197 protein-coding genes, 1 tRNA gene and 1 pseudogene (2 of these 199 only partly in view) are annotated in these 230,686 nt (G+C 36.0%); 107 read left to right on the top strand and 92 right to left on the bottom strand.

Annotated features, from left to right (window positions below):
* Nucleotides 1–2,164 carry the 5' portion of a PAS domain S-box protein gene (locus YQ22_RS06685; protein ID WP_071340559.1) on the bottom strand. 491 nt of this gene lie to the left of the window's left edge, so only the first 2,164 of its 2,655 coding nucleotides appear in the window; its start codon is at nt 2,162–2,164; its stop codon lies off the left edge, out of view.
* Nucleotides 2,165–2,471: 307 nt separating this feature from the next.
* On the opposite strand from YQ22_RS06685, the gene YQ22_RS06680 reads away from it, so the two are divergent.
* From YQ22_RS06680 to bioD, 3 genes are read left to right on the top strand one after another with little or no spacing between them, the layout of a single operon-like run.
* The gene (locus tag YQ22_RS06680) at nt 2,472–3,629 is read left to right on the top strand and encodes an aminotransferase class I/II-fold pyridoxal phosphate-dependent enzyme (protein ID WP_071340558.1); all 1,158 of its coding nucleotides are present in this window, start codon (nt 2,472–2,474) and stop codon (nt 3,627–3,629) included.
* Between the two features lie 6 nt (nt 3,630–3,635).
* Nucleotides 3,636–4,019: a DUF2007 domain-containing protein gene (locus YQ22_RS06675; RefSeq protein WP_058104861.1), complete on the top strand. Its 384-nt coding sequence runs from the start codon at nt 3,636–3,638 to the stop codon at nt 4,017–4,019.
* A 6-nt stretch (nt 4,020–4,025) separates the two neighbouring features.
* Nucleotides 4,026–4,643, top strand: a complete 618-nt coding sequence (bioD, locus tag YQ22_RS06670; protein ID WP_071340557.1) for a dethiobiotin synthase — start codon at nt 4,026–4,028, stop codon at nt 4,641–4,643.
* Here bioD and YQ22_RS06665 read toward each other — a convergent pair.
* Nucleotides 4,638–6,119: an ArnT family glycosyltransferase gene (locus YQ22_RS06665; RefSeq protein WP_071340556.1), complete on the bottom strand. Its 1,482-nt coding sequence runs from the start codon at nt 6,117–6,119 to the stop codon at nt 4,638–4,640. The genes bioD and YQ22_RS06665 overlap by 6 nt on opposite strands.
* 63 nt (nt 6,120–6,182) lie before the next feature.
* Between YQ22_RS06665 and bioA the strand changes: the two genes are divergently transcribed.
* The 4 genes from bioA (at nt 6,183) to YQ22_RS06645 (ending at nt 10,812) form a co-directional block, all read left to right on the top strand.
* A complete protein-coding gene (bioA, locus tag YQ22_RS06660; protein ID WP_071340555.1) occupies nt 6,183–7,457 on the top strand; it encodes an adenosylmethionine--8-amino-7-oxononanoate transaminase in 1,275 nt (424 codons plus the stop codon).
* 8 nt (nt 7,458–7,465) lie between these two features.
* Nucleotides 7,466–8,677, top strand: coding sequence for a beta-ketoacyl synthase N-terminal-like domain-containing protein (locus tag YQ22_RS06655; RefSeq protein WP_071340554.1), 1,212 nt, complete (start codon nt 7,466–7,468; stop codon nt 8,675–8,677).
* Nucleotides 8,678–8,766: 89 nt separating this feature from the next.
* A complete protein-coding gene (bioB, locus tag YQ22_RS06650) occupies nt 8,767–9,861 on the top strand; it encodes a biotin synthase BioB (RefSeq protein WP_071340553.1) in 1,095 nt (364 codons plus the stop codon).
* Nucleotides 9,862–9,939: 78 nt separating this feature from the next.
* Nucleotides 9,940–10,812, top strand: coding sequence for a cupin-like domain-containing protein (locus tag YQ22_RS06645; RefSeq protein ID WP_071340552.1), 873 nt, complete (start codon nt 9,940–9,942; stop codon nt 10,810–10,812).
* A gap of 6 nt (nt 10,813–10,818) precedes the next feature.
* On the opposite strand, the gene YQ22_RS06640 is transcribed toward YQ22_RS06645, so the two are convergent.
* The 4 genes from YQ22_RS06640 to YQ22_RS06625 form a co-directional block, all read right to left on the bottom strand.
* Nucleotides 10,819–11,295: a regulatory protein RecX gene (locus tag YQ22_RS06640; protein ID WP_071340551.1), complete on the bottom strand. Its 477-nt coding sequence runs from the start codon at nt 11,293–11,295 to the stop codon at nt 10,819–10,821.
* 38 nt (nt 11,296–11,333) lie between these two features.
* Nucleotides 11,334–12,131 (bottom strand): DUF3667 domain-containing protein, encoded by a 798-nt coding sequence (locus tag YQ22_RS06635; protein ID WP_071340550.1) that lies wholly within the window; start codon nt 12,129–12,131, stop codon nt 11,334–11,336.
* 105 nt (nt 12,132–12,236) lie between these two features.
* Nucleotides 12,237–13,784 (bottom strand): Rne/Rng family ribonuclease, encoded by a 1,548-nt coding sequence (locus YQ22_RS06630; protein WP_071340549.1) that lies wholly within the window; start codon nt 13,782–13,784, stop codon nt 12,237–12,239.
* Nucleotides 13,785–14,046: 262 nt separating this feature from the next.
* Entirely contained in the window at nt 14,047–14,337 is a 291-nt protein-coding gene (locus YQ22_RS06625) for an HU family DNA-binding protein (protein ID WP_027065813.1), read from the bottom strand.
* A gap of 127 nt (nt 14,338–14,464) precedes the next feature.
* Between YQ22_RS06625 and mutY the strand changes: the two genes are divergently transcribed.
* The 5 genes from mutY to YQ22_RS06600 are packed head-to-tail and all read left to right on the top strand — an operon-like array spanning nt 14,465 to nt 18,860.
* Complete coding sequence (mutY, locus tag YQ22_RS06620; protein WP_071340548.1) at nt 14,465–15,514, top strand: A/G-specific adenine glycosylase; 1,050 nt, start codon at nt 14,465–14,467, stop codon at nt 15,512–15,514.
* A 27-nt stretch (nt 15,515–15,541) separates the two neighbouring features.
* Nucleotides 15,542–16,006, top strand: coding sequence for a single-stranded DNA-binding protein (locus tag YQ22_RS06615; RefSeq protein WP_058104872.1), 465 nt, complete (start codon nt 15,542–15,544; stop codon nt 16,004–16,006).
* Nucleotides 16,007–16,025: 19 nt separating this feature from the next.
* Nucleotides 16,026–17,354, top strand: a complete 1,329-nt coding sequence (locus YQ22_RS06610) for a gliding motility-associated protein GldE (protein ID WP_058104873.1) — start codon at nt 16,026–16,028, stop codon at nt 17,352–17,354.
* Nucleotides 17,344–17,907: a gliding motility lipoprotein GldD gene (gene gldD / locus YQ22_RS06605; RefSeq protein ID WP_058104874.1), complete on the top strand. Its 564-nt coding sequence runs from the start codon at nt 17,344–17,346 to the stop codon at nt 17,905–17,907. Before YQ22_RS06610 ends, gldD begins: the two co-directional genes overlap by 11 nt.
* A gap of 5 nt (nt 17,908–17,912) precedes the next feature.
* Nucleotides 17,913–18,860 (top strand): pyridoxal-phosphate dependent enzyme, encoded by a 948-nt coding sequence (locus tag YQ22_RS06600; protein ID WP_071340547.1) that lies wholly within the window; start codon nt 17,913–17,915, stop codon nt 18,858–18,860.
* Between the two features lie 9 nt (nt 18,861–18,869).
* On the opposite strand, the gene YQ22_RS06595 is transcribed toward YQ22_RS06600, so the two are convergent.
* Both YQ22_RS06595 and YQ22_RS06590 read right to left on the bottom strand, forming a co-directional pair.
* The gene (locus YQ22_RS06595; protein ID WP_071340546.1) at nt 18,870–19,295 is read right to left on the bottom strand and encodes a hypothetical protein; all 426 of its coding nucleotides are present in this window, start codon (nt 19,293–19,295) and stop codon (nt 18,870–18,872) included.
* Between the two features lies 1 nt (nt 19,296).
* Nucleotides 19,297–19,650 carry a heavy-metal-associated domain-containing protein gene (locus tag YQ22_RS06590; protein ID WP_071340545.1) on the bottom strand — a complete coding sequence of 118 codons (354 nt, stop codon included), beginning with the start codon at nt 19,648–19,650 and terminating at the stop codon, nt 19,297–19,299.
* A gap of 157 nt (nt 19,651–19,807) precedes the next feature.
* Here YQ22_RS06590 and YQ22_RS06585 point away from each other — a divergent pair, with 157 nt between their 5' ends.
* Both YQ22_RS06585 and YQ22_RS06580 read left to right on the top strand, forming a co-directional pair.
* On the top strand, nt 19,808–20,707 hold the full coding sequence (locus tag YQ22_RS06585; RefSeq protein ID WP_071340544.1) for a DMT family transporter: 900 nt from the start codon (nt 19,808–19,810) through the stop codon (nt 20,705–20,707).
* A gap of 60 nt (nt 20,708–20,767) precedes the next feature.
* Nucleotides 20,768–21,511: a head GIN domain-containing protein gene (locus YQ22_RS06580; protein ID WP_071340543.1), complete on the top strand. Its 744-nt coding sequence runs from the start codon at nt 20,768–20,770 to the stop codon at nt 21,509–21,511.
* Between the two features lie 69 nt (nt 21,512–21,580).
* On the opposite strand, the gene YQ22_RS06575 is transcribed toward YQ22_RS06580, so the two are convergent.
* Both YQ22_RS06575 and YQ22_RS06570 read right to left on the bottom strand, forming a co-directional pair.
* Nucleotides 21,581–23,653, bottom strand: coding sequence for a M16 family metallopeptidase (locus YQ22_RS06575; RefSeq protein ID WP_071340542.1), 2,073 nt, complete (start codon nt 23,651–23,653; stop codon nt 21,581–21,583).
* 8 nt (nt 23,654–23,661) lie between these two features.
* Nucleotides 23,662–24,978, bottom strand: a complete 1,317-nt coding sequence (locus YQ22_RS06570; RefSeq protein WP_394332430.1) for a M16 family metallopeptidase — start codon at nt 24,976–24,978, stop codon at nt 23,662–23,664.
* Between the two features lie 187 nt (nt 24,979–25,165).
* On the opposite strand from YQ22_RS06570, the gene YQ22_RS06565 reads away from it, so the two are divergent.
* The 3 genes from YQ22_RS06565 to rpmA all read left to right on the top strand — a co-directional run bounded on the left by YQ22_RS06565 (nt 25,166) and on the right by rpmA (nt 26,696).
* On the top strand, nt 25,166–25,621 hold the full coding sequence (locus YQ22_RS06565; protein WP_071340540.1) for a DUF4199 domain-containing protein: 456 nt from the start codon (nt 25,166–25,168) through the stop codon (nt 25,619–25,621).
* Nucleotides 25,622–25,716: 95 nt separating this feature from the next.
* A complete protein-coding gene (gene rplU / locus YQ22_RS06560) occupies nt 25,717–26,394 on the top strand; it encodes a 50S ribosomal protein L21 (RefSeq protein WP_058104883.1) in 678 nt (225 codons plus the stop codon).
* A 41-nt stretch (nt 26,395–26,435) separates the two neighbouring features.
* The gene (gene rpmA / locus YQ22_RS06555) at nt 26,436–26,696 is read left to right on the top strand and encodes a 50S ribosomal protein L27 (RefSeq protein WP_013992723.1); all 261 of its coding nucleotides are present in this window, start codon (nt 26,436–26,438) and stop codon (nt 26,694–26,696) included.
* Between the two features lie 64 nt (nt 26,697–26,760).
* Here the strand turns inward: rpmA and YQ22_RS06550 are convergent, their stop codons facing one another.
* Both YQ22_RS06550 and YQ22_RS06545 read right to left on the bottom strand, forming a co-directional pair.
* The gene (locus YQ22_RS06550) at nt 26,761–28,101 is read right to left on the bottom strand and encodes a hypothetical protein (protein WP_071340539.1); all 1,341 of its coding nucleotides are present in this window, start codon (nt 28,099–28,101) and stop codon (nt 26,761–26,763) included.
* A 57-nt stretch (nt 28,102–28,158) separates the two neighbouring features.
* Nucleotides 28,159–28,680, bottom strand: coding sequence for a 5' nucleotidase, NT5C type (locus YQ22_RS06545; protein WP_071340538.1), 522 nt, complete (start codon nt 28,678–28,680; stop codon nt 28,159–28,161).
* Between the two features lie 154 nt (nt 28,681–28,834).
* Here YQ22_RS06545 and YQ22_RS06540 point away from each other — a divergent pair, with 154 nt between their 5' ends.
* Together YQ22_RS06540 and YQ22_RS06535 are read left to right on the top strand one after the other, a co-directional pair.
* Nucleotides 28,835–29,170 carry a CCC motif membrane protein gene (locus tag YQ22_RS06540; RefSeq protein WP_071342523.1) on the top strand — a complete coding sequence of 112 codons (336 nt, stop codon included), beginning with the start codon at nt 28,835–28,837 and terminating at the stop codon, nt 29,168–29,170.
* Nucleotides 29,171–29,307: 137 nt separating this feature from the next.
* The gene (locus tag YQ22_RS06535) at nt 29,308–29,892 is read left to right on the top strand and encodes a DUF3332 domain-containing protein (RefSeq protein WP_058104886.1); all 585 of its coding nucleotides are present in this window, start codon (nt 29,308–29,310) and stop codon (nt 29,890–29,892) included.
* Nucleotides 29,893–29,960: 68 nt separating this feature from the next.
* Here YQ22_RS06535 and ahcY read toward each other — a convergent pair whose 3' ends face one another.
* Entirely contained in the window at nt 29,961–31,277 is a 1,317-nt protein-coding gene (gene ahcY / locus YQ22_RS06530; protein ID WP_071340537.1) for an adenosylhomocysteinase, read from the bottom strand.
* A gap of 82 nt (nt 31,278–31,359) precedes the next feature.
* Here ahcY and YQ22_RS06525 point away from each other — a divergent pair, with 82 nt between their 5' ends.
* From YQ22_RS06525 to YQ22_RS06485, 9 genes are all read left to right on the top strand, one after another.
* Nucleotides 31,360–31,998 (top strand): 4'-phosphopantetheinyl transferase family protein, encoded by a 639-nt coding sequence (locus YQ22_RS06525; protein ID WP_058104888.1) that lies wholly within the window; start codon nt 31,360–31,362, stop codon nt 31,996–31,998.
* Nucleotides 31,999–32,015: 17 nt separating this feature from the next.
* Complete coding sequence (locus YQ22_RS06520) at nt 32,016–32,276, top strand: thiamine-binding protein (RefSeq protein WP_071340536.1); 261 nt, start codon at nt 32,016–32,018, stop codon at nt 32,274–32,276.
* Nucleotides 32,260–32,892 carry a nicotinamide riboside transporter PnuC gene (gene pnuC / locus YQ22_RS06515; protein WP_071340535.1) on the top strand — a complete coding sequence of 211 codons (633 nt, stop codon included), beginning with the start codon at nt 32,260–32,262 and terminating at the stop codon, nt 32,890–32,892. The genes YQ22_RS06520 and pnuC overlap by 17 nt, the downstream gene beginning before the upstream one ends.
* Nucleotides 32,853–33,416: an AAA family ATPase gene (locus tag YQ22_RS06510; RefSeq protein WP_071340534.1), complete on the top strand. Its 564-nt coding sequence runs from the start codon at nt 32,853–32,855 to the stop codon at nt 33,414–33,416. Before pnuC ends, YQ22_RS06510 begins: the two co-directional genes overlap by 40 nt.
* Nucleotides 33,413–34,951: a DUF4301 family protein gene (locus tag YQ22_RS06505; protein WP_071340533.1), complete on the top strand. Its 1,539-nt coding sequence runs from the start codon at nt 33,413–33,415 to the stop codon at nt 34,949–34,951. Before YQ22_RS06510 ends, YQ22_RS06505 begins: the two co-directional genes overlap by 4 nt.
* A gap of 197 nt (nt 34,952–35,148) precedes the next feature.
* The gene (locus tag YQ22_RS06500) at nt 35,149–35,451 is read left to right on the top strand and encodes a hypothetical protein (protein ID WP_071340532.1); all 303 of its coding nucleotides are present in this window, start codon (nt 35,149–35,151) and stop codon (nt 35,449–35,451) included.
* Nucleotides 35,452–35,603: 152 nt separating this feature from the next.
* Nucleotides 35,604–35,906, top strand: a complete 303-nt coding sequence (locus tag YQ22_RS06495; protein ID WP_071340531.1) for a hypothetical protein — start codon at nt 35,604–35,606, stop codon at nt 35,904–35,906.
* A gap of 617 nt (nt 35,907–36,523) precedes the next feature.
* Nucleotides 36,524–36,841, top strand: a complete 318-nt coding sequence (locus YQ22_RS06490) for a hypothetical protein (RefSeq protein WP_058104895.1) — start codon at nt 36,524–36,526, stop codon at nt 36,839–36,841.
* A 174-nt stretch (nt 36,842–37,015) separates the two neighbouring features.
* Nucleotides 37,016–38,374, top strand: a complete 1,359-nt coding sequence (locus YQ22_RS06485; protein WP_071340530.1) for a sigma-54-dependent transcriptional regulator — start codon at nt 37,016–37,018, stop codon at nt 38,372–38,374.
* Here the strand turns inward: YQ22_RS06485 and YQ22_RS06480 are convergent.
* Nucleotides 38,349–40,808: a hybrid sensor histidine kinase/response regulator gene (locus YQ22_RS06480; RefSeq protein WP_071340529.1), complete on the bottom strand. Its 2,460-nt coding sequence runs from the start codon at nt 40,806–40,808 to the stop codon at nt 38,349–38,351. The genes YQ22_RS06485 and YQ22_RS06480 overlap by 26 nt on opposite strands.
* A 393-nt stretch (nt 40,809–41,201) precedes the next feature.
* Between YQ22_RS06480 and YQ22_RS06475 the strand changes: the two genes are divergently transcribed.
* Entirely contained in the window at nt 41,202–43,364 is a 2,163-nt protein-coding gene (locus YQ22_RS06475) for a TonB-dependent receptor (RefSeq protein WP_071340528.1), read from the top strand.
* Nucleotides 43,365–43,460: 96 nt separating this feature from the next.
* Nucleotides 43,461–44,132: a hydrolase gene (locus YQ22_RS06470; RefSeq protein WP_071340527.1), complete on the top strand. Its 672-nt coding sequence runs from the start codon at nt 43,461–43,463 to the stop codon at nt 44,130–44,132.
* Here the strand turns inward: YQ22_RS06470 and YQ22_RS06465 are convergent.
* Nucleotides 44,129–44,566 carry a hypothetical protein gene (locus YQ22_RS06465; protein WP_071340526.1) on the bottom strand — a complete coding sequence of 146 codons (438 nt, stop codon included), beginning with the start codon at nt 44,564–44,566 and terminating at the stop codon, nt 44,129–44,131. The genes YQ22_RS06470 and YQ22_RS06465 overlap by 4 nt on opposite strands.
* Before the next feature lie 132 nt (nt 44,567–44,698).
* On the opposite strand from YQ22_RS06465, the gene greA reads away from it, so the two are divergent.
* Nucleotides 44,699–45,175, top strand: coding sequence for a transcription elongation factor GreA (gene greA, locus YQ22_RS06460; RefSeq protein WP_058104901.1), 477 nt, complete (start codon nt 44,699–44,701; stop codon nt 45,173–45,175).
* Nucleotides 45,176–45,253: 78 nt separating this feature from the next.
* Entirely contained in the window at nt 45,254–45,643 is a 390-nt protein-coding gene (locus tag YQ22_RS06455) for an HIT family protein (RefSeq protein WP_058104902.1), read from the top strand.
* Here YQ22_RS06455 and YQ22_RS06450 read toward each other — a convergent pair.
* Nucleotides 45,640–45,990, bottom strand: a complete 351-nt coding sequence (locus YQ22_RS06450) for a hypothetical protein (RefSeq protein ID WP_071340525.1) — start codon at nt 45,988–45,990, stop codon at nt 45,640–45,642. The genes YQ22_RS06455 and YQ22_RS06450 overlap by 4 nt on opposite strands.
* Nucleotides 45,991–45,992: 2 nt before the next feature.
* Nucleotides 45,993–47,141, bottom strand: a complete 1,149-nt coding sequence (locus YQ22_RS06445) for a sensor histidine kinase (RefSeq protein WP_071340524.1) — start codon at nt 47,139–47,141, stop codon at nt 45,993–45,995.
* Between the two features lie 126 nt (nt 47,142–47,267).
* Here YQ22_RS06445 and YQ22_RS06440 point away from each other — a divergent pair, with 126 nt between their 5' ends.
* A complete protein-coding gene (locus YQ22_RS06440; RefSeq protein ID WP_058104905.1) occupies nt 47,268–47,645 on the top strand; it encodes a DUF3127 domain-containing protein in 378 nt (125 codons plus the stop codon).
* A gap of 136 nt (nt 47,646–47,781) precedes the next feature.
* The gene (gene aat, locus YQ22_RS06435; protein ID WP_071340523.1) at nt 47,782–48,414 is read left to right on the top strand and encodes a leucyl/phenylalanyl-tRNA--protein transferase; all 633 of its coding nucleotides are present in this window, start codon (nt 47,782–47,784) and stop codon (nt 48,412–48,414) included.
* Here aat and YQ22_RS06430 read toward each other — a convergent pair.
* The 3 genes from YQ22_RS06430 to YQ22_RS06420 are packed head-to-tail and all read right to left on the bottom strand — an operon-like array spanning nt 48,406 to nt 50,252.
* Nucleotides 48,406–49,095 carry a DUF2490 domain-containing protein gene (locus YQ22_RS06430; protein WP_257786212.1) on the bottom strand — a complete coding sequence of 230 codons (690 nt, stop codon included), beginning with the start codon at nt 49,093–49,095 and terminating at the stop codon, nt 48,406–48,408. The genes aat and YQ22_RS06430 overlap by 9 nt on opposite strands.
* Complete coding sequence (locus tag YQ22_RS06425) at nt 49,082–49,669, bottom strand: hypothetical protein (RefSeq protein WP_232231335.1); 588 nt, start codon at nt 49,667–49,669, stop codon at nt 49,082–49,084. Before YQ22_RS06425 ends, YQ22_RS06430 begins: the two co-directional genes overlap by 14 nt.
* Nucleotides 49,670–49,688: 19 nt before the next feature.
* Nucleotides 49,689–50,252, bottom strand: coding sequence for a DNA-3-methyladenine glycosylase I (locus YQ22_RS06420; protein ID WP_071340521.1), 564 nt, complete (start codon nt 50,250–50,252; stop codon nt 49,689–49,691).
* Nucleotides 50,253–50,439: 187 nt separating this feature from the next.
* Between YQ22_RS06420 and YQ22_RS06415 the strand changes: the two genes are divergently transcribed.
* From YQ22_RS06415 to YQ22_RS06395, 5 genes are read left to right on the top strand one after another with little or no spacing between them, the layout of a single operon-like run.
* Nucleotides 50,440–51,126: a TetR/AcrR family transcriptional regulator gene (locus YQ22_RS06415; protein WP_058104909.1), complete on the top strand. Its 687-nt coding sequence runs from the start codon at nt 50,440–50,442 to the stop codon at nt 51,124–51,126.
* Complete coding sequence (locus tag YQ22_RS06410; protein ID WP_071340520.1) at nt 51,119–52,801, top strand: peptidase domain-containing ABC transporter; 1,683 nt, start codon at nt 51,119–51,121, stop codon at nt 52,799–52,801. The genes YQ22_RS06415 and YQ22_RS06410 overlap by 8 nt, the downstream gene beginning before the upstream one ends.
* Entirely contained in the window at nt 52,794–54,146 is a 1,353-nt protein-coding gene (locus YQ22_RS06405) for an HlyD family secretion protein (RefSeq protein WP_071340519.1), read from the top strand. Before YQ22_RS06410 ends, YQ22_RS06405 begins: the two co-directional genes overlap by 8 nt.
* A complete protein-coding gene (locus YQ22_RS06400) occupies nt 54,146–55,552 on the top strand; it encodes a TolC family protein (protein ID WP_232231334.1) in 1,407 nt (468 codons plus the stop codon). The genes YQ22_RS06405 and YQ22_RS06400 overlap by 1 nt, the downstream gene beginning before the upstream one ends.
* Before the next feature lie 57 nt (nt 55,553–55,609).
* Nucleotides 55,610–56,221 (top strand): thioredoxin family protein, encoded by a 612-nt coding sequence (locus YQ22_RS06395; protein ID WP_071340517.1) that lies wholly within the window; start codon nt 55,610–55,612, stop codon nt 56,219–56,221.
* Here YQ22_RS06395 and YQ22_RS06390 read toward each other — a convergent pair.
* The 6 genes from YQ22_RS06390 to YQ22_RS06365 form a co-directional block, all read right to left on the bottom strand.
* Nucleotides 56,204–56,932 (bottom strand): hypothetical protein, encoded by a 729-nt coding sequence (locus tag YQ22_RS06390; protein WP_071340516.1) that lies wholly within the window; start codon nt 56,930–56,932, stop codon nt 56,204–56,206. The genes YQ22_RS06395 and YQ22_RS06390 overlap by 18 nt on opposite strands.
* 64 nt (nt 56,933–56,996) lie before the next feature.
* Nucleotides 56,997–57,710: a tRNA pseudouridine(55) synthase TruB gene (gene truB / locus YQ22_RS06385; RefSeq protein ID WP_071340515.1), complete on the bottom strand. Its 714-nt coding sequence runs from the start codon at nt 57,708–57,710 to the stop codon at nt 56,997–56,999.
* A gap of 22 nt (nt 57,711–57,732) precedes the next feature.
* Entirely contained in the window at nt 57,733–58,530 is a 798-nt protein-coding gene (locus YQ22_RS06380; protein ID WP_058104916.1) for an undecaprenyl-diphosphate phosphatase, read from the bottom strand.
* A 9-nt stretch (nt 58,531–58,539) separates the two neighbouring features.
* A complete protein-coding gene (locus tag YQ22_RS06375; RefSeq protein ID WP_071340514.1) occupies nt 58,540–58,794 on the bottom strand; it encodes a DUF3098 domain-containing protein in 255 nt (84 codons plus the stop codon).
* Nucleotides 58,795–58,803: 9 nt separating this feature from the next.
* On the bottom strand, nt 58,804–59,682 hold the full coding sequence (locus tag YQ22_RS06370) for a cell division protein FtsX (RefSeq protein WP_071340513.1): 879 nt from the start codon (nt 59,680–59,682) through the stop codon (nt 58,804–58,806).
* 62 nt (nt 59,683–59,744) lie between these two features.
* Entirely contained in the window at nt 59,745–61,559 is a 1,815-nt protein-coding gene (locus YQ22_RS06365; protein WP_198033520.1) for a T9SS type B sorting domain-containing protein, read from the bottom strand.
* A 201-nt stretch (nt 61,560–61,760) separates the two neighbouring features.
* Here YQ22_RS06365 and YQ22_RS06360 point away from each other — a divergent pair, with 201 nt between their 5' ends.
* The 3 genes from YQ22_RS06360 (at nt 61,761) to YQ22_RS06350 (ending at nt 66,967) form a co-directional block, all read left to right on the top strand.
* On the top strand, nt 61,761–64,778 hold the full coding sequence (locus YQ22_RS06360) for a leucine--tRNA ligase (protein WP_071340511.1): 3,018 nt from the start codon (nt 61,761–61,763) through the stop codon (nt 64,776–64,778).
* A gap of 257 nt (nt 64,779–65,035) precedes the next feature.
* The gene (gene ald / locus YQ22_RS06355) at nt 65,036–66,136 is read left to right on the top strand and encodes an alanine dehydrogenase (RefSeq protein ID WP_071340510.1); all 1,101 of its coding nucleotides are present in this window, start codon (nt 65,036–65,038) and stop codon (nt 66,134–66,136) included.
* 135 nt (nt 66,137–66,271) lie between these two features.
* Nucleotides 66,272–66,967 carry a zinc metallopeptidase gene (locus tag YQ22_RS06350; protein ID WP_071340509.1) on the top strand — a complete coding sequence of 232 codons (696 nt, stop codon included), beginning with the start codon at nt 66,272–66,274 and terminating at the stop codon, nt 66,965–66,967.
* Between the two features lie 71 nt (nt 66,968–67,038).
* On the opposite strand, the gene YQ22_RS06345 is transcribed toward YQ22_RS06350, so the two are convergent.
* The 4 genes from YQ22_RS06345 to YQ22_RS06330 all read right to left on the bottom strand — a co-directional run bounded on the left by YQ22_RS06345 (nt 67,039) and on the right by YQ22_RS06330 (nt 70,006).
* The gene (locus YQ22_RS06345) at nt 67,039–67,545 is read right to left on the bottom strand and encodes a ferritin (RefSeq protein WP_071340508.1); all 507 of its coding nucleotides are present in this window, start codon (nt 67,543–67,545) and stop codon (nt 67,039–67,041) included.
* A gap of 110 nt (nt 67,546–67,655) precedes the next feature.
* Complete coding sequence (locus tag YQ22_RS06340; protein ID WP_071340507.1) at nt 67,656–67,970, bottom strand: hypothetical protein; 315 nt, start codon at nt 67,968–67,970, stop codon at nt 67,656–67,658.
* Nucleotides 67,971–68,008: 38 nt separating this feature from the next.
* Nucleotides 68,009–68,479 carry an Lrp/AsnC ligand binding domain-containing protein gene (locus YQ22_RS06335; protein ID WP_071340506.1) on the bottom strand — a complete coding sequence of 157 codons (471 nt, stop codon included), beginning with the start codon at nt 68,477–68,479 and terminating at the stop codon, nt 68,009–68,011.
* Nucleotides 68,480–68,632: 153 nt separating this feature from the next.
* Entirely contained in the window at nt 68,633–70,006 is a 1,374-nt protein-coding gene (locus YQ22_RS06330) for a saccharopine dehydrogenase family protein (RefSeq protein ID WP_071340505.1), read from the bottom strand.
* A gap of 81 nt (nt 70,007–70,087) precedes the next feature.
* Here YQ22_RS06330 and YQ22_RS06325 point away from each other — a divergent pair, with 81 nt between their 5' ends.
* The 4 genes from YQ22_RS06325 to pckA all read left to right on the top strand — a co-directional run bounded on the left by YQ22_RS06325 (nt 70,088) and on the right by pckA (nt 75,000).
* Nucleotides 70,088–70,480, top strand: a complete 393-nt coding sequence (locus YQ22_RS06325) for a DUF423 domain-containing protein (protein ID WP_071342521.1) — start codon at nt 70,088–70,090, stop codon at nt 70,478–70,480.
* Between the two features lie 62 nt (nt 70,481–70,542).
* Nucleotides 70,543–72,009: an SLC13 family permease gene (locus YQ22_RS06320; RefSeq protein ID WP_071340504.1), complete on the top strand. Its 1,467-nt coding sequence runs from the start codon at nt 70,543–70,545 to the stop codon at nt 72,007–72,009.
* Nucleotides 72,010–73,131: a glycerate kinase gene (locus YQ22_RS06315; RefSeq protein WP_071340503.1), complete on the top strand. Its 1,122-nt coding sequence runs from the start codon at nt 72,010–72,012 to the stop codon at nt 73,129–73,131.
* 252 nt (nt 73,132–73,383) lie between these two features.
* Complete coding sequence (pckA, locus tag YQ22_RS06310) at nt 73,384–75,000, top strand: phosphoenolpyruvate carboxykinase (ATP) (RefSeq protein ID WP_071340502.1); 1,617 nt, start codon at nt 73,384–73,386, stop codon at nt 74,998–75,000.
* Nucleotides 75,001–75,051: 51 nt separating this feature from the next.
* Here pckA and YQ22_RS06305 read toward each other — a convergent pair whose 3' ends face one another.
* Genes YQ22_RS06305 through YQ22_RS06295 form a run of 3 tightly spaced genes read right to left on the bottom strand, consistent with a single transcriptional unit; the run spans nt 75,052 to nt 78,130 of the window.
* The gene (locus YQ22_RS06305) at nt 75,052–75,795 is read right to left on the bottom strand and encodes a uroporphyrinogen-III synthase (protein ID WP_058104930.1); all 744 of its coding nucleotides are present in this window, start codon (nt 75,793–75,795) and stop codon (nt 75,052–75,054) included.
* A gap of 8 nt (nt 75,796–75,803) precedes the next feature.
* Nucleotides 75,804–76,403, bottom strand: a complete 600-nt coding sequence (locus YQ22_RS06300) for a DUF4271 domain-containing protein (RefSeq protein ID WP_232231391.1) — start codon at nt 76,401–76,403, stop codon at nt 75,804–75,806.
* Between the two features lie 53 nt (nt 76,404–76,456).
* The gene (locus tag YQ22_RS06295) at nt 76,457–78,130 is read right to left on the bottom strand and encodes an ArnT family glycosyltransferase (RefSeq protein WP_071342520.1); all 1,674 of its coding nucleotides are present in this window, start codon (nt 78,128–78,130) and stop codon (nt 76,457–76,459) included.
* A 135-nt stretch (nt 78,131–78,265) separates the two neighbouring features.
* Here YQ22_RS06295 and YQ22_RS06290 point away from each other — a divergent pair, with 135 nt between their 5' ends.
* Genes YQ22_RS06290 through YQ22_RS06280 form a run of 3 tightly spaced genes read left to right on the top strand, consistent with a single transcriptional unit; the run spans nt 78,266 to nt 80,765 of the window.
* Nucleotides 78,266–78,994 (top strand): polyprenol monophosphomannose synthase, encoded by a 729-nt coding sequence (locus tag YQ22_RS06290; RefSeq protein ID WP_058104932.1) that lies wholly within the window; start codon nt 78,266–78,268, stop codon nt 78,992–78,994.
* A 2-nt stretch (nt 78,995–78,996) separates the two neighbouring features.
* On the top strand, nt 78,997–80,334 hold the full coding sequence (locus YQ22_RS06285; protein ID WP_071340500.1) for a dihydroorotase: 1,338 nt from the start codon (nt 78,997–78,999) through the stop codon (nt 80,332–80,334).
* Nucleotides 80,331–80,765, top strand: coding sequence for a DUF4296 domain-containing protein (locus YQ22_RS06280; RefSeq protein WP_071340499.1), 435 nt, complete (start codon nt 80,331–80,333; stop codon nt 80,763–80,765). Before YQ22_RS06285 ends, YQ22_RS06280 begins: the two co-directional genes overlap by 4 nt.
* Here YQ22_RS06280 and YQ22_RS06275 read toward each other — a convergent pair.
* The gene (locus YQ22_RS06275; RefSeq protein ID WP_071340498.1) at nt 80,746–81,753 is read right to left on the bottom strand and encodes an NAD-dependent epimerase/dehydratase family protein; all 1,008 of its coding nucleotides are present in this window, start codon (nt 81,751–81,753) and stop codon (nt 80,746–80,748) included. The genes YQ22_RS06280 and YQ22_RS06275 overlap by 20 nt on opposite strands.
* Before the next feature lie 104 nt (nt 81,754–81,857).
* Between YQ22_RS06275 and tyrS the strand changes: the two genes are divergently transcribed.
* The 3 genes from tyrS (at nt 81,858) to YQ22_RS06260 (ending at nt 84,305) form a co-directional block, all read left to right on the top strand.
* Nucleotides 81,858–83,153 (top strand): tyrosine--tRNA ligase, encoded by a 1,296-nt coding sequence (tyrS, locus tag YQ22_RS06270; protein WP_071340497.1) that lies wholly within the window; start codon nt 81,858–81,860, stop codon nt 83,151–83,153.
* Between the two features lie 99 nt (nt 83,154–83,252).
* Entirely contained in the window at nt 83,253–83,786 is a 534-nt protein-coding gene (locus tag YQ22_RS06265; RefSeq protein WP_058104937.1) for a hypothetical protein, read from the top strand.
* Nucleotides 83,787–83,858: 72 nt separating this feature from the next.
* Nucleotides 83,859–84,305 carry a hypothetical protein gene (locus YQ22_RS06260; RefSeq protein WP_071340496.1) on the top strand — a complete coding sequence of 149 codons (447 nt, stop codon included), beginning with the start codon at nt 83,859–83,861 and terminating at the stop codon, nt 84,303–84,305.
* A 3-nt stretch (nt 84,306–84,308) separates the two neighbouring features.
* Here YQ22_RS06260 and YQ22_RS06255 read toward each other — a convergent pair whose 3' ends face one another.
* The 6 genes from YQ22_RS06255 to YQ22_RS06230 all read right to left on the bottom strand — a co-directional run bounded on the left by YQ22_RS06255 (nt 84,309) and on the right by YQ22_RS06230 (nt 93,151).
* Nucleotides 84,309–86,834: a DUF3857 domain-containing protein gene (locus YQ22_RS06255; RefSeq protein WP_198033519.1), complete on the bottom strand. Its 2,526-nt coding sequence runs from the start codon at nt 86,832–86,834 to the stop codon at nt 84,309–84,311.
* Nucleotides 86,835–86,913: 79 nt separating this feature from the next.
* Nucleotides 86,914–87,891: a LuxE/PaaK family acyltransferase gene (locus tag YQ22_RS06250; protein WP_071340494.1), complete on the bottom strand. Its 978-nt coding sequence runs from the start codon at nt 87,889–87,891 to the stop codon at nt 86,914–86,916.
* A 73-nt stretch (nt 87,892–87,964) separates the two neighbouring features.
* Nucleotides 87,965–88,288 carry a T9SS type A sorting domain-containing protein gene (locus YQ22_RS06245; RefSeq protein ID WP_058104941.1) on the bottom strand — a complete coding sequence of 108 codons (324 nt, stop codon included), beginning with the start codon at nt 88,286–88,288 and terminating at the stop codon, nt 87,965–87,967.
* Nucleotides 88,289–88,466: 178 nt separating this feature from the next.
* Nucleotides 88,467–88,775: a T9SS type A sorting domain-containing protein gene (locus YQ22_RS06240; RefSeq protein WP_058104942.1), complete on the bottom strand. Its 309-nt coding sequence runs from the start codon at nt 88,773–88,775 to the stop codon at nt 88,467–88,469.
* 147 nt (nt 88,776–88,922) lie between these two features.
* Nucleotides 88,923–91,760, bottom strand: a complete 2,838-nt coding sequence (locus tag YQ22_RS06235) for a TonB-dependent receptor (RefSeq protein WP_071340493.1) — start codon at nt 91,758–91,760, stop codon at nt 88,923–88,925.
* A gap of 98 nt (nt 91,761–91,858) precedes the next feature.
* A complete protein-coding gene (locus YQ22_RS06230) occupies nt 91,859–93,151 on the bottom strand; it encodes a hypothetical protein (RefSeq protein ID WP_071340492.1) in 1,293 nt (430 codons plus the stop codon).
* A gap of 230 nt (nt 93,152–93,381) precedes the next feature.
* Between YQ22_RS06230 and YQ22_RS06225 the strand changes: the two genes are divergently transcribed.
* From YQ22_RS06225 to YQ22_RS06205, 5 genes are all read left to right on the top strand, one after another.
* Entirely contained in the window at nt 93,382–94,068 is a 687-nt protein-coding gene (locus YQ22_RS06225; protein ID WP_071340491.1) for a response regulator transcription factor, read from the top strand.
* A 132-nt stretch (nt 94,069–94,200) separates the two neighbouring features.
* Nucleotides 94,201–95,139 carry a sensor histidine kinase gene (locus tag YQ22_RS06220; protein WP_394332431.1) on the top strand — a complete coding sequence of 313 codons (939 nt, stop codon included), beginning with the start codon at nt 94,201–94,203 and terminating at the stop codon, nt 95,137–95,139.
* 52 nt (nt 95,140–95,191) lie between these two features.
* Nucleotides 95,192–95,860: a tRNA (guanosine(46)-N7)-methyltransferase TrmB gene (gene trmB / locus YQ22_RS06215; protein WP_071340489.1), complete on the top strand. Its 669-nt coding sequence runs from the start codon at nt 95,192–95,194 to the stop codon at nt 95,858–95,860.
* Between the two features lie 4 nt (nt 95,861–95,864).
* Nucleotides 95,865–96,491, top strand: coding sequence for a LysE family transporter (locus YQ22_RS06210; RefSeq protein ID WP_071340488.1), 627 nt, complete (start codon nt 95,865–95,867; stop codon nt 96,489–96,491).
* Between the two features lie 13 nt (nt 96,492–96,504).
* A complete protein-coding gene (locus YQ22_RS06205) occupies nt 96,505–96,849 on the top strand; it encodes an MGMT family protein (RefSeq protein ID WP_058104949.1) in 345 nt (114 codons plus the stop codon).
* A gap of 2 nt (nt 96,850–96,851) precedes the next feature.
* Here YQ22_RS06205 and YQ22_RS06200 read toward each other — a convergent pair whose 3' ends face one another.
* Together YQ22_RS06200 and YQ22_RS06195 are read right to left on the bottom strand one after the other, a co-directional pair.
* Nucleotides 96,852–98,198, bottom strand: coding sequence for a sensor histidine kinase (locus YQ22_RS06200; RefSeq protein ID WP_071340487.1), 1,347 nt, complete (start codon nt 98,196–98,198; stop codon nt 96,852–96,854).
* Complete coding sequence (locus YQ22_RS06195; RefSeq protein WP_071340486.1) at nt 98,198–99,562, bottom strand: sigma-54-dependent transcriptional regulator; 1,365 nt, start codon at nt 99,560–99,562, stop codon at nt 98,198–98,200. Before YQ22_RS06195 ends, YQ22_RS06200 begins: the two co-directional genes overlap by 1 nt.
* Before the next feature lie 202 nt (nt 99,563–99,764).
* Between YQ22_RS06195 and YQ22_RS06190 the strand changes: the two genes are divergently transcribed.
* The 11 genes from YQ22_RS06190 to YQ22_RS06140 all read left to right on the top strand — a co-directional run bounded on the left by YQ22_RS06190 (nt 99,765) and on the right by YQ22_RS06140 (nt 121,501).
* Nucleotides 99,765–101,117, top strand: coding sequence for a TolC family protein (locus YQ22_RS06190; RefSeq protein WP_071340485.1), 1,353 nt, complete (start codon nt 99,765–99,767; stop codon nt 101,115–101,117).
* Nucleotides 101,118–101,175: 58 nt separating this feature from the next.
* Nucleotides 101,176–102,426: an efflux RND transporter periplasmic adaptor subunit gene (locus YQ22_RS06185; RefSeq protein ID WP_058105135.1), complete on the top strand. Its 1,251-nt coding sequence runs from the start codon at nt 101,176–101,178 to the stop codon at nt 102,424–102,426.
* A 147-nt stretch (nt 102,427–102,573) separates the two neighbouring features.
* Nucleotides 102,574–103,269 (top strand): ABC transporter ATP-binding protein, encoded by a 696-nt coding sequence (locus YQ22_RS06180; RefSeq protein ID WP_058104953.1) that lies wholly within the window; start codon nt 102,574–102,576, stop codon nt 103,267–103,269.
* 155 nt (nt 103,270–103,424) lie between these two features.
* Nucleotides 103,425–105,842, top strand: coding sequence for an ABC transporter permease (locus YQ22_RS06175; RefSeq protein WP_071340484.1), 2,418 nt, complete (start codon nt 103,425–103,427; stop codon nt 105,840–105,842).
* A 23-nt stretch (nt 105,843–105,865) separates the two neighbouring features.
* The gene (locus YQ22_RS06170; RefSeq protein WP_071340483.1) at nt 105,866–108,211 is read left to right on the top strand and encodes an ABC transporter permease; all 2,346 of its coding nucleotides are present in this window, start codon (nt 105,866–105,868) and stop codon (nt 108,209–108,211) included.
* A gap of 152 nt (nt 108,212–108,363) precedes the next feature.
* Nucleotides 108,364–110,796 carry an ABC transporter permease gene (locus YQ22_RS06165; RefSeq protein ID WP_071340482.1) on the top strand — a complete coding sequence of 811 codons (2,433 nt, stop codon included), beginning with the start codon at nt 108,364–108,366 and terminating at the stop codon, nt 110,794–110,796.
* A 36-nt stretch (nt 110,797–110,832) separates the two neighbouring features.
* Entirely contained in the window at nt 110,833–113,262 is a 2,430-nt protein-coding gene (locus YQ22_RS06160; protein ID WP_071340481.1) for an ABC transporter permease, read from the top strand.
* 254 nt (nt 113,263–113,516) lie between these two features.
* Complete coding sequence (locus YQ22_RS06155) at nt 113,517–115,916, top strand: ABC transporter permease (RefSeq protein ID WP_071340480.1); 2,400 nt, start codon at nt 113,517–113,519, stop codon at nt 115,914–115,916.
* 10 nt (nt 115,917–115,926) lie between these two features.
* Nucleotides 115,927–118,311 carry an ABC transporter permease gene (locus tag YQ22_RS06150; RefSeq protein ID WP_071340479.1) on the top strand — a complete coding sequence of 795 codons (2,385 nt, stop codon included), beginning with the start codon at nt 115,927–115,929 and terminating at the stop codon, nt 118,309–118,311.
* A gap of 39 nt (nt 118,312–118,350) precedes the next feature.
* On the top strand, nt 118,351–120,768 hold the full coding sequence (locus YQ22_RS06145; protein WP_071340478.1) for an ABC transporter permease: 2,418 nt from the start codon (nt 118,351–118,353) through the stop codon (nt 120,766–120,768).
* Between the two features lie 67 nt (nt 120,769–120,835).
* A complete protein-coding gene (locus YQ22_RS06140; RefSeq protein WP_071340477.1) occupies nt 120,836–121,501 on the top strand; it encodes an ABC transporter ATP-binding protein in 666 nt (221 codons plus the stop codon).
* 232 nt (nt 121,502–121,733) lie between these two features.
* Here the strand turns inward: YQ22_RS06140 and YQ22_RS06135 are convergent, their stop codons facing one another.
* Entirely contained in the window at nt 121,734–123,410 is a 1,677-nt protein-coding gene (locus YQ22_RS06135) for an amidase (protein WP_071340476.1), read from the bottom strand.
* Between the two features lie 215 nt (nt 123,411–123,625).
* On the opposite strand from YQ22_RS06135, the gene YQ22_RS06130 reads away from it, so the two are divergent.
* From YQ22_RS06130 to YQ22_RS06115, 4 genes are all read left to right on the top strand, one after another.
* Nucleotides 123,626–124,768 (top strand): Mrp/NBP35 family ATP-binding protein, encoded by a 1,143-nt coding sequence (locus YQ22_RS06130; protein ID WP_071340475.1) that lies wholly within the window; start codon nt 123,626–123,628, stop codon nt 124,766–124,768.
* A gap of 2 nt (nt 124,769–124,770) precedes the next feature.
* Entirely contained in the window at nt 124,771–125,010 is a 240-nt protein-coding gene (locus tag YQ22_RS06125; RefSeq protein ID WP_058104966.1) for a NifU family protein, read from the top strand.
* Between the two features lie 72 nt (nt 125,011–125,082).
* Entirely contained in the window at nt 125,083–126,141 is a 1,059-nt protein-coding gene (locus tag YQ22_RS06120; protein ID WP_071340474.1) for an NAD(P)/FAD-dependent oxidoreductase, read from the top strand.
* Between the two features lie 261 nt (nt 126,142–126,402).
* Nucleotides 126,403–126,735 (top strand): 2Fe-2S iron-sulfur cluster-binding protein, encoded by a 333-nt coding sequence (locus YQ22_RS06115; protein ID WP_071340473.1) that lies wholly within the window; start codon nt 126,403–126,405, stop codon nt 126,733–126,735.
* A gap of 560 nt (nt 126,736–127,295) precedes the next feature.
* Here YQ22_RS06115 and YQ22_RS06105 read toward each other — a convergent pair.
* Nucleotides 127,296–129,035 carry an ABC transporter ATP-binding protein gene (locus tag YQ22_RS06105; protein WP_071340471.1) on the bottom strand — a complete coding sequence of 580 codons (1,740 nt, stop codon included), beginning with the start codon at nt 129,033–129,035 and terminating at the stop codon, nt 127,296–127,298.
* A 169-nt stretch (nt 129,036–129,204) separates the two neighbouring features.
* Between YQ22_RS06105 and YQ22_RS06100 the strand changes: the two genes are divergently transcribed.
* The 4 genes from YQ22_RS06100 to YQ22_RS06085 are packed head-to-tail and all read left to right on the top strand — an operon-like array spanning nt 129,205 to nt 137,093.
* Entirely contained in the window at nt 129,205–130,248 is a 1,044-nt protein-coding gene (locus tag YQ22_RS06100; protein WP_071340470.1) for a TPM domain-containing protein, read from the top strand.
* 48 nt (nt 130,249–130,296) lie between these two features.
* Nucleotides 130,297–132,477 carry an acylase gene (locus tag YQ22_RS06095; RefSeq protein ID WP_071340469.1) on the top strand — a complete coding sequence of 727 codons (2,181 nt, stop codon included), beginning with the start codon at nt 130,297–130,299 and terminating at the stop codon, nt 132,475–132,477.
* A gap of 57 nt (nt 132,478–132,534) precedes the next feature.
* On the top strand, nt 132,535–133,422 hold the full coding sequence (locus tag YQ22_RS06090; RefSeq protein WP_071340468.1) for an ABC transporter ATP-binding protein: 888 nt from the start codon (nt 132,535–132,537) through the stop codon (nt 133,420–133,422).
* A gap of 32 nt (nt 133,423–133,454) precedes the next feature.
* Complete coding sequence (locus tag YQ22_RS06085; protein WP_071340467.1) at nt 133,455–137,093, top strand: ABC transporter permease/M1 family aminopeptidase; 3,639 nt, start codon at nt 133,455–133,457, stop codon at nt 137,091–137,093.
* A 31-nt stretch (nt 137,094–137,124) separates the two neighbouring features.
* Here YQ22_RS06085 and YQ22_RS06080 read toward each other — a convergent pair whose 3' ends face one another.
* The 9 genes from YQ22_RS06080 to YQ22_RS06040 form a co-directional block, all read right to left on the bottom strand.
* Nucleotides 137,125–137,772 (bottom strand): hypothetical protein, encoded by a 648-nt coding sequence (locus YQ22_RS06080; protein WP_071340466.1) that lies wholly within the window; start codon nt 137,770–137,772, stop codon nt 137,125–137,127.
* 107 nt (nt 137,773–137,879) lie between these two features.
* Entirely contained in the window at nt 137,880–138,944 is a 1,065-nt protein-coding gene (locus YQ22_RS06075) for a dipeptidase (RefSeq protein ID WP_071340465.1), read from the bottom strand.
* A gap of 2 nt (nt 138,945–138,946) precedes the next feature.
* Entirely contained in the window at nt 138,947–140,059 is a 1,113-nt protein-coding gene (locus YQ22_RS06070) for a D-TA family PLP-dependent enzyme (RefSeq protein ID WP_071340464.1), read from the bottom strand.
* 5 nt (nt 140,060–140,064) lie between these two features.
* Nucleotides 140,065–140,532 carry a RidA family protein gene (locus YQ22_RS06065; RefSeq protein ID WP_071340463.1) on the bottom strand — a complete coding sequence of 156 codons (468 nt, stop codon included), beginning with the start codon at nt 140,530–140,532 and terminating at the stop codon, nt 140,065–140,067.
* 10 nt (nt 140,533–140,542) lie between these two features.
* Nucleotides 140,543–141,859, bottom strand: coding sequence for a gluconate:H+ symporter (locus YQ22_RS06060; RefSeq protein ID WP_071340462.1), 1,317 nt, complete (start codon nt 141,857–141,859; stop codon nt 140,543–140,545).
* A gap of 97 nt (nt 141,860–141,956) precedes the next feature.
* On the bottom strand, nt 141,957–142,652 hold the full coding sequence (aqpZ, locus tag YQ22_RS06055; RefSeq protein WP_071340461.1) for an aquaporin Z: 696 nt from the start codon (nt 142,650–142,652) through the stop codon (nt 141,957–141,959).
* A gap of 91 nt (nt 142,653–142,743) precedes the next feature.
* Complete coding sequence (locus YQ22_RS06050; RefSeq protein ID WP_071340460.1) at nt 142,744–143,895, bottom strand: acyltransferase family protein; 1,152 nt, start codon at nt 143,893–143,895, stop codon at nt 142,744–142,746.
* A 75-nt stretch (nt 143,896–143,970) separates the two neighbouring features.
* A complete protein-coding gene (locus YQ22_RS06045; RefSeq protein ID WP_071340459.1) occupies nt 143,971–145,146 on the bottom strand; it encodes a helix-turn-helix domain-containing protein in 1,176 nt (391 codons plus the stop codon).
* A 1-nt stretch (nt 145,147) separates the two neighbouring features.
* A complete protein-coding gene (locus YQ22_RS06040) occupies nt 145,148–146,047 on the bottom strand; it encodes a metallophosphoesterase family protein (protein WP_071340458.1) in 900 nt (299 codons plus the stop codon).
* A 111-nt stretch (nt 146,048–146,158) separates the two neighbouring features.
* Between YQ22_RS06040 and YQ22_RS06035 the strand changes: the two genes are divergently transcribed.
* The gene (locus tag YQ22_RS06035) at nt 146,159–148,531 is read left to right on the top strand and encodes a GAF domain-containing protein (protein WP_071340457.1); all 2,373 of its coding nucleotides are present in this window, start codon (nt 146,159–146,161) and stop codon (nt 148,529–148,531) included.
* Here YQ22_RS06035 and YQ22_RS06030 read toward each other — a convergent pair.
* On the bottom strand, nt 148,520–149,737 hold the full coding sequence (locus tag YQ22_RS06030; protein ID WP_071340456.1) for a Pycsar system effector family protein: 1,218 nt from the start codon (nt 149,735–149,737) through the stop codon (nt 148,520–148,522). The genes YQ22_RS06035 and YQ22_RS06030 overlap by 12 nt on opposite strands.
* A gap of 55 nt (nt 149,738–149,792) precedes the next feature.
* On the opposite strand from YQ22_RS06030, the gene YQ22_RS06025 reads away from it, so the two are divergent.
* Complete coding sequence (locus YQ22_RS06025) at nt 149,793–153,515, top strand: metallophosphoesterase (RefSeq protein ID WP_071340455.1); 3,723 nt, start codon at nt 149,793–149,795, stop codon at nt 153,513–153,515.
* A 9-nt stretch (nt 153,516–153,524) separates the two neighbouring features.
* Here the strand turns inward: YQ22_RS06025 and YQ22_RS06020 are convergent, their stop codons facing one another.
* The 5 genes from YQ22_RS06020 to YQ22_RS06000 are packed head-to-tail and all read right to left on the bottom strand — an operon-like array spanning nt 153,525 to nt 163,231.
* Entirely contained in the window at nt 153,525–154,382 is an 858-nt protein-coding gene (locus YQ22_RS06020) for a hypothetical protein (protein WP_071340454.1), read from the bottom strand.
* Nucleotides 154,375–155,274, bottom strand: a complete 900-nt coding sequence (locus YQ22_RS06015; protein WP_071340453.1) for a transcriptional regulator — start codon at nt 155,272–155,274, stop codon at nt 154,375–154,377. Before YQ22_RS06015 ends, YQ22_RS06020 begins: the two co-directional genes overlap by 8 nt.
* A gap of 5 nt (nt 155,275–155,279) precedes the next feature.
* Complete coding sequence (locus YQ22_RS06010; RefSeq protein ID WP_071340452.1) at nt 155,280–156,629, bottom strand: vanadium-dependent haloperoxidase; 1,350 nt, start codon at nt 156,627–156,629, stop codon at nt 155,280–155,282.
* Between the two features lie 4 nt (nt 156,630–156,633).
* Complete coding sequence (locus YQ22_RS06005) at nt 156,634–159,885, bottom strand: VCBS repeat-containing protein (protein ID WP_071340451.1); 3,252 nt, start codon at nt 159,883–159,885, stop codon at nt 156,634–156,636.
* Entirely contained in the window at nt 159,875–163,231 is a 3,357-nt protein-coding gene (locus YQ22_RS06000) for a VCBS repeat-containing protein (RefSeq protein ID WP_071340450.1), read from the bottom strand. The genes YQ22_RS06005 and YQ22_RS06000 overlap by 11 nt, the downstream gene beginning before the upstream one ends.
* Before the next feature lie 275 nt (nt 163,232–163,506).
* Here YQ22_RS06000 and YQ22_RS05995 point away from each other — a divergent pair, with 275 nt between their 5' ends.
* Nucleotides 163,507–165,159, top strand: coding sequence for a solute:sodium symporter family transporter (locus YQ22_RS05995; protein WP_071340449.1), 1,653 nt, complete (start codon nt 163,507–163,509; stop codon nt 165,157–165,159).
* Between the two features lie 506 nt (nt 165,160–165,665).
* On the opposite strand, the gene YQ22_RS05990 is transcribed toward YQ22_RS05995, so the two are convergent.
* Both YQ22_RS05990 and YQ22_RS05985 read right to left on the bottom strand, forming a co-directional pair.
* Complete coding sequence (locus YQ22_RS05990; RefSeq protein WP_071340448.1) at nt 165,666–167,276, bottom strand: RagB/SusD family nutrient uptake outer membrane protein; 1,611 nt, start codon at nt 167,274–167,276, stop codon at nt 165,666–165,668.
* 19 nt (nt 167,277–167,295) lie between these two features.
* Nucleotides 167,296–170,418, bottom strand: a complete 3,123-nt coding sequence (locus YQ22_RS05985; RefSeq protein WP_071340447.1) for a SusC/RagA family TonB-linked outer membrane protein — start codon at nt 170,416–170,418, stop codon at nt 167,296–167,298.
* Nucleotides 170,419–170,740: 322 nt separating this feature from the next.
* Here YQ22_RS05985 and YQ22_RS05980 point away from each other — a divergent pair, with 322 nt between their 5' ends.
* Genes YQ22_RS05980 through YQ22_RS05950 form a run of 7 tightly spaced genes read left to right on the top strand, consistent with a single transcriptional unit; the run spans nt 170,741 to nt 179,181 of the window.
* Entirely contained in the window at nt 170,741–171,763 is a 1,023-nt protein-coding gene (locus YQ22_RS05980; RefSeq protein WP_071340446.1) for a LacI family DNA-binding transcriptional regulator, read from the top strand.
* A 13-nt stretch (nt 171,764–171,776) separates the two neighbouring features.
* Nucleotides 171,777–172,439 carry a beta-phosphoglucomutase gene (gene pgmB, locus YQ22_RS05975; RefSeq protein ID WP_071340445.1) on the top strand — a complete coding sequence of 221 codons (663 nt, stop codon included), beginning with the start codon at nt 171,777–171,779 and terminating at the stop codon, nt 172,437–172,439.
* A 52-nt stretch (nt 172,440–172,491) separates the two neighbouring features.
* Entirely contained in the window at nt 172,492–174,795 is a 2,304-nt protein-coding gene (locus YQ22_RS05970; protein ID WP_071340444.1) for a glycoside hydrolase family 65 protein, read from the top strand.
* 38 nt (nt 174,796–174,833) lie between these two features.
* Nucleotides 174,834–176,609, top strand: a complete 1,776-nt coding sequence (locus tag YQ22_RS05965; RefSeq protein ID WP_071340443.1) for an alpha-amylase family protein — start codon at nt 174,834–174,836, stop codon at nt 176,607–176,609.
* Between the two features lie 58 nt (nt 176,610–176,667).
* Nucleotides 176,668–177,360 carry a glycerophosphodiester phosphodiesterase gene (locus YQ22_RS05960; protein ID WP_083414204.1) on the top strand — a complete coding sequence of 231 codons (693 nt, stop codon included), beginning with the start codon at nt 176,668–176,670 and terminating at the stop codon, nt 177,358–177,360.
* Entirely contained in the window at nt 177,360–178,640 is a 1,281-nt protein-coding gene (locus YQ22_RS05955) for an NAD(P)/FAD-dependent oxidoreductase (RefSeq protein WP_071340441.1), read from the top strand. Before YQ22_RS05960 ends, YQ22_RS05955 begins: the two co-directional genes overlap by 1 nt.
* Nucleotide 178,641: 1 nt before the next feature.
* Nucleotides 178,642–179,181 (top strand): DUF1697 domain-containing protein, encoded by a 540-nt coding sequence (locus tag YQ22_RS05950; protein ID WP_071340440.1) that lies wholly within the window; start codon nt 178,642–178,644, stop codon nt 179,179–179,181.
* On the opposite strand, the pseudogene YQ22_RS18905 reads toward YQ22_RS05950, so the two are convergent.
* Nucleotides 179,178–179,650, bottom strand: a pseudogene (locus tag YQ22_RS18905) (TspO/MBR family protein). The gene YQ22_RS05950 and the pseudogene YQ22_RS18905 sit on opposite strands and share 4 nt — an antisense overlap.
* A gap of 81 nt (nt 179,651–179,731) precedes the next feature.
* Here YQ22_RS18905 and YQ22_RS05940 point away from each other — a divergent pair.
* From YQ22_RS05940 to YQ22_RS05915, 6 genes are all read left to right on the top strand, one after another.
* Nucleotides 179,732–180,814 carry a diphosphomevalonate/mevalonate 3,5-bisphosphate decarboxylase family protein gene (locus tag YQ22_RS05940; protein WP_071340439.1) on the top strand — a complete coding sequence of 361 codons (1,083 nt, stop codon included), beginning with the start codon at nt 179,732–179,734 and terminating at the stop codon, nt 180,812–180,814.
* Nucleotides 180,815–180,960: 146 nt separating this feature from the next.
* The gene (locus tag YQ22_RS05935) at nt 180,961–181,899 is read left to right on the top strand and encodes a mevalonate kinase family protein (RefSeq protein WP_071340438.1); all 939 of its coding nucleotides are present in this window, start codon (nt 180,961–180,963) and stop codon (nt 181,897–181,899) included.
* Nucleotides 181,900–181,911: 12 nt separating this feature from the next.
* Nucleotides 181,912–182,817 carry a geranylgeranylglycerol-phosphate geranylgeranyltransferase gene (locus tag YQ22_RS05930; RefSeq protein WP_071340437.1) on the top strand — a complete coding sequence of 302 codons (906 nt, stop codon included), beginning with the start codon at nt 181,912–181,914 and terminating at the stop codon, nt 182,815–182,817.
* Nucleotides 182,818–182,892: 75 nt separating this feature from the next.
* Nucleotides 182,893–183,735, top strand: coding sequence for a pseudouridine synthase (locus YQ22_RS05925; RefSeq protein ID WP_071340436.1), 843 nt, complete (start codon nt 182,893–182,895; stop codon nt 183,733–183,735).
* A gap of 34 nt (nt 183,736–183,769) precedes the next feature.
* Nucleotides 183,770–184,834, top strand: coding sequence for a zinc-binding metallopeptidase family protein (locus YQ22_RS05920; RefSeq protein ID WP_071340435.1), 1,065 nt, complete (start codon nt 183,770–183,772; stop codon nt 184,832–184,834).
* Between the two features lie 101 nt (nt 184,835–184,935).
* The gene (locus tag YQ22_RS05915) at nt 184,936–185,823 is read left to right on the top strand and encodes a YihY/virulence factor BrkB family protein (protein ID WP_071340434.1); all 888 of its coding nucleotides are present in this window, start codon (nt 184,936–184,938) and stop codon (nt 185,821–185,823) included.
* Here YQ22_RS05915 and argH read toward each other — a convergent pair.
* From argH to YQ22_RS05835, 16 genes are all read right to left on the bottom strand, one after another.
* The gene (gene argH, locus YQ22_RS05910) at nt 185,816–187,096 is read right to left on the bottom strand and encodes an argininosuccinate lyase (protein ID WP_071340433.1); all 1,281 of its coding nucleotides are present in this window, start codon (nt 187,094–187,096) and stop codon (nt 185,816–185,818) included. The two genes, YQ22_RS05915 and argH, sit on opposite strands and share 8 nt — an antisense overlap.
* A gap of 62 nt (nt 187,097–187,158) precedes the next feature.
* Nucleotides 187,159–188,232 (bottom strand): M20 family metallo-hydrolase, encoded by a 1,074-nt coding sequence (locus YQ22_RS05905; protein ID WP_071340432.1) that lies wholly within the window; start codon nt 188,230–188,232, stop codon nt 187,159–187,161.
* A 1-nt stretch (nt 188,233) separates the two neighbouring features.
* Complete coding sequence (argB, locus tag YQ22_RS05900; RefSeq protein WP_071340431.1) at nt 188,234–189,013, bottom strand: acetylglutamate kinase; 780 nt, start codon at nt 189,011–189,013, stop codon at nt 188,234–188,236.
* Nucleotides 189,003–189,185 carry a hypothetical protein gene (locus YQ22_RS05895; RefSeq protein WP_058105011.1) on the bottom strand — a complete coding sequence of 61 codons (183 nt, stop codon included), beginning with the start codon at nt 189,183–189,185 and terminating at the stop codon, nt 189,003–189,005. Before YQ22_RS05895 ends, argB begins: the two co-directional genes overlap by 11 nt.
* A complete protein-coding gene (locus YQ22_RS05890) occupies nt 189,175–190,116 on the bottom strand; it encodes an acetylornithine carbamoyltransferase (RefSeq protein WP_071340430.1) in 942 nt (313 codons plus the stop codon). Before YQ22_RS05890 ends, YQ22_RS05895 begins: the two co-directional genes overlap by 11 nt.
* Nucleotides 190,113–190,880: a glutamate 5-kinase gene (gene proB, locus YQ22_RS05885; protein ID WP_058105013.1), complete on the bottom strand. Its 768-nt coding sequence runs from the start codon at nt 190,878–190,880 to the stop codon at nt 190,113–190,115. The genes YQ22_RS05890 and proB overlap by 4 nt, the downstream gene beginning before the upstream one ends.
* A 61-nt stretch (nt 190,881–190,941) precedes the next feature.
* Entirely contained in the window at nt 190,942–192,138 is a 1,197-nt protein-coding gene (locus tag YQ22_RS05880; RefSeq protein ID WP_071340429.1) for a glutamate-5-semialdehyde dehydrogenase, read from the bottom strand.
* Nucleotides 192,135–193,259, bottom strand: a complete 1,125-nt coding sequence (locus tag YQ22_RS05875; protein WP_071340428.1) for an aspartate aminotransferase family protein — start codon at nt 193,257–193,259, stop codon at nt 192,135–192,137. The genes YQ22_RS05880 and YQ22_RS05875 overlap by 4 nt, the downstream gene beginning before the upstream one ends.
* Before the next feature lie 48 nt (nt 193,260–193,307).
* A complete protein-coding gene (proC, locus tag YQ22_RS05870; RefSeq protein WP_071340427.1) occupies nt 193,308–194,102 on the bottom strand; it encodes a pyrroline-5-carboxylate reductase in 795 nt (264 codons plus the stop codon).
* A gap of 134 nt (nt 194,103–194,236) precedes the next feature.
* Nucleotides 194,237–195,211, bottom strand: a complete 975-nt coding sequence (gene argC / locus YQ22_RS05865) for an N-acetyl-gamma-glutamyl-phosphate reductase (RefSeq protein WP_071340426.1) — start codon at nt 195,209–195,211, stop codon at nt 194,237–194,239.
* A gap of 110 nt (nt 195,212–195,321) precedes the next feature.
* Nucleotides 195,322–196,509, bottom strand: a complete 1,188-nt coding sequence (locus YQ22_RS05860) for an argininosuccinate synthase (RefSeq protein ID WP_071340425.1) — start codon at nt 196,507–196,509, stop codon at nt 195,322–195,324.
* Nucleotides 196,510–196,657: 148 nt separating this feature from the next.
* Entirely contained in the window at nt 196,658–197,272 is a 615-nt protein-coding gene (locus YQ22_RS05855) for a GNAT family N-acetyltransferase (RefSeq protein ID WP_058105019.1), read from the bottom strand.
* Nucleotides 197,273–197,509: 237 nt separating this feature from the next.
* Nucleotides 197,510–198,829 (bottom strand): mannosyltransferase, encoded by a 1,320-nt coding sequence (locus YQ22_RS05850; protein ID WP_232231330.1) that lies wholly within the window; start codon nt 198,827–198,829, stop codon nt 197,510–197,512.
* A gap of 80 nt (nt 198,830–198,909) precedes the next feature.
* Nucleotides 198,910–199,692, bottom strand: coding sequence for an agmatinase (speB, locus tag YQ22_RS05845; RefSeq protein ID WP_071340423.1), 783 nt, complete (start codon nt 199,690–199,692; stop codon nt 198,910–198,912).
* 19 nt (nt 199,693–199,711) lie between these two features.
* Nucleotides 199,712–200,089 carry a nuclear transport factor 2 family protein gene (locus tag YQ22_RS05840; protein WP_071342518.1) on the bottom strand — a complete coding sequence of 126 codons (378 nt, stop codon included), beginning with the start codon at nt 200,087–200,089 and terminating at the stop codon, nt 199,712–199,714.
* 19 nt (nt 200,090–200,108) lie between these two features.
* Nucleotides 200,109–200,984: a helix-turn-helix domain-containing protein gene (locus YQ22_RS05835; protein ID WP_071340422.1), complete on the bottom strand. Its 876-nt coding sequence runs from the start codon at nt 200,982–200,984 to the stop codon at nt 200,109–200,111.
* Between the two features lie 193 nt (nt 200,985–201,177).
* On the opposite strand from YQ22_RS05835, the gene YQ22_RS05830 reads away from it, so the two are divergent.
* Complete coding sequence (locus YQ22_RS05830) at nt 201,178–201,426, top strand: DUF983 domain-containing protein (protein WP_232231326.1); 249 nt, start codon at nt 201,178–201,180, stop codon at nt 201,424–201,426.
* Between the two features lie 9 nt (nt 201,427–201,435).
* On the opposite strand, the gene YQ22_RS05825 is transcribed toward YQ22_RS05830, so the two are convergent.
* A complete protein-coding gene (locus YQ22_RS05825; RefSeq protein WP_058105023.1) occupies nt 201,436–202,314 on the bottom strand; it encodes a LysR substrate-binding domain-containing protein in 879 nt (292 codons plus the stop codon).
* A 99-nt stretch (nt 202,315–202,413) separates the two neighbouring features.
* Here YQ22_RS05825 and YQ22_RS05820 point away from each other — a divergent pair, with 99 nt between their 5' ends.
* Nucleotides 202,414–203,040: a LysE family translocator gene (locus tag YQ22_RS05820; protein ID WP_071340420.1), complete on the top strand. Its 627-nt coding sequence runs from the start codon at nt 202,414–202,416 to the stop codon at nt 203,038–203,040.
* 166 nt (nt 203,041–203,206) lie between these two features.
* Nucleotides 203,207–203,878: a class I SAM-dependent methyltransferase gene (locus YQ22_RS05815; RefSeq protein ID WP_071340419.1), complete on the top strand. Its 672-nt coding sequence runs from the start codon at nt 203,207–203,209 to the stop codon at nt 203,876–203,878.
* A 31-nt stretch (nt 203,879–203,909) separates the two neighbouring features.
* Here YQ22_RS05815 and YQ22_RS05810 read toward each other — a convergent pair whose 3' ends face one another.
* The 7 genes from YQ22_RS05810 to YQ22_RS05780 form a co-directional block, all read right to left on the bottom strand.
* Nucleotides 203,910–204,371 (bottom strand): RidA family protein, encoded by a 462-nt coding sequence (locus YQ22_RS05810; RefSeq protein ID WP_071340418.1) that lies wholly within the window; start codon nt 204,369–204,371, stop codon nt 203,910–203,912.
* 189 nt (nt 204,372–204,560) lie between these two features.
* Complete coding sequence (locus YQ22_RS05805; RefSeq protein WP_058105027.1) at nt 204,561–206,045, bottom strand: cellulose synthase family protein; 1,485 nt, start codon at nt 206,043–206,045, stop codon at nt 204,561–204,563.
* A gap of 1 nt (nt 206,046) precedes the next feature.
* On the bottom strand, nt 206,047–206,736 hold the full coding sequence (locus YQ22_RS05800; protein ID WP_071340417.1) for a glycosyltransferase family 2 protein: 690 nt from the start codon (nt 206,734–206,736) through the stop codon (nt 206,047–206,049).
* A complete protein-coding gene (locus tag YQ22_RS05795; protein WP_071340416.1) occupies nt 206,736–207,227 on the bottom strand; it encodes a toxin-antitoxin system YwqK family antitoxin in 492 nt (163 codons plus the stop codon). The genes YQ22_RS05800 and YQ22_RS05795 overlap by 1 nt, the downstream gene beginning before the upstream one ends.
* 48 nt (nt 207,228–207,275) lie before the next feature.
* Nucleotides 207,276–209,681 (bottom strand): alpha-L-rhamnosidase-related protein, encoded by a 2,406-nt coding sequence (locus YQ22_RS05790; protein ID WP_083414202.1) that lies wholly within the window; start codon nt 209,679–209,681, stop codon nt 207,276–207,278.
* A gap of 124 nt (nt 209,682–209,805) precedes the next feature.
* Entirely contained in the window at nt 209,806–211,389 is a 1,584-nt protein-coding gene (locus tag YQ22_RS05785; protein WP_071340414.1) for a 4Fe-4S binding protein, read from the bottom strand.
* A 30-nt stretch (nt 211,390–211,419) separates the two neighbouring features.
* Nucleotides 211,420–212,766 (bottom strand): NAD(P)/FAD-dependent oxidoreductase, encoded by a 1,347-nt coding sequence (locus tag YQ22_RS05780; protein ID WP_071340413.1) that lies wholly within the window; start codon nt 212,764–212,766, stop codon nt 211,420–211,422.
* Between the two features lie 278 nt (nt 212,767–213,044).
* Between YQ22_RS05780 and YQ22_RS05775 the strand changes: the two genes are divergently transcribed.
* The 4 genes from YQ22_RS05775 to YQ22_RS05760 all read left to right on the top strand — a co-directional run bounded on the left by YQ22_RS05775 (nt 213,045) and on the right by YQ22_RS05760 (nt 217,200).
* Nucleotides 213,045–213,761 (top strand): DUF547 domain-containing protein, encoded by a 717-nt coding sequence (locus tag YQ22_RS05775; protein WP_071340412.1) that lies wholly within the window; start codon nt 213,045–213,047, stop codon nt 213,759–213,761.
* Nucleotides 213,762–213,790: 29 nt separating this feature from the next.
* On the top strand, nt 213,791–214,666 hold the full coding sequence (locus YQ22_RS05770; protein WP_071340411.1) for a hypothetical protein: 876 nt from the start codon (nt 213,791–213,793) through the stop codon (nt 214,664–214,666).
* A gap of 176 nt (nt 214,667–214,842) precedes the next feature.
* Nucleotides 214,843–216,099 carry an outer membrane protein assembly factor gene (locus YQ22_RS05765; protein ID WP_071342517.1) on the top strand — a complete coding sequence of 419 codons (1,257 nt, stop codon included), beginning with the start codon at nt 214,843–214,845 and terminating at the stop codon, nt 216,097–216,099.
* A gap of 99 nt (nt 216,100–216,198) precedes the next feature.
* On the top strand, nt 216,199–217,200 hold the full coding sequence (locus YQ22_RS05760) for an N-acetylmuramoyl-L-alanine amidase family protein (protein ID WP_232231322.1): 1,002 nt from the start codon (nt 216,199–216,201) through the stop codon (nt 217,198–217,200).
* Nucleotides 217,201–217,303: 103 nt separating this feature from the next.
* On the opposite strand, the gene YQ22_RS05755 is transcribed toward YQ22_RS05760, so the two are convergent.
* The 5 genes from YQ22_RS05755 to YQ22_RS05735 form a co-directional block, all read right to left on the bottom strand.
* The gene (locus YQ22_RS05755) at nt 217,304–218,863 is read right to left on the bottom strand and encodes a Kelch repeat-containing protein (protein WP_071340410.1); all 1,560 of its coding nucleotides are present in this window, start codon (nt 218,861–218,863) and stop codon (nt 217,304–217,306) included.
* Nucleotides 218,864–219,023: 160 nt separating this feature from the next.
* Entirely contained in the window at nt 219,024–219,728 is a 705-nt protein-coding gene (locus tag YQ22_RS05750) for a TIGR04283 family arsenosugar biosynthesis glycosyltransferase (RefSeq protein ID WP_071340409.1), read from the bottom strand.
* A 44-nt stretch (nt 219,729–219,772) separates the two neighbouring features.
* Entirely contained in the window at nt 219,773–220,588 is an 816-nt protein-coding gene (locus tag YQ22_RS05745; protein WP_058105036.1) for a purine-nucleoside phosphorylase, read from the bottom strand.
* The gene (locus tag YQ22_RS05740) at nt 220,585–221,256 is read right to left on the bottom strand and encodes a TIGR04282 family arsenosugar biosynthesis glycosyltransferase (protein ID WP_232231390.1); all 672 of its coding nucleotides are present in this window, start codon (nt 221,254–221,256) and stop codon (nt 220,585–220,587) included. The genes YQ22_RS05745 and YQ22_RS05740 overlap by 4 nt, the downstream gene beginning before the upstream one ends.
* A 57-nt stretch (nt 221,257–221,313) precedes the next feature.
* A complete protein-coding gene (locus tag YQ22_RS05735) occupies nt 221,314–221,784 on the bottom strand; it encodes a rhodanese-like domain-containing protein (RefSeq protein WP_232231321.1) in 471 nt (156 codons plus the stop codon).
* A 91-nt stretch (nt 221,785–221,875) separates the two neighbouring features.
* On the opposite strand from YQ22_RS05735, the gene YQ22_RS05730 reads away from it, so the two are divergent.
* Entirely contained in the window at nt 221,876–223,459 is a 1,584-nt protein-coding gene (locus YQ22_RS05730; RefSeq protein WP_071342514.1) for a glycoside hydrolase family 32 protein, read from the top strand.
* A 325-nt stretch (nt 223,460–223,784) separates the two neighbouring features.
* Here YQ22_RS05730 and YQ22_RS05725 read toward each other — a convergent pair.
* Nucleotides 223,785–223,857: transfer RNA gene (locus YQ22_RS05725), tRNA-Phe, on the bottom strand.
* A gap of 101 nt (nt 223,858–223,958) precedes the next feature.
* On the opposite strand from YQ22_RS05725, the gene YQ22_RS05720 reads away from it, so the two are divergent.
* The 7 genes from YQ22_RS05720 to YQ22_RS05690 all read left to right on the top strand — a co-directional run.
* A complete protein-coding gene (locus tag YQ22_RS05720; RefSeq protein ID WP_071340407.1) occupies nt 223,959–224,687 on the top strand; it encodes a type III pantothenate kinase in 729 nt (242 codons plus the stop codon).
* Complete coding sequence (locus YQ22_RS05715; RefSeq protein WP_071340406.1) at nt 224,688–225,974, top strand: hypothetical protein; 1,287 nt, start codon at nt 224,688–224,690, stop codon at nt 225,972–225,974.
* Nucleotides 225,975–226,013: 39 nt separating this feature from the next.
* Nucleotides 226,014–227,387, top strand: coding sequence for a hypothetical protein (locus YQ22_RS05710; protein WP_071340405.1), 1,374 nt, complete (start codon nt 226,014–226,016; stop codon nt 227,385–227,387).
* Between the two features lie 5 nt (nt 227,388–227,392).
* Nucleotides 227,393–228,007, top strand: coding sequence for an LPS export ABC transporter periplasmic protein LptC (gene lptC, locus YQ22_RS05705; RefSeq protein WP_071340404.1), 615 nt, complete (start codon nt 227,393–227,395; stop codon nt 228,005–228,007).
* A complete protein-coding gene (locus tag YQ22_RS05700; protein ID WP_058105041.1) occupies nt 228,000–228,206 on the top strand; it encodes a hypothetical protein in 207 nt (68 codons plus the stop codon). The genes lptC and YQ22_RS05700 overlap by 8 nt, the downstream gene beginning before the upstream one ends.
* 59 nt (nt 228,207–228,265) lie before the next feature.
* The gene (locus YQ22_RS05695; RefSeq protein WP_058105144.1) at nt 228,266–229,492 is read left to right on the top strand and encodes a hemolysin family protein; all 1,227 of its coding nucleotides are present in this window, start codon (nt 228,266–228,268) and stop codon (nt 229,490–229,492) included.
* Between the two features lie 110 nt (nt 229,493–229,602).
* Nucleotides 229,603–230,686: the 5' portion of a peptidylprolyl isomerase gene (locus YQ22_RS05690; protein WP_071340403.1), read on the top strand. The gene runs 1,034 nt beyond the window's last position; only the first 1,084 of its 2,118 coding nucleotides appear in the window; its start codon is at nt 229,603–229,605; its stop codon lies beyond the right edge, outside the window.

Below are 230,686 nucleotides of genomic sequence, written 5' to 3'. Positions count from 1 at the left end.
GTGTAATATTCAAGATTTTCGAAGAAGTAGGACTTGCATATGTGAAGTTGGCATTTTCATCCATAATACAGATCATATCGCTGCCTTCTTGCACTAAGGTTTTATATCTGCGTTCACTTTGCTCTAGTTGTTCTTTTGCAATTCTGGTTTCATTAATATCTCTAGAGGTTATAATAACCCCTTGAATTGAAGGTTCGTGTATTTGGTTGGATACATTGGCTACAAACCATCGCCATTCACCCAGTTTATTTTTAAATCTAAACGGTTCTATTTTTATAGAATCATTTTGGGTTATTTTGTTGAACTGTGTTTTTACACGCTCTAAATCATCTGGATGTATGTAATCGAAAGCATTTTGTCCTTCAAATTCTTCGGGGCTTATTTGAATGACCTTCATTGAACTTGGGCTTACATATTTAAAATTGGCTTCGGCATCTAGTATAGTTATGATATCACTACTCTCTTGTACCAAAGTCTTAAATCTACGTTCGCTATTTTCTAATTGAAGTTCCGCTTTTTTCTTTTCGGTATTATCTCTGGCTATGCAATAATATACACAATCTTTTTCATCCCAGTTAGAGGACCAAAGCATAGGAACGGCATGACCATCTCTATGAACATATCTATTTTCAAAATTGACTACTTTGTTTCCGGACAATACAAATTCGGCATTTTCTTCTGTTACAATTATATCCTCTTCATAGATCAGTTCAGTATATTTGGTACCAATAATATCTTTTGGTGCATAGCCCCAAATATCGTTTACTGCTCTGTTAATACTTAAAAAGTATCCTTCCTCATCAAGGGTGCATATAATATCTAAAGAAGTGTCCATTATTTTTTGCATCTCCTCTTTTGCACTTAATAAAACTTGCTGAGATAAGATTTCTGAGGTAATGTCTTTTGAGAAACAGGTAATCCCTATTTTTTCCCCCTCCTTGTTATACATTAAATCAAAAGAGGTTAACCCGTATGTGGTCCAAAATTTACTGGGGTCTTGTATTTTCTGTTTGACCGAAAAACTACCGGTTTTAATTGCCTTGGTATAATAAGATTTCCATTTTTCCGTAATACTGCTAGGTACGCTTGTAGAAAAAACAGAGTCTCCTTCATTGAAAGGTTCACCTTGGATTTTTTTAATCAGTTCGTGAAATGCGGTATTGGCCGTAATTAGTTTAAAATCCAAATCTATAGACCACATGAGGTCCCTAGTGCTATTGATCATAGCCTCTTGGTTATTCTTGACCCTATGAAGCTCGGTTGTAAAGCTTTTTTTCTCTGTTATATCTTGTAAAGTACCGTACATAACTAACGGTTCTTTAGCTTCGTTCCATTTTAGTACCTTACCTTTTTCATGTATCCATTTAAATTCCCCATTTTTTTGTAAGAATCTGTATTGTACGCTACAATCTTTAGATGGGTATTGTAAGCATTGAAGCATTTTTTTCTCAACTTCAGCTACATCCTCAGGGTTAATTAGTTTAAACCAGTCATCGGTTGTAAAATTTTTTACTGTATTGGGATCTATGCCTAAAATGTCAATGCCTTGTGGATTTAAAGTAAAGGTATCGTTTGCGAAATTACGTTCCCAAAACCCTATGCCGGTGGCAGAAACAATGTTATCTAAAAGTCGACCCTTTTTCTCAAGTTCAATTTTTTGGTCTTGTTCAATTTTTTTCGCCTTACGTAATTCTAAAAGATGAACAACTTGTTTGGCTAAGGTTTGTAGTCCGTCTATTTGAGTTTCATTAAGTTGCCTTGATTCATAATCGATAACACATAATGTACCAAGTCGGTGTCCATCGGCTGTGGTTAATGAGGCACCGGCATAAAAACCTACATTGGGGTCTTCTGTAACAAGTTTATTGTCTTGAAATCGTTTGTCTGCATGAGTGTCCTCTACTACTAGTACATCTAAATCGTCGGTAATAACATGCTTGCAAAAAGATTCTTTTAAAGGAGTACCATTACCTTCAAATCCGAAGTGCGATTTAAAAAACTGCCTTTTATCATCAACTAATGAAATTAAGCTTACAGGGGTATTACAAATAGAAGCGGCTAAAGATGTAATTTCGTCATAGATAGCTTCTGGATTAGTATCCATAACATCAAAAGAAATCAATGCTTTTAATCTATTAGTATCTAAAATATTTCTCCCTTTCATGGTTATCTTTGTAAGAAGATAGTTACTTATTCTAATATTCTAAAATAATAGTAAGAAATTTCTTTAAAAAAAGAGGCAAAAATAGTATTTAAGTTTGTTTATCAATGCATTTAATTGATTTTTTCTTCAATACACCTAAATTTTATGATCATCTAAGTGGTTATCTATCAGATTGATAAATGAATATTTGCAACGTTTTCAATCAAAACCTTAAAGGATTGTCAGTGATATTGATAAGATGGTAGAAAAATTTCATGAAATTTTCAATTTGGTTATAATCCTTTCATAGAAAAGTTATTTTTGTGCTATGAGCCAATTGCCTAATAGATTAAAGCGAGTTTTAGAAACGCGTAAAAAAGAAGGTACTTTACGTACACTTAATACCACAGAAGGTTTAATTGATTTTTTATCCAATGATTATTTAGGTTTTGCTACTAACGAGACCTTATTTTCTAAAACTTTTCAATTATTATTGACTGAAAGTGTTGCCTCAAATGGTTCTGGAGGGTCAAGATTATTATCTGGAAATCACAAATTATTTACTAGGTTAGAATCTCAATTGGCCACCTTTTACAAATCTAATGCGGCATTGGTTTTTAACTCTGGGTATGATGCCAATATAGGGCTATTTAGTACTCTTCCCCAAAAAGGCGACCTGGTATTTTATGATGAGTATATACACGCTAGTATACGAGAAGGGTTGCGTTTAAGTAACGTCAAATCCTATAGTTTTTCACATAACGACCTTGCTAGTTTAAAGGAAAAAATAGCTTTGAATGTAGCTAGAAATGAACATGAAACATACACGGTTTTTATTGTAACGGAAAGCATTTTTTCCATGGACGGAGATTCTCCTGATTTGAAAGCCTTTGCTAAATATGCTAAATCAAATGAGTATTGTCTAATAGTGGATGAAGCTCATGCGGTTGGGGTATTGGGTAATAATGGAGAAGGAATGGTGCCATTGTTGAAATTGGAAAAAGATGTTTTTGCTAGAACGGTAACTTTTGGGAAAGGATTTGGTTGCCATGGTGCAGCAATACTTGGCTCTGAAGATTTGAAAGATTATCTAGTTAATTTTGCAAAATCATTTATATACACTACTGGCCTAACACCACATTCATTAGCTACAATTATAACTGCTCATGAATTTTTGGATGAACTTGGTAAAGCGCCTAGAAAATTACTATTTGAAAACATTGAGTACTTTAAAAAACAAGTAGCATCACATAAATTAGAAGCTTGTTTTTTGCCAAGTGATTCTGCTATTCAAGGTTGTATTATACCTGGTTCTAAAAACGCAAAAGAAGTAGCTAATAAGATGTTGGATAAAGGTTTTAATTTAAAAGCTGTTCTATCGCCAACGGTGCCAGTAGGACAAGAACGGTTAAGAATTTGTTTACATAGTTATAATTCAAAGGAAGAGATTGGGCTTTTGGTAAAATTATTGGCTAATTATATGTAGTGGTCTATGGAGAATAAATTCTATCAATTGGCATCTTTTGAATATGTTGCCGATGTGCAAATTGTTAAAGGTAAGCTAGAATCTGAGGGTATACCCGTTTTTCTTAGGGATGAGAACACCTTGAACTCAGATCCATTGATCAGTAATGCCATTGGTGGTGTAAAGTTGCAAGTATATTCTAAAGATAAAGAAAGAGCAATTGCTGTCTATAACAGTATTAGAACGTACGCCTTGGATAATAATGGAAAACCCATTGTTTGTCCTAATTGCAAAGCGCGGAGGTCAGAGCCATATTATAACAGTAAGGGTATATTTTATAAACTTTTTCCATTTTTCGAGAAAAGAAAATATAAGTGCCTAAATTGTAACATGATCACTAATTCAAAGTAAGAAAATATGCAAAAGATTTTTGTGACAGGAATTTCTACCGAGGTAGGTAAAACTATTGCATCAGCAATTTTTGTTGAAGCATTGAAAGCCGATTATTGGAAACCGGTACAGGCTGGAGATTTAGATAATACGGATACGGATAAGGTAAAACGTTTAATATCTAATGATAGGTCTAAGTTTCACCCAAGCAGCTATAATCTAAAATTGCCCATGAGTCCGCATGCTGCTGCCGAGATTGAAGGTGTCTCTATAGATAGGTTTCACATTAACGAGCCAGAAACGGAAAATAATTTGATCATAGAAGGGTCTGGTGGTATATTGGTACCGCTTAATGATGAAGATACTATGTTCGACATTATAATGCCAGATTATAAAGTGGTTGTGGTATCTAGAAATTATTTGGGCAGTATCAACCATTCTTTATTGACAATACAATGGTTGTTACATAAAGGATATGAAGTTTCGGTATTGTTCAGTGGAGAAGCAAATCCGCACACGGAGAATATCATACTGCATAAAACCGGTGTGTCGTTAATCGGTAGAATAGACGAAGAAAAAGAATTCACAAAAGAGGTTATTAAAAAATATGCCGACAAATTTCAAGGAATATTACAAACCTTATAATCGCTGTAAAATAATGGCATTATCTACCGTTGCAAATAATGTATAATGTTGGGCAAGGTAGTTATCTATGTACTGGTTTTCCTCAACTTCTTTTTTATCTAAAATACGTTTACCTTTTCTAATGACAACGGTTTTTGGTTGTAGTTCTTCCATGATAAATTTTAATTCTTCAATAGACTTTTTTCTCGGATTTTTGAAAAAGGTAAAAAGTTCATCCCTACAAATATTACTAGGATGTGTAGAGGCGGTAGTTGGTGGTAAGGTGCCTAAGTTCCAATAACCAATATGATATTCAAAGAATAGTACGTTCTTGGTTTCAAGTTGATTTTCTAAAATGAATTGTGGGGCAGAAAAACCTTCACCATTGAAAATAGTACCTTTTTCAATCTTATTATTTATAACATTTGCGTACTCCAGATAACTTTCGGCTGGAATCAATAGACCAATTACGGCTAAGTAAGCCGGTATTTTTGGTTTATGAACTGTAATAAGGTTGCTAACAACAACACCTACTAAAATTAAAAGCATTGGGTGTAGCTGAATTAGGTAATGGCCATTGATTCTTCCTCCTTTTGCAAAAGAAAATAATACACCTATTATGGTAATCAATAACAGCTGTATATTTCTATTCTTAAAGTCTAGATTTTTACTTTTATGGGCATAAAACAAAAATACAGCTGTAATAACGAAGATGGGTGCTAGTTTAAAAACAGAATAACGTCTAGCTTCTGTATATTCTAAAGGAGCAAGAATTACGGACTCCCACCAGGTATACGTTATATCGTTCAAAAAATACGGGGTTACCGTGGACAGAATAATGGTTAGGGCTCCGGTACCAAATAAGACAACCTGTACAAAGCTTGTTTTTCTGTTAGTGAAAATGGACTCATAGCATAAGAAAAGTCCTAAGAACAGAATTGGGAAAGCCATGTTTAGCTTAACCATTACCGTTGCACCCACTAGTATACCAGATAAAAATATGGAAAAGCTAGAATTTTTTGAAAGCAAAAGATAGATAGACGGTACAAAGAAGGCCATACAAATATGTTCTGACATTACCCCTTGTAAGCTGCCAAATAGGCTTAGCAGAACAACGCAGATTATCCCTATGAATACAGACGCTTTTTTAGAGACTAGGGTCAATGCTATTTTATATGTAAAGAATGCGGTTATAGCTACTAAAACTACACCGGCAAAGCGTATGGCAACAAAACTTTTGCCAAATATGGAAATGATAGCCGCAAAAAAAGCAAAAGTTAAAGGTGGTTTTAGGTCCCACAACTGGGTATAAGGTAAAAATCCGTCAACCCAAGATTGACCTAGAAGAATAAAGGTACTTTCGTCACGATCTACATAGTCTCTAAAGAAAAAGGGAAATCGAATAAATAGTGTAATTAATGAGAGTAATAAGAACACCGTAGTATCCTTCATTTGGGAAAAAGCTAAAAGTGCATTTCTGTTTCTTTCTAAGGGCATCTGATTATTGCAGTTTATTTCCCGATCTTTGCAAGATAGATAAAATGGCGAATTATAAATTCTATGACTGTAGAAAATCTATCCAATAGAGATAAAAAACATTTATGGCATCCGCTTACACAGCATAAGTTGGGAAAACCCCAGCTGCCTATTGTAAAGGCTAAAGGAGCTGTCTTGTTCGATGAAGATGGAAATGAATATATAGATGCGATCGCTTCTTGGTATACGGTAATGTACGGCCACGCCAATGAACAGATTGTTTCTGCGATTACACAACAGATGCAAACCTTAGACTTTGTAATGTTTAGCGGATTAACGCATGAACCTGCAATTGAATTATCTGAAAAATTAATGGAAATATTGCCTAACAATCAGGCTAAGATTTTCTTTAACGATAATGGTTCAACGGCCGTAGAGGCAGCAATAAAAATGGCATTTCAATTTTTTCATAATAAAGGAGAGAAAAGAGATACATTAATTGCTTTTGAGGATGGATTTCATGGCGATACGTTTGGTGCAATGAGTGCATCGGGACTATCATCATATAACGGTCCGTTTGAAGATTTTTTATTAAAAGTAGAACGTATTCCCGTTCCAACAGAAGACAATTTAGAAGAGATTAAACAGCTGCTCTCTCAAATACTAAAGAAAAATAAATGCGCCGCTTTCGTATTTGAACCATTGGTACAAGGTGCGGCCGGCATGAAATTCCATTCGGCTAAAGGTTTAAATGAATTAATAGAAATTTGTCAAGAAGAACATATTTTATGTATTGCCGATGAAATAATGACCGGTTTCGGTAAAACGGGTAAAAATTTTGCTTCTGATTATTTGGAAAACAAGCCAGATATCATGTGTTTGAGCAAGGCTTTGACGGCAGGTATGTTCCCGTTAAGTATTACCAGTTGTTCTCAAGCGGTGTATAACGGATTTTTAAGTGATGAGGTGCATAAAGGTTTTTTCCACGCTCATACGTTCAGTGCTCACCCATTAGGTTGTGCAGCAGCTTTGGCAGGTATTAAATTATTGAACTCTCCAGAAATTGTGAAGAAAAGGTCAGCTATTAATATGGCTCACAATACATATGTACAAGAAATTAAATCACACCCAAAAGTTGCTGAAGTAAGGGTTAAGGGCGTAATTTTGGCCATTGACTTAAATATAGAAACAGAACGTTACGGTAATTTAAGAGATAAGCTTTATAGCTTTTTTTTACAAAGAGGCGTTTTATTAAGACCTTTAGGGAATACCGTTTATGTATTGCCTCCCTATGTAGTTAAAAAAGGAGAGCTTCAGAAGGTTTATCAGGCCATAACGGAAGCATTGAACACTTTTTAGAATAGACATTGAAAGAAAAAATATCAATAACGTCCATAGCTTCAATTTCACCTCTGGGGTCTAGTCTAGATGAAATTTGGAAAGCCTATCAAAATAACCAACATTATTTTTCACTTGAGAATATCAATGAAGCTAAAACCTGGGTTGCACCTTTAGCAACATCTGCGAAGGTAATGGTAGCATCATTACGAGGGTCTGATAGTAAATATAAAAAGTTAGATAATAGTGTGTTATTTGCTATGGTAGCCTCTAGGATGGCTTTTGAACAATCTGGTTGGAGTAATACTTCTGATTTTGGAATCAATATGGGTTCATCAAGAGGGGCAACCAAGTTGTTTGAAGAATATCATTCTGAATTTTTAAATACAGGTATTTCATCTACACTCAGCTCACCAACAACCACGCTAGGTAACATATCTTCATGGGTGTCTCATGATTTAGGGGCAAAAGGTCCGGACATTTCACATTCCATTACCTGTTCAACAGGATTACATTCAGTGTTGAACGGGGTAGCTTGGTTAAATAGCGGAATGTCTAGTAGATTTTTGGTAGGAGCTAGTGAAGCACCTTTGACCAATTTTACCATTGCCCAAATGAAAGCGTTAAAAATATACGCAAAAGCACCAACGTTAAACTCGAATTCGGTAGTCGATAAGGCAACAGTAATTGAGCGTAGCCAAAATTATCCTTGCCAAGCGTTAAACTTTGAAAAGGAATACAATAGTATGATTTTAGGCGAAGCGGCATCAGTTGCTTGTTTGGAAACAGGGATTGTTGACAATGCTCTGGCTGTTATTGAAGGAGTGGGGTTTGCAACGGAAATTTTAAAACATAATACATCAATTTCCGCAAATGCCGTTTGCTTTCAAAAATCTATGAAAAAGGCTTTGGATGAGATAAATCCTGCTGAGGTAGATGCCATTGTAATGCACGCACCAGGAACCATTAAAGGAGATTCATCAGAATATAATGCGATCAAAGAAGTATTTGGTGATGATATGCCGCAATTGACTACGAATAAATGGAAAATTGGTCATACGTTTGCCACATCGGGTATGTTAAATTTAGAATTGGCAATACTCATGTTACAGAATAATGAAATGGTCTCAATACCTTATTTGAATCAGAAAACGCATGAAAAAGACCTGAAAAAAGTGCTTGTAAATGCGGTTGGGTTTGGTGGTAATGCAGTAAGTATTTTGGTTTCTAAGAAAGAATAGAAGGTGTAAATCATTAATTTAAAAACCAACAATTATTTTTTCAATTTAAATTCAGTTATTTTTGAACCCTGGTAACAACCTAAGATTATATGAGCGAAGCAAGACATAATTGGTCAAAAGAAGAAATTTTAGAAATTTACAACAAGCCTTTAATGGAGCTACTTTACGAAGCTGCAACGGTGCATAGAAAAAATCACGACCCTAATACGGTACAGGTTTCTACATTACTTTCCATTAAAACTGGTGGTTGTCCAGAAGATTGCGGATATTGCCCTCAGGCGGCGCGTTATCATACAGATATTGAAGGAAATGATTTAATGGCCGTTTCTCAAGTAAAAGCTCAGGCATTACGTGCAAAAGCATCTGGTAGTTCAAGGGTGTGTATGGGTGCCGCATGGAGAAATGTTAAGGATGGTCCTGAATTTGAACAAGTATTAGAAATGGTAAGAACCATCAATAAGCTTGACATGGAGGTTTGCTGTACTTTGGGCATGATCACAGAAAATCAGGCAAAACGTTTGGCAGAAGCTGGTTTGTACGCTTACAATCATAATTTAGATACATCAGAGGATTATTATAAAGATGTAATTTCCACTCGTGCTTTTGAAGATCGTTTAGATACTATAGAAAATGTACGTAAGAGTAATGTAACCGTTTGTAGCGGTGGTATTATAGGAATGGGAGAGGCATTGGAAGATAGAGCAGGCATGTTGGTGGCGTTGACATCATTAAATCCACAGCCAGAATCAGTTCCAATTAATGCATTGGTTGCCATAGAAGGAACGCCAATGGAAGATATTGAGCCCGTATCTATTTGGGATATGATACGTATGGTGGCTACAACCAGAATTGTTATGCCAGAGACTCAGGTTCGTTTATCCGCTGGTAGAACAGAGATGAGTAGAGAAGGGCAGGCAATGTGTTTCTTTGCCGGAGCAAACTCTATTTTTGCGGGAGATAAGTTGTTGACTACTCCTAACCCAGATGTAAACGAGGATATGGAAATGTTCAAAATGTTAGGCTTAAACCCTCAAAAGCCGTTTACAAAAGTATCACAGCCAAAAACTGTTGAAGCAAAGGATTCTCAATTAAAACCAATGGGTGAAAAACCAAAATGGTCAAGACCGGGTCATTCAATTGAGCGTAATGAAAATGCCAAGCAAAAGGCTAAAATTGTTGAATAATACTACATTAATACATTTTTAAGAAGATATTTTCTTAACGTTAATTACCTTTGGCATCCCTAAAAAAACCAAGAGTAATTGAAGTTAGCAGACATTCCTAGGGTAAAAAATATTACTAAGGACGACTTTATAGAAAACTACTTTAAGCCTCAAAAGCCTGTTGTGTTAGAACAGGCTATTGCAGACTGGCCAGCCTTTACCAAATGGAATTTAGATTACATGAAAGAGGTTGCAGGGGATATTACTGTGCCCTTGTATGATAACAGACCGGTTCAGCATAAAGACGGTTTTAACGAGCCACATGCTAAAATGAAAATGGCGGACTATGTTGATCTTTTAAAAAAAGAGCCAACCAAATACAGAATTTTTCTTTGGAATATTTTAAAGGAAGTACCAGCCTTACAGAAAGACTATGCCTTTCCGGATTTTGGATTAAGGCTTTTAAAAGGGCTGCCAATGTTGTTTTTTGGCGGAAGAGATTCATACACCTTTATGCATTATGATATTGATTTAGCCAATATTTTTCATTTTCATTTTGATGGAGAGAAAGAAGTAGTGTTGTTTCCTCAATCTGAAACAAAGAAGCTTTATAAAGTACCACATTCTTTAATAACTCATGAAAGCATTGATTTCTCTAATCCTGATTATCAAAAGTGGCCTGCATTAAGTCATGCTAACGGTTTTAAAACAACATTAAAACATGGAGAAGTACTGTATATGCCAGAAGGGTTTTGGCATTATATGAAGTATATAACCCCGGGTTTTTCTATGAGTTTGCGTGCTTTGGCACGTAATCCCAAAAATTTAGGTAAGGCATTTTACAACATTTTGATAATGCGCCATTATGATGTATTAATGCGAAAACTCAAAGGTCAAGATTGGATAGATGCCAAGAATATCAGGGCGATTACTGACACCAATAAAAATGTTGAGGCATTAGATGAAAACTAAAGGTTCTTAGGGAATTAACTCTTGCAGTTTTTCATAGACCAAGTGACTTTCCCAGCCTCTGTATAGGAGGTAATCTGCTAATTTTTTTCTTCTTTTCTGGGTATTTGTTTCAGTAATTTGATCTAGTCTTTTTTTAGCCAGATGATCTAGGGTGGTTGAGTATGCTTCGGGTTCGATCTCTTTTAAAGCTGTAGTTATATTATATTTAGAAATATCTCTAAACTTGAGTTCACGTACAATTCTACTTTTGCCCCATTTTTTAATGTTGAATTTGCCACGAGCAAAACTTTTGGCAAAGCGCTCTTCATTTAAAAACCTGTCTTCAATAAGTTGGGCTATAATGGTATCTATAGCTATCGGTATCATACCCATATCCTTTAATTTAGAAACCACCTCTTTGTGACAACGATCTTGGTAGGCACAATAGCTTTCTATTTTTTTAGTGGCTTCTTGAACGGTGTAGCTTTTTGATTGTTGGTTCAATGGTGATATTTAAATAAAATTTAAAATTAGGAAGATACTTAGGCAAAGATATAAGCAAAAGCAAAACTGAGTAAAAATATTAAAATGCCAACAGCTATTCCTGCTCCAACTGTTATTAGTAAAAATAAAATAACCTTTAATATTGATTGACCAATGGTAAGTTTGTATAGTCTTCCATAAACATAAGTATAATATAATATCAATAAAGGATATATTAATAGAAACAAGCTAGGGTGAATCCAAATGGCTATAAAAAATATTAGAGAAGTAGTTAAAAAACTAAAACCTTGGATATAGCAATTGGCTACAATATGTTCCGCATAATTGTATGGCTTTCTGTATACTAAAAATGCTATCAATGTGTATATTGGAAGTAAAAGGATAACCATTAAGTTAAAGTACTTAAGTGCAAATTTTGAGCTTTCAGCTGATTTGGCCAACTGTTCTGCCTTAAATTCTGGATCTGCAAATGGTCCGCCCAGTGTTTCTGCATACCAATTAATTTGAGATTCATTAAAATCATTCATTACTGAAATGTATTCTTCATCAAAAGAATTAAATACAAACAAGTTAATAGCCATGCCTATAGTTAGAAATGCAAAAGGATTTAAGAATTTTTTACGTGTGCCGCTATAATATTCCCTAAGAAGCACTCCAGGTCTTAAAATCAAGTATTTAATGGTAACAAGGTACTTATTGTCCCACCCAATATAATTTTGAAAAGCGTCTTCTAGAATACGTTTAATCGTTATTCTTTCAGAGACTATTTTAGCACCACATTGATTACAAAATAAAGAATAGTTTACTAGAGCAGAAGAACAATTTTTGCAGGACATTTACTTTGGTTGGTTAGGAAATTGATGGTTAAAATACATAAAAACCTAAAACAAAAAAAGCGACTCTGTTTAGAGTCGCTTTTAGTTGTATAAAGTCTTATTGGCTTAATATATTGTTTTACCGTCTTTATTTTTAAAACGATATTCTAGATACGTATACGCATCGCGCGGTTGAATTTTAATCCATTTCTTATATTCCAAGAACCATTTTGTTCTCATTGATGGAAAACCTTTAGTGATATAGGCTGCTATAAAAGGGTGTATATTTAAAGTTATACTGCTATCCTTTTTAGGTCCTTTAAGAAGTTTTTCTAGGTCCGCTGTAATTTTATCTATTAAAACAATAGGTGCTTCCACCTGTTTCCCAGAATTATTTGGGTCCTCTTCAGTTGTTTTAATATTCATTTCAGGTCGTACCCTTTGTCGGGTAATCTGAATTAAACCAAATTTACTAGGAGGTAGTATTTTATGTTTGGCACGATCATCTTTCATCTCATCTCTAAGATGTTCAAAAAGCTTTTTTCTATGTTGTGGTTTTACCATATCAATAAAATCCACTACAATAATTCCGCCCATATCACGTAGGCGTAATTGCCTTGCGATTTCTGATGCAGACAAGAGATTTACTTCTAAGGCCGTATCTTCTTGATTTTTAGCTTTGTTTGATCTGTTGCCACTGTTTACGTCTATTACATGAAGTGCTTCGGTATGCTCTATTATTAAATAGGCGCCTTTGCTCATAGCGGCAGTGCGGCCAAAAGACGTTTTGATCTGTCTTTCGATTCCAAATTTTTCAAAAATAGGAACATTGGTGTTATAGTGCTTAACTATGCTTTCCTTTTCAGGAGCAATTTCGGCTACATATTCTTTTATTTCACTGAATAATGTAGCGTCATCAACATGTATTCCTGTGAAACTATCATTAAATACATCTCTTAAAATAGAAGATGCTCTATTAAGTTCAACAAATACTTTTGATGGTGTTTGGGCACGATGTAATTTTTTACACATTGCTGACCATTTGTTCAGCAAGTTTTCTAGATCTTTGTCCAGCTCTGCGACTTTTTGTCCTTCTGCGACCGTTCTTATGATAACACCAAACCCCTTGGGTTTAATGCTTCTAACAAGTCTTTTTAACCTATCTTTCTCTTCTTTGCTACCTATCTTTTGAGATACAGATACACGATCAGAGAAAGGAACCATTACCAAATAACGCCCGGCAATTGAAAGCTCGGAACTAATTCTTGGTCCTTTAGTGGATATAGGCTCTTTTACAATTTGAACCAATAAAGATTGGTTTGCTTTTATGACATCGGTGATAACACCATTTTTGTCAATATCGGTCTCGAACGGAAAATTACCTAAGGAGTAATCTTTTAATTTTCCTGTGCTCACTTGTTTAATGAACTTAAGCATTGAAGATAATTGAGGACCAAGGTCGTGATAATGCAAAAATGCATCTTTCTCATAACCAACGTTTACGAACGCTGCGTTAAGACCGGTCACGGGCTTTCTTATTTTGGCAAGAAATATATCTCCAACAGAGAAATCATTACTGTTTTCCTCTTTGTGCAGTTCAGTGAGTTTTCCGTCCTTTAACAAGGCAAAGTCAACAGATTGCGAACTAGATCTTACGATTAATTCTCTATTCACCTGAATATATTTTTAGTTGTTCCAACTATTGTATAGGGAACAAACTGATTAAACAATACCATAGACAAATACTAGTGTATTTGCCGAAATCCAAATATTGGATCTCTATGTCAATGAACGTTTTTTAAAAAGAAAAAGTAGTTTTTAAAACTACTTTTTCTTGTGTCGGTTAGCTCTTCTACGCTTCTTGCGCTTGTGTGTAGCTACCTTATGTCTCTTTCTTTTCTTACCGCTTGGCATAAAGTTCTTTTTTTAAGATTAATTATTTTACGTGTACGTTGCTCTTAACTCCTTCAACGAAAACCTTTGCAGGCTTAAATGCAGGAATGTTGTGAGCGGGTATTTTAATAGTTGTGTTCTTGGAAATATTTCTACCGGTTTTTTCAGCTCTTGTTTTAATGATAAAACTACCAAAACCTCTTAGGTAAACATTGTCACCACTTTCTAATGATGTTTTTACCTCTTCCATAAAGGATTCAACAGTTGCCTGTACATCTCCTTTTTCAATTCCCAGTTTATCTGAGATCTTCGATACAATTTCCGCTTTCGTCATCTTTCAATATTAGATTTTCTGTATGTTTTTTCGGGTTGCAAATATATAAATTAAATTCAATCTTTCTTTCTAATGGGTTAATTTTAAGTGTATAAACTGCTACTTTTATAACTTAGTATTGAAGAGCATGTCATTTTCGGGTAAAATTTTAGATTGGTATCATAAAAATAAACGTGTTTTACCATGGCGTAAAACCACTGATCCGTACAAAATATGGCTTTCTGAAATCATTCTTCAGCAAACACGAGTAGCTCAGGGAACCCCGTATTACTTAAGGTTTGTGGAAATTTTCCCTACCGTTGGTGATCTTGCCAACGCAAAAGAAGAGCAGGTTCTTAAACTCTGGCAAGGACTTGGGTATTATTCTAGGGCCAGAAACCTACATGCTGCCGCAAAAATGGTTATGGGCGAATATAAAGGTAAGTTTCCAGATAATTATAAGAAACTTTTAACACTGAAAGGGGTAGGTGATTACACTGCCAGTGCTATTTCTTCCATTTGTTTTAATGAACCACATGCAGTTGTAGATGGTAATGTGTACAGAGTATTGTCTCGGTATTATGGTATAGATATCCCTATAAATAGTACAGAGGGCATTAAATATTTTAAGTCTTTGGCCCAAAAGGTTATGGACCCTGAAAATATAAGGGACTACAACCAAGCTATAATGGAGTTTGGTGCAATGCAATGCTCGCCCAAAAAACCTTTGTGTTTACTTTGCCCATTGAGTGAAAGTTGCGTTGCTTTGGAAAAAGGCCTGGTTGATCAATTGCCAGTAAAACTTAAAAAGACAAAAGTTAGTAATAGGTACTTCAATTATCTTATACCTATATATAAGGATGCAAAAAATAATAAGTTTACCATATTGCAACAGAGAAAGGGTAAAGGTATTTGGCAAAATCTTTGGGAGTTTCCTTTAATAGAGTCAAAAGCATCTTTGGAGCTCAATGATGTTATTGCAGGTAGTAATGCTGTTTTTGATGGGGCGGTCGTAAAAGATATACATATATATAATGATATGGATATAGTGCATAAATTGTCCCATCAACATTTACATACCAAATTTTGGATAGTTGATATTGAGGCAGATTTAACCAATAAGATTCCTGTTGAAAAAGTAACTGAATTTCCTGTGCCGGTTTTGATCGCAGATTTTATAAAAGCATTTAAATTTTAGTACTTTTGATTTTTATATCTTTAAGTTATGAGCGGTACATTAAATAAGGTAATGTTAATAGGGCATTTAGGCGACGAAGTTAAAATGCATTATTTTGAAGGAGGCGGTAGTATTGGTAGGTTTCCAATTGCTACGAATGAGACGTATACCAATAAATCTACCGGGGAAAGGGTTACCAATACAGATTGGCACAATATAGTGGTGAGAAATAAAGCTGCTGAAATCTGTGAAAAATATCTAAGTAAAGGTGATAAGGTATATGTTGAAGGAAGGTTGAAAAACCGTCAATGGCAAGGTGAAGATGGTAATACTAGATATTCAACAGAAGTACACGTGCAAGATTTTACGTTTTTGACTACCAAAAAAGAAGGTATGCAAAATAACGGTGGAGCTGCACCTAGTCAGCAAAAACCCGTAAGTACTGAAAATAGAACGCCATCTAAATCTTCAGCACCTGTAAGTCAAGAGGATGATGATGATTTGCCATTCTAACAATATTAAATAGCAGCTATTGGATCCAGACCCCATACCGTTTTTAATGACAACATTGGTTGTAAACGGTGTTTTTGCAATGAATATAATTGTACTATGTGTACTTCTTCTTTGCTCTGCACTAATTTCAGGAGCAGAGGTGGCCATGTTTGGTTTATCCACAACCGAAATTAAAGAATTGCAAGATGAGAAAACGGCAAAAAGTGCTATTCTCATTAAACTATTGGAGCGCCCTAAAAAACTATTGGCGACCATTTTAATAGCTAACAATGCTATTAATATTGGTGTTGTTTTGTTGTTCAGTGTAATTGGTGACACGTTATTTGAAAATGTTAATCAGATATTGTTCGGGGTGGTGTCCGTTCGTTTTTTATTAGAAGTTGTGGTAGCAACATTTTTAATATTGATGTTCGGTGAAATACTGCCAAAGGTGTATGCCAATAGAAATAGAATGAGTTTTTCACACTTAATGGCTTTCCCTTTAAGGATATTGGACTTTATATTTTCACCCTTAAGTTTGCCAATGCGCTCCGGTACCTTGTTCTTATATAATAAGCTAGGTAAACAGAAATCTAATTTAAGTATCGATCATTTATCCCAAGCCCTGGATTTAACTTCACAAGGAGATACTACAAAAGAAGAAAAGAAGATTTTAGAAGGTATTGTAACTTTTGGTAATACGGACACCAAGCAAGTAATGCGTCCCCGTATAGATATTTTCGCTTTAAATGAGCAAATGAAATTTCCTGAAGTTTTGGGAGAAATTAAAAAGCACGGTTATTCTAGAATTCCTGTTTTTGGTGAGAATATAGATACTGTGAAAGGGGTTCTTTACGTAAAAGATTTACTTCCGTACTTAGACAGAAAGACCTTTAATTGGATGACCCTTATAAGAGAGCCATACTTTGTGCCCGAGAATAAGAAATTAGATGATCTCTTATCCGAATTTCAAGAAAAGAAAAATCACTTGGCAATTGTTGTTGACGAGTATGGGGGCACATCAGGTTTAGTGTCCTTAGAAGATATTATTGAGGAAATAGTTGGTGATATTAGTGATGAATTTGATGATGAAGACCTTATTTATTCCAAATTGGATGATTTCAACTATGTTTTTGAAGGAAAAACACCTTTAAAAGATTTTTACAGGGTTATCAAATTAGAGGATACGGATAACTTTGAGGAAAACAAAGGAGAGTCAGAAACCTTGGCCGGATTTGTTTTGGAAAAAGCTGGCAGTTTTCCTAGACGTGGAGAAAAGATATTGTTTGGGTCATACACTTTTGTAGTAGAGGCCATGGATAAAAAACGATTGAAACAAATAAAAGTAACCTTACCACATGAAGAGTAAGTCATTAGTAGGATTTTTTATAGTATTTCTTTTAATGCTCAGTTGTAAAGATGAGCCGGTAATTCCAAAGCCGAAAGCTAAAATGAGATTAGAGTATCCACAAGGTAAATTGGCGGACTTAGAAACCGAGAACTTCAGTTTTAAGTACAATCAGTTGGCAGAAGCAGAACCTAATGGCGATCAGGCATATACCATTTCGTACCCTGAAATGAAAGGAGCCATTTTTTTAAGTTATAAGAAAGTTGATGGTAATTTATCTCAGTTGATTCACGATTCTAAAAGGTTAAGTTATGAACATGCTGCGAAAGCTGACAATATTGTAGAGCAGCCATATGTAAACCCAAATGAGAAAGTGTATGGTGCCTTGTTTGAGGTGCAGGGCAATGCGGCTTCTCAATCCCAGTTTTTTGTAACGGATAGTACTGAACATTTTTTAACGGGCTCTGTATATTTTTATTCACGGCCTAATTATGACTCCATTCTTCCTGCCGCTTCATATCTTCAAAATGATATAAGAAGTATCATTGAGACCTTAAGGTGGAAAAATAAGTAACTGATATGACCAGCCAAGACCTTTTAGATTGCCATAAAAGAATTACTCCGTTTGTTCACAATACATCCGTATTAACATCTAGATTAATTGATAAGGAAGTTAATGCCCAAGTGTTTTTTAAATGTGAAAATTTTCAAAGAGCTGGGGCTTATAAAATGCGAGGCGCTACTAATGCTATTCTACAGTTATCCGAAGAACAAAAGAAAAGCGGAGTGGTAACCCATTCATCAGGTAATTTTGCCCAGGCTTTATCTCTTGCAGCCCAGAGTGTTGGTGTTACTGCCCATATTGTAATGCCCAATACGGCTCCAGAAGTAAAAAAGGTTGGGGTTAGGGAGTATGGTGGTAAAATCTATGAATGTGAGCCCACAGTAGAAGCAAGACAGGCTTTGGCAGATGAAATAGGATTAAAAATGGGAGCAACTTTCGTGCATCCGTCCAACGATAATAATGTTATTTTAGGTCAAGGTACCGCTGCATTGGAGTTACTGGAAAAACAACCCGATTTAGATTATATATTTTGTCCGGTAGGTGGCGGTGGTCTTATTGCGGGTTCTGCTTTGGCGGTAAAACATTTTGGTAATAACTGTAAAGTCTTTGGAGCGGAACCATTTGAGGCAGATGATGCCTACCGTTCATTACAAAGTGGCAAAATTGAGAGTAACGAAACTACCAATACCATTGCGGACGGATTAAAAACGATGTTGGGAGATAAGAATTTCCCGATAATAAAAGAGCTCGTTAGCGGTATTGTTAGAATTACTGAAGATGAAATTGTAACCGCTATGAAATTGGTCTGGGAACGTATGAAAATTATCATAGAACCCTCTAGTGCCGTTACGGTAGCTGCGGTTGTGAAACAATCAATGCAACAACCGGAAATTTTTCAGAACAAGAAAATAGGTATTATCATTTCTGGAGGAAATGTAGATCTTTCTAAATTACCCTTTTAAGCACTAAGTTTATTTTTTACTTAGAATTTTTTCAGCATTTGCAATACTGGAATTGATATTCTCTTTTACTTGCTTTACTTTTTCTTCCTCTTCTAAAAGCCATTTTTTCTTTTCATCGGTTAGATCTTTTCCGTTCAAAATTTCATCGGCATCAAAGCGGTCTCCAAAACCTTGCATCCAATCCATCATAGATCTATTAGCTTCTTGTAAATCTTTCATTGCCTTGAATTCAACTGACTCCACACCTAAGGAATCTGCCATTGGCTTTAGTTGACCAACAAGTTTTCCTAAAGTTCCCATTTTGGGCATCACCTCGTCATGAATGGCCATTACTTCGGACATTTTTGAAGTTTCTGTTTCCGTCTTTTTGGATTCCTTGCAGGAGGTAAAAGATATAAAGATGGCTATGGTAGCTATGTAAAGAATATTTTTCATTTTAGTTTTCTTGTGGGGTAACAGAAGTTATAGTGTATTCATAGTTTTTAACTTTTGTACCGGTAATAATTGATTTTACTTCTTCAATTGATATTAAAGAAGGGTCAAAAACGATATTTCCATTTTTATTGTTAAAACTGATATCAGCGGAAATTACGCCATCTTTCTCTTTAAGGTTAGATGCTATTTTATCTGCACAACCTTCTTGGCAAGCCATACCGTCTATACCAATTTCTACAGACTTAGTTATTCTGTTTTCTAATTTAATAATGCTCGCAGGGTTTTCTTGTGCCAATGAAACTGTTGTGGTCAAGGTGAAAACACTTATGAATAGAGCCAATATTTTTATTCTCATGATGCTAAGATTTAATGAATACTACTGTGAAGTAAATTCAGTTATAGCGTAAAGATACCAATTATGTAAAATCCATTTAAAAATCATTTGTAAAAATAAATAGCTAACCAGATGATTTTTTTGGAAAAAACCTCACTTTTGTTCTAAATCTAAACAATTGAAGAATATAGATCAAAAATGGATTTACCTAATAATTCTGTCATTTATTTGGGGTTCATCCTTTATTCTTATTAAAAGATCATTAGTAGGTTATACGCCATTACAGGTAGGTGGGTTGCGCATTGTTTTTGCATCATTGCTTTTGTTTGTGCTGGGATATAGATCATTGAAAACCTTATCTAAAACAGATTGGAAATGGGTTGTTATAGCAGGGCTCTGTAGTTCGTTTTTTCCACCTTTTTTCTTTGCACTTGCACAAACGGAAATCAGTAGCGGCATCACCTCAATTTTAAACTCGGTAGCACCTTTGTTTACAACAATGGTAGGTATTGCTCTTTTTGGTTTAGCGTTAAAAGGAAGACAGGTGATTGGTGTTCTCATTGGTCTTTTTGGTACTGTGGTATTAATAGCTGCCGGTATGGAAAATAATACGGATCAAAATTATTGGTATGCCTTCTTTATTATATTTTCTGCATTAGGGTACGCATTCAATATTAATATTATTAAGAAATATTTGTCTCATTTGAGTCCGTTGGCGGTTACCACGGCAAGTTTTGGTGTTGCGTTTTTTCCTGCTTTGATCATTCTTATATATTCTGGAGTATTTAGACTGTTTGCCGGTAACGACGGTGCTATGAATGAAGCGGTGTGGTATGTAATGGCACTGGCATTTTTAGGTACCGCTTTGGCAAATATTCTGTTCAATAAATTAATAAAGCTATCTAGTCCGGTATTTGCGGCATCGGTAACCTACTTAATTCCCTTAGTGGCTGTTTTATGGGGTTTTTTGGATGGAGAGAATATTAGTATACTTCAATTGTTGGGAGGTATTATTATCTTATTTGGGGTATGGTTAGTGAATAGAAAAAAAGTTAGTTCGGCAAAAATAACTACGTGAACTGTAACAATATCGTCATATGGTTGTCTTTGAATTGAACTAATCAAAAAACTGAAGATCATGAAAAAAATAGTATTTGTCATATTGGCGGTCACTTTTGCGATCGGTAATATTCATTCTCAAGAAAAAACGTTCAACGTAAAGTCATTTGATAAACTAATTGTAAGTCCGCACATTGAATTGAATCTTGTAGAGGGTGAAGAGGAAAATGTGGTTGTTGATAATGCAAAAGTTCCTTTAGAAAAGATAAATGTTGAAGTGGAAGGAAGAACCTTAAGACTGTATTTGGAAGGAGCTAAAGTGGTTACAAAATCTGAACGTATTTCAAATGATAACTGGCGCGGTAGTAAACCTTTGTACAATGGTACCATGGCTACTATTACCGTCACATATAGAAAATTGGAAAATCTTTCTGTAAGGGGAGAAGAGATCGTAAGGTGTAAAAATCTTTTTAATGCAGATGATTTTAAAATGTCCTTGTATGGTGAGGCAAAAGTTTATTTTGATGAGGTTTCTATAGACGAATTAACCGTGGCAATTTATGGTAGTAGTTATTTGGAAATTGGCGGAGGTAGTGTAGCTCGTCAGGTTTTTAGGGCTTATGGTGAAAGTGAGGTAAATACCGAAAGTATGATTGCCGATGAAACTAAAATTACTGCTTACGGAGAAAGCAATTTTAGAGTGAACGTAGTAGATAGGTTGAAGGTAACTTGCTATGGAGAAACAAATGTAAATTATACCGGTAACCCAGATGTGGACAAGGGCTTAATATTTGGCGAAGCCAGAATTAGAAAGATAGGTTAGAAGAAAGTAATTGTTTAAAACAAAAAACCCGCTTTTTAGCGGGTTTTTTTAGTGATGGTATGCTCTATGTTATTCAAAATCGGATGGAGAAACGCCATCGTTGATCTTGATTTCAGAAACTATGAATTCAAATGACTGAGGACCCACGGTCTGTATAATTTTGAAAGGGAACATAATGCCAGACACCTCTTTATAATCCTCAAAATTAGTGATGCTTGAGATTTGTTGTCCTTGCATTTCATTTGTGGTGATCTCTTGAAGTTTCAATCCAGTTTCCACATCATAGAAAGCAGATTTCTTTTCGTTGATCGTAACTTTATAGGCATTTTTATCGCCTACCATTTCCATTCCTTCTAAAGAAAGTGATTTAGCCTTTAGGTACCGAAGTTCGGATATCGGGGTAGATTCTCCTTTGAAAGTAACAATTTCTTCTTCGCCAAGATCTTTACGTTGACCTTGTACAACCGTATAACCGCTATCACCATTAAGAACTTGCTTGCTAACTGAATTCCCCATCATTTGTACATCTTGCATCAATTGGTAATTAGATGTTTTTTTGATGTTTAGGTTAAGCTTCATGCCCTGCATTTCAGCTTCGGCCATCATGGCGAATGTTTTTACGCTTTCAAGTTTGTCTTTTCCGCCAACAGCTGCTACATACTTTTCAATGATGGATTGTGCAGATACACCTTCCGGTACGGTAACTTCATAGTTGGGTGTTTCAACGCGATCTACAGTTTTTGAATAAGCAAGTACAGGCAATTTTTTACCTTTAAATTGTACCTTCTGAAGGTTGCTTAGAATCTCACTTCCTTTGCCAACAACAATTACACGGGCGTTATCAACATTAAAGTATTTTTTTGCGGCAGCCTCAACTTCTTCTTTGCTGATCTTTTCCAATTTTTCTAAAAAAGTCTTGTAGAAATCTTTTGGTAGATTTTCCTTTTCAACGTTCAGGGCGTATCTGGCAATAGTCTCTGGGTCTTCAAGAGCCATAATAAAACTGCCGGCATATAAAGCTTTGGTGTTTTTTAATTCCTCATCTGTAACAGGTTTAGAAGTTATAAGCTCAAGCTCTTTTAACATTTCAACTACGGAACTATCGGTTACCATATTTCTAACTTCTGCAGATGCCCTAAATCTAGACGGGCCATATTTGTCGTTCCCAATAGAAGAATAGGCACCGTAAGTGTAACCCTTGTCTTCTCTTAAATTAGAATACAACCTGCTATCAGATCCTCCGCCCAATATTTCATTGGCTAAAAGTGCGGCGATATAGTCATCGTCCTTCATTTTAAGATTTACGATATTTTGTACCGTAATTTCAGATTGAACCGCATTGGGCATATCAATAAAATTGATTTGGGTATTTGGTACGTTCTTTGGTTGAGAGTAAGAGAAACTTGGTGGTACCGCTTTGGTCCAAGAGGTAAAGTATGTTTCGGTCAATGTTTTTACTTCATCAAAATTTACGTCACCTATTACAATTAAATAAGCATTGGCGGGAACAAAGTATTCTCGATAAAAATCTTCAACATCGGCTAGGGTAACATTGTTTACGGTTGACTCTGTCGTGAATTCCCCATAAGGATGATTTTTACCATAGGCTAAGGCTCTTTGCGCTCTGCTTGATATAGATGAAACCACTTTCTCTTCAGATTTAAGTCCGGTAATAAGTTTGTCTTTTTCTTTATCAAATTCCTCCTGCGTAAATTTTGGATTAATAGCGGCATCCGCCATAAGTTCCATCATTCTTGCAAAGTATTTTGAAAGCGACTGAGCATATGCCCCTTGTGAGCTAAAATAAAGTCTAGCACCTAAAAAGTCGATTTCTTCGTTAAAGGCTTCTTTTGTTATGGTTTTTGTGCCTTGTCCCAAAAGACTGCCGGTTAAACTGGACATACCGACCTTATTACCTTCTAAAATTGGAGGATTATCAATGGATAATTGAATAGATACCCTTGGAAGTTTATGATTTTCTACCACTAGTACTTTTAAACCGTTATTCAGTTTAAAGGATTGTGGTGTGCCTAAATTTACTTCAGGAGCAGGTCCTGGTGTTGGCATTACTGTACGGTCTACTTGTGCCTGTATGGCAATAAAGGAGAACAATGCTAAGAGTAATATATATGTATTTTTCATGGTCGTGTTTAGTTTGCGGTATTTTGTTCAGGTAAATATTCTAGTACCAATCTTTGGTTGGGTTTCAAATACTTTTGGGCCACTTCTTGGATCTCTTCTCTAGTTATGGATCTATAAACTTCTATTTCTTTGTTGATCAAAGAAGTATCGCCGTAGAGCATATAGTATTCAGCAAGTGAGTTTGCAATGCCCTCAACGCTAGAATTACTGTTTACAAACTGGTTCTCAAACTTATTCTGTAGTTTTTGATAATCGTTTTCGGAAATTAAATCAGTTCTCAATTTCTCTACTTCCTCTTCAATAGAGTTGTTAAGAGTGTTTAAACCTGTTTCACCTACGGGTAGCGCAAAAATGATGTACATACCATAATCTTCTAAAGTAACGGGTATGGCACCAATTTGTAAAGCCTGCTTTTCATCGTCTACCATCTTTTTATATAGTTTGGATGATGGTCCGTCGCTGAGGTAGGTGGAAATCATTTCTAAAACTTGGCTATCTCTATTTCTGAGTCCCGGAGTTCTATACGCAATCATAGAAGCCGGAATCTGAATGTTGGAGTCATAAGCTTTTGCATTGATTTCGGTAGTTATAGGGTCTTCTTTAGGGAAATTTCTGGTGATTTCTGCACCTTTTGGAATATCCTTGAAATAATCGGAAATCAATTTTTTGGCATTGTCTTTCTCAAAATCCCCGGCAATGACCAATACGGCATTGTTTGGAGAGTAAAACTTTTTCTTAAAAGCAATAAATTCGTCTAAAGTAGCGGCATCTAAATCTGCCATTTTGCCAATTACGGTTTCTTTATATGGATGATTTTGAAAAAGGTTTTTCTTGATATTTTCTATAAATTTACCATAGGGAGAATTATCGACACGAAGCCTCTTTTCTTCTTTAACTACTTCATTTTGAGTGTCCACCCCTTTTTGATTGATAACTGGGTGCAGCATTCTCTCAGATTCTAGCCAAAGACCTAATTCTAAATTGTTAGAAGGGAATACTTCGTAGTAGTAGGTTCTGTCCTCATCAGTGGTAGCGTTTCCTGAGCCACCGTTAGAAGAAACAATTTTGTCCCATTCCCCTTTTTTAATATTCTCGGTTCCCTCAAAGAGTAGGTGTTCAAAAAAATGGGCAAAGCCCGTACGTTGTGGATCTTCATCTTTAGATCCTACATGGTATAGCACCGAAATGGAAATTAGCGGTGCGGTGTTGTCTTGGTGTAAGATTACATGTAGGTCATTGTCTAGGTCATACTCTTCAAAAGCGACCTCTTGTGAGATTCCGGCAAAAATGGAAAGGCACATTGCCGAAACCAGTAGTGATTTCATTTTCATTGAAACTGTATTAGGTTAGTGTTTAAATACTTTGTTCCATTGGTATATTTAAATACCATTTTGTTACAATAATTTTTGTTTTGTAGGAACAATCTTCAAATTTAGTATTCTTTAACATATTATTTCAAATTATTTATTGTTTATTCATTATCTTAAAAGAGTAAACAAAAATAAAATTCAGATGAACAATTTCGCCCTTCCTATAAGATTTGGTATCGCCGCCAGTGGTAGTTTAATCGCTTATTTTTTGGTATTGTCTCTGTTTGGTCTTCATGTAAACGTTTTTTATAGCCTGTTCAATGCAGTTATTACAGGGTTTGCCATTTATGAGGCCATAAAATATTATAAACTAAAAAAGGGAGATACGTTTAATTACTCGGGCGGTTTCATGGCCGGCTTGATCACCGGTGGTGTAGCAACCTTGCTATTTACACTTTTCTTTGCCATATATTCCACAGAGCTACAACCCGGTTTTTTAGAACAATTATCAACAAGGTGGGCAAATACCTATAAAAGTTTTGAGGCTATTGTTTTTTTAGTAGTAGCCACTATGGGCTTTACAACAAGCCTGGTTTTAACACTTGCTTTTATGCAACTGTTTAAGACTTCGAATACTACAAAAATAAAGAGTGCATAAAATTCTACAAAAACGCTTGTAAATTCACGATTTAGAACTATATTTGCACCCGCCTATGGAAAAAATCCATCAGGTTTAATAATACATTTAACAATATGTACGCAATTGTAGAGATGGCAGGGCAGCAGTTTAAAGTTGCAAAAGATCAGAAAGTGTACGTTCACCGTTTACAAGTAGAAGAAGGTAAGAAAGTTACTTTTGATAACGTTCTTCTTTTAGATGATGGTTCGAGCGTAACTATCGGCGCCCCGGCTATAGACGGAGCCGCAGTAGAGGCTAAAGTCGTGAAGCACCTAAGAGGTGACAAAGTAATCGTTTTTCATAAGAAAAGACGTAAAGGTTACAAAAAGAAAAATGGACATCGTCAATCTCTTACCGAGATAGTGATCGAGTCTATTATTTCTAAAGGAGCTAAGAAAGCAGAAACTAAGAAAGCAGCACCAAAAGCTAAGAAGGCAGATGGTAAAGCGGCACCAGTTGATGTTTCTGTAGCATCTAAACCAAAAGCAAAGAAAGCTTCTGGTAAAGGTGATGATTTAAAAAAGATTGAAGGTATTGGTCCAAAAATAGCCGAAACCTTAAATAATGCAGGTATTTCTACTTTTGCTGATTTAGCAAAAACAGACGCAGCTAAAATTTCTGAAATTATTGCTGACGTTCGTGGAAATCACGTAACCGATACTTGGCCAAAGCAAGCTGAATTAGCTGCTGACGGTAAATGGGACGAGTTACAGAAATGGCAAGACGAATTAGACGGTGGTGTAGCTAAATAAGCTAGGTCATCAAAGTATAATAATATTTAAAACCTCAGACAATGGCACATAAGAAAGGTGTAGGTAGTTCTAAAAACGGTAGAGAATCAGAATCGAAACGATTAGGAGTTAAGATTTTTGGTGGTCAAGCTGCTATCGCTGGTAACATTATCGTTAGACAGCGTGGAACAAGACATAATCCTGGTGAAAATGTTTATGCAGGAAAAGATCACACATTACACGCACGTGTAGATGGTCTAGTGAAGTTTGAAAAGAAAGCAGGTGGAAAATCATATGTTTCCATTGAGCCTTTTGAAGCTTAAGCTTAAGACAATTTATTTAAAAAACCCTCTTCAATACTGAAGAGGGTTTTTTTATGGTATAATTTTAAATTGAGTCAGCAAACTCTATATTCTTGGAGAGTTGTGGATGTAGAAGTAGGGTATTAATCAATTGGATGTTAGTATTCGGCTCGTTGTTCCGGATTACCTTTATAGAAGCTCCGTAGGTACCACCATATTCCTCGTAATTGTCAATATAAAAATTGTGCTTTTTAATATATAAATCCTTTAATTCTATTTGTTTATTGTCGATTAGTTTAATCAAATTTTTTGAAAGATTGTTGATAATAGTTTTTTGTTTTTTATTTAGACAATACACTGAAGGTATTAGTGCTCGTTGTTTGAATTCTAGCTTTATAAGAATTTTTCCTTTCGGTACGTAATCTCTGGTATGTCTTTTGTGAGCTTTTAAATGCTCCAATAACCTTTTTTTTAAATCGTTTTGATAAGTATTCCGTAGAATTTCTAGTTCTAACTTAATATTATTAGGAATGTCCTTTTCAATAGTTTCTCGCCAATTACATAAAACAGGCAAGTGGTGTTTGATTAGGTAATCTAAATAACTCTCAATTTCTTTTATTTTTTGAATTTTCCCTTTATTCTCATCATCGAAATAAGAGATTCTAAGCTTTTCATTATGCTCTTGCCATTCTAAATATTTCTTAAATTGTTGTTCGTTTAATATAGATTTTTTAAAAGATTTTTCTAATTCCCATTCTTCAAATTCGCCTAAAATTTCTCCTTTAGAATCTTTACTGGTTTTGTTTTCTCTGTAATTATAAATTAACTCGGCTTGCTCGTTTGTTAAATTAAGAGATTCATTGATATTAACTATCAATTCTATTTGACCTTTTTTAATCCAATCTTCATTTAATTGATCTACCCTGTAAAACTCTTTTAATTGTTCTTGGTTTAGGAAAGTTTTTAATTTTTCATGGGCTATTTTTAAATATAAATTACGTCTATGGTTTATTTTATAATCTTCTACTTTGTAACCAGATTTATCACTTGTTTCCCATTGAATTTTTTGCAGTATTTCTTGAAGTTCTACTAATTCATTGTCACTCAATTTTAAAGAAGCGTATTCCTTTTGTTTGATTTCAAATCTTCTTTTTTCAAAATCTTGTTTTTCGTAATTACTTTTTACCTCTTGTTTTATTTCTCTAAATTGACTTCTTTGTTTAACGTTTAATTTTCTGTAAATGGTCTTATAATAACGACAGCGTTCTGTTTTTTCATCATAATCAGGATCAATACTCCATGTATAATCTTTAAGCCACTTATAGGTGAGTTCATCAATTTCAAGAATCTGCCTTTTGGATAAATTTAAATGCTCGCCATACTGATCTGTAAATGTTATTGTATTCTTAATTTTGGGATGGGCCATAGCGTAAGAATGTAATGAACAAGGTAATTCACTTTAAATATAAATATTTTAGAGTAGTTACAATAACTTCTCACCAATCTCAAACCAAGTATTAACACGTTCAAAACCTTTTGTATTTACGTTGTGTGGAGAGGTGAATTGTAGGCTTCTGCCTTCAAAATTCTCTAAATTAAAACTACGGTCGTCTATGAGAACATCTCCTTTAAGAATGTGCTTATGACCACATAAAATGCGATTTTGCCAAGGAATAAAAGGAAAGTGTTCATCTAGCCATTCACTTTTTTCTTCTAATGAATTAGGAAATTGCATAGCTGCAGATGCTATATATACCTCGTGCTTATCGGCTAATCGTGCAAGTATTTCTTGACTGCCGGCAATCGGCTTTAAATTTCTAAAAAAGCCTCTTCTAGTGGCGTGCTTTCTAACACTGTCCTGGTGTGCTTCTGGCACCATATGCCATACCTCTGATCCTTTACATATTTCTGAAGTGAGCTCACCTTTAAACTCTGTATTGTAAATTTCTATATGGGCACCGTAGGTATCGGCTATGACCTCATCCATATCAACAAATATTATCATAGTGCTATATTTTAAACCAAGTACGTGAAAATGTAGGTAAGAGAAAAGAGATAACCCAATTGTATGTGCTTATGACTTTAATCTTAAGGAAAATATAAGATTGATTTAAAACTTAATGAATAACTTTAAGAAAACATTTCAATTAAATATCTCTATGGAAAGTAAAAAATTACCGAATTCTGCATTCATTTATGTGTTGTCCGTTCTTAGTTGTATTATCTGTTGTCTTGGCGGGTTTGGCATTATACCCGCAGTAATTTCTTATTATTTAGCTTCAAAATCTGAAGGAATTTATAAAATGAATCCTGATGGTTATGACAATTATGGTATTATAAAAAGGGGTAAAATAATTGCGATTATAGGGATAATTTTAAATATTATAGTAATTGGTATTACCATTTGGACGTTGAGCACAATTGGATGGGATGCATGGTCTAAGGAGTTCGTAAGAAAATGGAATGAGGGTATGCAAAGTGGTCAAGGTTATTAATATTGTTACGATAGCAGTATGTTATAAAATGCCCGTTTTTCAATATTAATGGATACCGTTAATAATTGATTTTTATCAGATTACAATTTTTGGGGTTAATGATTATTTTGTACAACTAATTCTAAACAATTAAAATCATGAAAAAATCAGTTATCTGTATTGCTATGGCCGGCACATTATTATTTTCTAGTTGCTTGGGCTCTTTTAGCGCTTTCAATAATTTAAAGGACTGGAACCAAGGAGTCTCTGATAGTAAGTTTGTAAATAACCTGGTATTTTGGGGGTTGAACATAATTCCTGTTTACGGACTATTCTTTTTGGGCGATGCCATTATTTTCAATGTTATCGAATTTTGGAGCGGATCTAACCCAATTGCTATGGAAGAAGGAGAGTCTGAAACTCAAATGGTAGAAAGAGACGGTAATACCTTTGAAATGACCGCTACTAAAAATAGGATGCAGGTAACTGTTGTTGATGGACCTAAAAAAGGTAAGAAAATTGATTTGGTATATAAGCCAAGTGAAAAATCATGGAATGCGGTAAGACCTAATGGTGAGATTATAAAACTATCATCTTTTGAAGAAGGTTTTTACATTGTTTACATGCCAAACGGTAAAGAGGTGAAAATTGATCCGTTAAGTTCTAAAGAACAAGGTTTGGCTCAATTAAAGGAGCAAACAGATTGTTATTATTTGGAAGGTATGTTGGCAGAAAACAACTAACTAGAAAAGCATAAAATAAAAAAAGGTCTCGATAACATCGAGACCTTTTTAATTTACAGGATTATAATTTAGTATCTATAGTAATCAGGTTTAAAAGGACCTTCAACCGTAACACCAATATAATCAGCTTGGTCTTTCTTTAATTCGGTCAATTCTGCACCTAAACGAGACAAGTGTAATTTTGCAACCTTTTCATCTAAATGCTTTGGTAACATATATACTTCGTTCTTGTAGTTTTCACTATTCTTCCAAAGTTCAATTTGAGCCAAAGTTTGGTTGGTAAATGAATTACTCATTACAAAACTAGGGTGTCCGGTAGCACAACCTAGGTTTACCAATCTACCTTCAGCCAAAATGATAATATCTTTACCATCAATAGTGTATTTATCTACCTGAGGCTTAATTTCATCTTTAGTGCTTCCGTGGTTTTTGTTCAACCAAGCCATATCAATTTCATTGTCGAAATGACCAATGTTACAAACAATGGCTTTATCCTTTAGAGCTTCAAAATGTTCGGCTCTAATAATATCCTTGTTTCCAGTAGTGGTAATTACGATATCTGCATTACCAATAACGGTTTCCAATTTTTTAACCTCAAACCCGTCCATACAGGCCTGTAGTGCACAAATAGGATCAATTTCCGTAATAGTAACAATAGAACCGGCACCCTTAAAAGAAGCAGCGGTACCTTTACCAACATCACCATAACCGGCTACAACAACGCGCTTGCCTGCAAGCATGGTATCCGTAGCTCTACGTATAGCATCAACAGCACTTTCTCTACAACCGTATTTGTTATCAAATTTAGATTTGGTTACAGAATCGTTTACGTTAATAGCGGGCATAGGTAAAGTACCATTTTTTACGCGCTCATATAAACGGTGTACTCCTGTAGTGGTTTCTTCTGAAAGTCCCTTAACATCAGAGGCCAATTCTGGATACTTATCCAAAACCATGTTGGTAAGATCACCACCATCATCTAAGATCATATTCAATGGTTTTCTGTCCTCGCCAAAGAATAAGGTTTGCTCAATACACCAGTCAAACTCCTCTTCGTTCATACCTTTCCAGGCATAAACAGGTACACCTGCGGCAGCAATAGCGGCAGCGGCTTGATCTTGGGTAGAGAATATATTACATGAGCTCCAAGTAACATCTGCACCCAATGCGGTTAAAGTTTCAATTAAAACGGCAGTTTGTATGGTCATATGAAGACAACCTGCAATACGTGCCCCTTTTAGAGGTTGCTCGTCTTTGTATTCTTCACGAAGGGCCATTAGGCCTGGCATTTCAGCTTCTGCCAATTCAATTTCTTTTCTTCCCCAATCGGCAAGGGAAATATCCTTTACCTTATAAGGCACATACGGAATAGTTTTCGTGCTCATATCTTTATAATTTTATACTTTCGTTAATCTATGTACAGCAATTTTTAATTCGTGCAAAGGTACGAATAACACTAAGAATCCCATGCCGCTTTACAAAACTATAACAGTAAACAAAGAAACCTCTGTAGCTATATGGAAGGTAGAAGAGACAGAAGAACATCTTTGGAAAGGAGTTGAACTTACTGATCATTGCCAAAATAGGTTCAATGGTATGAAGTCTGATCTTCACCGTAAGGCATTTTTAAGCATTAGACATTTATTGGCTTTGTATAATTATGTAGATGCCGATCTGGAGTATGATGATAATGGGAAACCACATTTAAAGGACGGAAATTTTATCTCTATTACGCATTCCCATAATTTCACGGCGATAATAATAAGTGAATCCGAAGAAGTAGGTATAGATATTGAAATGCAGCGCGATAAAATATTGCGAATTGCACACAAATTTACACCGTTTGAAGAGTATAGAACTTTGGCTAATACAGCAGCAATAATCAGAAAACTGACCATAGTGTGGGGCGCCAAAGAATCTTTATATAAAATTTATGGGCATAGAGGCGTAAGTTTCTTACATCACATCAACGTTCAAGATTTTATATTTAACGCTGGGCGGACAACGGCGCAAATAATTTTTAACGGGCAATCTTCGGACTATGGAATCAAGTTTTTGGAATTTGAGGATTTCACCTGTGTTTATGCCATTAGAAATAAAAATTAATATTTAGGCTACATTATATGGACATATCGGTAGAGTTGACTTTTTCTCCCTTACAAGACGATTTTGAGCAACACATTATAGATTTTATTAAAAAACTAAGGGCTAGTGGATTAACCATACTTGAAAATCCTTTAAGTACACAGGTATTCGGCTCTTATGATGAAGTGATGGAAGTGCTGAATACTGAGATAAAAACAGCGTTTGAACTTATGGATCGCGGGCTTTTATTCATGAAAATAGTTAAATCTGATAGAAGCGACTATGAGCCCCATTTTTGATTATCTCTTTGGGCAATATGCCGATTATAGTACATTGGATATTACACTTGAAATTGTAGCCGTTATTTTTGGCTTATTATCTGTAATATGTTCTAAGCAAAACAACATTTTAGTATATCCTACAGGCTTGATAAGTACTTCAATCTTTGTATATCTCCTTTTAAAATGGGGATTGCTGGGTGATATGATGATCAATGCATACTATTTTATAATGAGTTTATACGGTTGGTACATTTGGACAAGAAAGATTGATGCCGACCATTATACACCAATCACTAGAACAACGAGAAAAGAAAATGGAATTTCGGTCATTATATTCATAAGTACACTAGTTTTTGTGTTTACCGTGTATCAGGTTTTTGATAAATGGAATAGCTGGACCGCCTATGTTGATACTATAACAACAGCTATATTTTTTGTGGGTATGTGGTTGATGGCCAAGAGAAAAGTAGAAAATTGGATATATTGGATCATTGGGGATCTTATATCTGTACCATTATATTTTTACAAGGGATTTACGTTTACAAGTTTTCAATATCTCATTTTTACAATATTGGCCGTTTACGGCTATAACGCATGGAAGAAAAATACAGACAAGAGCCTTCAGATGTCTTAAAAGTTGTTCTTTTTGGTCCGGAATCTACGGGTAAAACCACATTGTCAGAACAATTGGCAAGACATTACCATACCGTTTGGGTACCGGAATACGCTAGGGAATATCTACAAGATAAATGGAACAACGAACGTAAAACTTGTGAACCTCACGACTTATTGCCAATTGCCGAAGGGCAAATGCGTTTAGAGAACAAGCTGGCCAAAAAAGCTACAGATATTCTCATTTGCGATACAGATTTATTGGAAACCAAAGTATATTCAGAAGCCTATTACATAGGTAATTGTGATCCTATTTTAGAAAAATATGCATTGCAGAATACATATGATCTTTATTTGTTGACGTATATAGATATCCCATGGGAAGCAGATGACCTAAGGGATAAGCCCAACGAGAGGGAAAAAATGTTCAATTATTTTAAAGATACTTTAGAAAAATACGGTAAAAATTTTATTACCTTGAAAGGAGACAAAAAACAACGTTTAAATAAAGCCATTAACCATATAGATACCTTATTACATCAATGATAGAACTTACAGAAAAAGATCAAAAGCAACTAGAGAGTAAAGGAATTTCTAAAGAAACAATGCTGGGTCATATCCAGACATTTAAAGAAGGTATACCTTTTGTCAATTTAGAGAATGCTGCTGTTATAGGTAACGGCATTCTTAAATTTTCCGATGAAGAAGAAAAAGAACTTATTTCTTTTTACGACTCAAAATTAAAGGATCTAGATATTTTAAAATTTGTACCCGCTTCTGGTGCGGCATCTAGAATGTTTAAGGCTTTGTTCGCATTTTTAAATGCTTACGACCCAAATAATGAAACATTACAGGCATATTTGGAAAGAACAAATGACAAGGATATACTGAAATTTTCCGCTGGTTTAGAACGCTTTCCGTTTTATGATAAAGTAATGGAAAGTATAGGCGCTTCTTTTGAGTCTGAAGGTGAGAAAGTTTACAAGTTCGTTGCTGAACTTTTAGGAGATAACGCACTAAATTATGGCTTTTACCCTAAAGGGCTATTGCCGTTTCATAAATATGCTAATTCTACGGCTACCCCTTTTGAAGAGCATTTAAAAGAAGGTGCCCTTTATGCCGGTTCTAACGGAAAAGCAAAACTACATTTTACGATATCTGAACAACACGAAGAAATGTTTGGCGATGAATTTAAAGCATCTGGACCAAAAGTTTCTGCAGATACAGGAGTTACTTATGATGTGGATTACTCTTTTCAAAAAGCATCAACAGATACTTTGGCAGTAGATATGAACAATGAACCTTTTAGAAATGAAGATGGTTCTGTTTTGTTTAGACCGGGTGGTCATGGTGCTCTGATCCAAAATTTAAATGAGCAAGATGCCGATATTATTTTTATTAAGAATATAGATAACGTAGCCGTAATGAAAGATGCAAAGGCCGTTGCGGATAGCAAAAAGGTATTGGCAGGTGTTTTGTTGAAAGAACAGGAAAAAGCATTTGAATTTGCTGCCTTATTGGATAAGGGAGAAGCGGATGATGCAACTATAGAAGACATCAAAAACTTCTTAAAAACAAATTTAAATGTTCGTTTTTCGGAAGGGTTCGATTCAAAATCAAATTCTGATAAAGTAAATATTTTAAAAGATAATATAAATAGACCTATTCGTGTTTGCGGTATGGTAAAGAATGAAGGTGAACCTGGTGGTGGACCGTTTTGGGTTACTAACAGCAAGGGAGAAGTTTCATTACAGATTATTGAATCTGCTCAAATTGATATGAATAATTCTCAACAAGCGGATATTTTAAAGAATGCAACGCATTTTAATCCAGTAGATTTGGTTTGTGCTGTGCGTAACTATAAAGGTGAGAAATATGACCTGTTGAAGTTCGTAGATGAAAAACAAGGTTTTATAACAGGTAAGACCAAAGACGGTAAAGAATTAAAGGCACTTGAGCTTCCAGGTTTATGGAACGGGGCAATGGCGTTTTGGAACACCATATTTGTAGAAGTTCCATTAGTGACTTTCAATCCGGTAAAAAGTGTAGTAGATCTTTTAAAAGATTCGCATCAGGCATAATTATCTATGCTAAAAAAGTGTGTAGATTCTACACACTTTTTTTGTTTCTGCACAATTTTACACAGGGAAGGAAAGTGTAGTTGAAATCACAATACATTGTAAATCAATAATTTGCATCTGTAAAACTTTAAGTTACATGGTTGGCATAATTATTCTAATATACCTATCAAGAATGTTTAATTTAAAAACGTAGAAAGATGAAAAAATTAGTTTTTGCCACAGCTTTAGCAATAGGTAGTTTAACAATAGGTACTGCAGCTACACCAATTATATTTCACGATGGTATTATGGAAGATGTTTTCATTCAAGATTATACTGAGATAGCAACTTCTGATTTACCGGCACCAATTGTAAATGCCCTAGCATCAGATTATCAAGGTGCAATGCTGAATAAAGCATATGTTGATGATGAAAATAACTATAAATTAGAAATTACTTCTCAAGATGGTTCTTCTGTAGTATTGTATGCAGATGAAGAAGGTAACTGGTTAGAAATGTAGAAATTATAAGTTTGAGTTAGTTGTTTATAAAAAGCTGCCTAGGCAGCTTTTTTCAATTTAGCGCCTTTAAATTATGGCAATGGAAAATCCATATGTCAGATTCTTCCGTAAATAATTATAGAAGTAGAGTTATTAACGATTAAAACATTAGCATGAAGAATTACGCATTATTAGTATTCTTGACTTTAGGAATAACATTGAACAGTACAGCAATGACAGGTTCAAATTTTATAGAAAAAGAAATTGCTATCAATACAGATGAGTACGTAAAAATAAAATCTAGTGAGTTGACACCTCCGGTTATTGAAGAAATATTAAAACAATACCCAACGTCTAAACTTGGTGGAGCTTATAAAAATGATAGAGGAGAATTTAAATTGATTATGGTACTTAAAAGTGGTACCCGAAGAACCGTTTATATAGACCAATACGGTAATTGGATCAATAAAAAATAACCTGAAAAAAGTTTTCAAAATAAAAAAAACTGCAAAAAGCGGTTTTTTTTATTTAAAAATGTGACCTACCAGAAAATGTTGTGTCTAAATAAGTGAAGCAAATTATGAAACAATGGTCACATTAGTATTTATTTCGGTTTTAGGCACAGTTCTACTTTTTTCTTTAGGGATGATATCGAAACTATGTTTAGAGAAGTAAATAGCAATAATATCACTTTCGCGTAAACACTAACCGTTAACTATGAAAGTGCCACCAAATAATTGTATTTAAAATAATCCCCCGGATTAGCATTGCCAGTATTAGTTGTTGTTGAATTGATTAAGGTGTTGATTAAAAATTTTAAAACAAGAGTTTGATAGGTGGTTTGAGGGGGGCTGCGCATTGCAGCTCCTTTTTTTTGTTTTCAAATAAGTTCTGGGTCACAAGAAAATGTGACTATTTATTGGGTAAAAATTATACAGATACTAGTATTGGGTACAATTTTACACAGCTTTAAGATCTGTGCAGTATATGTAACACTCTATGTGTCAGTGTTTTTTGGTTTTTTACAGATAATGGCACTCTTTTTTCTTAGTTAATAGTATTGAAAAGTAGTATTAACTTAAATATTAGAAAGATGAAGACTTTATTTTTATTAGGAGCAATGACATTAGGTGGTTTTACAATGAACGCACAAGATGCATTAATAGCAGAAAACGGAATTCAACATAATCAAGTAAATGAAATGTTGGTCGTGGCCGATGATTTCAAAGAAATTTCGGTAGCAGAAGTTCCTCAAGCAGTATCAGATGCAGTAGCTAAAAATTTCCCGACTGCTAGTCTAGATAAAGCATATACGAACAGTGAGAAACAGTATAAGTTGGTATTGTCTCTTGAAGATGGTACACAAGGAACCGTATATGCCGATGAAAATGGGAATTGGATAGATATGTAATTATAGAGAAACTTGTTTGTTCAAGTTGGTTTGGTCAGGAAAGGATAGCTAAGTGCTATTCTTTCCTTTTTTTTTGCTCTATTGAATTGATTAATTAAGCTTTATGATAATTTTAAAATACAAATAGTCGGCTTATGGTATTTTTACGTAAATACTTAGAATACCAAACTTACTATGTCCAAAATTTTAATTTTAGAAGACGATACTTCTTTTGCCCAAATGCTAAAAAGGTTTTTGGAAAGAAATGGTTTTGACATTGTGGTAAGTCAGACCGGGTTAGATGGTGAAAAGCAACTCAAAGAGCAAAATTTTCAATTAGTAATTACAGATTTGCGATTACCGGATTATGATGGCATTAAACTCGTTTCTCAACTAAAGGACAGTATTCCGGTAATAGTAATGACCGGTTATGCGGAAGTATCTACCGCAGTTAAAGCCATGAAAATGGGTGCGTATGATTATATTTCAAAACCATTTACGCCAGATCAAATGTTAGCCGTAATTGATGGTGCATTACACGCTAAACCAATTATTTCGAAAGAAACGGCTATTACAACAAAAAATGACTCAAAATCAACTGTAGAAAATGATGATAAGCCTTCAACTTCTAATGACTTGGAGTTACTTAGTGAAGCTGCGCAAAAATTAGATGAACATATTGCCTTAGTGGCACCTACAGATATGTCTGTTTTAATTATAGGTGAGAGTGGCACTGGGAAAGAGGTTACGGCTAAAGCAATTCATCAAAAAAGCAATCGTAAAGAAAAACCGTTTATAGCGCTAGATTGTGGGGCAATACCTAAAGAACTTGCCGCTAGTGAATTTTTTGGTCATTTGAAAGGAAGTTTTACTGGGGCTATAGCCGATAAAATAGGAAGTTTTGAAGCGGCAAATGGGGGAACCTTGTTTTTAGATGAAGTAGGTAATCTTTCTTATGAGAATCAAATACAACTATTAAGAGCTTTACAAGAGCGTAAAATTAAAAGGATCGGTAGCAATAGTGAAGTGGAGGTTAATGTCAGAATTTTATCGGCCACCAATGAAGATTTAAAAGCAGCAGTGGAAAAAGGTAATTTTCGAGAAGATTTATATCATAGGTTAAATGAGTTTTCCCTTCAAATACCTGCTTTAAAAGACAGGCAGGGAGATTTAGCTGTACTAGCATCTCATTTTTTGGAAAAGTTCAACCAAAAATTAAACAAGCAGATTCTTGATTTTTCAGATGAGGTGTGGAATGTTTTTAATACATACCACTGGCCAGGTAATATAAGGGAATTGCAGAATGTTATTCAACGTGCAGTGTTATTGACTACCACCAATGAGATACAAGTGAATACTTTGCCAGAAGAGCTTATGGAGTCAAAGCCGGAAAAACTGGACTTAGGTAGTGTCTCTAAAGCAGATTTTGAAAAAGAGCAAATTGTTAATGCTTTAAAACGTACTAATTACAACAAGTCTAAAGCGGCCAAGTTATTACAAGTAACCAGAAAAACGCTGTATAATAGAATTAACTATTATGATTTAGACCTGTAGAGATTTCCTGTGAAATTGCTTCCATAACATCGCTTATTTCTTGCTCCAGCTTCGCGTATATTTCTGATATTGATTTGTGGGTTGAATCATTTTTTTTCAGGGTTTCAAAAGTTTCTAAAGTGGGTACAATTTTGTTCACATGCAATTGCCTGAACATAGGTAGCATTCTATGTGTAGTACTATTTATTTGAGTAATATTGTTTGTGGCTACCGCCAATTTTAATTCATGTAAATTTTTCCCTGTATCATTTTTAAATGTGAGCAAAACCTCGTCAATAGCGGTTTTGTCTTTTCCTAAAAAGAGTTCAATGGTTTCTAAACTGTAAAGGTTTTCGTTGTTATTTCTAGAAATGAAAGGTTTTTCATGAGTATGTTGAAAATCCATTTCAAACATGTTGTTTAGTTTTTGTAAAAGATCGGTTTTTGAAAATGGTTTTCGGATTAGTCCAGTAAATCCTTTTTCGATAAAGTGATCTACCGTAAGATCTCGTCTTCCGGTCATTGCCAAAATGGGTTGATTTTCATAATGTTTAAATGTTCCTGATTTAAGTTGGTCAACAATGTCATAGCCGGAGACCGTAGGCATTTCAATATCGGTCAAAACCATATTGAATTTAAAATCTGAATCGGGTTGAAAAGCATTGAAATCGGTAAAAAGTAAAACTTCTATTCCGACTGACTTTAGCATTTCCCCAATTAGTTTCAAAAACGAAGCATCATCATCAAAAACAATAATTTTTAACCTATCCGGTTTTAAAGCGGTTTTTGTTTCAATAGATGATATTTCACCATAAGCAATAGGTATTTTAAGTGTAAAGGTGCTGCCTTTGTTTAAATTGCTGTCAAGCGAGATTGTACCGCCTAACAATTCGGTAAGTTTTTTGGTAATGGTGAGGCCTAATCCATAGCCGCCGTATTTTTTGTCGGTATCGTTTTCTGCCTGTGTAAATTCTTTAAAGATTAGTTTTTGCTTCTCTTTTGATATCCCTATGCCGGTATCGGAAATTTTCAGGAAAAGTTGTTTTGTTTTTTGTTTTTCAATGATATTGCCCGTTAAGGTGATAGAGCCTTTATCGGTAAACTTATAGGCATTGCCCAGTAAATTTGTAATAATTTGACGTAATCGAAAAGCATCTGAAATAACAGGATGTTCTAAAGACTCATCTAAATGAAGAATTAAATCAACATCCTTAGCCGTATACTGTGCGGCAATACTATTAGCAGTTTCGGAAATTAAGTCATTTACCTTAAAAGTAGATTTTTTGACTACCATTTTACCGGCCTCCAATTGAGAAAAATCCAGCAAATCGTTTACCAGATTGTTCACATATGTGGTAGCGGATTTTATTTGGTCAATATGCTTTTTATTAACGGTTCCATGTTCATTTTCCTCTATAATATTGGTGTAACCGCTTATGGTGTTTAATGGGGTGCGTAAATCATGACTTACCGTTGCAATCAATTGTTCCCTACTTTTTAATAAAGAGTCAGAGTAGGCCTTCTCTTTTTCAAGTTTCTCTCTATATACATTTGCTTTCCAGAAATCTCTATTTATAATAAATGTAAAAATACCAACCACAAGAAAACCGAGTATTGCTGCAATAACGGCAAGGCGAATACTTCTTTTTAACAAGGTTTCCTTTTTAATGGAGTTGTTGATGCTGTTCGTAATAATCTCTTGCTCAAATGAAGAGAGGATGGTACGTAACTGCTGCGAAAGTTCAAGATCGGTTTTATTGATATTGGTCTCTCTAAGGGCCAAGGTGTTTTCGTTTATGGCATTTTCCTGTTTAACATCTTTCAATAGATTTTTAGAGACTTGTAGAACACTGTCCATAGTCTGTGTATTGCTCTGTGAATTGCCGTTTGTGGGGACATTAGCATTAAGATAATCCGCAACCTTTTTTATGGTACTTTGGGCCTTGGGTGAAAGTTCTTCTAAATTAGGAGCTAAGCCTTCCGGTTTTATAATTCCTAAAGATTCCTCTAACTTATCAAATTCCGCTAGTGCAGAATTTATAGCGGTCCCTGTTTGGTCCTTAAGTCTAATGGCTCTTAAGGCATTAATATTTGTCACTTTTTTATCTAAAAGTGCGCTAAGGCTGTCTAAAAGGTTGTGTTGATATTCACTGTCCGTTAGCGTTTTTATTTCTTGAATATTGGTGCGTATGGAGTCTATTTTGTTCTCATAGGCGCTAAAATTAATTCTACTTTTGGTTTGCAAAGCAAGTTTAGAGAGACTTTCAGCTTCATATAACTGGGCTAGGAAGGAGTTTGTTTTAAGTAATTTGTTGTCTTTTTCCGTTGTGTTTTCAGTAGCAATGTATTCTTGAACCTCCGTATAGATATAGTATGATGCAATAATGCCCAGTATGACCAAAAGCAAGTAGCTAATAGTAATTTTAAGGGTGAACTTGTTTTTCTTGGAATCCATGTAATATTTCTAATTGTATAGTAAAGACAGATTGAAATTTTTATTTAAATACGACAAAACAGGGATAATAAGTTCTAAAATGATGTTAATTAAACAAGATGTTGTTTTTTCAGATTTATTTATGAGAGTTAAAATTACTGCATTACATTTGCGGCATCTCAAAGGGGTGCCAAAATCCTGAAATTTTTTAGGACAAAGCTGAGATTATACCCAAAGAACCTGGGCGGGTAATGCTGCCAAGGGACCGAGCGTTAAAAAAATGTCCGGTGGACATTTTTAGCGAGGGGCCAGCCAGCGTAATGGCTGACTTCATTTTGGAAAACAAAGTCTTTAAATAGGCAAAATCAATTTTTACTTAGAATAATAGCCCCTTTTATTCGTAATTATTTACGAATGAAACTTACTATTTTCACAATTGCGTCGTTTTTTGCGTTTAGTCTTGGAGTTAGTGCCCAAGAACAGGTAACTGATTCTCTGGAGGGTCAAAAAGTAGTCTTAGACGAAGTGTTCGTCTCTGCAGTAAGGGTAACCAAGCAATCTCCGGTTACATTTTCAAATCTTACAAAAGAGGAAATTAAACCAAGAAACCTTGGGCAGGACATTCCTGTATTAATGAACTTTTTACCATCAGTGGTAACTACTACAGATGCTGGTGCCGGTGTAGGTTATACTGGGCTTAGAGTAAGAGGTAGTGATGCTACACGTGTAAATGTGACCATTAACGGAATACCTTATAACGATGCGGAGTCTCAAGGTACTTTTTGGGTAAATATGCCCGATTTTGCTTCTTCAACTGAGAGTTTGCAATTACAACGTGGTGTAGGTACATCTACCAATGGTGCCGGTGCTTTTGGGGCAAGTTTAAATTTGTTGACAGACGGTTTTTCACAAGACGCGTATGGTCAAATATCAACTTCTATAGGTAGCTATGGTACATTAAGAAATAATTTAAAATTCAGTACCGGATTATTAAATGATCATGTTGAAATTTCAGGTAGACTATCTAAAATTAAATCAGATGGTTATATAGATAGGGCAAGATCGGATTTGGAATCTTATTTTTTACAAGCGGCTTATAAAGATGACAATACTTTGATCAAGGCATTGATGTTTGGGGGTCATGAAATTACGTACCAAGCTTGGTACGGTATAGATGGTCAAACTTTGAGGGATAATAGAACTTTTAATCCTTCAGGTATTTATACTGATTTAGATGGTAATACCCAGTTTTATGATAATGAAGTGGATAATTACAAGCAAGACCATGCACAATTATTATGGAACGAACAGATTTCTGATTTTTGGAGTACAAACATAGCGTTGCACTATACAAGAGGTAGAGGTTATTTTGAGCAGTATAGAGAAGCCGATGATTTTTCTACCTATGGTTTTGAGCCACTGATTGTAGATGGTGAAGAAGTGAATACTACCGATTTAATTAGAAGACGTTGGTTGGATAATGATTTCTACGGAACCGTTTTTTCTGCAAATTACAAGAAAGAAAAGTTAGATTTAATAATAGGTGGTGGTCTTAATAAATACGAAGGCGATCATTTTGGTGAGGTAATCTGGGCTAGATATGCTAGTAATAGTAGTTACAGAGATCGTTATTATGATGATAGTTCATCTAAAACAGATTTTAATTTATACACAAAGGCAAATTATCAATTAACAGATCAATGGTCATTGTATGGAGATGTTCAGTATAGAACAGTTGGGTATAAAGCAAACGGGGAAGATACCGGTCTTGTTGATGATACGTTCAATTTTTTCAATCCAAAGGCAGGAGTAACCTTTGATCTTAATGCGAATAATAATTTTTACTTGTCGTATGCGGTTGCCAATAGGGAACCCAATAGGAACGATTATGAAAATGGTAATCCAAAACCTGAGAAACTAAATGATTTTGAATTGGGATGGAGGTATGTTTCTCCTTCAGTTCAGGTAAATACCAATGTATATTACATGAACTATAAAGATCAGTTAGTGGTTACTGGCGAATTAAATGACGTTGGTGCACCATTAAGGGAAAATATTGGAGATAGTTACAGGCTAGGTTTAGAAGTTGATGCCAATATAATATTGGGTGAAAAATTCAGCCTAAGGCCTAACATTGCCATCAGTCAAAATAAGAACAAAGATTTCTTTATTGATAGAGATGGTATGCTACAAGGTTTAGGAGATACCAACATTGCTTATTCTCCGGGCTTGGTGGCGGGTAACGTTCTTAGTTATATGCCATGTGATGCTATGAATATTTCGCTGTATTCAAAGTTTGTAGGTGAGCAATATCTAAGCAATACAGATACAGAGGCATCTAAGCTAGACTCTTATTTTACCACAGATTTCAATATTACTTATGAGATTAACATGAATAGCATTGTCAAGTCTATCGTGTTTTCAGGTTTGGTAAATAACATCTTCAATGAAAAGTATGTTTCTAACGGGTATACTTATGTAGATAGTTGGTCTACACCTGGTAGTTCATTTGAAGTACAAGGTTACTATCCGCAAGCAGGAACTAACTTTTTATTAGGTGCAACAGTGAATTTTTAGTTGATAATAGAAAGATATAAAGTTGTCTTAAATATTTGTTGAGAATGTAAGGCGCATAGTGGAATAATCTAAATTAGGAGACTAATTATCAGGGTTATGGAGCGCAACATTCCAGTTTTTGGCAGTAGGTTAAGAAACAATATAGTAACGGTGCCAGAGGTCATTTCTCAATGCTCTGGCATTCGTGTTTTTGGGCAATCTATAAAGTCGTTTTTGTTTAGTACGGACGTAGCTATTATAAGAAATACCAATGCCAATGCAATTATAGCGGTATATCCGTTTACACCGCAACCGGTAATATCAAATGCTTTGATATTGGCTGCCGACAAGCCTATATTTTGTGGGGTCGGTGGCGGTTTAACAACCGGGGTACGGTCTTTAGAATTGGCAATACATGCAGAATTTCAAGGTGCTTTAGGGGTGGTTTTAAATAAGCCTACCCCAAACAGCCTTATTACGATGCTTAAGGAAAAAATTGATATACCGGTAACCATTACGGTGGTTTCGGAAAAAGATGATATTAAAGGTAGAATAGATGCAGGTGTGGATATATTCAATGTATCCGGCGCAGCTAAAACTGCAGATATCATCAAAAAAATTAGGGATTTAAATGATAAGGTTGCCATCATTGCCACGGGTGGAAAATCTGACGATTCTATAGTTGCAGCAATAGATGCCGGGGCAAATGCAATATCGTATACACCACCAAGTACAGGTGAACTGTTCAAGGAAATAATGGAGAAATATCGCGCTGAAGAAAATGCTTAGTTAGAGATGATTACACTACCACCACTAAAGGTAGTACGATATTCAAGCATGTCATAATATCGATTTTCATTATCTGGTCTATTCAATAATTGACCGGTAAATAAGCTGTATTCATAATCTTCGCAAGAACACGTTGCAATTTGTCCATTTAGCTGCATGGTAGAGCAATCGTTAGGTGCATGATTTGGACAACTGGCCTCAAATGCCCTAAACTGATCAAAACCGGCATTGATGACAAAAACACCTCGTGTACCGGCAAGATCACTTTGGATATATACGGCACTACCCGTATTTGTAAGTGGGCTGTAGGAAGGCAAGTTTAAATTAGCTTCAAAACGAAAGCCTATTTCCTGTAAGTACGGATTTCTGTTGGTTCCATCATTGCTACAAGCAGTGATAATCAATAGAATTAGGATACTTAATCTTCTGAACATGCTATAATTTTGTTTTCAATAACTTCAACAAATGTGCGTAAAATTTATGTATATTTGTGTTAAATCCTCTCTTAAAAAGCCGAATTAACAGGCATTTGCAGAGGATTTGTCTATTTATAAAACGAGGAGGTTATGAGTAATATATCATACTATACTGTCGAAGGGTTAAAAAAACTAAAGGCAGAACTAGATCATTTAAGAGATGTTGAGCGCCCAAAGGCGTCTCAAGCAATTGCAGAAGCAAGAGATAAAGGCGATTTGTCAGAAAACGCAGAATATGATGCTGCAAAAGAAGCACAAGGTTTGTTGGAAATGAAAATTTCCAAGATGGAAAATACCGTGGCCAATGCACGTATAATTGATGAGTCGCAATTAGATACCTCTAAGGTATTGGTACTTTCTACCGTAAAGCTAAAAAACCAAAATAATGGTATGGAAATGACCTATAAATTGGTAGCGGAAAGTGAGGCGGATCTTAAAACGGGTAAAATATCTGTAAGCTCACCAATTGGCAAAGGTCTTTTAGGAAAAAAAGTGGGAGATACTGCTGAAATTACTGTTCCTAGCGGAGCAATAAAATTTGAAATTCTTGAAATAACAAGAGCTTAAAATTTTTAAATAACTATATTTAATCCTATCCTTTTGAAAAGGGTAGGATTTTTTATTTCCATTAAATAGTAAACGATTATGCCAACGATTTTTACCAAGATCATAAATGGTGAAATACCATGTTTTAAAGTAGCTGAAGATGAAAATTTCTTAGCATTCTTAGATATCAACCCAAACGCTAAAGGGCACACCTTGTGTATACCTAAAAAAGAGGTAAATAAAATATTGGACTTGGATGAAGAAACGTACTTGGGCCTCATGTCATTTTCAAGAAAAGTGGGCAAGGCTCTGGAAAAAACTGTTGAATGTAAGCGAATTGGTATGTCTGTTATTGGGTTAGAGGTACCGCATGTGCATGTTCATTTAATTCCGTTGAACGAAATGAAAGATGCAACTTTTCAACACAAGGTAAAATTAAGTAATGAGGAACTGGCAGACTTGGCCCAGGAAATTGGAGCTAAGATTTAAATGGCGCCAGAAATAAAAAGGTAAACAGCTCCTGCCACCAAGGCGATCATAACTAACAAAAGCCCATAAAATAATAGTGTTGGTTGAGATGATTTTTTAGCTGGAACAGCCGTTTTTTGATAATAGTTGAACATGCGCTCTATATCATCCGTCCAACTTACTGGGTAGATTGTAGTGTGGCACGTATTGCAAACTAATTTATTGCTGAGGTCTCCAGTAATTTTATGAAAAAAGCTACCGTAGGTGTGTTTTTGATAAAAAGTAAGACTTAAATCCTGATTAAAACACTCCGGACAGTTATTGGTCAGTTGAGCTTCTTTAATAACTTCAAATTTTTCCTTCGCCATAATTAGTGAACCACTTTTAAAGAAATTTGCATTATAGTTCCTTCTTTGCCAGATGATAACACCTTTATTTTTCCATCGTGATACTCTTCCACAATTCGTTTAACCAAAGAAAGTCCTAAGCCCCAACCTCTCTTTTTTGAGGTGAAACCGGGTGTAAAGATACTATTATAGTTGCTTTTTGAAATACCGTGCCCGGTATCGGCAATTAAAATATTCACGAATTTATGATCTGGTACTATTTCAATGGCAATGCTGCCCTTGCCTCGCATGGCATCAATTCCGTTTTTAACCAAGTTTTCAATAGTCCAATTGTATAATGAACTGTTGAGCATAACGGGCAAGTGGTCCACTTTAGAGCTAAATGAAAAGTGAATAAGTTTAGAACTTCTTCTTTTCAAATAATCAAAAGCATCTTGTGTTTCTTTTACAATATCACTTTCAACAAGTTTTGGCAATGACCCAATTTTGGAAAAACGTTCGGTAATGGTCTGTAGCCGGTCAATATCCTTTTCAATTTCTTTGGTAATACTTGGGTTAATGTCTTCAGATTTTAAAAGTTCGTTCCATCCTAAAAGAGAAGATAAGGGAGTGCCAATTTGGTGGGCGGTCTCTTTGGCCATACCTGCCCATAATTTATTCTGTTCGGCAGCCTTATTGGTCTTGAACAGAAAATAGATTACGGCGGCAAAAAGAAAAATAATAAGAAGTAAGGCAATAGGGTAAAACTTCAGCTTGGTTAAAACGTCAGAATTGCCGTAATATAACGTGGCTAAATGTTCGCCTTGCTGATCAATTGAAATAGGGGTATTTTCATTCTTGAATTTTTTTAGTTGACTTTGAATGTAGGCGGAGTCCTCTGCTTTGTTTGGTGGAAAATTATTCACCCTTATAGACTTGTCCTTGTTTATAAGGATCATTGGGGTAGAAGTGTTGTTTTGAAATACCTTTAAATGAAGACTGCCTAAATCTACAGTTTCAGAGGATTGCAAAAATTCTGATTGCGCAGTAGCCCAGATCTCCATTTTTAAACGCTCTTCCTCTTTAAATTGTTTAAAAAAGCTATTGGTATTCCATAAGATTAGACTAACCACAACAAAGGAGCCTACCAATAGAAAAATGTTGGAAATTTTGTTTTTAGGAATAAAGTTCATCCAATAGTTATCTAATACTAAAGATAACCCTAATTGTGAATAATTGTTGTGTTGTAATCAATGTACCGTGTTTTATTACCGCTTCATTTTATGTATTTTTGAAATCTATTGTAAAAAGAGTTCAAGATGGAAATAGAAGGTAAAGTTAAGTTGATAGGTGAAACCCAAACTTTTGGGTCTAATGGGTTTAGAAAAAGAGAGTTGGTCGTTACTACAGACGAGCAATATCCACAGCATATCATGATAGAATTTGTTCAAGATAAATGTGATTTGTTGAACAGTTATGCCGTAGGGCAAGATGTAAAAGTTAGTATTAATCTTAGAGGAAGAGAGTGGACAAATCCTCAAGGTCAGGTAAAATATTTCAACTCAATTCAAGGCTGGAGGATAGAAAATTTATCTCAACAAGCACCGGCACCAGGTATGCCACCAGTACCACCAATGGAGGCATTTGAACCAGCTGATAATTTAAACGAAGAGGATCATGATGATCTTCCGTTTTAATAATTATAGCACAATAAAATAAGGGGTACTGTCCTTTAAATAAAAAAACTTGTTTAGCTTAAAAAGTTGAACAAGTTTTTTTGTTTTCACACCTTTGGTTAATTTGAACAAAAACGAAAAAGCCTCAAAAAGAATCATGTACTTTTTAACTGATGAACTTGTCTTTCCGCCCGTGGAAAATGCCAATGTTGAAGGCTTGTTGGCCGTTGGTGGCGATCTTTCCCCAGAGCGGTTGTTGTTGGCCTACCAAAACGGAATTTTTCCATGGTTTGATAACGATTCTATAATATTATGGTGGAGTCCGGATCCTAGAATGGTGCTATTTCCAAATGAGATCAAGGTCTCTAAAAGCATGAAAAAAGTAATACGAAACAAGCAATTTATGCTTACTAAAAATACTTGTTTTGAAAAGGTTCTAGAATATTGTTCTTCCGTACCAAGAGAAGGGCAAGACGGTACATGGATTACCGAAGCAATGAAAACCGCATATATTAAATTACATAAAAATGGAATTGCCCAATCCTATGAAGTTTGGGAAGAAGATAAACTGGTAGGGGGCTTGTACGGTGTTGATTTAGGTCATGTGTTTTGTGGAGAAAGCATGTTCAGTCTAGCATCTAATGCATCTAAGTTTGCCTTTATTAAACTAGCAGAAGAATTGTCTCTAAATGAGTATAAGGTAATAGACTGCCAATTGCACACCGATCATTTGGCCAGTATGGGAGCCAAAGAAATTGCAAGAAAAGATTTTATGGCAATCTTAAAGTGATATAACCAAACTATTTAAAAAGAGAAAAACGTGTTCAGTTTTTTCAGTGTAATTCTCCATTCTGAACTGTACGCCCAATTGTGCTTTTAAATGGTTTGAAATAGACCAACCTATTTGCGATGTTATACGCTGGTCATACATTGCTTTGGCACTTTTTTCAATGCTTAATAAAGATTCTGTGGTAGCCACTAAGTATGGTTCTCCAATATCTGTTCTTAAACCTTTTAAGGGAATGTCAATGGCAAAACGATATCTAAAACGATGAATAAGTGTAGAAGGTTGTATGCGCTGCTCAATTCTAAACCGGTTACCAAAGCGGACACTATTGGTAATTTTGGTAATGTTGAATTGTTGCGTTAACCGTAGTTCATTTTCCTTGTCATTTTCAAATGCTTCTCTAAATCTATATTGTACTCCTAAGCCTATGCTCTTATAGGGATCTATTATTAAAGAGGAAAAATGGGCTATTTCTATTTGGCGTACAGTTAACTGAGATTTGTTATTGTGATAGGTATAATTTCTATTTGATAAAGAAAAATTTTGTTTAAGCAAAGGGGTTACTTTGTAGTTTAAAGCTACTTCAGGCTCCCAATATGCAACAGTGTTATTTTGAGATTGAACATAACGTACACATAAGAACAGCAATAAGGTAAAAATGAACCGAAATCTAGTACAATACATGGTCATAGTTGGGAGGAAGAGAGGTTCTTATATCCATAAAATTTCCATCGGCATCAAATAGAATCTCATAATCTAAATAGCCTTTTTCTTTTCTTCCAACAACTACCAGTTCGTAATTGTTAGAGGGTAGTATCAAGTTTTGAAATGCGTTTTTAAAAGTGTGGTCAATAGGCTCAGTATTTGAAGGATATTGCTGTTGCAGCCTTTTAATACGATATTTAGTGAAATTATTGTTCAAATACTCTTCTATTTTGGCATAGGTATCATTAGGTATATCGTCTGGTTTAATTAGTATTTCAATATCTTCAAGATTGCCTTTTTTATCAAATTCAATGCTGTACCAAAGCTTATCTTTTTTCAATTTCGCCTCATAACTAACTTTAGTGCTATCCGTCTCCTTATAGAACTTAATACGCCTATAATCTGTAACATTTTCTTCTATGGTAGAGATAGCAACATCAGGAAACTGAGATTTTAAAATACGATGTTCCCTTTCGTATTTATACTGAGCCTGTCCAAATTGACTGTAAAAAAACAGAGTGGTAATTAGTAAGAGCGTTTGAATATTTTTCATGATAACGGTGTTATGTTACTTACACTTCGGTGTATCTAAAACAACCTAGTTGATGATCATTTACCATACCAGTGGCTTGCATAAACGCATAAATAATAGTACTGCCCACAAACTTAAAACCGCGCTTTTTTAGGTCTTTACTAATGGCATCTGATATGGGTGTATTGGCAGGGGCATCTTTGTAATCTACTACTTTGTTCTTAATAGGTTCATTGTTTACAAATTCCCAAATATAACTACTGAAACTACCAAATTCATTCTGAATTTCCATGTAGGCAATGGCATTGGTCACCGTTGCCCTAACTTTTAATTTGTTTCTGATAATGCCCTCATCTTGTAGTAAAGAGAGGATTTTGGTTTCAGGATATTTAGCAATTTTCTTATAATCGAAATGATCGAATGCAACCCTAAAATTTTCTCGTCTTTTTAAAATAGTGATCCAGCTTAAACCAGCTTGAAAGGTTTCCAACACTAAAAACTCGAACAGCAAATCATCGTCTTTAACGGGTACGCCCCATTCTTGGTCATGATATGCTTCATAAAACGTATCGCCCTTGCACCAACCGCATCTTACTGGTTCCATAGAAAGTTTCTTTAATGACAAAAGTATTTAAAAAGATCAGAACTTGCCTTTTCTTTAATTTGGTAGAATTTGTTTAATTTCTTCTGAACCCCATTAAAGAAAGTTTAAATTTAAGTTAATAGTTGTTAAACTATCATTAGTTGATAGTAATACTATTATATTTACATTTTATGTAATTAATAGTTTTATGGATATGCTGTTGCAAGGGGTGCAGATAAAAGTTAACGAGAAACTTTATTTAAAGGACCCTGAATCTTCTGGACTAGGTAAAAAAATCGTTGAGTACAGTATTCAAATGATCAACGAAATTGGTTTTGAAAGGTTTACTTTTAAAAAGCTAGGTCATCAAATAGGTTCTAACGAGAGTTCTATTTATAGGTATTTTGAAAACAAACATAAATTACTTGTTTACCTAACCTCTTGGTACTGGGGGTGGATGGAATATCAATTGGTCTTTGCAACACACAGTATTAAAAATCCAAAAGAAAAATTATTAAAGTCCATTATCATCATAACTAGGGAAATCAAGGAAGATTCCGCATTTTCTCATGTCAATGAAGTCTTTTTAAATCAAATTGTAATCAATGAATATTCTAAAGCCTATTTGACCAAAGAAGTAGACGAAGAGAATAAAGAAGGTTATTACGCTATATATAAAAGATTGGTAGGGCGTTTGTCTACTATGATTTCCGAGGTTGATGCAGATTACGAATATCCTACGAGTTTAGCAAGTACCATTTTGGAAAATGGTTTGCACCAACATTATTTAAGAGAGCACTTTCCGTCACTTACAGACTGTAATAAGAAAGTGACACCAACACAATATTTGACCCACCTTGTATTCAATACATTAAAACAACACTTAAATGAGTAGAAACATACTAACTGCCTGGCAGCGTTTTTTAGGACTTTTAAAACTGGATAAAAAGGATATTTTTCAAGTTTTCTATTATGCCATATTCGCGGGGGTTGTCAATTTGTCGTTACCATTGGGTATACAGGCAATAATAAACTTAATGCAAGGTGCTCAAATTAGTTCATCTTGGATCGTATTGGTCATTTTGGTGACATTGGGTGTTGCTTTTGTTGGGGTGCTGCAGCTTATGCAAATAAGAATAATTGAAAATGTACAGCAAAAGATATTTACTAGGGCATCTTTTGAGTTTGCATATCGTTTTCCTAAAATTAAGATGAGCGAACTGCACAATTACTATCCGCCAGAATTGGCAAATAGATTTTTTGATACCTTGACTATTCAAAAATCATTATCAAAAGTATTGATAGATTTTCCTGCGGCATTACTGCAGATTGTTTTTGGGTTATTACTACTATCGTTTTATCACCCATTTTTTATTGTTTACGGCATGTTGTTGCTGTTGTTGATTTATGTGGTGTTCAAATTTACTGCTCAAAGAGGTCTGGATACGAGTTTAGATGAATCTAAGAGTAAATATAAAATTGCGCACTGGCTTCAAGAGATAGCCAGGTCTATAGTAAGTTTTAAGTTGTCTGGTAAAACATCTCACGCATTGGATAAAAATGATACCCTCGTAGTCAATTACCTCAATGCAAGGGAAAGTCATTTTAGGGTTTTGGTATTGCAGTTTATTCAAATGATCGGGTTCAAGGTTTTGGTCACCGCAGGTCTTTTATTAATCGGTGGGTTATTGGTGCTTAATCAAGAGATGAACATTGGTCAGTTCGTAGCGGCAGAAATTATTATTCTTTTAGTAATCGGTTCGGTTGAAAAATTAATCTTAGGATTGGAAACGTTTTATGATTTATTGACATCTCTAGAAAAGATGGGGCAAGTAGTAGACAAAGAATTAGAGGCTCAAGAAGGAGAAAAACCATTTATGGAGAACCAGGCCTTTACTGTTGAGCTAAGTGAAATATCTTACAGTGTACCACAGCCAAAAAGACAAATAATTAAGGATCTAAGTTTAACCATATCCCCTAGTTGTACTATTCTATTAAGAGGTAATAGTGGTTCTGGTAAAAATACTTTATTGCGCTTAATTGCGGGAATCATTGAGCCAGACAGTGGTGGTGTGTACGTGAACGGAGTTTCGTTAAAAGGTATGAACCTTAATTATTACCGTTCGCACTTAGGTCAATCATTACCGGAGGAATCCCCATTTGAGGGTACGATCTTGAACAACATCACCTTTGGAGATAAAGAGACCACAAATGAGCAAGTGTATTGGGCTTTAGATAAAGTAGGACTTACGGATTTTGTAAAAAAACAACCAGAAGGACTTAATACGGTATTGTACCCTGAAGGTAAACAGATTCCATATACCGTGTCAAAAAAGATAGTGTTGGCTAGAAGTATTGTCCGTAAACCAAAACTGCTCATTCTTAAAGACCCGCTTGATCAGTTCAATGTAGATGAAGCAGACCGTATTTTGAGTTTTTTAAGTGATCCAGCTAGCGGTTGGGCATTACTTGTAGTAAGTGAGAACGATAAGTGGATCAAAAAATGTTCGCGTATCATAACCATGGAAAAAGGACAGATTATTAACGAAATCCAAGGAAAAGATGCTTAATATATCTCATAACAAACTTAACCAGAAAGTCTCTTTAGATAGTTTCAAATCGGTACAGAAGGTAAACCACAAGAGGCACTACAAGCATTTTAATAGGTTTCTTTTGGCATTTGCCGTGGTAGGCGTCATAGTACTGTTTTTGCCTTGGACACAAACCATAACCGCTAGAGGTATTTTAACTACGTTGACCCCGGGGCAAAGACCCCAAACCATTCAATCTCAAATACCGGGTAGAATAGAACAATGGTATGTACAAGAAGGAGATTATGTAGAAAAAGGAGATACCATATTGTTCATTTCTGAAGTGAAATCAGAATATTTTGATCCAGATTTAGTGGAGCGCACAGGGCAACAATTAAAATCTAAGAGTTCATCTGTAACCTCATATGGTGAAAAGGTGAAGTCATTGGATAATCAAGTTGCGGCACTTATCAATGAAAGAAGGTTAAAACTTGAGCAAGCAAAGAACAAGCTGCTTCAGGCCAAATTAAAGGCACAAAGCGATAGTATTGATTTTGAGGCCGCTAAGACAAATATTCAAATTGCTGAAAGACAGTTTGAAAGAACAGTGCAATTAGAGAGCGAAGGTTTAAAAGCGGTAACAGATGTTGAGGCAAAACGGTTGAAATTGCAAGAAACCCAAGCAAAGTTGCTCTCGCAAGAGAATAAATTATTGGCGGCCAAGAACGAAATAATCAATGCGGAAGTAGAGATCAATAGTGTTCAAGCATCATATACAGATAAGATCTCAAAGGCACAGAGCGATAAGTTTACGGCGATGTCCAATCAATTTGATTCTGAGGCTCAGGTCAGTAAGTTGGAGAATGATTATACCAATTATAAAATGAGGAGTGAGCTGCGTTATATTAAGGCACCGCAAAATGGGTATATCAATAAGGTATTAACAGCAGGTATAGGAGAAACATTTAAAGAAGGCACGCCGTTGGTAGGTATTATGCCGGCAGATTATGATATGGCGGTTGAAACTTTTGTGGCACCAATAGACTTGCCTTTGATCCATTTAGGAGAAAGTGTTAGAATACAATTTGATGGTTGGCCGGCTATCGTTTTCAGCGGATGGCCAAATGCATCATATGGTACCTATGCGGGTAAGGTGGTAGCTATAGAAACGTTTATAAACCCTAATGGTAAATATAGGGTGCTGTTATCTCCGGATGAAGAAGATCAAGCATGGCCAGATGCCTTACGTGTTGGTTCAGGGGCAAATACTATTGCCTTATTGGAAGATGTGCCTATTTGGTATGAGCTTTGGCGTCAGTTAAATGGTTTTCCACCTAACTATTACCAACCTGAAGGTGCCCAGGACAAACCCGTAAAAAAATAATGATGAGAAGCATTTTTTTCTTTTTCTGTGTATGTGCCGGTTTTTTTGTGTCGGCCCAAACGGTAGATTCTGTCCAGCTAGGGTTTAAAGAGTATTTAGGATATGTAAAAAAGTACCATCCTATAACTAAACAAGCTGAGATGGTAATGAGCGTTGGGCAAGCAAATCTAATGAAGGCCCGTGGTGGGTTTGATCCCAAAATAGCGGTAGATTATGCAACTAAAGAATTTAAGGGAACGGAATATTATGATCTTTTAAATACTACGTTTAAAATTCCTACCTGGTATGGTATAGAATTAAAAGGCGAGTTTGAGCAGTACTCTGGAGAATACTTGAACGCAGAGCGAAATGTTCCTGATGATGGATTGTACAGTGCCGGGGTTGCCCTTTCTCTAGGACGTGGTTCATGGATCAATGAGCGTATGGCAACCGTAAAGAAGGCAAAGTTTTTTAGGGAGCAGTCTAAAGCCGATAGGGATCTATTGGTCAATCAAATTTTGTTCGATGCTTCATTGGCATATTTCAATTGGTTGCAGGCTTATAGAAATAGTATATTGTTCAATGATTTTTTAGAGAACGCTAAAGTAAGGTTGGAGGGGGTCAATAAAAGTGCCAACGCTGGTGAAATTGCTGCTATTGATACCGTTGAGGCTAAAATTGCCGTACAAAACAGAGCTTTGGAAAGAGAGCAGGCTAATGTAGTTTTACGTAACGCAAGATTGGAGCTTTCCAATTTTCTCTGGATGGGAGAAAATATACCTATGGAATTACAACCAGGTGTGGTGCCAGAACTATCTTTAGATGTAGAGATAGATCAAGCCTTGGAAATTTTAGGTAAACCTTTAGATAGTTTTGACCTTGAAAATCATCCTAAGCTAAAATCCTTAGGGTATAAAATAGATGGTTTACGCGTAGATAAGCGATTAAAAACAAATAAACTATTACCTAAAATTGACGTTGAGTATAAGTTTATTACTGAAACGCCCGAGTATTTAAATTCATTGGAAACCCAAAATTATAAGGGTGGTTTAAATTTTGAGTTGCCTTTATTTTTAAGAAAAGAACGGGGAGATTTGAAATTGGCTAAACTGAAATTAAGGGATGCACAGTTTGAGTTAGATAACGCCGAGGTGCAAATTCAGAATAAGGTATTGGCTATATATAATGAGTTGGCTTCTTTTGAAAATCAGAATAATTTAATAGATGATATCGTTGCCAGTTATGAGGCGTTGCTAGCAGCGGAAGAACGAAAATTCAGTTTTGGGGAGAGCTCGTTGTTTTTGATCAATTCAAGGGAATCAAAGTTAATAGATGCGGTCTTAAAACAGAATCAAGTAGAAAATAAATATTTTACGGCGAAGGCCAAATTATTCAACAGTCTGGCGGTCAATCCTGAAAATTTGTAAGTATTCTATTTGTAACGCTACTAATGTGATCGATCAAGATATTTTAAAGTAAGCATTATGGAGTTATTATTGGAAGATATTAAAGCAAAGGGATTAAATAACGGTTATAGTTATGCCGAGTATAGGGCATTGGTTTCTGACCTTGCTGAAAAAGGAGCGTCTACCGGCCCTGAGCAAACTGAAGCACTTTCACAATATACCCAATTGAATAACAGCCGCATGCGTAGGTGGGATAAAACCTTGAAGTTTACCGATGAGGTTGTTGACAAGATAAAGTCTGTGGATCAAAAAGTTTCATGGGTAGTATTATCAGAGAGCTGGTGTGGCGATGCTTCTCCTGCGCTGCCAGTTATGCATAAATTCACTGAAATCAATCCTAATATATCATTATCTATAATCTTAAGAGATGAGAACTTAAATATTATGGATCAATTTTTGACCAATGGAGGTAGGTCTATACCAAAATTAATTGCCGTTGATGTTAAAGAAAACACGGTTGCGGCTACATGGGGTCCAAGATCTAAAAAGGCAACTAAGTTAGTGGAAGATTATAAGTCGGAGTACGGTAAACTAACGCCTGAATTTAAACAGGATCTTCAAATTTTTTACAATAAGGATAAGGGGCAAAGTATAATTCAAGATCTGCTGGAATTACTTCCCTTGAAATAAATAGGTAATGGTGCCTTTTTGGGAATCTTTTTCAGAACTGTTGAATCTTGCTTTCAAAGCATAATTAATGGCGTTTTCAACAAGACATCCGTTAGATGTTCCAGAACTTTTTGCATTGTAATCTGCTTCGGTTACATAGCCTAGTGCATTTACTTCTATATTGATAACAACTTTTCCTCCTTCAATACAAGTGTATATTGGTGGGGGTAATTTGTAGTTGTTTCTATTAACCAAAGAATAGGATACAGACGTTCGTCTGGCGGCAAGGTTATTGGTAAATTCTTTTTTTTGCGCTTCCTTTTCTCCTAAAAGCTGCTTTTTTTCTTCTCTCTTTTTGGCCAAGGCCTTTACCCTTTCAGAATAACCAGAATCGGAAATCATACTTTCAGTAGGGTCACCGTCACTCATTTCACTACGTTCTTCCATCAGCTCTTCTAAAGTCTGTAATGGTTCTGGGTTACCGTAGCTAGGTTTTGCGGTTTCGTTAAAAGCTAAATGACTTTTTATTGGATCGGCCTTCATTTCTTCATCAACCGGATCTTCTTCTTTGAGAATTTCTTCCAATACCTCTGGGTCCATGATCATTTCAACCACATAGTCTTCGTGAGATTCCTCTTGACCACCGAACTGAATACCAAACAAAACCAGCACTACAATAGACAGGCTAAAGGTAGTGGCAAGTAATGATAATTGTTTTCTGTTCAGATTCATGAATATATAACCTTAATAATACCAAAATATTTTAGAAGATCGATAAATGGCATTTCAAAATCTGCTATTTATTTTCTTCTGGTGCCAATAATAAATCGGCGAAGTCCAAAGGGTCTTGGGCTTTATCTACGTTAAAATCACCTATTTTGGTTCTTCTAAGGGTCGTTAAATGTGCTCCGGAGTTTAATGCTTTTCCAAAATCGTGCGCCATAGACCTTATATATGTTCCTTTGCTGCATGCAATTCTAAAATGCACGTTCAAGTTGTCTATGTCGGTAATTTCAAATGCACTTACATGTACCTTTCTTTTTGGAATATCTACAGTTTTACCTTCTCTTGCCAGTTCGTACAAACGTTTACCATCTTTTTTTAATGCGGAAAAAACAGGCGGGGCTTGTTCTATTTCACCAATAAATTCATGGGTGGCAGCTTTTATAAGCTCTGGCGTTATATGATCGGTCAAAAAAGTCTCATTGATTTCGGTTTCCAAGTCATAAGAAGGTGTTGTACTGCCTAAAGTAATTATACCTGTGTATTCTTTTTCCTGACCTTGGAATTCGGTAATTTTTTTGGTGAACTTACCTGTGCAAATCACCAAAAGACCTGTTGCTAAAGGGTCTAACGTACCTGCGTGACCTATTTTAAATTTCTTTAAGCTGAACTTTTTTCTAATCGCCCATTTCAATTTATTGACCGCTTGAAAAGAGGACCATTCCAGTGGTTTATCGATCAATAATACTTGACCGTTTAAATAGTCATCTTTGGTCAAATCTTTCATGAATTTGGGTGTTTTTGATGTTTTACGGATTAGTAAATCCGTAAATAACGGCGATCAATCCTACAATAAGACAATAGATGGCAAAATAGGATAGCTTACTTTTACGTACCAATTGGATCATCCAAGTACAAGCGGCAAGTCCGGCAACAAAGGCGGCAATGAATCCGGCACCCATAGCAACGTTGTTTTCCCCGTCAAAAGTTAAGTCTCCGCTCATAAGGTCTTTCGCGATCTTACCAAAAATCAATGGAACAACCATTAAGAAAGAGAATCTTGCGGCTTTAGATTTGTCTACGCCTAAAAGAACAGAGGTAGAAATAGTAGCACCACTTCGTGAAATACCGGGTAGCATAGCTATGGCTTGAGAAATGCCAACTATAAATGCATTTCCAAAACTTACTTTTTTATCGGTGTCTTTGGCTTTATCGGCAAAATACAAGAGTACAGCGGTAATGATCAACATAAAGCCTACGAACCTTATATTGCCGCCAAAAAAAGCTTCTAATTGCTCTTCAAAAAACAGGCCTACAAATACTGCAGGTAACATAGAGACAATTATTTTAGCAGAGAATTGGCTTTCTTCGTTCCATTTAAATTGAAACAAACCACTTATAATTTCCCAAATATCTTTTCTAAAGACTACAATGGTACTTAGTGCGGTAGCAAAATGAAGTACAACGGTGAACAATAAACTTTCTTCCTGTACAGAGTTATCACCTAAAATAGCTTTACCCAATTCTAAATGACCACTTGATGAAACAGGTAAAAACTCGGTCAATCCTTGTATGATACCGAGTATAATAGCATCTAAAGTATCCAATTAATTTTTCTATTTGTGTGGGTTTAACAAAATGGCATAAATTTCTATACCTAAGCCAATAAGCACTAAAGTAGGGGCAAGTCTTATTCTTCTAAAATTATAAATTTCAGGGTTAAAAACGTTGGGGTCATCGCTGCCGCCACCGCTCATTAAAATAAATCCTACTGCAATACAGGCAAGTCCAATGAACATGAACATGTAATTCTTCTTTTGAAAAATAAATTCCTGTTTAGGTTGCTGTTCAATTTTGTTCTTTTTACTCATGCCGCAAATTTAATAATATAATTCGTCCGTTCTAAGATTTAAGAAGCGTTGGGTGGCGAAATAGGTGCTAATGAACGAAATAAGTATACCCAGTAGAAAAACGCCTATAAATAAGGTGACTAAAATATAAGGTTCTTCTAGTAACCCTAAGTCTTCAAAATTAGTATTTACATAGTATACGACACCGCCAATGGCCAACAATGCAATAGTAGCACCGATCATACCTAATTTAATATTTTGCCATATAAATGGTCTACGGATAAACGTTTTGGTAGCACCTACCATTTGCATGGTCTTTATGATGAATCTTTTTGAGTAAATAGAAAGGCGTATGGAGCTGTTGATCAGCAATACGGCAATAAAGGTGAAAATGGCGCTAGCTACTAAAATCCAGAAACCTATCTGTTCTACACTTTTTGCTACCATGCTAACCAGCACCCTATCATAACTGACCTCGTCAACAAAACTTTTTTCAGAAAGTGTTGCGGCAATCTCTTCTACTTTTTCTGCGGTAACAAAATCAGCCTTTAGCTTTACGTCTATGGAGTTTTTTAGCGGGTTGTAGCCTAAGTAGTCTACAAAATCTTCTCCAATTTCTTCACTGTGTTGTTTTGCGGCTTCTTCTTTAGAAACATAGGTAGAAGACTTGGTGTATTCTGACATTGCCAAGGTTTTTTGAAGTTGTTCCACTTCAATTTCCTTGGTATTTTCTTTTAGAAATACAGAAATGGTAATCTGCTCTTTAGAGCGATCTGCCATTTTTTTGGTGTTTAAAACCAGTAGTCCTAAAATTCCCAATAGGAATAAGACCAATGCAATACTTAACACCACGGAAAAGTACGAGGAGATAAGTTTGCGTCTTTGATAATTTTCGAAAGAATTAGCCATAGTGCTTAAAAGTGCAGTAAAAATAGCAAAGTAAAGTGAAATGGTACTTAAAAAAATAAGCCTTAACGTTTTAAACTAAAGTGCCCCTTAAATTGAGCCGTGTCTGCTTCAATTAGATACCAATAGTCATCTTCTGGCATATCTTCTCCATTAAAGGTGCCATCCCAAGAGGTGGCGTTTGTGTTCCCAAATTTTATAAGCTTGCCATAACGATCAAAAATAGAAATGGTGATGTTGCTAAAAACCTCTAATCCGTCAGGTTCAAAAAAATCGTTGAACATATCTCCATTTGGGGTAAAGAATTTTTGAATCACCAGATGATAAAAATCTTGGGTTACTACGCCGCAATCTGTATTGTCCCGCACGTAAATAGTATAAAATCCACCTTCAACAGCATCAAAAGTGGGGTTTGGTTGAAATGAAATTCCGTCTAGGGAATATTCAAAATTTCCATCGTTAATAGTAGTTATGCGTATAGATGCTCCATCGGATATAATGTTGTCTATTCTGGGTAGATCTATTTGCTCAACATTAAAATTTCGTATAGTTGAGCAACCATTTGCATTGGTAATGACCACATTGTATTCCCCCGGTGTGGTAACATCAATTTGTTGTGTGGTTTCACCCGTGTTCCATTGATAGGCGACATTTTCAACCTCGGCATTTAAAGTGGTAAAAGAATCTTCACATAAAAATGTGCTCATGTCATCTGGTACTATTGGTAAGGGGTTTACGGTGAGCGTTATTGCTGTTCTTGTAATAGATGCACATACTATTTCAGTTGAGTTTGCTTCGGCATAATACGTGCCGGCGACACCAATTTCTAGATTTTGGCTATTGGATAAAATTAAATTTCCACCGGTAGGGGCGTCATACCAATTAACGGTGTAGTTATTTTGAGTGGCTACTGTTAAAATTCCCAATTCTCCTTCACAGACCATAATGTCCCCGTTACTTGTTGGAGCTGCTGGTATAGGTAAAACGGTAATATCAAAAACATCGGACACCACATTGCAAAGATCGTTATTGACATTGACTACATCTTCGGCAATTTTTGTCCTGAAATAGGTAGTTGTGGTTACTAATGGGGTATCTAAAATGGCACTATTCTCACCAGGAATATCTGTCCAGTTTTGTTGGTCCGTACTTTGCTGCCATTGATAGGCGTGTGTGCTAAAAACAAAAGAATCTGGTGTTGCCGTAAGTGTTCTTGAGACTCCGCCTTGGGTTTCACATACCACTAAACTTACTTCATTAGATGGTGTTGAGACCGTAACGTTGTCTCCGCATGATCTAAATAAAATGTCATCAATGGCTAAATCATTGCCACAACCGCCATTACTATTGTTTCTCATCTTTAAAATGACAGATGTTTGGCCAGGTTCGGTTTTAAATACCAAGGCATATTGGTTCCACTCGGTGGTGCCGGTATTGAAAATATTTCCTGTATCACCTTGAGCTAGAAGATTAGTGTCCGTTTCGTCCCAAATTTGAAAACGAACGTTAACGGGTATACTGTTGCCTTCGCAGCTATTTGCAGGTTGAAGGTTAATGAGCCAAGAAGAAAATTCATAGGTAGTATTCTCACATAATCCCGTAACCTCACGTTGATAGAACTCCCCGGCAGTAAAACTGGCATTGACGATAAATGCTTTTCCATTGGTGTCTCCAGGGGTATGATCTTGTAGGGAAAGCCAATCAAAGTAATTGGTTGTGCTAGAAATAGTATAATCCCCATCATTAGGGGTAAAGGCGGTAAAATTATATGTGGTTGTGCCAGCGGGCAAAGCTGGGCCGTTATTTGTCCCGGCACCAAAATCTTCTGTAAAAATAGGGTCGCCAGAATTGCCACCGCAAAATCCTAATTGGGCTTTCATTTCTATGGAAACCAAACAGAATATGAAAAGTAAAAAGACTAATTTTTTGGGACACATTAATTTCACGATTGTAAGATACCAAATTTAGTCAATTGGCAATAGTTCTATAGTTTGTAGAAGTAAAGCTGTTAATTAGCAATATCTTTTTAACTCTCAACGATTCAACCTATTTTTGCGACTTATTGAAAAGAAGTAACTATCATGCAATACAATTTCAACGAAATTGAGGCCAAATGGCAAAAATACTGGGCAGAAAACCAAACATTTAAAGCAGAGAATAATTCTGAAAAGGAAAAGTTTTATGTGTTGGATATGTTTCCTTATCCTTCAGGTGCGGGACTTCATGTTGGTCATCCGTTAGGGTATATTGCAAGTGATATTTATGCACGTTACAAAAGACATAAAGGTTTTAATGTATTGCATCCGCAAGGGTATGATTCTTTTGGGTTGCCTGCAGAGCAATATGCCATACAAACAGGTCAGCATCCTGCAATAACCACTGCAGCAAATATTAAAACATATAGAAGGCAATTAGATCAATTAGGTTTCTCTTTTGATTGGAGTAGGGAAGTAAGAACTTCTAGTCCCGAGTATTACAAATGGACACAGTGGATATTCATACAAATATTCAATTCTTGGTATAATACCGATACGGACAAGGCGGAAGATATAGAAACTTTGATTTCGGTATTTGAGGCAGAAGGTAATGCCAATGTAAATGCGGTTTGCGATGATGATATTGCTATTTTTTCTGCGGAGGACTGGACCAATTTTTCTGTTGTAGAAAAACAAGAAATTCTTTTAAAATATAGATTAACGTACTTAGCGGATACCGAGGTAAACTGGTGCCCGGCATTGGGTACAGTTTTGGCAAATGACGAAATAGTGAACGGAGTGTCAGAACGTGGAGGTCACCCTGTGGTTCGTAAAAAGATGACCCAGTGGAGCATGCGTATATCTGCCTATGCACAACGTTTGTTAGATGGGTTGGATAAGATAGATTGGCCTCAACCCTTGAAAGATTCGCAAACGAATTGGATAGGTCGTTCACAAGGTGCATCAGCTATTTTTAATGTGAAAGACCATGATGAAAAAATAGAAGTGTTTACTACTCGCCCCGATACTATTTTCGGTGTCTCTTTTATGACTTTGGCGCCAGAGCACGAATTGGTTGGTAAAATAACTACGGCAGAGCAAAAAGCTGAGGTAGAGGCATATATTGAGGCAACGGCAAAACGTAGCGAGCGTGATCGTATGGCAGATGTAAAAACCATTTCCGGTGCATTTACAGGTGCCTATGCAGAGCACCCATTTACAAAAGAGCCTATTCCTATTTGGATCGGTGATTATGTATTAGCGGGTTATGGAACAGGCGCGGTAATGTCCGTGCCATGTGGTGATCAGCGCGATTATGATTTTGCAAAGCATTTTAATATTGATATTCCTAATGTATTCGAAGGTGTAGATATTTCTGAGGAAGCTTTTGCCGATAAGGAAAAAACGGTTATTGCAAATTCTGATTTCTTGAACGGATTACCGTATAAGAAAGCCATGAAATTGGCAATCTATGAGTTAGAGAAAATAGGACATGGTGAAGGAAAAATAAATTATCGTTTGCGCGATGCTGTTTTTAGTCGTCAAAGATATTGGGGAGAACCTTTCCCTGTATATTATGTTGATGGTATGCCGCAGATGATTGCAAAAGAACATTTGCCAATTGAGTTACCAGAAGTGGAAAAGTATTTGCCAACCGAAACCGGCGAACCACCATTAGGTAACGCTGAGGTGTGGGCTTGGGATACCGTTGCTAATAAAGTTGTCAATAATAGCGAGATAAATAATACCACTGTATTTCCACTAGAACTGAATACTATGCCAGGTTGGGCAGGTAGTTCGCAGTATTTTAATAGGTATATGGATCCGCATAATAGCGAAGAAATATTCTCAGAGAAAGCCATTAATTACTGGCAAGATGTAGATTTATATATAGGTGGAAGCGAGCACGCAACAGGGCATTTGTTATATAGCCGTTTCTGGCAAAAATTCATGTTCGATAAAGGTTTGGTGCCTAAAGATGAGTTTGCTAAAAAGCTGATCAATCAAGGAATGATTACGGGAACTAGTGCTTTTGCTTATAGGGTGGATATAACTCCTGGATTTGATTCAAATAATGACCGACTTCTTTCTGATGAAGAAATTATTAACACAAAAATTTTTATATCTAAAAATCTGTATGCTAATATTTTAGCAGATAATGATGTTTTGGCAGATTTTGAAATTGATCTTAAATCAACATTAATTGGAATCTTTGGTTCAAATCTTGTTAAAGTAGATGTTGATAGAAATAGAATTTTACCTATACATGTTGATGTTTCACTTGTGAACAATTCCGATGAACTTGATTTAGAGGGATTTAAGAATTGGTTAAATGAATATAAAAACTCGATTTTCTTTTCAAATTCAGGTAGAGTGATATCTGAAAATAACAACGAGAAATTCACTGTAGGTCGCGAAGTCGAAAAAATGTCCAAATCCAAATACAACGTTGTCAACCCAGATGCTATTTGTGAAGAATATGGGGCAGACAGTTTGCGTTTGTATGAAATGTTCTTAGGTCCGTTAGAGCAATCTAAACCTTGGAACACGGCAGGTATCACCGGAGCACATGGTTTCTTAAAGAAACTGTGGAAATTGTACACGCCATTTTTAGATGAAACCGCGATCGCTGAGCGTAGCCGAAGTGAAGAAGAACCTTCTAAAGAATCTTGGAAAACATTACACAAGACCATTAAAAAAGTAGAAGAGGATATTGAAAACTTCAGTTTCAATACATCGGTATCTACTTTCATGATTTGTGTAAATGAACTTTCAGCTCAAAAATGTGTAAGCAGAAAAGTTTTGGAGCCATTGGCAATATTGGTATCCCCTTATGCGCCACATATTGCGGAAGAATTGTGGAGTAAATTGGGTCATTCAGATTCTATTGCTACGGCATCATTTCCAAAATTTGAAGAAAAGTATATCAAAGAAAGTGATAAAGAATATCCGATATCCTTTAACGGTAAAATGAAATTTACCATGCAGTTGTCTTTAGATTTAAATAAAGACGAAATAGAGGCGGCGGTTATGTCACATGAAAAAACCCAACAACAATTGGCAGGGCGTACTCCTAAAAAGGTGATTGTAGTACCTGGTAAAATTGTAAATATTGTTGGTTAACTCTTAAATAGTATAATTAGGAAAGAGGCAATGGGAATTGCCTCTTTTTTTTGCGTTAAATATTCATCAAGGTAATAGCTAATTTTTGATGTTTAATTGAATAATTCATCATAAAATGAAATATACCCCCTAAAAAATAGGGGTGTGGTGGTTGTAAAATGATAATTATGACATGAGACCCCTGTGTTTTATCGAATTATTGTTTGATATATGACTAATTAGTATCAATTTTGCAGTGTAATATAAAATGATAAATCATGATTGTTGGTATTCCAAAAGAAATTAAGAACAATGAAAGCAGGGTAGGTATGACGCCGGCCGGTGTTTTCGAATTGGTAAAGAACAACCACAAAGTATATGTACAATCAGAGGCTGGTGAAGGCAGTGGTTTTTTCAATCAAGATTATCAACAAGCTGGTGCAATTATTCTTGATACGATCGGGCAGGTATATGCCATGAGCGAAATGATCGTAAAGGTCAAAGAGCCTATAGAAGAAGAGTACGATCTAATTCAAGCAGGGCAAATACTATTTACATATTTTCATTTTGCATCTAGTGAGGCATTGACAAAGGCAATGATCAAACAAAAAGCTATTTGTATAGCGTATGAAACCGTTGAAGATGAAGAGGGTACATTGCCACTTTTAACGCCCATGTCAGAGGTTGCAGGTAGAATGGCCATACAACAAGGTGCAAAATATTTGGAGAAACCTGTAAAAGGACGTGGAGTACTTTTGGGAGGTGTTCCAGGTGTTGCTCCAGGTAAGGTTTTGGTGTTGGGTGCAGGTGTAGTGGGTATACAAGCTGCAAAAATGGCAGCGGGCCTAGGTGCGCATGTTACTATTTTGGATATTAACATGAAGCGTTTACGTTATGTAAATGATGTAATGCCGCCACATGTGGTAACAGAATTTTCAAACGAGTTTAATATTAGAAAATTAATTAAAACGCACGACTTAATTATAGGAGGTGTTTTATTGAAAGGTGCTAAAGCTCCTAATTTGATTACTAGAGACATGTTGAAAGAAATGAGACCCGGAACCGTAATCGTTGATGTTGCCGTAGATCAAGGCGGATGCGTTGAAACTACCAGGCCTACCACGCATGAAGATCCTATTTATATCATTGATGATGTGGTACATTATTCTGTAGCTAATATGCCAGGTGCGGTACCTTATACGTCTACCATGGCATTGACCAATGTAACTTTGCCTTACGCATTAAAGTTGGCTAATTTAGGTTGGGAAGCAGCCTGTGAAAAAGATGCATCTTTACATAAAGGATTAAATATTGTAGAAGGCAAAGTGGTATATCAAGAGATAATGGAAGCTTTTGGTTGGGAAGAGATTGTAGCCTAATCTGTACAAATTGTCAGTAAAATATGCCTCGTCATATCCGAAAGGAATTTGGCGGGGTTTTTGCTTTTATACATGTAGATTCATATTTAAGTATGAATCTTTAGTATATTTAATCGATTTAAAATTAGAAAAGTTATGATGGGATATTATATATTGATTGGGGCTATAGCTTTGGTCAGCTGGTTAGTTAGTAATAAATTAAAGAGTAAGTTCAAGCATTATTCTAAGGTGCATTTGCAAAATGGAATGAGTGGTGCCGAGATTGCTGAAAAGATGTTGGCGGATCATGGCATACGCGATGTAAAAGTGGTATCTACTGCTGGTATGCTTACAGATCACTACAACCCAAAAAATAAAACGGTCAACTTAAGCGAAGGTGTGTATAATCAAAGAAATGCTGCTGCAGCTGCGGTAGCCGCTCACGAAGTAGGGCATGCCGTACAGCATGCACAAGCCTATGAGTGGTTGGGTATGCGATCTAAATTGGTACCTATTGTTAGTGTAACCTCTGGGATGTCTATGTGGGTTGTATTTGGTGGTTTGGCATTGGGTGCTGCTGCCGGTGTTGGTTTTGGTTATTGGGTAGCTGTTGCCGGTCTAATAATGATGGGTATGGCAACACTGTTCAGTTTTGTAACCTTGCCTGTTGAATATGATGCAAGTAATAGGGCATTGGCATGGCTTAAGAATAAGAACGTTGTTACCCCACAAGAGTATGAAGGCTCAGAGGATGCTCTAAAATGGGCGGCACGTACATATTTAGTTGCTGCTATTGGGTCATTGGCAACTTTGGTCTACTGGGGACTTCAAGTATTTGGAGGAAGAGACTAAACGTAAAGTATAAGTATAAAAAAAGGGAGCTTACTTTTGTAAGCTCCCTTTTTTTAAGTTAGATAAGTTATTTATTTAATACGCTCATCAATTAATTTGAGGGCAATTCCTTCTCTACCGATTACTTCAAATAGGTCTAGAATATCTCTCATAGATTTCTCTTCTTCTAATTGTTCTTTTACAAACCACTGTAAGAAATTCTCAACAGCAAAATCTTCGGTCTTTTTCGCCAAAGAAATGATTTTGTTGATCGAATTGGTTACGGCAATTTCTTGCTCTAATGCAGTTTCAAAAATTTCCTCTAATGAAGAGAAGTCATGATTTATATTCGATATTTCCGGTGAAATTGCATTGCCACCACAATCGTTGATGAATTTGAAAATTTTCATCATGTGTTCACGTTCTTCATTTGCTTGTCGGTAGAAAAATTCTGCACTACCGTTATATGAATGCTGATCACACCATGATGCCATTGCTAAATAAGATGAAGAAGCCTTGCCTTCCATCTGTATTTGGTCATTAAGGGCATCTAAAGATGTTACCTTAATACTCATGTTTAATCTCGCTATATCTTTCATTTCTCTTAAAATTTAGTATAAAAGTAACGACTATAATATGAATTATAATATTTGGGTCTTAATTTGAATTTGATTTAAGACCAATTATAAATAAGAAAACTGGGTAAACTTTAAGATGTGGTTACTATGTGGTCTATATCAAGCGATATAAAACTATAGTCTACCAACGTTTTTAAGTCTAAAAGCTCAATGGTATTTAATATGAATAAGTGCTCTTTGTTGCAAAGCATTAATACTTCAAAACCATGTTTGTTAAGGTCAGAATCAAAATGATTTTCTATTGAAATATTTTGCACTTTGTTGCGTAGGGCAAGCAACTGGCAAAAAGATAATTTAATGGTCTTTTGGTTCATGTCAAGGTAATGACATTTCTCTTTATCGGATTGATAAAGCGTATAAAATTTAGATTGAAAAACCACTTTCATAGGGCAAATCTAAAGCTTATTTAGATTAAATCAAAATATTAAATAGTGATTTGTCTATCGATCTGTTGTGCCAATGAAATAAAGGTTTCTGTTCTTGAAACTCCCTCTATTGCTTGAATTTCTTTGTTTAACACTTGCATTAAATGTTCGTTGTCACGACAAAGTACTTTGATAAGAATAGACCAGTTTCCAGTAGTATAATGGCACTCTAGCACTTCGGGTATTTTTTCAAGTTGTTTTACTGCCATTGGGTTGCTCATAGCTTTATCTAAATAGATGCCAATATAAGCCATGGTAGTATAACCCAATGATTTGGGATTGACAATAAATTTAGAGCCGGATAAAAGTCCAGATGCTTCTAGTTTTCTTAGTCGCTGATGTATTGCCGCCCCAGATATGCCAATACTTCTAGCAATTTCTAGTACTGGTTTACGAGCGTCTTCCATTAGAAATCGTAAGATCTTTTTGTCAATTCCGTCAATTTTAGCCAAAGAAGTAGGTGTTTTCATATATCGTTAAATCAATAACCCCAATCCATAGATTGGAGGTGAGCTTATGAATATGTTTATTATTTCAAGGAAAGCCTTAAAGAAATTGCATCCTCAATAAGGAATCAAAACATAAATGTACTTATTTGGTTTCAGAATGACAGTTAAAATAGATTATGTAATTACAGAATTGGGGTTGTACCCTAAATAAGGTACCTCATATTCCTTAAAATTTACACCATAAGTTTCCAGTTCCTTTAATATAGGTTCGTATACCTCTTTAGAAATAGGTATTTGAACTCCCGGTGTTGTTATTTCGCCATTAAGTATTTTTAATGCTGCCATGGCTACGGGTAAACCAACAGTTTTTGCCATGGCGGTAAAGGTTTGATTCTCACCTGTTACCACCAATTTAGAATCAATTTGTTTTTTTTCTCCATCTAATTCATAACCAAATTTATGGTACATAACAATCATATCTTTTTCTTCGGCCTTAAGTGTCCAGCTATCTTCAAGAATTTTTTGAAGTGCTTGAGCTGGGGTGGCGTTTGGTATACCTAGTACTTTAGTTTGATCAAATATGTTGAGTTCAAGTAATTTATCCCATCGAATATCATCTTGGTCAAGTTTTAAGTAATGTCTTAGTTTAAGTTCTACAGAATCTGTAGGAGAATAGGGAAGAAATAGGTTAATGAATTCCCTGTAACTCATGTTTTCTGAGTTCTCAATGGAGTAAGTGTCATCTGTAACCCCTAATTGTATAAACATGTTCCATGCTTTGGAAAAGCCTACACGGCGCATGGTACCTCTATATATGGTTAGGGCGTCTTGTAATTGGTAAGCTTCTCTATAGTTCAGTGAATCACGGTTGGCGTAACCTTCAAATCTTCCGTAACCTTCAATTTCAAAAAATTCTGTTCTTCTAAAAAGTCTGTGGTAGGGTATGTATTTATAGGTGCCTTCCTGTATGAACTTAGCGGTGCCACCTTGTCCTGCGAGCACTACATTTCTTGGGTTCCAAGTAAATTTATAGTTCCATAGGTTGTTATCATGTTCAGGGGCAACAAGTCCGCCACAAAAAGATTCAAACAGTATAATTTTGCCTCCTTTTTCACGAATACGGTCTATAACTTGCATGGCACTCATATGGTCAACCCCTGGATCTAAACCTATTTCGTTCATAAAAACCAATCCGTTTTCCTTTACCTTATCATTTAAGGCCAATAATTGAGGGCTAACGTAAGATGCTGTGACCAAATGCTTCTTCAGTTGAACACAATCTTCTGCAACCTTAATGTGAAAATGGGCAGGTAGCATAGAAATAACCAAGTCAGAAGCTGCAATAGAATCCTTTCGCTCCGTTTCATTAAAAATATCTAAACCAATAACGGTACAATGGCTATGATTAGCAATAGATGTTGGTATGGCAGCGGGATTTATATCGCCAATAGTAATATGTAGATTTTCTGTGGTTGCTTTGCCTAATAGGTAATCTAATAAATAGGAGGTAGATTTACCTGCGCCTATAACAAGAATTTTTCGCATCATACGATTTCAGTATTTTTGATTGGTAAGGAATTACTAAGGTATCAAATTGTTACATTTATAAAAAAAGTTATAGTTAAAGTTATGAAAAAAACAATTTTAACAACTGCATGCGTATTTGGAATGCTGGCGGTGGTGTTTGGAGCTTTTGGTGCACATGGGTTGAAGAAATTGGTAGATACCCAAGCAGTGACGACGTTTGAAACCGGGGTAAGGTATCAAATGTATCATGCTTTTTTCTTATTTGCGCTTGGTCTGTTGCCAAAAGAATTTCTAAAGTCAGAAAAAACAATTTATATATGCACGGTTATAGGAGTGCTATTGTTTTCATTCTCCATATACCTGTTGTCTTTGAATTCGCTATTCAGTATTGACCTCAAGGTAATTGGACCACTAACACCGATCGGAGGACTTTTTTTGATAGCGGCATGGTTGATCTTGGGTTATAATATATTAAGGTCTAAAATTGTGAAATAGCCGGCTAAATAGCTCTAGTTAGTTCTTAAATAACGTATTTTCAACCCGTTAATGGTGCTTTTATGAGTAAAACTAAATTATTGGGTCTGGTTTTGGGTCCTGTTTCCTTTATACTTATTCTGTTCTTTTTTCGTCCCGAAGGTTTGTCCGTACAGGCAAATGCCGTATTGGCATCTACCATTTGGATAGCTATTTGGTGGATAACCGAAGCAATTCCTATTGCGGTAACTGCATTGCTGCCCTTGGTGTTGTTTCCGTTATCAGGTGGCTTGGATCTATCGTCAACATCTGGCGCGTTTGGTCATAAGTATGTCTTTTTATATATGGGGGGCTTTATAATCGCCATTGCAATAGAAAAATGGAATCTACATAGAAGAATAGCGCTGAATATTATCAATTTAATAGGTTCTGATATTAGAAAGATAATTTTAGGTTTTATGATGGCAACTGCATTTTTGTCCATGTGGATCTCCAATACGGCTACGGCAGTGATGATGTTGCCCATTGGCTTGGCTATAATTAAACAATTACAGGACAACCCAGATACCGTAGAAGATGAAAACCAGACCTTTGGTAAGGCATTGATGCTGGCAATAGCCTACAGTGCATCTATTGGTGGTGTTGCAACCTTAATAGGTACTCCGCCCAATTTAGTGTTGGCAGGGGTGATATTGGATACCTATGGTTATGAAATAACGTTTATGCAATGGTTTGCTTTTGGTTTGCCTATTTCCATTATCCTAATTTTTATCTGTTGGAAATACTTGACCAAATATGCCTTTAGCTTTAAACAAAAGTCTTTTCCTGGCGGGAAACAAGAAATACAACGCTTATTGTCAAGTCTTGGCAGTATAACATATGAAGAAAAGATTGTTGCCTTGGTATTTGCCTTGACCGCATTCTGTTGGATTACACGGTCAGTTTTATTACAAAAACTGCTACCAGCGCTTGATGATACCATAATAGCCATATTTTTTGCTATTGTGTTGTTTTTAATTCCTTCAAAGAAAAAAGGTGAGCAATTGATCAACTGGGAAGAGGCGGTAAAAATGCCTTGGGGAATTATTCTACTTTTTGGAGGCGGTATGGCCTTGGCCAAAGGTTTTGAATCTAGTGGACTTGCCGAGTGGATAGGTAGTCAAATGACAACTTTATCGGGTCTACCAATACTTATACTCATATTGGTATTGATAGCTTCGGTCAATTTTTTAACCGAGATAACCTCTAACTTGGCTACGACCGCAATGTTACTGCCGGTATTGGCGTCAATGGCCTTGACCATAGATGTGCACCCTTTTTTATTAATGGTAGGGGCGGCGGTTGCGGCATCATGTGCTTTTATGTTGCCGGTTGCCACACCACCCAATGCCGTAGTCTTTGGTTCTGGTTACCTGCGAATTCCGGATATGGTAGGTAAGGGTTTATTTATGAATATAATTTCTATTTTTATATTGACCTTTTTTGTATATTTTATTCTCCCAGAATTATGGGATATCTCAATAAATAGTTTCCCCCAGAAATTTAAATAAATGAAACTATTACTAATTCCAGATAAATTTGAAGGCTCTCTAACGAGTGAAGCTTTTGCAGATGCATTTGTTTCCGGTATGAAAAAATTAGGGAAGCCTTTTAGTGCCCAATATATTAAGGCAACCGATGGTGGAGAAGGGTTTTTAAATACCGTAGCAAAATATAGGCCATGTATTTCTGTTGATGTAATCAGTGAAAACCCAAAAGGAGAGCCAATACGATCGTACTACCTATATAATAAGCAGAGTAATTCCGCATATATAGAATTGGCAAATACTTCTGGTCTGCAATTGTTGTCCTATGATGAGCGAAACCCAATGCTTACTAGTACTTATGGAACAGGATTACAAATAAAAGATGCTATAGAGAAAGGTATTAAACATATTTATATAGGTCTTGGCGCAAGTGCTACCAATGATGGTGGAATTGGGATAGCCAGTGCTCTTGGATATGATTTTTTAGATGATAAGGGAGAAGTGCTAATGCCTTTGGGGTCAAGTTTGCCATTAATTAAATCCATAGATGAATCTAGAGTTATAGCACAATTGAAAGATGTAGACATTTTTATGGTACATGATGTTGCTAATCCATTATTTGGTAAAGACGGTGCAGCTTTTGTTTATGCAAAATATAAAGGGGCAAGCGAAAATTCTATAATGGAATTGAATAAGGGTTTAATAAGGCTGAACAAAGTAGTTTCAGAAAAATATAAAGTATTTTATAATGATTTGCCGGGTGCAGGGGCTGCGGGTGGAGCAGCTTTTGGGTTGAAAACGTTTTTAGGTGCCAAAGGTTTGGGAGCCATGGACTTTAGTGTTGAATTGTCTGGATTAAAACAACTATTGAATCAAGAAAAATTTGATTATATCATAACTGGCGAAGGTAAAATAGATGAGCAAAACCTGAACAGTAAATTATTACAAGGAGTAATTAAACTTGGTAAAAATTATAAAATTCCGGTAATCACAATTTGTGGAGCACTACAAATATCAAAAGATGCTTTAAAGAATAAAGGTGTTTTTGATGTATTGGAAATACAAGATACCAGTAAGGATCTTGATTACAATATGAAGAATGCCGCCCAACTTTTATCCGCTAAAACTGCAGAATATTTCATCTAAAAATTAGTAAAAAAAAGTCGTTTTTTTATTTATTTCTTAAAATTTTAAGGTGTAAATAACAATAATGCAATTATAATACGTTATTGCTTTATAATGTGTATTGAAAAATATAAAGTGCCTGCGAATAATTTTCCTTTTTACTCAATCTTTAATTGAATTCGTATTTCTTCGTGAAAAGGTGCTAATTGGACTCTGAAAATCAGAGGTTCAGCTTTTATTTTTTTAGTTTTACACGAACAAATTTTCTAAAGCATGAAAAGCTCAATGACAAATGCGAATACCATATCCCTAAAAAATTATGGGATTACACACGCCAATTTTCATTATCAAGAAACCCCTGAACAGCTTCAAAAAGCAACTCTGGAAATGGACATGGGAGTTGAAACCAGTAATGGAACACTTGCGGTCAAAACCGGTGAATTTACAGGTAGGTCTCCTTTGGATAGATTTATAGTTAAAGATGATATCACAAAAGATAAGGTCTGGTGGGGTAATATCAATATTGCATTTGAAAAAGAAAAATTTGATGCACTATATACTAAGGTAATAGACTATTTAAACGAAAAAGAACTTTTTGTTAGAGATAGTTATGCTTGTGCAGATGAAGATTATAAATTGAATATAAGGGTCATTAATGAGTATCCTTGGTCTAATATGTTTGCGTATAATATGTTTTTACGACCAACCGAGACCGAATTGGAAGATTTTACTCCGGAATGGACGGTAATCAATGCACCTGGCTTTATGGCAGATCCTGCTGTTGATGGTACAAGACAACATAACTTTGCTATTTTAAATTTCACCGATAAAATTGCTTTGATCGGTGGTACGGGTTATACGGGTGAGATTAAAAAAGGAATTTTCTCTGCATTGAACTTTATTTTACCGGTATATAAAGAAACATTGCCAATGCATTGCTCGTCAAATGTTGGTGAGGATGGTGATACAGCAATCTTTTTTGGACTATCAGGCACGGGTAAAACAACCTTGTCAACTGATCCCAATAGAAAACTAATAGGTGATGATGAACACGGTTGGACCAGTAGAAATACCGTTTTTAATTTTGAAGGCGGTTGTTATGCCAAGGTCATTAACTTGTCTGAAGAGCAAGAGCCAGAAATTTATGGTGCCATTAAGCCAGGGGCAATTCTGGAAAATGTGGTTTTAGATGATAAGGGTAATGTTGATTTTTCAGATACTTCAATTACTCAAAATACAAGGGTGAGTTATCCAATTCATCATATTGATAATATTCAGCAGCCATCAATTGGTAAGAATGTGAAGAATATTTTCTTTTTGACTGCTGATGCTTTTGGTGTGCTACCTCCAATATCTAAATTAACTCCTAGTCAAGCTGCATACCACTTTATTTCTGGTTATACGGCAAAGGTGGCAGGTACAGAAGCTGGTGTTGTAGAGCCGGTACCATCATTTTCTGCATGTTTTGGAGCTCCGTTTATGCCTTTGCACCCAACTAAGTATGCAGAAATGCTAAGTAAGAAAATGAAAGAGTCTGGTGTAGATGTATGGCTAGTAAATACGGGTTGGACAGGTGGTCCATATGGAGTGGGAACTCGAATGAAATTAAAGTATACAAGAGCAATGATCTCAGCTGCCTTAAGTGGAGAGTTAGGTCTTTATTCTTATGATAAATACCATATACATTCAGTATTCGGTGTTGCGCAGCCAAGGGAGTGTCCTGGGGTACCAACATCGGTTTTGAGTCCTAGAGCTACTTGGAACGATGATGAAAAATATTACACCACTGCGTTTAAGTTAACAAATGCTTTTAGGGAAAACTTTAAAAAGTTTGAAAGTTATGCCAGTGAAGAAATAAGAAGGGGCGGACCACAACGGTACGCGTTTTAGGAGATAAAAAAAAGCCTTGCATTGCAAGGCTTTTTTTATGTATGTAGTTCGTTATTTGTTAACGCTCATAATATATTTCTGTAACGCCATAGTCATAGATGGTGTTTCTGGCGTTGGGGCTTTAATATCTATTCTTAACCCTGCGTCTGTTGCAGCATCTACCGTAGAATTTCCAAATACGGCTATTCTAGTATTTTTCTGGTCAAAATCTGGAAAGTTCTGTAGTAAAGATTCAATACCGGACGGACTAAAGAAAACTAAAATGTCATAATAAACATTTCTTAGATCGGACAAGTCGCTTATAACGGTTTTGTAAAAAATTGCTCTTTTCCAATTGATGCCTAAAGATTCTAATGTTTCTGGCACATCTGGCTTTAATACATCAGAAGAAGGAAGTAGGAATTTTTCATCTTTGTACTTTTTGATCAATGGTACCAAATCGGCAAATAATCTTTTTCCAACGTATATTTTACGTTTTCTATAGACCACGTACTTTTGAAGGTAATAGGCAACCGCTTCAGATTGGCAGAAGTATTTCATTGAATCTGGCACTTTAAAGCGCATTTCATCCGCAATTCTAAAGAAATGATCTACTGCATTTCTACTGGTTAAGATAATCGCAGTAAAATCGTTCAGATCTATCTTTTGCTGGCGAACTGTTTTTGCGTCAACTCCTTCTACATGAATGAACGGTCTAAAATCAACCTTTACTTTCTCTTTGTCGATAAGCTTGGAATAGGGGGAGTTTTCCATTTTCGGCTCAGGTTGAGAGACCAAAATCGTTTTTACTTTCATATGCTGCACTATTTTAGAAAGCTTCCCATAATAACTAAGGGTGCAATTTCGAGTGCGCAAAGGTACAAAATAAAATAGAAAAAATAGGTGCTTATAAATTTTTGATAGTTGTTCAGAACTGTTATCCAACCAATTATATTGATAACTAAAAATAAAATTAAAGCTATGATTATGATAATTTTTGAGTCTATAAAAACATAAGCTAAAAATACGTTGGCTATAAACAGAATAATGCCAGAATAATTTAAGTAAGTTAATTTCTTAAATATCAGCTCGTTAAACGTATTGTATGAATTAAAAATGAATCCGTTAAAAAGCTGAGCCATGGTTTTTGTACCAATAAATAAGAAAACCCCTGCAAGTAGTAAAGGAAAAATATATGGGTTTTTTGCTTCGGTAGGATTAAAATAAGAACGCCAAATAAAAAAAATAAAAAGTGTAGAATTGATCACTTGAAACACGCTCATTAGAAAATGAAACCAATTAAACAGTTTTTCTTTCTTGGTGTACATGCTAATGTACTTGTTATTGAACGGTAGTATTATAAAATTTAAAAAACGTGGATAATAGATGCTTTTTGCAATTATAGGGAACAAAAGACTAGCCATAAGGGTTATGGTAATCCAATCGGTTTGTCCAAATGTTCTTGCAATGGGTTCCATTATTTTACGGGAATTGGTTTTCCGTTTAGACCGTATAAAAGGTCATTTTCAGAAATCACAACCCTAAAGTAGCCAATATTTTCTGTTTTAGTTTTTGGTAGCTGAAATTTAAATACCGTAGTATCTTGCTTTTTCAAAGTTGTAATGTCATTAAGCAAAGTTTCTGGGGATATTCGTAAGGTTTCTAATGGATGTTTATAGTTATCCATGTACGTCACGGCAAATTTCAGTTTTTTAAGGTCTATGTCTTCTTTGTAAGGATTATATACTTTTAGGTCTATAGCCTTATCCGTATGCAATTTTACCTCATCATCTTCAATAATACAATCTAATTTGCGGTATGATTGAAAGTTAGAAATGTATTTACCTTTGTAGAGTCCGCCATCCTCTCTTGTATAGGTAAATGCAGGGTTATTTAAATATTTAGAAACATAGGCAACATCTTTACCGCGCACTTGCTCTTCTGTATCGTTTATAGAATATTGGTTTTTACGGTACATAAAGTTGTTTAAGGAAAACGTAGGTGTGCCATTTGTATAAAATGAATACATGGGGGCGTTTCTGTACGAGTTTTCAAATACTACCGGTATGTTACCAACCTCATCTTCAATGGCTTTTGCCCATTCTTTATTGCCGTGGCTTTCATAATAGAAATTAAAGAGCAAGGGCTGGTAGGCAAGTCCCATTCTCAAATAAAGTATTAAAACGGTATTGATGAGTCCTAATCTAAAAATCCAGGTTAAGGCTTGTTTGTTTTGTAGCATGTAGTTAAAAGCAATAACTACAAGAGGTATACAGACAATGATGATCCATTGTGTTTGTACTCTTCTATTGAAGCTAGAAATAAAGAAGAAAATCAAAACTCCGTAAGTAAGATATATTAGAGCTTTATTAAAGAGATCGTTGCCTTTGGTTTTAAAAAGTGCCTTATAGATAAAAGGAAAAGTTAGACCAAAGATAGCAACCAAGTTTACGAGAAAACCTAAAGTGTATTTTTCAAAACTATAGGCCGCATTGGGGCGTTCGTATAAATGATATTTAATGGATACAAAATCATTTTCATAAAGCCAGTAAAAATGAGGGGCATAACAACCTAATGTAACTATGACCGCTAACCAAGCATATTTGTTGGTAGTAAGTTTTAGGTTTGATAATAGCACAAAGAAAATTACCAAAACGGCATGATACTTACTGTACATTAACGCGGCCATAAAAACACCCATTAAAATAGCCAGTACCCAAGTGTTTTTTTTGATGAAATGCTTATATGTCAACAAAAAACAACTTGTAAAAAATAAGAGAGGCGTATCTGGTAGGGTGAAAAAACCGTAGGCATTTAGCAGTGTCATGGAAAAAACCAGAACAAAATAGTGGGTAATGTAATCGTTCTTTTTTGGATTGTCTATCATTAACCACAGTAGAATAATATTGACGGCAGAAAGAATGCAGCTCATAAAGCGTACGCCAAGCTCACCATTAAAAAAGAAACTGCTGAGTTTTACCAGTAGGGCCACCATTGGTGGATGATCAAAATAGCCCCATGCCATTTTTTGGCTGTAATACCAGTAGTAAGCTTCATCAAAAATGAGTTGCGTAAAACTAGATTGAACAAGGTTTAGAATGAAAATTGCAGCCAAAAAAAAATAAAACTGCTTGGGTATTTTAGTCAACATTTGCATAAAGTACTAAGTGGTAAAATTACAAATTTAAGACTACCTACCTAGTTTAAATATTTCATAAAGATATTGTAGGCCATTTTAAGACGACTTTTAAAACCTTACTTTTGTCCAAACACCTAGAATTATCTTATGTCCAGTAGTATAGTAATCATACCTACTTATAATGAAATAGAAAATGTAGAGGCTATAATTAGGGCTGTATTTGTGTTGCAGAAAGAGTTTCATGTACTTATAGTAGATGATAATTCGCCAGATAAAACAGGAGATTGCGTTCGTGGACTGCAAGAAGAGTTTAAAGGAAGACTCTTTTTAGAAACTAGATTGGAGAAATCTGGTTTAGGTACTGCTTATATTCACGGTTTTAAATGGGCAATTGCAAAAGGCTACGATTATATTTTTGAGATGGATGCGGATTTCTCGCACACTCCATCAGATTTGTTAAGGCTTTTAAAGGCTTGTGAGAACGGGGCGGATCTTGCAGTGGGGTCTCGTTATAAAAAAGGGGTGAATGTGGTGAACTGGCCTTTGTATAGGGTGTTGTTATCCTATGGTGCATCAATTTATGTAAAGTTGGTCACCGGTATGCGGGTAGATGATCCAACAGCGGGTTTTGTTTGCTATAGGAGAGAGGTGTTAGAAGCTATTAACCTAGACTCGGTTCGTTTTGTAGGCTACGCATTTCAAATAGAAATGAAATTTAGGGCGTACTTAAAACATTTTAAGATAGAAGAAGTTTCCATTATTTTTAGAGATCGGGTATTGGGAAAATCAAAAATGAGCTCGTCAATCATTAGTGAAGCGATTTGGGGAGTGTTTATAATGAAAATGAGAAGTTTATTTCTGAAAAATAAGTTTTAAATATGGGTAAAATAGTATTGAAGAACGGTACAATAGTTAATGAAGGAATAGTACAGGAAAAAGATATTCTAATAGTTGATGATGTAATTTCAAAAATAGCCGATGATATTTCTGATGCGGATGCAGAGGTCATAGATGTTGCCGGTATGCATATTTTACCGGGGGTCATAGATGATCAGGTACATTTTAGAGAACCGGGCCTTACCCATAAGGGAACTATAGCAACAGAAAGTAGAGCGGCACTTGCCGGCGGTATAACTACGTTTATGGAGCAACCCAATACTACGCCGCAAACAACTACCATAGAGAAATTGGAAGAAAAGTTCGCAACTGCATCAAACTCGGCGTATGCAAATTATTCTTTTCTATTTGGGGGAACCAATGATAATTTAGAGGAATTAAAAAGACTTGATAAAAATGCCTGTTCGGGAATAAAGTTGTTCTTAGGTTCTTCAACGGGTAATATGTTGGTAGATGATGAAAAAGTCATTGAAAACATATTCAGTAATACAGAGATGGTCATTTCTGCACATTGTGAAGATGAAACGACCATACGTGAAAATCTTGCGAAGTACAAAGCGGAGTACGGTGATGATATCCCGGTAGAGATGCACCCTATTATACGAAGTGAAGAAGCATGTTATTTGTCTTCATCAAGAGCAATTGCATTAGCTAAAAAAACAGGGGCAAGGTTGCATGTGTTTCATTTGTCTACCGGAAAGGAAACTGATCTGTTCCGTAACGATATTCCGTTAGAGCAAAAGAAAATTACGGCAGAAGTATGTATACATCATCTTTGGTTCTCAGATGCTGATTATGCAAATAAAGGAACACTGATCAAGTGGAACCCAGCGGTTAAAACTGCTAAGGATCGTGATATGCTCTGGAATGCCTTGCTAGATGATAGAATAGATGTAATTGCAACAGATCACGCACCTCATTTATTAGAGGAAAAAAACAATGTTTATACTAAGGCACCTTCTGGCGGACCTTTGGTACAACATGCCTTGAACGCAATGCTTGAAAAGGTCAAGGACGGTACCATTACCTTAGAAAAAATGGTACAGAAAATGTGCCATAATCCTGCAATATTGTTTCAGATAGAAAAACGAGGGTACATTCGTGAAGGCTATTATGCAGATTTGGTAGTAGCTAATTTAAATAGCCCTTGGACGGTAAGTAAAGAAAATATCGCTTATAAATGTAAATGGTCTCCTTTTGAAGATACTACGTTCTCATCTAAAGTGGTACATACTTTTATCAACGGTCATTTGGGATATAGCAATGGTGCGTTTTCTGAAAAACGAAATGCAAAAAGACTTACATTCAACAGATCATGAAACAGTTTCTATTTCTAACGCTAGGTGTGTTGTTATTTTCTTCTTGCGCGGAGGAACTTATTGAAAAACCGGATAATTTAATACCAGAAGATAAAATGGTCACCATAATTAAAGATATGGCCATTGTTAATGCCGGTAAAGCTACAAATCTTAGTAAGTTAAGGGAAAACGGTATAGATCCAACGTCTTATATCTTTAAAAAGTATGAGATCGATAGTGCACAATTTGTAAATAGCGACAGGTATTACGCATCTAAACCACTGGTTTATGAAACTATGTACAAACAAGTGGAAAAAGAATTGGAAGAGCAACGATTAAAATTGGAAGCAGAAAAAAAAGTACGTGACAGTATGAACCAAGCAGAGAAGGTTAAAAAAAATATTGACCTTAAAGAGAAAGACTCAACGATGATCAAGAGTGTTCAGCAATAAATAGCTTTGATGAAAAAGTAATCTGCTCGTCCAAGCTCTCAAAATCGGTTATTATGACCTGTTTAATTTTTGAGTTGTTGAAAATACTAGGGTGTTTTAAACCGTAAATGGTATTTTTAGTAATGGTTCTGTTGCTACCGGTAAATATTGTTTTTAATTTATCCAGTATTCTTCCAATATTCAATTGCCAAAACTTAAGTAGTTTTGTGGGAGGTCTTTTTCCCATGGTCAAGGCAATTTTATGCAGTACGTCTTTATATGAAAGGTTTTCGGCCACTAGAATATAACGCTCACTATGAATATTAGAATTCATTAAAGTCGTCATTATCGTTACAACATCTGTAACGCTAATAAAACCAGAACCTCCAGGAGGGTAGTAGTTATAGCCTTTAGATGCTGTTTTGAAAAAAGAACCGCTGCCGGAATCCCAAAATCCCGGACCAAGAATTACGCCGGGGTTTACAATGACCACATTTAAATTTTCTTGTGCGCCGCGCCATACTTCCATTTCTGCAAGGTGTTTTGTAATGGCATAAGGGTTGGCGTTTTGTCGGGTCCAATCGGTTTCTTCGGTTGCGGTTTCTCCGTTGAGTGTTCTTCCAATAGTGCCTATGGTACTTACGTGGCATAGCTTGTTGATACCCGCAGCAATACAAATGTTTACAATATTGGCGGTACCTTCTCTATTAACTCGTTCCAATTTTTTGAAATCGGAAGGGTCAAAAGAAATGAATGCGGCACAATGATATACTTGGGTGATATTAACAATTGCATTCTCTAAAGAGGGGATATCTAAAATATCGCCCTGGATCCATTCAATTTGGTTGAAAAGGGAAAGGGAATCATCCGTGTAATAACTAAAGATTTTTTTTACTTGAGAAAGTTTGTCCGCAGATCTATATAAAGCCCTGACCGCAATATTTTCCCTTGTCAATTTCAGTAGCAAATGCGACCCCACCAAACCTGTGCCTCCTGTGACTAATACCATAATTCAAATTTAGGAAATACAGGTGGATAAATTCATGCTTTAAACTTCTGGGTACTGGCAAGAATTCCATTTATATTTGCAGTTCAATTAAAATTAAGCAAGAAATGACAAATTTTGTCAAAGAATTACAGTGGCGCGGTATGTTGCATGATGCAATGCCAGGAACAGAAGAACATTTATTGGAAGATATGCAGTCCGCTTATGTGGGTATTGACCCAACGGCAGATTCTTTGCATATAGGTCATTTGGTGGGCGTAATGATGTTACGTCATTTTCAACTGGCAGGGCATAAACCTTATGCATTGATCGGTGGCGCTACGGGTATGATCGGTGATCCATCTGGTAAATCTGCAGAACGTAATTTGCTTGATGAGAAAACGCTACGTCATAATCAAGAGGCATTAAAAGAGCAATTATCTCGTTTCTTGGATTTTTCAGGAGACGAAGAAAACGCTGCGGTATTGGTCAATAACTATGATTGGATGAAGAACTTCTCGTTTTTGGAATTCATTAGAGATGTCGGTAAGCATATTACCGTAAATTATATGATGTCTAAAGACTCTGTAAAGAAACGTCTTTCAGCAGAATCAAAAGAAGGCATGTCCTTTACGGAATTTACTTATCAATTGGTACAAGGGTATGATTTTCTTCACTTGTATAAAGAGCATAACTGCAGCCTTCAAATGGGCGGTAGTGATCAGTGGGGCAATATAACCACGGGTACAGAATTAATTAGAAGAATTGCCGGTGGTAAGGGGTATGCCTTAACCTGTCCGTTGATTACAAAGGCAGACGGTACTAAATTCGGTAAGACAGAAGGCGGTAATGTATGGTTAGATGCGGAAAGAACATCACCTTATAAATTTTACCAATATTGGTTGAATACCTCAGATGAGGATGCGGATAAATACATTAAAATATTTACTTTCTTAGGTCAACAAGAAATTGAGGAATTAATTGAGCAGCATAAAGAAGCACCACATTTAAGATTGCTTCAAAAGAAATTGGCAGATGAAATTACCGTAATGGTACATTCCCAAGATGATCTTGATAATGCGGTAAGGGCCAGTCAAATTCTGTTCGGTAAATCTACGGCATCGGATTTAAAGGGGCTGAACGAAAAAACGTTCTTGGATATATTCGAAGGTGTACCGCAAGCGGAACTTTCTAAATCTGAGTTGACAGACGGATTAGATATGATAGGTGCATTGGCTGCTAAAACAAACTTCCTGGGGTCAAATGGTGAAGCAAGAAGAGAATTGAAACAAAATTCTATTTCGGTAAACAAAGAGAAGGTTAAAGAAGACTTTTTAATTACTGAAGATGATTTGATCAATAATAAATTTGTGCTTTTACAAAGAGGAAAGAAGAATTATTTTGTATTGGTTTTCAATAACTAAATGAAATCGTTTTTTGGCATGGAATAATTCTTTAAGTATCCCCTTAGTTATTAAAATAATTAAGGGGATACTTCGTTAATAAGCATAAACCCCTGAATTATGATCAAGAAGTATATTTCCATTATCTGTTTATTTGCCATTTTTTCTTCATGTGACAAATTAGATGAACTTACAAAGTTTGATATGGAATATAGTCAACGTGCTACCATACCATCTTCTGCGGGCATAGATTTACCTTTTGATGTTTTTACGCCAGAAATGGAAACGAACTCAGAATCTACTTTTGAAGTAAACGATACTAGAAAAGATCTCATAGAGGAAATTAAGCTCACCGAGTTAGAATTGGTGGTCATCTCTCCTGATACTGCAGATTTTAGTTTTTTAAACTCTATAGAGGTTTATATTTCGGCAGATGACCTAGAAGAAATTAGAATAGCTTACTTAGAAGAAGTGCCTGAAGATGCAGGCAATGTAATAACATTAGATACCTCTGATGCTGATTTAAAAGAGTATATCAAGAAAGATCAATTCAGTCTAAGGTTAAATACTGTAACCGATGAATTAATGAGTACCGATCATGAATTGGAGGTGAACTCTACGTTCTTTGTAGACGCCAAAATTTTAGGTCTTTAATAATTTAAGATTGCCTTAACGCAACGTTATGGACACTAGGGTATCTTGTAATTACTTACAAGTCTTGGTGCTATGAGAAATTATACAATTTATATTTTTTTAATAGTTGCATTGGCTTCTTGTGCCAGTGATGATGATTATGGTTTAGCATCTACACAATTTGTGTTTTCAGAACAAAAATGGGTGTTGACACAGATGTCCGGAAGTTTCCAAAATTCTGAAACTAAGGGCGAGGATATGGAGTGGCAAGAGTATTATATTTTCTCTCCAGAAGGTACTTTTGTAAAATCTAGAACTGTGGAAGAAGAGATAGTGGAGGCAACCGGAAGTATTGAGGTTTTAGAATACGATGACGATCCAAATCATTATTTAGAACTTACTTTTGAAACAGGGAAAGAGTTAGCCGGTAACTGTACGGGCGATAATAAAGAAATACTGATCTACAGAAGTTCAACTGAAATTTCTAGTTTATGGATGGCCTGTGATGGTCCTGGGTTAGATTATCAACTGGTCAAATGATTGTTATTGCACAGTATTTTCAATGAATGATTCTGCTGTTATGGATTTGCTTTTGTTGTAAGTTGTAACAAAAGTATGTTTGACCCGATCAGAATATAGAAAATATGGTATCCAAATAGCGGCAGATAGTGCAGCCCTAAAAATATCAGAACCAACAGTTGGGTCCGGTATACCAAATTGATTCAATAAAAAACTTTCCAATAAAATGATAACTAGGTTGCAACCGTAGAAAATCATAATCATAATTGGTGTACAGGTTCGTTTTTTAAATAGCAGAATTATAGTAAGGATTACGAATACTAAAAATGTAAAGTTGTAAAAAAGTTCCATACCTAAATACAACTTTAAAAAGCCTACATTGTCATAACCAGCATATTCAAAGCCTTCCCAGATACTATTGTTAAAATATCCGGTGTCAAATATTTGAGCTAAGATGAGAATTGGAGTAAGAACTATACCGATAATGGGCAAAATTAACCACCCGCCAAATGGTTGTGCAGGTAAAGCTGCAATTTCATTATTTGGGTTGAAATTTTTGAAAATTTTAAATGCAAAAAACATGCTTATGGCAATAGCCGAAATTGCTATGAAAACTGAAAGCCAGCTAATGCCAGATGTGGCAGTGTTATAGGTATAGGTTAATTGAGTGCCAATATCTTCTCTTACCTTGTCAAGGCCTTTCAAAAATGTCTCGGTTTCTTTTGCGGGTACTATATCTGTTTTTAGTTCATAACTATAATCTATAGTGACCATATTACCGTTAACATTAATACTTTTCTTAAAGTTATAAAAATCATTATCTATTACAATGTCTTTTAAATCTATGTACCAAGGTTCTGGCATTAAAATACGGGTTACTTGGGTAAAGCTAAATGGTATGCCGGCATTGTAGGGCATATTTCTCTTTAATGAATTGTTGTAACTAACTAAACCATCTAACACCAAAGAATTGGTGTCGAAATAAATGGTTTCTTCTCCCTCAATTGTGTTCCATAATTTTTCAATGGAATAATGTTCATTTGTTGTAACTATATTTTCATAAGGTCTTGTTTCGTCTAATAGGCTCACCTTGCCGCTAGAACTTATATTAGGGTAAAGGTTACTATAAAAACTTAAGTATTCTTTATTGATGTTTTGTTCGGTATTATTTTTAAAGTATGATCTTATCTCGTCGGCTTTACTACCAAAATATTCAGTTTTAACATCAAATTTTGCATTGCCGCCTATAGAATCCAATGTAATATCTTCTACTATATGGATCTTTGGTTTCGTAGAATTAGGTATTTCTTTAAGTTGGTTACTACCTTCTTTTAATACCAATCCAAATTTATAATTAGGCGTGGAAAGTCGATAAAGGTCTCCGCCTTGGTTGGCTATTGTAGGGTCTACAAAATACTCTTTGTCATCGTGTTCAAAATAGACGATACAATGATCAAAAATAAAGTGGTTAGGAGCATATTCATTTAAATGATCATTTGATCCGCTGTCAACTAAGATTGGATAAGCGTCCACTCCTTGTTGTTGCAGTAATGTAGATAATAGCATTGATTTGTCTTTACAATCACCGTACCTGCGGTTCAATACATCATATGGTTTGTGCGGTTTAAATGCACCTACACCGGCCTCAAAACCTAAATATCTAATCTCATCTTGTACAAACCTGATTAGCTTTACAATGACATCTTGTTTAGAATCTAAGTTTTTGTCAATTGTAATAGGCAGTTTTAATGGCGTCCTTGGTATTTGGTAATGCGGTGTTAGCAATTCAGAAACATCTTTCCAGCTATTAAAAGTTGAAATGGAAATTCTTTTTTGCACGTTATACCAATACGGGGTATTGCTATCGTAAATTACAAATTCATTGCTATTGTTTTCCCAGGAATATTCTGTCCCAAAACTGGTATGTTCAATTTTAGGCTCATTGGCCCCATTTAATAATTTATAAAATATTGGGTTGTTTTTATCTGTTAAGATCTTACTGTATATTTTATTGACGGGTATAGTGTATTCCTCGTAAACTAAATTAGCGTAATTTCCTTTGTTTATAGGGTTGTAACCTTTTAAGGTGTAAGCATATTCAACGATATCACCAACTCTTATGTCCGATAGATTAATTACCGCAGTTAAGGAACCATCATATAATGAGCGCTCTAAATTGGTCTCTCTTTGGAAAGTATTAATAGTTGCGTTTTGTAGCTTATCTATTTTTTCACCATTACGAATAACTTGTATTTTGTGAAAAGCTATAGTTTGATATGCAGGGTCAAAAACAGCATTTATGTCAGACATTTCTTGAATGCCTTCATTGTTTAAAATTTTAACCGCATAATGTATAAATTGCTCTTTTTGAACTAGATTATCCTGATAATCTAAAACCAGATATTTGTAAGCACCCTCATTATTAGGTTCTTTTTCTTCTTGGTATATAATTGGGGTTACCCAATTTGGAAGAGGTGTTTTTTTTACTTTTTGTGCATTAATAGTAATGCTGAATATTAGATGTATGAAGAGATAAGTATAAAAGCGCATTAACATTTATTTACCGTAAATATGTTAATACACAACGTCTTGGTTTTATAAAACGTATAATTAAAAATTATTTGAACAATTAAAGTACCATAAGGTTACAGCCACGTACATCACTATTATCAAACCTACCGATTATTTCAAAAGTACCATCATGATTGATTTTTCCAAGGTCTTGTGTGGCAATGAACGAGCAAGAATTGATATTGGCAAGGTCAATGACATTGATTCCGCCAGATTTACCGTTCTTTAAATAGGTAAGCGGGTCTTCAGTGTCCCTTACCAAAATTTTCATCCAAGAAGGGCAATCAAAAACACCGTTACCTTTAGAGTAGGCTTGAGAAAGTAGTTCTGTCATTCCATATTCAGAATGTATGTGTGGTACACCAAAACCTTTAGAAAGTAGTTCATGTAATTCTTGTCTTACGATTTCTTTTCGGCGACCTTTCATGCCTCCGGTTTCCATTACTACTGCATTCTTTAAGTCTAATTGATACTGCTCTGTAAACTCCAGTAAAGCAAAAGATACCCCAATGATCAATATTTTGGTATCTGTTTTTTGTAGCTCACCAAGTAGCTTATAAAGCTGTTCATATTCATATAGAAAAAAGCCACTTTTTGGGTGCTTTGATTTTTTGATCAAATCATCTGCCATATAGATCAGTGAAGATCCAGTACGTTCCAAATAAGAAGGTAAAAGGGCAAGCACACAATAATCTTCAATATCACCATAAAAATGATTGAATGCCTTTAAATAGCTTTCTTCATATAGGTTAAGATCGGTAACATGATGTTTACTTGTTTCACTTCCTGTAGTACCACTACTGGTAAAGGTTATTTCTGCAGCATCAGTTGAGCTGAGAACACTTTTAGATTTGAAAAACTCAATGGGCAAAAACGGAATCTGTTCTAAAGTTTGAACAGCATTGGGGTCTGTATTTAAATAGGAGCAAAAAGCTTTGTACACTGGGTTGTGCGTGTGTTGAAACTTAAAAATACGCAATGCATGATGTAAAAAATCATCTGCCGTGCGTATGTCAAAAATAGCATTGTGTTCCATGGTTCTTGCCTATGGGGACAAAGGTACTGAACCAAATTATTTTTATGTATTTGTACCGTAATTAAGTAAGCTTTTATTTCACCACGAGTTTACGGGTAATAGATTTGTTGTTTTCGGTCACTTGAACAACATATACGCCTGGTGAAAGTCTTGAAATATTCAATGCTTTGGCAGATAGTTTATCGGTCAATACTAATTCGCCAAAAACATCATATACTCTAATTTCCTTTAAAGAGTTCTGTTGCGTAGTAACATAAACAACATCTGCAATTGCCGGATTTGGGTATAATTTGAATCCGGTAATTTCATCATTGTCCAAGTTGTTGATGTCTATGGTGTCTTGGGCATATAAACCAACGGAGACTACCATAAATAGCATTAAGTAGATTTTCTTCATTTTGTATTGATTTGGGATCAACACTATAAAGGTATGTAGAAGTGTAACTAGAACACTGAAAATGTTGTGAAAGGTAAATTTATGTAGGTCAATGAAATAGCCTTTGCATTTCATCGTAAATAAGTGTATTTAACCGATGGTGATTTGTTAGAAAAGTTGTGGATAGTAGGGGCTAAGTTTACTTTACGATCAACTTACGTGTACACATTTTGTCCTTTTCAAGAACACGTAATACATAAACGCCCGCATCTAAATCAGATAGATTTAACTCCTTGCCTAGGATGGTCGTTTTTAATAACAAGGTTCCAAAAACGTCATATATGAAAATTTCTTTTGGAGCGTTGAGATTGGTAGAAATGTAAACTTTACCTGTGGTAACCGGGTTGGGGTACATGGTAAAACCACCTATATCACCATTGCTTTGGGTACTTTGCCCATAGCAGAAGGAAGTAAATATAAAAAAGATGATTAGGTAAAGGTGCTTCATACGCTACTACAATACAAATTGTATACCACAAATATATAAATATTGATGACTGAATGTCAATGTGGTAGACCCTTTCTTCTAAATTTTTCGATGAAATGCAAAAAAGCCCGCAATTTGCGGGCTTTTTAATTTTACTCTTATTATGTTTTAGAATTGGTAGCTGTAACCTAAAGATATCGCTTGACCAGGATATCTTGAAGAAAATATTTGATCTTGGGCGCCAAATGACTGATAAACACTTTCAAATTTATCATTTAAAATATTTTCGAACTTCAATGATATTTTGCTGCTGTTGTCCTTGCCAAATTCTTTGCTTAAATTAAATTTTAAATTGTGAAATGGTAATGTGTACACATCTGGGATATCACCGTTACCAACAATTTCTAATGTTTTACCTTGAACATTATAGACAAGACCACCTTGCCAGCCATTGTCGTTATTGTCATAGCTGAAGCCTACATTTAATAAAAGGGGAGATTGTCCTTGTAATTGTCTATAATCATCCAGTGTTTCGCCAGTTCTAAGGTTGTCACGTCTTGCTGCCTCTTCATCTTCGCTATACGATTGTTGTGATTCAATAACCGAAATGTTAGCATTAAAAGAAAAATCTTCCCATCCCGGTATAAAGCCCATATTTCTTCTGAACTCAACTTCGGCACCAAATACTTTTGCATCACCTAAGTTTAAGGGAATAAATTGACCTCTTGCCTCCCTGATAAAAGTTAGTTCAATAGGGTCGTCAAAAGTTTTGGCAAAACCACTAATGGCAAAAAAGTTTGTTCCTTCACCGTAAGCTTCAAATCTAATATCATAGTTATTGATATAAGTTGGTTGAATATCAATATTACCGATAAAGAATGTACTTGAAACCGGGTCAAAGATTTGGGCATTTGAAGCTTCTTTAAAGGAAGGTCTTGCTGTAGTACTAGAGAAAGATGCTCTAATTTTCTTATTTGCCTCTTCATTTAATTCGTATATGAAATTAGCAGAAGGAAAAAAGTCAGCTTTGTCTAGAATATTTACATTATCAAAAACTTCACCATCTTGATTTTCACCTGTGTAATTAAGGTCGAATTTTTCAAACCTTACACCGACAATAGCGTTGAAACGGTTGGAAAATTTAAATTCGTCACCAACATACCCTGCCCCAACTGTAATCTGTGAGTTGAAAGAGTCGGAAATGTTAGAATCACGTCTAACATATGTTCCTTCTCTTGTTTCAGGGTTATAAATATTCTCAGGAGCTAAAACTAAATCTGCATTACCTCCAAAGTTAAGGCTGTAATTACCTGATTGCGATTGAATTGGAGTGGAAAATTGGTTAACTACAAAATCTCTTTCTTTAATAGTATATGCACCACCAAATTTAAGCTTTGCATCTCTACCAAATAATTGATGCTTTCGGGTTAAGTCTAACTTACTGGCAACATTGTATTCTTCTAGATCTCTCCAAATTCTACTTGGGTCTCCAGATTCACTTGGTGAAATGGTATAACTACCCGTTTCAGGATCAAATCTAAAAGGTGTAGTCCTAAGATCCTTATCGTAAATTTTTGAAAAAGTTGGTGATACCTTCCAAGATACTTTCCAGGAACCGTCTTCATTTGTGTGCTCACCATTTAATAAAATATTGGTGATAGATCGTTGAGTATAAGTTAATACATCTTTGAAAATGGTATTAGAGTTAACATTAAAGTTATCTTGCCTAAGGTAAGAAGCGCTAGATTCTCCATTTTGAATATGAAGTACGTTTAATTTGTATTTAGATTGTAGGCTTTTTAATGAAATTCCTGCAAGACCACTGATTAGTACATTATTAACACCTAAGTTTCCTGACTGTGTTCTATCATCGGTCAATTCAAGTACAGATTTATCTTGATCTTGTTTTCTAAAAACCTGTCCACTAACAATGTCCTCGTAAAATTCGGTATTGTTTTTATAGGTTAGTGAAGCTAAATAGCCTAATTTTTTACTACCATCTTCATTAAGGTTGTATTGATTGCCAGCAGTAAAGCCTAAGTTGAAGTCCATGCCGCTCTGTTCTTCAAGTGCCTTTAGGTTAGGCTCCAATAATCTTGTCAATGCAGCTGATCTATTACCGTCTGTAACAGGTAAAGGGGTTTCAATATGTTGTGGTATTGCCAAATCTCTTTGACCATTATCAAAACCTAATGCATCTGTTGGGCTACCATCATATTTTAAATAGTTGTTTTTAAAATGCATGCTAGAGTTATAGCCCAAGCCTGCAGAAAAACTATACTCTGCTCTAGATGGAAAATCTTTAGTGACGATATCAACTACACCACCTGTGAAATCTGCAGGTTGGTCAGCAGTTGCCGATTTAACAACAATAATATTATCAAGAATATTAGTTGGGAAGATATCTAATTGCAATGTGTTTCTATCTGGATCAAGACCAGGAACATCAACACCGTTCAAAATAGATTTGGTGTAACGGTCGCCCAATCCACGTACGTAAACAAATTTACCTCCTTGAACAGAAACGCCAGGTACTGCTTTTATGGCACTGGCAATATCACCTGCACCAGATTTTTTAATACTTTGAATGGATAAGCCATCTAAAAGTGCTACCGAATTCTTTTGTAGATTTAAAACGGAAGCTTCTGTATTCTTACTAACGGTTGTAGTAACAACAACCTCATCCAATGCGTTTGCAAGTGGATTCAATGTAATATCTATAATTTGTTCGGCACCGGGTTTAACTATAACCTCTGCTACCTCCTTGGTTTCGTAACCTAGATAAGAAAAAGTAACGGTATAGGTGCCTGGCTCTACATCTAGAACATATTTTCCATCAAAATCTGATGTAGTTCCTTTTGTTGTTCCTTTAATAAGAATATTGGCAAAAGGTAAGACGTCATTAAATTCACCGTCATTCACAGTTCCTGATATTATACCTTCTTGTGCAGATATAATTTGTACGGAAAAGATGGTCAGTAAAATTAATAATAACTTGAGTTTCATAAGTAATGAATTGAAAATGTTAAAAAGAAATAAATTGCTCGCCTACAGATATCCTTAAGGCGAGCAATTATTATGTGTAACTATTATTAATGTTTGGTTTAGAAACCTAAGCTAGCTTTAGAGTTAGCATAAGTCCAAGAAAATGCCGATGTTTCAGCACCAACAGTTCCTTCTGTAACAGCAGATGAAAAAGTAGCGGCATCAGCTTCAAAAGTAGTGCTGTCAGTAGTATCGTTAAATACTTCAGAAGAGCTGGTAACACCTGTTGGTAAAACTATTTCCCAGTTTGTCAATACTAATGTACCGGCAGTATAGTTTGCAGCAACACCTTCGTTATCCAATTCAACATCGGAAAGTACTAAATCGGTACCTATACCTGTAAAACCAGTTACTAAGATATTGTTGTTAGTACCTTGTGCATTTGATCTGAAATCAGCGATTTCACCTCCAGCAACATTATCGTCAAGTCCTATCAAAGTGGCATTTGTTAATGTGTATGTACCTTGTAAAGAGCCTTCTGGACCATCAATTTCTAATGCATGGTCAGAAATACCACCTTGTACAACTACTGCATTGTCAATAGTACCGGAGTAAGCTTGGTCAATATCAAGACCATCATCACCTTGTGCCCATACGAATAGGTTGGTTGCGTTTACTGTACCACCGAAGAATTCTACGCCATCATCAACATTACCAACAACTTCGATGTTATCTACAGTCGTTCCTGTACCTACAGCACCTAAAGTAAGTCCGTTGATTTCATTTCCTTCACCTATTAAAGCACCACCGTGACGAATTGAAATGTACTGTAATGTACCAGAATCATCTGCAGCATCACTACCACCATATAATCCCTTGTCACCATCAGTATCAGTAGGAATTCCTTCAATTTGTGCAGATTCGGCATCACCATCAAAAGATGCAGGTGCATTACCTAACACGATTAAACCACCCCAAAGACCGCGATCATTTTGGTCAAGGTTTGTTCCGGCAGTTTCACCAATTTCTATATTGTCAGCAGCAGAAGTGAATACAATAGGTTGAGTAGCAGTACCTACAGCTTCAATTTTACTACCTCTTGTAACTACTAGTACAGAAGCGTTAGCACCAGAACCAGCATTAGCTTTTATAATTGTACCCGCCTCAATAGTAAGGGTAGCCCCTTCGGTAACGAAAACTCTACCATCTAAGTTCACTATTTTGTCGGCTGTCCATGTAACATCGGTTGTAATGTCATCAGTTACGGTAATGGAAGTTTCTACTTCAGTTTCAGTTGTAACCGTATCAACCACAATTACTTCTTTTTCAACTTCTACAACAGTTTCTTTTTCACAAGATGCTGCAGCAATAATAGCGGTAACTGTAGCAAGTGACCAAATAATTTTTTTCATCGTTTCTTTTTAAATTTATTAATTTAATTAGGTTGGCAATTGTGTTCTAAGCACATAAAATTTAATTGCACGGCAAAGAAAGAGATGGGTTGTAATGTTCGGGTTAGATCCATGTTAAACATTTATTTTGTTAATGTTATCTAAATGTTACTACATTAAATGAATGTTAACTACCTTATCAGTAATAGTATTATCTTTACTTTTGAGCGAATCAATCCATTTTAAAAACCATGAAAAAGAAGGATATTAGGATACTTTTAGTTGACGATGAACCAGACATCCTAGAGATTATAGGTTATAATCTATCCGCAGAAGGATACGACGTTTATACTGCTAAGAACGGTACGGACGGTGTTGCGAAGGCTAAGAAAAAACTGCCACATCTTATTATGTTAGATGTAATGATGCCAGAGATGGACGGTATAGAGGCCTGTGAAATCTTAAGAAGAACACCGGGTATGGAAAGTACCATAATAACCTTTTTGACCGCTAGGGGAGAAGATTATTCTCAAGTAGCCGGTTTTGATGCCGGGGCAGATGATTACATTACTAAGCCTATTAAGCCTAAAGTTTTGGTAAGTAAGGTAAACGCACTTCTTCGAAGAATTAAAAATGAGGAAAACGCTCAAGAAGATATTACCAAGGTAGGTGATATTGTCATTAACAGGGAAGAATATAAGATCATTAAAAAAGGTAAAGAGATTATTTTGCCAAGAAAAGAATTTGAATTGTTGGCCTTGTTAACGTCTAAACCTAGTAAAGTGTTTAAACGAGAAGTCATTCTTGATAAAGTTTGGGGTAATGAAGTGGTTGTTGGTGGTAGAACAATAGACGTACACATTAGAAAGCTCCGTGAGAAAATAGGTGAAGACCATTTTAAAACCGTAAAGGGAGTAGGATATAAGTTTGTACTCTAAATGGCAGCGCCTTTACGTTCAAAAAAATCATATCGCTTTGCATTTCGATCATCGCTCTATATTGTAATAATCGGCATTTCTGTATTGGCCGTATTACAATGGAGATTTAGTACCATAAACTGGGGTATTTTGATGTTTGCGGCACTGTTTTTCTTTGTTATCTCCTTTATAACATTGCAGTTAAGGATAGAAAAATTCATTTATAAACGTATTAAGAAAATATACGATGATGTTGAATTGTTAGAGTCCAGTACCATACCCTCGTATCCTGTAACAACGGATATGAGAACCCTAACCGCAGAAATAGAAAAATTTGCCAAGGACAAAAGAATTGAAATTGATACCTTAAAGATTCGTGAAGAATACCGTAAAGATTTTTTGGGTAATGTTTCCCACGAGCTAAAAACACCATTATTTACGGTGCAAGGTTATATAGAGACCTTGTTAGATGGTGCCATTGATGATAAGAACGTACGCAAGAAGTATTTGATAAGGGCAAATAAAGCGGTAGATCGTTTAATTTATATCGTAAAAGATCTAGACCTTATTACAAAGTTAGAAGTGGGGGATCTTAATCTTGAAAAGCGTTCTTTTGATATTATAGATTTAATACAGAGTGTTTTTGATCTATTGGAAATGAAAGCGGCAAAGAAGAACATTACCCTTACTTTTGATATGGAATATATTGATCCCATATTTGTCTTTGCCGATAAAGAAAAGATTCAACAGGTTCTTACCAATTTGTTGGTGAATTCCATTAAATACGGCAACTTTAACGGTACTACAGAAGTGAGCGTAGAAAATCTTGTCAAGAATAAGGTTATTGTAAGGGTGACCGATAATGGAGAAGGTATACCGGCAGTACATATACCAAGACTTTTTGAACGTTTTTACAGGGTAGATCAAAGTGGTAGCCGTCGTGAAGGCGGTTCTGGCTTAGGGCTTGCCATAGTAAAACATGTTATAGAGGCACATGGCGAAAAAATCTACGTAGAAAGTGCCGTAGAGGTAGGATCTGAGTTTTCTTTTACTTTAGAGAAAAGTATCGTTCAAATAGAGGAAGTACAATAATCGCTAACCCTTGCTTTTTTCTTAGATTTGCCCCAGTTTAGATGTAATCATTGTGGGAAGTAAGAATAAGTTAAAAAGATTTCAGGAAAACGAGACGTTTTCAAATGTAATTCAGCCAACCAGAGAAGAGGTGGTAGGTGGTTTTCCATTAAAGGGAAAATGGAATACACACTTTAAAAATGACAATCCTATTGTTTTGGAATTGGGTTGTGGTAAGGGTGAGTATACCGTTGGCTTGGCAAAGAAATTTCCAAACAAGAATTTTATTGGTATAGATATCAAAGGTGCCCGTTTTTGGAAAGGAGCCAAAGAAGCTATTGAAGGTGATCTACCCAATGTTTGCTTTATACGAACACAAATAGAACTGATCGATCATATTTTTGGTGCGGCCGAAGTTTCTGAAATCTGGATTACCTTTCCTGATCCGCAAATAAAATATAAGCGTACAAAGCACCGTATGACCAATGCTACATTTTTGGAGCGCTATAAACAAGTTTTAAAACCAGAAGGAACGGTTAATTTAAAGACAGATAGCGAGTTTATGCACGGGTATACTTTGGGCTTATTGCATGGTCTTGGTTTAGAGGTACTGTATGCTAACCATGATGTATACAAAAATGAAGGCAGTCCTAAAGAGGTGTTAGAAATACAAACTTTCTATGAAAATCAGTACCTTGAAAAGGGAAAGCCTATAACCTTTGTTAGGTTCAGGGTAAACTAAATCAATGCAACAACTACCAACCTTGTTTGTTTTTACTTTTGGTGCAGCTTTTATTGCATCATTGCCACCAGGTCTGCTCAACTTAAATGCAGCCAAGACCAGTGTGGAGAAAGGTAAGGCAAATGGTATTATTTTTGGATTGGGAGTAGCACTGGCTGTAATGGTACAGACCTATATTGCTGTACGTATCGCCAAACTAATATCAAGAAATCAACATGTTATAGAGGTGTTGCTACAATTGGCATTGGGCATCTTTTTTATATTGGCGATCGTGTTTTTTATCAAAGGGAGAAATCAGAAAAGTAAACCTTTAATGTTGGTGGAGACCAAAAAACGAAACAGTTTTTCAAAAGGGGTGTTCTTGGCGCTCATTAACCTACTGGCCATACCTTATTACAGCGGACTTAATACTGTGTTTCACTCTCAGGGTATTATGACCTATGAAATTATAGATGAGGTACTATTTATATTGGCAACGGGTAGTGGTACCTTTTTGGCAATGTATTTATATGTTATTTATTTCAATAGATGGGAGCATAGAGCGGCTTCATTCTCTAAGAACAGTAATTATATTTTAAGCGGATTAATGGTATTGCTATTTATCATTACTGCTTTTCGATTATTTAATTAAACGATAGGATGCCATGAAACCTGAAAATGAGAATTTCTTTGAAAGAGTATATCAGGTGGCACGGTTAATTCCTGAAGGTAGGGTAACTTCCTATGGTGCTATTGCCAAATATTTGGGTGCGGCACGTAGTGCAAGAATGGTAGGTTGGGCAATGAACGCATCTCACACGATGGATGATATACCTGCACATAGGGTCGTCAATAAGGCTGGGATATTAACCGGAAAACACCATTTTGACGGTACCAACCTTATGCAACAATTGTTAGAGGCAGAAGGTGTTCAAATTAAAGATCTGCAAATAGTGGATTTGGATAAACATTTCTGGGATCCGTTTACTGAGCTTAAAGCAGAATTGTAATGCTATTGAAAGGTTAACGTAAACGTCGTTGTTTCATTTGATGTTACGCGTATTGATCCCCCATGTAAACGCATAATCTGTTTGCTTAAACTAAGCCCTATTCCGGTACCAGTACTTTTGGTCGTAAAAAATGGAACAAAAACCTCATCTAACATTTCAGGAGAAATACCAGGACCATTATCCGTTACGGTAATATATTTCTTGCCTTGTGGAGATTCACCAGCCGTGATCACTATTTTTCCTTCTTCTTGACCTTCTAACGCTTGTTGTGCATTTTTTCCCAGATTTAGGAGTATTTGGGTAAGTTGTTTTTCATCAATATACAGTTCTAGATCTTTAGGTTCTGCGATTACCTCAAGAGTGATGTCATGTGCATTGGTATATTCTTGTAGTAGGAGGCGAACTTTTTCTAAAATTTTGGTCGCTGGTATTAGTTCTCTGTCAGGTTCAGGTACACTTAAAAAAGTACGGTAAGACTGTACAAAACTCATAAGGTCATTACCCTGTTCTTTAATGACCTCAAGACCTTTGGCGGAATTCTTTATTTGTAGTTCTCCAAATTCTTCTGGGGTAGTCAGTTCATTACCTTTCTTAAAGTATTTTAAAATAGATTCAGAAATAGAGGTTATTGGTGTAATGGTATTCATGATTTCATGCGTAAGTACACGTATAAGCTTTGCCCAAGAATCTGTTTCTCTGTCATCCAATTCTTTTTGTATATCATGAACTACGACTAATAGTAGTTGCTGTCCTTCAATGGAAATTGGGGTGCATTTTAAAGTTAGCTCTTTTTTTCCTCGTTCATTGCCAAGTGAGTGTATGGTACTTTCAAACGGTTGTAAATTTTCAAACAATCCATAAAGACCAGGGTCTATTTGCTTTAATTGCTTTACATGGTTTAAAGGTCTGTAATTGAGCAAATCTTGTACGGTAGGGTTGGCATAGAGAATGTGTCCTTTATCATTGACGGTAAAAATGCCTATATCCGCTTGTCGTAAAATCTCTTGGTAGTATTGTTCTTGCGCCTGTTTTTTAAGGTGAATATCTTGAATCATGTTGTTTAACATATTCAAACTATGGTTCAATTCTTCAATAGACTTTACGCTTAGTTTTTCGGGAAAGCGCAGGGTAAAATCCTCATTTTTTATAGCATCAAAAAAATAGGCTATTTTTCTATTCGTTTGGTTTACATAATGTATAAGAGCGTACACCAATCCTATAAATATAACGGTTAAAATAACACCGAGTAAATACTGTTCTTTAGAAAAAAGAAAAGCGGTACAAAGTGCACAAATAGCAATGAGAACAATGCGAAATACAAGTTGGTAGTATATGCTTTTGCTGACCATTATTTCCCTGATTTTTTAAGTTTATTGTAAAGTGTTTGTCTGGAAATACCCAATTGGTCCGCTGCGGCACTGTAATTACCGTCATTGTCGTTAAGGGCTTTGGTTATCATCAACAATTCCATTTCTTCAAGGGTTTTTGGTCCGGCTTCCATTGCAACGGCTGGTTTTGCGTCCAATAAAAAATCAGTTGGTTTTAGTACATTTCCTTCAGATAAGATTACGGCACGTTCCATAGTGTGTAGAAGTTCCCGTACGTTTCCTGGCCATGGGTAGGCCATTAATTTTTCTTGTGCAGTTTGGTTTATTTTTAAACTTGGTTTACCATATTTATGGGCATATTTTTTTAGAAAATAATCTGCCAGAACCAAAACGTCATTATCACGATCGCGCAATGCAGGCACCTGTACTTGTATGGTATTTATTCTATATAACAGATCTTCTCTAAAAAGTCCGTCTGCCACCATTTGTTCTAAATTACAATTGGTTGCACATACCAATCTTATATCTACAGGTATGGGTTTGTTTGATCCTACCCGTACCACCACTCTGTTTTGTATGACCGATAATAGTTTGGCTTGCATCTGCAAAGAAAGATTCCCTATTTCATCTAGGAACAAAGTACCTCCATTGGCAGCTTCAAACTTACCGGCACGGTCATCTTTGGCATCTGTAAAGGAGCCTTTTACGTGGCCAAAAAGTTCGCTCTCAAATAAATTTTCAGAAATAGACCCCATATCCACAGAAATAAAAACCTCATTATTTCGGGCAGATGATTTATGAAGTTCTCTGGCTATAAGTTCCTTTCCAGTACCGTTCTCCCCGGTTACTAAAATATTTACATCGGTTTTGGCAACTTTCTGCACAAGGCTCAGTACACTATTAAGTGCTTTTGAATTACCTATGATGTAATTGGAATTCTGATTAATAACCTGTTTTAGGTTACTCTCTTTCTGTTTTAAGTGTTGTACTTCTTTCTGTGATTTTCTAAGTTCGTAGGCAGATTTAACCGTAGTTAAAAGTCGTTCGTTATTCCAAGGTTTCAATACAAAATCTGTTGCCCCTTCTTTAATAGCTTCTACTGCAAGCTCAACGGCACCATAAGCCGTCATCATAATAACCGATATGTGCGGAGCCTTTTTCTTAATTTCTCGCAGCCAATACAATCCTTCGTTACCGGTATTCACTCCGGCAGAAAAATTCATATCCAATAATATGATATCTATTTCCTTAAGGTTGGGAAAAGATGAAAGTAAATTAGGGTTAGAAATGGTTTGTACACTTTTATATTCAAACTGTAATAGTATTTCTAATGCGCTGAGCACGCTTTTGGTATCATCTATTACAAGAATCTTGGCATCGATCATGATTACGTTCTTTTTAACTCATTTAAATCTACACATAGAAGTTTGTATTTTCATATCACTGTAAAAAATTTTGACAATATCTGTACAACATTTTTACACTGATAAAATATTGTCAAATTTTATTACAAGTTAAATACCTGTAAATCAATTATTTAAAATTATGGCACGCATATAGTATAGAGAATGGCATACCAATAAAGAAATGAACAAAAAATTTAAAATAACGACACTTTTACTGCTGACCATTTGGGCATCTGTATTTGCTCAAGAAAGTTGGACATTAGATGAATGTGTTTCATATGCCTTAGCGCATAATTTACAGTTGAATGATTTTAAGTATACTAATCAATCTAATAAAGAAACCTATAGACAATCGGTTCGTAACTTGTTGCCATCGGTAAATGCATCATCTAGTTATCTTGTTAATTATGGTAGGGCAGAAGATCCTAATACGGGAACATTTGTAAATCAGGATTTCTACTCTAATAATTATTCGTTGGAGTCTTCCATTGATTTGTTTCAGGGATTTCAAAAAATAAATGCCATTAAAGCATCTAAATTGTTGTTCAAAGCAACCAAAGAAGATGTGCTGCAACAAAAATATTTACTGGCATTTAGGGTAATGCAAGCCTTTTATGATATTCAGTTTTTTGAAGGATTGGTAGCAATCTCAAAAGAACAGTTAACGGTATCGCAAACCAATTACAACTTGGTAGAAAAGCAGGTAGAATTAGGCTTAAAAGCCGGTGCCGATCTTTATGAGGCAGAGTCGTTACTATTGACCGATAAATTGAACGTAACACAAAGTGCCAATCAATTGGCGACGGCAAAATTAACCTTGATCCAAGAAATGAACTTGGAGAATACCTCTAAAATTGAAATTACAAAAGAATTGCCGCAAGTGGTAACAGATGCAATGGTTAACGAAATAAAATCTGATGCTGTTTACACCGAAGCTCGCGAGTTTTTACCATTGATAAAAGCTCAGGAATTAAGAGCTAAAGCAGCAAGAAAACAGGTTGCGGTCTCCAGGGGAAGATTGTATCCGTCACTTTCTTTCTTTACAGGAATTGGTACTGGGTATTTTGAAACTACGAGAGACACGCTTGGCAAAACCTTACCATTTAGGCAACAATTTAGGGACAATACTTCGCAGTATATTGGAGTGAATTTAAGTGTGCCCATTAGTAACGGTTGGTCTGCACGATCACAGGTGAAGCAATCTAAAATAGAAAAGCTTCGTGCAGAGAATAATTTAAAGACACAAGAGCAAGAGCTGTTTCAAACCATTCAGCAATTAGTGCAAGATTATAATTCATTATTGGTAGAATTGGTGCAGAGCAACCAAAAAATGGAGGCGCAGAATTTAGCCTTTACCATTGCTCAAAAAAGATATGAAAAAGGACTGATAAATGCTTTAGAGCTTTTTACCGCCAAAAATTTATATGCTAGTGCACAAAATGAGAATTTGCAGGTAAAATTACGTTCAGAGATCAATAAAAGCACATTGGACTTTTACCGAGGACTACCAGTATTTAATATTGAAGCCAACTAAATTTTTATTTGGAACTAGCAACCAAAAACGAACAAAGAACAACGAACAAACGATTACCATGGATATAAAATTAGAAAAGAAAAAAGGATTAAAACCAAAACACTACGGTTACATTGCTCTGGGTGTATTGCTACTATTTGTAGGTTACCAACTGTTATTTGCCAGTTCGGTATCCACATTTAGAACCGAGAAGGATAAACTATCGGTTGCTGAGGTGTCTGCAGGAAAGTTCGATGATTATATTACCATTAACGGTAACGTTGCGCCTATTGCAACTATTTATATGGATGCCTATGAAGGTGGTCGTGTAAGCGAAAAGTTAATAGAAGAAGGTGCTATGGTCAAAAAAGGCGATATCATCTTAAAGCTGGAAAACATGAATCTGTACGAACAGATTTTGGCGAGTGAAAGTAACCTGGCATTAAAGCAAAACGATTTAAGATCCACAAAATTGAATTTCGATTCTAGACAAGTAGAAGGTAGAAAGTCATTGGCAACGGCAAGTACAGATCTGCAGCGGTTAAAGAGAAATTACGAACAGAACAAAGCGTTGTTCGATGAGGAATTAATATCTAGGGAAGCCTATCAACTATCAAAAGAAAACTATGAACTTTCTCAAAAGCAGCATGAAATTGTAAAGCTACAGACCGAGCAGGATGATGAGTTACGCGAAACTTCATTAAGAGGTCTGGATACAGATTTGGCACGTATGCAAAAAACATTGGGTATGGTGTACCAAAGGCTGGATCATTTAAATGTACGGGCTCCTGCAGATGGTCAATTAGGATTTTTAGATGCTGAAATTGGTCAAAGTATTGCCCAAGGGCAGCGTATTGGGCAAATCAACGTGTTAACAGATTATAAAATAGAGGCAGATATAGACGAGCATTATATTGATCGTGTAAAAAGAGACCTTACTGCGGTTTTAGAGCGTAATGGCGCAGAATTTCCGTTGCGTTTACGCAAAGTATATCCAGAAGTTAGAAATGGTAGGTTCAAGGTAGATTTGGTATTTACCGATAATAAACCAGAGACCATACGTTCAGGACAGAGCTACAATATTAAATTACAATTGGGAGAATCTAACGATGCGCTTTTATTACCAAAAGGAAGCTTTTTTCAGAGTACCGGCGGTCAATGGATATTTGTACTAAACCCAGATGGAGGAGAAGCCATAAAAAGAAATATAAGAATAGGAAAACAGAATTCTAGATACTATGAGGTATTGGAAGGCTTGGAACCAGGGGAAAAAGTAATTACCAGTAACTACGATAACTTCGGGGAAGCGGAAAGAATTGTACTAAAATAGCTTCGGCTCCGCTCAGCTACCTTAAGTGTTTGGTTTCGAACCCTGAGCGTAGTCGAAGGGTAGAAAGTAGGAAAGAATTATCTTAAAATAAAAACTGTCACATCAGAGAATTTTCGATGTCATTATAACAATCAAAAAGAAAGAAACATGATAACCATTACAAACCTAAAAAAGAGTTTTAGAACAGAAGAAGTAGAAACCTTGGCATTAAATAGTGTCAACCTAAAAGTAGAAGATGGCGAGTTTGTTGCCATTATGGGACCATCTGGTTGTGGTAAATCTACATTATTGAACATCATTGGTATGCTAGACAACCCAACGGAGGGTAGCTACAATTTTGCAGGTAATGAAGTGGGAGGCTTAAAGGAGAGCGAGCGTACCCAACTGCGTAAGGGTAATTTAGGTTTTGTATTTCAGAGCTTTAATTTAATAGATGAGCTTACCGTTTTTGAAAACGTAGAGCTACCATTGATCTATTTAAAAATGGGAAAGGCAGAACGTAAGGAGAAAGTAATGAAAGTGCTGGAACGTATGAAAATAGCACATAGGGAAAAACATTTTCCCCAGCAATTATCAGGTGGTCAGCAGCAACGTGTGGCAATATCAAGAGCGGTGGTTACCAATCCGAAATTAATACTTGCCGATGAGCCAACGGGTAACTTGGATTCTAAAAACGGAATTGAGGTAATGAACTTGTTGACAGAATTAAACCAAGAAGGAACCACTATAGTAATGGTAACACACTCGGACAGAGACTCACACTACGCGCATAGAGTTGTAAATCTATTTGACGGTCAAATCGTAACTGAAAGTCAGAATAGGGCTATAGGTGCCATGATGTAGGGGAGTTTATTCATCAATCAATCATTAATTCTGTTCACTGAGCATAGCCGAAGTGAAGATTACTAATCGACCAACAAACCAAACCAACCAAACCAACCAAACTTATCCCTTAATCACGGATAATAATTTAATCATCGATCATAAAAACGAGAGCCATGTTCAGAAACCATCTTAAAATAGCCTGGAGAAGTATTAAGAAGGATACGCTATTTGCTACCATTAAAATTGGTGGCTTTGCTGTTGGTATAGCGGCTTGTCTTTTAATAGCCTTATTCATTCACAATGAAGTGGGTTATGATCAGCACTATACCAAAAAGGATCAGTTATATAGGGTAGTGTTAGAAGGCATGTACAAAGGTGAAGTCATGAAAAGCACTCACTTTCAATTACCCTTTGCGGAAGCCTTGCAAAATGATTTTCCAGAAATAATAAAGGCAGGGAAAATAAATACAATTGAAATTTTTGGGGCAGGTAAGCGCGGTATTCGCTTAGCTGGGGCAGCTCAAAATAACTTGGAAACCGGCTTTGTGCTTGCGGATCAAGAAGCATTTGAACTTTTGGAGGTGAAGTTGCAACAAGGTAATCCTAAAACCGCATTGGCAAATCCAAAAAGTATTGTCATATCGGAAACCAAAGCGGCAAAGTTTTTTAATGGGGATAAAATTTTGGGCGAAACCATCATTTTAGATAATGATGAGAGTACTCCGTATACGGTAACCGGGGTCATGAAAGATGCTCCAAAAAACTCACATCTAGCCTATGACTTTCTTTTGCCTATAGAAGATACCAATGCAAACTGGACCAACCAGAATTACTTTACCTATGTGTTGGTAGATGACCATACGAACGTGCGGGAATTGGAACAAAAAATTGTTTCTATTGTTGAAGACTATATTATACCTGCACAACGCGAACGAGGGCGTGCTCCAGACTTTATTGAGGTGCTTAGAACCATGAAGTACAAACTACAGCCCATAACCGATATTCATCTGTATTCGGATATTAAAATGTCAGACGGACTTAAACATGGCGATATTCGTTTTGTTTGGCTTTTTGCCGCTGTAGCCGGTTTTGTGCTATTATTGGCGGTAATCAACTTTATTAATCTTTCTACCGCAAAGTCTGCCAATAGGGCTAAAGAAGTTGGCTTAAGAAAAACCATTGGTGCTTTTAAAAGCAATTTGATAACGCAATTTTTGACCGAATCTATGATGTTTAGTTTTGTGTCTTTTCTATTAGGCGTGCTATTAGCTTGGGCATTACTGCCAACATTTAACAACATGGCATCTAAAACTATAGAAATGCCTTGGTCTGCTTGGTGGTTTGTTCCGGTAATAATAGTTGCCGCTCTTTTGGTAGGTGCTTTGGCGGGCTTATATCCGGCATTTTATTTGTCGGCATTTAAACCGGTAAATGTTTTAAAGGGAAGTCTTAGTATTGGCAGTAAAAGTGGCAAACTAAGGAGCGGACTCGTTATTTTTCAATTTACTACATCGGTAGTACTGATCATTGCCACTTTGATTATTTACAAACAAATGGACTTTATTCTTCAAAAAAAATTGGGGTATGATAAGGAACAGGTTGTTGTTCTAGAAGGTACCGGAATCTTAGGGGAAAGTGCTGAAAATTTTAAAGAACAACTACTTCAATTGCCACAAGTGAAATCGGCTACCATTTCTAATTATTTGCCGGTAGATGGTGGTAGTAGAAACGGTAATACATTTAGAAGGGAAGATGAAGGAAATGAAGGTAGAGGTATACCTGCCCAAATCTGGAGAGTAGATTATGATTACATTAAAACGCTGGGAATTTCGGTTAAAACAGGAAGAGATTTTTCTAAGCAATTTGCGTCTGATGCTTTGAACTCAATTATTATAAACGCCAATATGCAACGTGAATTGGGCTTGGAAAACGCTATTGGCAAAGAACTAAACAATAACGGTCAACAGTTTAGGGTCATAGGTGTAATAGATGATTTTCACTTTAAGTCCTTAAAAGAAGATATTTCTTCGCTATCGCTCGTAATCGGTAAAGATTTAGGGTCTATATCGCTAAAGTTGGAAAAAGGAAATGTGAATGAAGCCTTGGCTTCAATTACTTCGATTTGGGATAAAAATGTGCCCAGTCAGTCCATTAATTATAGTTTTTTAGATCAAGAGTTCAGCCATATGCACGATGATGTGGAACGTATGGGTAAAATATTCAACAGTTTTGCCCTGTTCGCCATTTTAGTTGCTTGTTTAGGCTTGTTTGCACTATCTGCCTTTATGGTAGAACAACGTAAAAAAGAGATCAGCATCCGCTTGGTTTTAGGGGCTCCGTTTAAAAGCATCTATAAATTGCTTACCGTAGATTTTATGAAACTGATTATAATTTCTATCGCCATTGCCATACCTGTAGGGTGGTATTTAATGAGCCGTTGGTTAGAGGATTTTGCCTACCACATCACTATTGGTTGGGGCATATTCTTTATCGCAGGATTCATTGCATTGACCATAGCTATTTTGACCATAAGCTATCAATCTATAGGCGCTGCGCTGATACAGCCTTTAAAAAGCTTGCGTAAAGAATAATTCATCATCAAAAAACAAAAATCATGATCAAAAACTATTTAAAAATCGCTTGGAGAAACCTTTGGAAGAACAAGGGCTATAGTATGCTGAATATCTTTGGTTTGGCAATAGGTATCACCTGTGCAGCCATGATTTTGCTTTGGGTAGAAGATGAGGTTGGTTATGATGCTAATTTTGATAAGCAAGACGTGGTATATTATGTACCCACAAATCAGCAATATGAAGGTGAGTGGCGTACATTTCATTCAACTCCCGGTCCGTTGGCAGAAGTTTTAAAGGAAGAGGTGCCAGGTATTTTAGGTGCAGCCCGAACAAAAGAAGAAGATTTTTTATTTCAGGTAGGTGAAACGGCCATCAATAAAAATGGACGTTACGCAGATCCTGATTTTTTAAGTATGTTCAGTCTGTCATTTGTGGAAGGCAATTTAGAAACTGTTTTTGATGATGTAGATGCCATTGTTATTTCACAAGAAACGGCTACACAATTATTTGGTGAGAATATTTCAGCAATTAACAAAGTAATTAAAATAAACAACGAAGAAAGTTATACCGTTTCAGGAGTTTACGAAGATTTGCCGCACAATGTAACCTATAGTTTTGATTGGGTTGTTCCTTTTGATCACTTTGCAAAGGATAATGAATGGGTAAACGACTATGATAGAAACTTCGCGGACACTTTTGTGGAACTTTCTCCAGAAGCAAATTTTGATGTGGTCAATAGTAAAGTAAAGGCAATACTACCAATGAAAACCGAGGACGATGAAACCATCGCCTTTTTATTCTCCATGAAAGATTGGCATTTACGTTCGGCATTTGAAGGCGGTAAAAATATAGGAGGACAAATAACCTATGTACGGCTGTTTAGTCTTATTGCACTCATTATTTTATTAATTGCCTGTATCAATTTTATGAACTTGGCTACGGCACGTAGCGAGAAAAGGGCAAATGAAGTAGGGGTGCGTAAAGTTTTAGGCTCTGGGAGAAAAGGACTGATCTCTCAGTTTATGGCAGAAGCGATAATCACAGCAGGGTTATCTGCCGTGTTAAGTGTGCTTTTGTTAAAGTTATTGGTGCCGCAATTTAATACCATGATCGGCAAACAATTAGCGCTAAACCTGGTAAACCCAACGCATTTGTTAACGCTGTTAGGTATCACATTGATTTGTGGCTTGGTTGCAGGCTGGTATCCGGCATTTTATCTGTCATCTTTTAAACCTGTAGACGTTTTAAAAGGAGCAAGAAGGTCAAAAGGAAGTGCCTCAATGATAAGAAAAGGGCTGGTAGCTACTCAGTTTGTTGTATCCATAGTATTTATCATCAGCACCATTATCGTCTATCAACAAGTACAGTATGTAAAAGGACGCGATTTAGGCTACAATAAAGAAAATCTGGTGAAAATTCCCGTTAACGGAGATATGATCAAAAACTTCAAACCTATTGAAGAAGACATGAAAGCTTCGGGGATGATAGAAAGCATCGGATTCATTAATTCTGATATTTTATCCGGTGGAAATAATACATCGGGGTTAAGCTGGCAAGGCGGTGTAGATACTGAAGATGTACTGGTATCGGTTAGAGATATTACAGTAGATTTCTTCAACACTACAGGAATGAAAATTATTGAAGGACGCGGTTTTAGTAACAATCCTGCACAGGACAGTGTCAATATTATTGTCAGTGAATCTTTTGCAAAACTTATGGGTAGCGGCAGTGCCATTGGTAAAACTATAGAAGAAGATTATCCTGTGATAGGGGTTGTAAAAGATTATGTGTACGGAGATATGTATGGTTCAAGTGACCCTGTCATTTTTTTCAATGACCCTAGTCAAGCACGTTTTTTGTATGTAAAAACTAAAACGGGAATAGAAACAGCATTGGCACTAAATGCAATGGAAGCAACGTTGCATAAGTTTAACCCGGTGTTTCCTTTTGAATATGAATTTGTGGATGACACTTACGATGCCAAATTTAAGAGTGAACAATTAATAGGCAACTTATCCCAGGTTTTTGCACTGCTGGCCATCCTAATATCTTGTTTGGGACTCTTTGGCTTGTCCGCTTTTACTGCGGACCAACGTAGAAAGGAAATTGGCGTACGAAAGGTGCTAGGTTCAAGTATTACAGGTATTGTGGCCTTATTATCTAAAGATTTTATGAAATTGGTAGGTATGGCAATAATAATTGCAACGCCAATAGCCTGGTTGTTAATGCAGAATTGGTTAGAGGGTTTTGCATACAGAACTTCAATTAATGCTTGGGCGTTCATAATTGCCGGGGCGGTAGCCATTGTAATAGCGTTATTGACCATTAGTTTTCAAGCTATTAATGCAGCAAGGGTAAACCCGGTAAAAAGTCTAAGAACAGAGTAGTGGATTTGTAAATATATTGGACATAATCTGTCTAAATATTTGACACTTAGTATTTTGTGTGTTTATATAAATAATTGAAAATCAATACTTTGTATTCTTGGCATAGAAATAGAATTTAATACTCCGTAATCAAGCATCAAAAAACGAGAACCATGTTTAAAAACTATCTAAAAATCGCCTGGAGGAGTCTAAAAAAGCAAGCCTTTTTCACTTTTCTAAACACCTTCGGTCTAGCCATAGGAATGGCGGGGGCATTAATTATATCGCTTTATATCTACGATGAGCTTAGTTATGATAAAATGTTTGCCAATGCAGATAGGATTTATCGTATAGACTCTGATATTAAATTTGGTGGAGCGGAAATTAAGGCGGGGGAATCTGCCGCACCAATGGCGGAAACCTTAAAAAGAGACTATCCACAGGTAGAAGCTTCAGTGCGTTTTAGGACCATAGGTAGTGCTTATGTAAAAAAAGTTGGGGGAAACAGAAGTGCCAAAGAAAACCATATCACCTATGCCGATTCCACTGTCTTTGAATTTTTTGGGATAGACTTACTTGCGGGTGATACCAAAACAGCATTAACGGGGACTAACTCATTAGTCCTTACTAAAACTGCAGCAGAAAAACATTTTGGTTCTACTGATGTTATAGGTCAAAATTTATTGTTGGATAATACCGATACCTATACGGTAACCGGTGTTATAGAAGATATGCCCAAAAATTCTTATTTCAATGATTACAGTGTGTTTTTGGCAATGGCGGGCAACGTGGCATCAAGAGAAGATAATTGGGGCGGTAATAATTATTTTACATTTATAAAGTTAATTCCCGGTGCCAAGGCTGAAGATTTTCAAGAGCCCTTACAAGGTATGTTAGAGCGTTATATGTTGCCATGGGCGCAAAAGTATTTTCCAGGTATGACGGCAGAGTCGTTTGCGGCATCCGGTAATTACATTCGGTACCACACCATGCCCTTGACCGATATTCATTTGCATTCAGATAAAAGCTCGGAAATGAGTGCAACGAGCAGTATTCAGAATATCTACATTCTTTCTTTTATTGGGCTGTTCTTGATCATATTGGCAAGTGTTAATTTTATGAATTTGTCTACGGCTCATTCTTTAAAGAGAGCTAAAGAAGTAGGGGTGCGAAAAACCTTGGGCTCAAATAAACTGAATTTGGTCTTTCAATTTTTAACCGAATCAGGATTAATTGCATTTGTGTCTTTGTTAGCGGCACTATTGATTACACTGGTAGCTTTGCCGTTTTTCAATGGCTTTACAGGAAAATCAATTGAAATTCCATTTACGCAGCCCTTATTCTGGTTGGCGTTATTGGGGGCAACTATGTTACTTGGGCTGTTGTCAGGAAGTTATCCGGCGTTTTTTATGTCGAGGTTTACACCTGTTAAAACGTTAAAGGGTAACAGTTCTGAAAGTGTGGGCAATGGTAGGGTACGTAATGCCTTGGTAATTTTTCAATTTTCAATTTCGGTATTTCTTATTATCAGCACCTTGGTAGTATTTCAGCAATTGAATTACATACAGAATAAAGATTTGGGCTTCTCCAAGGACCAAGTATTGCTAATAAATGAATTGGGTGCATTAGGGTCCAAAACCAAGGCTTTTAAAGAACAGATTGCTAATATGGGTTTTGTAGAGAGTGCTACGTTGAGCAATTATTATCCAACGCCATCTTGGCGGTCAGATACTTCGTTCTTTGAAGAAGGTTCTAGAGATCAAGAAAGTGCCATTCAAATGCAAGAGTGGGATGTAGATACAGATTATCTAAAAACTATGGAAATGGAACTGGTTGCCGGTCGCGATTTTAATTCCGCCTATGCATCAGACTCTACAGCTATTATTATCAATGAAGCTACGCTGCCTATTTTAAATGTTTCGGCAGAAGAAGCTTTAGGAATGCGCATATCCGAGGAAATGGATCAAGAAAATCCTGCCTACTATACCATAATTGGAGTGGTCAAAGACTTTCATTATAGAACGTTAAGAACGAATATAGGCGCTTTGGGAATGCATTTGAATTCAAATGCACAGAACATGGCGGTAAGAATGAGTGGTGGAAATTATGCCAATAATATTGCTGCGATAGAAAATACGTGGAACACCATGGCGCCTGGTCAACCTTTTGATTATCGGTTTATGGATGAAGCCTTTAATACCACCTACGAAGCCGAACAAAAACTGAGTCAGATATTTTTCATTTTTACTATGCTGTCCATTTTTATTGCTTGTTTGGGATTATTTGGATTAGCTGCCTTTAATGCCGAAAAACGAACAAAAGAAATCGGTGTTAGAAAAGTGTTGGGAGCTACTGTAAGTCAAATTTCTTACCGGCTTACGGTAGATTTCCTAAAATTAGTGGGCGTAGCCATATTGATTTCTTTGCCCATAGGCTGGTTTGTCATGAATAAATGGCTTGAAGATTTCTCATACAGAATTGAGATTGGTGTTGGGGTATTCCTGTTGGCGGCTGTGCTTGCCATCATCGTGGCAATACTAACGGTAAGCTACCAAAGTATAAAAGCGGCAATTGTAAATCCTGTTAAGAGTTTACGGTCGGAATAAGTAAAGCATCAAACTTCATCAATCAAAAAGAACATCATGTTAAAGAATTATATCAAAATAGCTTGGCGTAATTTAATAAAGAACAAGCAGCAAACTATCATCAACTTATTGGGTCTTACGCTGGGTACCGTAAGCTGTTTAGTAATATTGTTATATGTATTTGCGCAGTTGGGTTATGATCAGCACCATAACCAGGCGTCATCAATTTATAGGGTGGAGACAATTATAGATCGTGATGGTCAAGAATCTTTTGATTCCGCCACCTCGTCACCACCAATAGCATTTGCATTAAAAGAAGATTTTGCCGAGGTAGAAGAAGCAACCAGAGTTGTATTGACCGATGCATTTTACAGTCCACTAATAAGAGCGACAAATAGTAAAGATGCTTACTATGAACCAAGGGTCTATTTGGCAGATTCAACTTTTTTCAAAGTATTCAATTTTAAAATACTTGAAGGTGATGTAAAAACGGCTTTAGATGAACCCAATACCGTAATGCTGTCATCATACTTGTCCGATAAGTTATTCGGCAAAACCAGTCCTTTGGACAAAACTGTAGTTTGGGGCAGTGGAGAAAGTGCGTTAACCCTTACCGTAAAAGGAGTTTATGATGCAAAGGCTTATAAAACGCATTTTAATCCTAGTTACATTGTAAGCATGAGTACTCCGGGAATGGGAACCTTTGTACAGAACTTCCAGAGCTTTGCCACCAATAATTTTGCCTACAGTTATGTGAAATTGACCTCAAATGGTAGTGGTTTAGGTCTTCAACGGAAATTGCCCCAGTTTATGGAAGATAGAGGAGCGCAAGATTTAAAAGATGCCGGTATGAGCAGTAAGACGCTAGAGCTTACAAAGGTTACTGATATTCACTTGTACTCCAACGGTAGAAAAAATCAGCTGGGTCGCGTATCCAATAGTACCTACCTTTATTTTTTACTGAGTTTGGCATTTTTTATACAATTGGTGGCATGTATTAATTTTATAAATCTTAGTACGGCTAGGGCTAGTAAAAGGGCGCGTGAAATTGGGGTTAGAAAAGTAGTTGGCGCAGGTAAAAATGCATTAATGCGGCAATTTTTGGGCGAGTCTTTGTTACTGTCCATATTCGCCATGTTTATCAGTATTCCTATAGTTATATTGCTTTTGCCATTTGTAAATGAAGTTACACAGGAATCATTGACCTATACAAGTTTGTACCAATGGCAGATTTTGGTAATATTATTGGCTATAGGCGTAATTACAGGTTTGGCTTCAGGTGTTTATCCTGCTATAGTCCTGTCTTCTATAAAACCGGTGAGAGCATTAAAAAGTTCGGCTATTTTACAATCTGGTAGCGGTACCTTTAGAAAGGCTTTAGTAGTATTTCAATTTGTAATTTCTATATGTTTAATAAGTACGGTAATTGTAATAGGCCAACAGTTTAAATATGCCCAAACCAAAGACTTAGGTTATAAAAAAGATAACCTTTTGGCATTGCGGGTAGGGACCGAAGAATCATCTAATAAGTTTGAATCTTTAAAAGCATCATTTTTAAAAGTACCGGGCGTATTACAAGTGTCAAGTGGAAATTATTCGCCGTCGGAAATTATATTGGCAGATAATGGATTTTACTTGCCAGGCGGAAATAAGGAAAATAAAACAGTGGTAAAACGTAACGGCGTTAGCGATGGCTATTTTAACACCATGGGTATAGAATTGTTGAAAGGTAGGGATTTCAATGCTGCCGATACCGTAGACCAGATCATAGTGAACGAGGCTACGTTAAAGGCTTTTAATATTGATATTGAAAACGCGTTAAGTGCTACTTTGATGCAAAGTTATGGCGATGAAATTGACGAATTACGAATTATAGGTGTGGTAAAAAACTATCATTTTGCTTCCTTAAAAGAAGAGATTCAGCCCTTGTTCTTACATAAGGAAACGGAACCTAATTGGCTGTTTATTAAGGCAAACACAGAAAATTATGGTCAGTTGCTACAAGGTTTGGAACAACAATGGAAATCTACGTTAAGTAACATCCCTTTTGATTATAGATTTGTAGATAAAGAAGTAGAAAAGTTATACGAAGAAGAAAAGCGTTTAGGGTTTATCTCTGTAGGATTTACCATTTTAGCAATATTCATAAGCTGCTTGGGCTTATTTGGACTTATCTCCTATGTAGCGGAGCAAAAGAAAAAAGAAATAGGTGTACGTAAAGTGTTGGGCGCAAGTGTACAGTCAGTAGTTAAATTACTAACGAAAGACTTTATTAAATTGGTACTCATTGCTTTTGTATTGGCATCACCAATAGCCTATTACTTTATCTCTAGATGGTTAGAGGGTTTTACGTATCGTATAGAAATTAAGTGGTGGGTGTTTTTGGCAAGTGGTGTACTTGTTATGGTTATCACATTTTTGACCGTGGGACTGCAATCATTAAAATCAGCAGCTGCAAATCCCGTAAAAAGCTTGCGTTCAGAGTAATTTTTGAAATGTATGGTCAAAACTTGGTTTAGCATTGATGACAATGGTGTAACATTCTAATTTTTAAGTAGTCATTGTAAACATATTGTACATCTTTTGTCAAAATATTTTACACACGAAAATGCACTGTCATTTTAAGTAGTTGATAATTAGATGTTTACTATAGTGGCACGGAATTAGTTTCATATTTTATATCATCAATCAATCAATCAATGTTTAGCATCAACTAATCATCAATCAAAAAACGAACGATCATGTTTAAGAACTATTTAAAAGTTGCTTGGCGAAATCTACTTAAGAATAAGGGGTATACTGTTATAAATGTGGGCGGACTTGCCCTTGGTATGGCGGTAACTTTAATTATTGGACTTTGGATCCAAGATGAGCTGTCCTATAATAGCTACTTCAAGAATAAAGAAAGTATAGCCCAAGTTTTTCAATCGCAAACCTTTAATGGCGAAACAGGAACAGGACCTGCCATACCAAGACCTTTGGAGAAAGCCTTAAGAGATGGTTACGGTGATAATTTTAAGCATTTGGTCATGTGTTCATGGACCAATGACCATTACTTGAAATATGGTGAAAAGAGCATATCTAGACCAGGTAATTACATGCAACAAAATGGACCTGAGCTTTTTGGTCTGGATATTATTAAGGGAGAGCAAGATGCGCTACGGGAGATCAATTCCATTATGTTATCAGCATCAACGGCAGATGCCTTGTTCGGTAATGAAGACCCCATAGGTAAAACGGTTACCGTAAGTAATGAGCACAAGTTGAATGTAAGCGCGGTGTACAGTGATATACCTGTCAATAATTCATTTAACGATACCGATTATATTATTCCTTGGGAGAAGTATTTGGCAGTGAACGAATGGATAAAAAATGCCGAAGATCAATGGGGCAACAATTCATTTCAAATGTTCGTACAATTGGCAGATAATACAACTATTGAGCAGGTAACCAAAAATATTAAAAACGTAAAGAAAGATTTAAACGAAGATACAGCTCAGTTTAATCCGCAGATCTTTTTGTTCCCAATGAAAGATTGGTATTTGCGTAGCAGTTTTGAAAATGGAAAACAAGAAGGTGGGCGCATAAAGTACGTGTGGTTATTTGGTGTCATTGGAGCTTTTGTATTACTATTGGCATGCATCAATTTTATGAATTTGAGTACCGCCCGTTCAGAGAAAAGGGGCAAGGAAGTTGGCATACGTAAATCTATTGGTTCTCAAAGAGGGCAATTGATTTATCAATTTTTGAGCGAATCGTTTCTTGTGGTTGTTTTTGCATTTGTAGTAGCCATATTGTTGGTATTACTTTCCTTGAACGGATTTAATGAGCTATCTAGAAAAGAAATATCCTTTCCGTGGGATAATGGTATGTTTTGGATGGTGTCATTGGTGTTTATAGTGTTCACTTCCTTGTTGGCAGGTAGCTATCCGGCGTTATACCTATCATCTTTTAGACCGGTAGATGTGCTTAAGGGTACGTTCAAGACCGGAAAGTACGCAGGGTTGCCAAGAAAGATATTGGTTGTAGTTCAGTTTACGGTCTCGGTAGCTTTTATTATAGGTACGGTGATTGTAATGCAGCAAATCAATTTTGCAAAAAATAGACCTGTTGGGTATGATAAGGAAGGATTGATCCAAATACCGACGTTCAGTCAAGATTTTGTGGGGAAATATGATTTAATGCGAACCGAATTCATAGGGTCCGGAGCGGTAGTGGAAATGTCTACTTCCAGTAGTCCAACTACCCAAATATGGTCTAATAGAGGCGGCTTTACATGGGAAGGCAAACCAGAAGGTTTTCAAGAAGATCTAGCGTGGACAGAAGTTTCACCGGAGTACGCAAAATCATTGAATCTTAAAATTTTAGAAGGGCGCGATTTTTCAAGAGATTTTGCAACCGATTCATTAGGGGTGTTGATCAATGAAACTGCAAAGAAATATCTGGGTATGGAGAATCCTGTAGGGCAGCTGCTACGAGACGATGACGAAGAAGACCCTAATCCGCCATTAAAAATTATAGGTGTTGTTCAAGACATGATCACCCAATCACCTTATGAACCGGTAAAACAAGGTGTTTATGTGTATGATAGGTTCAATAATGCCAGTTATTATAACCTAAGGTTGAATCCTAATAACAATGCATCTAAGAGTATTGCCACCGTAGAGAATGTGTTTAAGGAGCATTTTCCGGATATTCCCTTTGAATATGAATTTATAGATAGCGAATATGGTCAAAAGTTTGCATCGGAAGAACGTATTGGTACACTCTCGGGAGTATTTACGGCACTGGCAATTTTAATTAGTTGTTTAGGGTTATTTGGGTTGACATCATTTGTAGCCGAGCAAAGAAAGAAAGAAATAGGAGTGCGTAAGGTATTGGGAGCGTCTATTTTTAATGTATGGAATATGTTGTCCAAAGACTTTTTAAAACTGGTGGTTATCTCTTGTTTTATTGCCGTACCTATAGCTTATTTCATTATGAACGGATGGTTGCAGGAGTATCCGTATAGAGTAGTACTCAAATGGTGGATTTTTGCGGTAGCCATGTTGGGCGCAATGTTAGTGACCATTGCCACGGTTAGTTTTCAAGCTATTAAGGCAGCAAGGGCAAACCCGGTGAAAAGTTTACGAACGGAATAATTTAAAAAAAATGTTAAGAAATCATCTAAAACTATCCTTTAGGAATCTTTGGAAAAATAGATTGCTATCCTCATTAAATTTTTTAGGTTTAAGTATAGGTATTGGTGGTGTGTTAACACTTATGTTTTCAGTGTACGCTTATTACGTGGCGGATAATATGATACCGGATCAGGAACATATTTATTTTCTAAAGACACATTTGACAGACGGCAATGATTATAATGAAGCGGTATATCCGTTATTGGATAAAATAAAAAGCACTTCCCCAGAAGTAGTTGCCGGCACACATTTACACGGTTGGGGCAATATTTGGTTAAAGTTAGGGGATAATGAGTTTCAGAAAACAACTACCTATGCCGATCCTGAATTTTTTAATGTTTTTGCCTTGCCATTAAAATATGGTAAACATAATTCAGCCCTAAATGAAAAGTATTCTATTGTTTTGACCGACAAGGTAAGTAAGCAATTGTTTGGGGAAGAGAATCCTGTAGGGAAAAGTTTAATAGCGGCAGACACCTTAAATCTTACTGTAACTGGTGTGTTAGAACCCATAAGTCCTTATTCTTCATTTCGTTTAGATATTTTAATGCCGAATACGATATTAAAAGATAACATAGCATTTAAAAATCAAAACAATTGGGATAGTAGTTTTTCTCCGGTGTTTATGAAACTTCGTTCAGATGCCAACATTCAGCAATTTGAGAAACGTTTAGGTCAATTGGTGAAAGAAAATTATGAAGACCCAACTGTTATTTCAAGAATGGAAGTGATACCACATAATAATGTGCGTATTGATTCTATACCCGTAGTAGAAATAATTATAGCGGGAAATATTGCTACATCAATTTTTGTACTGCTTCTTGTACTTGTTAATCTTTTAAATTTAAATACCTCTACCATGTTCCGTAGAACAAAAGATATTGCTGTACGTAAAATTTTAGGTGGTGGTAAAAAGGGAGTAATTACTCAGTTTTGCCTGGAAAACGGAATTTTGGTGTTACTCTCTATATTGATTTCCGGCGGACTTTTCTTTGGCTTTTTATTGCCAAAATTGAACGATATTTTTGGTGCTGAATTTGGTGAGATAAATTTTAGTCTGGCAAATGATTATCCAGTAGTAATAGGTGCTATTTTATTAGGTGTTTTGGTGACTTTAATAGTTGGTATTTTGCCAACATTACGATTTATTTCTTTACCAGTTTCACAAGGCATTAAAGGAAAAATAGATAGCGCAAAAGGCAGTTTTATATTGCGAAATACATTTATAATTATTCAGTTTTCCATAGCTATTCTATTTATTTGTGTTGCCGTTATTCTGAACAGTCAAATCAGTTTTATGAAAAAGGCTGATTTAGGTTTTGAAAGAGAACACGTAATAGTGGGCAATATCGATCTTGATTTTAAAGATTTGGATGCTGCCAAGTCTAGCTTCAAGGCGCTTTTAAATGACCTAGAGGCAAATCCGTATGTCACTAATGTTGCTACAAGTCAGGCAATACCATCAGATTACTACTTTAATTATACCCGGTTTTATGATGCAAATACCGATAGGGATGTGCGTCTGCGTCGTTCATTTACTGATGCGGGTTATTTAAGCACATTAAAAATTCCAATAGTAAAAGGTAGAAATTTCAGTAAAGAAATGGATGGTGTAGAGGAAAGACCAGTAATAATTAATAGAACTGCTATGGCCGCTTTTGGCTGGACAACAATAGAAGGTAAGCGATTAAAATTTAAAAAGGACGATTTTATCGGCAATCCTGTAGTTGGTGTCATGGAAGATTTTCATTATCAAGACTTGCAAAATGCTGTTGAGCCCTTGGTACATTATTATAGAAGTGAAGATGATTTGGATAAGCATCGTTATTTAACTGTTAGGGTAGTAGACGGTAAGGAAAAAGAGGTTAAGGATATGATAGCTTCCGCATTCTTCAAAATAGATTCTAGAAAAAACTATTCTCAAAGTGATCTTAGCGAAAAAGTTAGTGGACAATATCGTTTAATGGACGGAATGCTGAAAACGGTAAATGTCGTAGCCTTATTGACCATATTTATTTCATGTTTAGGTATGTTCGGTCTTATTTCTTTTATGGCAAAAAGAAGAATAAAAGAAATTGGTATTCGTAAAGTTCTAGGGGCAAGTGTGCTGAAAATTGTGGTATTGCTTTCCAAGGATTATATGATTTTAGTGGGCATTGCGGCTTTTGTTGCATTCCCTGTTGCCTGGTATATGATGAATGCATGGCTGGGCGGTTTTGCATACAGTATATCAATTCAATGGTGGATGTTTGCCTTGGCCGGTTTTATTGCCTTGTGCATAACGGCATTTACATTAGGTGCTCAGGCTATTAAGGCAGCAAGGGCAAACCCGGTGAAAAGTTTACGAACGGAATAATTTATACGTCATCAATCAATCAATCAAAATAGTGTAATCATGATAAAGAATTATTTTAAAATCGCTTGGCGAAATTTGGTGAAGAACCGCGTGTTTACCACGGCTAATATTTTGGGCTTAACCTTAGCGTTTGCCATTGCACTATTGTTGACCATCACCGTTTTGTTCGAGTTATCTTATGATCAGTTTCATGAGAACAAAGAGTCGGTCTATCAAGTGTACTATACTGATCAAACTCCCAAAGGGTCAGAACTTTCAACTGCTAATCCCGTTCCCTTTGCTCCGGCTTTAAAGGATGAAGTGCCCGGCATAAAGCATATAACAAGAGCTTTAAGTGAAAATGTATTGGTTTCTTTTGGGGAGAACGATTATAATTTAGATGCAGAATTTGTTGATACGGACTATTTCTCCATATTCAGTTTTCCAACCCTTATAGGAGATAGTGCCAAGCCTATGCCAGATCAAAATTCGGTTGCCATAACCGAAGAAGTTTCTAAAAAGTTATTTGGGACTACCAATGGTTTGGGTAAAATAGTTAGACTTCAAATAGGAAAAGAGGAAAAGCCTTTTACAGTTTCTGGGATTTTAAAGAATATACCAAACAATAGTAGTATAAATTTTGAAATAGCTATACCGTTCACCACTCATTGGGACTATAAAGAATATGTTGATGCTTGGGATTCTAGAAATCACCCAGTGTATGTGCAATTAGAGGAAGGGGTAACTACTTCGCAATTTGAAAAAAGTACGGTAGATTTTACGCTATTGCATAATGAGGAGCAGATCAATAACATGAAACGCGATGGCGCTCAACCGGATGTCAACGGCAATTATGCGCAACTTAAATTATTGCCTAGTACAGATATGCATTTCGCTAATTTCAATGCAGAAACCTTACAGGTAAAAAGAACATTTCCGTATTTGGTACTGGGTATAGCATTCTTAATTATTTTTATTGCTTGTGCCAATTTTGTGAACATGAACATTGCTTTGGGTGAAAAGCGCCTGAAGGAAATAGGCATGAGAAAAACGTTAGGTGCGGTAAAAGGACAGCTATTTGGACAGTTTTGGTTAGAAAGTTTGTTGGTATTTGCTATTGCTATTGTTTTGGCATTAATTCTTGCCAATGTGTTAATAGACCCATTTAAGACCTTATTTAATACCCAGGCTACTTTTTCAAATATGATGACACCTACAATTTTAGCGGGTTGTTTCTTTGGGGTTTTATTGGTCACATTGATTACGGGTGGGTACCCGGCATTACTATTGAGCAAGCTAAATACCTTGAAGGCTTTAAAAGGTAAATGGGAACTGGGCAAAAACGGAGTAAGAAATGCGTTGATTGTCGTACAGTTCGTAATTGCTATTGTGTTAATTACCGGCACTTTGGTTTTTCAAGGACAGTTAGAGTTTATGAGAAGCAAAAATCTTGGTTTTAATAAAGAACAGGTAGTGTCCATACCGTTGAACGGAAAAAAAGATAGTTACCGAGTGGTAGAGTTGTTGCGAAATGAACTTAGTGGAAATAGAAATATTTTAAGTGTAACCGGGTCGGACAATAACCTAGGACGAGGAAAAGACGGCAGCATGTCCATCAGTAAGTTCGGGTTTGAACATAAAGGTAGGGTAGTGCAGAGTAATGTACTTAATGTAGACTATGATTATGCAAAAACCTTAGATCTACAATTGTTGCAAGGGCGTATGTTCAGTAAGGAATATAGTGCGGATAGCTTAAGCATGGTCATCAATGAAGCCATGGTAAAAGAGCTGAACGAAGAGGATAATCCTTTGGCCACAAGAATATATTTTGATGAAGATTCCGTAGCCTATAATGTCATAGGGGTATTAAAGAACTATAATCATCAAGATATCAGTAGAAGTATAGAACCATTGACTTTATTTCTTGATGATAATTTTGATTTGTATTATGCCTATGTAAAAGTAGCACCGGCAGATATGGCAAATTCTTTTGATGCCATTAAAGATGCTTGGCAAAAGGTTGAGCCAAACGCAGAATTTTTAGGCTCGTTTTTAGATGAAAATATAGACAGAACTTTTAGACGTGAAAAAACGATGGCAACTATTATTACAGCCGGCTCGGTACTTGGTATTGTTCTTAGTTGCATAGGATTGTTTGCTATGTCGTTATTAGTCGTTGCACAACGTACAAAAGAAATAGGTGTTCGTAAAGTTATAGGTGCAAGTACATCATCCATAACCATACTGTTGACCAAAGATTTTTTAAAATTGGTAGGCTTGGCATTCCTAATAGGGGCGCCCATAGCATGGTTTGCTTTAGATAAGTGGTTGCAGGAATATGCTTTTAGGGTGCCATTGAGTATTTGGTTCTTCATTGGTGCAGGAATGCTGGCAGCTTTAATTGCGTTGTTGACGGTAGGAGCAAGAACTATGAAAGCAGCGGCGGCAAACCCTGTTAAAAGCTTAAGAACAGAATAATAAATTAGATTTTAACCATCAACCACTAACTGACTAGTTCACTAATCCACTAATTCACTACATAAAGATGTTATTACAATTAAGAAATATTTTCAAATGGGTACAGCAAGGGGGGCAACGCGTGTTTTTGCTCAAGGATATTAATTTAGAAGTACAGGAAGGCGAATTCATTTCAATTATGGGTCCGTCCGGTTCAGGGAAATCTACATTATTGAATGTTATAGGTATGCTAGATACGTTTGATGAAGGAGAGTATGATTTCTTGAACGAATCTGTACATACCTTAAAAGAAAAATACCGTTCTAATCTGTATAAAGAATATATAGGTTTTGTGTTTCAGTCATATCACTTATTAGATGATTTAACGGTAGAGGAAAATTTAGAAATGCCCTTGTTATACAAGAAAATAAAGGGCTCTGAACGTAAAGCTTTGGTAGCAGATATGCTGGATAGATTCAATATTGTAGGTAAAAAAGATCTGTTCCCAACACAGTTAAGTGGTGGACAGCAACAATTGGTTGGTGTGGCAAGAGCATTAATTGCAAACCCAAAACTGATATTGGCAGATGAGCCAACAGGCAACCTAAACTCTCAACAAAGCGAAGAGATCATGCAGCTTTTTAAGAAGCTTAATGAAGAAGAAGGCGTCACCATTATACAAGTAACGCACTCAGAAAAGAATGCCGACTATGGTTCAAGAATCATCAATCTTTTAGACGGCAGACAGATTTAGTTTTTGAAATATATAAAAAGACATTTCAAGCGCAGTCGAGAAGCGTTAGGTTTTAATGTAATTTGCGAATGTCAGTTCGAGTGCCCCTTATTCAATTTTTCATTGAATAAGGGGTGTATCGAGAACCTTTTGAAAACGAATAGTTGTCGACTTAATTAAAAATGATAGTATTCTAACAACTAACAACTAACAACTAACAACTAACAACTAACAACCAACAACCAACGAACCACTAATCCGTATATCCTTCAGGATGCATTTCATCAAAATCCGTTTGGTCTTGAAATGCTTTTGCTAATAAAAGAATACTGGCTTCGTCATACAAGTTGCTAATTAGCGTGATACTGGTTGGGTGCTTTTTTTCATCTAACCCAGTAGGAATGGAAATTGCCGGATTACCGGTAAGGTTTGTAATAATTGAAAGTCTGTTGCCCGAACTTGGTGAAATAAGCACATCATAATCTTTCATAACGGCCTGCATTTTTTCAATAAGTACCTGTCTTTGTCTGTTGGCTTGTATATATTCCACTGCGGGAATAAAGCGTGCCTGGCGTAATGAATTTGCTCTTGAACGATGGTGTTGTTCTACCATTTTATCCACTTCTTCAGCTCTGACCATATCATCGAAAAATGCACCCGCTTCTGCTCTTAAAATGATATCAAAACTATTGTAGGGCACATCTTTAGGTAGTGCTACAGCGTGTAAGGAAATGCCCATATCTTCAAATTTCTTCACGGCATTATCTAAATTTTCTTTGCTAAGTGAAGAGTCTTTTTCAATGTCATTTTTTAAATAGGCAACCTTAAGTGACTTATAGTCTTTTTTGGGGTCAAATCCGTCAGGCAAATCCGTCGTCATACCATCTTTAGGGTCCTTGCCTGTAATTACGCTGTAAACAATAGCGCAGTCCTCAGCACTTCTGGTCATAGGGCCAACCTTGTCCATAGACCAGCTTAAGCTCATGACACCATGTCTGCTTACTCTACCGTAAGTAGGGCGTAATCCGGTAATTCCGTTTCTGGTACTTGGTGATAATATAGAGCCAAGGGTTTCAGTTCCTAAAGAATAAGGTACTAGTCCTGCTGAGGTTGCCGATCCTGAGCCCGCGGAAGAACCCGATGCTCCTTGTGTCGTATCCCAAGGATTTTTTGTTTTACCGTCGAACCAAACATCACCACGTGCCAATGAACCAGAAACTAACTTGGCTACTAAAATGCCACCTGCATCCTGTAACTTTTGCACCACCGTGGCGGTCATATCAATTTGTTGGTCGCGGTAGGGTGCTGCTCCCCACGTAGTTTTGTAACCTGCTACTGCCATTAAATCTTTAACGCCATAAGGAATGCCATGAAGAATTCCACGATATTTTCCGTTGGCAAGTTCGGCATCCATGGTTTTAGCTTGTTCCAGTGCCATCTCTTCGGTTATGGTAATGGTACACTGTAAGATGTCGTTATATTTTTTTAAGCGTTCAATAAAAAATTGGGTCAATTCTAGCGAACTAATTTTTTTGTTTTTAATTAGGGATGCTAGTTGAGGTATTGAATAAAAAGCTAGATCAGCTTTATTTTCTGGTATGTCAATGTTATTTGGAATTTCCCATTCTGGAAACCCAGATTGTGGTTTTGGCGTAAAATTCATTGGTAATGGGTCAAATCTAACCGCAGGTACCACATCGTAGTCCAAAGTGTATTTTCTAAGGGAGTCAAATCCTTCTTTATTTCGCTGTAAATAGGGATATAAAGTGTCTATATATTTCTTGTCAAAATCCAGCCCTATTATTTTTTGAGAGCGCTTCACGTCTTTTTTGGAGAAATCGTTCTTAGAGCTGGAACAAGATGTAATTAATAAAGTGGTAAGTAGACTAAAAAATAAGAGTTGGGATAATCTTTTGATAGGTTGGTACATGTATGTTGGTTTTTTAAGAAGATTCTAATGTACGTCTTTTGAAAAATTTATGTGAATTGCCAAATCATAAAAAAATGTGAATTGAATATCTATGAATAAGAGGATCTGTTTATAATGGCATCTTCATTTTCAATACGCTAGCTTCCTAATCTGATAACTAAGGATTATCTTTGTAACCTACTTGTCAATGGGCAGGTTTTGAATGAATTTATACAATGAAGATAGATAAGAAGGATGTTTTAAAGGCTTTGGAGCATATTACAGTTCCCGGGGAAGGCAAAAACATGGTAGAAAGTGGTGCGGTAACCAATATTCAAATTTTTGGTGATGAGGTAGAGGTAGATATTACCATTGCCAATCCAAGTTTACAAGCACGCAAAAAGACCGAAGTGGAGATTTTAAAAGTCATCCACAGAGAGGTGTATGAAAAAGCTAAGATTAAGATCAATATTAAAGTTGAAGCACCTGCGGCAAAACCAAAGGTGAATGAAATTAAAGGCAAGCCTATACCGGGTATTAATAATATTATAGCCGTAGCCTCTGGTAAAGGGGGTGTGGGTAAATCTACGGTAACGGCGAACCTTGCGGTTACCTTGGCAAAAATGGGCTTTAAAGTAGGTCTTTTAGATGCTGATATATATGGACCTTCAATGCCTATTATGTTCGACGTTGCCAATGAGAAACCATTGGCGGTAAACGTAGAGGGTAAATCTAAAATGAAGCCTGTAGAGAATTACGGAGTAAAATTATTGTCTATTGGGTTTTTTACCCAGCGTGACCAAGCGGTTATTTGGAGAGGGCCTATGGCGTCAAAAGCATTGAACCAAATGATTTTTGATGCACATTGGGGCGAGTTGGATTTTATGCTGATCGATTTGCCACCGGGTACCGGTGATATTCATTTGAGTATCATGCAATCTTTGCCAGTTACAGGCGCCGTTGTAGTAAGTACACCACAAGAGGTTGCCTTGGCAGATGCTAGAAAAGGTGTAGCCATGTTTCAGCAAGATTCTATAAATGTTCCTGTTTTAGGAATCGTGGAGAATATGGCATATTTTACACCTGCAGAGCTGCCAGAAAATAAATATTATATTTTTGGTAAAGAAGGCGCTAAGAACCTGGCAGAAGATTTAAATGTACCTTTCTTAGGTGAAATGCCATTGGTGCAGAGCATACGCGAAGCTGGTGATGTTGGTAGGCCTGCGGCTTTGCAAACCGCTACACCTGTAGAAAAAGCATTTGAAGAATTGACAAAGCAGGTGGTTAGTGAGGTGGTTGCTAGAAACAAGACAATGCCACCTACAGAAGCAATAAAAATTACTACAATGGCGGGTTGTTCGCCGGTTAATAAAAAATAGATATGACTGCAACAGAGCTAAAAGTGAATGTGGAAAAAGCATTGGAAGAAATTAGACCTTTCTTACAGAGCGATGGTGGGGACATTAGTCTTATTTCTATTGAAGAAGAAACGGTTACAGTGCGTTTAGAAGGTGCTTGTGTTGGTTGCAGTGTCAATCAAATGACCTTAAAGAGCGGTGTAGAAATGACCATTAAGAAATACGCACCACAAATTCAAAATGTAATTAATATAGAAGCTTAGATCTTGATAATTGTCATGATATTTAAAACAATAGAATGATAATTTTGAGAAATATTACAAACCATCTTAGTAATGATTAAGACCGATATATTAATAATTGGCGCGGGACCTACGGGTCTTTTTGCCGTTTTTGAAGCCGGACTCCTAAAACTTAAGTGCCATTTGATAGATGCCTTGCCACAGGCTGGTGGTCAGTGTGCAGAGATTTATCCAAAAAAACCCATTTATGATATTCCGGGCTTTCCAGAAGTTTTGGCGGGCGATTTGGTGGATAATCTAATGGAGCAGATCAAATCTTTTCAACCTGGTTTTACTTTGGGCGAACGTGCCGAAACTATTGAAAAGTTAGAAGATGGTAGTTTTGTGGTTACTACCAATAAGGGAACAAAGCATAATGCCCCGGTTATAGCCATTGCAGGGGGATTAGGAAGTTTTGAACCTAGAAAACCTTTGTTGGATAATTTAGCAAAATTTGAAGATAACGGTGTTGCTTACATGATCAAAGATCCAGAAGTGTATCGTGATAAGAAAGTGGTTATTGCAGGTGGTGGAGACTCGGCATTGGACTGGAGTATCTTTTTGGCAGATGTAGCTGCTCAGGTCACATTGGTACACAGAAGAAATGAGTTTAGGGGTGCTTTGGATTCTGTAGAAAAGGTTCAGGAACTGAAGAATCAAGGCAAGCTTAATCTGATTACTCCCGCTGAAATTATTGCCTTAAATGGGGATGATAAACTACAATCTGTTCTAATCAGAAAAATATCCGATGCTAAGGAAGAACTTGTTTTGGAGGTCGATGATTTTATTCCTTTATTCGGGCTATCACCCAAATTAGGACCTATTGGAGATTGGGGATTGGAGATTGAAAAAAATGCCATAAAGGTGGATACCTTTGATTACCAAACCAATATTCCGGGTATATACGCCATTGGAGATGTCAATACCTATCCTGGTAAACTAAAACTGATTCTATGTGGTTTTCATGAAGCAACGCTAATGTGCCAAAGCGCCTTTCAAAAAATTCATCCAGATAAGAAGTATGTAATGAAATACACTACCGTAGGTGGAGTAAGTGGATTTGATGGAACAAAAAAAGAAGCGCCTAAAGCGGTGGTGAAGAAGATTGAATAAAGTAAGTGAACTAGTGAAATAGTGTAAAAGTGATTTTGTGAAATGACGATACAGCGTTTTGAAGATTTGAAGGTGTGGTAAAAATCACAAGATTTAGAAGTTTTAGTTTCTAAAAAATCTTTAAACTTGAAGCGTCAATTCTTTATAAGAAAAACAGTTGAGTTAATTGAAAAGTTAAATGAAATTACTAGAATACTTTACGTACTAATTCAGTGTATAAACTAAACTAGATCACTAAACCCTAACTACTAAATCCTATTAATGACCGATATAAAAATTACAATAATAGACCGTGACGGAGTATCTCATGAAATTGATGCCCCAACAGACATGAATATGAACCTTATGGAGGTCGTACGTTCGTATGAACTGGCGCCAGAAGGAACCATAGGTATTTGTGGAGGTATGGCAATGTGTGCATCTTGTCAGTGTTATGTGGAATCTGACCACGAATTGCCGGAAATGAGCGATGACGAAGAAGCTATGCTGTCCGAAGCTTTTAATGTTAAGGATAATTCACGTTTAGGCTGTCAATTGCATATCTCTGAGGACATGGACGGACTCAAAGTAGAGTTGGCTCCAGAGGATGTATAGTTATTTTAGGGGTTATATGTGTTGAAAAAATATGTACAAAACTTATTTTGAAGTGATTAGTGTTGGATTAATTATTTGAAAGTCGCTTTTATTTGATTAGGGATTCGACACCAAATATTCTATAAATAGGCAGGAATTAATAGATAAGACAGAAGTTATATTTAACCCTTTTATTAGATGACAACAGTAAATAGGCTCGTTTCTATTTTAATTATTTTACTAAACTTTTATTTTGTTCCTTATACTGTAATTACGATAAAAAATATGGAAAATTCAATGTTTTACGGATTTTCTATACTCCATATTTCTCTTTTAATAAATCTTTTGTTGATTACAGCTTTAATGGTATTCAAGAAAAAGTTTAATAGAAGTGTATTGCTTCTTATTATTAATGGTTTGGGATTAAGCTGTGGGCTATTTATTTTTTGGTTATTAATAACTATACCTGTATTGGATTAGATATTGATACAAATTTTCAAATACTTCGAAATTTCATTCGAGTTGACATATTTTCCAACAACCAACAACCAACAACCAACAACCAACAACCAACAACCAATCTATATCCTAGCCTGATACGTAAACAGATTATGGTATCTGCCTTCTTTGGCAATCAGCTCTTCATGGGTTCCCTGCTCAGCAATACGTCCGTTTTCAATCACTAAAATCTGATTTGCTTTTCTGATAGTGCTTAAACGGTGCGCAATGACAAAAGTGGTTCTTCCTTTCGTTAGTTCAGCCAAACTCTTTTGAATTAAAGCTTCGCTTTCCGTATCGAGGTTAGAGGTGGCTTCATCTAAAATCAAGATTCTTGGATTTGCCAATACAGCTCTGGCAATGGCAATACGCTGGCGTTGACCACCAGATAATTTTACGCCACGTTCCCCTATAACGGTATTCAATCCATCTTCAAATCTATCTGTAAATTCATCTACGTACGCTGCTTTGATAGCTGCTTGTAATTCCTCTTCAGAAGCATTTGGTCTAGGGAAAAGAATGTTCTCTCTAATAGTGCCCTCAAATAGAAAATCATCCTGTAAAACCACGCCTAAAAATTGTCTAAAACTGGTTAGGTCAACTTTTGAAAGGTCCGTGCCATCAATGGTAATTTCACCGGAGTCAGGGTTTAAAAAACTGGCCGCTAAACCTGCAATGGTAGATTTTCCGGATCCAGAACTACCTACAAGGGCAATAACATCACCAGATTTAGCTTCAAAGCTAATGTTGTGCAAGACATCTTTATCTTCCTCGTACGCAAAGCTTACGTCCTTAAAAGCCATATCTCCTTTTAATTGAGAAAGCACAATAGTTCGGTCTTTTTCGTCAGACTCTGAAACCTTGTTCATCAATTCTTCGGTACGATCTAAACCGGCCAAAGCTTCGGTCAGCTGGCTTCCAATATTGCTCATTTGTACAATGGGCGCTACCATTAGGGCAAGAAGAAAAGTAAACTCAAAATACTCGCCCGTAGTCAATTCGCCCTGCATCATTTGGTATCCACCATACCCCATCATAATTCCTGTAGTGGCCAATCCCAATAAAAAGGTAGAAGCACTGGTCATAAAAGCGGTAGCCGTTAAACTCTTTTTTACATTTTGGTATAATTTGTCGACCCCTTCTTCAAAAACCTTACTTTCTTGTACCTCTGCGTTAAAGCCTTTAATAACACGAATTCCACCAAGAGTTTCCGTTAGTCTTCCTTTTACTTCGGCATTAATTTTACCGCGTTCCCTAAAAACAGGTCTTATAATTTTAAATGCCTTAAGAGCAATGAATGCAAATAGTATTAAGGGTACAAAAGTCAATAAGGTCATTATTGGGCTAATTCTTAATAAAAGTACAAGAGACACCACAGCCGTAATGGTACCACCAACAAGTTGTACAAGTCCGGTGCCAATTAAATTTCTAACCCCTTCCACATCGCTCATGATTCTAGAAACTAATGAGCCGGATTTGGTGTTATCAAAAAATCGAATAGGTAATGAAAGTACTTGCTTTTGTACCTGTGCACGAAGTTCGGAAATCATGTATTGTGCCTGAATGCTAAGTACTTTGGTGAGTAGGAAAGACATGACCGCTTGTACCAAAAATGCAAAAATAACAACGGCAACCAATATTTTTAATAAGTCATAGTTTTTATTAGGGATGATATCATCTAAAAAATAACGTAGAGATACCGGAGCCACAAAACTAGCAGCTTTACTGATTACGATAAGCAATAAACCCAACAAAACCAGTTTTCTGCGAGGCCATATAATTGTTTTGAAGGCGGTTAGTATACTTACTTTTTTTTCTGCCATGGAGATAAATTGTTTGGTTTTTAATGTCTGGTCGAGCGTAGTCCAGACCGACCGATAATGATCTGCAAGTTACTTCAATTCTAAAGTTTAACCGAATCTAGAATAGGTTTTGATAGTATGGTTAGGTCTCAATAAAGGTTTTTATATTTGATTACACAGACCACCAACGATGTTTAAAAAAATTATTCTTCTATTTCTTTTAGTAACTTTTTATGGTAATGCGCAAGAGCAATATTATGAGTTGCGTGATTTTGTAACCGATAGTGCCAACATTTTTACTTCAGCTCAAGAGGCTACTTTAAATCAGCGTTTGGTTGCTTTTGAAGACGCCACTACTAATCAATTGGTAGTGGTAACCATAGAAGAGTTGGGTTTTGATACTATAGAATCTTACGCCAACGGTCTCTTTGTGCAGAACGGTATTGGTCAAGAAGGAAAGGACAACGGACTATTGATTCTATTTTCAGAGTTGGACAGGGAAGTTAGAATTGAGGTGGGTTACGGATTGGAACCTTATATTACCGATGCCGTAGCTTCAAGAATTATTAGAAATACGATGATACCTAATTTTAGGGAAGAGGAGTATTTTACTGGTATTAACGAATCTGTAGATCAGCTTATCGAATTTTTAAATAATCCTGAGGCGTTAGATGAATTTAAACAAGAAATTGACGATGAAAATGACAGGGAAAAGCTTTACTTGAATATATTCCTTGGAGTTTTTCTATCAATATTTATTGGTGTAGGTGGGTTTTTCTTTCTTAGAAGTTACAGAAATATCATTGAGGTTTTTAGAGGGATATTTTTAGGTAAGCTAGGAGTGTTACCTGGCTTTTTTATGCTGATAGGCGGGTCTATATCTACAATTTTCGGTATGGTATTTATGGTTGTGCCCATTTTTATTGGGTATAGTATTTATACGTCCGACCAAGATCTTGCCATGCGAATTTTTGATCAGCCTAAAATTTTACTATGGCTATTACTGCCGTTTTTTGGTATAGCTGCTATCATTGCTTTTATTAAAATACGACTAACGGGCGAAGAAGATTTGAATATATCCTGGATCAATAATGATAAAACGTATTACAGAAAAACTTTCTCATCATCAGGCACACACTCTTTTGGTTCGGGCAGTAGCTCATCAAGTGGTGGTAGTTCTTTTTCTGGAGGAGGCGGTAGTTCTGGCGGCGGTGGCGCAAGCGGAAGTTGGTAAAAAATCGAGTACATTTATATACCCTAAAAATTCACTTAAATATTCCATATGAATAAACTAATCTATTTGTTGATTTTTGTTTTGGCTGTATCCTGTAAAGTTGAAAAATCCAACAATCCCGACGTTGAAAAATGGGAAGCACAAGCGGCTAATGTAGAAATCATTAGGGATGATTTTGGTGTACCCCATATTTATGGTAAAACCGATGCCAATGCGGTATTCGGATTATTATACGCCCAATGCGAAGATGATTTTAACCGTGTTGAGCAAAACTATATTTGGGCAACTGGTAGATTGGCAGAAGTAGAGGGTGAAGAAGCATTGTATAGCGATTTACGTGCTAAGCTATTCATGACCGAGGAGGAGGCAAAAGCCAATTATGAAAAGAGTCCTGCTTGGTTAAAAGAATTATGTGATGCCTTTGCTAATGGTATAAACTATTACCTATACACCCACCCCGAGGTAAAACCAAGATTGTTGACACATTTTGAACCTTGGATGCCCATGTATTTTAGTGAAGGTTCAATAGGCGGGGATATAGAGCGAATTTCAACAAAGAAAATCGCTGCTTTTTATGAAAGTGATATGGAACTACCAGAAATGGAATTATTGCAATTAGAAAAAGAAAAAGAAGCCGAAGAGCCACAAGGTTCTAACGGAATAGCTATTTCAGGTACATTGACCCAATCTGGTAATCCGCTGTTATTGATCAATCCGCATACCTCGTTTTATTTTAGGGGAGAAGTTCATGTAGTTTCCGAAGAAGGATTAAATGCCTATGGTGCGGTAACTTGGGGTCAGTTTTTTGTGTATCAAGGATTTAATGAAAATACCGGATGGATGCATACATCAACCTATACCGATGTTATGGATGAATTTAAGGAGACAATAGTTAAGAACGATGATGATTTATTTTATCAATATGGTGAAGAGTTAAGACCTGTAGAATCGTCTGAAATTGTATTAAAATATTTGGATGGCAAAAAGTTAAAAGAAAAGAAATTTCCCGGGTACAGAACCCATCACGGACCTATAACCCATGTTGCCGATGGGCAATGGACAGCATCTGCCATGATGTGGGAACCGGTGAAAGCATTAGAGCAGTCATTTATCCGCACAAAACAAAACGGGTACAAAGGTTTCCGTGAAATGATGGATATTCGTACCAATTCAAGTAACAATACGGTGTATGCAGATGCGGAAGGGAACATCGCTTATTTTCATGGTAATTACGTGCCAAAAAGAGATGTTCAATTTAATTATACAAAACCGGTAGATGGTAGCAACCCGAAAACAGATTGGCAAGGTTTGCATACGGTAGATGAAAATATTTTAGTAGTAAACCCAGAAAACGGATGGATCCAGAATTGTAATTCTACTCCGTTTACATCAGCTCTAGAATTTAGTCCAAAGAAAGAAGACTACCCGTATTACATGTCTAGAGATCAAGAGAACTTTAGAGGCGTTCATGCCATAGAATTATTGAAAGACAGAAAAGGGTACACCATTGATAGTCTTATCCGCTTAGCGCATGACCCATATTTACCAGCATTCAAAGCTTTGTTACCTGGCTTGGTAAAAGCTTATAATTCTCATAACGATAAGAATCCGAAATTAAAAGAGCCGATTAAGATGCTTGAGGAATGGGACTATACAACGGGAGAAGATCAAGTAGCCATGACATTGGCACATTTTTATGGTACCGCAATAGGCAAACACGCAGACCAACCAAAAGGAATAAGTGATATGGAGCGCATGATTTATTTTGGGAACAACACAGAAGCCGTATTGCCCATTTTTGAAGAAGTGATCAACCAAATTGAGTCAGATTTTGGTACATGGAAAATGCCATGGGGAGAAGTAAATAGATATCAGCGAACTACAGGAGATATCGTGCAGCATTTTGATGATGCGAAACCAAGTATTCCAATAGGGTTTGCTTCCGGTAGGTGGGGAGCCTTGGCTGCATACGGTGCGCGATACACCACCGAAGGCGCAAAAAAGATATACGGTACAAGGGGCAACAGTTTTGCAGCAGTGGTTGAATTTGGTGAAACCGTTAAGGCCAAAAGTATTTTGGCAGGTGGGCAAAGTGGTGATCCTGATTCTCCATATTTTAATGACCAAATTGAGAGGTATAGAAATGTAGATTGGAAAGAAGTACCTTTTTATAGGAAAGATGTTTTAAAAAGAGCAGAAGAAACTTACAGGCCCGGTGAAAGAAATTAGTATATTTAGGTAATAATCAGTGTGTTAATAAAATTGACACTAAATACCTAACTGTACATGGAGCTAAAAATTGAAAACCTGAGTAAAACGTATTCTAATGGAGTACATGCTTTAAAGAATATTACTTTAACAATTCCACAAGGTATGTTTGGTCTTTTAGGACCAAATGGTGCCGGTAAATCTTCTCTAATGCGTACCATGGCTACGCTGCAACAACCAGATTCTGGGAGTATTACCATGGGAGATATAGATATTTTAAATGATACGGACAGGGTTAGGGAAGTTTTGGGTTATTTACCACAAGAGTTTGGGGTGTACCCAAAGGTGACTTCTTATAAAATGTTGGATCATATAGCTTCATTGAAAGGTGTTTCAAATAAGGGAGAACGCAAAGATTTAGTAGAAGCACTTTTAAACAAAACCAATCTTTGGCATGTACGTAACAAGAGTTTGGGTACATATTCTGGTGGAATGAAACAGCGTTTTGGTATCGCTCAAGCTTTAATTGGATCTCCTAAATTAATAATAGTGGATGAACCTACTGCCGGTTTAGATCCAGCGGAACGTGTGCGTTTTCATAATTTGTTGAGTGAAATTGGAGAAAATACCATTATAATTCTTTCAACCCATATAGTTGAAGACGTGGCTAATTTGTGTAAGAACATGGCAATTATTTGTCTTGGCGAGGTTGTGGCTCAAGGCAACCCGACAGAGATAACTTCTAGGATACAAGGTAAAATCTGGAAAAAAATGATTGATAAAAAAGATCTTGATGCCTATAAAGCGGAACACCAGGTTATTTCAACTCATTTAAAAGCAGGTAGAACTATTATCCATGTTTATAGTGAAATGAGGCCGGATGAAACTTTTGAAACAAGCCCCGCGAATTTGGAGGATGTTTATTTCACAGAAATTACAGCTAGATTAAACGCTGTTACCGTATAGATTTTCTTTCCATCCACCTAAAGCCAACTATCATGTTTACTGAAATATTCTTATTTGAATTAAATTATCGTTTAAAACGGCCTGCAACTTGGGCCTATTTTGGAATACTTTTTTTATATGGAATGATTATTTCCATTGGAGGTTTCGAAGGGGGGTCGGAGAAAGTGTTTTTAAATGCACCAACAAATATAGCTTCAACTTTAAATATCGTTAGTATTTTCGGAATTATGTTGGCCAGTGCCATTATGGGCGTTCCAATTTATCGAGATATAGAACATGGTACACAAAATTATTTATTTAGTTATCCTATAAGTGAGAAAGGATATGTTTTGGGTAGGTTTGCGGGGTCAATGCTAACACTGTTTTTAGTAAGTTTAGGGTTAATTTTGGGCTTCATAATTGGTTACGCCATAGGTCCTTATGCAGGTTTTGAACCGGCAGGGCGTTATGCTGATTTTAATTTCTGGCACTATTTACAGCCTTCTCTGGTTTTTTATTGGTCTAATTTTTTCTTTTCAGGTTGTATTTTCTTTGCCTTGGTTGCTTTGACCAAACGTATTATGTTAGCTTATGCCGGTGGTGCAATATTGTTCATTGTTTATTTAGTGACCCTAACGCTTACTCAGGATATCGAAAATAAGGAGTTGGTAAGTTTATTAGATCCTTTTGGCTTTGGAGCATTGAATAATACTATACAATACTGGACTCCAGAAGAGCAAAATACCTTAACGGTACCTTTTAAGGATACTGTAATGTGGAATAGAATATTATGGGTAGGCATAGGTCTTTTAATCTGTTTGTTTACAGTTTTTAGATTTGATTTTCAACGATTTTTAACTAAGAAGCTAGGTTCTAAAAAGAAAGTGGCTGGTGAGGTAGATGGTTCATCAGCTGCAGTTCTAACAAAAATACCGGTAGTTTCTCAGGTTTTTAGTAGGTCTCATAATGTAAAAATGCTAGGTAATTTGGCATGGATGGAATTTAGAAATATAACTAAGGATTTATTTTTTAAGGCTATTTTAATTGCGGCCGTTGGATTCCTGTTTTTTGATGGATGGTTTGGTAACCCAACCTACGGTACACCAATGTTGCCCATGACCTACTATATGTTAGAGATTAAAGATTATAACTATGTAGTACTCATTTTTATACTTATTGTTTTTATGACAGGTGAGGTTTTACATAGGGAGCGTAGTGTAAAATACGATCAAATATACGGTGCCCTACCATTGCCTAATTGGGTAGTTTACGGTTCTAAGTTTCTGGCCTTGGTTTTTATTTGTTTTGTATTGGTAAATATGATTTTAGTAAGTGGATTGCTAAATCAAATATTACAGGGGTACTACAATTTTCAGTTTGATATGTATTTTACCGACCTCTACTTAATAGAATTTCCCAAATATATTTCTTATGTTATGTTAGCTTTCTTTGTACATGCCGTAATTGCCAAAAAGTTTTTAGGTCATGTTATTACCATAGCTATCTGGGCAGCGTTATTTGCCATTAGTAGTCTGGCGGATATTGATTATAATATGTATTTGTATGGTTATGCACCGGGCTATACCATTTCAGATATGAATGGATTCGGCCATTTCTTATCCGGACAAAATTGGTTTCGTTTATATTGGTTAGGTTTTGGTTTTGTGTTGGCGATAGTTGGATTATTGTTTTGGAAAAGAGGAACTGATTCTGGGATAAAGGCCAGATGGAAAGAGGCAAGACACCGTTTTGGCATAAAGGAGAAGGCGGCTATGATTGCTGGGGTACTGGTTTGTGCTGGTGCAGGATGGTATGTTCATTATAATGTTAGTGAATTAAATTCTTATAGAACAGTAAAACAAGGAAGGGAATTAGCTGCCAATTATGAGAAAGATATTAGTAAATACAACTACATAAATCAACCAAAATTTACGGACGTAAAGGTAGAGGTAGATTTAGTTCCTGAAGAAAGATACGCAACAATGTCCGGTACATTCACTATGGTGAATAAAGGAGAAACACCTATAGATTCGTTACACTTAAACTGGGGCGATAATCAATTGCTGCATACTGAATTATTAAGGTTTTCTGTCGGTGATATTGACTTAAAAGAGGGTAAAGTATATAGCAAATCCAATTATAAACTTTATAAATTACCAAATACAATGATGCCTGGTGATACCTTGGTCATGAATCTTGCGATAAAACGTGGTTATAAGGGTTTCCCAAATGAGGGTTCTGGGTCGGATATTGTCTATAACGGTACATTTTTGAACAATGATTTTTTTCCGACTTTCGGCTATAATTTACAATACGAGCTTACAAGCGATAAGTATAGAAAAGAATACGATTTGCCGGTAAAGGAATATACGGCTCCTCCTCAAAATGATAAATGGGGATTACGGAATTTATTATTCAATGATGATGCAGACTACGTAACTTTCGAAGGTACTGTGAGTACGGCTCCTGACCAGATTGCCATAATGCCCGGTTATTTGCAAAAAGAATGGGAAGAAAATGGCAGAAAATATTACCATTATAAAATGGAAGGCGAAATGGATTATTTTTTTAATGTTTCCTCTGCACGCTATGATATTTACAAAGAAGATTGGACAGGTAAAAATGGGGAAAAAGTTGTAATTGAGATATTTCATCATCCAGATCACCCTTATAATGTTAAACGATTCGCAAAAGCTGTTCGCCATTCTTTAGACTATTTCTCAGAAAATTACGGACCTTATCAATATCGTCAGATGCGAATAATTGAATTTCCAAGATACCAGTCTTTTGCCCAGTCTTTTCCAAATACGGTACCCTATGCCGAAAGTTTTGGATGGACCGGAGATTTTAGTGATCCGGAAGATTTGGATTATGCTTATATGGTTACATCTCATGAAGTAGCACACCAATGGTGGGGTCATCAAATTACACCCTCTGCCACACGTGGAGCTAATCAAATTTCAGAATCTATGGCAGAATATTCATCGCTTATGGTCATGAAAAAAGAATATGGCGTAGATGCAATGCAAGATTTTTTGAAAAGAGAATTGGATAGTTATTTGCGAGGTCGTGCCGGTGAAAATAAATTTGAAAAAACCTTATTGGACAATGACACTCAAGCCTATGTTTGGTATAGAAAAGGGGGATCTGTTTTATATGCTTTACAAGATTACATAGGTGAAAATCAGCTCAATTTAGGGTTTAAGAAGTTTATAGATAGTGCGGCATTTAGACCTCATGCACCTTTTGCTACGTCAAACGAATGGTACGGCTATATCAAAGAGGTTACTCCAGATTCTTTACAGTATTTTTTAGAGGATAGCTTTGAAAAAATTACCTTATATACAAATAAGGTCAATGAAGCAACGTTTAAAAAATTAGATAATGATTCCTATGAAATTAAGCTTACCGTAGAAAGTGAAAAGAACTATTATGACGGTAACGGTAAAGATTTAGGAGCTCCTGATCAACCAAATTTATTGGATATTGCAGTATTTCAAAATGACACCATTATAAACGGTAAAACAAAAAAAGTTCCACTTATTCTAGAGAAAAAATGGATTAAGCCTGGTACGAGTACTTTTACGTTTATCACCAGTAAAAAACCGTTTAAAGCTGGTATAGACCCGTATAATAAAATGATTGATAGAATTCCCGATGATAATTTAATTAGTCTGGAAGAAATGGAATAATAGAAAAAACAAAATAATACTTTAAAGCACTTTACATTGATTCTTTGGTAACGATTAAAGTAGCCTTGGAACCAGAAGATAACAACCATTTGTTAGAGTAGATCAATTCCCCTTTATCGTTATACACATCTACTTGAGCAGTATTTGGGGCAGATGATCCATGGTTAAGTGCTTCAAAATCTAAACGGTTAAAACCATCTTGTAAGTCTACATTGATTCCTTTGAACGCTCCGGTTAATAGCAGGTTTTGTTCCACGACCATATCGTTCATATAAATCTTAACACGGTCTCCATCTACATATTCATGGTCTCTGCAAACAATACCAATAAATTTTCCGCTACTTTTTACATCCCCAAGATATTGATCAGGAAAATATTGACCAGATCCATTTAAGCGTTCTCCAGGAGCTACTTTTGGGTCAATTTTCATACCGGTTCCTGCTTGTACCAATTCTTCATCGGGTAACATTTTTACAGGGTTCTTGCTGTTCATGTCTAGACTTGGCTGTTCTTTGATCAATGAGGGCATTTTAAGAACGGGGCTAGCGGTTCCACTAGAATTTATAGGGTTTGCTTTCTCAATTTTCAATGGTTTGGCAGTAGGTAAATCTGTTTGTGCAGAAACCTGTGCCATGGAAAGGGAGAACAAAACAATAAAAAGATAATAAAGGTTTCTCATCTAATCTTTACATTGGGTGAAATAAAGATAACAAATACCCTGCCATGGGCACTTAAGGCGACGTTAAAATAAGTATAGGATAGTGTTTTTTCGATAAACGAACTATTCTATTTCAAATTTTCCCTTAAGAACGAAATAAAATTTCCGTTCATTATTTTCTCAATGTCTTGAGGTGAATAACCTCTGTTTTCCAATAAATGAACACATTTTTGCAAATCTGCAATGGTATCTACATCGGCAGGACCTTGTTCTTTTCCAAATCCGCCATCTAGGTCAGAACCTATACCTACATGATTGGCATTACCTGCAAGTTGACAAATATGGTCAATATTATCGAGCATTTGCTGTAGACTTACGCCTGCAGATTGCGGTGTAGAAACCCCTCTTTCCCAATTTGGAACCATCATCCAAGCATCAAGCACAACACCTATAATACCTTTACGCGCTATAATTTCCTTGATTTGTTCATCTGTAAACTGCCTATGGTGGTTAACTAGGGCCCTGCAATTATTATGGCTGGCCCAAAGAGGGCCGTCATAATTTACCATGGTTTCCCAAAAACTGATATCACATAAATGGGTTACATCTAAGATTATTCCTAAATGTTGAATTTCCTTTAATAAATTTCTTCCCTTGGCACCAATACCACCAGTTGAGTTGGTACCATGTGCGTATGTGCCAGGACCGTAATGTGCAGGTCCAATGGCACGTAACCCTTGATCATATGAACGTTGTAGGTATGAAACGTCTATGATAGAATCTGCACCTTCTAAACTTAATAAATACCCAATAGGTTTCTTTTCTTTATCGGTTTTCCAAAGTTCTAGGTGAGCATCAAGTTGAGTTTTGTTGGTGATTTGAACCATTTCTTTAGCATCTTCCATGCTTTTGTACCATGCCAACTGCCCTTGTGTTTGGGCCCAAGCCTGTTGAGGTGACTTCCATCCCGGTAATGCATTGTCTTTATGGACATAACGGGCAATTTGCGTTGCCATGCAGAGCCCGATATTACCTTTTCGCATGGCATCTAACGATACTGTATTGTTACCTCTATCTGGTTTATCGGTCATGCCTTGCTCACCTTTTCTGATATCTTCAACAGACCGGGTAAGGTCACGGTTCCACTCCATGGCGTTCATGGACAAGTCTAAATGGGCATCGAAAATGAACATACTTATATCGTAGATTTTTGGGTTCTTGCAGTTACCGGCCAATGATCTATAACTATATTATCCTTAACAACCGTAAGGGTATCGTATTTGGCTACGGTAGGGCAAATATGTTTAGGAACTGCGTAATGCACATCCCCTACCTCAGGTATGGTAAGGTCGTCATACTCAACGACCAAATGCTCTTCTGACTGACTAATTTGCTTACTGTGCTTTAGGTCTAAAAATGCTATTCTGGGGAAAGGCATTTCAGGCGCTAAGGATTTATGACCAAGGTCAAAACAAAGAATTCCCGTAGTTGGTTTACTTAGAATACGTGTCATTAGTACAGCTGCCGGTAAAAAATGCATCTCGGGAAAGAGACTGCCATAACCGGCATCCCAAAGTAAAGTAGTGCCTGGGCTGGCCTCCACGCCATCTCGTTTACAGTGAAAGGGAAAAGTCGGTGAGCCACCGGCCACTATTTTGGGACTTGGTATGTCAAGTTTCTCAATGTTGGCTTTTAAGCTCAATACAGGTTCAAATGCAGTATTGCATTCTGCCTCACGAATAGTGGGATCTGTATGGCGTAAATGACCATCATATACATGTAAGCCTTCGGCGATTAAATGCTCATGTTCGCTTAGCTCTCGATACAGGGCCAATGCCTTTTGATCAGGAGCTATACCCGTTCTGTTCATTCCGTTATTAATATCTATCCACAGCGGGATTTTAATGTTGTTGGCTTTAGCAAGGTCACCTAAAAGTTGTAAAGATTTAGAGTTGTCAACAAGAGTGGAAAACTTGGTATTGCCGTATGCTTTTATAAGTTCAACAAAACGTTTGGTATTAGGGCCTATCGGTTGCATGGCCAACAGTACATCTTTTGCCTTGCAATTACCAAGTAATTCGGCTTCTGCAATGGTAGCGCATTTAAATTTTTGAATACCGGCATCCATTTGCATAACAATGATATTGGCGTTTTTGTATGTTTTTACATGCGGACGCAAGAGATTTACATCGCCCCTCATAGAAATCATTAATTCAATATTATGTTGAATTCTATTGGGATAGATCAATAGGGACGGAGAAATTACGTCTTCCGGATGGGTCAATGAATACCAATTGTTGTCTTCCATATCTTTTAATGATGTAGTTCAAAATGTGCCTCTATCTCTACAGGAATACCGCCAGGTAAAATCATACCAACCGCACTACGAACACCCACACCGTTATTTGGTCCAAAAATATCTGCCATAAGCTCGCTAAAACCATTAATGACCAAAGGTTGTTGCCCAAAATCTGGAGTAGAGTTGACCATACCCAAGGTTTTTACGATTCTTTTTATTTTGTCAATGTCGCCAAAATGGTTCTGTATGGTAGATAGCATGGTTAAAGCTACTTGTCTAGCCGCTACTTTTGCTTCTTCCATTGTCATATCATGACCGGCTCTGCCTACTATTAATGAGCCGTCATTTTGCATTGGTCCTTGCCCTGAAATGTAAAGAAAATGATCCACCACCAAAACGGGCTTGTATAAACCTGCCGGAGGTGGGGCAGGGGGTAATATGAGTCCTAATTCCTTAATCCTTTCTGAAGGTTTCTTTTGCATATTTAATTGTTTAAATGAACATATTTATAATTAGAACACCTACTAGTCCCATAACCCCTACGGTGGTTTCCATAACTGTCCAGCTTTTTAAAGTGTCGTTTACGGATAGGTTGAAGTATTCTTTGAATAACCAAAAACCACTATCGTTTACATGGGACAACATTAAACTGCCCGATCCAATGGCAAGCACCATTAATTCTGGGCTAACACCGGTACCTTGCACCAATGGCAATACAATACCTGCAGCCGTTAAGCCAGCGACAGTGGCAGAACCCACGCAAACGCGAATTACGGTAGCGATCAGCCAAGCTAAAATTAATGGAGAAATGGAAGACTGCTCTAAAATACCCCCAATATATTCACTAACGCCACTATCTATCAAAACTTGCTTTAGTGCGCCAGAGCCAGCAATAATTAGTAGTACCATGGTTATGCCCGTAATGGCACTACCAACAGAATCCATAACTTCTTTCATACTTTTACCGCGACCCAAACCTAAAGTATAGATAGCTACCAAAACTGCAATAAGCATGGCAATGGCAGGGTTGCCCATAAAAACCAAAATCTTGGTGAGAAAGAAATCTGCCGGTAGCAAAAGTTGGGCTAGTGCGGCAATGGCAATAAGAATTACTGGTAAAAGTGCGCTGATAATACTGTTTGCCATGCTTGGCATTTCTTCCTCTTTTAGGATGATGGGGTTTAGAAATTCCTTTAAGGGAGTTGCATTAATGTTTTTTAAAGTTCTTGAAAAGATAGGACCGGCAACAATAATTGCAGGTATGGCAACTATTATACCGTATAACAGTGTTTTGCCGATATCAGCATTGAACATAGACGCCAGTGCAGTAGGAGCAGGGTGCGGAGGTAAATATCCATGGGTGACAGACAAAGATGCCAGCATGGGTAGACCTACATAAAGTAGTGGTAAGCCGGTGGCTGCTGCAATAGTGAATACCAATGGAACTAGGATTACGAAACCTACCGAATAAAACATGGGAATACCTACAATGAAGCCGGTTAAGACAACGGCCCATTGAATGTTCTTTTTACCAAATTTTTCTACTAAATGGGTGGTGATTCGTTGAGCGGCACCACTATCGGCAACTAATTTGCCCAACATGGCACCAAGTCCTAAGATAATAACAAGAAAACCTAGAATATTACCAATTCCTTTTTGAATGGAATCTACGACACTGATAGGTTCCATGCCTTCGGCAATACCCACAAAAAGTGATACGATGATAAATGTGATAAAAGCATTGAGTTTAAATTTTGCAATGAGAATGAATAGGAGTAAAATTCCTAGAATAACAATAAATAATGGCATATTAAAAATGAGTTAGTTAAGTTGATCATCTAAATATACCATAAAAAAAAAGCCCATCATATATTATCTATTTATGATGAGCTTAAACATTGTAATTCTATAATTTATCAGTCATCTCGGGTGAGATGGTCTTATAGATCAATCCCGCTAAAATGGCTCCGATCATTGGCGCCAACCAAAATAGCCAAAGTTGATCTAGCGCCCAGTCACCAACAAATAATGCCTGACTGGTACTTCTTGCAGGATTTACAGATGTATTGGTAACTGGAATACTAATTAGGTGAATTAAGGTTAGACAAAGCCCTATAGCCAACCCGGCAAAACCTCGTGGTGCCTTAGTGTAAGTAGATCCCAGTATGACGAATAAGAAAATAAAGGTCATCACAAGTTCTATAGTAAAAGCTGATGTTAAATCATACCCTCCAGGTGAATGTTCATTATACCCGTTAGAAGCAAATCCACCAAGTTCAAAACCAGCTTTGCCGGAAGCAATTAGATATAGAATGGCTGCTCCGGCAATACCGCCCATTACTTGAGCTACGATGTAAGGAAAAACGTCTTTACCCTCAAAACGACCACCTACCCAAACACCGATAGTTACGGCGGGGTTTAAATGACAACCGGAAATATGACCAATGGCGTAGGCCATAGTTACCACGGTTAAACCGAAGGCCAAGGAGACCCCAACAAAACCGATTCCTAATTCTGGATATCCTGCGGCAAGTACGGCACTACCACACCCACCTAAAACTAGCCATAAAGTACCTATAAATTCTGCAATAAACTTTTTCATTTTCTTAAGGTTTAATTGATTGTATGTATTTAGAAACCAAAAGTTTAATGAAGTCACAATTTTTTATGAGTTTTATTGATACTGTTAATGGTTAGATATTTAATTTTTTACATAAAATATAGTTAAATACCTTTTTTAATCCGAATAGAGGGTGCAGAGGTTTTATTTTTAATATGATTAAATGATAAATTAACCAACATATTAAAAATGTACCTACGATTAAAATTGTAGCTTTTAAAAGCAAACTCCATTGCAAATCTTTTATGTAATATGCAATTCCTACGGTTACGGTTTGATGAAGAATGTAGAATGGGTAAACAGCTCGATTGGCATAGCTCAAAAGTGGACTAGGTTTGTTCTGATACTTAGCGGCATATCCTAATAGCACTAATATCCATGACCAAAGATTTACGATTTTCAGAAAAGCTTCGGTAAAGTGACGGGTGTATCCGTCTTCAAATTGCCAAGTAATAAGCATTCCTATAAAACATATAATTCCTAAGTAAAAAGCTTTTGTGCGTATCCTTTCGATTGCATTCCAAAGAATAGGTCCGCAAGCGACCATGACAAATCCGAAGAAGAATAAAGTCATGGAAGAGAAAAAATTAAACCAATCATTAATTAGGTCATGGGTTATGTCATAAAAAGGTTCTAACAAAGACTCCAATAAATATAAAGGAATCGTAAAAATGTATAGTCCGTATGGTTTTTGAATTACCTTGCTAATCCAACGTATATACCTGTTTTTATTATTTTTCATATAAAGGAAAAAAGGAGAAAGCAATACGGAAAAAACTAGTAGATACGGAAGAAACCACAAGTGGTGCCAACTTAAATTGCCTTCTGGGTAAATGCCGTCATAGGCTATAGTGCTCAAGTAGCTCCAATACGAACCTTGAAATTGACCTTGTGCCAATCTTTCAAAATATACCTGTGGAGGAACAATAACGAGCATACCGAAAACAAGGGGGATCCCTAAACGCAAAAATCGCTCCTTATTAAATTGCCATATATTTCTTTTTGATAAGGCATAGAACGTACCCATACCAGAAATTAGAAATAATATTGGCAGTCTCCATTGATTTAAAAAAAGCATGGGCCACTTCAACCAATCATAGATGTTGTTATTTTTTATATGCCAACCCCAAGGCACAAAGAACATACCTGAATGATAAATGATTAAGAGTGAAAAAACGAATACTCGCAACCAATCGATATCATACCTTCTAAACTTTTTTTCCATAATCTAGTGATTTTCATCAAAGTTGAATTTTAAAATCAGGAATGATAAATTTTGGACATTACCATATGTCCTGAATTACAATTTTGGAGAAATTGACTTTGCAAATTTAGAGGGTGATATACCCGAAATCTTCTTGAAAGCATTGTAAAATGCAGACTTTGACTTAAATCCTACCGTCTCGCCAATAGCTTCAATGGTAAGATGACTAAATTGAGGGTCTACTAATCTCTCTTTAGCTAGATCAATTCTTTTGCTATTGATATAGTGATTAAAATTAGAACCAAAATCTGAATTTATAGTTTTTGAAATTTGATTTGGATGAATAGCTAACTGGGTGGCAAGATTTTTTAAACTGGCTTGGGTATTTGTATAAAACAAGTTATTGTCCACGAATGTTTCAATTTCTTTAAATGTAACTTCATCTGCTGCATTCGAAAGCGTTTCATACTTATCTGCAACCCATGATTTTTCAAAGAACTTAGATTTGGAAATAATAATGTATGTGGTGGCAAATGCTACTAAAGTTTGGAAAATGGCAATAAAATGGTCTCCGCCATCGTCGTCATATATGTAGAAAACTACAAATAGAAGAATGAAAAAAGTACAGAGTATAATGGCAGAATTACGTGTAAAAATGTATTTGGCAGACTTAAGGTTTGCTTTATCTGTGTCATTTCTATAGCGTTCTTCTTTAACTAGTTTTAGTGATAATAGCGTATATAACAGTAAACTAAATAAAATTAACCAATCAAATATATCTTTAATGTGATGGTATGAATAGTTAAATGTGTCTGGAACCGAGGCGGTACCTAAATTACTATAATACGCACCTAAATAAGCGTTTAGTTTAACCGAAACTGGAGCTGTGTAAAACGGAATCTGTGATAAAAGATAACCTAGCGGTAAAATTAAGTGCCACCAACCTTTACGTATAGAAATAGGTTTTCTTTTCAAAAATGCATAAATAGTAAAGTATAGAAAAGGACCTATAAGCAAAACAAAAACTTCAGAAGAATCATTCCATTCAAGAAGGTGTTTTATGAGTCCGGTGTAACACAAATAAGTATCCAAAAAAACCAGTGTTCCAAATAATAATAAAAATGCAAAATAGAGTAGTAATCTATTATTCATGCTTTTTACAAAAAGTACGATACTTAAAAATAGATTTTGCGCCACTCCTAATAGCATTATGGTAGAAGTAAAGTTATGTCTAATAGGAATTTGCGCTATGAGGTCTTGAAGCGTATCCATCTTATTTATTATCTAAATAATCTTTCAACTTCTGTGGACCTTCCAATAAAATGCGAACCACGCGTAATGTTCCGTCATCCGTGGTATTAATTTGCCATTTGATTAGGGAAATAGATCCTTTTTCAATTTCTATTCCGGTAATACTTCTTGGGTGAACGCAGCTACCATCGTTAAAGAGAGGTATATCTCCAGGCTCTGGAAAACGAGGTCTGTGGGTATGACCTACTACAGTAACTTTTAATCTTTTCTTTAATATCCATTTTTTAATACGGCGCTCTACTTTTATGAGTTCAGTGTAGTTTTTTGCGGGTGAAGTAGGGTCTGCTATACCCCATACTTGTAGGGGTTTCCACAGTACCCTCACCAAAAATCTGCCCCAGCGCCAAAAAGTGTAATTCCACCAATCTGCTTGGTGACCATGGGTAAGAAAAACTTCTTGTTGGGTTTCTTTATGTTTTAGTATAAGTGCTTCATGGTACTTTATGCCTTCAAATAGTGATTTATCCTTATCATCTATAGGTTCAAAATAGCTAGATAAATGCTTTTTTACATAAGCTTCATCCTTGTAGACCATATCATGGTTTCCCCAAATCATGTGAAGTCTTTGTTCTAAATGAAATTGCTTCAATAATTTAAAAACATTTTTATGGGCTTCAAAAATAGATTCAAAATGAATGTTCTCCCAAAGCTCATCTCCATCGCCTAGTTCACAGTAATCAAAACCTTCTGAATAATAGAATTTTAAGGCGTGGTAGTAAATGTTTCTATTGTTTGCAAAATCGTCTGCAAAACTGTTATCGCCTCTATGACAGTCGCTAAATAGAATAAATTTTGAAGTGTCGTCAAACGGAATAGTTTTAGCGTTTTCATAAGCTCTATTAAGTCTGTTTTCCGATGACATACTGTAATTTTCGCTAAATATCCGAAAATCCCGTTAACCATAATGCTATAGTTGGTCAAAAAATAGGGTTGGTTTTGTAACTTTACACAAAATTAGTAGACTAACCAGAACATGGGAAAGCACGATAGAATGAAAATGCCGTTTAAGCACCTCATAAGTTTTGAAAAACTTCTTACGAAGTACGATGAACATTTGAAAGGTGAAGACCCTTTTTTGGCAGCTACCGCCGAGCGTATTTTGGCTGTGGAAAAAGGATTTCCTGAATTACGGAATGGTTTTTCTGATTTTTCTTTATTGGAGAAAAATAAAGACTTGATCGATCGTATTTTACAAGATACGTTTACAGAGGCTTTGAGCAGTAACGAAATAAAGGTAGCTACCTTGCCCTACCAAGATGTTATTATAAAATCATCTAAACGTTTTCAAAGTATAATTCATGAAGCTGGTGACGGTTATGAACCCGAAATAAGAAACGTTGGGGATGATATGGATTATATCATGAGCTGTGTGGTAGTGTTAAATTATTATTATGGTTATAAGCTAGATTTTAGTAGACCATATTTTTATGATATTCCAGATGCCAATGGCGTAATGCGTCACTATCGTATTTTATATAATGCAGATTTTATTGATGTTATCCCTACGGACAAGGCAAAGGAAGTAACCCAGGAAGATGTAGACGAGTTATTGGCAAACCCAACTGATATTAAGCTTTGGAAGGAGAAGATTCCGCCAGAAAGTTTTATTTCTAAAGGATTTGTAATTGCCAATTTGTTCGATGTTACCATGGAGCAGGCAATTTCAAATATTAAGTCGAAATTAATCTCAAAGGACACTTTACAACCTGTAAAGTTTATGAATGATTTGCAGGAGACCTTTAAATCATTCTTTCGTTTACCTAATATTAAAGTAGGTTTTGCTTCTTTTGATGCCAAAAAAGATCAGTTTGAAGAAGTTGCAGGTATTGGTTTTGATAGCTTTCTTTTAAGGGGTAGACATGCAATTGACTGTAAAGTAGCATTGTGTGAAGAATCTTATCATAAACTAATAGATTTCAACTCTTATTTTACCATTACGGATATGGATCGTATGGTGGGGCAATCTGGTGAAATGCAGCCATATAAAGGGCTACAGGATCAAGGAGTGCAAAGTGCCATATTTGCGCCAATAGCATATGAAGGTAAGTTATTGGGTATTTTAGAAATAGTTTCTCAGAAAAAAGGAGTGCTCAATGGGGTTAACGCACAAAAGTTAGATGATGTAATGCCGTTCATTGTTTCTGCCGTAGTACGTACCAAGAACGAAGAGAACAATAGAATAGATGCCATTATTCAAAATGAATGTACTTCTGTTCATTCTTCGGTGTATTGGAGGTTTCAGGAAGAGGCCAAAAGGTTTATGCAAGATGAAATAGAAGGTAGATCACCTTCTTTTAAGGAAATTGTTTTTAAAGATGTATACCCATTATTTGGGCAAATAGATATAAAGGATTCTTCCCAAGCAAGGAATTTGGCAATACAAAGAGATTTGATGATACAACTTTCTGAAATAGATAGTGTATTGAATATTGCTTTGAAAAAATGGAATTTACCTATCTATGAAGAGTTGATTTTTAGGGTGAACAATCACTTGGATAGTATTAAGGAAATGCTCTACACCAATAGTGAACAAGCTATTTTCGATTTTGTTCAAGATGAAATTTCACCGGTTTTTGAACATCTTAAAAAAGCGGATAAGGATATAGAAAATCATATACTGGCATATGAGTCCAAAATAGATATGGGTACCGGGTCTTATTATGATCATAGAAAAAATTACGATGAAAGCGTAACCTTGGTCAATAAAACCTTATCGTCGGTTATTGATAAAAGACAGGAAAGTGCCCAAAATATGTTTCCACATTACTATGAGCGTTATAAGACAGATGGTGTGGAGCACAATATGTACATTGGATCTTCTATTTCAGAGAGTAAAGAGTACAATCCGTTATACCTAAATAATTTAAGATTATGGCAATTACAGGTAATGTGCGAAATGGAAAATGCACATTACTCGTTAAAACCCAAATTACCTGTACCGTTGGATGCGGCATCATTAATATTGGTATATAATACATCTTTATCTATTCGTTTTAGAATGGATGAAAAACAATTTGATGTAGATGGCACGTACAATGCCCGTTATGAGGTAATTAAAAAGAGAATAGATAAATCTTACATTAAGGGTACAGAGCAAAGATTGACCCAAAAAGGAGTATTGTCAATTGTGTATTCACAGAAAAAAGATGAGCTAGAATATTTAAGGTATATCAAATTCTTGAAATCTAAAGGATACTTTACCAATCAAATAGAAATTGTTGAGTTAGAAGGTCTTCAAGGCGTGTCTGGTTTAAAGGCAATACGTGCTCAAATTTTATATAAAAGAGAGCAAGAACCAGAAAAAACCTATACTTACCAGGATTTAATGGATGCATTAAAAGAATAGTACCTGGCTTAATAATTCAAGTTTACGATCCGGACCAAAGAATTTAAATGAAACGGCAAATGCTATGACCGAAAGGATCATGCCGATCATGAATATGGTATATGTCCATCGTAAAAGAGCGTATTTTCTATTTAATACAATTCCAAGAAAGTAAAGATCTTTGGTCAGAGAGGTATAAATGTAATCTTTGTCCTTTAGCATTACTTGTATGGCCCATTCATACTCGCTCAGTGCCATTTTATGAAAATTACCGAAAAATAACAGGTTTACATTTTTGTTTTTTACATCGTCTTTAGTGAATTCGCCACTAGTAACGTTAGGTCTTGTTGCCAATACTGCCAAAATCATAGATACCACACTAAAGAATACAAAGATTACGGTAGGGTAGATTAAGTAATCGTTAGATGGGTTATCCAATTTTGGAATTAGATTGGAGAGCGCCAAAGAAATTATTATGGCATTGACCGATAATAAAATATTGGCTTTGGTATCTGCAATATCGCTAAGGGTAATATGGTTTTTTAAGGTAACCCTATAGAGTGTTTGAATGCCACGATCAGGACTTTCGCTCTTAAATTGCGCTTTTAGTCGTTCTTTCTTTGCTAGTTTTTTCTGTGACTTTTTGTCCTTAACTAGCTTTCTTAAATTCTTGTCTTTTTTTTCCAGCCAATTCTCCTTGGCGTAATCCGTATAGAATTGATGGTCAGTTCTAAATACTTGAATATTTAGGTCTAACCATTCTTTTTGAGAGTAATTTTTTAAGCCAAGTAATTTAAGTTCTTCGCGCAAAAGGTCAGACGTTTCAAGATAACTGCTTTGTGCAAAATGAGAAGAATCTGCATCGCGAATAATCATGTCCATTTCATTACTTGGGGTTGCATTCCATTTAGTAGCAAGAATACAGGACTTCACTTTTGCTATTAATTCTTTTGCATAACCTTCTTTTGATAGAAACTCTTCGGCAATTTCACAACTACTTTCTTCGTGGTTTTTAGTACCTTTTGTGTAACCAGCATCGTGTAGCCAAGCTACTAACAGCAAAATTTCTCGATCCTGATCCGATAGAGAACAAGATTCAAGTAATTGTTTAGTACTTTTAACGACTCTTTGTGTATGTCTTAGATTGTGATATAAAAACTTATGATCCAATTGGTTGGTTAGTAAGTCTGTTACAAATTGTTGTGTGTTATCTAAGATGTCTGACATGGAAATTGAATAATAATAACCCAAATTACGAAAATTTAAAGAGGGCAAGGCTACTATGAAAAAGATTTATGCATATCTATCGGTTTTTATATTTATTACAAGTTGTGCAACCTATAGTACAAAATATGTAGATGATAAATATGCTGTAGATGTTGATAGCTCTAAAGAAGTTTCACATACATTTTATTTAATTGGTGATGCAGGTTTGTCTCCAATTGGGGGTATGAATCCTGCACTCAAAATTTTCAAAAATAAGTTGGATAAGGCAGATAAGAACAGTACTGCCATATTTTTGGGTGATAATATTTATCCTGCTGGGCTACCGGATCCAAAAGATTCTACACAAGCCTATATAGAGGCAAAAAATCATTTAGATGCCCAAATAAAAACTTTGGAGAATTTTAAGGGCAGACCACTATTTATACCTGGTAATCATGATTGGTACACTGAAGGTTTAATTGGTCTGGAACGGGAAGAAAATTATATAAAAAGAGCTTTAAAAGAGAAGGAAAAAGACCCTTTTTTACCTGAGAACGGTTGCCCAATAGATGTCATAGAAATTGGGGAAGATGTTGCCATCATTACAATAGATACAGAATGGTACTTGACTAATTGGGACAAACGCCCCGATATTAATGATAAATGCGAGATCAAGAGTAGGGACAAGTTTTTTTTGGAATTGGAAGATGCCATAAAAGATTATAGGGATCGCACCACGGTAATAGCCATGCACCATCCATCAAACAGTTATGGCGAGCATGGAGGGCAGTATTCGTTAAGAAAACAATTCTATCCAAAAAAAATGGCAGTGCCGGTACCTGTTTTAGGTACTTTTATTAATGTATTAAGAACTACATCTGGCGCATCCATTGAAGATGTAAATAACAAGCGTTATAGAGAATTGATGAAAAGGGTAACGACCTTGGCACAATATTCTAATCGGGTAATATTCGCATCAGGACATGAACACACATTACAGTATATCCTTGAAAATAATACGCCGCAAATTGTTAGTGGTTCAGGTGCAAAAGAAGGTTTTACAAAGTTGCTGAACGGTTCTCAGTTCAGTACGGGGAAAATGGGTTATGCTACTTTAGAAGTATATAAAGATGGGTCGTCAAGAGTTAGATTTTATGGTGTTGGCGAAAACAATAATGAAGAATTTTTGTTTACAAATGAAGTGTTGCCACCTACGCAAGTTACGTTTGAAGCTGAACTTACAGTCAGTTTCCCAGATTCTGTAGAGGCGTCCGTATACACAGATAATGAGATTGAAAAAAGTAGGTTTTATAAAGGAATTTGGGGTGAACGCTATCGTAAGTATTATGGGACAAAGGTAAAGGTGCCTACGGTACGTTTAGATTCCCTTATGGGTGGTCTTGAACCTGTTAAGAAAGGCGGAGGTCATCAATCTAAATCACTTCGTCTTCGCGCAAAGGATGGTAGGGAATATGTCATGCGAGCTTTAAAAAAGAGCGCCGAGCTATACTTGCAGTCCATGGCTTTTCAGGATCAGTATGTATTGGATGATTTAAAGGAGACCTATACCCAAGAACTTTTGCAGGATTTTTATACAGGCTCACACCCGTATGCTCCTTTTACCACAGCGCGATTATCAGATGCTGTTGGTATATACCATACAAATCCTGTATTGTATTATGTGCCAAAACAGCCGGCTTTAAAGGAGTATAATGATTCTTTTGGAGATGAATTGTATATGATTGAGGAACATACGGGAGATGGTCATGGCGATTTGGCAAGCTTTGGATATTCAAATGATTTAAAGAGTACTGATGGAATGCTAGAAGACTTGCGTGATGATGAAAAGTATGAAGTGGACAAGGATCTTTATTTAAGAGCTCGGCTTTTTGATATGGTATTAGGTGATTGGGACAGGCATGTTGATCAGTGGAGATGGGCAGAGTTTAAAGACGAGAAAAAGGATAAGGTAGTATATAGACCTGTACCTAGAGATCGTGACCAAGTATACTCCAAAATGGGCGATGGTGCTTTAATGAATATTGCCACGCGTATAATACCAGGCTTAAGGTTAATGGAAGGTTTTAATGAAGAAATTAGAAGCGTAAAGGGCTTTAACTCTTCTCCTATGACCTATGTTTTGGATCTTACCTTGTTAGGAGAAACAGAAAAAAGTCAATGGTTGGCTCAGGCAAAATACTTGCAAGAGAATTTAAAGGAAAGTGATATTGATGAGGCGTTTAAGGCTTTCCCAGAAGAGGTAAGGGATGAAACGGTCAATGAAATTAAGCAAAGACTTTTGGCACGCCTAAGCCACATTCAAGAAACGGCAAATGAATACTACAAGATTTTAAATAAGTATGCTGTTGTAGCGGGTACCGACAAAGATGATTGGTTTGAAATCAATAGACTTAATGATACAGAAACTGAGGTAAAGGTTTTTAGAAATATAGAAGATAAGAAAAAACGTCTTTTTTATTATAAGATTTTTTCAAGTGATGATACCAAAGAACTTTGGGTGTTTGGTTTGGATGATGATGATATTTTTGAGGTTAGGAATCCTTCCAATTTTACGGGAGTAAAGGTGAGAATTATTGGGGGGCACAACAATGATATATATCGAGTGGATAATGGTAAGAACGTGGCATTGTATGATTTTAAGAGCAAGAAAAACACGTTTGAAAAGACAAGTGGGGCAAAAGTTAAATTATCAGATGACTATGAACTAAATACCTATCAACCACTTAAATTGAGAAATAGTTTCAATCAAATTATACCTACTATTGGTTTTAATCCAGATGATGGGGTTAGAATAGGTTTCTTAAATACATACACCTATAATGGGTTTAGACAAAATCCTTTTACGCAACAACATACCATAGGTGCATCTTATTATTTTGCCACAAGTGGTTTTGACGTAAAATATCAGGGAGAATTTGCCCATGTTTTTGAGAATTGGAACGCAGAATTGAAAGCCCGTTTTACAAGTCCTAATTTTGCGGTGAATTTCTTTGGTTTTGGTAACGATACAGAAAATTTTGATGATGACTTAGGGTTGGATTTTAATAGGGTAAAACTTAGGCAAATAGACTTTTTACCATCATTGGTTTGGAGAGGACAGTTGGGCGCAAAGGTAAAACTGGGGTTGTCCTATGAGAATATTAGTGTAGAAGAAACCAATGATAGGTTCATAAACACTTTTTACCAACAAAATGGAGAAGAAACCAATAGTGATTTTGTTGGGGCTCATGCTACTTATACTTACGAAAACAGGGATAATGAAGCATTCCCAACCTTAGGAATGGGAACTTCGTTAGAAGCAGGGTATAAAGAAAATCTTTCTAAAGAAGGAGGTAGTTTTGGGTACATAATACCAAGCTTAAGTTTTGATTATAAATTAATACCAAGCGGAAGGCTGGTGCTTGCCACGAAATGGAAAGCACATTTTAACTTAGGTGATGAATACGAGTTTTACCAAGCTGCTAGTATAGGTGGTATTGATGGTCTTCGTGGTTTTAGAAATCAGCGTTTTACAGGGAAAACTTCCTACTATCAAAATACAGATATTAGATTTAGTCTTGCTAAAAAACGCACAAGACTACTACCTACTGCAATGGGGCTTTTTGGTGGTTTTGATTATGGAAGGGTGTGGATGCCTGAAATGAGTTCTGGTCGTTGGCATACCTCTTACGGTGGAGGTTTTTTCTTAAATGCATCAGATATTATCTCGGTGAATACGGCAATATTTGCCAGTGAAGACGGACCAAGATTTACTTTTGGGCTAGGTTTCGGTTTTTAGAAAAGTAAATTATTTTATAGAATAGGTGTATAGGTTACCACCTTCACTATGTGCTTTTTCATCGGAAATGAGTAGGGTGTCATCATTGAGAAAACAAACCGATTCTAATTGAGAACGGGCACCTAGATCAATTTCTTGCATGTTGCCCTTTGTAAAATCATCCCAAGTAAAATCTGTAAAAATGAACAGCTTACCATAGCTAAGCGCAACGATTCTGTCCCCTTTCGGAGATATGTCAATTGATGTGATTTGGCATATTTTCCAATCTTTGCAAGGCGTAAATGAACCTACAAGGGTTGCCTCATAAGTACCCTTGGTATCTGGTACTGAGTAAATATGGGCTTCTCCTGTAAATGCTTTAGACCTGTTTTTGGTCACTATGAATATTTTACCATCGTGGTGAAAAATAGCTTCTGAATCGTAAAATAAACCCTCTTTTTTAGGTGGAAAATCTTTTTGGTCCGGATAGTGGAGCTTAATTTTTTCAGCGTCAATTTTGTCTCCTGGTTCAATAGTAGGGTTGGGTAGTTTATAGATGACCAAGTCTTTTCTTTTGTTGGCATTGTTACCAATATCACCGATGTAGAGATTGCCGGCATTATCAGTGGTTAGGTCTTCCCAATCTTGATTGTCACCATTTTTGACTTTAAGACTTTTAAGAATATCTCCCTTAAGGTTTATTTGATATATTTCATCTTTATTGCCACCATCTTCAATGACCCAAACTGTAGAATCGCCATAAGTAGCCAATCCAGAGTTTTCATCTAAACTGCCTGGCAAATCTGCAATTACTTTTAATTGACCGTAATTAGAGCACGAGGTGAATACAGATAAAACTAAAAATGTGCTTAATACTATTTTATTCATCTTGATCAGCTAATGGCATAAATACTTCAGCTTTCCAACGCAAAGCATCGCCACCCATATTTGGGTTGTTAAAAAAGAATTCTATTGGATTTTTTTCTATGGCAATGTTCTTTTCTTCAGCATAGTCCAATAAAGTGTACCAAGCTCTATCAGAGGTCATGTAGTTACCATTGTAAACAGCCTTAAGTGATTTTTTGCCAATGAACTCTTTATAAATAATATCTTTTATTTGAGGCAAGGTATCGCTTTTAATAATGGGGTAGCAAAAATTAAAGCTTATGCTATCATTTTGCATATTCCAATCTGTGGTTTCAATAAATGGAATACCGTTTACCTGAATGCCATTACTTGCTATTACGGAATTGAGAAAAGGATAACTCTCCATCATGCCAAAAGCCTTGGTTATCTGTGTGGTTTTGTGTTCAACGCAGGCACAATAAGTAGAAGGTAGGTTATCTTCTCCCATAAAAGTAACTTTAAATTCCTTTCTATGGGCATTGAGGCTCTCAATGAAATCGGTCACCGTTTTTCTTGATTGTTTTTCAAAATCGGTATCGTAAAATGGGATTACAAGTTTATTGCCCATACTATGGTCTTCATCTTTTACATTCACGATTAATTGTGAAGTAGAATCCGTAATGGGGGTTATGTTCCAATTATAGATATGGATAGAATCTCCGGTAACAACTTTTTGTTCTAAATTACCCAAGTTATTAAGCTGTCTTACAGTGGCATTTGGTAAGGTATTGTTCCAAGCTTTTAAAGCTTGATTTATAGTACCAGTATTAGATTTGGCTACAACCCTTATTTGATAATCTTGTGGTTTAACAAGAAAATACCAAAGCAATGCAACCATTAATATGGCAATGGTTATAGTTAAGCCTTTTTTCATGCGTATTAATTAAGTGCTAAACTTGAATTTTTCTTCATTTTAATTTTAGAGTTTAAAAGATCACCAATTTTTCTACCTTGGCCAACACCTACTTCTACCGCAGCTCGGTAGTGAATTCCGCCGTACATTCTACTAATGGCAGCTTCATCGGCAGCTTCGTTAAAAGAATTGAATTTTCTTATAGGTAAACCATAAGGAGTTTCGGTATCATCTTCAAAGCTAAAATCATCGCCAAAAATACTGGTCAATGCTGTAGAGGCAGCACCGGATACTACACTGTGTCCGCTGGTATATTCCGGAAATGGAGGAGTTTGTAAAATAGGTTTCCAGTTTTCATCTATATGTTGGTTGATCAATGTTTCGGGTCTAATAAGGTTGCTTCGGTATTTTTCATCCCAACAGCTAATGAAACCGTCAGCAATGGCCATTGAAGTTTTGGCGTATGCAAATACGGTATCATCAAAATTACTATCGGTCTTTTTTGCCGCTATTTTTGTAATACCGATCCAATGTGCCCCTGGAGTAATTTTTTTGGTAGCGAACATCAAATGACCTCTAGTTACCGAAACATAAGGGTTGCAATCCCAGAATTTGGCAATGGCCACTTCTTCAGATTCATCTCCGGTTTTGGTGATATCATTACTAATATTATAAACCTCAATAAGTTCTTTATAGAAGTCGGAGTCTTTTTCTAATGAGAATGGCGGTGGTGGTACTGGTTTAAACTGCGATGCCGAATCAATAATAAATGGGCGAATTTTATTCCAGTGTGGTTCTATACCATCCATATACGCAGGTGGGGTAGGTTGCCATCTCGCCGGGTCGTCTGTATTGACCGTAAATTTAGGCATTGTTCTGGTTTGACTGTAATTGTCCTTGTTCATCCATTCTTTAATATGTTCTGCCACTTTTAAGCCGTAGGTTTTAGAGGCTTCAAATTCCGGTTCGTTCATATTTTTCCATTTTGTGAACAAACTATCTTGCAGTACATCAAACTTATCTTCAGAAAAGATGAGCTGTCTACTGATGTTCATATGGGCAATTAATGCGGATAATTGTGGATTAATAGCAGATGCCGTATCTATCGCCGGTATTGGTTTTAAATCTTTTAGTTGACCAGATAAAGATTGGTAGTCAGGGTTTGTTTGAGCAACGATCTCATATGCCGCAATGTTTGGGTATGCAAATATTCTACTGGCTACTGGCGGAGAGAAAATATCATGGATCATGATATCTATAACATGGTCAATAGAATTATGTAGATCGTCTGGAGAAATCTTAATTGGTTCTTGTTTTTTCTCTGTACAGTTTGCAAATAAGACCACTGCTAAAAGTATAAATACATATTTTTTCATTGTACTAAGGTTTGAGTATTTGGTGCACCTCTGCTGCTTTGTCATTAAAGGTGAGCAATATATAATTGTTGTTGTTGAAATTGATTATGTTCATATTACGAATCGATTTTCCCGTTAAATCGAGACCAATTTTATTTGCTAAGGTAATATTGCTGTCGCTACTTATCAACGCCCCGGGAAAAGAATCAAAACGGCCATGGTATGGTTTAACTCCAAAATAATTTCCGGCTGCGAGTACCTCTGTTTTAAGATCTCCGTTAAAGTCAAACTCCAAGAAAGACATTATAGGTGCCAATTGCAGTACATAACTAAAAGGGACAAAAGAGAATTTACCATTGTTATTTTTAAGATAGCCAGAATTTAAAGTATGCACCTCTAAAATTTCGGCATTTGCTAGCATATTCTCACCTAGTATTTCATCTATGGGTTTGCCAGCGAAAGAATGGTAGTTGTTGAATTTTTTACGAAGCGAAACCATTTGGCTGGCTAATTCTTTTAATCCGTCTACAGGGTAATCTTTACCGTCTTTGTATGTACTTACAATGGTTTCTGTTGCACCATTTTTATCAAGGTCTCCATAATACATTTTCATAGGATGTTCTTCTGATGTGGAGAACTTCGTATTCAAACCCCAATTGCCTAAAAGAAAATCTTGGTCGCCATCACCATCAATATCAAAACTAGTGACAGTCTGCCATAAACCGTTTAACTTATCGTTTTCTAAAGGATGTATTTCTTTGAAAGTACCTTCATTATTTTCAAAAAATCTAGGGGGCATCCATTCACCTACAAATAATAGATCTTCCCATCCGTCATTATTGAAATCTGTGACCAAAGCATCGGTAACCATACCTAGATTCTCAAATGTATTGTCGGCTAAGCTAAAGTTGCCGTTTTCATTTTTTAATAAATAACTGTTAGGTTTATTTCCATAATCTGCACTTATAGATTGGTTGCAGACTAAAAGGTCCAAGTCATCGTCATGGTCGTAATCAAGTTTTAAGAGCACCGATGTGTTCTCGAACATTTCTGGAAATTCTTTTTTAGAATAAGTTTGATTATTTGATACGTAGTAGGAATTTGTAAGGGGCTTCATTTCGTTGTAGAAATCTGCACCACCTGTCCCTACAATCAAATCGTTTTTTCCATCATTGTTAAAATCTGCAATAATTGAAGTAACATCCTCTTTAATACTATCCTTTTTTATCTTTGGATAATCCGTTTTTTGAAATACAGTGTCACCTTGAATATAAACTTGAGAAGGAATGTATTTTGAGCCACCAAAGAAAATATCTTCTTTGCCATCTGCGTTTAAATCGCCTACACTTACTGCCGGACCTCTGTCTGACATTTGATAAGGAATCAATTTTTGACGTAAATAATCGCTATAAGCATCTTCATTATGAATATAGTCAATGCCTAGGTTGTTCAATGTTTTTTTGAACAGTAATTGCTTTTGAAAGTGCAGGCTATTATAATCAAAAGGTTTGTTTTGACTTGGACTAATATTCAATGTTTGATTTACTGCTATATTTTTTAAAGTCTGATAGCTTTTGTCCGGCCATATGATTTTTAAGGAATCAATAGTAGTAAGATCACCGTACCCAAAATGAATAATAGGTTCTGAGGAAGCCTGGAACCCACGAACCGTATACATTTCTTTAAATTGCTGAACACCGTTTGCGTAAGAGAAAATTTTAGTGCCTATACCAAATTTGTTTTTTGGCGTATAATCTAATTTAATTTTAAGCCAGTGGGCTTTATCATTAGTCGTGTTCTCTTGTATTTCCGCAGGGCTATAAAGATTGTTGGTGACTAAATCTAAGTCGCCATCATTATCTAGGTCACTATAGGCTGTAGCACCGGTTATTATAGTGTCTTGGGCAATCCAGTTTTTTGATTCATCGATAAATTGAAGGTCTTTTGAACCTTTAAAAATCATATTACCTATAAAACCCGATGGCATCATTTTAAGTGCCTTTTGATCTACAAGGTTGGTATTGTTGATTTTTGATCTAATGTTATCATTAGAAATATAGTTAATATAATCTAGATCATTAGGTCGTTTAGGTATGCCGTTACTAATATATAGATCTTGCTCACCGTCTTGGTTAAAATCCCCGAATAACGCGCTCCAGCTCCAATCTGTTGCCGCAACGCCACTTTGTAATGCGGTTTCTATGAATTTACCATCGGGTTGATTTACAGAAAGCATATTTCTTGTATACTGATTATGGTATCCAAAAGTTTCGGTTTTCATTTTTTGAATTTGGATATCATCATCACCCTCCGATGATTTGAGAATAACTTCATCTCTGCCCAACATATCCAAAGAAATTAAATCTGGTAAACCGTCATGGTTAATGTCTGCCACATCACTTCCCATAGAAAATCGTGTGGTATGTCCAAAAGCCTCTTTAATACTCTCTTTAAAAGTACCATCACCATTATTTAGGTAGTAATAGTCGTCCTCATGAAAATCGTTCCCAATATAAAGATCAGGGTAACCATCCTGATTAAAATCAGAAACGGCTATTCCTAATCCGTATCCATTTACTCCACCATAAATACCGGCTTCTTCGCTGACGTCAACGAATTTACCATTGTCATTACGTAGCAATTTGTCGCCAGTTTCGTAAATACGATTATGTCTTATTTGCGCATTACCGTAAGAATCTTGGGTGTGTATGGCATGGTTAAGGAGATATATATCTAAATCACCATCTAAATCATAATCCAAAAATGCGGCAGATGAGCTATAAGATTCAAAATCAAGATCAAATTCAGCTGCACTTTCTTTAAAAGTAGCATCTCCTTGATTTATGAATAGCTCATTATATCCATTGAATCCGTTTAGACCAACAACTGCACAAACATAAATGTCCAAAAGACCATCACCGTTTACATCTCCCATTATGGCTCCGGTATTCCAAGAACTATTACCCTCAACGCCTGCCTTTTCAGTAATATCTTCAAACTGTAAATTGCCTTTGTTGAGGTATAACTTATTCTTTACCTGATTTCCGGAAAAATAGATGTCAGGTAAACTGTCATTATTGATGTCACCAATGGCAATACCACCACCGTTATAAAAGTAGAGGTAATCTAATATGCTTAGGTCTTTGGTTTCGGTAAGTGTATTTTCAAAGGTGATGCCTGTCTCATTAGCAGAGCGTTTTGTAAATAATTCACCGGAATTTTGTTTGCATCCTAACGCAAAAACCAAAACAGATATGTACAATAACTTATTCCTCATTTAATCTATACAGTTTTGGAGTGTCGTCATTAATTGCGGCAATAATAAATTCGTTTCCGTTTTTATCTTTTATGGTTTTTAATTGTTTTACTTCATTACGTATAAAGAAACCACTGTCAGAATAATTTTGCCATTTAAAATTTAATTTACCGTCACCAAGAAGGACATTTCCATAGTTGGCATCTAGTCTAGAGTATTGAGGCTTAAATTCAAAATTATTACCTGCCATGACAAGGTCTAGGTTTCCATCTTTATTTACATCTAAACATTGAATGCCACAAATACATGAGAACTGTACTTGTGGTGGTAAAATTTTAATGGTGAAATTACCATTACCTTCGTTAATAGCAATAACAGATTCTGATATGTTTACCTGCTTTTGTATGGTATTATCTAGAATATCTTTTGAAAATAGTTCTTGAATAGTTTTTGTTGCATATTCTGAAGCTTTAATATTCTTTTTCTTCAGCGCTAATATTTGTGTTGTCAATTCTTTTTTCTGGTGTAACGGGTAATCGCCATTGTCATAGTTTTGGGTGGTAATTTGCTCAATGGTACCATCATTGTCAAAATCGTTCACCCACATTTTCATAGGCTTGCCAGGAGCTGGTTTGTAATGGATATTACTACCCATATTACCAAGAATTAAATCTTGATCGCCATCATTGTCTAAATCATAGGCCTCAACAGCTCCCCACCATCCATTTAAACTATCTAACGAACTTGTAAATTTACTAAGCCTTCTGCCAGAGTTTTTATAAATTTTTGGGCTTCCCCAATCAGATACAGTAATCAGGTCATCCTTACCATCACCGTCCATATCTACCCAGCTGGCATCCGTAACCATACCGGCATCTTTTAGATCGTATGCGGAACGTTCAGTTATATCGGTAAAAGTTCCATCACCGTTATTTGATAAGAATAAGTGGTCTGGGTTTACACCATACGTTCCTACAATACTTCTTGAGCCTACAAAGACATCTATATCGCCATCGCCATCAAAATCTGAGGGAGAAATTACCGCAACATTTTTATTGATGCTTGGAAGTTTGTTGGTGCTTAAAGAGAAATTTCCTTTGCCGTCATTTATGTAAAGTCTAATTCCGTAAGAACCTTGATTGCCTATTTCATTACCACCGGTACCAACCATAAGGTCAAGGTCACCATCTTTGTCGGCATCAAAAAATGATGCTGTTGTATCTTCTAATTGAGCTTCTTCAACAAAGAAATTTGTTATGGGTTTAGAAAGTGAACCATTGCCATTATGAAGATATAGTGCGCCAGATTGGTTTTTTGCACCACCAATAAAAATATCATCATTGCCGTCTCCGTTTACATCGCCAACCGCTAAACCAGGACCTTCTTCTGCCAATGATTTTGATATTAATCCTTCATTGTCAAAATCCATATAATTGTTTTCTTTATGGGTCAAGAAAGTATTGTTTTCTATAGATTTCAACAAGGTAGAGGCTTTGGTGTTTTTGACTTTGTAAATATCTGTTGCCTCTTCTTGGTTAAAGGTAATGGTCTGGTTTGCCTTTACGTTGTCAAGTTTTATTGTAGTGTCGTTTGGCCATATGATACGGACAGAATCTATAGTTTCAGTAGTGCCCAAACCAATGGTCATAGGGTAATCTACAGAAGATTGAAAACCTCTAGAAGGCATTAATGTTTGCTCAATAATGTTATCTGTGTAATATAAGCGGGCCACGGTGCCTATTCCAAACTTATTACCTTCTTCACCTTTGAATTTTAAAGTGATATGGTTGTTGTTAGACTGCGTTTCAGAATTGTTACGGTATACAAAGGCTTCCATGTTTACGTTGTTGACTACCAAGTCTAAATCGCCATCATTATCTAGGTCACCATAAGCAGAACCGTTTGATCTACTTGGCAGTTCAAAACCCCATTGTTTATTGTAATTACTGAACGTGATATCACCATTATTTCTGTACGCGTAATTTGGTAATGGGGTAACCGGCATTTTGTTTATAATAGAATCAATAGACTCCTTTCTGCCGGTCAATGCCATTTTTTGAATGATTTCATTGGCAAAGAAATCCACGAAATCAAGGTCTGTCAAATCATGGTTTATACCGTTAGTGACGTAAATATCTTTTAGTCCGTCATTATCCATATCGAACATGAGTCCAGACCAGCTCCAATCTGTAGCTTCCACACCGCTGAAATATGCAATTTCAGAAAAAGAGCCATTACCGTTATTAAGCTGCAGCGTGTTCTGAATATATTGCTGGTGGAAGTCTTTGCTCTGTTTTAACTTAAAAATATTATAACCTTCAAATTCCATCACCGATTTTACACGTTGATCCGGTTCAGGTAGCATATCCGTAATAAAGATATCGGTAAGACCATCATTGTTAATATCAGCCATGTCAATCCCCATGGCGGATAAACTTAGGTGATTGGTCCATTTTTGAATCTCCTCACTAAAGGTCCCGTCTTGGTTGTTAATGTATAAATAATCCCTTTCGTAAAAATCGTTGGAAACGTAAATATCTGGGTATAGGTCGTTATTTATATCCACTACCATTACACCTAATCCGAAACCAATTAGACTACCATAAATACCGGCGTCTTCACTGACATCTACAAATTTACCGTTGTCATTTCTTAAAAGCATATCGCCAACACCTCTAAAAATTTTTGGAACACCTTCCCAATCTTGGGCTCTTACTTCTCTTTGTTCGGCATATCCTAAGCTACTTACTGGTATATTACTGTTGTTTAGAATATAGGCATCTAAATCACCATCTTTATCATAATCAAAGAAAGAAGCATGGGTTGAAAAACCTGTTTCCGCTAAATTATACTCATGGGCTTTTTCTGTAAAAGTGCCATCACCGTTATTGATGTAAAGATCATTGTCATGATTGTTCCCCTCCATATTACCAGCGTTACTAACATAAATGTCTAGGTAACCATCATTATTGATATCTGCCATAACAACACCCGTTGACCAAGGTTTGTTTCCTTTTACACCTGCCTTTTCCGATATGTCTTCAAATTTTAAATCTCCTTTATTTAAAAAGAGTTTATTGGGTTCCATATTCCCTGTTAAAAAAACATCGGATAGCCCATCATTATTAATGTCTCCAATGGCAACACCGCCTCCGTTATAAAAATTGCGGTATTTGAAAATGTTGAATTCTTTTGAGTTCGCAACTTTATTTACAAAAGATATACCCGTTTCTTCAGGTTGTAAAAGTGTAAAAAGTGTAGGTTCACTATTATTTTCAAGAGTGTTACCGTCTTCTTTTGAACCGCAGGATTGTATTAGTAAAAAAAATAAGCCAAGCAAGCATAGCTTAAGAAAATTGAAGTTCATTCTTTTTATGTTTGAAATGGATTTTTGAGTAATAATATGCGCTGTAAAAATTGAGTTAGTCACCTGTGTAATAGGTTATTCAAAAATGATTTGCAATATAGCCAAATACCTAATATTTGTTAGGTTTATTTGCCAAAAGTAGACGTTAAAATTTAAAGAAATCGTTATAGTGTTCGTAGTAAAATGCGAATAATGAGATTTTGCCGCATCTTTTTAGAAGTAATGAAAATAATCCAATATATTTAACCTTGACTAAGTAACAAACAACTCAACAGATGATAGGCATATTTTCTTTCTTAGGCTTCACCATATTGGTAGCCGTAATTTCATATTTAGCAACTAGAACAACAGATGAACAAACCTCAGATGGTTATTTTCTAGGGGGTCGAAGTTTAACGGCAGGCGTAATAGCTGGTTCATTATTGCTGACCAATCTTTCTACAGAGCAAATTGTAGGGCTAAACGGTAGTGCATATACAGATGGTTTATCTGTAATGGCATGGGAAACCTTAGCGGCGATCGCAATTGTAGTAACAGCAATTTTTCTGTTACCAAGATATTTAAAAGGTGGGTTGACAACCATTCCGCAATTCTTGGCCAAAAGGTTTGATGTTACAACAAAGACCATCACCTCTGGTCTGTTTTTAACGGGGTATGTCGTTGTGTTGTTGCCTGTAATACTGTATTCAGGGTCGGTAGCTATTAGCGGTATGTTTGATGTGCCCACATTATTGGGGGTTTCTGATAGTACGGCATTGGTAATTTGTATTTGGGGAATTGGATTAATAGGATCGGTATATGCGGTTTTTGGCGGATTGAAGGCTGTGGCTGTTTCAGATTCTATAAACGCAGTTGGTTTATTGATAGGTGGATTATTGATTCCGATATTCGGGTTAATGGCTATTGGGGATGGAAGTGTTTTCGGCGGACTTGATATTTTGGTAAGTGCGAATCCTGAAAGATTTGATTCTACGGGAAACCGAGGTCAAGAAGTACCTTTTGCAACTATTTTTACAGGAATGATGTTGGTACAGTTGTTTTATTGGGGTACCAACCAACAAATTATACAAAGGGCATTAGGGGCAAAAAACTTGGCCGAAGGTCAAAAAGGATTATTGTTGGCTTCATTTTTAAAAATATTAGGACCATTAATTTTGGTTTTACCGGGCATGATCGCATATCATTATTTTGATGGTGGTTTAGCTTCAAGTGATTTGGCTTACCCAGAATTGGTAAGAGCGGTTTTACCTAAGCCATTAGTTGGCTTCTTTGCAGCTGTATTGTTCGGTGCAATTTTAAGTTCTTTTAATAGTGTACTTAATAGTTCTGTAACCCTATTTGGTATTGACATCTACAAACAACATATTAACCCGGAGGCACCAGAAACTACGGTGGTAAAATACGGTAAGATTTTCGGGATATGTTTGGCGTTAGCGGCTATGTTCATAGCTCCGCTTATAGCAAATGCAGGAAGCTTGTTCAATTATTTGCAAGAAATCAACGGTATTTATAGCATACCTATTTTCACCATAATAGTTGTAGGATATTTGACTAAAAGAGTTCCGGCTATAGCTGCCAAAGTAGGTATTCTGTCAGGTTCTGCGTTATATATAATTAGTCAATTTTGGTTGAAGAATAAATTTGTAGATGCAGCATTGGAAGATGCTAATGCAAAAGGTATTACAGACCCTATGCAATTGAAATTGATTGAGGCTGATGCGTATCCTCATTTCTTACACATAATGGCGATATTGTTTGTAACCAATATTGTTATTATGTTAATTATTGGTGCTATTAAACCAAGAAAAGAACCTTTTGTTTTGGAGTATACGGATCAAGTATCCATTACACCGTATAAGTATGTGAATCAGGCAGGTATAGCTATTTGTTGTATTGTAATCGGCATTTACGTGTTCTTTGCAAAGTAAGGAATTTTACAAGTCATGATTTAAATAGCCACATCAAATTTTTGATGTGGCTATTTTGATTTATGTGGTAGCTGAGCTATGTTTCATTCTATTTCTTGATTAGTGTAGAATAGAAAGTATTCTTGTAAATGAATTGATAGGTTGTATAACGCGAAGATACTTTAAAAACCGTACCATATTTTGTGGCAAATGGCTGGTGCTAAATTCAAGTCCTCTCAGTGTTAAGTTCTTGTGAACCATTGTTATCGGTATGAGAAAGAAGTAATTTGTCGAGATAGAATGCTATGTAATAGCAAATATAACTGTAGGCAATAATAGGGAAAGAAATTTTTTTTTGGTGTAGTGTGTAATATTTCCATTGAATTTAGCCAATCTGGTTTGTAATCAGTCATTAGCTAAAGAAATCTTACAGCTCAATTTGTTCAAATAGCGTATTATATAAATAAAAAAAAGCCTCCAATATGAAATTGGAGGCCTTTTCAACTTAAACTAAAAATTATGTTTGCTTAGTATCCTGGGTTCTGTACTAAGTTAGGATTTGCAAGCAATTGAGCTTGTGGTATTGGGAACACATTGTAATCATCATTATTGATGGTTCCTTCGGCTTTAAATAACCAATCTCTACCAAATTGACCAAAGCGAATTAAGTCATTACGTCTCCAAGCTTCTTGGTACAATTCTCTACCTCTTTCATCTAAAAGATCTTGCTCAGATACGGTACCTAATAATTCTTGAGTATTACGTATAGTTCTTAACTCATTGATCATTGCCGTAGGGTCACCACCACTTCTAAACATAGCTTCCGCTTTCATCAAATGAGCATCAGCATATCTAAATACGATTTGGTGACTAATAGAAGCTTCTCCATTTCTAGCAGCATACTTCTGAATACGTATACCTGTAGTTTCATCATTGTTAATGAAGTTTACGTTACCCGCACCATCTTTAAAGTCTCTTTTGAAAGTAAGGGGAGCTCCTTGTCTATCCTGTAATGGAGTTCCGTCTAGGTCATATTGTTGGTTGATAAGAAAACCATATCCAACATTTGATCCATCTACAAATCCGTTGTTATCAGATGCGTATGGCTGACCTGCAAAAGCAGTACCTATTGTTGGTACACCACCTCTACGTTCTTCTTGTCCGTCAACAGGATTTTGATCTGCATCTAATTCATTTGATTCGGCATCACCTTCAAATAAGTCGTAAAATTCAGCAAGTGTGCTAAAACCGTTCCAGCCACCACCTTGTATACTTGTACTGTTGTAGTGAAGTCCCATAACAATTTTGTTAATGGTATTTGCTTCTAAAGCCCAAATAGTTTCAGTGTCTGCATCTGGTAAGAAAAGGTCAAAGTAGCCTTCTTGCAGTGCATAACCTTCAGCTGTAATTTCATCAACTAAAGAGATTACTTCTGCCATATCTGAAGCTTCTGGAGCTGTGCCAAGATAAATATGCTTGTTCAAAAGAACTTTAGCTTTTAAATATCTTGCAGCGGCTTTACTTGCTCTTAAGTTAGCTTCGCCACTACCTGCAGGTGTAGCAGGGGCATTTGCAATAGCTGTATCTATATCGGCAAGAATGAAATCCAATGCTGCTTGACCCGTAAGTACTTCAGGTACAGAAGAAGATGGTAATTCGGTATCTCTATAAGGAACTTGACCAAAGTTGTCCAATATAACCCACATGCTATACGCTCTTATGAAGCTAGCGTCTCCAATGTTGGTGGTAGATGGGTTACTTCTTGAATCTAAAACCTGAGAAGCTTGTAATTGGTTTCCATTCCATAATTGAAAAACATTTACAATAAAAGAGTGCTGACCGTTCCAATCATGTGTATGTAGTACTCTCCAAAGTCCATTATCACCCCAGTCACCTCCACGTGTAGGAATCAAATGCTCATCTGAAGTTACTTCTTGAAGTGCAAAATAGTTGTCTTGACCAGCATACTGTCCAGCAAGTGATCCATATAGATTCGTAACCGTAGAAGAAGGATCGGCCAAGCCTTGAAATCCTTCTGAAATGATCGAATCTGTTTCTTCTATTTCTAGGTCGGTACAGGAAGAAACCCCTACCAACGATAGAATAGAAAGTGTTAAGATTTTAAAATTATTTTTCATGATATACAATTTTTTTTAATTAAAATGATGCATTAATACCAAAAGTGAATGTTCTTGGTCTTGGGTAAGAACCATAATCAATTCCTCTTGATGGTACACCAGAACCTAAATCACCAGTATTAGCTGTAACCTCTGGGTCTAAACCACTATAATCAGTGATTAAGAAAAGGTTTTGCCCGGTAATTGAAAAACGTAAAGAATTTAATGCTCCTTCGCCAGATAATGGTACGTTATAACCTATACTAGCATTTTGGAAACGTACAAAATCACCTTTTTCTAAGAAACGTGTAGAAGCATCTGCAGAAGCTCCTGGGTCTTCACCACTAGTCAATACATTTTGGGTTACGTTTCTAGAGTTAGAAAGTGCACCGGCTGTAAAGTATGCGTTTTCAGTGTTATTGTATACTGAGAATCCAAACTGACCTTGGAAGAATACAGAAGCATCAAAATCCTTAACTTTTAAGTTTAAGCTTAAACCTGTAGTAATATCTGGTAAAGCATCTTCACCAACAAAGGTTTTGTCTTGGAAAGGATCACCAACACCATTACCATCTATGTCTTGGTATGTTGGAGTACCTGCACTATCAAAACCAGTGAAGATTGGTAAAAAGTAAGAATACAATGATTGTCCTGAAGCAAAACGCTGTGCAAATGCACCTGTTAAACCAGGACCGTTAATTTCACCCGTGTCAATAAGTCCATCAAAATTTTGAACCTCATTGTCGTTATAGGCAATATTAAAATCTGCGGAAAAAGTAGCGTCATCAGTTCTTACAAAATCGTAAGCCAATGCAAATTCAATACCTTGGTTAATGATACTGGCATCAACATTCTGGAACTGGAACGGGTCAACTGCAGGTGCAGCTGGTGGAGTCTGTAAAAGAACATCTGTAGTTTCAGTTCTATAGATATCAATACTACCACTTAAACGATCATTGTTAAATCCGAAATCCAAACCAGCATTTAAGTTAAAAGATGATTCCCATTTTAAGTCTGGTCTATCTGTAGCAACGATTGCTGTACCATTTGCGTTAATTTCAAGATTTTGTTGAACTGTTAAATCTGAGAAACGTTGTCTTGCTACGAAGTTACCGTAACCTAAACCATCTTGGTTACCAGTGATACCTGCACTTAAACGTAATTTAAGGGTAGATACGTTTTCGCCAACAAAATCTTCTTCGTTCATTTTCCAAGCAAATGCACCGGAAGGGAAATATCCGTATTGATTTTCAGGACCAAATCTGGAAGAACCATCAGCTCTCATTGTTGCTGTAAATAAATATTTATCATTCAACGTATAATTCAATCTTGCAAAGAAAGACTGTAGCTCATCGGTATTGTCAAAAGAATTTGTAAAGACAGAAGTAACAGGACTGTTAAGGCTTCTTCCTAATTCTTCTTGAGCTACAACCGTTGGTAATAATCTATTGATTAAAACTCCATTAGTGTTGGGTGCATAATAAGCTTGCTGATAAGATCCGGTTACTGCATTCTGTAAGTCGTTAACCGCACTTCTTAAATCTCTTCCCATAGCATTTAAGTCACTAGTAGAATAACCTCTACCGCCTGCATTAAAACCAAAAGTTTGGAAATCTTGGTAGCCAAAACCAACTAATGCCTCTAAACTAGAATTTTCAAATTCTTTGTTGTAGTTCACAGTTGCCTCTAAAGTTTTATTGTTTCTTTCTAAAACACCATAGTTTCCACGTCCTATATCCGTAACACCATTAATGTTGTTGATGTCCTTTGAGATAACAGATGTGTTAGAAGCTTCAGAAATGTCCAAACCTGCATTTAATTTGGCAGAAATTTCAGGGGTAAAATTGTATTGAACAGAACCGTTTAAAAGGTATCTGTTTGTATTGGTGATGTTCTGTGTATTGTCAAGTGCATTTTGCGGGTTAACATTTAAACCACCTGCATTAAAGCTTGAGCTAGCTGGCCATGTTGGGTTAGCGGCATAAGCACCACCTAAAACATCACCTGCAGCACCTGCCTGTGCACTAATTGGTGCTTGAGAATCATTAATACGTGCAATGGACATTTGTAGTCCTAAAACTAATTTGTCTTCTAAAAATCTTTGGTTAAGATTTAATCTACCTGTAATTCTTTCTAAATCGGAATTTTCAACGATACCAAATTGTTTGCCGTATCCAAAAGTAGCTCTTACGTTACCACTACCGTAGTTTTTAGAATAAGAAAGGTTTTGGTTTTGAGAAGCAGTTGATCTCAATACCACTTGTTGCCAATCTGTATTAGCTCCAAAATTTACCGCACTCGCATCACCACCTACAGAAGTTACACCAGATAAAAATTCAGATGCATCTAAAAGGTCAAAAGTATTGGCAGCCTTAGATATACTTAAAGAGCTAGAGAAGTCCCACACGCCTTGGCTACTTCCTTTACCACTCTTTGTAGTAATAATAACAACACCATTAGCTCCACGCGAACCGTAGATTGCCGTTGCCGATGCATCTTTTAAAATACTGATGCTTTCAATATCATTTGGGTTAATAAAGTTCAAAGGGTTTTTAACGGCACTTTGTCCAAAACCGGTCTCACCTTGTGGAGATGTATCTCCTCCACCCAATGGAACACCATCTACCACGAATAATGGATTGTTATTGGCACGTACAGAGTTAGAACCTCTAATGTTAATTTGAATACCGGCACCAGGTTCACCACTTGTTTCTTGAATGTTGACACCTGCAGTTTTACCTTGAATCAGTTGTTCTGGCGAAGCAATGTTACCACCGTTAAAATCTTCCGCAGTAACCGCTGTTACGGATCCGGTTGCATCTTTTACGGTAGTTGTACCATAACCAATAATTACAACCTCTTCCAATGCTTCAGCATCTTCTTCTAAAGTAAAATTGATTGAAGTTCTACCGTTTACCGCTACTTCTTGAGTCTTGTAGCCAATGTAACTTACAATAAGTACTGCACCTTCTTCAGCGGTCAAAGTATAATTACCGTCAAAATCGGTTTGTGTACCGTTCGTAGTCCCCTTTACAAGAACACTAGCTCCTGGTAAAGGTCCACTTGCATCTGAAACAGTTCCAGATACTTCTTGTGCCTGCAAGAATCCGAAGCATAAAAATGCTCCAAGAACCAACAGACTTTTTAGGAATGTAATCTTCATAAATTGTTAATTTAAGTTGAGTTAATTTAATTTCAATTGTTAAAAATATGCAAAAAGGTGTGTGAATGATAGAAAGTGCAAAGTTAAAAAATTACGAAAACGGTTTCGTGTTAATAACTTTTATTTTTTGCGAGTATAACGAATGTTAAAGGGCGTTTTTGTTATATTCATAATTATATATCTGTATTAATATGAAAATATGATTATTCTGCAAATATATGAAAAATAGATTTTTGAATATATTTACCGTTTTCATCTCCATAGTAAACTTTAGCTTTTAGAAAAGATTAAGTTCTTATCTTAAATTTTTAAACCTTCTATTTTGAAACCAAAAATTACTTTAAAAGACATTGCAAGAGAGCTAGATGTATCAATCTCTACCGTTTCCAAAGCACTAAAGAATAGCAAGGAAATCAGTAAGGAAACTAAGGATAAAATAAAGGCTTTTGCAAAATTCTATAATTATAGGCCAAATAATATTGCTCTTAGTTTAAAGAATAAAAGAACAAAAAATATTGGTGTTGTTATTCCAGATATAGTACATCATTTTTTTACTACGGTTTTTAGGGGTATTGAGAAATATGCGAATGCCATGGGGTATAATGTCATAGTATGCATTTCTGATGAGTCTTATGATAAAGAGGTCATAAATATGGAAATGTTGGCAAATGGAAGTATTGATGGTTTCATTCTTTCGTTAAGCGCTGAAACACAAAAAAAGAACGATTTTACCCATTTAAAAGAATTGCTTGATCAAGGGATCCCAATAGTACTTTTTGATCGTATAACTTCTGAAATAGATTGTGATAAAGTTATTTTAAACGATTTTGAAGCTGCCGGTGATTCCGTAACACATTTTGTTAAGGCTGGTGCGAAAAAAATAGCCTTAATAACCACAGAAAATTATTTTAATGTAAGCGAAAGTAGAAAAGAAGGTTATTTAGCAGCTTTGAAATTAAATAATATAGCATTAGATGATCGTTTAATTTTAACACTACCCCATGATCGGGATAATACAAATTTAATAACCGAATTTTTTCAGAATAATGACGTTGACGCAGTATTATGTGTTAATGAGATATTCGCCATTCAATGCATGAGTGTAATTCAGCACTTAGGATACACCGTTCCAGATGATATTTCGATAATCGGTTTTACCGACGGTATACTCTCTAGGTATTCATCGCCCCAATTAAGTACTGTGGCGCAGCATGGTGAGAAAATGGGAGAACTAGCGGCCAAACTATTGATCCAAAGAATGGAATCTGTAGAATTAGTAGAGGAGCCGTTTAAGACAGAAGTTATTAATGCAACTTTGGTAAAACGGGGTTCAACAATTAATTAATAGTTATAATATAATGGGTAAAGTAGGTTTTATATTTGATTTGGACGGTGTTATTGTGGATACCGCTAAATATCATTATTTGGCATGGCGTAAGCTGGCAAACGAATTGGGTTTTGAATTTACCAAAGAACAAAATGAACTTTTTAAGGGCGTAAGTAGAAAAAGGTGTTTGGAAATTCTTTTGGATATAGGAAATGTCAAGGCAACACAAAAACAATTCGATACTTGGATGATAGAGAAGAATGTAGATTACCTGGCCTATATTGAAAAGATGGACGCTAGCGAAATTCTACCAGACGTACCAAGGGTATTAAATTTTTTAAAGGAAAGAAATATTCCTATTGCCTTGGGTTCTGCCAGTAAAAATGCGCAACCTATATTGGAAAAAGTAGGTCTGTTACCATATTTTGATAGCATTGTAGATGGTAACAACGTTACCAAAGCAAAACCAGACCCAGAAGTGTTTTTAATTGCCGCGGACAACCTAAAAGTTAAACCGGAATTATGTGTGGTTTTTGAAGATGCCGTAGCAGGTATTCAAGCGGCTAATGCGGTAGATATGGTCAGCATTGGAATTGGGGATCCGGATATTCTTAATGAAGCACAGTATAATTTTAAGGATTTCACAGAAATAGACAATCAGTTTTTGGAATTATTATTAAATAAAAATAAATAAAGATAGCTATAGTTAGTTGCTTTATTTTTGATCGTAACACAACAAGAAACTAATGAATCAAGATTATATAAAACCAGATAAATGGTGCATTATTGAAGAAGGATTTGATAAGGAAAATGTCAAATCCTCTGAAAGTATTTTTAGCATCGGTAACGGCGCCATGGGGCAACGTGCCAATTTTGAGGAAACCTATTCAGGAGATACTTTTCAAGGTAGTTATATTGCCGGGGTATATTATCCAGATAAGACCAGGGTAGGTTGGTGGAAAAATGGTTACCCGGAGTATTTTGCCAAGGTTTTAAATGCACCCAATTGGATTGGCATCAACATTAAAATAAATGGCGAAGAATTAGATTTAGCCACTTGCAAAAAAGTTTCGAACTTTAGACGGGAGTTAAATATGAAAGAAGGCGTGTATACACGTAGCTTTTTGGCGGTAACTTTAAATAATGTAGAAATTGAAGTTGTGGTAAAGCGATTTTTGAGTTTGGAGATAGATGAAGTAGGTGCTATTTCATATCAAATCAAAGTGTTAAATACCAAAGCTTCCTTGGTGTTTGAGCCATATCTTGACAGTGGTATTACCAATGAGGACAGTAATTGGGACGACAAATTTTGGAATACCACAAATGTAAGTATCGAAGAAAATCGTGCGTTTATTGAAGCGCACACTATGAAAACGGAATTTAAGACCTGCACCTTTATGCAGGCTTCTTTAGATTATGAGGGTGCCACAGTTGTAGGTGTTGCATCGGAAAAGACGGATAATTTCGTTTCATTGAAATTTGAACAGGAGGTAGAGGCTAACTCAACTGTAACTTTAACAAAGTTTGGTGGTTATACCGTTACACGAAATCACCCAAAAGACGCGTTGAAGCAAGTTGCTCATAATAAACTCAGTGAAGTAAGTGAAATTGGCTTTATAGGGCTTTTACAAAAACAGAAAGAGGCTTGGGCGGCAATTTGGGAAATGAGCGATATTGTCATTGAAGGAGATATAAAAGCGCAGCAAGGAATTCGTTTTAATATTTTTCAATTGAACCAAACGTACTTGGGAACCGATTCTACCTTAAATATAGGACCTAAAGGTTTTACCGGTGAAAAATATGGTGGAAGTACGTATTGGGATACAGAGGCATATTGTATTCCTTTCTATATGGCTACCAAAGATGATAAAGTGGCTAGAAAATTATTGAAGTATCGCTACAATCATTTAGAAAAGGCTATTGAAAATGCTAAGAAATTAGGCTTTTCAAACGGTGCGGCATTATATCCAATGGTGACTATGAATGGTGAGGAATGCCATAATGAATGGGAAATTACCTTTGAAGAAATACATAGGAATGGAGCTATAGCCTTTGCAATTCACAACTATTTTAGATATACCGGTGATTATAGCTACATACCAGAAATGGGCTTAGAGGTTTTAATAGGCATTTCAAGGTTTTGGCATCAGCGTGTTAATTTGTCAAAAGACAAGAATAAATATGTAATGTTAGGGGTTACGGGTCCTAATGAGTATGAGAATAATGTCAATAATAATTGGTATACCAACTATTTGGCAAAATGGTGTATAAACTATACGCTGACCCAATTAGATAAGGTTAAGAGCGGTTATCCGGATGATTACCATAGGGTTGTGGGCAAAACCAAACTTACCGATAGGGAATGTGAAAAGTGGAAGAAGGTTGCCAATAAAATGTATTTCCCTTATTCAAAGGAATATGGTGTTTTCTTGCAACAAGATGGCTTTTTGGATAAAGAATTGGTTAAGGTGGATGATTTGCCAAAATCTGAAAGACCTATTAACCAAAAATGGAGTTGGGATCGTATTTTAAGATCACCTTATATAAAACAGGCAGATGTGCTGCAAGGTTTTTATTTTTTTGAAGAGGATTTCTCTACAGAAGACCTGGAGAGACATTTTGATTTCTACGAACCTTTTACCGTTCATGAATCTTCCTTGTCCCCTTGTGTGCACAGTATTCAGGCAGCTAAATTGGGTAGAATGGAGCAAGCATATAATTTTTATTTAAGAACATCTAGATTAGATTTAGATGATTATAATAAGGAGGTAGAAGAAGGCTTGCACATTACGTCTATGGCCGGTACTTGGATGAGTATTGTTGAAGGTTTTGGTGGTATGCGTGTGGTAAACGATAAATTATCGTTTAAACCTCAGATTCCAAATCAGTGGAATGCATATTCATTTAAGGTTAATTTTAGAAATCGGATCATAAAAGTGAACGTAACCGCTGATTGTACCACTTTTCAATTAATTGGAACAAAAGAAGTTTCTATTCGTGTCAATGGTAAAAAAGTAGAGTTGTTTCCAGATGAGTTGATCACCGTATAATTTCTTGTTGTAGTTAGTACTAAAAATTAAAATGCCCCATGAATCATAAAATTGTTATTTACCATGTATTTACCAGGTTGTTCGGAAATACGAATACCAATAATAAGCCTTGGGGCACTATTGAGGAGAATGGGGTAGGCAAGTTTGCTGATTTTAATAAAAAGGCACTAACGGAAATTAAGAATTTGGGTGTTACCCACATTTGGTATACCGGGGTACCGCATCATGCCGTAATAAATGATTATACTGAAATAGGAATATCAAATGATGATCCAGATGTAGTCAAGGGCAGGGCTGGTTCTCCTTATGCTGTTAAGGATTATTACAATGTTAACCCAGATTTGGCTAAAAATCCATCAAATAGATTAAAAGAGTTCAAATTACTTATTGAGCGTACACATAAGGCCGGCATGAAGGTGATTATAGATATTGTGCCTAATCATGTAGCTAGAAAGTATGAGGGGAAAACTAATCCAAAGGGTGTTTCTGATTTTGGATTTGGAGATGATACATCCGTAGAGTATCAAAAGGACAATAATTTTTATTACATCACGGGGACGGAATTTAAAACCCCACAATGGCAAGATGGTTATGTTCCCTTAGGTGGTGATGCTCCAAATTTTTCCTATCCAAAATTAAAAGAAATTCCTGCTAAGTGGACCGGTAATGGTTCTCGTAGTCCGCAACCGGATATGAACGATTGGTATGAAACTGTACGCATCAATTATGGGGTAAGACCAGATGGCGGACTGGATTTTGATATGCTGCCAAACGATTATGGAGAAAAAGACCATAAAGAACATTTTGAGTATTGGAAGAAAAAAGTAGTACCGAGTTCTTGGAGAAAATTTAAGGATATTGCTTTGTATTGGTTACATATGGGTGTTGACGGTTTTAGGTATGATATGGCAGAAATGGTCCCTGTTGAATTCTGGAGTTATTTGAATTCATCTATTAAAATGAAAAATCCCGATGCTTTTTTAATGGCAGAAGTCTATAATCCAGATTTGTATAGAACATATATTCATAAGGGGAAAATGGACTATCTATATGATAAAGTGGATTTTTATGATGGACTTAAACATATTATGAAAGGCTATGGTTGGTCTGATCACTTACCGGTTGTACAAAATGGTTTACGAGATATAGAGCATCATATGCTCCACTTTTTAGAAAACCATGATGAGCAACGTATTGCTAGTCCAGAATTTGTTGGTAATGCAGAAATTGGCAGACCGGCAATGGTTGTTTCCGCTACCATAAGTACATCGCCCACTATGATTTATTTTGGGCAAGAAGTAGGTGAGCCGGCAGCAGAACATGCAGGTTTTGGTAGTCCGTCAAGAACTTCTATTTTTGATTATATAGGTGTGCCGCATCACCAAAGGTGGGTCAATGATAAAAAATTTGATGGAGGCAAATCTAGCCCCAAAGAAGCGGCTTTGCGAGATTTTTACAAACGTTTGTTGAACTTCACCATCAATAGTGAGGCTTTAATGGGTGCATATAGGGAGATTCATTTCTACAATAAAGAAATTACCGAAAATTATAATCACCGTGTATTGTCCTATGTCCGTTGGTCGGAAAATCAAAAATTAATAATAGTCTCAAATTTTGATGTTAATGAACATTTTTCGTTCGACTTAAAAATACCTGTAGATTTGGTGAATCTGTGGAAATTAAAAGAAGGAATTTATCCACTGCACGATGCTCTTTACGGTCATGTGAATTCTTTACGTATAGAAAATGGTGAAGGTCATATTTCAATTAACCTAAATCCTTTAGAATCCTTTATTTTTGAATTAAAATCATAAACCCATGCTTTATAGAATTATCCTGGCTTTTATTTGTTTAACCTTAGCATCATGTCATATGAAAAAAGAACCTTTAGTCATTGGTCATAGAGGAGCCATGGGCCACGAAACTGAAAATACCTTGCCATCCATTCAAAAGGCATTGGATCTTGGGGTTGATATGATAGAAATCGATGTTTTTAAAATAAAAAGTGGGGAAGTAGTAGTTTTTCATGATGATAAGCTTGATCGAATTACTAATGCACCTGGCAACATTGAAGATTATTATATAGTAGATTTAATGCAGGTAATTGTTGATGGAGGGCATAAAATACCCATGTTGCAAGATGTATTAAAACTCATTGATAATAAGGTAGCCTTAAACATAGAGCTAAAAGGTGCTGGTACGGCAGATAGGGTAAATCATATTATGAAATATTACATTGAGCAGAAAAATTGGTCGCCCGATAATTTTATTATTTCCAGCTTTAATTGGGATGAGTTGAAGGATATGCGCAAATATAATTCTAATGTTGCCATTGCTGTATTAACGGAAGAAGACCCTTTAGAAGCAATACCAGTGGCAAAAGAGTTGAATGCAGTGGCCATTAATCCGTATTTCAAGAAATTAGATGAGGAAAAGGCCGAAGCAATACATGATGCCGGGTTTAAAATTTATACATGGACGGTAAATGAACCTGCAGATATTGAAACAATGAAAAATGTAGGTGTAGATGGCATAATTACCAACTTTCCTGAACGAGTAAATTAATGCATGATGTTCTGGTCATTGGTGGCGGTGCAGCCGGTTTTTATGCAGCCATTCATATAGCTGAGAGTAGACCGCAAACCAAAATTGCAATTTTAGAGCGAGGTAAGGAAGTGCTTACAAAGGTAAAAGTCTCTGGTGGTGGGCGTTGTAATGTAACCCATGCTGAATTTAATCCTGTAGATCTAAGCAAAAACTATCCACGGGGCCAAAAAGAGTTATTGGGTCCTTTTCATACCTACGCAAGTGGAGATACTGTCGGATTTTTTGAGGAACGTGGCGTTGCCCTAAAAATTGAGGAAGATGGTAGAATGTTCCCGGTCACCAATTCCTCACAAACCATTATTGATTGTTTTCTTTCAGAGACGGATAGATTAGGTGTTCAGGTGAAAACACTTTGTTCTGTAACCGGTATAGAGCAAATTAAAGAGGAGGAAGGGGTAATATGGAAGGTTGCCATTGGTGATGGTCATATGTATTGTAAAAAGCTCATTTTAGCTACTGGTAGCAATCCAAAAATGTGGAATTATGTACAAGCGTTAGGGCATAGTATTGTTCAGCCGGTTCCTTCGTTATTCACTTTTAATATTAAAGATGAGCGTATTTCGGATATTCCTGGTGTGGCTACACATGCAGAGGTCAAAGTGATACCTAAAAAGAATATTTGCAAAAAGAAAGGAAAACTAAAACCAGATACTGCAGTTTTAACTTCGGAAGGACCTTTGTTAATAACACATTGGGGTATGAGCGGACCGGCAATTTTAAAATTATCCGCTTGGGGAGCAAGAATTTTAGAGCAGTACAATTATCAGTTTAAAATACAGGTAAATTGGGCCCCGGAGTATCATCATGATGGGTTATTGGAATTATTTCTTAAGGTAAAGCAGGTAGAAAAGAAAACCGTTATAAGAACCAAGGTATTGGATATACCTAAGCGCCTGTGGGTTAATTTAGTGAAAGCCTCTAATATAGATGATACCTTAACATGGCCCGAAGTTTCAAAACAACAGTTGTCAAATTTGGCGGCACAATTAACAGCAGGTATATTTCAAGTAAATGGAAAAAGCACTTTTAAAGAAGAATTTGTAACGGCAGGTGGTGTAGATTTAAAGGAAATCAACTTTAAGACTTACGAAAGTAAAATACTAACTAATCTTTATTTTGCTGGTGAAATTATAAATGTGGACGCTATTACTGGCGGATTCAATTTCCAGAATGCGTGGACCGGAGGTTATATTGCGGCCCAAGGTGTAGTTAACGATCTGAATACAAATATTGAATAATATGAACACCTATATTGCATTTTTAAGAGGCATTAATGTAAGTGGCAAGCATAAGATTCAAATGGCCGAGTTAAAAGAATTGCTCTCCAAGCAAAAATTGGAAGATGTTAAAACGTACATACAAAGTGGTAACGTGGTATTTAAAAGTGGATTGGAAAATTCCAAAGAATTAGAAAATCTGATATCTAAGGCAATTCTCAGCCATTTTAATTTTAACGTTCCTGTCATAGTGATGACCATTTCTAAATTAAAAGAAATATTAGATCGGAATCCGTTTAAAACAGATGATGAGAATTTGCAAAAACAAAATTACTTTGTTCTGCTGAATGAGATACCAGACGTAGAAGCTGTAGATAAGTTAAGCAAAGAGACATTTAAAACTGAAGATTTTTTATTTGCCAATGACTGTATATATCTAAAATGTACAGCGGGTTATGGTAAAGCGAAATTGAATAATAATCTTGTTGAGCGTAAGTTGAAAGTTAAGGCAACTACTAGAAATTACAGGACAATGAGTAAGCTGTTAGAACTGTCCAATTAGTTCAATTCCCATATTTTAAAATTTAGGGCCGTAGCAAAGCATACCCATAAGAAATATGGGGTCAATAGATATGCTGCAAATTTACTGACTACCTTAAACCATTTTATAGTAAGTGCCAGAACAATTAATAGCGCTACAATGATCAATAGGGCCAATAAGGGCTGTTTAAGTCCAAAAAAAACAATGCTCCATAAACCGTTTAAGAGTAATTGAAATCCAAAATGATAAAGTCCGGTCTTAACCCATTTATGGTGAAAACCTTTTGCCCAGACCCAACCAGCAGAAATACCCATCATAATGTAGAGTACACTCCAAACGGGGCAAAAATCCAATTAGGCGGATTAAAACTTGGCTTGTTCAGTGTTAAATACCAGCTATTTACAGAGCTTTGCGTAACTACACTACTCAAGAAACCTATAGTAGAACATATTACAATGCCGATAAATATGTAGGTAAGCTTTCTTTTCAATTGGCTGGTGTTTAGCTCTAAAATAAGGATTTATTTTAATTGATAGCCCTAAAAACTATATTTGCACAAATTGAAAATTCAATGTCAGAAAAAGATTTTATTCCATCATCATACATTACATTGAAAGAAGAAGGTATTGTTGGGTATACATCACCTAGCAATATTGCATTGATTAAATATTGGGGAAAAAGGGAGAATCAAATACCTGCCAATCCGTCTATAAGTTTTACGCTGGCCGCTTGTATGACCAAAACCAGTGTAGAATACAAGAAAAAAATAAGAAAGGATAACGAATTCTCTTTTGATCTATTTTTTGAAGATCAGCCAAAAGAAGAGTTTAAACCAAAGATTAAAACATTCTTAAAAAGGATAGAAAAATATCTACCTTTCTTAAAAGAATATCATTTGGTCATAAAAACATCAAATACATTTCCGCATAGTAGTGGTATTGCTTCATCTGCCAGTGGAATGTCTGCTTTAGCTTTATGTTTTATGGAAATGGAAAGGACTTTTTCGGCACCAATTACTGATGATTTTTTCAACAATAAGGTATCCTTTATATCGCGCTTAGGGTCTGGTAGTGCATGCCGAAGTATTGAAGGTCCTTTGGTGCAGTGGGGAGAAACCTCTTCGGTTGAAGGTAGTTCAAATTTGTTTGGGGTTAAATATCCCTACAAAGTACATGATATTTTCAATAATTTTCATGATACCATTTTGTTGGTAGACAAAGGGGAGAAACAAGTAAGTAGTACAGTTGGTCATGAGCTTATGCATGGTCATCCGTTTGCATCGCAAAGATTTGAACAAGCTCATGAGAATTTAGATAAGCTGCGTACAATCTTGGCAGAGGGTAACTTAAATGATTTTATTGGTATAGTAGAAAGTGAGGCACTTACTTTGCATGCTATGATGATGACTAGTGATCCTTATTTTATTTTAATGAAACCCAATACGCTTTCTATTATAAATGAAATTTGGAAGTTTAGACAAACATCCAATACCCATGTTTGTTTTACATTAGATGCAGGAGCAAATGTACATGTGCTATACCCTGAAAATGAAAAAGATATCGTTTTTCCGTTTATTAAAGAGAAGTTAATTTCTTTTTGTCAAAATGGGCAGTATATTTGTGATCGAATTGGTCTGGGTGCTAAGAAGTTGTAAATGATTTGCACACTATTTGTGTGCAACCTACGTTTGTAAAAAGAACGGTTTCACTATGTTGTTTAACCTTTTTGGGTAAAACGTTCAACTTTATGTGTTTCTTTGACTATATTTATATAAGTTCAATGCTTGCTTAGTTATTAAAAATGAAAGGACCTTTATTTTATTCAAAAATTCTTCTCTTCGGGGAGTATGGCATTATTAAAGATTCCAAAGGCTTATCCATACCTTATAATTTTTATAAAGGGGCCTTAAAATCTGACGCAAGTGTTTCTAAAGAAGCAACAAAATCTAACAAGAGTTTAGAGGCTTTTGCCCTGTATTTGGAAAAGTTGACCATAGATGAGCCTAAATTGGTATCATTTGATTTGGATACTTTAAAGTCAGATGTGGCTGCGGGTATGTATTTTGATAGTTCAATACCACAGGGGTATGGCGTAGGTAGTAGTGGTGCTTTAGTAGCAGCAATCTATGATAAGTATGCTCAACATAAAATTACCGTTCTTGAAAATTTAACCAGAGAGAAATTGTTGAAACTAAAAACGATATTCGGTAAGATGGAGTCGTTTTTCCATGGTAAGTCCTCTGGCCTTGATCCTTTGAACAGTTATTTAAGTTTGCCCATTCTCATTAACTCTAAGGATAATATTGAATCAACAAGTATTCCATCACAGAATGCAGAAGGTAAAGGAGCTGTATTTTTATTGGATAGCGGTATTATTGGTGAGACCGCTCCTATGGTTCAGATTTTCATGGAGCAAATGAAGAATGATGGATTTAGAAGTATGTTGAAAAACCAATTTATAAAGCATACGGATGCTTGTGTAGAAGACTTTGTAAATGGTAACATAAAATCCCTGTTCGGTAATTTAAAACAGTTATCGCACGTAGTATTGGATAACTTTAAGCCAATGATACCGGCAAAGTTCCATGATTTATGGAAAAAAGGTATAGACACCAATGACTATTACCTAAAATTGTGTGGTTCAGGTGGTGGTGGCTACATATTAGGGTTTACGGAGGATTTGGAAAAAGCTAAAACTGCGTTAAAAGATTATAAACTGGAAGTAGTTTATAATTTTTAGGTATTTTCCATAATGCTTAATAGAAAAAATAAACTCTTACTGTTAAAAGTATTGAGTCTGTTTTCAGTAGTTAGGGGGTATAATATTTTAGTTATAGCTCTAGCGCAATATTTGGCATCCATTTATATACTTGCTCCTGAACTTCCGGTACGTAGAGTAGTATTGGATATTAATCTCTTTGTTATCGTATTGGCATCTGCTTTGGTTATTGCGGGTGGTTATATCATTAATAACTTTTATGATGCTGAAAAAGACCTCATAAATAAACCAAGAAAAAGTATGCTGGATCGTTTGGTAAGCCAACGGTTTAAGCTAACTACTTATTTTGTGTTGAATTTTATAGCGGTAATTGCGGCCAGTTATGTTTCGTTTAAAGCTGTATTCTTTTTTTCCTCTTATATTTTTGGTATCTGGATCTACTCCCATAAGCTAAAAAGAATTCCGTTTTTAGGTAATTTTATTTCCGCCACTTTAGCTATTACTCCTTTCTTTGTGGTGTTTATTTATTATAAGAATATACAGACGGTAATATTTGTGCATGCCGTATTTCTCTTTTTACTTATTCTTGCTCGAGAGATAATTAAGGATTTGGAAAATATCTCTGGTGACTTAGCACAGAATTATAGGACCATTCCTATTATTTATGGCGCAAGAACATCTAAACTAGTGATCTCATTTTTAATTCTTTTGACTTTAGTACCGTCGTTATTATTGATTTTTAGATTTGATGTAGGCCACATGAACATCTATTTTATAATATGTGTTCTTCTGTTACTGTTGTTTATTGTCTTATTGTTTAGGGCCAAGGCACGTAAAGATTATGTTTGGTTGCATAATATTCTCAAATTGATCATAGTAATGGGGGTGTTCAGTATTCTTCTTATTGACATAGACTTAGTTTTAAATAGAATATTGTAGTTGTTGGTAATATGTTGCATATAACTATTTGAACCGCAATGCAATTTGCTACCTTTGTGCAAAATTGGTACAATTATGAGCAGGGATGATTCTAGTAGAGGTAAGAAACCGTCAGGTAGGCAAGGTGGTAATTTTAAAAAAAAGAGCTACGCCCGTGGTAATTCTCCCATTAAAAAAAATGTAACTCCAAGTAAGCCACAAGACCCTAATTCAATTAGATTAAATAAATACGTGGCCAATTCTGGTGTATGTTCTAGGAGAGATGCCGATATATACATTGCCGCCGGTAGTGTAACAGTAAATGGTAAGCCTGTAACCGAAATGGGTTACAAGGTAAAGTTAAGCGATGAGGTAAAATTCGATGGTCAATTATTGAATCCGGTCAAAAGAGAATACGTACTACTTAACAAGCCAAAAGACTTTGTTACCACCATTCGCGATGAAAGAGGTAAAAGACACGTTTCTGGATTAATATCAAGTGCTTCTAAGTCAAAATTACTTCCTGTAGATAAATTGGAAAAAGAACATACAGGTTTACTTTTGTTTACTAATGATGGTAATATGACCAAGACGTTAAAAAGCCCTATCAACGGTCTACGTAAAATATATCATTTAGTACTTGAGCAAGAATTACGAAGTGCCGATTTAAAGAAAATTCAAGAAGGGGTCGTTGTAGATGAAAAAGTAGTTCGTGTACAGGATATTAGTTTCATTGCGGATGCTCCCAAAAGGGAAGTTGGTATTGAAATTTATAGTTCTAGAAATAAAATTGTAGAGCGTTTGTTTGAAACCTTAGGATATAAAATCCAAAAATTGGATAGGGTAGTTTATGGTGGTCTTACCAAAAAAGATTTACCAAGAGGGCACTGGAGATATTTGACAGAACAAGAAATCATTAATTTCAAAATGATCAAATAGTACATGCTCCTTGTCTTAATAAAGGCTATAGGATATGAAATTATTTCAGTGTACCAATTGTAAGAGTACGGTTGTTTTTGAAAACAATACATGTTTAAACTGCGGTTTTAAACTGGGCTATTCATCATATTATAATAAAATTGTTTCTTTAAATCCAAGCGCTGCTAAATGGCAGGTTAAAGAACTGGATGGAAAGACCTATGAATATTGTGAGAACTATAAGCACACGGTCTGTAACTGGTTGGTTGACGTTTCTAGAGATCGCAAATTCTGTCTTGCCTGTACCCTGAACAGAACAATTCCGTATCTTTTAGATGATGATAATCTTAAAAAATGGAAACATATTGAGGTCGCCAAGCACAGATTGGTATATCAATTATTGCGTTTTAGACTACCGGTAGTTAGCAAAACAATAGATGATGATAAAGGTTTTTGCTTTGATTTTTTGGAGAAAGATGAGCTTCCAGAAGAATCAAAAGGCTTAAAAACGGGTCATGCAGATGGTGTAATTACCCTTATGATAGCGGAAGCGGACCCTGTTGTTCGCGAGCAGGTAAAACAGCAAATGGCAGAGCGGTATAGAACTTTGCTCGGTCATTTTAGACATGAGGTGGGACATTATTATTGGGATTTGCTAATTCGTGATAATCCGGAGGTATTAGCGGATTTTAGGAGCATTTTTGGTGATGAATCTCAATCGTATGCAGATGCATTGACCACCCATTATAATAATGGTCCAAAGGCAAATTGGCAACAAAGTTTTATAAGTAAATATGCATCATCCCACCCTTGGGAAGATTGGGCAGAAACGTGGTCCCATTATTTACACTTGACTGATGTATTGGAAACCGCATATAATTTCGGTCTCAAATCAAATCCTAAAATAATTGCTAAGAAAAGCCTGAAAATGAATGCGGCTTTTGATCCATATACCGTTACTGATTTTAGTAGAATAATGGAAACAGGTATTCCCCTTTTATTTACACTTAATAGTATGAACCGTTCTTTGGGAGAAGACGATCCCTATCCGTTTATAATCTCAAAACCTGTTGAGAAAAAATTAGAGTTCATTCATAAATTGTTAAAAGGGATTTTATGAATTAATTAATTTCTGAAGGAATAAGAGTTAGTATTTTACGCTATAGCATTATTGCATTAAAGGTTATACGGGTAAATTTATTTGAATTCATTTCAGTACGTATGGCACAGGTAGAAAAGATTAATAGACAGAATTCCAAATTTAAACTAACCCATCTCCCTAAGTTATTTGTAAAAACGTATCATGCTTGGATGGAAAAGGAGCCATTTCAGATTAGTGCTATTATAGCATATTATGCAATATTGTCATTGCCAGGTCTGCTTATTTTAATATTGGAATTAGTTGGCGGTATTTGGGGCAAGGAGATTGTTCAGGGAGAATTGTTCGCTGAAATTTCTTCTGCCATGGGACCAGAAACCGCACAATCTATTCAAGAGATGATCAAGGATCAAGGTAGTCAGCAAACTTCATTGATTGCTACCCTTTTAGGGATCGGTGTGTTAATTTATGGTGCTACGGGAGTATTTTATCAATTACAAAACGCATTGAATGAAATTTGGGAGGCAAATCCTAAATACACAAATGAGTTTATTTCTACATTGTTTATGCGTTTAAAAGGTTTTGGTTTTATAATTATTATTGGCTTTTTATTATTGGTTAGTTTTGTGTTGACTTCTCTATTATCGGCGTTTTCAACGCAGCTCTCCAGACTTTTGCCAGATGGTATGTTAGAACTTGGGTTCGTTTTAGATCTAATATTATCACTTGGTTTTATCTACTTATTATTTGGGGCTATGTTCAAGTATTTGCCCAGTACTCATGTTCGTTGGAAAGCGGTTAAAGTAGGTGCCGCACTTACTGCTGTATTGTTTTTACTTGGTAAATATGCTTTGGCATTCTATTTTGGAAAAGCGGAACCCGGCTCTACCTATGGGGCGGCCGGGAGTATAATTTTGGTCATGCTTTGGGTGTCCTACTCTAGTTTAATAGTCACTTTTGGAGCACAGTTTACCAAGATTTATTCTGATAAGTATGTGAAAATCAGTTGAGTTTTTTCATTTTATCATGAATCTCTTTTAAGCATAAATTACCTAGACTTCCTTCATGTGTATGATGAATATCTCTTTTTGGAGTAAAAGTACCTGCATTGATCTCTATACCCATTTTCTTGTAGGCATCTCTAAACGGCATACCGCTTTGTACCAACTCATTTAATGTATCCACACTAAACAAATAATCATATTTTGGGTCGTCTAGAATACTATCGTTCACTCTGATTTCCTTTAGGCTAAAAGTTAAAATCTCTAAACAAGCCTTCATATCTTGAATTGCCGGAACAATAATTTCTTTCACCAATTGCAAATCTCTATGATAACCACTAGGTAGATTATTGATGACCAATGTCAATTGATTAGGAATAGACTGTAGTTTGTTGCATTTGCCACGTACCAACTCAAACACATCGGGATTTTTCTTGTGTGGCATAATACTGGAACCCGTGGTTAACTCATCTGGAAAAGAGATGAAATCGAAATTCTGACTCATATACAAGCAAATATCCATGGCCATTTTAGATAGGGTAGCTGCAATGTTGGCAATACCAAAAGCGGTAGCTTTTTCAGCTTTTCCTCTACTCATTTGTGCTGCAACCACATTATATTTCATGGTTTCAAAACCCATTTCTTTGGTGGTAAAACTACGGTCTATAGCAAATGAACTACCGTAACCGGCAGCACTACCTAACGGATTTTGATCTGCAACTTTGTAGGCCGCTTCAATAAAATAAAGGTCATCTATTAAGCTTTCTGCATAGGCGGAAAACCATAGCCCAAAAGAAGATGGCATGGCAATCTGTAAGTGTGTGTAACCTGGTAGCATAACATCTTTATGCTCTTGTGCTTTTAACAAAAGAAGGTTGAAAAGCGATTTGGTCATCGCCTTTATTTCTGTCAATTCATCTTTTAGGTATAAATGCATGGCTACAAGAACTTGGTCGTTTCTGGAACGTGCAGTATGTATTTTTTTACCGGTATCTCCTAGACTTAGTGTCAGCATGTATTCAATTTTAGAATGCATGTCTTCAAAAGAATTTTCTATAGAAAATGTGCCTTTTTCTATTCGCGCGGCAATATTATCAAGTTCTTTTACAAGTTCAGCGGTTTCCTTGGGGGAAATCAATCCTATTTTACCCAGCATTTTTGCATGTGCCTTAGAGGCAATAACGTCGTATTTTGCTAAGTGTAAATCCAATTCTCTATCGTTGCCAACTGTAAAGTGATCGATTTTTTTATCGGTGCTAAATCCTTTATCCCAGAGTTTCATATGTTGTCAGTTATCAATTATCAATTAAGCAATGAACAATGCTTATTGGTAATTGGTTATTTTTAATTGTTGATTGAAAGGAAGCCTTTTAATAATTTAATATATAAATCTATACCTTCTTCAATTTCATGTACATAAATAAATTCGTTGGCAGAGTGGGAGCGTGTGCTGTCCCCAGGTCCTAATTTTAACGATTGGCAACTTAACGCTGCTTGATCAGATAATGTAGGTGAGCCATAAGTTGTTCTGCCCAAGGCAATACCAGATTGCACCAACGGATGGTCTTTATCTATTTTCGATGAATTTAAACGTAAAGATCGCTCCTTTAATTCGCATGGCGCATCCTTCTTTAATAAATCTGCAATTTCTTTATTGCTATATGCATCGTTTACACGTACATCCACTACTAAATCTACCTGTGCCGGTACCACATTATGTTGTTTGCCAGCATCTATTTGGGTAACCGTCATTTTTACATCGCCCAAGGCTTCAGAAGATTTTTCGAAAGAATAATTCTTGAACCATTCCAGAACTTTGATGGTGTTGTATATGGAATTATCATTGTTTGGATGTGCGGCGTGCGACGGAGTACCTTTAACAACAGCATCGAAAACCACCAATCCTTTTTCAGCAATAGCAAGTTGCATCAAAGTAGGTTCACCAACAATGGCTACATCTATATGTGGAAGTTTTGGCAATAAACCGCGCAAGCTATTTTCACCTGCATTCTCCTCTTCTGCAGAGGCGACCATTAAAATATTGTGATTTAAGTCTTCTGCATTGTAATAGTTTACAAAAGTAGCCAAAAGGGAAACCAACGGTCCGCCAGCATCATTACTACCAAGACCAAACAACTTGCCATCTTCAATTTGGGGCAAAAAAGGATCTTTGGTGTATGCCGTATTTGGTTTTACCGTATCGTGGTGCGAATTCAGTAATAATGTAGGTTTTGAGTCGTCCCAATATTTATTTTTAGCAATAATATTGTTGAGGTCTCTTTCCGTAGGTATGTCATATTTTGCCAGCCAAGCCTGTATTGCATCGGCTGTTTTATCTTCTTCTTTAGAAAAAGATTCTATTGATATGAGTTGCTTCAGTAATGCAATTGCACTTTCTGTAAGTTCTGTTTGGTTCATCTTAAAGTTTTATTGTCGTGAACAGTTCTGTGTTTTTATCTAACATGGTAACATCGCCCAGGCAAACTTTTGCTACGTTGTGGTTTAGGGCATGAAAGCAATTATGAAGTTTTGGCAACATTCCGTCAGCAATGATACCATCGGATAAAAGTGATTTATAGGTATTGGTATTAATGTCTTTAACTACGCTGTTTTCATCGGCAATATCCATTAAAACCCCTTTTTTCTCAAAACAATAATACAACGTAGTTTCAAAGGTAGGTGCCATGCCTATTGCAATTTCAGAGGCAATCGTATCTGCATTGGTGTTTAATAACTGTCCGGCACCATCGTGCGATAAGGCACAGAAAATGGGTGTTAAATCCGCCGCTAAAAGCTTGGATAATAATGCAGCGTTTACACCATCAATATCGCCTACAAATCCGTAATCAATTTCTTTAACAGGACGTTTATGAGCCTGTATGCTATCACCGTCAGCACCGCTTAATCCAATTGCGTTGGTGTTTTTAGCTTGTAGTTGTGCAACTATTTTCTTGTTTGCCAAGCCGCCATACACCATGGTTATAATATCAACGGTTTCGCCATCGGTAATACGCCTGCCATCTATCATTTTAGACTCAATGCCAAGTTTGGTTGCTAATTGAGTGGCTAATTTTCCACCGCCATGGACCAAAATTTTTAAGCCTTCAAGTTTAGAAAAGGCAGTGAGAAAAACGTCTAGGGCGTTTTCGTCTTCTATTACATTACCACCAATTTTTACAACACTTAATTTATTTTTCATAATCTGCAAATTTGAACATGAGTACCATGGCGATTATTAGAATAATATTACTGACCGGACCCATATAGGCTTTCCAATGAGCGGTGCTATGGTCAATATCTACCATATTCATTACAAAAAGGATGAGGGCGAATAGCGCAATACCAATATAGATCCACTTATTAATTTTCATTGCTCTCCAGTATTTTCTTTAACACCAATTGTGCTGCGTAGGTTCTGTTATTTGCCTGTTCTATAACCAAAGACTGGTCACTATCCAAAACTTCATCGGCAACAACAACATTTCTACGAACAGGAAGACAGTGCATAAATTTTGCCTTGCCTAATTTTTTAAGTGTCATTTGCCAGTTTGGGTCCTGCGATTTTATTTGACCATAATCGGTATAGCTACTCCAGTTCTTTACATAAACAAAATCGGCATTTTCTAAAGCCTTCTCTTGGTCGTGCTCAATAGTACAATCTTTTGTGATGTTAGGGTCCAGTTCATAACCTTCAGGATGCGTAATCACAAAATCGGCATGTTGCTTTTGCATCATTTGTACAAATGAATTGGCAACGGCATGTGGTAGAGCCCTTGGGTGTGGCGCCCAAGAAAGAACAACCTTAGGGTTATTTTTAAAATTGTGTTCCTCTAAAGTAATGGCATCGGTTAATGCTTGTAATGGGTGCCCCACAGAGCTTTCCATATTTACGATAGGTACCGAAGCATATGTTTTAAAACCGTTGAGTACCTCTTCGGCTTCATCTAGTTCCTTATCTACTAAACCGGCAAAGGCACGAATGGCAATGATATCGCAATACTGCGAAATTACTTGGGCGGCCTCTTTAATATGTTCAGAAGTTCCTTGGTCCATAATGGTACCATCGGCATATTCCAAAGCCCAACCTTCGCTACCAAAATTCATTACAATAACTTCCATACCCAAATTCATTGCTGCTTTTTGGGTACTTAAACGTGTACGAAGCGAGTTGTTAAAGAATAACAACCCAATAGTTTTGTCTTTACCTAATTCCTTAAATTTTTTAGGTTGTTTTTTAAGTGTTATGGCTTCTTTTACCCAGTTGGATAAAACGTCTATATCGTTTATTGAAAGGTAATTCATGATGATGTTATTTTTGTAAATGTGCTTTTATTTTCAATGGCATCAACAATAAAGTTATCGTTCAGCCCATTGGTGATCCAGGTTTCAATACCTGCTTTTTGTGCAATGGTGGCTGCATCAATTTTTGACTGCATGCCACCGGTGCCGTGGGTAGATTTGGATTCCCCTATTTCTTTTAGCAATTTGGTCAGGTCTGAAACGGCTTCTATTGTTTTTGGTGTGGAAGTCGTTAAAGATGATTTTGTGTAAATACCATCTGTATTTGTAGCAATGATAAGAATGTCAGCAGATAAAAGCGATGCAGTTAAACCGGCCAATTTATCGTTATCACCAAATTTGATCTCATCAGTAGCAACGGTATCATTTTCATTAATGATAGGAATGAAGTTGTTGGCAACAAGAACATTAATGGTGTTTTTAATATTCGCTCTAGTTTGCTCATTTTCAAAATCGGAATAGGATAACAAACATTGTGATGTAAAGAGCCCAAGCTCCCTAAAGTTTTCTTGAAAAATGCGCATTAGATGAGGCTGACCAATAGATGCCAATGCCTGCTTTACATTAATTTCTTCTCCATTATGTTCCAACTTAACAAACTGCCTTGCAGCGGCAATGGCACCGGAACTCACAATAATAAATTCGAACTTATCTTTTAGAGCGGCAATTTGCCGACCAATATCCTCAATTTTTCCTCGGGAAATATGATCAGTGTCTTTGGTTAAGGTATTGGAACCTAATTTCAATAAAATTCTCTTTTTCAACATTTTAATATCGTTTATGTTAGGTGAAATCTTATTTTCCTAACTCCTAACTCCTAACTCCTAACTACCTTACCTGACCATTTCCTTTTACGTACCACTTATTGGTTACTAAATGCTGTAATCCTATAGGGCCGCGTTGATGTAATTTATCTGTACTAATGGCTAGTTCTCCTCCAAGACCAAATTGTCCGCCATCCGTAAAGCGGGTAGATGCATTATGGTATACCGCAGCGGTATCCACAGATTGCATGAAAACATCTGCTTCCTCTTCATTTTTAGTAATGATAGAAGCGGAGTGGCCGCCTCCATAGGTATTGATGAGCTGTACGGCTTCATCTACATCTGGCACTTGCCCTAGTACAATTTTATAATCCAAAAACTCTTCAAACCAAACAGATTCATTTTCCATTTGAGAGGTGCCATCTAATCCGGCTAATTTGGCATCGGTCAAAATTTCAACATTGTGTTTTTTAAGGGTCTTGATCAAATGACTTAAAAATTCTGCCTTGCGTGGTAAATCTCTTGAAATGATGACTTTGTCAACGGCGTTGCAAGCGGAAATTTTTGTGGTCTTTGCATTGACGATAACATCCAGTGCCATTTGCAAATCTGCCTCGTGCGAAACATATACAAAGTTATTTCCTCTACCGCTTACTATTACCGGGCACTGTGCATGTTGCTTAACAAAAGCAATCAGCTTTTCGCCGCCTCTAGGTACAATTAAGTCTAGTTTTTGTGTTGGTTTTTCTAAAAACTGCTGAGTTTCTGTTCTAGAATAATTAAGGTAAGTCACCCAATCCGTAGCACAATCGCAAGACTCCAAAGCTTTGTGCCATAGGTTTACTAAAACCAAATTGGAGTTCAAAGACTCTTTGCCCCCCTTTAGCAATATTTTGTTGCCTGATTTAAATGCGATGCCCGCAGCTTCAATGGTAACATCTGGCCTAGATTCATAAATAATCATGATCGTACCGAAAGGTGCGGTTTTGTTGCTGATCTCTAAACCATTTTCATGGGTAAATTGAAAACGTTCTACATGCAAAGGGTCTGGCAAGGCAGCTAATTTTTTTAAGGAAGAAATCATTTCTGCTACCTTGGTCTTGTTTACCTTTAAGCGATCAACCATTGCAATATCGCCTGATTCAAAAGAATTTAAATCTTTTTCATTGGCAGATATTAGAATTGATTCTTCTTGCTGCACCAATCCTGCCATACGCTTAAGTACGGCATTCCTTTTAGATATGCTTAGGGTTGTCTTCATGATAGGGCTTTTTTAAGAGCTGTAAAAAACACGTCTAAATCTTGTTTTGTAATATTCAGGGCAGGTAAAATTCTTAGCACTGTTTTATCTTTTGCGCCACCTGTAAAAAGAAAATGTTCGTGAATTAATTTTTTACGCAGATCGGCAACCTGAAAATCAAATTCAAGCCCTAACATTAAGCCTTTTCCTTTTACCCGTTTTACTTGCGGAATTTCTTTTGCCTTTTCGTTGAAATATTCGCCTAATGCTTTAGCATTTTGAATTAGATTTTCTTTTTCAATTACTTCTAAAACCGCCATGGTGGCTGCGCAAGCCAAATGATTGCCACCGAAAGTGGTGCCCAATATTCCGTATTTTGCCTTTATACTTTCGTGAATAAGAATACCACCTACAGGAAAACCGTTGCCCATTCCCTTGGCAATACTAATGATGTCCGGTTGAATGTTATGATGTTGAAATGCAAAGAATTTTCCGCTTCTGCCAAATCCGCATTGTACTTCATCTGCTATTAATAATGCATCATTCTCTTTACAAAACAAAGCAACGTTCTGTAAGAATTCGGTCGTAGGTTCATCTAAACCACCAACGCCTTGAATAGATTCAATGATAACGGCACAAACATTCTTTGATATTTCCCTTTCAAAACCCTTACTGTCGTTTAGGTCAAGAAAAACAACTTCATGTTGCAGGTTAATTTCAGCATTGATAGATGGATTGTCCGTTGTTGCTACCGCAGCAGAAGTACGTCCATGAAAACCGTTGTTAAAGGCAATTACCTTTGATTTTCCGGTTACAAAAGAAGCCATTTTCAATGCGTTTTCATTTGCCTCTGCGCCAGAGTTGCACATGAATAGATTGTAATCTTCACAATTGGATGCTTCACCCAATTTGTTGGCCAATTCTACCTGTAAAGGGTTTTGTACCGCATTGCTATAAAACCCAATATTATCCAATTGGTCTTTTAAACGCTTTACATAATGTGGGTGCGTATGGCCAATGGAAATAACGGCATGCCCGCCGTAGAAATCCAAATAATCCTGTCCTTGGTCATCAGTTACTACAATGCCTTTTGCGGAAACCGGGGTTACATTATACAAAGGGTAAACGTCAAATAATTTCATAGTTGAAAAGTTTCAAGTTCAAAATAATGAACGGGTAGGGTAGCGTGTTTACTTGTTTTTGAATTCGGTGATCTTGTCGTAAGAGGAAATAATTCCGCGTATCAATGATGAGCTTAAACCCTGGTGTTCCATTTCATTTAAACCGGTTATGGTACAACCCATAGGCGTGGTAACACGGTCAATTTCTTCTTCAGGATGATTACCGGATTCTATTAAAAGGCTTGCGGCACCGTTACAAGTATGCATAGCAAGTTCTTGAGCCTCTTTGGCATCAAAACCAAGCTGTATGGCGCCTTGGGTGGTGGCACGTATTAAGCGCATCCAAAAAGCTACACCACTTGCACAGATTACGGTTGCAGCCTGCATTTGACCTTCGGGGATTTCCATAGAATGTCCCATTCTATTAAAAATGGCTTTTGCCAATTCAACCCTTTTTTTACCTTTTTCGTTGCTACAGATACAGGTCATGGATTTACCCACGGAAATAGCCGTATTGGGCATACTTCTTATGATAAAGTTGTCTTTACCAATTACCGCTTCTATTTTTTCAATACTAAATCCGGTAATAGTAGAGATGATTACATGTTTATCCGTCAATAGATCTTTTATACTTTCTAAAATGGCGGCAAAATGAATAGGCTGTACGGCAAAAATTAAAATATCTGAATTTTCAACGGCTATTCTATTGTCATTTGTAACGGTAACCTTATCATATTTCTCAAATTCTGCTATAGCTGTGGTATCCCTTTTGGTAAGGTACATACTGGTAGCACCATTACTGTTCAATATGCCTTTAGCAATAGAAAGTCCTAAATTACCTGTACCTATAATGGCTGTTTTCATGTTTGGTGTAGTATTAAGTAAAAGGTGCTAAGTAAAAAGTATGAAGTAAACCGTAAATTTCATATCACTACTTAAAATTAGTCCTCATTAATTTTATTTCAATCTTATGTTATTTCAATAGTCCATCAAATCATTTAGAAGACTCCGGCTTTTAAATTAAGTCCTAGGTTTTCTTCCAAACCGAAAATTAAGTTCATGTTCTGCACCGCTTGCCCAGATGCACCTTTTAATAAGTTGTCTATGGCAGAGGTGATCAACAGCACATCTTCATGTTTATGTAAGTGGATGTGACATTGATTTGTATTTACCACTTGTTTTAAATTGATGGGCTCATCTGATATTTGGGTGAACACCGCATCATTATAAAATTCCTGAAAGATTTTTTTAGCATCCTCTAAACTACCCTCAAATTTGGTATAGGAAGTTGCCAAAATACCACGGGTAAAATTCCCTCTATTGGGCATAAAATACAGATTACCAGTATCTTTTTGAAATGAATGTAAGCTCTCGTTGATTTCCCCTAAATGCTGATGTGTAAAAGGCTTGTACCAGCTTACATTATTATTTCTCCATGAAAAGTGCGATGTGGCAGACGGACTAACACCCGCACCGGTACTACCGGTTACAGCATTTATATGTACTTCATTGTCCAACAACCCGGCTTTTGCCAAGGGTAGCAATGCCAATTGGATAGCAGTTGCAAAACAACCAGGATTAGCTATATATTTTGCATTTTCAATTTCGGATTTGAATAATTCCGGTAAACCATAAACAAACTCCTTACCATTGAAATTGGCATCGGCATGTAATCTAAAATCATTGCTCAGATCTATAATAACGGTCTCTTTTGAAAATTGATGCTCGTTTAAAAATGCGGTAGAATTACCATGGCCTAAACATAGAAAAACAACGTTTACATTTAGATTTACACTACCTGTAAATTCCATATCAGTAACCCCCAATAGATCTGGATGAGCCGTTGTCACCTTTTTTCCAGCTCTAGTAGTACTGAATACAAAATCGATTTCAGTTGCTGGGTGATGTAATAAGATGCGAATAAGCTCACCTCCCGTATACCCAGAACCACCAATAATACCTGCTTTAATCATAATTTTATTTTCTGAATGAATATCAAGTAATAAGTATTAAGTACTTTATCTACTATTGGAATTTTTCACTTAATACTTTGTACTCATTACTTAATACTATTTTTTCCTAACTATTTATCCCCATTTACATGGTTGTAGATTTTTCCGGAATTTGAAAGAATCTTAATAAATCCTTTAGCGTCATCTGCTGTCCATCCTTTATTGACCTCGCCATATTTACCAAAAGCATCGGTCATTAAATCATGTTTAGATGAAATACCGTGTAACCTGAACTGAAATGGATATAAGCCTACAAATACATCTCCGGAAACCGTTTTTTGAGTATCTGTCAAGAAGGTTTCTATGTTACGCATTACAGCATCTAGGTAATTGCCTTCATGCAATAACATGCCATAGAAATTGCCTTGTTGTTCCTTTTGAAATTGTTGCCACTTTGTAAGTGTATGTTTCTCTAATAAATGGTGTGCTTTTATGATAATTAAAGAAGCAGGAGCCTCAAACCCAACTCGGCCTTTGGTACCTATAATAGTATCGCCAACGTGAATATCCCTTCCAATGGCATATTTAGATGACAAAGCCTCTAGTTTTTCAATATTTGCAACTGGGTTGTCTTTTGCACCATCAATAGCAACCAATTCGCCATTTTCAAAAGTAAGTTTTACCTCTGTAGGGTTCTTTTCCTGTAATTGGCTTGGGTAGGCGCTATCTGGTAAGGGCTTTTCTGAAGTTAATGTCTCTTCACCACCAACAGAAGTACCCCAAAGTCCTCTATTAATAGAGTATTTTGCTTTTTCCCAAGGATAATCTACACCGTTTTCTTTTAAGTATGCGATCTCTTCTTCCCTGGCTAGTTTGTTATCTCTAATAGGCGTGATGATTTCAATTTCTGGGGCAATGATCTGGAAAATCATATCAAAACGTACTTGGTCGTTACCCGCGCCTGTACTACCGTGGGCAATATAACCAGCGCCTATTTTTTTAGCGTAGTTTACAATTTCTATTGCCTGTACAATTCTTTCTGCACTTACAGAAAGTGGGTAGGTATTGTTTTTAAGTACATTACCAAAAATAAGATACTTTACTACTTTATCATAAAAGGTCTGTACGGCATCTATAGAGGTATAAGAGGAAGCGCCCAGTTCAATAGCTTTCTTCTCAATTTCCTTTATTTCCTCAACAGAGAAACCTCCTGTGTTCACGCTTACTGCATGAACTTCAAATCCTTTGTCTTTTGATAAATGCTTGGCGCAATAAGAAGTATCCAATCCGCCGCTGTATGCTAGTACTAATTTTTTCATTGTATGATGTTCAATTCCGGCAAGCCGGATAATTATTTATTTTGGTTCTATAGGTTTTGAGTTGAGAGGTTAGAAGAAATAAATAGGACTTTGATCCTTAAATCTGTAATTGGTAAAAGTCATTTTAAGCTCCATAACTTCTATTCTCTTATTTCTTTTTCAGAAACAAACTCTCTTTTATACTTTTTAATCTTGTAAATGCCTTACCGTTCATTTCTTTAGTGTTCTCAGTTTTTTTCTTTGTGGTAGGGTCATATAACATACCGGTACAGAGACACATTTTTTGTTCAGTTCTCGTAAGGATGTCAAAATTTTTACAAGTTTGGCAGCCTTTCCAAAACTCAGGGTCATCTGTAAGTTCAGAAAATGTAACAGGTTTATAGCCTAGTTCGTAGTTAATTTTCATCACTGCTAAACCTGTGGTGATTCCAAATATTTTGGCATCGGGAAATTTCTCCCTGCTTAATTCAAAGATTTTGGCTTTAATACTTTTAGCTAGACCTTGCCCTCTATAATCTGGGTGTACTATGAGTCCGGAATTTGCTACAAATTTCTCGTGTCCCCATACTTCTATATAGCAGAAACCCGCAAATTTATCTCCGTCCAATGCAAGTATGGCATTACCGTTAGAAAGTTTTCTTTGAATATACTCTGGGGTACGTTTTGCTATGCCGGTACCGCGTACTTTGGCAGATTCAGCTATGGTATCGCAGATATCCTGAGCGTATTTAAAATGTGATTCGTTAGCAACAATTAAGTTCATTGCCAGTTAGATTTAAAAGTGTAAAAAATAAATTTGATTTGTTGTGCGGAAATGGACTCACCTAATTCCATAAATATATCTTACCCTTACGGGCGACGACGGCGAGATGTGAACGGGCGCGCTAGAGCCACTGGGCTCACGGTGCTATATAAAAAGTAGTTTATTTCGTTCATTACGGGGTAAATGTACAAATTATATTTATTTGACATCCCGCATGACATAATTTTTACAAAAAGTTTACTTTTTGTTACGATGTGCAACAATTTCATAAGTCAAATAGGCAAATACTGAAATATATTCAATGCCTAAAAGCCAAAGGCTTTCTTTGAAATCTGCTTGGGAATATGCATAATAACTAAGTACTACGGCGGCAGTCCAAATAATGGCATATCTATATGAAGTGAAAATAGATAGTAGCACTAAAAATATAATATACCAAGGGTGTATTGTGGTAGATATGAAATAATAAATGGTCAAAACCCACATCATTGACCAAAGTACCCTGTTTAAGTCGTATTTCTTGGGGAAAAATGTAAATAACCCTACAGTAATAACAGTTATTAGTGGGGTAATTTTACCGTATTCTTTAATGAACTCCCAAGGTTTTGCGTCAAAATGAACGGCTGTTTTTTTGGCAAGGTTATAGAGGCTCGAGTTAAATTCAAAATTAGAGAACCAAAGTTTAATGGTTCTACTATAGTTGTCTATAAATTCTGGCGTGTTAAAAGGCAGAAAAAGAGCTATGGACGTAATGCCGATAATGCTATAGAAAACAATACTTTTTTTCCAACCCAAATATTTTAAAAAAATAGGAAGGAATAAAAGAGGTACTAATTTTATGGAGATGGAGCAGGCAATAACCATTGCGGCGGTTTTCCATTTATCTATGGACAATAAAAACATCGATAGAATAAAGAAAAACAACATGACCCCTTCAAAATGAAGATTTCCGGTGAGTTCAACTATTACAAGCGGATTAATGAAATACCAGAATATTAGATGCGGAGATCGATTAAGGTTTTTTAATAACCTTCTGCCAAAATAGAAAATACCTATATCAGCCAGAATTATAATTGAACGCATAGCGAATAAAGATCCAAAAAGACTCTTGCCGCCAAGAATAGTGGCCAAGGCAAAAATAAGTTGATTTAAAGGGGGGTAATTACTGTAGTGCCTTGCGCTTAAACTACCCATACCGTCGTACAGCTCTTTGGCATTCGGTATTATTGATACCATGTTTTGCATTAACTCATCTGGAGTGTGTAGATAGGGGTTATTGCCATTGGCTACTAAATGTCCGTCCCAAACGAATCTATAAAAATCTTGTGAAAGATTAGGTTCTGCAAATAAAAATACCAGTCTAAATATGACGCCTATACCCAGTAAAAACCTAAAGTTGTGTTTTTCAAATTGTATCAGCTTAAAACAGAAAAAGAATAGGGCAACAAATAGGGTAATCAGTTTTATGAAATCTGTTCTAGGTAAATGATAGGCAAACGTATAGTAGAATACAAAACTTAATACCGCTAAGGTGAGGGAAACTTTATGGAGTTTCAAAAAGTTTTTAAAGCTAGTTGGCATTAGGGGTTTTCAATTTAGTAACAGGTCAATTTAATGGTTTTTTATTTATTTTTAATTTAATGGACCATCAATTTTCCTAAAAGCTCTTTCATCATTTTAGCTGCCAAATATGCGGTCATATCATTAAAATCTCGATCAGGATTGTATTCCACAATATCTGCACCCACAATTTGGGCGTCTATACCCTGAATTAAATCTATAACTTGACGAGAAGAGAGTCCGCCCGGTTCATGATGGGAAACCCCTGGTGCAAAGGCAGGGTCAAAACCATCCATATCTAAAGAAATGTACAAGGGATTTTTAAAATTGGGTATTGCAGTTAAGTCCAAGTTTCGCATTTCATGAATGTCAACATCGAACTTTTTTGCTTGTGAAGCTTGATGTGGATTTAAGGTACGAATACCTACTTGAACTAACTTTACGGCATAACCGTTTTCCATAATTCTTGCAAATGGGCAAGCGTGGGAGTAAGGATCGCCTTCATAGTCATGGTATAGATCTGCATGGGCATCAATATGTAGAATGTCAAGTTTTGGATAATGGTCATGAAACGCTTTAATAATCGGGAAAGTTATGGAGTGGTCGCCACCCAAGGTCAGTAACTTTTCACCGTTTTCAATATTCTTTTGGGTAATAGTGGCGATATCAAAATAGTCTTCAATATTGAAATCACCATTATCCGTTATTAGGTCATTTTCTATTGTTGTTCCAAGCTCCGTACATAAGTTCATAGAATCACTGTACAATGCTTTTCTGATTAGGGCAGGTGCTTTTGCAGGACCTCTTTGAAAAGATGATTTTGCATCCCAATTAATGCCTTGAATATTAATTTTATTCATAATACTTTAAGTTGATGGGTTAATACATAGTATTTGGATTTTCAGATTTCTCTGGTATTTGCTGTATAGCATCCCAATGTTCGCATATTTTTCCATTTGTATCAAACCTGAAAAAATCCATTGTAACATATTGGTCATTTCCTGGCCATACCTGGTGCGTGTGTAATGCAACCAAATCTCCTTCTGCAATGCAACGTACAAATTCAATAGATTTTTCAGGGTATTCTTTTTGCATGCGTTCAAAATAATCTATAAAACCTTGCGTACCATTGGCAACTGCGGGATTATGCTGAATGTATTCTTTGCCAACATACATTTCTATGGCCAGTTTTGGGTTTCCTAAATATGCCGTTCTGTAAAAAGCGATGGCGTTCCTTTTGTTTGTCTCTAAATTCATCATGATATCTTGTAGTGGTTTAATGAAAATATATTTTTCTGAATTCCATTGGGGTCATCCCTGTATTTGTTTTAAAGAATTTTGAAAAATAGGCATAGTCAGAATACCCCAAGGTGTCTGCAACATTGGCTAGGTTGTCATTAGAATGAACGATCAAACGTTTAGCTTCTAACATGATACGCTCAGAAATCAAGGTAGTTGTAGTTTTGCTGATGGTCTTTTGAACCACTCTGTTTAAGTGTTTGGTTGTAATACTTAGTTTTTCAGCATAGAATTTAGGTAATTTTTCGGTGTAAAAGTGTGCGTTAATTAATTTTTCCAGCCGTTCAAGTATATTCGCATAGCTGTTAGATCCTAATTTTTCTATAATAGTGTCGGCAGTATATGCACGCGTTAGTTCTATGTATATATAGTGTATAAGACTAATGATTTTAGCTTCTCTTAGTAAATTTTCTTCTCTGTACTCTGTAAAAAGTTCTTGAAAAACAGTGGTTAGGTGTATCAGTTTCTCTTTAGATAATTGAAGCAAAGGCGGGTTTTGGTTGGAATAAAAAAAAGGAAAAGAATTTAGGGAATGATCCAAAAATTTTAATTCATAGAATTCTTGAGAGTGAAAGAAAATATAACCTTCTGGTTGCGATTCAAATTTCCAAAAATGAGTTTGCCCAGGTTTTAAGAAGAAGACCTTTCCAGGTTCTATTGGGTAGGTGTCAAAATCTATTTCATGTGTGCCGGTGCCTTTGGTAAAAATAACGCACAAGTAAAAATTATGGCTATGAGGTTTATTTATAAGATTCTTATTGATTTGAATATGGTCTGCAAAAGAGTTTACATAAAGACTGTGTAACGGCTTGTTTTTTAAAAACTGACTAATATGTAAAACGGGTATTTTCATATAAAATGTCTTAAAAATACAAATATATGCGCTTATAATACGACTGATACCTTTATTTTATGTCTTAATTTTGCAGTATAAAAATGGGGTCATGAGTAAAGTGTTGAATGTTGTAAAATGCAAATGTCCTAATTGTAATGAGGGTAAGGTCTTTAGTGGGCAAGGAAATGTTTTTTTGTTTAAAATGCCGACAATGAATGAAAGGTGTTCTGAATGCAATTTTAAATTTGAAAAAGAAACGGGCTTCTTTTTTGGAGCTATGTTCGTTAGTTATGCCTTGGCTGTGGCACAAATGATAATAAGCCTTGTGTTGTTTTGGTATTTTGTAGATCTGTCTCCGTTGCGGGTATTTGCTATTATTGCTTTGGTAACTATATTGATGAGCACTTTTAATTTTAGGCTATCAAGATCTATTTGGATCCATTTATTCTACAAACTTTAAAATATTGATTTAAGTAGGGTTTGTCATTTCTTTGGCAAGTTTAACTACTCTTTCTGTTATTCTATTAGGATCATTTTTTCTCCAGTTCATAAATAAGCTAATAGTTTCATCTAGCTCTATAAACCTAACGCCAATTGCATTTGAGAATTTATAGGATAACGGTAGTATAGATATGCCTAGGCCTTGTGCTACAAGATTAATGATCATACCTCCAAAATCAGATTCAATAACAGTTTTTGGCTCAAAACCGTTTTTTTGAAAAAGACTTCTTAATAGTGAAGGAAAGTAAGTGTTTCTATGCAAGCCAGAAATAATGAATTTTTCATCTTGCAACACCTTTAAATCCTTTAAGGTTGTATTGGTCAACCAATGTTTCTCAGAAACCACAAGGCAGATAGGTTCAGTATGTAATTTATACGACATTATATGAGTGTTATTTATAGCATCTCTATTAAAAGCAATATCGGTATCATAATTAAGTAGCAATTTTTCATGGTTTTCATCTATAGGCTCAGTTAATTCTAGTTTTAAATCTGGTATGCTAGCGTTGATTTTACTTAAGAAAAGCGGTAGATAACTAAAGGCAATTGAACCTGGGTAAGAAAGGGAAATATGGCCAGAAGTGCCTTGGTCTATCTTCTTTGCCTGTTTTTGAAAATGATCAAGGTCATTGATGGTAGTAGCCCATTTGTCCTTTAGGAAAATACCCGCATCGGTGAGTTTTACATTGCGTTTATCTCGTTTAAATAGTTGATAACCAATTTCTTCTTCCAATGATTGAATTTGTCTACTTAAGGTAGATTGAGATATGAACAATTTTTCTGCAGCTTTCCAAAAATGAAGTTCCGTGGCAAGGCTTAAAAAATATTTTATTTGCTGTGTAGTCATAATTAATGCAATTTATGCATTAAAAAGCTACAAATATGTATTTTTCATAAACCTTTAGAGTCATTTCTTTGCCTTGTGGATTTTTAAAATTATAGAGCTATGGGTATAGAAAACTTTGTAACCTTTATGGTATCGGCATTATTGTTTATAATGACACCTGGTTTAGACACTTTTTTTGTACTGAACAAGTCTTTGGGACGAGGAAGAAAATCTGGAATACAAGCGGCATTAGGAGTAAATGTGGGTATATTGACGCATACTATGTGTGCGGCAATGGGAGTATCCGTATTATTGGCCAAATCAGCTTTTGCCTTTGCCGCAGTTAAATATTTAGGTGCTGCATACCTTATTTATTTAGGGGTGGCAACTTATAGAAAAAGAACCGATTTTGATGGTTTAGAGCAATTGTCAACTAATGGTCAAAAGGTGAAAAGTGATTTTTGGTCAGGATTTTTGACTAATTCATTAAATCCTAAAGTTGCATTATTCTTTGTTGCTTTTTTTCCGCAGTTTATATCCGCCAACCAAATACATAACCCAATGCCGTATGTAATGTTAGGTGTAACTTATGCGTTTATAGGGGTGGTTTGGTATATTATTTTAACCTTGTTCGCAAGTGTTTTTTCTAACCAGATCAAAGAAAACCCTAGTTCAAGTAAACTGTTAAATAAAATAGGAGGCTTGGCATTTATTTCAATGGGTATTAAAATAGCCTTCTTTAAATAAACGATTATAAGTATTAAATAATCACCACTGATAGTTTGTGGTAACTACCTGCTGAAAGCCATGAATAGGGGAATTTGTACTCAAACTAATTTTATGTTCTCAGGTTAGGTGGTGATTTTTAAATTTTTATACCTTATTTTGAAGTCGAAATTTTGCACTGTTGCTTATGAATACTGATAAAAAGGGTATTAAACCAAATAAGATTCCTTGGCCAACCAAAAAGGCTATGCAACAAGTGTATGAAATGAATCTGTGGGGTAGTGGTACTGAAGATTTTTATTCGGGTGAAGGTTCTCATAAGCCGGAAATTGTAAAACCTTATATAGAGACATTAACTACTTTTTTAACTTCATTTGAAAACCCTATTTCCGTGTGTGATTTAGGATGTGGAGATTTTAATATAGGTAAAGAACTGGTAAGTTATACCAAGAATTATGTTGCCGTTGATATAGTACCGGAATTAATTACGTACAACAAGAAAAAGTTTAAATCAAAGAACGTAGAGTTTCAATGTTTGGATATTGCAGTAGATGACCTTCCTGTTGCAGATTGTGCTATCTTAAGACAAGTACTACAACATTTATCTAATGCCGAAGTTCTTCAGATTACTCGTAAGTTAATGCAGTACACCTATGTTATTGTTACGGAGCACTTGCCAAACAAAAAGTTTGTTGCCAACATAGACATTATTTCGGGTCAAGGTACAAGGCTTAAAATGAAAAGCGGTATAAAGTTACAAAAGTCACCTTTTAACTTAAAAACAGTGAAGTCAAAAGAGCTGTTAAGGGTTGTTGATCAACACGGTGTCATTGTAACCACAGCGTATAAGTTGAGTTAATGTATTTTTATCACGCTATGCTCCATGGTCTTTATTCGGTTTTAATGGTAAAGGTAGCTGTTAGTCCAACGCAGAAATTTCTGGGTAATTTATGTACTCCAAATATTGCTCTTGAGTGTTGACCTTTTTCATTTAAAACCTTTACGAACAAATTAGATGCTCCATTGACAACATTTGGCGATTCGTCCCAGTTTTCTGCTGACTGAAAGTAGGCGTCAAAAAGATTTAAACCTATAATTTTATGAAAACCAATTTTACTTTCTACTTGAGCCAATACATTTAAGGCGCATAGTTCCATAGCTTTATACCCTTGTTCTGTTGAAATTTCATTCCCTAATCTACCTTGGTATAAGAACTTTTCATTTAAAATAGGAAATTGAATGGCGATGTAAGCTATGTTATCTCTAATATTTACAGAAACATAATTGCCACCTGGTGTTGATATTGTAGGAAGTTCAAGTCCTAGATTTTTGAGATTTTCTTTAGGATCCATGTTTTAAATTTTGATGCTATTCTCTATATTGATCACAATATAAAGTGAAAATCTTTTTTACCCTTTATTGCAGAAAAAATAAATGTGTAAATGGTCTTTCTGGCGTTCAGGTTACATTAGGATGTCTTGAAAATAAAAAAAGATAACCCAGTTGAGTTATCTTTTTAAAATATTGCAATTATAGTGTTTTTAAGCCCTTGAAGTCAAAGATTTAAAGAATACAAACCCAAACCCTAGAAATAACATAAAATGGAATGGAAACAGTCCAAAATCATTTAATGGTATGGCGCTGTACATACCAAACATGAAGTAGAGCATTAATGCAAATTCCAATATCATATTGGGCGATAATTTTTTAGCTAGGTATTTGTTTCCCTTCCAACTTTGCTTTAATGAGCTAATGTTGAATTTTGGAGTACGTACAAATTCACTTCTTTTACCCATATGACCTTCAAGTACGGCAATGGTGTTATGTAAAGAGAACCCAAGCGCAACCGAGAAAAAAGTAAAGAAAATTCGTATATAATCTACAAAATTATCAAAGCCGCTACCTTGTATACTCTTGTAGGTAAACCAATAACAGACAAACAATATAATGGTGCTTATCGTGAACAAGCTTAACAAAGAGAATACCCAATCCAAATGACCATAGGTATTTTTAATATAAAGCGATGGTATGCTTAATATAGCTACCAAAAACACACATAAGAACATGGAACTGTTCAACAAGTGCATAACACCATGGAACTTGGTTTTAAATGGAATGTTCTTTGCGGTAATAACGCTCCAAACCGTTTTTCTAAAGTTCTCTGCCCCACCTTTGTTCCAACGAAATTGTTGTGAACGAGCGGCACTGATAACTACAGGTAGTTCTGCCGGGGTTTCTACATCTTCTAAATACTTAAATTTCCAGTTTTTTAACTGTGCGCGGTAGCTTAGGTCCAAATCTTCTGTGAGGGTATCTCCTTCCCAGTTACCGGCATCAAGAATACACTCTTTACGCCAAATACCTGCGGTACCGTTAAAGTTGATGAAGTGACCTTTACTGTTACGCCCTACCTGCTCTAATGTGAAATGGGCATCAAGAGCAAACGCCTGTATTTTAGTTAAAGTGGAATAGTCTCGGTTTAGGTGGCCCCAACGGGTCTGCACAACACCTATTTCTTCATCTTTAAAATAGATAACGGTTTTTTTAAGCCAGTCTGCAGCCGGTAAAAAGTCTGCATCAAAAATAGCGATGAATTCACCTTTAGCTATTTTTAATCCTTCTTTTAAGGCACCTGCCTTAAAACCAGATCGGTCTGTTCTTGTAATATGTTGTATGTCTAGACCGGTCTCCTGTAATTTAGCTATGCTTGCAGCGGTAGCTATTACGGTATCATCCGTAGAATCATCTAAAACCTGAATTTCCAATTTACTTTTTGGGTATTCAATTTTTGCGATGTTCTCTAAAAGCCTGTCCATTACATACTCTTCGTTAAAGACCGGAAGTTGTATGGTTACGAACGGAATTTCTTTTGGGTCTAACAGGTTAAATTTTGGTGCCGTTTGGTTCTGTCTCTTTTGTGATAAATAATTGATCAACAGATTTAGCTGTGCCAAGCTGTAAAAGAAAATTAATAGTAAAGAAATACTATAAATTACGATGATGAAATATGCTAAAGCTAGTTCCATATTATTTAATACTGTATTTGAAGATCCACCCCAAAATTTTTATGCCAGCAAATATACTACCTTTTACGGTTCCTGATACTTTTGAGATACCAATTCTTCGTTTGTAACGTACTGGTACTTCGGCATATGTCATTTTTTTCTTAAGAACTTTTAGTTGCATTTCAACTGTCCACCCATAAGTTTTGTCTTCCATGTTCAATTCTTTGAGCTTTTCGTATTTAATTGCCCTAAATGGACCTAAATCCGTAAATTTTGCGCCAAAAAACAAACGCATTAAAAATGTGGCCAACCAGTTGCCAAAAACCTGTTGTGGGGTCATGGAACCCTCTTCTCTTAAACTTTTTTCTCTGGCACCTACTACAAAATCAATGTCATTTTCCAAAATTGGGGCAACTACCTTATCCAGCTCTTCCGGATAATCAGAATAGTCTCCATCAATAAATACGATAATATCTGGTTGTTTAGATTTTTTTGCCACATAATCTAACCCGTGCAAGCATGCATAGCCATAGCCTTTTTTGTTTTCTGTGAGTACCGTTGCACCCGCGGCTTTTGCATTTTTTACTGTGTCATCTGTAGAGTTATTGTTTACAACGATTATTTCAGATACCGTTTTGGGCAGTTCGTTGATGACATGTGCTATAGAATCTGCTTCGTTAAAAGCTGGTATAATTACCTTTATGTCTGTCATTATTTTAAATCAGATAAACTATTTTCATGTGTAAAGGCCCTAAAAGATGTCCATTCTTTAATTTTTTCTCCTTTACTATATTTTTCGGCAGATATGAGTTTTGCATCTTTATATTTTAAACAATATCCGTCCTTTATTCCATTTGTTAATTGACATTTATGGTTAATACGCCCTTGTGGGTCGTAAAAGAGCCACCAACCAATTTCACTATTATCTTTAAACCGTCCTTCTTTAGTTCTAACTCTGTGTTCATCAAAGAAAAACCAATATTTGTCTTTTTTACCGTAAGAATAAAATCCTTGTTGAGATTTGTTTCCGTTAGGGTGGTAAAAAGTCCAGTAATCTGTTCTTGTATTATACCGCATCCATCCTTCACTTTCTATGGTGCCGTCATCATAAAAGTTACGCTTATAATGTTTGTCTTCGGGCTTTATAAAAGCTAACAATCCTAAACAGATCAATACGGCGTATGTGGGTTTTAATAGCTTCATATTATTTCATTTAATTCATTGGTTTCATACGGTATGCAATTTTACTTGCTATTTGTCCCTTTGTATGGTGTAGTGGTTTTTTCCCTTGTTTAGTGCAATATTTTTGCCGCCCCAAACCAGATTTCCGATCATATTGTTAGGAATGGTTATTACAGCGGATAACGTTTCTTTATTTTTTTCTAGTTCAAATTCAATATTCCCTTTTGATGTGGGGAGTAAACCTTTAATTTCATTTAGCTCACCAAAAGCAGGAACGATCTCAACTTCTTCAAAATCATTTTTTACGGACCGGATGCCCGCCAAATAATTAAAATAAAAATAGGCTGGTGATGCACTCCACGGATGAACCTCTGAACGTGTTGGTTTTTCTGTACTTTCAAAACGTTCTAGGGTAGTGGTCATATGATCGTCGATCATTTTTTTCCAAGGCTTTTGTGCAAGGTCGAATAGCTCTGGTGCACCTACTTTTTTTATCGCTTCAAAAAGATAAAAGCGATAGTAATAGGTAGCCTGTAATAAATCTTTTTCGGTTAAAATTTTCGACAATAAATCCTTTTGCTCTGACAATGGTATAGCATTGGTCAATATGGCCATGATATTGGTATGTTGATCATAAATGGTCTTGTCTGGTCTTTCGGCAAAGAGCTTTCTTTTGGCATCGTAACAATGTTCGTTGACCGATGCTATAATTTCTTGCGCTCTATTTTTATAGCTGTTATAGGCATGATCATCTCCTATTTCTTTAAAAAGTAGTGCGGCGTTCTGTAGTGCATGAACATAATGTAGGCTGACAACGGCAGAATTAAGACCATCATTTTTTGTTGCCGTACCACTGCCATTATTGGGTCCTGTATACCAATCAACGAAATAGCGATAGGGAGTTTTGTTTACCAAATTAAGCTCATTCATGTTCTTTTCAAAACCAGCTAAAGTATTGGTGATGCCGTCTTTGTAAGTATGTATAAATGCTTTGTCACCAGAGGTTTTATAATAATCGGCAATCATATCTACCCACACCAAAGAATAGGTAGGGTAAATAAATGTGGAGCGCAGAGGATAGGCGCCCAATATATTGCCATCAGAATCCCTGGAATGATCAAATTGGCGAATGGCATTTTTGGTATGTGCCGTATTACCGCTCAATGCCTGCCAAATTAAAGCCTGTATTTTGGTATCGCCAACATATTGCATGGTCTCATAATAGGCATCGCTCAAAAAATAATCTTGTGTGCAGATATCTATAGTGCGTTTGCAGATATCAAAAATATCATTGTACAAGGTATTGTCAGATGTAAACTTTGCGATGGATGGTATGGTTGTTCGTGATCTATGATTTACAAATTTTTCTAAAATAAGTTCTTGGTCTTTGGTAGCTATTTCAAATGCTATAAAACGAAAAGTGCGCATCCAATTAGGAATAAATTTTTGAGCCACATTACCGTTAGAAATAACTTCATCGTAATACCCTAAAAGCTGTTTGTTTTCAATATTGTTTCGATCACCTTTTTCATTGTTTTCACCAAAAAGATTCTCGGCATATTTAATAGTGATTTTGGCTGATTTTCCTTTGCTAAAAATCAGTTCAGGAAAACCGTTGGTAACATATTGCCGATCGATTAAAAAAGTAATATTCTTGTTTGGAGCAACTATAAGTTCACCTGATTTTGGGAAAGCGGTGTCAATAGGGTTACTTGACCTTACAATACTACCTACACGTTCTTCATCCCACGAAAGCAAAGGCAAATTACGAGGTTCTAACAAATAGGCAATGGAACCGCCCATGCTACTTGCATTCTCAAAAAAATCAACCTTTTTCCACCTGGAATCATCATAATCCAACGTTTCCCAATTTGTTGGGTAGTGGTTCATATCAACAATATCGGTTGGGTTGTTTGCATAGAATCCGCCAACGATCGCCTTTTCTCCATTACCTCTCCAAACCACTTCATTGGCTTTATATGATTGGTCTATAGTGCTTAGCCAATTATCATTGTTTCCAGTGGTATTGATAATCTTTGCATTGTTGGTAATGCCATTTACCATAACACTAGTAAATATGGACTGCATGCCTAAGAATCTCCTTTTTCCAAAATTGATGACCTTAACGGCGATAACGTTTTTGCCCTTGTTTAGATAGTCTTTTAAGTTTAAGGTTTCAAATTTATAGTGCTCAATGTCGCTTAATTGCGGACCGTGGGTAATAAAATGCCCATTTACATATAGAAAGTAATGATTGTCTGCAGAAATATTAATGATGAAATCCTCTTTGGAATCGGTGATATTGAAAGTGTTTCTAAATAACACTGCAGTGTCCTCTCCTCCTTTAATATCTGGGTGGCTAACCCAGCTGGCGCTTATATTTTCCTTACCATAAATTACCTCAGGATAATTGATTTCTTTTTGCCCCTGCAAATGCAAAGAGAGGAGAATTATGATAAAAAGAAAGCGATTCATTTTTAATTTCTATGGTGGTTATTACGTTGTAAAGGTCATGAAAGATTAGCTAAAACCAATCTTTCATGTTCTTTTTCCTAGATGATAACTTTGGGCACTTTCTCAATGACCCTACTGAATACCACTAGTTTTTGTTTACAAGATCCATTAAATCAACATCATTGCCCAACAAAACTTCTTTAGAGTCTATACGTCCTTTTTCTGGTCCGTTCTCTAATTTTAATACACCTCTAGGGCAAACAGCGGAACAGATACCACAGCCAACACAACTAGATCTTACAATGTTTGCGCCTTTTTGAGCGTAAGCACGTACATCTATACCCATTTCACAGTAGGTAGAACAGTTACCGCAAGAGATACATTGACCACCATTGGTAGTAATTCTAAATTTAGAGAACATACGTTGCTGAAATCCTAATATTGCGGCCATTGGGCATCCAAATCTACACCATACACGGTTTCCTAAAATGGGGTAGAAACCTGTTCCTATTACCCCGGAGAAAATACTACCGATCAAAAAGCTATAGGTAGAACGTAGGGTCTCTGCTTTAAAAATGAATATGTTTCCAGAGCCACTAAAAAAGTGCATGCCTATTAATACCGCTATTATGGTAAAATATCCAATAGCGCCATATTTGGCATCTTTCTCAAGTTCGTCTCTTTTGTAAATCATTACCCACGCAAATACAGCGGTTAAAATAATGGCAACGCCAGAAATAAACATGGTTTTTGTTAGCCAGTATTTACTGGTGTCGTTACCTAAATAAGAGTAGATTACCGCAGTAGTCATTAAGGTTACGAATACTACTACACTGTGTACTACCCAGCGCTCAACTTTCCAGGCGAATTTAGATTTATCACTTAATTGGCGAAAAGAATCTCCAGCAGTTTCTGCCAGGCCACCACAACCACAAACCCAAGAGCAGTACCAACGTTTACCATATTTATAGGTCAAGAAAGGAGATATAACAAATATGGATATGATCCCAAAGAAAAACATAGTCATACCTACACTGCCAGAATCTATAAAGCCATTAATACGGTAGCGCTCAAAATTATAATAATTTAAGGGCCACATATTCTTAAGGTCATAATAGGGTAAATCACCGTTTAACCTTGCCATAATTTCTGGGATAAAGAATGCAAATGCCGTTTGAAAGAACATAACACTTACCGTTCTTAATTGTTCGTATTTATTATGACGGTATTTCCAAATAAATTTAGCTCCAAAAGCTAAAATAGCTACGGTGTATAGCGTACCATAAACAAACCATTGGCTGGCTGGGTTGCCACTTAAAGCTTTGCTCAACGGGTCAAATAATGCAATTAAACCAGTGTTGTCACCATCTTTTACTAGCCCTAAATATTGCGGATAAAAGTAAAGAACAATGTAAAATCCTGTTAAGGCGATACCTGCCATCCAGGCTAGTACACCTCGGCTGGACATTGATTTAAACCAAACCCCATCATTTTTTATCCCTTTATGTTTATGTGCATATGCAGCTTGTGAAAACCAAATGATTCCGGCAAAAATGGCAAGAATAGCTATTGAAAGCCATAGTGCACTATTACCTAAATTTAAATTGAACAATTGTAAAATAAGAATGCCCATACCGGTCATACCTGTTATTACTGCCAATTTTTGGCCAGTGTTCAAAGCTTTTGGGGGTTCTCCCGCAAGTGACATACTTCTATTTAAATTACCCATGGTAGGTGTGTTTTTATTTTAATAATTGAGTTAGGCGATGCTGAAAATTCGTTTCCAACTTTTTTTCTTCGGATTAATGTTCTTGTTGTAATCGCTATTGTATTTGGCAACAATTGCGTCCTCGTGTAGTTTGTAGAATTCCGGATCAAAGTTGGCATCTTTTAAGTATGTCATTACATGATCAATATCTTTGTTCTCCGTTAACCATTGGTCAAAGATCTCATGTCTCATGCGTATGCCAAAAGTGTTGATACCTAAAAATTGATTAGTGTCTTTGTCGAACGCTACGGTAATACATATTTTTTCTTCGGGGTGTCTCCAATGAAAATGCTGTTCAGTTTCTTTTTTGCCTCGTTCACTAAACACCCATCCGTAAGTTTGGTACTCCACATCTAAAAATTTAGCAGAGTTGAACCAGTGACCGGGATTATACTTTCTTGGGTTTCCACAAATAGTCTGTGCTAGGGTTTCGCCCATCATTCTACCAGTATACCATACGGCCTCTATAGGTCTTCTGCTACCTATGCCTTCATGTTGCTCTGCACAATCACCAATGGCGTACACGTCTTTTATGTTGGTTTCTAAAAATCTATTTACTTTAACACCTCTACCTATTTCTATGCCAGAATCTTTTAGAAAATCTATATTAGGGGCAACACCGGCAGTTAGGCCAACAACGTTACATTCAATGGTTTCACCTTTATCTGTAACAACAGCTTTGGCATGACCGTTATCATCGGCAATAATTTTTTCAAGATTAGTGTCTAACTGTAAATCTATATGGTGCTCTATTATGTGTTCATTGATCATTGCGGATTCTCCTGCGGGTAGCACACCGTTCCAAAAACTTTTTTCACGAACTAAAAAAGTGACCGGTATTTCTCTAGAACGCAACATTTCTGCCATTTCTATACCTATAAGTCCGCCACCAACAATTACCGCTCTATTACACACCTTGTTGTTAGGGGCATTTTTTTCTAGCATTTCAAGATCTTGTTTGGAATACAGTCCTTGTACACCTTTTAAATCTTGACCGGGCCAGCCAAACTTGTTGGGTTTTGAGCCGCTTGCAATTACCAATTTGTTATAAGAAACAGTAGAACCTCCTTTTAAAAGTAATTTTTTAGAATCGGTGTCTACTTTTTCAACAAAACCGTTCATAAGATCAATTCTGTTCTTTTTCCAGAACCAGTTCTCATAAGGTTGGGTATGTTCAAATTTCATGTGGCCCATGTAAACATACATTAGGGCTGTTCGCGAAAAGAAATAATCGCTTTCTGCAGAAATAATAGTAATTCTTTTGTCCGATAGTTTACGAATATGTCTAGCTAAAGTGACCCCAGAAATGCCATTACCTATAATTACAATATGATCCATAAAATGATTTTGTTGGTGGTTGTGTCGGTATTAAAGGTAATAACTTAACAGCTACATTTTAATTTAGAAAGATTATAAACTTGTTATAACTCTGTGATACTTTTAATCGTAGTTTGCGTTTTAATGAAATTAAAACGTCTTTGTAACATCCAGAAAATCAGTGATTAATTGAGACGTAAGTATTGAAAAAATCGTTGAAAAATATTTTTTTGTTTGTATGGTTTTTAAAAAATGACCGACTTAAACAATCTCAAAAGCAATTTTAAATTAAGATTACCATGAAAAAAACTATTATACCTTTTTTGTTTATCCTTTTTGTTGTAAACAGTATAACGGCACAAGATTTAACTACTTTTTTTAGTAAAAGCGATAGCTTTTTTAAAGCCAATGTAGTGAACGGCAAAGTGAAGTATGCCGCAATTAAAAATGACCGAAAAAGTTTAAATGCCGTTTTGGAAATAGCAAAGGGTATTTCGGTTTCTAAATCTGATGCTACACAATACCAAGCCTTCTGGATCAATGCTTATAATTTATTGGTCATAGACGGTATTGTAAACAATTACCCATTAAAGTCACCATTGGATGTTCCTGGATTTTTTGATAAAACTAAACATGAAGTTGGCGGTAAATCCATAACCTTGAACGGTATAGAGAATAATTTGCTGAGAGCGGAATTTCCTTCTGAAGCAAGATTTCATTTTGTATTGGTATGTGCAGGTTTGGGTTGTCCTCCTATTATAAATACGGCATATAAACCGGCTACATTGAACAGTCAATTACAAAAACAAACGATTTTGGCATTGAACAACCCCAATTTTATAAAAGTGAATAAGAATAAGGTGCAAATTTCACAATTATTCGAGTGGTATAAGGGAGATTTTGAACAAAAAGGAAGCACCGTAGATTTTATTAATACCTACAGAAAAGAACAATTACCAGAAAAGGCAAAGGTGTCTTACTATCCTTATGACTGGTCTTTGAACGAAACCAAATAATCAATTTAGAATTTTAAAAAAAACCAAAGATGAGAGTTTCAACAAAAACGATATTTTCAATAGTTTTCTTTTGTTCAATAATATCGGGCTTTGCCCAAGATAGTTTGCAGCAGAAAAGTAATATTCAACAGTATACACCTTCAAAATTGGTAGGTAAGGGTCAGTATGATGTAAAATGGTTCAACAATTTATACACACAGACCAAAAGTACTTTTACAGACGGTACTGAACCTAGACAAACCTTTTTTACCTCTACGTTAGAAGGATATACAGGTGTAGGAACCAATAAACGATGGAATATAGGTGCTATTTTAGAATTTAGATCTAACGTGATCGGTGATAGAGGTGCTACTGATGTTTTTAAGTTTGATGGCGAAAATAACACGGCTAGATCTGGACTTACCTCCATTGCACCATCTGTAAAGTTTGTGCCAATAGCATCGGTAAGTAATTTTTCCATACAGAGTTCTTTCTTTATTCCGTTAGTGGATAATGAAACTGAAAACGGGGTTTTCCTAGATCAAAAAGGTTACATATGGCAGAATAGATTTTTCTATGACTATACTTTTCCGGGAGACAAATGGCAACTTTTTAGTGAAATAAACTCAGAGTTGAGTTTTGGTGATAAAGAAGAGAGCTTTGCCAATAATAGTTTAAACCTAACCCCAGGTTTGTTCTTGAGCTATTTTCCTTCGAGTAAATTCACAGTTTTAGCTTTGGCGCAACATTCTCAACGATTGGATTTAGGTAACAATTTTGCACAAGATTTCACTGCCATTGGTGGTGGTGCAAAATATCAGTTGACAAGTGCCTTGAACCTAGAATTGCTGTATACTAATTTTGTACGCGGTAGTAATACCGGTTTAGGACAAACATTTAATCTAGGGTTAAGAGGTATTTTTTAATTTTTATTTGAGTGTTTCTTAAAAGAGTCTATTGTTGTAAGGCAATTAGACTCTTTTTTGGTTTAAGTCATGTTGTTTTTAACTAAAATTGATTCCGTACTTAATTTGTTTTATATTGAGAGTCAAGATGAAATGTCCTTATGGTTTATGACTTAAATACCTCAAAATGTAAAGGTATGCTGTTGGTTGTTGCAGTACTGTTTTTAGTATGCTCATCTGCGTATGGGCAAACCAATGTGGTAAGTCAACTGCAGATTTCAGGTACAAAGCGGACTAAGATTTCTTTTATTGAAAAGCTGGTTACCTTACAGAAAGGTATGGAGTTGGATTCTGTAGTAATGGATCAAGATATTCTCCGTTTAAAAAAGCTGCCCTCAATTTCTCACGCATATTATAAGGTGAATTTATTGCCTAGTGACCAATGTATTGTGCAATATGTTGTAGAGGAAAATTTTACTTTAATACCATTTGCCAATCTGTTTAGTTCTTCCAATGATAATTTCGCATTTAGGGTAGGGCTGCAAGAATTTAATTCCTTTGGGCAAAATATTACTTTAGGAGCGTTTTATCAGTATGATAATTATAGTTCTTTTGGGGTAAGTGTAAGGGCGCCTTACTTGGTTACCAGTAAGCTGGGTCTAGCATTGAACTATAATAATTTTACAACACTAGAGCCGGTGTTTTTTGAAAACGATACCGCAGATTATAGGTATAGTAATACAGGATTTGAGCTGTTGGCGTTGTATGAGTTCAATTTATTCAACAGAATGGAATTTGGTTTCAGTTTTTTTACTGAGGATTATGCATATGTTGACGGTGCTACCAGTGCAGATGTTCCATTGAACTTAAATGTTGATAAGCATTTGTTCAAATTTATTTATGATTATAACGGGTTGGACTATTACTATCATTATTTAGACGGATTTAGAAGTCAACTTAATTTTCAGTATGTAGGTAGTACCGATGATAATTTACCTGAGTTTTTAATTGGTTTTAACGATTTCACCTTTTTTAAAAGAATTGGAGATCGGGGAAATTGGGCCAATAGATTGCGTTTAGGTTTGGCAAGTAACGTGGACAGTCCGTTCGCTCCTTTTACCGTAGATAATAACTTAAATATAAGAGGTGTAGGCAACACTATAGATAGGGGTACCGCTATGATTGTGCTGAATACGGAATACAGGCAAACCATCATCGAAAAAAATAAATTTGTGCTACAAGGAAATTTCTTTATTGATGGTGGAACATGGAGAAACCCGGCTGGTGGGTTTGATGACTTATGGAAAAGTGAAAACCTTAGAATTTACCCAGGTGTAGGGCTCAGGTTTATGCACAAGCGCATTTTCAATGCAATATTTAGAATAGATTACGGCTACGGAATCACAAAAGACGGAGACAATGGTATTGTCTTTGGTATTGGTCAATATTTTTAGCAATCTTTGTGTCTTTATGAGAGGTCTTCCGCAAATTATGGCATAGACCTTGCTTTTGGTACCAAGATGAATTACAATAATTTTACCATAGTAGTATGTATGTTTTTAAGTGTTTTTTGCTTTGGGCAAGATTCATTAAAAACTATTGTTGCAGAACCTGGTGACGGTATATTGTCACTGTTAAGAAAGCAAGGTGTTGACCCCTATGAAGTGTTCGATGAATTTGTGTTGTTGAACAATGATAATTTACGCGATAGTGTACATCTTATTGCGGGTAGAACATACATTATGCCAGCTGTAAAATTAGATACTGTGGCAATTGTAGATTCCCTGCAGATACAGTCTAAGGAAATTAAGGAATTGGAAAGTGTTTCTTACGATATATTTGGTGAGAAACATAAAAATGTCATTGAGAAAAGTGAGCGACTAAAAGGTACTATATATTATTTGGTGAGCGGTCATGGCGGTCCTGATCCCGGGGCAATGGGCATATATGCCGGTAAGGCCATTGCAGAAGATGAATACGCATATGACATAACCTTGCGTTTGGCAAAAGAATTGCTTTCCCATGGTGCAAAAGTCTATATTATTATACAAGATCCCAATGACGGTATTAGAGATGATTTTATTTTAGAGATCGACCATGATGAGGTGGCTTATTTAGACAAAACAATACCTTTAAATCAAGTTGCGAGATTAAAGCAGCGTGTAGAAATTGTAAATGATTTATATAAATCTAATAAAGGCAACTATCAAAGATTGATAGTTACACATGTAGATAGTAGAAGTGAGGGGCAGAACATAGATGTGTTTTTTTATCACCATGAGCATAGTAAAAATGGTAAAAGGTTGGCGCAAAGTATTCATAAGACCTTTGAAGCCAAGTATAAGAAATACCAACCAAACCGAACCTACTCTGGTACTTTTGAGGATAGAACCTCTCTTTATTTGGTAAAAAAGACTCACCCTGCTATGACCTTTATTGAAATTGGTAATATTAGAAATGCCAAAGATCAAGTAAGGATCGTGGATCCAGATAATAGGCAGGCATTGGCAAAATGGATCAGTGAAGGGGTGTTGCTGGATTATGAAGGGGAATAGAACTACTACTAACTGTCTAAATTGTTCTGCTATAAAAAAAACCTTTACGGTTGTTATGTCCGTAAAGGTTAATATATAAGATTGCAATTAAATCAGTAGATATCTAGTTTAAATCTGCTACTAAAACATCCCAATTTTGAAATTCTCCTTCTGCCACTTCTTCTTGTTGACCGTATAGAATATATATTTTTCCATTGATTACGGTCATAGAATGAATGGTTTCATTTTCAGAACTTGTTAGGTTAGTGCTCAATTCAGTGAATTCATTGTTTAATGTATTGTACACCCCTAAATAAGGATCATTGTCAACCTGAGTTAAAAATCCGTCAGGGTTACCATCTGCATCGGCATCATCTGTAAATGTTTTAATTTGTCCTCCCACAATTATTAAGTTTTCATGTTTACCGGTGTAGGTAAAATGGACAGATGATGGCATGGTTTCAGTGCTCAAATCCCCTGTTTCAAAATCATAGATATAAATAGTATTTTTTGCATTTTGACCAACGAACTCTTCTGTACCGCCAAAAACATATAGTTTGCTTTGGACGGTTTCTGCGCGGGCGCCACTTCTAATTTCTGGCATGGTAGTTTCAAGAGAAAGTGATGAATTAAGATCATCCCATTTATAAATTTCATTACCAACATTTTGTGTGTCGCCAAGAGATCCGCCTACGATAAAAATTTCGTCGTTTATTACGGCAGACCCATGTCTAGATAATGCAATCTGACCTTCATAAGAAGCACTGGTAGGATTTGTCTGTAAGCCTAAATCATATGTATTTATATATTGCCCGCCAACTACTTTTAGTTTATTGTCTATAATATGAAGTTGTTTTGAAACAAAATCTCCTTGAAAAAATAATTGATCAGTGAGGTTGCCGTTTTCAAGATCGAATTTTGAGACACGTTCTGGATTCATGGATTCTGAACCTCTCATGCCATCTTCCCTGGTTACAATATAGATACTATTGCTGCTATTTGATCCTGTCATTCCTGGGGACATCCCGCTAACTGCATTTGATGGATAGGTGAAGGCAGGTGAAAAAGATAATGTTTCGGTAGGTACTTGTACATAGTCCTCCACTGTTTTTGGGCTAAGTATAATATCAATAGTTGATGAACCTTCGCCTAAAACGGTTCCTGTAATTGTATTTTCGTCTACATAGGTAAATGTAAAACCAGGGCTTTCCAAGTTAGCGCTACTTTCACTAACAAAATCAAAAGATGTTTTAAAAGGAGATTCATAATAATCTACCAAGGTTTCCTCTATTGTTGTAGCCTCGGTTTCAATGAAATTTCCAGGTCTCCATTCTAATGTACCGTTAAAGTCTGTTTTAGAACCTGCAAATACTTCATTGATGAAAATAAGCTCGTCGTCAATAACATTAAAATTATTTGAAATATTAAAAGTCCCTGAATTATTGGTCAAAATAGCTTCAGTAATTTTCCATGTTTGTTGATTTCCATTTGTAAGGGAGTTTATGACAGTTTCCCTTTCTTCGGCTAAAACAACTGTGGGGTCTGTAACTTCCTCTTCTGGCTCTTCAATCTGTTCTTGTTCTTGTTGTTCATTTTCGGTTACCTCGGTTTCGTCTTTATCACAACTGATAATAAAAAGAGTTAATACAGTAAAGAAAAAGTGCTTTAATACGTTGGTTTTCATTTTTGGTATAGTTTTAAATTAACATTTATAAATGTAAAATTGTAGATACCGGAGAACAATACCCGTTATTGGGTAATTTTAAAACTTAGACCTACTTATAGTAACTAATAGGTGTCGTAAATTTTTTTTAAATGTGAAGAAATAAAAAGGCGCCAATAATTTAAGCGGCTATATGTTTTAGGTAATATTGGTATAGGTCTTTTGGATTTGCGCCTAAACGATATTTTAAGTGGATCATGCCAAAATGATACTGTAGTCTAATCATGCCGCGTTCTTCGTACCTTCTGGCAGAAGTGGTTACAGCAGAAGAAATTACCTTAAATGGTTTTAGTTTATAGACTCTCTGAATAAATTCATTGTCTTCATACACAATATAGCTTTCATTAAAACCATCCAGATGGTGAAAAAGTTTACGGGTAATGAAAAGTGATTGATCACCACCTCTACAAATGTGGTGGTTTATACGGGTGCACCAAGAAAAGAATTTTAAAAACCTACTGTTGCTGTTAAAGCGCATTTGAAAGCATCCTACTTCAAATCCTTTTTTGAATTCTTGAATGATCTCTTTGTCAAAACCCTCTGGGGGTAAAGTATCAACATGTAAAAAATAGAGAATTTCACCGTTGGCATTTGTAGCACCAAAGTTCATTTGTGCAGCACGCCCTTTTTTGCTTTTTAATACTGTGGCTCCGTATGCTTCAGCATTAGTAATTGTTTGGTCCGTGCTACCGCCATCAATGACTAATATTTCTTTAATGCACTTGGTTCGTGCATTGGCAGAAATGGAGAAAAGCACATCTTTAATGTACTTTTCTTCATTTAATACTGGTATAATAATGCTAATGGTTGGCTGTGGGGTACTCATAAATCAATACTTGCTAACTTATGGTAGTCAAATACTGGAGTACCTTACAGTTGCTTGATCAATTCCTTGAATAATTTCACCATTTTTGGTTCTGTTTTTTCGGCAATGGAAATAATTTCACCTATATCAACAGGTTTTAGGTTATCTGGGTCGCACTCATCGGTTAAAACAGAAACGGCCACTATGGGTAATGATAAGTGATTGGCAACTATGACCTCTGGTACGGTACTCATACCTACTGCATCTGCTCCTATTAATTTGATCATCCTGTATTCTGCCCTAGTTTCCAATTGAGGTCCTACAACAGATGCATACACACCGCTTTTCAATGAAATGTCATGCTCTTTTGCAATGGCGGTAAGTTTGTTGCGCATATCTACATCGTAAGGTTCAGACATATCTGCAAAACGTTCGCCAAATTCGCTTACACCTTTAAATGCCAATGGAGAGCCTCCTTGAAGGTTAATATGATCTTCTATCAACATCATATCTCCTTTCTTAAAATCTAGGTTTACCGCACCAGCGGCGTTAGAGATGAACAGTTTTGAAATACCTAACATATGCATTACGCGAATTGGGTAGGTAATGTCTAGAAAGTCATACCCCTCATAAAGGTGAAAACGACCTTGCATGACCACAACTTTTTTTCCGGATATGGTTCCATAGACTAATTTTCCGGTATGAAATTCTACGGTGGCCAATGGAAAAAATGGAATGTGGTTATAATGGGCATCTATGGGATCTTCAATACTATCTACTAATTTTCCTAATCCTGTGCCCAGTACAATACCAATTTCTGGGTTGTCAAAACCTTTGTTCTTAAGGTAAGCTACAGACTCTAAAAGTTCTTCTTTCATCATTTTTTCATATGTTTTAAAAAAGGGGCAAAGGCTTCAATATCCTTTATGTCCTCATAATAATCAACGTCGTTTTTTGTTTCTAAAAGGGCGGTTGTTTCATTTTTCAGGTCTGCTAAGGTGTCCTTTAAAACGGTTTCCGTTCCCCATGATTTATTTTTAAAAAGTTCGGGCATAAATTTTTTCATGCCCAATAAATAATATCCTCCATCTTCTGCAGGACCTATTACAAAATCGTTTTTCTCTAAAGCCTTAAATGCATCTTCTAAATCATCTTGAGAAAGGTCTAGCATATCACTGCCAATGATAATGATTTTTTGATATTCGTTATGAAATCCTTCTTGAAAGGCATTTGCCATACGAATGCCAAGGTCATCGCCTATTTGTATTTTTTTATCAAACTTAGAATTGTCCCAAACATCGTTATTCCAAATTTCTTCAGAGTAATACACCTGTTTTTCGGCATAAAGATTTTTGGTAATGGCTACCGTGTGCGCTAATAAAAATTTGTAAATATCAAATGCGGCTTGGTCACCTACAGTTGCAGCTAAACGCCTTTTGCCTTTACCAAGTTCTGGGTTTCTGGTGAAAATAAGCAAAAGGTTGTTTGAGTTTGCGAGAGTGAAATCTATAATTTTCTCGTCTTTTTCCGTCTTATTGTTTTGTAATATTCCCAATCTGATTCTTTAAATTTTCCTAACTCCTAACTCCTAACTCCTAACTCCTAACTAGTACACCTTAATTCCTTCTTGTAAAAGTTTGCCCCAATGCTTGCTAAAAGCATGAACACTATCGGTAGGTATTTCTTTGTCGTTAAAAACTTGTCCGCCTTTATTTTTCCAATCAAAAATCCCTCCGTAAAGATTTAGAATTTTGGTATACCCTAATTCTTTTAATTTCTCGCCAATATCTTCTGAGCGAACACCAATAGAACAGTATACTATAATAGGTTGTGTTTTGTTAGGTAAAGATTCTAGAACTTTTTGCTCGTCAAATGTTTTGTATCCTACCCAAATGGCATTTTTTAGGTGACTTACCTCAAATTCTTCTTTTTCCCTTGTATCTAAGTATGCAATAGAATCGGTAATCGGTAGATTATCAAAATATACATAAGGTATAGTACCTTGGTTCCAAGAATTCAAAGCCTTTGTAATTTTGTCTTGACCTAAGCTTTTATTAGAGAAGTGTAATAAAATCACAAGACAGAATATTAATTTAGAAATTAGTATTTTCATCTTTACAAAGGTACTATAATTAGATTTCAAGAAGTGCCGGTTGAAAAGTGAATTTATGGTTAAAACTTTGCAAAATAATGGCTTACAGGTGTTTGTCTTTATAATGGGTATTTTAATAACTAGTTGTAAACAAGACGTTAAACAAGAAGCCTTCACGGAAGATGTAGAGCCAACAGGGTATTATATAGAACCCTATAGATCTCAATATCATTATACACCAGAAGAAAAATGGATGAACGATCCAAACGGACTTGTTTATACTGATGGGGAATATCATTTGTTCTATCAATATTACCCGGATAGTACCGTTTGGGGACCCATGCATTGGGGTCATGCGGTAAGTAAAGATATGATGAAATGGAAGCACAAGCCGGTTGCGCTTTTTCCAGATGAACATGGATTTATATTTTCTGGTAGTGCCGTTATGGACCATAATAACACTTCGGGTTTTGGCACGGAAGATAAGACGGCAATGGTGGCTATTTTTACCTATCATGACATGGGGGGCGAGCAAGCAGGTAAAAAAGATTTTCAAACTCAGGGCATTGCCTATAGCTTAGATAATGGTGATGGTTGGACCAAGTATGAAGGTAACCCTGTAATCGGTAATACCGGCATTAAAGACTTTAGGGATCCCAAAGTGTTTTGGAACGATAAGGCAGAAACTTGGACAATGCTACTAGTGGCAGGTGATCATTTGCAAATATGGAACTCTCCTAATTTAAAAGAGTGGGAAAAAGTTAGTGAGTTTGGTAAAGAGCAAGGTGCTCATGGAGGTGTTTGGGAATGTCCAGATTTATTTCCGTTGAAGATTGAAGGTACAAATGAGATAAAATGGGTATTATTGATCAGTATAAATCCGGGTGCACCAAATGGGGGTAGTGGTACGCAATATTTTATAGGAGATTTTGATGGAGAAACATTTACCTCGGACCAAGTGGAGCATAAGTGGATAGATTTAGGTAGGGATAATTATGCAGGAGTAACCTATAACGATGCACCTAATGATGAACGTGTTTTTATTGGATGGATGAGCAATTGGGACTATGCAAGAGATACACCTACCGATAAATGGCGAAGTGCAATGACAGTGCCTAGAGAATTGACCTTGCGGAAAGTAAATGATGACGTGTTGTTGTACAACTATCCATTAGAAAGTTTTGAGAGGCACGTAGCAATGGCTTATCCGGAAAGTGTTTTGGAAATCTTGCCTACGAGAAAAAGAATTATGCCTCTTAAATATGGAAACCAGAGTAAAATACAGTTTACGCTTTCTGTGCCCAATGCGCAAATGTACTTTAGAAATAAAAATGGCGATAGCGTGAGTATAGATGTTGATAGGGACAAGAAAGTTGTCACTTTTGACCGAAGAAAATCGGGTAAGATAGATTTTAGTGAAAAATTTGCTCCTGGTGTTCAACAAATGAAGATTCCGAATATACCGGACGGACCTATAGAAATAATGATGCTTTTAGACCATTCTTCGTTAGAGCTATTCATCAATGAGGGTCAGTATGTGATGACCAATCAAATTTTCCCCAATGAGTTTTTTAGGGCTTTGACCATTGTGAACAATTCAGAAAATGAATTAAAAATTGAAGATTTTACAGAACATAAGGTAGAACGGGTTTGGGATTAACATGTTGTAAAATCATTGTATGGATTGCGCCTATTTAATTTACGCTAAAATTTAATCTTTATTTACTTTCTATCTATTGGTAGAAGTTTGCTTCACTATATTGTGTTAATATCGGCTAAAGTAGTCTTTAGTCGGTATTAACAGTACCGCTCCTAATTTGATTTGCAAATTTTCACTGGAAGCTCTACAATTTGTCTACTTACAACTTATAAAGTGAAAAATACAGCTGTAATGGTATGTAGGTTGGCTATCCTTGTATATTTTTGGTGTAGAAAAGAAAGGGATGTAAACAAAAAAATCCTTACCGTTAAGTAAGGATTTATTGTGGTGCCTCCAGGAATCGAACCAGGGACACATGGATTTTCAGTCCATTGCTCTACCAACTGAGCTAAGGCACCATGCTTGCTGTAAGCGGGTGCAAATATAATTTCAATTTTATGATTTCCAAACTAAATCGTAAAAAAAGAAAAATGTTTTTTTAATTTTTAATCTTTGCAACATGAATTTAATTGTTGATGCGGGTAATACAAATGTCAAATTAGCGATCTTTAAAAAGTCGGAAATAATTCATTTAGAGACTGTTGTTGTAGATTTGTTTGTTGAGGCGGTAAAAAGAATTTTCAAGGAATTTCCTAAAATAGAATTTTCAATAATTTCTAGTGTAGGGTCAATTTCAAAGGACCAGATTAAGGTTTTGGCTATTTTTAGTGAACTTCATGAGCTTAGTCATGCGTCAAAAGTGCCGTTTAAGAACTCATATGCCTCTCCACAAACTTTGGGTGTAGATCGTTTGGCCTTGGCTACGGCTGCCTATTATTATAATCCACATCAAAATAATTTGGTTATTGATGCCGGAACCTGTGTTACGTATGATATGATCAATGATTTTGATGAGTACCTAGGCGGCGCAATTTCCCCGGGCTTGCAAATGCGGTACAATGCTATGCATTACCAAACATCTAAATTGCCATTACTTGAAAAAAAGGAGCTGTTAGACTACATTGGCAACACCACAGAAAACTGTCTACACAGTGGGGCGGTAAATGGAATTACACTGGAAATAGACGGTGTCATTGATCTTTACAAAGCAAGATTTAAAAATTTAACAGTTATTTTAACCGGTGGAGACACACTATTTTTGTCTAAACGATTAAAAAATACCATATTTGCGGATTCCAAATTTCTCCTGAAAGGGCTTAATTATTTGCTGGAATACAACAAGCACTAAATGATCAGAAAAATTGTAATTACAATTGTATACATAACCACTATTGGTTTGTACGCTCAAGATGGTACTGTTTCTCCTTATTCTTTTTATGGAATAGGTGACTTAAAAAATAACAGTACGGTAGAAAATCAAATGATGGGAGGTATTGGTGTATATGCCGATAGTATTCATATCAATTTAAAAAACCCAGCGGCTTTTGGTAAGTTAGGTCTAGAAGTTATGGATAGGGAAGGATTGGTGACCTATACCGCAGGAGTCTCCAATAAACAATTTACGCTTAAAAGTTTCACAGCAGAAGAGGAAAGCTCTATTACAAGTTTAGATTACTTGGCACTTGGTTTTAGTGTAGGTAAAGGTTTGGGTATGGGGTTTGGTATAATGCCATATTCTTCGGTAGGATATAATTTGGTTGATGATCGTACCGAAACAGGCGGGTCGTTAACTAATGTTTATACTGGTGAGGGTGGTTTAACCCGCGCTTTTTATTCAATTGGGTATGAAATTGTAAAAGACTTAAGTATAGGTGCTACCGTTAATTTCAATTTTGGTACACTTGAAAGTGAAAGGTTGCAGCAAATAGAAGATGTGCAGTTTGGTACATTTGATAGGCGTTCATCTAGAGTAAATGGTTTTGATTTCAACTATGCTTTAAATTATACGCCTTTGATCAAGGGTAGGCAAAGACTTCATACATCGGTTCGTGTGAACACCCAAGGTAATTTGGTTTCCAAGAATGATAGGCAATTGGGTTCTTTTTCAGTAGCCAGTGGTGTAACCATAGAAGAGCTAGAGGTGAATTTGGCTGCTCAGAATTTAGAGAATACAGAATTAAAGATGCCGACCACTACTACTTTGGGTATTGGTTATGGTGAAGATTATAAATGGTTTGTGGGTGCAGAATATAGTTTTCAAGAAATGAGTTCTTTTGAAAATGCTTTCTTGGGTTCTGCTAATGTGGCGTATGAAGATGCAAGTTCATTTGCCTTTGGTGCCTTTCTAACCCCTGATCATGATTCATTTACAAGTTATTTAAAAAGGGTTACCTACCGTGCAGGTCTACGTTTAGATAAGACGGGTATGTTGGTGAACGATGTTGATATAAATAACTTTGGCATAACTTTTGGATTAGGCTTACCACTGGGCAGAAGTTTCTCTAACCTTAACTTAGGTTTTGAGTTTGGTAGAAGAGGGACTACTAGGGCGGATTTGATTGAAGAAAGCTATTTTAAATTTAATGTAGGTCTCTCATTGAACGATCGTTGGTTCCAGAAAAGAAAAATCAATTAATAAAAATTTAGTACATTAACCATTTTAAAAAGAGAAAAAATGAAATCGAAACTTTACTTCACGGCAATTATGTTCCTTGGGATGATGGGAGTGAGCAATGCGCAGGCGCAAAACCCTGAATGTATGACCAACCTGTCAATATTTTCCGAGCATGCAAAAGTTAAAAATTATGAAGCGGCCTATGAGCCATGGAAAATGGTTTATGAAACATGTCCTCAATTAAACAATGCTATATATGTTTATGGTGAGCGTATCCTAAAAGATAAGGTAGATAAGGCTACAGGTGCAGACAAAGAAAAGTTTGCCAACGATCTTATGGGGCTTTATGACAATAAGCTTAAACATTTTTCATCTAAAACTAGTCCGGGTGAAACAATGGTAGATAAGGCATTGGTAATGTACGATAACAAAATGGCAGATGATGCTAAGATGTACAGTATGTTAAGCGAGGCATTTACAAAAGATGAAGCTAATTTTACAAACCCAAAGGCTTTATATATCTATTTCTCTAGTTTGGTTGATGAGCACAAAGCAGGTAGAAAAAATCTACAAGAAGTTTTTGATGTATATGACGCAGTTACCGAAAAAATAGAAACTGAAAATGAAAAGCTTACAGGTAAAATAGCTAAGCTTTTACCAAAAGAAGAAGCTGGTACTTTAACTTCAAAAGAAAAGTCTCGTTTAAAGTCTTATAACTCTTACTCTGAGGTTTATGGTAAGATTGCTGGTAGTATTGATTCTAAATTAGGTCCATTGGCAGATTGTAGTAACCTTATTCCTTTATATGAAAAGAGTTTTGAAGAGAAAAAGGGTGATGTTGTTTGGGTAAAAAGAGCGGTAGGTCTTATGTTCAACAAAGAGTGTACAGATGATCCAATGTTCCAAAAGTTATTTGAAGCACAATTGTCTCTAGATCCATCTGCAGATGCTTATGTTTACGGTGGTACTTTAAAAATGAAGAACGGAGATAGTTCTGGTGCCCTTGCGGATTTTGATAAGGCATTATCTCTAGAAACAGATAACGATAAGAAATCTAAGATCGCTTACAAAGTTGCAGTGATCAATAAAAGAAAAGGTAGTAAGTCTACTGCACGTAAATACGCTCAAAAAGCTATTGATGCTAACCCGTCAAATGGTCGTGCATATCTTTTAATTGCTAACTTGTACGCAACAAGTGCTAACGATTGTGGTAGCTCAGCGTTTGAAAAGAGAGCAATTTACTGGAAAGCTGCGGATATGGCTAGACAAGCAGGAAGAGTGGATCCTTCATTAGGAGGTTCAGCTAGTCAAGCGGCAAACAGTTACAGTGCTAAGGCTCCAACTAAAGAAATGATCTTTAGTTCAGGTATGGCCGGTAAGACCGTTACGTTCAACTGTTGGGTTGGTGGTAGCGTGAAAGTACCTTCTTTATAGAGAAAATGAAACAGATTTATAATTTTAGAGGCATTGCCGTGGTATGTACCATGGCAATGCTTTTTTTATCTTGTCAAGATAATTACAAGAGAGTGGGTGAAGAAGCGGTAAAGAAAATTTACCCCAGGGGTGTAGTAGAGGATTTTGTGCTGACCTATACTGAAACACCTGAAAAATTAGGATCTGAAGATGACGGTTCGTCTAGGGTAATGGCAGTATTATCCGGACCGATCAGAAACGATTTTGAGCAGCTTTCATTTCCGTATCAAACTTTTCCAGAAGGTCTGCTGGTGGAAATTTTTAACGAGAAAAATGAAAAAACAACGATAGAGGCAGATTATGGAGTATTGTACTCTAAGACTTCTATTGTAGATTTGCGTGGTAATGTGCTTATAAAAGGAGATGACGGTAAAAAGCTAGCTACATCACAGCTATATTATGATCGTGGTAATGAGTGGGCTTTTACCCAAGAAAAATTTACGTTTACCAATCCAGATGACGGTACTGAAATGGATGGTGAAGGTATGGATATACAAAAAGACCTGAAGTTTTTAAATGCACATAAAACCTATGGTTTAATGTTGATCAAAGAAGAAGATAAAGAAGAAAAAAATGATTAATATTTTAAGATATACAGAGTATTTGTACGTTATAGTCGCGGGCTTTTCTATCTATAGAATAATAACGGATTGGAATACCGATCGAAGTATGGCGTATTTCTTTATATTTTTTGCCGTAATTTCAATAGGTATGTTCTTGTTTAGACGAAATTATAGAAAGAAATTTGAACAGCGTAAGCGTGATAATCAAAATAAATAGTGGGTACAGCCGGTATTATCATTATACTTTCCTTGATTTTTTCAGCATTTTTCTCAGGAATGGAAATTGCCTTTATTTCTGCGAACAAAATTCATATTGAAATTGAGAAAAAACAAGAGGGCTTTTTAGCAACTGTACTGACAAGGTTAACTAAAAAACCATCAAAATTTATAGCTACCATGCTTATTGGTAACAATATAGCATTGGTAATTTATGGACTTTTCATGGGAGAATTGCTCATGAACTGGTTCACTGAAATAGTGCCCGATAATGCAATTTTGCAGTTGTTGATTACAGATTTTAGTTTGTTGACCCAAACTTTGATATCTACGTTCATCATTTTGATTACCGCTGAATTTTTACCTAAAGTACTATTTCAGATTTATGCCAATAACCTTTTGAAATTATTGGCGATACCTGCATTTTTATTTTATATACTTTTTTCATTTATATCCGACTTTATTATTTGGGTGTCCGATATTATTTTGAAGTACGTATTTGGTACATCAGGTGATGAGGTCCAATTGGCATTTAGCAAGTTAGAGTTGGGAGATTACATTACCGAGCAAATGGAAACGGTAGAGGAGGAAGATGAAGTAGATACTGAAATACAGATTTTTCAGAATGCTTTAGAGTTTGCAGCTGTAAAGGCTAGGGAAGTTATGGTGCCTAGAACTGAAATAGTTGCGGTAGAAATGCATGAAACTCCAAAAAACTTGGCGAAATTGTTTACGGAAACGGGCTATTCTAAAATACTGGTATATAATGATACCGTAGATAATGTTATAGGCTATGTACACTCTTATGAGCTTTTTAAAAAACCTAAGACAATTAAAAGTATTTTACTGCCGGTTGAATTTGTGCCGGAGACCATGCTTATTCAAGATATATTGAATGTTCTCATCAAAAAACGAAAAAGTATAGCTGTTGTTTTAGATGAATACGGCGGTACCTCTGGTTTGGTAACGGTAGAAGATATTGTTGAAGAACTTTTTGGTGAGATCGAAGATGAGCATGATACTACGGATTTAAGGGAAGAGCGGGTAGATGAGCGTCATTATTTGTTCTCTGCAAGGTTAGAAGTAGATGATATCAATGAAAATTATAAATTAAGTCTTCCTGTATCAGATGAATATGAGACCCTTGGTGGGCTTTTAGTGCATACTTTGGGTGAAATACCTGAGAAAGAGGTAGAGCTTACTATAGAGCAATATAAGTTTACCGTGTTGGAAGTTTCTAACACAAAAATAGATTTGATTTCCATAGAAGTTTTGGAAGAGGAATAACAGTGCATCAATCAATAAATTAGGTGGCTTATTAGTTTTTATTATTTCAATTAAAAATGGTAGTTTTGCCACCCAATAACCACAAACGATTATTTTAAACGTTAATAAGAATGGCAGTATTAGAAAATATTAGGAAACGTACAACAGTGTTGATCTTGATCATAGGTTTGGCACTTTTTGCATTTGTTATTTCTGGGGTATTTACCAGTAGCAATTTTGGAGGAGATAAAGTAGGTTCGTCCGTAGCCGAAATTAATGGAGAAGATATTTCTATTGATGAATTTAGACAAGAGGTTGAGGTGGCTTCTAACAGAATTGGTCCTACTGCATCTAATATGCAAGTGGTAAATCAGGTTTGGGAAAATAAAATAAGAAAGACCATCTTAGGTGAGCAGTTTGAAGATTTAGGTATTGGTATAGAGCAAGATCAGATCGTTGACTTTTTAAGAACAACAGGTTATGCTCAAAATCCTCAATTTCAAGATCAAAATGGTCAGTTTGATGCAAATATGTTTAAGCAGACCGTTGCAGATTGGAAAGTGAACAATTCTGCGCAATATGAAGCCTGGTTGCAAACAGAAGCTGAGATCGTACAATTGGCAAAAGAGCAAACTTACTTTAACATGGTTAAGGCAGGCGTTGGTGCTACCTTAAAAGAAGGTGAGTTAGATTATAAATTGGCTAACGAGAAAATGGATATTAAGTATGTAAGAGTACCTTATACTTCTATTCCAGATAGTACAATTACAGTAACTAAAAGCGAAATTGCAGATTACGTTAGCAAGCATAAAGAAGAGTACAAGCAGGACCCTGCAAGAGATTTACAGTATGTATTTTTTCAGGAAAAGCCTTCTGAAGCTGATGAAGCTGCTATCAAAGAAGAAATCACAAAACTTTTAGACGATACGATCGAGTATAATTCTCAAACAGACCGTAACGATACTATCAGAGGTTTTAGAAATACAAAAGATGTTGCGGCATTTTTAGATAGATATTCAGACACCAAGTTCGATACTATTTTTAAGGCTAAGAAAAATTTACCATCTAGTGTTGCGGACACCTTAATGAGTTTGAACATAGGTCAAATTTACGGACCGTATAAAGATGGTGATTCTTATAAGATTTCTAAAATGATTGCTAGAAAACCAAACGGTTCGGTGAAAGCAAGTCATATTCTTTTAGCTTATGAAGGTG

It is taken from the genome of Maribacter sp. 1_2014MBL_MicDiv (assembly GCF_001865655.1).
GTDB classification, from domain to species: Bacteria; Bacteroidota; Bacteroidia; order Flavobacteriales; family Flavobacteriaceae; genus Maribacter; species Maribacter dokdonensis.
The sequence above is the reverse complement of the archived record's forward strand: the minus strand, read 5'-3'. Positions and strand labels throughout refer to the sequence as shown.

Excerpts from the sequence above, each read along its gene's own strand:
- ald (WP_071340510.1), top strand. The coding sequence starts at position 65,036 with ATGATTGTTGGTATTCCAAAAGAAATTAAGAACAATGAAAGCAGGGTA.
- aat (WP_071340523.1), top strand. The coding sequence starts at position 47,782 with ATGTACTTTTTAACTGATGAACTTGTCTTTCCGCCCGTGGAAAATGCC.
- YQ22_RS06080 (WP_071340466.1), bottom strand. The coding sequence starts at position 137,772 with ATGAGAAACCTTTATTATCTTTTTATTGTTTTGTTCTCCCTTTCCATG.
- argB (WP_071340431.1), bottom strand. The coding sequence starts at position 189,013 with ATGAAAAATAAATTAAGTGTTGTAAAAATTGGTGGTAATGTAATAGAA.
- YQ22_RS06415 (WP_058104909.1), top strand. The coding sequence starts at position 50,440 with ATGGATATGCTGTTGCAAGGGGTGCAGATAAAAGTTAACGAGAAACTT.
- YQ22_RS06245 (WP_058104941.1), bottom strand. The coding sequence starts at position 88,288 with ATGAAGAAAATCTACTTAATGCTATTTATGGTAGTCTCCGTTGGTTTA.
- YQ22_RS05895 (WP_058105011.1), bottom strand. The coding sequence starts at position 189,185 with ATGAAAATTAATAAGTGGATCTATATTGGTATTGCGCTATTCGCCCTC.
- YQ22_RS06475 (WP_071340528.1), top strand. The coding sequence starts at position 41,202 with ATGAAACTTACTATTTTCACAATTGCGTCGTTTTTTGCGTTTAGTCTT.
- YQ22_RS06485 (WP_071340530.1), top strand. The coding sequence starts at position 37,016 with ATGTCCAAAATTTTAATTTTAGAAGACGATACTTCTTTTGCCCAAATG.
- YQ22_RS06265 (WP_058104937.1), top strand. The coding sequence starts at position 83,253 with ATGATCAAGAAGTATATTTCCATTATCTGTTTATTTGCCATTTTTTCT.
- YQ22_RS05940 (WP_071340439.1), top strand. The coding sequence starts at position 179,732 with ATGTCAGAAAAAGATTTTATTCCATCATCATACATTACATTGAAAGAA.
- YQ22_RS06345 (WP_071340508.1), bottom strand. The coding sequence starts at position 67,545 with ATGAAAGATATAGCGAGATTAAACATGAGTATTAAGGTAACATCTTTA.
- YQ22_RS05800 (WP_071340417.1), bottom strand. The coding sequence starts at position 206,736 with ATGACAGACATAAAGGTAATTATACCAGCTTTTAACGAAGCAGATTCT.
- YQ22_RS06480 (WP_071340529.1), bottom strand. The coding sequence starts at position 40,808 with ATGGATTCCAAGAAAAACAAGTTCACCCTTAAAATTACTATTAGCTAC.
- YQ22_RS06200 (WP_071340487.1), bottom strand. The coding sequence starts at position 98,198 with ATGGTCAGCAAAAGCATATACTACCAACTTGTATTTCGCATTGTTCTC.
- argC (WP_071340426.1), bottom strand. The coding sequence starts at position 195,211 with ATGATTAAAGCAGGTATTATTGGTGGTTCTGGGTATACGGGAGGTGAG.
- YQ22_RS05750 (WP_071340409.1), bottom strand. The coding sequence starts at position 219,728 with ATGAGTACCCCACAGCCAACCATTAGCATTATTATACCAGTATTAAAT.
- YQ22_RS06165 (WP_071340482.1), top strand. The coding sequence starts at position 108,364 with ATGTTTAAAAACTATCTAAAAATCGCCTGGAGGAGTCTAAAAAAGCAA.
- greA (WP_058104901.1), top strand. The coding sequence starts at position 44,699 with ATGAGTAATATATCATACTATACTGTCGAAGGGTTAAAAAAACTAAAG.
- YQ22_RS06580 (WP_071340543.1), top strand. The coding sequence starts at position 20,768 with ATGAAAAAAATAGTATTTGTCATATTGGCGGTCACTTTTGCGATCGGT.
- YQ22_RS06015 (WP_071340453.1), bottom strand. The coding sequence starts at position 155,274 with ATGAAAAAAGGCTTAACTATAACCATTGCCATATTAATGGTTGCATTG.
- YQ22_RS06315 (WP_071340503.1), top strand. The coding sequence starts at position 72,010 with ATGAAACTATTACTAATTCCAGATAAATTTGAAGGCTCTCTAACGAGT.
- YQ22_RS06535 (WP_058104886.1), top strand. The coding sequence starts at position 29,308 with ATGAAAAAATCAGTTATCTGTATTGCTATGGCCGGCACATTATTATTT.
- YQ22_RS05890 (WP_071340430.1), bottom strand. The coding sequence starts at position 190,116 with ATGAATTACCTTTCAATAAACGATATAGACGTTTTATCCAACTGGGTA.
- bioB (WP_071340553.1), top strand. The coding sequence starts at position 8,767 with ATGAGCGAAGCAAGACATAATTGGTCAAAAGAAGAAATTTTAGAAATT.
- tyrS (WP_071340497.1), top strand. The coding sequence starts at position 81,858 with ATGACAAATTTTGTCAAAGAATTACAGTGGCGCGGTATGTTGCATGAT.
- aqpZ (WP_071340461.1), bottom strand. The coding sequence starts at position 142,652 with ATGAAAAAGTTTATTGCAGAATTTATAGGTACTTTATGGCTAGTTTTA.
- speB (WP_071340423.1), bottom strand. The coding sequence starts at position 199,692 with ATGAATAAAATTAATATTCAAGGCATTAATTGGGATGCAAAATCATCT.
- YQ22_RS06430 (WP_257786212.1), bottom strand. The coding sequence starts at position 49,095 with ATGTATTGTACTAGATTTCGGTTCATTTTTACCTTATTGCTGTTCTTA.
- YQ22_RS06425 (WP_232231335.1), bottom strand. The coding sequence starts at position 49,669 with ATGAAAAATATTCAAACGCTCTTACTAATTACCACTCTGTTTTTTTAC.
- proB (WP_058105013.1), bottom strand. The coding sequence starts at position 190,880 with ATGTTGAAAAAGAGAATTTTATTGAAATTAGGTTCCAATACCTTAACC.
- YQ22_RS06575 (WP_071340542.1), bottom strand. The coding sequence starts at position 23,653 with ATGAAAAATACATATATATTACTCTTAGCATTGTTCTCCTTTATTGCC.
- YQ22_RS06125 (WP_058104966.1), top strand. The coding sequence starts at position 124,771 with ATGACTGCAACAGAGCTAAAAGTGAATGTGGAAAAAGCATTGGAAGAA.
- YQ22_RS06550 (WP_071340539.1), bottom strand. The coding sequence starts at position 28,101 with ATGGCCCATCCCAAAATTAAGAATACAATAACATTTACAGATCAGTAT.
- YQ22_RS06235 (WP_071340493.1), bottom strand. The coding sequence starts at position 91,760 with ATGAAACTCAAGTTATTATTAATTTTACTGACCATCTTTTCCGTACAA.
- YQ22_RS05970 (WP_071340444.1), top strand. The coding sequence starts at position 172,492 with ATGAATCAAGATTATATAAAACCAGATAAATGGTGCATTATTGAAGAA.
- proC (WP_071340427.1), bottom strand. The coding sequence starts at position 194,102 with ATGAAAACAGCCATTATAGGTACAGGTAATTTAGGACTTTCTATTGCT.
- YQ22_RS06570 (WP_394332430.1), bottom strand. The coding sequence starts at position 24,978 with ATGAAATCACTACTGGTTTCGGCAATGTGCCTTTCCATTTTTGCCGGA.
- YQ22_RS06020 (WP_071340454.1), bottom strand. The coding sequence starts at position 154,382 with ATGAATAAAATAGTATTAAGCACATTTTTAGTTTTATCTGTATTCACC.
- YQ22_RS06275 (WP_071340498.1), bottom strand. The coding sequence starts at position 81,753 with ATGGTATTAGTCACAGGAGGCACAGGTTTGGTGGGGTCGCATTTGCTA.
- YQ22_RS05880 (WP_071340429.1), bottom strand. The coding sequence starts at position 192,138 with ATGAAGACAACCCTAAGCATATCTAAAAGGAATGCCGTACTTAAGCGT.
- YQ22_RS06060 (WP_071340462.1), bottom strand. The coding sequence starts at position 141,859 with ATGCCATTATTTATTGTTATTCTAGGAATTTTACTCCTATTCATTCTC.
- YQ22_RS06095 (WP_071340469.1), top strand. The coding sequence starts at position 130,297 with ATGAATAAACTAATCTATTTGTTGATTTTTGTTTTGGCTGTATCCTGT.
- YQ22_RS05820 (WP_071340420.1), top strand. The coding sequence starts at position 202,414 with ATGGGTATAGAAAACTTTGTAACCTTTATGGTATCGGCATTATTGTTT.
- YQ22_RS06000 (WP_071340450.1), bottom strand. The coding sequence starts at position 163,231 with ATGAACTTCAATTTTCTTAAGCTATGCTTGCTTGGCTTATTTTTTTTA.
- YQ22_RS06390 (WP_071340516.1), bottom strand. The coding sequence starts at position 56,932 with ATGAATCTGAACAGAAAACAATTATCATTACTTGCCACTACCTTTAGC.
- YQ22_RS06075 (WP_071340465.1), bottom strand. The coding sequence starts at position 138,944 with ATGTTCATTTTCGATGCCCATTTAGACTTGTCCATGAACGCCATGGAG.
- YQ22_RS05760 (WP_232231322.1), top strand. The coding sequence starts at position 216,199 with ATGTTTTTAAGTGTTTTTTGCTTTGGGCAAGATTCATTAAAAACTATT.
- YQ22_RS05715 (WP_071340406.1), top strand. The coding sequence starts at position 224,688 with ATGATCAGAAAAATTGTAATTACAATTGTATACATAACCACTATTGGT.
- YQ22_RS05765 (WP_071342517.1), top strand. The coding sequence starts at position 214,843 with ATGCTGTTGGTTGTTGCAGTACTGTTTTTAGTATGCTCATCTGCGTAT.
- YQ22_RS06295 (WP_071342520.1), bottom strand. The coding sequence starts at position 78,130 with ATGTTGACTAAAATACCCAAGCAGTTTTATTTTTTTTTGGCTGCAATT.
- YQ22_RS05815 (WP_071340419.1), top strand. The coding sequence starts at position 203,207 with ATGAATACTGATAAAAAGGGTATTAAACCAAATAAGATTCCTTGGCCA.
- YQ22_RS06320 (WP_071340504.1), top strand. The coding sequence starts at position 70,543 with ATGAGTAAAACTAAATTATTGGGTCTGGTTTTGGGTCCTGTTTCCTTT.
- YQ22_RS05930 (WP_071340437.1), top strand. The coding sequence starts at position 181,912 with ATGCTTAATAGAAAAAATAAACTCTTACTGTTAAAAGTATTGAGTCTG.
- YQ22_RS06665 (WP_071340556.1), bottom strand. The coding sequence starts at position 6,119 with ATGCCCTTAGAAAGAAACAGAAATGCACTTTTAGCTTTTTCCCAAATG.
- YQ22_RS06490 (WP_058104895.1), top strand. The coding sequence starts at position 36,524 with ATGAAGACTTTATTTTTATTAGGAGCAATGACATTAGGTGGTTTTACA.
- YQ22_RS05780 (WP_071340413.1), bottom strand. The coding sequence starts at position 212,766 with ATGGATCATATTGTAATTATAGGTAATGGCATTTCTGGGGTCACTTTA.
- YQ22_RS06175 (WP_071340484.1), top strand. The coding sequence starts at position 103,425 with ATGTTCAGAAACCATCTTAAAATAGCCTGGAGAAGTATTAAGAAGGAT.
- YQ22_RS06590 (WP_071340545.1), bottom strand. The coding sequence starts at position 19,650 with ATGAGAATAAAAATATTGGCTCTATTCATAAGTGTTTTCACCTTGACC.
- YQ22_RS05955 (WP_071340441.1), top strand. The coding sequence starts at position 177,360 with ATGCATGATGTTCTGGTCATTGGTGGCGGTGCAGCCGGTTTTTATGCA.
- YQ22_RS05875 (WP_071340428.1), bottom strand. The coding sequence starts at position 193,259 with ATGAAATTATTTGACGTTTACCCTTTGTATAATGTAACCCCGGTTTCC.
- YQ22_RS05790 (WP_083414202.1), bottom strand. The coding sequence starts at position 209,681 with ATGAATCGCTTTCTTTTTATCATAATTCTCCTCTCTTTGCATTTGCAG.
- YQ22_RS05965 (WP_071340443.1), top strand. The coding sequence starts at position 174,834 with ATGAATCATAAAATTGTTATTTACCATGTATTTACCAGGTTGTTCGGA.
- YQ22_RS06115 (WP_071340473.1), top strand. The coding sequence starts at position 126,403 with ATGACCGATATAAAAATTACAATAATAGACCGTGACGGAGTATCTCAT.
- YQ22_RS06210 (WP_071340488.1), top strand. The coding sequence starts at position 95,865 with ATGCAACAACTACCAACCTTGTTTGTTTTTACTTTTGGTGCAGCTTTT.
- YQ22_RS05905 (WP_071340432.1), bottom strand. The coding sequence starts at position 188,232 with ATGAACCAAACAGAACTTACAGAAAGTGCAATTGCATTACTGAAGCAA.
- YQ22_RS06375 (WP_071340514.1), bottom strand. The coding sequence starts at position 58,794 with ATGAGTAAAAAGAACAAAATTGAACAGCAACCTAAACAGGAATTTATT.
- YQ22_RS06285 (WP_071340500.1), top strand. The coding sequence starts at position 78,997 with ATGGGTAAAATAGTATTGAAGAACGGTACAATAGTTAATGAAGGAATA.
- YQ22_RS06405 (WP_071340519.1), top strand. The coding sequence starts at position 52,794 with ATGCTTAATATATCTCATAACAAACTTAACCAGAAAGTCTCTTTAGAT.
- YQ22_RS05990 (WP_071340448.1), bottom strand. The coding sequence starts at position 167,276 with ATGAAAAATAATTTTAAAATCTTAACACTTTCTATTCTATCGTTGGTA.
- gldD (WP_058104874.1), top strand. The coding sequence starts at position 17,344 with ATGAAGAGTAAGTCATTAGTAGGATTTTTTATAGTATTTCTTTTAATG.
- YQ22_RS06495 (WP_071340531.1), top strand. The coding sequence starts at position 35,604 with ATGAAGAATTACGCATTATTAGTATTCTTGACTTTAGGAATAACATTG.
- YQ22_RS06065 (WP_071340463.1), bottom strand. The coding sequence starts at position 140,532 with ATGCAAAAGAAACCTTCAGAAAGGATTAAGGAATTAGGACTCATATTA.
- YQ22_RS06510 (WP_071340534.1), top strand. The coding sequence starts at position 32,853 with ATGGAAGAAAAATACAGACAAGAGCCTTCAGATGTCTTAAAAGTTGTT.
- YQ22_RS05860 (WP_071340425.1), bottom strand. The coding sequence starts at position 196,509 with ATGAAAAAATTAGTACTAGCATACAGCGGCGGATTGGATACTTCTTAT.
- YQ22_RS06250 (WP_071340494.1), bottom strand. The coding sequence starts at position 87,891 with ATGGAACACAATGCTATTTTTGACATACGCACGGCAGATGATTTTTTA.
- ahcY (WP_071340537.1), bottom strand. The coding sequence starts at position 31,277 with ATGAGCACGAAAACTATTCCGTATGTGCCTTATAAGGTAAAGGATATT.
- YQ22_RS06635 (WP_071340550.1), bottom strand. The coding sequence starts at position 12,131 with ATGTCCTGCAAAAATTGTTCTTCTGCTCTAGTAAACTATTCTTTATTT.
- YQ22_RS05855 (WP_058105019.1), bottom strand. The coding sequence starts at position 197,272 with ATGAACTTAATTGTTGCTAACGAATCACATTTTAAATACGCTCAGGAT.
- YQ22_RS06625 (WP_027065813.1), bottom strand. The coding sequence starts at position 14,337 with ATGACGAAAGCGGAAATTGTATCGAAGATCTCAGATAAACTGGGAATT.
- YQ22_RS06450 (WP_071340525.1), bottom strand. The coding sequence starts at position 45,990 with ATGGCGAAGGAAAAATTTGAAGTTATTAAAGAAGCTCAACTGACCAAT.
- YQ22_RS06220 (WP_394332431.1), top strand. The coding sequence starts at position 94,201 with ATGTTTGCGGCACTGTTTTTCTTTGTTATCTCCTTTATAACATTGCAG.
- YQ22_RS06050 (WP_071340460.1), bottom strand. The coding sequence starts at position 143,895 with ATGGAAAAAAAGTTTAGAAGGTATGATATCGATTGGTTGCGAGTATTC.
- YQ22_RS05835 (WP_071340422.1), bottom strand. The coding sequence starts at position 200,984 with ATGAAAATACCCGTTTTACATATTAGTCAGTTTTTAAAAAACAAGCCG.
- YQ22_RS06615 (WP_058104872.1), top strand. The coding sequence starts at position 15,542 with ATGAGCGGTACATTAAATAAGGTAATGTTAATAGGGCATTTAGGCGAC.
- YQ22_RS06600 (WP_071340547.1), top strand. The coding sequence starts at position 17,913 with ATGACCAGCCAAGACCTTTTAGATTGCCATAAAAGAATTACTCCGTTT.
- YQ22_RS06370 (WP_071340513.1), bottom strand. The coding sequence starts at position 59,682 with ATGGCTAATTCTTTCGAAAATTATCAAAGACGCAAACTTATCTCCTCG.
- YQ22_RS06675 (WP_058104861.1), top strand. The coding sequence starts at position 3,636 with ATGGAGAATAAATTCTATCAATTGGCATCTTTTGAATATGTTGCCGAT.
- YQ22_RS06225 (WP_071340491.1), top strand. The coding sequence starts at position 93,382 with ATGAAAAAGAAGGATATTAGGATACTTTTAGTTGACGATGAACCAGAC.
- YQ22_RS06240 (WP_058104942.1), bottom strand. The coding sequence starts at position 88,775 with ATGAAGCACCTTTACCTAATCATCTTTTTTATATTTACTTCCTTCTGC.
- YQ22_RS06325 (WP_071342521.1), top strand. The coding sequence starts at position 70,088 with ATGAAAAAAACAATTTTAACAACTGCATGCGTATTTGGAATGCTGGCG.
- YQ22_RS06305 (WP_058104930.1), bottom strand. The coding sequence starts at position 75,795 with ATGAAAGTAAAAACGATTTTGGTCTCTCAACCTGAGCCGAAAATGGAA.
- YQ22_RS06470 (WP_071340527.1), top strand. The coding sequence starts at position 43,461 with ATGGAGCGCAACATTCCAGTTTTTGGCAGTAGGTTAAGAAACAATATA.
- YQ22_RS05960 (WP_083414204.1), top strand. The coding sequence starts at position 176,668 with ATGAAAAAAGAACCTTTAGTCATTGGTCATAGAGGAGCCATGGGCCAC.
- YQ22_RS05840 (WP_071342518.1), bottom strand. The coding sequence starts at position 200,089 with ATGAATTTAGAGACAAACAAAAGGAACGCCATCGCTTTTTACAGAACG.
- YQ22_RS06085 (WP_071340467.1), top strand. The coding sequence starts at position 133,455 with ATGTTTACTGAAATATTCTTATTTGAATTAAATTATCGTTTAAAACGG.
- YQ22_RS06105 (WP_071340471.1), bottom strand. The coding sequence starts at position 129,035 with ATGGCAGAAAAAAAAGTAAGTATACTAACCGCCTTCAAAACAATTATA.
- YQ22_RS06500 (WP_071340532.1), top strand. The coding sequence starts at position 35,149 with ATGAAAAAATTAGTTTTTGCCACAGCTTTAGCAATAGGTAGTTTAACA.
- YQ22_RS06010 (WP_071340452.1), bottom strand. The coding sequence starts at position 156,629 with ATGAAAAAATATGTATTTATACTTTTAGCAGTGGTCTTATTTGCAAAC.
- YQ22_RS06130 (WP_071340475.1), top strand. The coding sequence starts at position 123,626 with ATGAAGATAGATAAGAAGGATGTTTTAAAGGCTTTGGAGCATATTACA.
- YQ22_RS06155 (WP_071340480.1), top strand. The coding sequence starts at position 113,517 with ATGTTTAAGAACTATTTAAAAGTTGCTTGGCGAAATCTACTTAAGAAT.
- YQ22_RS05695 (WP_058105144.1), top strand. The coding sequence starts at position 228,266 with ATGGAAATTGCCTTTATTTCTGCGAACAAAATTCATATTGAAATTGAG.
- truB (WP_071340515.1), bottom strand. The coding sequence starts at position 57,710 with ATGAAAGATTTGACCAAAGATGACTATTTAAACGGTCAAGTATTATTG.
- YQ22_RS06170 (WP_071340483.1), top strand. The coding sequence starts at position 105,866 with ATGATCAAAAACTATTTAAAAATCGCTTGGAGAAACCTTTGGAAGAAC.
- YQ22_RS06440 (WP_058104905.1), top strand. The coding sequence starts at position 47,268 with ATGGAAATAGAAGGTAAAGTTAAGTTGATAGGTGAAACCCAAACTTTT.
- YQ22_RS06445 (WP_071340524.1), bottom strand. The coding sequence starts at position 47,141 with ATGAACTTTATTCCTAAAAACAAAATTTCCAACATTTTTCTATTGGTA.
- YQ22_RS06150 (WP_071340479.1), top strand. The coding sequence starts at position 115,927 with ATGTTAAGAAATCATCTAAAACTATCCTTTAGGAATCTTTGGAAAAAT.
- YQ22_RS06520 (WP_071340536.1), top strand. The coding sequence starts at position 32,016 with ATGGACATATCGGTAGAGTTGACTTTTTCTCCCTTACAAGACGATTTT.
- YQ22_RS06395 (WP_071340517.1), top strand. The coding sequence starts at position 55,610 with ATGGAGTTATTATTGGAAGATATTAAAGCAAAGGGATTAAATAACGGT.
- YQ22_RS06255 (WP_198033519.1), bottom strand. The coding sequence starts at position 86,834 with ATGCGCTTTTATACTTATCTCTTCATACATCTAATATTCAGCATTACT.
- YQ22_RS06465 (WP_071340526.1), bottom strand. The coding sequence starts at position 44,566 with ATGTTCAGAAGATTAAGTATCCTAATTCTATTGATTATCACTGCTTGT.
- YQ22_RS06455 (WP_058104902.1), top strand. The coding sequence starts at position 45,254 with ATGCCAACGATTTTTACCAAGATCATAAATGGTGAAATACCATGTTTT.
- YQ22_RS05755 (WP_071340410.1), bottom strand. The coding sequence starts at position 218,863 with ATGAAAACCAACGTATTAAAGCACTTTTTCTTTACTGTATTAACTCTT.
- YQ22_RS05985 (WP_071340447.1), bottom strand. The coding sequence starts at position 170,418 with ATGAAGATTACATTCCTAAAAAGTCTGTTGGTTCTTGGAGCATTTTTA.
- YQ22_RS06360 (WP_071340511.1), top strand. The coding sequence starts at position 61,761 with ATGCAATACAATTTCAACGAAATTGAGGCCAAATGGCAAAAATACTGG.
- YQ22_RS06030 (WP_071340456.1), bottom strand. The coding sequence starts at position 149,737 with ATGTCAGACATCTTAGATAACACACAACAATTTGTAACAGACTTACTA.
- YQ22_RS06190 (WP_071340485.1), top strand. The coding sequence starts at position 99,765 with ATGAACAAAAAATTTAAAATAACGACACTTTTACTGCTGACCATTTGG.
- YQ22_RS06070 (WP_071340464.1), bottom strand. The coding sequence starts at position 140,059 with ATGGAAGACAACAATTGGTATTCATTGACCCATCCGGAAGACGTAATT.
- YQ22_RS06195 (WP_071340486.1), bottom strand. The coding sequence starts at position 99,562 with ATGATCGATGCCAAGATTCTTGTAATAGATGATACCAAAAGCGTGCTC.
- YQ22_RS06595 (WP_071340546.1), bottom strand. The coding sequence starts at position 19,295 with ATGAAAAATATTCTTTACATAGCTACCATAGCCATCTTTATATCTTTT.
- mutY (WP_071340548.1), top strand. The coding sequence starts at position 14,465 with ATGTCATTTTCGGGTAAAATTTTAGATTGGTATCATAAAAATAAACGT.
- YQ22_RS05795 (WP_071340416.1), bottom strand. The coding sequence starts at position 207,227 with ATGAAGCTATTAAAACCCACATACGCCGTATTGATCTGTTTAGGATTG.
- YQ22_RS05805 (WP_058105027.1), bottom strand. The coding sequence starts at position 206,045 with ATGGAACTAGCTTTAGCATATTTCATCATCGTAATTTATAGTATTTCT.
- YQ22_RS06185 (WP_058105135.1), top strand. The coding sequence starts at position 101,176 with ATGGATATAAAATTAGAAAAGAAAAAAGGATTAAAACCAAAACACTAC.
- YQ22_RS06140 (WP_071340477.1), top strand. The coding sequence starts at position 120,836 with ATGTTATTACAATTAAGAAATATTTTCAAATGGGTACAGCAAGGGGGG.
- YQ22_RS05915 (WP_071340434.1), top strand. The coding sequence starts at position 184,936 with ATGGCACAGGTAGAAAAGATTAATAGACAGAATTCCAAATTTAAACTA.
- YQ22_RS05770 (WP_071340411.1), top strand. The coding sequence starts at position 213,791 with ATGAGAGTTTCAACAAAAACGATATTTTCAATAGTTTTCTTTTGTTCA.
- YQ22_RS06340 (WP_071340507.1), bottom strand. The coding sequence starts at position 67,970 with ATGAAAGTGGTTTTTCAATCTAAATTTTATACGCTTTATCAATCCGAT.
- YQ22_RS06280 (WP_071340499.1), top strand. The coding sequence starts at position 80,331 with ATGAAACAGTTTCTATTTCTAACGCTAGGTGTGTTGTTATTTTCTTCT.
- YQ22_RS06505 (WP_071340533.1), top strand. The coding sequence starts at position 33,413 with ATGATAGAACTTACAGAAAAAGATCAAAAGCAACTAGAGAGTAAAGGA.
- YQ22_RS06365 (WP_198033520.1), bottom strand. The coding sequence starts at position 61,559 with ATGAAAGCCCAATTAGGATTTTGCGGTGGCAATTCTGGCGACCCTATT.
- YQ22_RS06025 (WP_071340455.1), top strand. The coding sequence starts at position 149,793 with ATGAAAAAGATTTATGCATATCTATCGGTTTTTATATTTATTACAAGT.
- YQ22_RS06260 (WP_071340496.1), top strand. The coding sequence starts at position 83,859 with ATGAGAAATTATACAATTTATATTTTTTTAATAGTTGCATTGGCTTCT.
- rplU (WP_058104883.1), top strand. The coding sequence starts at position 25,717 with ATGTACGCAATTGTAGAGATGGCAGGGCAGCAGTTTAAAGTTGCAAAA.
- argH (WP_071340433.1), bottom strand. The coding sequence starts at position 187,096 with ATGAAACTCTGGGATAAAGGATTTAGCACCGATAAAAAAATCGATCAC.
- YQ22_RS05775 (WP_071340412.1), top strand. The coding sequence starts at position 213,045 with ATGAAAAAAACTATTATACCTTTTTTGTTTATCCTTTTTGTTGTAAAC.
- YQ22_RS05710 (WP_071340405.1), top strand. The coding sequence starts at position 226,014 with ATGAAATCGAAACTTTACTTCACGGCAATTATGTTCCTTGGGATGATG.
- YQ22_RS05825 (WP_058105023.1), bottom strand. The coding sequence starts at position 202,314 with ATGACTACACAGCAAATAAAATATTTTTTAAGCCTTGCCACGGAACTT.
- YQ22_RS06330 (WP_071340505.1), bottom strand. The coding sequence starts at position 70,006 with ATGATGCGAAAAATTCTTGTTATAGGCGCAGGTAAATCTACCTCCTAT.
- YQ22_RS06540 (WP_071342523.1), top strand. The coding sequence starts at position 28,835 with ATGGAAAGTAAAAAATTACCGAATTCTGCATTCATTTATGTGTTGTCC.
- YQ22_RS06420 (WP_071340521.1), bottom strand. The coding sequence starts at position 50,252 with ATGGAACCAGTAAGATGCGGTTGGTGCAAGGGCGATACGTTTTATGAA.
- YQ22_RS05730 (WP_071342514.1), top strand. The coding sequence starts at position 221,876 with ATGGTTAAAACTTTGCAAAATAATGGCTTACAGGTGTTTGTCTTTATA.
- lptC (WP_071340404.1), top strand. The coding sequence starts at position 227,393 with ATGAAACAGATTTATAATTTTAGAGGCATTGCCGTGGTATGTACCATG.
- YQ22_RS06205 (WP_058104949.1), top strand. The coding sequence starts at position 96,505 with ATGAAACCTGAAAATGAGAATTTCTTTGAAAGAGTATATCAGGTGGCA.
- YQ22_RS06565 (WP_071340540.1), top strand. The coding sequence starts at position 25,166 with ATGAACAATTTCGCCCTTCCTATAAGATTTGGTATCGCCGCCAGTGGT.
- YQ22_RS06135 (WP_071340476.1), bottom strand. The coding sequence starts at position 123,410 with ATGTACCAACCTATCAAAAGATTATCCCAACTCTTATTTTTTAGTCTA.
- YQ22_RS05950 (WP_071340440.1), top strand. The coding sequence starts at position 178,642 with ATGAACACCTATATTGCATTTTTAAGAGGCATTAATGTAAGTGGCAAG.
- bioD (WP_071340557.1), top strand. The coding sequence starts at position 4,026 with ATGCAAAAGATTTTTGTGACAGGAATTTCTACCGAGGTAGGTAAAACT.
- YQ22_RS06350 (WP_071340509.1), top strand. The coding sequence starts at position 66,272 with ATGATGGGATATTATATATTGATTGGGGCTATAGCTTTGGTCAGCTGG.
- YQ22_RS05745 (WP_058105036.1), bottom strand. The coding sequence starts at position 220,588 with ATGATGAAAGAAGAACTTTTAGAGTCTGTAGCTTACCTTAAGAACAAA.
- YQ22_RS06300 (WP_232231391.1), bottom strand. The coding sequence starts at position 76,403 with ATGGCTAGTCTTTTGTTCCCTATAATTGCAAAAAGCATCTATTATCCA.
- YQ22_RS06400 (WP_232231334.1), top strand. The coding sequence starts at position 54,146 with ATGATGAGAAGCATTTTTTTCTTTTTCTGTGTATGTGCCGGTTTTTTT.
- pgmB (WP_071340445.1), top strand. The coding sequence starts at position 171,777 with ATGGGTAAAGTAGGTTTTATATTTGATTTGGACGGTGTTATTGTGGAT.
- YQ22_RS05720 (WP_071340407.1), top strand. The coding sequence starts at position 223,959 with ATGAATTTAATTGTTGATGCGGGTAATACAAATGTCAAATTAGCGATC.
- YQ22_RS06160 (WP_071340481.1), top strand. The coding sequence starts at position 110,833 with ATGTTAAAGAATTATATCAAAATAGCTTGGCGTAATTTAATAAAGAAC.
- YQ22_RS06410 (WP_071340520.1), top strand. The coding sequence starts at position 51,119 with ATGAGTAGAAACATACTAACTGCCTGGCAGCGTTTTTTAGGACTTTTA.
- YQ22_RS06545 (WP_071340538.1), bottom strand. The coding sequence starts at position 28,680 with ATGATAATATTTGTTGATATGGATGAGGTCATAGCCGATACCTACGGT.
- rpmA (WP_013992723.1), top strand. The coding sequence starts at position 26,436 with ATGGCACATAAGAAAGGTGTAGGTAGTTCTAAAAACGGTAGAGAATCA.
- YQ22_RS06035 (WP_071340457.1), top strand. The coding sequence starts at position 146,159 with ATGGGAAAGCACGATAGAATGAAAATGCCGTTTAAGCACCTCATAAGT.
- YQ22_RS06680 (WP_071340558.1), top strand. The coding sequence starts at position 2,472 with ATGAGCCAATTGCCTAATAGATTAAAGCGAGTTTTAGAAACGCGTAAA.
- YQ22_RS05810 (WP_071340418.1), bottom strand. The coding sequence starts at position 204,371 with ATGGATCCTAAAGAAAATCTCAAAAATCTAGGACTTGAACTTCCTACA.
- YQ22_RS05785 (WP_071340414.1), bottom strand. The coding sequence starts at position 211,389 with ATGGGTAATTTAAATAGAAGTATGTCACTTGCGGGAGAACCCCCAAAA.
- YQ22_RS06230 (WP_071340492.1), bottom strand. The coding sequence starts at position 93,151 with ATGAAAAAAATTATTTGGTCACTTGCTACAGTTACCGCTATTATTGCT.
- YQ22_RS06040 (WP_071340458.1), bottom strand. The coding sequence starts at position 146,047 with ATGTCATCGGAAAACAGACTTAATAGAGCTTATGAAAACGCTAAAACT.
- YQ22_RS06525 (WP_058104888.1), top strand. The coding sequence starts at position 31,360 with ATGCCGCTTTACAAAACTATAACAGTAAACAAAGAAACCTCTGTAGCT.
- YQ22_RS06145 (WP_071340478.1), top strand. The coding sequence starts at position 118,351 with ATGATAAAGAATTATTTTAAAATCGCTTGGCGAAATTTGGTGAAGAAC.
- bioA (WP_071340555.1), top strand. The coding sequence starts at position 6,183 with ATGACTGTAGAAAATCTATCCAATAGAGATAAAAAACATTTATGGCAT.
- YQ22_RS06100 (WP_071340470.1), top strand. The coding sequence starts at position 129,205 with ATGTTTAAAAAAATTATTCTTCTATTTCTTTTAGTAACTTTTTATGGT.
- YQ22_RS05700 (WP_058105041.1), top strand. The coding sequence starts at position 228,000 with ATGATTAATATTTTAAGATATACAGAGTATTTGTACGTTATAGTCGCG.
- YQ22_RS06180 (WP_058104953.1), top strand. The coding sequence starts at position 102,574 with ATGATAACCATTACAAACCTAAAAAAGAGTTTTAGAACAGAAGAAGTA.
- pnuC (WP_071340535.1), top strand. The coding sequence starts at position 32,260 with ATGAGCCCCATTTTTGATTATCTCTTTGGGCAATATGCCGATTATAGT.
- YQ22_RS05935 (WP_071340438.1), top strand. The coding sequence starts at position 180,961 with ATGAAAGGACCTTTATTTTATTCAAAAATTCTTCTCTTCGGGGAGTAT.
- YQ22_RS05830 (WP_232231326.1), top strand. The coding sequence starts at position 201,178 with ATGAATGAAAGGTGTTCTGAATGCAATTTTAAATTTGAAAAAGAAACG.
- YQ22_RS06090 (WP_071340468.1), top strand. The coding sequence starts at position 132,535 with ATGGAGCTAAAAATTGAAAACCTGAGTAAAACGTATTCTAATGGAGTA.
- YQ22_RS06120 (WP_071340474.1), top strand. The coding sequence starts at position 125,083 with ATGATTAAGACCGATATATTAATAATTGGCGCGGGACCTACGGGTCTT.
- YQ22_RS05920 (WP_071340435.1), top strand. The coding sequence starts at position 183,770 with ATGAAATTATTTCAGTGTACCAATTGTAAGAGTACGGTTGTTTTTGAA.
- YQ22_RS06045 (WP_071340459.1), bottom strand. The coding sequence starts at position 145,146 with ATGGATACGCTTCAAGACCTCATAGCGCAAATTCCTATTAGACATAAC.
- pckA (WP_071340502.1), top strand. The coding sequence starts at position 73,384 with ATGAAAAGCTCAATGACAAATGCGAATACCATATCCCTAAAAAATTAT.
- YQ22_RS06005 (WP_071340451.1), bottom strand. The coding sequence starts at position 159,885 with ATGAGGAATAAGTTATTGTACATATCTGTTTTGGTTTTTGCGTTAGGA.
- YQ22_RS06290 (WP_058104932.1), top strand. The coding sequence starts at position 78,266 with ATGTCCAGTAGTATAGTAATCATACCTACTTATAATGAAATAGAAAAT.
- YQ22_RS05995 (WP_071340449.1), top strand. The coding sequence starts at position 163,507 with ATGATAGGCATATTTTCTTTCTTAGGCTTCACCATATTGGTAGCCGTA.
- YQ22_RS06335 (WP_071340506.1), bottom strand. The coding sequence starts at position 68,479 with ATGAAAACACCTACTTCTTTGGCTAAAATTGACGGAATTGACAAAAAG.
- YQ22_RS05925 (WP_071340436.1), top strand. The coding sequence starts at position 182,893 with ATGAGCAGGGATGATTCTAGTAGAGGTAAGAAACCGTCAGGTAGGCAA.